The organism is Rhizobium sp. LARHSG275, assembly GCF_052871115.1.
The window spans coordinates 56131-282824 of record NZ_JBIXJN010000006.1; the positions used below are offsets into that span (position 1 = coordinate 56131).

At 61.3% G+C, this 226694-nt stretch carries 214 protein-coding genes, 7 pseudogenes and 1 riboswitch (2 of these 222 only partly in view); of the genes and pseudogenes, 131 read left to right on the plus strand and 90 right to left on the minus strand.

The features are described from left to right. From ACIPSK_RS09040 to ACIPSK_RS09055, 4 genes are all read right to left on the minus strand, one after another. Positions 1 to 394 carry the beginning of an alpha/beta hydrolase gene (locus ACIPSK_RS09040; RefSeq protein ID WP_162117531.1) on the minus strand. 836 nt of this gene lie to the left of the window's left edge, so the window shows 394 of its 1230 coding nt (coding positions 1-394); the start codon lies at positions 392 to 394; its stop codon lies beyond the left edge, outside the window. 130 nt (positions 395 to 524) lie between these two features. After that, positions 525 to 737, minus strand: coding sequence for a hypothetical protein (locus ACIPSK_RS09045; protein ID WP_017968845.1), 213 nt, complete (start codon positions 735 to 737; stop codon positions 525 to 527). After that, positions 734 to 1474 (minus strand): DUF2092 domain-containing protein, encoded by a 741-nt coding sequence (locus ACIPSK_RS09050; RefSeq protein WP_017968846.1) that lies wholly within the window; start codon positions 1472 to 1474, stop codon positions 734 to 736. Before ACIPSK_RS09050 ends, ACIPSK_RS09045 begins: the two co-directional genes overlap by 4 nt. A gap of 188 nt (positions 1475 to 1662) precedes the next feature. Then, positions 1663 to 3471: an adenylate cyclase gene (locus ACIPSK_RS09055; RefSeq protein ID WP_026154637.1), complete on the minus strand. Its 1809-nt coding sequence runs from the start codon at positions 3469 to 3471 to the stop codon at positions 1663 to 1665. 367 nt (positions 3472 to 3838) lie between these two features. On the opposite strand from ACIPSK_RS09055, the gene ACIPSK_RS09060 reads away from it, so the two are divergent. The 8 genes from ACIPSK_RS09060 to ACIPSK_RS09095 all read left to right on the plus strand — a co-directional run bounded on the left by ACIPSK_RS09060 (position 3839) and on the right by ACIPSK_RS09095 (position 11313). After that, positions 3839 to 5272 carry a DUF1254 domain-containing protein gene (locus ACIPSK_RS09060; RefSeq protein ID WP_017968848.1) on the plus strand — a complete coding sequence of 478 codons (1434 nt, stop codon included), beginning with the start codon at positions 3839 to 3841 and terminating at the stop codon, positions 5270 to 5272. Positions 5273 to 5455: 183 nt separating this feature from the next. Beyond that, on the plus strand, positions 5456 to 6892 hold the full coding sequence (locus tag ACIPSK_RS09065; protein WP_017968849.1) for a DUF1254 domain-containing protein: 1437 nt from the start codon (positions 5456 to 5458) through the stop codon (positions 6890 to 6892). Positions 6893 to 6918: 26 nt separating this feature from the next. After that, positions 6919 to 8427, plus strand: a complete 1509-nt coding sequence (locus ACIPSK_RS09070) for a DUF1254 domain-containing protein (RefSeq protein ID WP_017968850.1) — start codon at positions 6919 to 6921, stop codon at positions 8425 to 8427. Between the two features lie 115 nt (positions 8428 to 8542). Continuing rightward, a complete protein-coding gene (locus ACIPSK_RS09075) occupies positions 8543 to 8812 on the plus strand; it encodes a hypothetical protein (protein WP_017968851.1) in 270 nt (89 codons plus the stop codon). 121 nt (positions 8813 to 8933) lie between these two features. Then, positions 8934 to 9359, plus strand: a complete 426-nt coding sequence (locus ACIPSK_RS09080) for a cysteine rich repeat-containing protein (protein ID WP_017968852.1) — start codon at positions 8934 to 8936, stop codon at positions 9357 to 9359. A 3-nt stretch (positions 9360 to 9362) separates the two neighbouring features. Beyond that, the gene (locus ACIPSK_RS09085; protein ID WP_162117456.1) at positions 9363 to 9953 is read left to right on the plus strand and encodes an OmpA family protein; all 591 of its coding nucleotides are present in this window, start codon (positions 9363 to 9365) and stop codon (positions 9951 to 9953) included. 31 nt (positions 9954 to 9984) lie between these two features. After that, entirely contained in the window at positions 9985 to 10677 is a 693-nt protein-coding gene (locus tag ACIPSK_RS09090) for a hypothetical protein (protein WP_017968854.1), read from the plus strand. Between the two features lie 93 nt (positions 10678 to 10770). Beyond that, positions 10771 to 11313, plus strand: coding sequence for a hypothetical protein (locus tag ACIPSK_RS09095; protein ID WP_026154638.1), 543 nt, complete (start codon positions 10771 to 10773; stop codon positions 11311 to 11313). Positions 11314 to 11419: 106 nt separating this feature from the next. Here the strand turns inward: ACIPSK_RS09095 and ACIPSK_RS09100 are convergent, their stop codons facing one another. Next, positions 11420 to 11743 (minus strand): type II toxin-antitoxin system RelE/ParE family toxin, encoded by a 324-nt coding sequence (locus tag ACIPSK_RS09100; protein ID WP_017968856.1) that lies wholly within the window; start codon positions 11741 to 11743, stop codon positions 11420 to 11422. Next, positions 11743 to 12024, minus strand: a complete 282-nt coding sequence (locus ACIPSK_RS09105; RefSeq protein ID WP_017968857.1) for a type II toxin-antitoxin system Phd/YefM family antitoxin — start codon at positions 12022 to 12024, stop codon at positions 11743 to 11745. Before ACIPSK_RS09105 ends, ACIPSK_RS09100 begins: the two co-directional genes overlap by 1 nt. A 187-nt stretch (positions 12025 to 12211) precedes the next feature. Between ACIPSK_RS09105 and ACIPSK_RS09110 the strand changes: the two genes are divergently transcribed. The 16 genes from ACIPSK_RS09110 to ACIPSK_RS09185 all read left to right on the plus strand — a co-directional run bounded on the left by ACIPSK_RS09110 (position 12212) and on the right by ACIPSK_RS09185 (position 25102). Continuing rightward, positions 12212 to 13204, plus strand: coding sequence for an LLM class flavin-dependent oxidoreductase (locus tag ACIPSK_RS09110; protein WP_017968858.1), 993 nt, complete (start codon positions 12212 to 12214; stop codon positions 13202 to 13204). A 24-nt stretch (positions 13205 to 13228) separates the two neighbouring features. After that, positions 13229 to 14578 (plus strand): LLM class flavin-dependent oxidoreductase, encoded by a 1350-nt coding sequence (locus ACIPSK_RS09115; protein WP_162117457.1) that lies wholly within the window; start codon positions 13229 to 13231, stop codon positions 14576 to 14578. 17 nt (positions 14579 to 14595) lie between these two features. Further along, a complete protein-coding gene (locus ACIPSK_RS09120; RefSeq protein ID WP_162117458.1) occupies positions 14596 to 15792 on the plus strand; it encodes a M20 aminoacylase family protein in 1197 nt (398 codons plus the stop codon). Then, entirely contained in the window at positions 15789 to 16346 is a 558-nt protein-coding gene (locus ACIPSK_RS09125) for a GNAT family N-acetyltransferase (protein WP_162117459.1), read from the plus strand. Before ACIPSK_RS09120 ends, ACIPSK_RS09125 begins: the two co-directional genes overlap by 4 nt. A 37-nt stretch (positions 16347 to 16383) precedes the next feature. Continuing rightward, complete coding sequence (locus tag ACIPSK_RS09130; protein WP_162117460.1) at positions 16384 to 18159, plus strand: amino acid ABC transporter permease/ATP-binding protein; 1776 nt, start codon at positions 16384 to 16386, stop codon at positions 18157 to 18159. A 92-nt stretch (positions 18160 to 18251) separates the two neighbouring features. Then, the gene (locus ACIPSK_RS09135) at positions 18252 to 19196 is read left to right on the plus strand and encodes an ABC transporter substrate-binding protein (RefSeq protein ID WP_162117461.1); all 945 of its coding nucleotides are present in this window, start codon (positions 18252 to 18254) and stop codon (positions 19194 to 19196) included. A gap of 66 nt (positions 19197 to 19262) precedes the next feature. Then, complete coding sequence (locus ACIPSK_RS09140; RefSeq protein ID WP_162117462.1) at positions 19263 to 20198, plus strand: ABC transporter substrate-binding protein; 936 nt, start codon at positions 19263 to 19265, stop codon at positions 20196 to 20198. A 30-nt stretch (positions 20199 to 20228) separates the two neighbouring features. Continuing rightward, entirely contained in the window at positions 20229 to 21263 is a 1035-nt protein-coding gene (locus tag ACIPSK_RS09145) for an LLM class flavin-dependent oxidoreductase (RefSeq protein WP_162117463.1), read from the plus strand. 55 nt (positions 21264 to 21318) lie between these two features. Beyond that, positions 21319 to 21915: a 2-hydroxychromene-2-carboxylate isomerase gene (locus ACIPSK_RS09150; protein ID WP_017968864.1), complete on the plus strand. Its 597-nt coding sequence runs from the start codon at positions 21319 to 21321 to the stop codon at positions 21913 to 21915. Between the two features lie 199 nt (positions 21916 to 22114). Next, a complete protein-coding gene (msuE, locus tag ACIPSK_RS09155; RefSeq protein ID WP_446532914.1) occupies positions 22115 to 22675 on the plus strand; it encodes an FMN reductase in 561 nt (186 codons plus the stop codon). A gap of 11 nt (positions 22676 to 22686) precedes the next feature. Continuing rightward, positions 22687 to 22884: a hypothetical protein gene (locus tag ACIPSK_RS09160; RefSeq protein WP_162117464.1), complete on the plus strand. Its 198-nt coding sequence runs from the start codon at positions 22687 to 22689 to the stop codon at positions 22882 to 22884. A 135-nt stretch (positions 22885 to 23019) separates the two neighbouring features. Then, positions 23020 to 23196: a hypothetical protein gene (locus ACIPSK_RS09165; protein WP_017997704.1), complete on the plus strand. Its 177-nt coding sequence runs from the start codon at positions 23020 to 23022 to the stop codon at positions 23194 to 23196. A 10-nt stretch (positions 23197 to 23206) separates the two neighbouring features. After that, a complete protein-coding gene (locus tag ACIPSK_RS09170) occupies positions 23207 to 23359 on the plus strand; it encodes a hypothetical protein (protein ID WP_222294015.1) in 153 nt (50 codons plus the stop codon). A gap of 70 nt (positions 23360 to 23429) precedes the next feature. Then, a complete protein-coding gene (locus ACIPSK_RS09175; protein WP_020486293.1) occupies positions 23430 to 24011 on the plus strand; it encodes an RBBP9/YdeN family alpha/beta hydrolase in 582 nt (193 codons plus the stop codon). Positions 24012 to 24022: 11 nt separating this feature from the next. Beyond that, on the plus strand, positions 24023 to 24331 hold the full coding sequence (locus tag ACIPSK_RS09180) for a hypothetical protein (RefSeq protein WP_026154639.1): 309 nt from the start codon (positions 24023 to 24025) through the stop codon (positions 24329 to 24331). A gap of 3 nt (positions 24332 to 24334) precedes the next feature. Then, positions 24335 to 25102: a gamma-glutamylcyclotransferase gene (locus ACIPSK_RS09185; RefSeq protein WP_162117465.1), complete on the plus strand. Its 768-nt coding sequence runs from the start codon at positions 24335 to 24337 to the stop codon at positions 25100 to 25102. Between the two features lie 36 nt (positions 25103 to 25138). On the opposite strand, the gene ACIPSK_RS09190 is transcribed toward ACIPSK_RS09185, so the two are convergent. Genes ACIPSK_RS09190 through tauA form a run of 3 tightly spaced genes read right to left on the minus strand, consistent with a single transcriptional unit; the run spans position 25139 to position 27848 of the window. Continuing rightward, complete coding sequence (locus ACIPSK_RS09190) at positions 25139 to 25993, minus strand: ABC transporter permease subunit (RefSeq protein ID WP_162117466.1); 855 nt, start codon at positions 25991 to 25993, stop codon at positions 25139 to 25141. After that, a complete protein-coding gene (locus ACIPSK_RS09195) occupies positions 25990 to 26778 on the minus strand; it encodes a taurine ABC transporter ATP-binding protein (protein WP_162117467.1) in 789 nt (262 codons plus the stop codon). Before ACIPSK_RS09195 ends, ACIPSK_RS09190 begins: the two co-directional genes overlap by 4 nt. 56 nt (positions 26779 to 26834) lie before the next feature. Further along, complete coding sequence (tauA, locus tag ACIPSK_RS09200) at positions 26835 to 27848, minus strand: taurine ABC transporter substrate-binding protein (RefSeq protein WP_162117468.1); 1014 nt, start codon at positions 27846 to 27848, stop codon at positions 26835 to 26837. 217 nt (positions 27849 to 28065) lie between these two features. On the opposite strand from tauA, the gene ACIPSK_RS09205 reads away from it, so the two are divergent. From ACIPSK_RS09205 to ACIPSK_RS09265, 13 genes are all read left to right on the plus strand, one after another. After that, positions 28066 to 29427: an FAD/NAD(P)-binding protein gene (locus tag ACIPSK_RS09205; protein ID WP_446532915.1), complete on the plus strand. Its 1362-nt coding sequence runs from the start codon at positions 28066 to 28068 to the stop codon at positions 29425 to 29427. 174 nt (positions 29428 to 29601) lie between these two features. After that, complete coding sequence (locus tag ACIPSK_RS09210; RefSeq protein ID WP_162117470.1) at positions 29602 to 30294, plus strand: GntR family transcriptional regulator; 693 nt, start codon at positions 29602 to 29604, stop codon at positions 30292 to 30294. A gap of 396 nt (positions 30295 to 30690) precedes the next feature. Next, a complete protein-coding gene (locus tag ACIPSK_RS09215) occupies positions 30691 to 31293 on the plus strand; it encodes an amino acid synthesis family protein (protein WP_003538313.1) in 603 nt (200 codons plus the stop codon). A 15-nt stretch (positions 31294 to 31308) separates the two neighbouring features. Continuing rightward, complete coding sequence (locus tag ACIPSK_RS09220) at positions 31309 to 32154, plus strand: alpha/beta fold hydrolase (RefSeq protein WP_162117471.1); 846 nt, start codon at positions 31309 to 31311, stop codon at positions 32152 to 32154. Further along, entirely contained in the window at positions 32151 to 33086 is a 936-nt protein-coding gene (locus tag ACIPSK_RS09225; protein ID WP_162117472.1) for a flavin reductase family protein, read from the plus strand. The genes ACIPSK_RS09220 and ACIPSK_RS09225 overlap by 4 nt, the downstream gene beginning before the upstream one ends. Continuing rightward, positions 33083 to 34123, plus strand: coding sequence for an LLM class flavin-dependent oxidoreductase (locus ACIPSK_RS09230; protein ID WP_162117473.1), 1041 nt, complete (start codon positions 33083 to 33085; stop codon positions 34121 to 34123). Before ACIPSK_RS09225 ends, ACIPSK_RS09230 begins: the two co-directional genes overlap by 4 nt. 4 nt (positions 34124 to 34127) lie before the next feature. After that, positions 34128 to 35591 carry an aldehyde dehydrogenase gene (locus ACIPSK_RS09235; RefSeq protein WP_162117474.1) on the plus strand — a complete coding sequence of 488 codons (1464 nt, stop codon included), beginning with the start codon at positions 34128 to 34130 and terminating at the stop codon, positions 35589 to 35591. Between the two features lie 5 nt (positions 35592 to 35596). Further along, positions 35597 to 35920 (plus strand): NIPSNAP family protein, encoded by a 324-nt coding sequence (locus ACIPSK_RS09240; RefSeq protein ID WP_003538302.1) that lies wholly within the window; start codon positions 35597 to 35599, stop codon positions 35918 to 35920. A gap of 47 nt (positions 35921 to 35967) precedes the next feature. Next, positions 35968 to 36978, plus strand: coding sequence for an ABC transporter substrate-binding protein (locus ACIPSK_RS09245; RefSeq protein WP_162117475.1), 1011 nt, complete (start codon positions 35968 to 35970; stop codon positions 36976 to 36978). A 113-nt stretch (positions 36979 to 37091) separates the two neighbouring features. Further along, complete coding sequence (locus tag ACIPSK_RS09250) at positions 37092 to 37964, plus strand: ABC transporter permease (protein ID WP_162117476.1); 873 nt, start codon at positions 37092 to 37094, stop codon at positions 37962 to 37964. A gap of 1 nt (position 37965) precedes the next feature. After that, positions 37966 to 38766 (plus strand): ABC transporter permease, encoded by an 801-nt coding sequence (locus ACIPSK_RS09255; protein ID WP_162117477.1) that lies wholly within the window; start codon positions 37966 to 37968, stop codon positions 38764 to 38766. Continuing rightward, positions 38763 to 39842: an ABC transporter ATP-binding protein gene (locus tag ACIPSK_RS09260; protein WP_162117478.1), complete on the plus strand. Its 1080-nt coding sequence runs from the start codon at positions 38763 to 38765 to the stop codon at positions 39840 to 39842. The genes ACIPSK_RS09255 and ACIPSK_RS09260 overlap by 4 nt, the downstream gene beginning before the upstream one ends. A 10-nt stretch (positions 39843 to 39852) precedes the next feature. Next, a complete protein-coding gene (locus tag ACIPSK_RS09265; protein ID WP_162117479.1) occupies positions 39853 to 41307 on the plus strand; it encodes an NAD-dependent succinate-semialdehyde dehydrogenase in 1455 nt (484 codons plus the stop codon). A gap of 107 nt (positions 41308 to 41414) precedes the next feature. Here the strand turns inward: ACIPSK_RS09265 and ACIPSK_RS09270 are convergent, their stop codons facing one another. The 9 genes from ACIPSK_RS09270 to ACIPSK_RS09310 are packed head-to-tail and all read right to left on the minus strand — an operon-like array spanning position 41415 to position 52884. After that, a complete protein-coding gene (locus ACIPSK_RS09270; protein WP_162117480.1) occupies positions 41415 to 42944 on the minus strand; it encodes an FAD-dependent oxidoreductase in 1530 nt (509 codons plus the stop codon). Continuing rightward, positions 42941 to 44158 (minus strand): NAD-dependent epimerase/dehydratase family protein, encoded by a 1218-nt coding sequence (locus ACIPSK_RS09275; protein WP_162117481.1) that lies wholly within the window; start codon positions 44156 to 44158, stop codon positions 42941 to 42943. The genes ACIPSK_RS09270 and ACIPSK_RS09275 overlap by 4 nt, the downstream gene beginning before the upstream one ends. A 9-nt stretch (positions 44159 to 44167) precedes the next feature. Then, positions 44168 to 45148, minus strand: a complete 981-nt coding sequence (locus ACIPSK_RS09280; RefSeq protein WP_162117482.1) for a GHMP family kinase ATP-binding protein — start codon at positions 45146 to 45148, stop codon at positions 44168 to 44170. Beyond that, positions 45145 to 47094: an HAD-IIIA family hydrolase gene (locus ACIPSK_RS09285; RefSeq protein ID WP_162117483.1), complete on the minus strand. Its 1950-nt coding sequence runs from the start codon at positions 47092 to 47094 to the stop codon at positions 45145 to 45147. Before ACIPSK_RS09285 ends, ACIPSK_RS09280 begins: the two co-directional genes overlap by 4 nt. After that, a complete protein-coding gene (locus ACIPSK_RS09290) occupies positions 47084 to 48058 on the minus strand; it encodes an SDR family NAD(P)-dependent oxidoreductase (protein ID WP_446532916.1) in 975 nt (324 codons plus the stop codon). The genes ACIPSK_RS09285 and ACIPSK_RS09290 overlap by 11 nt, the downstream gene beginning before the upstream one ends. Continuing rightward, complete coding sequence (locus ACIPSK_RS09295; protein WP_162117484.1) at positions 48058 to 49017, minus strand: lysylphosphatidylglycerol synthase domain-containing protein; 960 nt, start codon at positions 49015 to 49017, stop codon at positions 48058 to 48060. Before ACIPSK_RS09295 ends, ACIPSK_RS09290 begins: the two co-directional genes overlap by 1 nt. Then, positions 49014 to 50984 (minus strand): ArnT family glycosyltransferase, encoded by a 1971-nt coding sequence (locus tag ACIPSK_RS09300; RefSeq protein WP_446532917.1) that lies wholly within the window; start codon positions 50982 to 50984, stop codon positions 49014 to 49016. The genes ACIPSK_RS09295 and ACIPSK_RS09300 overlap by 4 nt, the downstream gene beginning before the upstream one ends. A gap of 17 nt (positions 50985 to 51001) precedes the next feature. Next, positions 51002 to 52240, minus strand: a complete 1239-nt coding sequence (locus ACIPSK_RS09305) for a glycosyltransferase family 2 protein (RefSeq protein WP_162117486.1) — start codon at positions 52238 to 52240, stop codon at positions 51002 to 51004. A gap of 17 nt (positions 52241 to 52257) precedes the next feature. Beyond that, entirely contained in the window at positions 52258 to 52884 is a 627-nt protein-coding gene (locus tag ACIPSK_RS09310) for an SIS domain-containing protein (RefSeq protein WP_162117487.1), read from the minus strand. A 231-nt stretch (positions 52885 to 53115) separates the two neighbouring features. Here ACIPSK_RS09310 and ACIPSK_RS09315 point away from each other — a divergent pair. Continuing rightward, positions 53116 to 53244, plus strand: a pseudogene (locus ACIPSK_RS09315) (AbrB/MazE/SpoVT family DNA-binding domain-containing protein); the annotation flags it as partial. A gap of 78 nt (positions 53245 to 53322) precedes the next feature. On the opposite strand, the gene ACIPSK_RS09320 reads toward ACIPSK_RS09315, so the two are convergent. The 5 genes from ACIPSK_RS09320 to ACIPSK_RS09340 all read right to left on the minus strand — a co-directional run bounded on the left by ACIPSK_RS09320 (position 53323) and on the right by ACIPSK_RS09340 (position 59716). After that, the gene (locus ACIPSK_RS09320) at positions 53323 to 54300 is read right to left on the minus strand and encodes an ABC transporter ATP-binding protein (RefSeq protein WP_162117488.1); all 978 of its coding nucleotides are present in this window, start codon (positions 54298 to 54300) and stop codon (positions 53323 to 53325) included. Between the two features lie 4 nt (positions 54301 to 54304). Next, entirely contained in the window at positions 54305 to 55132 is an 828-nt protein-coding gene (locus ACIPSK_RS09325) for a carbohydrate ABC transporter permease (RefSeq protein ID WP_162117489.1), read from the minus strand. Further along, positions 55129 to 56007 carry a carbohydrate ABC transporter permease gene (locus tag ACIPSK_RS09330; RefSeq protein WP_162117490.1) on the minus strand — a complete coding sequence of 293 codons (879 nt, stop codon included), beginning with the start codon at positions 56005 to 56007 and terminating at the stop codon, positions 55129 to 55131. Before ACIPSK_RS09330 ends, ACIPSK_RS09325 begins: the two co-directional genes overlap by 4 nt. Before the next feature lie 66 nt (positions 56008 to 56073). Then, entirely contained in the window at positions 56074 to 57357 is a 1284-nt protein-coding gene (locus tag ACIPSK_RS09335; RefSeq protein WP_162117491.1) for an ABC transporter substrate-binding protein, read from the minus strand. A gap of 37 nt (positions 57358 to 57394) precedes the next feature. Beyond that, complete coding sequence (locus tag ACIPSK_RS09340; RefSeq protein ID WP_446532918.1) at positions 57395 to 59716, minus strand: family 78 glycoside hydrolase catalytic domain; 2322 nt, start codon at positions 59714 to 59716, stop codon at positions 57395 to 57397. Between the two features lie 136 nt (positions 59717 to 59852). On the opposite strand from ACIPSK_RS09340, the gene ACIPSK_RS09345 reads away from it, so the two are divergent. Then, positions 59853 to 60911, plus strand: a complete 1059-nt coding sequence (locus ACIPSK_RS09345; RefSeq protein ID WP_162117492.1) for a LacI family DNA-binding transcriptional regulator — start codon at positions 59853 to 59855, stop codon at positions 60909 to 60911. Between the two features lie 42 nt (positions 60912 to 60953). Here ACIPSK_RS09345 and ACIPSK_RS09350 read toward each other — a convergent pair whose 3' ends face one another. Continuing rightward, a complete protein-coding gene (locus tag ACIPSK_RS09350) occupies positions 60954 to 61970 on the minus strand; it encodes a LacI family DNA-binding transcriptional regulator (RefSeq protein ID WP_162117493.1) in 1017 nt (338 codons plus the stop codon). A gap of 179 nt (positions 61971 to 62149) precedes the next feature. Between ACIPSK_RS09350 and ACIPSK_RS09355 the strand changes: the two genes are divergently transcribed. The 5 genes from ACIPSK_RS09355 to ACIPSK_RS09375 all read left to right on the plus strand — a co-directional run bounded on the left by ACIPSK_RS09355 (position 62150) and on the right by ACIPSK_RS09375 (position 68355). After that, the gene (locus ACIPSK_RS09355) at positions 62150 to 63397 is read left to right on the plus strand and encodes an ABC transporter substrate-binding protein (RefSeq protein ID WP_162117494.1); all 1248 of its coding nucleotides are present in this window, start codon (positions 62150 to 62152) and stop codon (positions 63395 to 63397) included. A gap of 83 nt (positions 63398 to 63480) precedes the next feature. After that, complete coding sequence (locus ACIPSK_RS09360) at positions 63481 to 64404, plus strand: ABC transporter permease subunit (RefSeq protein ID WP_162117495.1); 924 nt, start codon at positions 63481 to 63483, stop codon at positions 64402 to 64404. Next, positions 64404 to 65273, plus strand: a complete 870-nt coding sequence (locus tag ACIPSK_RS09365; RefSeq protein ID WP_162117496.1) for a carbohydrate ABC transporter permease — start codon at positions 64404 to 64406, stop codon at positions 65271 to 65273. Before ACIPSK_RS09360 ends, ACIPSK_RS09365 begins: the two co-directional genes overlap by 1 nt. A 27-nt stretch (positions 65274 to 65300) precedes the next feature. Further along, positions 65301 to 67244 carry a glycoside hydrolase family 127 protein gene (locus ACIPSK_RS09370; RefSeq protein WP_162117497.1) on the plus strand — a complete coding sequence of 648 codons (1944 nt, stop codon included), beginning with the start codon at positions 65301 to 65303 and terminating at the stop codon, positions 67242 to 67244. Between the two features lie 10 nt (positions 67245 to 67254). Continuing rightward, the gene (locus ACIPSK_RS09375; protein ID WP_162117498.1) at positions 67255 to 68355 is read left to right on the plus strand and encodes an ABC transporter ATP-binding protein; all 1101 of its coding nucleotides are present in this window, start codon (positions 67255 to 67257) and stop codon (positions 68353 to 68355) included. Between the two features lie 50 nt (positions 68356 to 68405). Here ACIPSK_RS09375 and ACIPSK_RS09380 read toward each other — a convergent pair whose 3' ends face one another. Then, complete coding sequence (locus ACIPSK_RS09380) at positions 68406 to 69317, minus strand: dihydrodipicolinate synthase family protein (protein ID WP_162117499.1); 912 nt, start codon at positions 69315 to 69317, stop codon at positions 68406 to 68408. A 149-nt stretch (positions 69318 to 69466) separates the two neighbouring features. Here ACIPSK_RS09380 and ACIPSK_RS09385 point away from each other — a divergent pair, with 149 nt between their 5' ends. Beyond that, a complete protein-coding gene (locus tag ACIPSK_RS09385; protein ID WP_017968568.1) occupies positions 69467 to 70171 on the plus strand; it encodes a GntR family transcriptional regulator in 705 nt (234 codons plus the stop codon). Between the two features lie 29 nt (positions 70172 to 70200). On the opposite strand, the pseudogene ACIPSK_RS09390 reads toward ACIPSK_RS09385, so the two are convergent. Continuing rightward, positions 70201 to 70356: pseudogene (locus ACIPSK_RS09390) on the minus strand (alpha/beta fold hydrolase); the annotation flags it as partial. Between the two features lie 148 nt (positions 70357 to 70504). On the opposite strand from ACIPSK_RS09390, the gene ACIPSK_RS09395 reads away from it, so the two are divergent. Further along, a complete protein-coding gene (locus tag ACIPSK_RS09395) occupies positions 70505 to 71647 on the plus strand; it encodes a M24 family metallopeptidase (protein WP_162117500.1) in 1143 nt (380 codons plus the stop codon). Positions 71648 to 71906: 259 nt separating this feature from the next. Continuing rightward, entirely contained in the window at positions 71907 to 72647 is a 741-nt protein-coding gene (locus ACIPSK_RS09400) for a DUF4231 domain-containing protein (RefSeq protein WP_162117501.1), read from the plus strand. 90 nt (positions 72648 to 72737) lie between these two features. On the opposite strand, the pseudogene ACIPSK_RS09405 reads toward ACIPSK_RS09400, so the two are convergent. Continuing rightward, positions 72738 to 72890 (minus strand): annotated as a pseudogene (locus ACIPSK_RS09405) (alpha-L-fucosidase); the annotation flags it as partial. Here ACIPSK_RS09405 and ACIPSK_RS09410 point away from each other — a divergent pair. After that, positions 72878 to 73070 (plus strand): annotated as a pseudogene (locus tag ACIPSK_RS09410) (efflux transporter outer membrane subunit); the annotation flags it as partial. The pseudogenes ACIPSK_RS09405 and ACIPSK_RS09410 sit on opposite strands and share 13 nt — an antisense overlap. Before the next feature lie 60 nt (positions 73071 to 73130). Here ACIPSK_RS09410 and ACIPSK_RS09415 read toward each other — a convergent pair. The 6 genes from ACIPSK_RS09415 to ACIPSK_RS09440 are packed head-to-tail and all read right to left on the minus strand — an operon-like array spanning position 73131 to position 80170. Further along, on the minus strand, positions 73131 to 73967 hold the full coding sequence (locus ACIPSK_RS09415; RefSeq protein WP_162117502.1) for an HpcH/HpaI aldolase/citrate lyase family protein: 837 nt from the start codon (positions 73965 to 73967) through the stop codon (positions 73131 to 73133). Continuing rightward, entirely contained in the window at positions 73964 to 74416 is a 453-nt protein-coding gene (locus tag ACIPSK_RS09420) for a MaoC family dehydratase (protein ID WP_162117503.1), read from the minus strand. The genes ACIPSK_RS09415 and ACIPSK_RS09420 overlap by 4 nt, the downstream gene beginning before the upstream one ends. Then, positions 74416 to 76281 (minus strand): acetyl/propionyl/methylcrotonyl-CoA carboxylase subunit alpha, encoded by a 1866-nt coding sequence (locus ACIPSK_RS09425; protein ID WP_162117504.1) that lies wholly within the window; start codon positions 76279 to 76281, stop codon positions 74416 to 74418. The genes ACIPSK_RS09420 and ACIPSK_RS09425 overlap by 1 nt, the downstream gene beginning before the upstream one ends. 7 nt (positions 76282 to 76288) lie before the next feature. Further along, entirely contained in the window at positions 76289 to 77899 is a 1611-nt protein-coding gene (locus tag ACIPSK_RS09430) for a carboxyl transferase domain-containing protein (protein WP_446532919.1), read from the minus strand. Then, entirely contained in the window at positions 77896 to 79041 is a 1146-nt protein-coding gene (locus ACIPSK_RS09435; RefSeq protein ID WP_162117506.1) for an isovaleryl-CoA dehydrogenase, read from the minus strand. Before ACIPSK_RS09435 ends, ACIPSK_RS09430 begins: the two co-directional genes overlap by 4 nt. Before the next feature lie 43 nt (positions 79042 to 79084). Continuing rightward, complete coding sequence (locus ACIPSK_RS09440) at positions 79085 to 80170, minus strand: AraC family transcriptional regulator (RefSeq protein WP_162117507.1); 1086 nt, start codon at positions 80168 to 80170, stop codon at positions 79085 to 79087. Positions 80171 to 80252: 82 nt separating this feature from the next. Here ACIPSK_RS09440 and ACIPSK_RS09445 point away from each other — a divergent pair, with 82 nt between their 5' ends. From ACIPSK_RS09445 to lpdA, 7 genes are all read left to right on the plus strand, one after another. After that, positions 80253 to 81020 carry an SDR family NAD(P)-dependent oxidoreductase gene (locus tag ACIPSK_RS09445; protein ID WP_162117508.1) on the plus strand — a complete coding sequence of 256 codons (768 nt, stop codon included), beginning with the start codon at positions 80253 to 80255 and terminating at the stop codon, positions 81018 to 81020. Between the two features lie 23 nt (positions 81021 to 81043). Continuing rightward, entirely contained in the window at positions 81044 to 82252 is a 1209-nt protein-coding gene (locus ACIPSK_RS09450) for an acetyl-CoA C-acyltransferase (RefSeq protein WP_162117509.1), read from the plus strand. Further along, complete coding sequence (locus ACIPSK_RS09455) at positions 82249 to 83376, plus strand: acyl-CoA dehydrogenase family protein (protein ID WP_162117510.1); 1128 nt, start codon at positions 82249 to 82251, stop codon at positions 83374 to 83376. Before ACIPSK_RS09450 ends, ACIPSK_RS09455 begins: the two co-directional genes overlap by 4 nt. 65 nt (positions 83377 to 83441) lie before the next feature. Then, positions 83442 to 84674 (plus strand): 3-methyl-2-oxobutanoate dehydrogenase (2-methylpropanoyl-transferring) subunit alpha, encoded by a 1233-nt coding sequence (locus ACIPSK_RS09460; protein ID WP_162117511.1) that lies wholly within the window; start codon positions 83442 to 83444, stop codon positions 84672 to 84674. A gap of 1 nt (position 84675) precedes the next feature. Then, complete coding sequence (locus ACIPSK_RS09465) at positions 84676 to 85689, plus strand: alpha-ketoacid dehydrogenase subunit beta (protein WP_162117512.1); 1014 nt, start codon at positions 84676 to 84678, stop codon at positions 85687 to 85689. 3 nt (positions 85690 to 85692) lie between these two features. Next, positions 85693 to 86928: a dihydrolipoamide acetyltransferase family protein gene (locus tag ACIPSK_RS09470; RefSeq protein WP_162117513.1), complete on the plus strand. Its 1236-nt coding sequence runs from the start codon at positions 85693 to 85695 to the stop codon at positions 86926 to 86928. 5 nt (positions 86929 to 86933) lie between these two features. After that, on the plus strand, positions 86934 to 88331 hold the full coding sequence (gene lpdA, locus ACIPSK_RS09475) for a dihydrolipoyl dehydrogenase (RefSeq protein WP_162117514.1): 1398 nt from the start codon (positions 86934 to 86936) through the stop codon (positions 88329 to 88331). Positions 88332 to 88461: 130 nt separating this feature from the next. On the opposite strand, the pseudogene ACIPSK_RS09480 reads toward lpdA, so the two are convergent. Together ACIPSK_RS09480 and ACIPSK_RS09485 are read right to left on the minus strand one after the other, a co-directional pair. Next, positions 88462 to 88782 (minus strand): annotated as a pseudogene (locus ACIPSK_RS09480) (HEPN domain-containing protein); the annotation flags it as partial. Between the two features lie 45 nt (positions 88783 to 88827). Continuing rightward, positions 88828 to 89895: a cyclic nucleotide-binding domain-containing protein gene (locus ACIPSK_RS09485; RefSeq protein WP_162117515.1), complete on the minus strand. Its 1068-nt coding sequence runs from the start codon at positions 89893 to 89895 to the stop codon at positions 88828 to 88830. 160 nt (positions 89896 to 90055) lie between these two features. On the opposite strand from ACIPSK_RS09485, the gene ACIPSK_RS09490 reads away from it, so the two are divergent. Next, the gene (locus ACIPSK_RS09490) at positions 90056 to 92017 is read left to right on the plus strand and encodes an elongation factor G (protein WP_162117516.1); all 1962 of its coding nucleotides are present in this window, start codon (positions 90056 to 90058) and stop codon (positions 92015 to 92017) included. 81 nt (positions 92018 to 92098) lie between these two features. Here the strand turns inward: ACIPSK_RS09490 and ACIPSK_RS09495 are convergent, their stop codons facing one another. The 4 genes from ACIPSK_RS09495 to ACIPSK_RS09510 form a co-directional block, all read right to left on the minus strand. Then, positions 92099 to 93658, minus strand: a complete 1560-nt coding sequence (locus ACIPSK_RS09495) for a gamma-glutamyltransferase family protein (protein ID WP_162117532.1) — start codon at positions 93656 to 93658, stop codon at positions 92099 to 92101. Between the two features lie 72 nt (positions 93659 to 93730). Then, positions 93731 to 95212 (minus strand): FGGY-family carbohydrate kinase, encoded by a 1482-nt coding sequence (locus ACIPSK_RS09500; protein WP_162117517.1) that lies wholly within the window; start codon positions 95210 to 95212, stop codon positions 93731 to 93733. Between the two features lie 15 nt (positions 95213 to 95227). Continuing rightward, positions 95228 to 96028: a BtpA/SgcQ family protein gene (locus ACIPSK_RS09505; protein ID WP_162117518.1), complete on the minus strand. Its 801-nt coding sequence runs from the start codon at positions 96026 to 96028 to the stop codon at positions 95228 to 95230. A gap of 64 nt (positions 96029 to 96092) precedes the next feature. Continuing rightward, the gene (locus ACIPSK_RS09510) at positions 96093 to 96944 is read right to left on the minus strand and encodes a DeoR/GlpR family DNA-binding transcription regulator (RefSeq protein WP_162117519.1); all 852 of its coding nucleotides are present in this window, start codon (positions 96942 to 96944) and stop codon (positions 96093 to 96095) included. Between the two features lie 164 nt (positions 96945 to 97108). Here ACIPSK_RS09510 and ACIPSK_RS09515 point away from each other — a divergent pair, with 164 nt between their 5' ends. After that, on the plus strand, positions 97109 to 97894 hold the full coding sequence (locus ACIPSK_RS09515; protein WP_162117520.1) for an SDR family NAD(P)-dependent oxidoreductase: 786 nt from the start codon (positions 97109 to 97111) through the stop codon (positions 97892 to 97894). 46 nt (positions 97895 to 97940) lie between these two features. Beyond that, positions 97941 to 99089, plus strand: coding sequence for an ABC transporter ATP-binding protein (locus ACIPSK_RS09520; RefSeq protein WP_162117521.1), 1149 nt, complete (start codon positions 97941 to 97943; stop codon positions 99087 to 99089). A 13-nt stretch (positions 99090 to 99102) separates the two neighbouring features. Here ACIPSK_RS09520 and ACIPSK_RS09525 read toward each other — a convergent pair whose 3' ends face one another. From ACIPSK_RS09525 to ACIPSK_RS09535, 3 genes are all read right to left on the minus strand, one after another. Continuing rightward, a complete protein-coding gene (locus tag ACIPSK_RS09525; RefSeq protein WP_162117522.1) occupies positions 99103 to 99921 on the minus strand; it encodes a carbohydrate ABC transporter permease in 819 nt (272 codons plus the stop codon). Then, positions 99918 to 100859, minus strand: coding sequence for a carbohydrate ABC transporter permease (locus tag ACIPSK_RS09530; protein WP_162117523.1), 942 nt, complete (start codon positions 100857 to 100859; stop codon positions 99918 to 99920). Before ACIPSK_RS09530 ends, ACIPSK_RS09525 begins: the two co-directional genes overlap by 4 nt. Positions 100860 to 101011: 152 nt before the next feature. Beyond that, positions 101012 to 102298 (minus strand): ABC transporter substrate-binding protein, encoded by a 1287-nt coding sequence (locus ACIPSK_RS09535; RefSeq protein ID WP_018483864.1) that lies wholly within the window; start codon positions 102296 to 102298, stop codon positions 101012 to 101014. Between the two features lie 218 nt (positions 102299 to 102516). Here ACIPSK_RS09535 and ACIPSK_RS09540 point away from each other — a divergent pair, with 218 nt between their 5' ends. The 6 genes and pseudogenes from ACIPSK_RS09540 to ACIPSK_RS09565 all read left to right on the plus strand — a co-directional run. Further along, positions 102517 to 103968, plus strand: coding sequence for an FAD-dependent oxidoreductase (locus ACIPSK_RS09540; protein ID WP_162117524.1), 1452 nt, complete (start codon positions 102517 to 102519; stop codon positions 103966 to 103968). Beyond that, positions 103965 to 105002 carry a questin oxidase family protein gene (locus tag ACIPSK_RS09545; RefSeq protein WP_162117525.1) on the plus strand — a complete coding sequence of 346 codons (1038 nt, stop codon included), beginning with the start codon at positions 103965 to 103967 and terminating at the stop codon, positions 105000 to 105002. Before ACIPSK_RS09540 ends, ACIPSK_RS09545 begins: the two co-directional genes overlap by 4 nt. An 18-nt stretch (positions 105003 to 105020) precedes the next feature. Continuing rightward, positions 105021 to 106217, plus strand: a complete 1197-nt coding sequence (locus ACIPSK_RS09550; protein WP_162117526.1) for an amidohydrolase — start codon at positions 105021 to 105023, stop codon at positions 106215 to 106217. A 37-nt stretch (positions 106218 to 106254) separates the two neighbouring features. Continuing rightward, positions 106255 to 107604: an 8-oxoguanine deaminase gene (locus ACIPSK_RS09555; protein WP_162117527.1), complete on the plus strand. Its 1350-nt coding sequence runs from the start codon at positions 106255 to 106257 to the stop codon at positions 107602 to 107604. A 9-nt stretch (positions 107605 to 107613) separates the two neighbouring features. Further along, entirely contained in the window at positions 107614 to 108846 is a 1233-nt protein-coding gene (locus ACIPSK_RS09560) for an amidohydrolase family protein (RefSeq protein WP_162117528.1), read from the plus strand. Then, a pseudogene (locus ACIPSK_RS09565) lies at positions 108836 to 109000 on the plus strand (alpha/beta hydrolase); the annotation flags it as partial. The gene ACIPSK_RS09560 and the pseudogene ACIPSK_RS09565, both read left to right, overlap by 11 nt. A gap of 46 nt (positions 109001 to 109046) precedes the next feature. On the opposite strand, the gene fhuB reads toward ACIPSK_RS09565, so the two are convergent. The 13 genes and pseudogenes from fhuB to ACIPSK_RS09630 all read right to left on the minus strand — a co-directional run bounded on the left by fhuB (position 109047) and on the right by ACIPSK_RS09630 (position 121774). Beyond that, positions 109047 to 111017 (minus strand): Fe(3+)-hydroxamate ABC transporter permease FhuB, encoded by a 1971-nt coding sequence (fhuB, locus tag ACIPSK_RS09570; protein WP_162117529.1) that lies wholly within the window; start codon positions 111015 to 111017, stop codon positions 109047 to 109049. Next, positions 111017 to 111895, minus strand: coding sequence for an iron-siderophore ABC transporter substrate-binding protein (locus ACIPSK_RS09575; protein ID WP_162117530.1), 879 nt, complete (start codon positions 111893 to 111895; stop codon positions 111017 to 111019). The genes fhuB and ACIPSK_RS09575 overlap by 1 nt, the downstream gene beginning before the upstream one ends. 13 nt (positions 111896 to 111908) lie before the next feature. Next, positions 111909 to 112703 (minus strand): ABC transporter ATP-binding protein, encoded by a 795-nt coding sequence (locus tag ACIPSK_RS09580; RefSeq protein WP_222280619.1) that lies wholly within the window; start codon positions 112701 to 112703, stop codon positions 111909 to 111911. Between the two features lie 509 nt (positions 112704 to 113212). Continuing rightward, positions 113213 to 115534 carry a xanthine dehydrogenase family protein molybdopterin-binding subunit gene (locus tag ACIPSK_RS09585; RefSeq protein WP_162117535.1) on the minus strand — a complete coding sequence of 774 codons (2322 nt, stop codon included), beginning with the start codon at positions 115532 to 115534 and terminating at the stop codon, positions 113213 to 113215. Positions 115535 to 115627: 93 nt separating this feature from the next. Continuing rightward, complete coding sequence (locus ACIPSK_RS09590; RefSeq protein ID WP_162117536.1) at positions 115628 to 115999, minus strand: nuclear transport factor 2 family protein; 372 nt, start codon at positions 115997 to 115999, stop codon at positions 115628 to 115630. Positions 116000 to 116168: 169 nt separating this feature from the next. Then, the gene (locus ACIPSK_RS09595; RefSeq protein WP_446532920.1) at positions 116169 to 117155 is read right to left on the minus strand and encodes an FAD binding domain-containing protein; all 987 of its coding nucleotides are present in this window, start codon (positions 117153 to 117155) and stop codon (positions 116169 to 116171) included. 4 nt (positions 117156 to 117159) lie between these two features. After that, complete coding sequence (locus ACIPSK_RS09600; protein ID WP_026154611.1) at positions 117160 to 117819, minus strand: 2Fe-2S iron-sulfur cluster-binding protein; 660 nt, start codon at positions 117817 to 117819, stop codon at positions 117160 to 117162. Between the two features lie 134 nt (positions 117820 to 117953). Continuing rightward, positions 117954 to 118838 carry a helix-turn-helix domain-containing protein gene (locus ACIPSK_RS09605; RefSeq protein ID WP_446532921.1) on the minus strand — a complete coding sequence of 295 codons (885 nt, stop codon included), beginning with the start codon at positions 118836 to 118838 and terminating at the stop codon, positions 117954 to 117956. 231 nt (positions 118839 to 119069) lie between these two features. Next, positions 119070 to 119394, minus strand: a pseudogene (locus ACIPSK_RS09610) (IS5/IS1182 family transposase); the annotation flags it as partial. Between the two features lie 43 nt (positions 119395 to 119437). Next, positions 119438 to 119731 carry a type II toxin-antitoxin system RelE/ParE family toxin gene (locus tag ACIPSK_RS09615; RefSeq protein ID WP_017968612.1) on the minus strand — a complete coding sequence of 98 codons (294 nt, stop codon included), beginning with the start codon at positions 119729 to 119731 and terminating at the stop codon, positions 119438 to 119440. Beyond that, entirely contained in the window at positions 119728 to 119970 is a 243-nt protein-coding gene (locus ACIPSK_RS09620) for a type II toxin-antitoxin system ParD family antitoxin (RefSeq protein ID WP_017968613.1), read from the minus strand. The genes ACIPSK_RS09615 and ACIPSK_RS09620 overlap by 4 nt, the downstream gene beginning before the upstream one ends. A 165-nt stretch (positions 119971 to 120135) precedes the next feature. Beyond that, positions 120136 to 121038 carry an MBL fold metallo-hydrolase gene (locus ACIPSK_RS09625; protein ID WP_162117664.1) on the minus strand — a complete coding sequence of 301 codons (903 nt, stop codon included), beginning with the start codon at positions 121036 to 121038 and terminating at the stop codon, positions 120136 to 120138. Positions 121039 to 121141: 103 nt separating this feature from the next. After that, the gene (locus tag ACIPSK_RS09630) at positions 121142 to 121774 is read right to left on the minus strand and encodes a DsbA family protein (RefSeq protein ID WP_162117539.1); all 633 of its coding nucleotides are present in this window, start codon (positions 121772 to 121774) and stop codon (positions 121142 to 121144) included. A gap of 114 nt (positions 121775 to 121888) precedes the next feature. Here ACIPSK_RS09630 and ACIPSK_RS09635 point away from each other — a divergent pair, with 114 nt between their 5' ends. The 10 genes from ACIPSK_RS09635 to ACIPSK_RS09680 all read left to right on the plus strand — a co-directional run bounded on the left by ACIPSK_RS09635 (position 121889) and on the right by ACIPSK_RS09680 (position 131558). Then, positions 121889 to 122782: a LysR family transcriptional regulator gene (locus ACIPSK_RS09635; protein ID WP_162117540.1), complete on the plus strand. Its 894-nt coding sequence runs from the start codon at positions 121889 to 121891 to the stop codon at positions 122780 to 122782. Positions 122783 to 122948: 166 nt separating this feature from the next. After that, complete coding sequence (locus ACIPSK_RS09640) at positions 122949 to 123215, plus strand: acylphosphatase (RefSeq protein WP_162117541.1); 267 nt, start codon at positions 122949 to 122951, stop codon at positions 123213 to 123215. A 155-nt stretch (positions 123216 to 123370) separates the two neighbouring features. After that, positions 123371 to 124021, plus strand: coding sequence for a Rieske (2Fe-2S) protein (locus tag ACIPSK_RS09645; protein ID WP_162117542.1), 651 nt, complete (start codon positions 123371 to 123373; stop codon positions 124019 to 124021). Then, the gene (locus ACIPSK_RS09650; RefSeq protein ID WP_162117543.1) at positions 124021 to 124866 is read left to right on the plus strand and encodes an aromatic ring-hydroxylating oxygenase subunit alpha; all 846 of its coding nucleotides are present in this window, start codon (positions 124021 to 124023) and stop codon (positions 124864 to 124866) included. The genes ACIPSK_RS09645 and ACIPSK_RS09650 overlap by 1 nt, the downstream gene beginning before the upstream one ends. After that, entirely contained in the window at positions 124863 to 125522 is a 660-nt protein-coding gene (locus ACIPSK_RS09655) for a glutathione S-transferase family protein (RefSeq protein ID WP_162117544.1), read from the plus strand. The genes ACIPSK_RS09650 and ACIPSK_RS09655 overlap by 4 nt, the downstream gene beginning before the upstream one ends. A 1-nt stretch (position 125523) precedes the next feature. After that, a complete protein-coding gene (locus tag ACIPSK_RS09660) occupies positions 125524 to 126903 on the plus strand; it encodes an amidohydrolase (RefSeq protein WP_162117545.1) in 1380 nt (459 codons plus the stop codon). Positions 126904 to 126928: 25 nt separating this feature from the next. Next, positions 126929 to 128026 carry a BMP family ABC transporter substrate-binding protein gene (locus ACIPSK_RS09665; protein WP_162117546.1) on the plus strand — a complete coding sequence of 366 codons (1098 nt, stop codon included), beginning with the start codon at positions 126929 to 126931 and terminating at the stop codon, positions 128024 to 128026. Positions 128027 to 128029: 3 nt separating this feature from the next. Continuing rightward, positions 128030 to 129550 carry an ABC transporter ATP-binding protein gene (locus tag ACIPSK_RS09670; protein WP_162117547.1) on the plus strand — a complete coding sequence of 507 codons (1521 nt, stop codon included), beginning with the start codon at positions 128030 to 128032 and terminating at the stop codon, positions 129548 to 129550. Next, positions 129550 to 130650, plus strand: coding sequence for an ABC transporter permease (locus ACIPSK_RS09675; RefSeq protein WP_162117548.1), 1101 nt, complete (start codon positions 129550 to 129552; stop codon positions 130648 to 130650). The genes ACIPSK_RS09670 and ACIPSK_RS09675 overlap by 1 nt, the downstream gene beginning before the upstream one ends. After that, positions 130647 to 131558: an ABC transporter permease gene (locus tag ACIPSK_RS09680; RefSeq protein WP_162117549.1), complete on the plus strand. Its 912-nt coding sequence runs from the start codon at positions 130647 to 130649 to the stop codon at positions 131556 to 131558. The genes ACIPSK_RS09675 and ACIPSK_RS09680 overlap by 4 nt, the downstream gene beginning before the upstream one ends. Before the next feature lie 39 nt (positions 131559 to 131597). On the opposite strand, the gene ACIPSK_RS09685 is transcribed toward ACIPSK_RS09680, so the two are convergent. Continuing rightward, on the minus strand, positions 131598 to 132131 hold the full coding sequence (locus ACIPSK_RS09685) for an NUDIX hydrolase (protein WP_162117550.1): 534 nt from the start codon (positions 132129 to 132131) through the stop codon (positions 131598 to 131600). Positions 132132 to 132227: 96 nt separating this feature from the next. Here ACIPSK_RS09685 and ACIPSK_RS09690 point away from each other — a divergent pair, with 96 nt between their 5' ends. The 5 genes from ACIPSK_RS09690 (at position 132228) to ACIPSK_RS09710 (ending at position 137414) form a co-directional block, all read left to right on the plus strand. Then, complete coding sequence (locus ACIPSK_RS09690) at positions 132228 to 132872, plus strand: DUF47 domain-containing protein (protein WP_162117551.1); 645 nt, start codon at positions 132228 to 132230, stop codon at positions 132870 to 132872. Further along, positions 132872 to 133876 (plus strand): inorganic phosphate transporter, encoded by a 1005-nt coding sequence (locus tag ACIPSK_RS09695; RefSeq protein ID WP_162117552.1) that lies wholly within the window; start codon positions 132872 to 132874, stop codon positions 133874 to 133876. The genes ACIPSK_RS09690 and ACIPSK_RS09695 overlap by 1 nt, the downstream gene beginning before the upstream one ends. A 466-nt stretch (positions 133877 to 134342) precedes the next feature. Beyond that, positions 134343 to 135656 (plus strand): CmpA/NrtA family ABC transporter substrate-binding protein, encoded by a 1314-nt coding sequence (locus tag ACIPSK_RS09700; protein WP_162117553.1) that lies wholly within the window; start codon positions 134343 to 134345, stop codon positions 135654 to 135656. A 55-nt stretch (positions 135657 to 135711) separates the two neighbouring features. Continuing rightward, positions 135712 to 136605 carry a nitrate ABC transporter permease gene (ntrB, locus tag ACIPSK_RS09705; protein ID WP_162117554.1) on the plus strand — a complete coding sequence of 298 codons (894 nt, stop codon included), beginning with the start codon at positions 135712 to 135714 and terminating at the stop codon, positions 136603 to 136605. An 11-nt stretch (positions 136606 to 136616) separates the two neighbouring features. After that, positions 136617 to 137414 carry an ABC transporter ATP-binding protein gene (locus ACIPSK_RS09710; RefSeq protein ID WP_017968631.1) on the plus strand — a complete coding sequence of 266 codons (798 nt, stop codon included), beginning with the start codon at positions 136617 to 136619 and terminating at the stop codon, positions 137412 to 137414. A 50-nt stretch (positions 137415 to 137464) separates the two neighbouring features. Here the strand turns inward: ACIPSK_RS09710 and ACIPSK_RS09715 are convergent, their stop codons facing one another. Beyond that, positions 137465 to 138139 carry a GntR family transcriptional regulator gene (locus ACIPSK_RS09715; protein WP_017968632.1) on the minus strand — a complete coding sequence of 225 codons (675 nt, stop codon included), beginning with the start codon at positions 138137 to 138139 and terminating at the stop codon, positions 137465 to 137467. 340 nt (positions 138140 to 138479) lie between these two features. Here ACIPSK_RS09715 and ACIPSK_RS09720 point away from each other — a divergent pair, with 340 nt between their 5' ends. Genes ACIPSK_RS09720 through ACIPSK_RS09760 form a run of 9 tightly spaced genes read left to right on the plus strand, consistent with a single transcriptional unit; the run spans position 138480 to position 147044 of the window. After that, on the plus strand, positions 138480 to 139607 hold the full coding sequence (locus ACIPSK_RS09720; RefSeq protein WP_162117555.1) for a BMP family ABC transporter substrate-binding protein: 1128 nt from the start codon (positions 138480 to 138482) through the stop codon (positions 139605 to 139607). A 20-nt stretch (positions 139608 to 139627) separates the two neighbouring features. Beyond that, entirely contained in the window at positions 139628 to 140755 is a 1128-nt protein-coding gene (locus tag ACIPSK_RS09725; RefSeq protein WP_162117556.1) for an ABC transporter permease, read from the plus strand. Further along, complete coding sequence (locus ACIPSK_RS09730; RefSeq protein WP_162117557.1) at positions 140755 to 141681, plus strand: ABC transporter permease; 927 nt, start codon at positions 140755 to 140757, stop codon at positions 141679 to 141681. The genes ACIPSK_RS09725 and ACIPSK_RS09730 overlap by 1 nt, the downstream gene beginning before the upstream one ends. Before the next feature lie 12 nt (positions 141682 to 141693). Then, positions 141694 to 142710 (plus strand): formamidase, encoded by a 1017-nt coding sequence (locus ACIPSK_RS09735; RefSeq protein WP_162117558.1) that lies wholly within the window; start codon positions 141694 to 141696, stop codon positions 142708 to 142710. Between the two features lie 11 nt (positions 142711 to 142721). Beyond that, positions 142722 to 143423 (plus strand): biuret amidohydrolase, encoded by a 702-nt coding sequence (biuH, locus tag ACIPSK_RS09740; protein WP_047620486.1) that lies wholly within the window; start codon positions 142722 to 142724, stop codon positions 143421 to 143423. Next, complete coding sequence (gene atzD / locus ACIPSK_RS09745) at positions 143423 to 144478, plus strand: cyanuric acid amidohydrolase (protein WP_162117559.1); 1056 nt, start codon at positions 143423 to 143425, stop codon at positions 144476 to 144478. Before biuH ends, atzD begins: the two co-directional genes overlap by 1 nt. A gap of 1 nt (position 144479) precedes the next feature. Further along, positions 144480 to 146030 carry an ATP-binding cassette domain-containing protein gene (locus tag ACIPSK_RS09750; RefSeq protein WP_162117560.1) on the plus strand — a complete coding sequence of 517 codons (1551 nt, stop codon included), beginning with the start codon at positions 144480 to 144482 and terminating at the stop codon, positions 146028 to 146030. Further along, on the plus strand, positions 146030 to 146698 hold the full coding sequence (locus ACIPSK_RS09755) for a cysteine hydrolase family protein (protein WP_162117561.1): 669 nt from the start codon (positions 146030 to 146032) through the stop codon (positions 146696 to 146698). Before ACIPSK_RS09750 ends, ACIPSK_RS09755 begins: the two co-directional genes overlap by 1 nt. Continuing rightward, a complete protein-coding gene (locus tag ACIPSK_RS09760; protein ID WP_162117562.1) occupies positions 146691 to 147044 on the plus strand; it encodes a cupin domain-containing protein in 354 nt (117 codons plus the stop codon). Before ACIPSK_RS09755 ends, ACIPSK_RS09760 begins: the two co-directional genes overlap by 8 nt. A gap of 51 nt (positions 147045 to 147095) precedes the next feature. Here ACIPSK_RS09760 and ACIPSK_RS09765 read toward each other — a convergent pair whose 3' ends face one another. The 4 genes from ACIPSK_RS09765 to ACIPSK_RS09780 all read right to left on the minus strand — a co-directional run bounded on the left by ACIPSK_RS09765 (position 147096) and on the right by ACIPSK_RS09780 (position 150116). Continuing rightward, positions 147096 to 147887 carry an amino acid ABC transporter ATP-binding protein gene (locus tag ACIPSK_RS09765; protein ID WP_162117563.1) on the minus strand — a complete coding sequence of 264 codons (792 nt, stop codon included), beginning with the start codon at positions 147885 to 147887 and terminating at the stop codon, positions 147096 to 147098. Then, a complete protein-coding gene (locus tag ACIPSK_RS09770) occupies positions 147884 to 148552 on the minus strand; it encodes an amino acid ABC transporter permease (protein ID WP_162117564.1) in 669 nt (222 codons plus the stop codon). Before ACIPSK_RS09770 ends, ACIPSK_RS09765 begins: the two co-directional genes overlap by 4 nt. Further along, entirely contained in the window at positions 148549 to 149190 is a 642-nt protein-coding gene (locus ACIPSK_RS09775; protein ID WP_162117565.1) for an amino acid ABC transporter permease, read from the minus strand. Before ACIPSK_RS09775 ends, ACIPSK_RS09770 begins: the two co-directional genes overlap by 4 nt. A gap of 98 nt (positions 149191 to 149288) precedes the next feature. After that, positions 149289 to 150116 carry a transporter substrate-binding domain-containing protein gene (locus tag ACIPSK_RS09780; protein ID WP_162117566.1) on the minus strand — a complete coding sequence of 276 codons (828 nt, stop codon included), beginning with the start codon at positions 150114 to 150116 and terminating at the stop codon, positions 149289 to 149291. A 228-nt stretch (positions 150117 to 150344) separates the two neighbouring features. On the opposite strand from ACIPSK_RS09780, the gene ACIPSK_RS09785 reads away from it, so the two are divergent. The 4 genes from ACIPSK_RS09785 to ACIPSK_RS09800 all read left to right on the plus strand — a co-directional run bounded on the left by ACIPSK_RS09785 (position 150345) and on the right by ACIPSK_RS09800 (position 154005). Further along, the gene (locus ACIPSK_RS09785; RefSeq protein ID WP_162117567.1) at positions 150345 to 151052 is read left to right on the plus strand and encodes a UTRA domain-containing protein; all 708 of its coding nucleotides are present in this window, start codon (positions 150345 to 150347) and stop codon (positions 151050 to 151052) included. A gap of 30 nt (positions 151053 to 151082) precedes the next feature. Further along, on the plus strand, positions 151083 to 152021 hold the full coding sequence (locus ACIPSK_RS09790; RefSeq protein ID WP_162117568.1) for a LysR substrate-binding domain-containing protein: 939 nt from the start codon (positions 151083 to 151085) through the stop codon (positions 152019 to 152021). A gap of 113 nt (positions 152022 to 152134) precedes the next feature. Then, complete coding sequence (locus ACIPSK_RS09795) at positions 152135 to 153490, plus strand: LLM class flavin-dependent oxidoreductase (RefSeq protein WP_162117569.1); 1356 nt, start codon at positions 152135 to 152137, stop codon at positions 153488 to 153490. Then, positions 153487 to 154005 (plus strand): flavin reductase family protein, encoded by a 519-nt coding sequence (locus ACIPSK_RS09800; RefSeq protein ID WP_162117570.1) that lies wholly within the window; start codon positions 153487 to 153489, stop codon positions 154003 to 154005. The genes ACIPSK_RS09795 and ACIPSK_RS09800 overlap by 4 nt, the downstream gene beginning before the upstream one ends. Positions 154006 to 154272: 267 nt before the next feature. Here ACIPSK_RS09800 and ACIPSK_RS09805 read toward each other — a convergent pair whose 3' ends face one another. Together ACIPSK_RS09805 and ACIPSK_RS09810 are read right to left on the minus strand one after the other, a co-directional pair. Next, positions 154273 to 155619 carry a GAF domain-containing protein gene (locus ACIPSK_RS09805; protein WP_162117571.1) on the minus strand — a complete coding sequence of 449 codons (1347 nt, stop codon included), beginning with the start codon at positions 155617 to 155619 and terminating at the stop codon, positions 154273 to 154275. Then, on the minus strand, positions 155616 to 156050 hold the full coding sequence (locus tag ACIPSK_RS09810; protein ID WP_246709777.1) for a hypothetical protein: 435 nt from the start codon (positions 156048 to 156050) through the stop codon (positions 155616 to 155618). Before ACIPSK_RS09810 ends, ACIPSK_RS09805 begins: the two co-directional genes overlap by 4 nt. A gap of 208 nt (positions 156051 to 156258) precedes the next feature. Here ACIPSK_RS09810 and ACIPSK_RS09815 point away from each other — a divergent pair, with 208 nt between their 5' ends. After that, positions 156259 to 156966, plus strand: coding sequence for a hemerythrin domain-containing protein (locus ACIPSK_RS09815; protein ID WP_162117573.1), 708 nt, complete (start codon positions 156259 to 156261; stop codon positions 156964 to 156966). A gap of 67 nt (positions 156967 to 157033) precedes the next feature. Next, entirely contained in the window at positions 157034 to 157273 is a 240-nt protein-coding gene (locus ACIPSK_RS09820; protein WP_162117533.1) for a hypothetical protein, read from the plus strand. Here ACIPSK_RS09820 and ACIPSK_RS09825 read toward each other — a convergent pair. Continuing rightward, positions 157250 to 158413 carry an aminotransferase gene (locus tag ACIPSK_RS09825; protein ID WP_162117574.1) on the minus strand — a complete coding sequence of 388 codons (1164 nt, stop codon included), beginning with the start codon at positions 158411 to 158413 and terminating at the stop codon, positions 157250 to 157252. The genes ACIPSK_RS09820 and ACIPSK_RS09825 overlap by 24 nt on opposite strands. Positions 158414 to 158509: 96 nt before the next feature. Here ACIPSK_RS09825 and speB point away from each other — a divergent pair, with 96 nt between their 5' ends. Next, on the plus strand, positions 158510 to 159565 hold the full coding sequence (gene speB / locus ACIPSK_RS09830) for an agmatinase (protein WP_162117575.1): 1056 nt from the start codon (positions 158510 to 158512) through the stop codon (positions 159563 to 159565). 93 nt (positions 159566 to 159658) lie between these two features. Here speB and ACIPSK_RS09835 read toward each other — a convergent pair whose 3' ends face one another. Both ACIPSK_RS09835 and ACIPSK_RS09840 read right to left on the minus strand, forming a co-directional pair. Next, positions 159659 to 160243, minus strand: a complete 585-nt coding sequence (locus tag ACIPSK_RS09835) for a cysteine hydrolase family protein (RefSeq protein ID WP_162117576.1) — start codon at positions 160241 to 160243, stop codon at positions 159659 to 159661. Positions 160244 to 160324: 81 nt separating this feature from the next. After that, positions 160325 to 162718: an EAL domain-containing protein gene (locus ACIPSK_RS09840; protein WP_162117577.1), complete on the minus strand. Its 2394-nt coding sequence runs from the start codon at positions 162716 to 162718 to the stop codon at positions 160325 to 160327. 105 nt (positions 162719 to 162823) lie between these two features. Between ACIPSK_RS09840 and ACIPSK_RS09845 the strand changes: the two genes are divergently transcribed. Then, the gene (locus ACIPSK_RS09845) at positions 162824 to 163627 is read left to right on the plus strand and encodes a transporter substrate-binding domain-containing protein (protein WP_162117578.1); all 804 of its coding nucleotides are present in this window, start codon (positions 162824 to 162826) and stop codon (positions 163625 to 163627) included. 88 nt (positions 163628 to 163715) lie between these two features. On the opposite strand, the gene fdhA is transcribed toward ACIPSK_RS09845, so the two are convergent. Together fdhA and ACIPSK_RS09855 are read right to left on the minus strand one after the other, a co-directional pair. Next, positions 163716 to 164906: a formaldehyde dehydrogenase, glutathione-independent gene (gene fdhA / locus ACIPSK_RS09850; protein WP_011654396.1), complete on the minus strand. Its 1191-nt coding sequence runs from the start codon at positions 164904 to 164906 to the stop codon at positions 163716 to 163718. 219 nt (positions 164907 to 165125) lie between these two features. After that, a riboswitch (cobalamin riboswitch) is annotated at positions 165126 to 165326 on the minus strand. 154 nt (positions 165327 to 165480) lie between these two features. Further along, the gene (locus ACIPSK_RS09855) at positions 165481 to 166395 is read right to left on the minus strand and encodes an EamA family transporter (protein ID WP_162117579.1); all 915 of its coding nucleotides are present in this window, start codon (positions 166393 to 166395) and stop codon (positions 165481 to 165483) included. Positions 166396 to 166507: 112 nt separating this feature from the next. Here ACIPSK_RS09855 and ACIPSK_RS09860 point away from each other — a divergent pair, with 112 nt between their 5' ends. Further along, entirely contained in the window at positions 166508 to 167371 is an 864-nt protein-coding gene (locus tag ACIPSK_RS09860) for a LysR substrate-binding domain-containing protein (protein ID WP_162117666.1), read from the plus strand. Here the strand turns inward: ACIPSK_RS09860 and ACIPSK_RS09865 are convergent. Continuing rightward, positions 167358 to 168416, minus strand: coding sequence for a GlxA family transcriptional regulator (locus ACIPSK_RS09865; RefSeq protein WP_162117580.1), 1059 nt, complete (start codon positions 168414 to 168416; stop codon positions 167358 to 167360). The genes ACIPSK_RS09860 and ACIPSK_RS09865 overlap by 14 nt on opposite strands. Positions 168417 to 168456: 40 nt before the next feature. On the opposite strand from ACIPSK_RS09865, the gene ACIPSK_RS09870 reads away from it, so the two are divergent. The 10 genes from ACIPSK_RS09870 (at position 168457) to ACIPSK_RS09915 (ending at position 182189) form a co-directional block, all read left to right on the plus strand. Next, a complete protein-coding gene (locus ACIPSK_RS09870) occupies positions 168457 to 169359 on the plus strand; it encodes a 3-keto-5-aminohexanoate cleavage protein (RefSeq protein WP_017968657.1) in 903 nt (300 codons plus the stop codon). A 7-nt stretch (positions 169360 to 169366) separates the two neighbouring features. Next, positions 169367 to 170857: a carnitine 3-dehydrogenase gene (locus ACIPSK_RS09875; protein WP_162117581.1), complete on the plus strand. Its 1491-nt coding sequence runs from the start codon at positions 169367 to 169369 to the stop codon at positions 170855 to 170857. A 10-nt stretch (positions 170858 to 170867) separates the two neighbouring features. After that, the gene (locus ACIPSK_RS09880; protein ID WP_162117582.1) at positions 170868 to 172028 is read left to right on the plus strand and encodes an acyl-CoA dehydrogenase family protein; all 1161 of its coding nucleotides are present in this window, start codon (positions 170868 to 170870) and stop codon (positions 172026 to 172028) included. 4 nt (positions 172029 to 172032) lie between these two features. Then, the gene (locus ACIPSK_RS09885; RefSeq protein ID WP_162117583.1) at positions 172033 to 174087 is read left to right on the plus strand and encodes an acetate--CoA ligase family protein; all 2055 of its coding nucleotides are present in this window, start codon (positions 172033 to 172035) and stop codon (positions 174085 to 174087) included. 6 nt (positions 174088 to 174093) lie between these two features. After that, positions 174094 to 174876 carry a carnitinyl-CoA dehydratase gene (locus ACIPSK_RS09890; protein WP_162117584.1) on the plus strand — a complete coding sequence of 261 codons (783 nt, stop codon included), beginning with the start codon at positions 174094 to 174096 and terminating at the stop codon, positions 174874 to 174876. Between the two features lie 119 nt (positions 174877 to 174995). Beyond that, positions 174996 to 176585, plus strand: a complete 1590-nt coding sequence (locus ACIPSK_RS09895) for an ABC transporter substrate-binding protein (RefSeq protein ID WP_162117585.1) — start codon at positions 174996 to 174998, stop codon at positions 176583 to 176585. A 96-nt stretch (positions 176586 to 176681) separates the two neighbouring features. Beyond that, complete coding sequence (locus tag ACIPSK_RS09900; RefSeq protein WP_162117586.1) at positions 176682 to 177686, plus strand: ABC transporter permease; 1005 nt, start codon at positions 176682 to 176684, stop codon at positions 177684 to 177686. Next, positions 177683 to 178510, plus strand: a complete 828-nt coding sequence (locus ACIPSK_RS09905; RefSeq protein WP_162117587.1) for an ABC transporter permease — start codon at positions 177683 to 177685, stop codon at positions 178508 to 178510. The genes ACIPSK_RS09900 and ACIPSK_RS09905 overlap by 4 nt, the downstream gene beginning before the upstream one ends. Further along, entirely contained in the window at positions 178503 to 180134 is a 1632-nt protein-coding gene (locus ACIPSK_RS09910) for an ABC transporter ATP-binding protein (RefSeq protein ID WP_162117588.1), read from the plus strand. Before ACIPSK_RS09905 ends, ACIPSK_RS09910 begins: the two co-directional genes overlap by 8 nt. Positions 180135 to 180185: 51 nt before the next feature. Further along, positions 180186 to 182189, plus strand: a complete 2004-nt coding sequence (locus ACIPSK_RS09915) for a CocE/NonD family hydrolase (protein WP_162117667.1) — start codon at positions 180186 to 180188, stop codon at positions 182187 to 182189. 3 nt (positions 182190 to 182192) lie between these two features. On the opposite strand, the gene ACIPSK_RS09920 is transcribed toward ACIPSK_RS09915, so the two are convergent. Continuing rightward, entirely contained in the window at positions 182193 to 183104 is a 912-nt protein-coding gene (locus tag ACIPSK_RS09920; protein WP_162117589.1) for an alpha/beta hydrolase, read from the minus strand. 224 nt (positions 183105 to 183328) lie between these two features. Here ACIPSK_RS09920 and ACIPSK_RS09925 point away from each other — a divergent pair, with 224 nt between their 5' ends. Together ACIPSK_RS09925 and ACIPSK_RS09930 are read left to right on the plus strand one after the other, a co-directional pair. Next, entirely contained in the window at positions 183329 to 183853 is a 525-nt protein-coding gene (locus ACIPSK_RS09925) for an RNA polymerase sigma factor (protein WP_162117590.1), read from the plus strand. After that, positions 183850 to 185976, plus strand: coding sequence for a vWA domain-containing protein (locus tag ACIPSK_RS09930; protein ID WP_162117591.1), 2127 nt, complete (start codon positions 183850 to 183852; stop codon positions 185974 to 185976). Before ACIPSK_RS09925 ends, ACIPSK_RS09930 begins: the two co-directional genes overlap by 4 nt. Positions 185977 to 186039: 63 nt before the next feature. Here ACIPSK_RS09930 and ACIPSK_RS09935 read toward each other — a convergent pair whose 3' ends face one another. Continuing rightward, complete coding sequence (locus ACIPSK_RS09935) at positions 186040 to 186966, minus strand: SMP-30/gluconolactonase/LRE family protein (RefSeq protein ID WP_162117592.1); 927 nt, start codon at positions 186964 to 186966, stop codon at positions 186040 to 186042. A 223-nt stretch (positions 186967 to 187189) separates the two neighbouring features. Between ACIPSK_RS09935 and ACIPSK_RS09940 the strand changes: the two genes are divergently transcribed. Then, positions 187190 to 188266, plus strand: coding sequence for a LacI family DNA-binding transcriptional regulator (locus ACIPSK_RS09940; RefSeq protein ID WP_162117593.1), 1077 nt, complete (start codon positions 187190 to 187192; stop codon positions 188264 to 188266). An 80-nt stretch (positions 188267 to 188346) separates the two neighbouring features. Here ACIPSK_RS09940 and ACIPSK_RS09945 read toward each other — a convergent pair whose 3' ends face one another. Beyond that, the gene (locus ACIPSK_RS09945) at positions 188347 to 189378 is read right to left on the minus strand and encodes an L-idonate 5-dehydrogenase (RefSeq protein WP_162117594.1); all 1032 of its coding nucleotides are present in this window, start codon (positions 189376 to 189378) and stop codon (positions 188347 to 188349) included. 10 nt (positions 189379 to 189388) lie between these two features. Then, a complete protein-coding gene (locus ACIPSK_RS09950; protein WP_162117595.1) occupies positions 189389 to 190330 on the minus strand; it encodes a 2-hydroxyacid dehydrogenase in 942 nt (313 codons plus the stop codon). Positions 190331 to 190464: 134 nt separating this feature from the next. Here ACIPSK_RS09950 and ACIPSK_RS09955 point away from each other — a divergent pair, with 134 nt between their 5' ends. The 13 genes from ACIPSK_RS09955 to ACIPSK_RS10015 all read left to right on the plus strand — a co-directional run bounded on the left by ACIPSK_RS09955 (position 190465) and on the right by ACIPSK_RS10015 (position 204935). Beyond that, a complete protein-coding gene (locus ACIPSK_RS09955; RefSeq protein WP_162117596.1) occupies positions 190465 to 191229 on the plus strand; it encodes an SDR family oxidoreductase in 765 nt (254 codons plus the stop codon). Positions 191230 to 191242: 13 nt separating this feature from the next. After that, on the plus strand, positions 191243 to 191788 hold the full coding sequence (locus ACIPSK_RS09960) for a gluconokinase (protein WP_162117668.1): 546 nt from the start codon (positions 191243 to 191245) through the stop codon (positions 191786 to 191788). Position 191789: 1 nt separating this feature from the next. Then, positions 191790 to 192683, plus strand: coding sequence for an NAD(P)-dependent oxidoreductase (locus ACIPSK_RS09965; RefSeq protein WP_162117597.1), 894 nt, complete (start codon positions 191790 to 191792; stop codon positions 192681 to 192683). A 108-nt stretch (positions 192684 to 192791) separates the two neighbouring features. Continuing rightward, entirely contained in the window at positions 192792 to 194288 is a 1497-nt protein-coding gene (locus tag ACIPSK_RS09970) for an ATP-binding cassette domain-containing protein (protein WP_162117598.1), read from the plus strand. Between the two features lie 18 nt (positions 194289 to 194306). Further along, a complete protein-coding gene (locus tag ACIPSK_RS09975; RefSeq protein ID WP_162117599.1) occupies positions 194307 to 195347 on the plus strand; it encodes an ABC transporter permease in 1041 nt (346 codons plus the stop codon). 51 nt (positions 195348 to 195398) lie between these two features. Then, the gene (locus ACIPSK_RS09980; RefSeq protein ID WP_017968679.1) at positions 195399 to 196496 is read left to right on the plus strand and encodes an ABC transporter substrate-binding protein; all 1098 of its coding nucleotides are present in this window, start codon (positions 195399 to 195401) and stop codon (positions 196494 to 196496) included. Positions 196497 to 196592: 96 nt separating this feature from the next. Further along, complete coding sequence (locus tag ACIPSK_RS09985) at positions 196593 to 196931, plus strand: hypothetical protein (RefSeq protein WP_162117600.1); 339 nt, start codon at positions 196593 to 196595, stop codon at positions 196929 to 196931. 325 nt (positions 196932 to 197256) lie between these two features. Next, positions 197257 to 198282, plus strand: coding sequence for an ABC transporter substrate-binding protein (locus ACIPSK_RS09990; protein WP_162117601.1), 1026 nt, complete (start codon positions 197257 to 197259; stop codon positions 198280 to 198282). A gap of 34 nt (positions 198283 to 198316) precedes the next feature. Further along, a complete protein-coding gene (locus tag ACIPSK_RS09995; RefSeq protein ID WP_162117602.1) occupies positions 198317 to 199207 on the plus strand; it encodes an ABC transporter permease in 891 nt (296 codons plus the stop codon). After that, positions 199183 to 199932, plus strand: coding sequence for an ABC transporter ATP-binding protein (locus ACIPSK_RS10000; RefSeq protein ID WP_162117603.1), 750 nt, complete (start codon positions 199183 to 199185; stop codon positions 199930 to 199932). Before ACIPSK_RS09995 ends, ACIPSK_RS10000 begins: the two co-directional genes overlap by 25 nt. 38 nt (positions 199933 to 199970) lie before the next feature. Further along, entirely contained in the window at positions 199971 to 201341 is a 1371-nt protein-coding gene (locus tag ACIPSK_RS10005; RefSeq protein ID WP_162117604.1) for an LLM class flavin-dependent oxidoreductase, read from the plus strand. A 59-nt stretch (positions 201342 to 201400) separates the two neighbouring features. Next, a complete protein-coding gene (locus tag ACIPSK_RS10010; RefSeq protein WP_162117605.1) occupies positions 201401 to 202471 on the plus strand; it encodes an LLM class flavin-dependent oxidoreductase in 1071 nt (356 codons plus the stop codon). A 502-nt stretch (positions 202472 to 202973) separates the two neighbouring features. Further along, a complete protein-coding gene (locus ACIPSK_RS10015; protein ID WP_446532922.1) occupies positions 202974 to 204935 on the plus strand; it encodes a HAMP domain-containing methyl-accepting chemotaxis protein in 1962 nt (653 codons plus the stop codon). Positions 204936 to 205025: 90 nt separating this feature from the next. On the opposite strand, the gene mctP is transcribed toward ACIPSK_RS10015, so the two are convergent. The 5 genes from mctP to ACIPSK_RS10040 all read right to left on the minus strand — a co-directional run bounded on the left by mctP (position 205026) and on the right by ACIPSK_RS10040 (position 209572). Further along, positions 205026 to 206501: a sodium:solute symporter family monocarboxylate transporter gene (gene mctP, locus ACIPSK_RS10020; protein WP_162117607.1), complete on the minus strand. Its 1476-nt coding sequence runs from the start codon at positions 206499 to 206501 to the stop codon at positions 205026 to 205028. Then, positions 206491 to 206688 carry a DUF3311 domain-containing protein gene (locus ACIPSK_RS10025; RefSeq protein WP_130689074.1) on the minus strand — a complete coding sequence of 66 codons (198 nt, stop codon included), beginning with the start codon at positions 206686 to 206688 and terminating at the stop codon, positions 206491 to 206493. The genes mctP and ACIPSK_RS10025 overlap by 11 nt, the downstream gene beginning before the upstream one ends. A 272-nt stretch (positions 206689 to 206960) precedes the next feature. Further along, on the minus strand, positions 206961 to 207605 hold the full coding sequence (gene mctR / locus ACIPSK_RS10030; RefSeq protein WP_162117608.1) for a two-component system response regulator MctR: 645 nt from the start codon (positions 207603 to 207605) through the stop codon (positions 206961 to 206963). Next, on the minus strand, positions 207602 to 208987 hold the full coding sequence (mctS, locus tag ACIPSK_RS10035) for a sensor histidine kinase MctS (protein WP_162117609.1): 1386 nt from the start codon (positions 208985 to 208987) through the stop codon (positions 207602 to 207604). Before mctS ends, mctR begins: the two co-directional genes overlap by 4 nt. Positions 208988 to 209107: 120 nt before the next feature. After that, a complete protein-coding gene (locus ACIPSK_RS10040) occupies positions 209108 to 209572 on the minus strand; it encodes an Lrp/AsnC family transcriptional regulator (RefSeq protein WP_003555489.1) in 465 nt (154 codons plus the stop codon). A 163-nt stretch (positions 209573 to 209735) separates the two neighbouring features. Between ACIPSK_RS10040 and ACIPSK_RS10045 the strand changes: the two genes are divergently transcribed. The 5 genes from ACIPSK_RS10045 to ACIPSK_RS10065 all read left to right on the plus strand — a co-directional run bounded on the left by ACIPSK_RS10045 (position 209736) and on the right by ACIPSK_RS10065 (position 213805). After that, on the plus strand, positions 209736 to 210515 hold the full coding sequence (locus tag ACIPSK_RS10045) for an ABC transporter ATP-binding protein (protein WP_162117610.1): 780 nt from the start codon (positions 209736 to 209738) through the stop codon (positions 210513 to 210515). 47 nt (positions 210516 to 210562) lie between these two features. Beyond that, on the plus strand, positions 210563 to 211336 hold the full coding sequence (locus ACIPSK_RS10050) for a transporter substrate-binding domain-containing protein (RefSeq protein ID WP_018070682.1): 774 nt from the start codon (positions 210563 to 210565) through the stop codon (positions 211334 to 211336). Positions 211337 to 211348: 12 nt separating this feature from the next. Further along, positions 211349 to 212074: an ABC transporter permease gene (locus ACIPSK_RS10055; RefSeq protein WP_162117611.1), complete on the plus strand. Its 726-nt coding sequence runs from the start codon at positions 211349 to 211351 to the stop codon at positions 212072 to 212074. A gap of 12 nt (positions 212075 to 212086) precedes the next feature. Further along, the gene (locus ACIPSK_RS10060) at positions 212087 to 212776 is read left to right on the plus strand and encodes an ABC transporter permease (RefSeq protein ID WP_162117612.1); all 690 of its coding nucleotides are present in this window, start codon (positions 212087 to 212089) and stop codon (positions 212774 to 212776) included. Positions 212777 to 212896: 120 nt separating this feature from the next. Further along, entirely contained in the window at positions 212897 to 213805 is a 909-nt protein-coding gene (locus ACIPSK_RS10065) for a homocysteine S-methyltransferase family protein (protein WP_017968696.1), read from the plus strand. A gap of 36 nt (positions 213806 to 213841) precedes the next feature. Here ACIPSK_RS10065 and ACIPSK_RS10070 read toward each other — a convergent pair whose 3' ends face one another. Continuing rightward, positions 213842 to 214276, minus strand: a complete 435-nt coding sequence (locus tag ACIPSK_RS10070; RefSeq protein ID WP_026154621.1) for a MarR family winged helix-turn-helix transcriptional regulator — start codon at positions 214274 to 214276, stop codon at positions 213842 to 213844. A gap of 201 nt (positions 214277 to 214477) precedes the next feature. On the opposite strand from ACIPSK_RS10070, the gene ACIPSK_RS10075 reads away from it, so the two are divergent. Continuing rightward, positions 214478 to 216292, plus strand: a complete 1815-nt coding sequence (locus ACIPSK_RS10075; RefSeq protein ID WP_162117613.1) for a chloride channel protein — start codon at positions 214478 to 214480, stop codon at positions 216290 to 216292. 88 nt (positions 216293 to 216380) lie between these two features. Here the strand turns inward: ACIPSK_RS10075 and ACIPSK_RS10080 are convergent, their stop codons facing one another. From ACIPSK_RS10080 to ACIPSK_RS10095, 4 genes are read right to left on the minus strand one after another with little or no spacing between them, the layout of a single operon-like run. After that, a complete protein-coding gene (locus ACIPSK_RS10080; RefSeq protein WP_162117614.1) occupies positions 216381 to 217151 on the minus strand; it encodes an ABC transporter ATP-binding protein in 771 nt (256 codons plus the stop codon). A gap of 9 nt (positions 217152 to 217160) precedes the next feature. Next, complete coding sequence (locus ACIPSK_RS10085) at positions 217161 to 218144, minus strand: ABC transporter substrate-binding protein (protein WP_162117615.1); 984 nt, start codon at positions 218142 to 218144, stop codon at positions 217161 to 217163. A 40-nt stretch (positions 218145 to 218184) separates the two neighbouring features. Next, complete coding sequence (locus ACIPSK_RS10090; RefSeq protein ID WP_162117616.1) at positions 218185 to 219036, minus strand: ABC transporter permease; 852 nt, start codon at positions 219034 to 219036, stop codon at positions 218185 to 218187. Positions 219037 to 219046: 10 nt separating this feature from the next. Then, complete coding sequence (locus ACIPSK_RS10095; RefSeq protein ID WP_162117617.1) at positions 219047 to 220399, minus strand: LLM class flavin-dependent oxidoreductase; 1353 nt, start codon at positions 220397 to 220399, stop codon at positions 219047 to 219049. A 243-nt stretch (positions 220400 to 220642) separates the two neighbouring features. Between ACIPSK_RS10095 and ACIPSK_RS10100 the strand changes: the two genes are divergently transcribed. Continuing rightward, positions 220643 to 220837: a hypothetical protein gene (locus ACIPSK_RS10100; protein ID WP_246709779.1), complete on the plus strand. Its 195-nt coding sequence runs from the start codon at positions 220643 to 220645 to the stop codon at positions 220835 to 220837. A gap of 32 nt (positions 220838 to 220869) precedes the next feature. Here the strand turns inward: ACIPSK_RS10100 and ACIPSK_RS10105 are convergent, their stop codons facing one another. From ACIPSK_RS10105 to ACIPSK_RS10130, 6 genes are all read right to left on the minus strand, one after another. Next, positions 220870 to 221544, minus strand: coding sequence for a 4-carboxy-4-hydroxy-2-oxoadipate aldolase/oxaloacetate decarboxylase (locus ACIPSK_RS10105; protein ID WP_162117618.1), 675 nt, complete (start codon positions 221542 to 221544; stop codon positions 220870 to 220872). A gap of 91 nt (positions 221545 to 221635) precedes the next feature. Then, the gene (locus ACIPSK_RS10110) at positions 221636 to 222472 is read right to left on the minus strand and encodes an ABC transporter substrate-binding protein (RefSeq protein ID WP_162117619.1); all 837 of its coding nucleotides are present in this window, start codon (positions 222470 to 222472) and stop codon (positions 221636 to 221638) included. Positions 222473 to 222503: 31 nt separating this feature from the next. Then, positions 222504 to 223268, minus strand: a complete 765-nt coding sequence (locus tag ACIPSK_RS10115; protein WP_162117620.1) for an amino acid ABC transporter ATP-binding protein — start codon at positions 223266 to 223268, stop codon at positions 222504 to 222506. After that, positions 223265 to 224023 carry an amino acid ABC transporter permease gene (locus ACIPSK_RS10120; RefSeq protein WP_162117621.1) on the minus strand — a complete coding sequence of 253 codons (759 nt, stop codon included), beginning with the start codon at positions 224021 to 224023 and terminating at the stop codon, positions 223265 to 223267. The genes ACIPSK_RS10115 and ACIPSK_RS10120 overlap by 4 nt, the downstream gene beginning before the upstream one ends. Continuing rightward, on the minus strand, positions 224020 to 224727 hold the full coding sequence (locus tag ACIPSK_RS10125; RefSeq protein ID WP_017968717.1) for an amino acid ABC transporter permease: 708 nt from the start codon (positions 224725 to 224727) through the stop codon (positions 224020 to 224022). The genes ACIPSK_RS10120 and ACIPSK_RS10125 overlap by 4 nt, the downstream gene beginning before the upstream one ends. Further along, complete coding sequence (locus tag ACIPSK_RS10130; RefSeq protein ID WP_162117622.1) at positions 224724 to 225503, minus strand: SDR family oxidoreductase; 780 nt, start codon at positions 225501 to 225503, stop codon at positions 224724 to 224726. The genes ACIPSK_RS10125 and ACIPSK_RS10130 overlap by 4 nt, the downstream gene beginning before the upstream one ends. 203 nt (positions 225504 to 225706) lie before the next feature. Here ACIPSK_RS10130 and nac point away from each other — a divergent pair, with 203 nt between their 5' ends. Continuing rightward, on the plus strand, positions 225707 to 226666 hold the full coding sequence (nac, locus tag ACIPSK_RS10135) for a nitrogen assimilation transcriptional regulator NAC (RefSeq protein WP_162117623.1): 960 nt from the start codon (positions 225707 to 225709) through the stop codon (positions 226664 to 226666). A gap of 13 nt (positions 226667 to 226679) precedes the next feature. On the opposite strand, the gene ACIPSK_RS10140 is transcribed toward nac, so the two are convergent. Beyond that, on the minus strand, positions 226680 to 226694 hold the final stretch of the coding sequence (locus tag ACIPSK_RS10140) for a pyridoxal phosphate-dependent aminotransferase (protein WP_162117624.1). The gene runs 1188 nt beyond the window's last position; the window shows 15 of its 1203 coding nt (coding positions 1189-1203); its start codon lies beyond the right edge, outside the window; the stop codon is at positions 226680 to 226682.

Genomic DNA, 226694 nt, shown 5'->3' on the forward strand with positions numbered 1-226694 from the left:
AGACCGCATCCTCGAACCGATTGTTGAAACCGTGAATGAACACGAGAACGCTGCCGTCGGGAGTCTTCCTGACGGTCGCGCTCAGCCACTTCTTGGCTTCGTCGACGTTAAGATCGTCGGCTTTCACGGTGGCAAAGTCCGTCGCCGGATTGGACGGCAATCTCTTCGGCCAGGCGACCTGTCCTTCCTTGCGAACCTTGCTGGGCGGAATCGAGATCGTCATGTCGGCGAAGGCCGGGGCCAGCGCACGTTCTCCGTTGAACATCTCGCCCGGAACGGTCGACCGGGTGCGGGTCGTCGCGATCAGCATGTCGACCTTCGGCGACCGCGGTGACGTGTCGGCCACGGGTGTCAGCACGTCCTTTGGATGGCCGCCACATCCGGGTAGTGCCATGATCATTGAACATACAAGAAACCAACGAAGCCAGCTCGTTTGAGCCGATACCGGCGCTACGCCACTTTGACTGCCCACAGATCACCCTCATCAAAAAAATGTCTACAGACAGCCCCTCGATCGCCTCGTCCTAACAGTAGTAGACGCCGACCGCGCAGCGCCTGACGGTGCGCCGTGCCACTCCGGCGACGCTGACCGGCGTCAGCGGTCGGCCGATCCGGGCTTCGGCCGGGGTTACGATGCCGTCTGGCACAGGAATTGAAAAATTCTCGGCGACCTCAAGCCCGGCAATGCCAACGATCGCGGCGATCAGGAGCACTCTCACGCGTCTGAACAGGGTCATTGTTTCGCTCCTTTTGCGAGGTGATCGGGAAGCTCGTCGGTGTCCTCGAGCTTCGACAGATCGATCTTCTTGGCGTCCGTCGTATTTTTGAACGTGTAGTCCGCTGCCAGGACGTCGGTGCCCGTCTTCCAGTCGCTGATCTGGATGCTGTACTGCGGCCCCTGGTCGACCTGGTTCGCGGTGATCACGTAGCGGCAGGGGTAGGGATGGTCGCCCTGGGCGATCCAGATCTGCCAGTCCACCTCCTTGGTGCGAAAGGCCAGGTGATCGCATTCGACGCCGCCGATGACCCCGCTGCCGAGATCCTTCACGTCGGTCACGCCGTCCATCAACGTGCCGTAGACGTCGGGCATCAGGAGGTCTGCACCGGGAACGGGCCGATGCAGCTTGTCCCGCATTTCGTCCACGAGGTGATCGATCGTGCCGGGCACCTCGGCTTGCGCATAGAGATTGGCGTCCTTGCCGAACATGGTCGCCGTCTTGCCATCGAATGTCATCTCGACATTGGCAAACCCGCCATGCCGGGTGACGCGGAGCTTGTCGGGTCGGCCCATCTCCATCTTGCCGGAGCTTGCAAGCAGGATCTTCTGATGGTCGGCGGTTACCACCTCGAGATTGGTGTCGTAGTCGAATGAGATCGCCTTCTGAGAGGCGAGATAGTCCGACATCGCCTTCACCAGCTTCTTGGCATCGGTTTCGTCGGCACGGGTTGCCGACAAGGATCCGGACACAAACATGGCGAGCGCCCCGGCCGCGAGTGCGGTCGCGAACTGCTGAGATATTCCTGATGGTCTGGTCATCGATGCATGCCCTCCCGAGCGGATCGTTGCAATCCGGCGAACTCTACAGTCGGGCGACGGCAAACGCCCGTAACATCTGGTAGCATCTGTGCCGAAACGGCTCGGTGCGCTGCCCTCCCGCGGCGCTACCGTGGGACCAGCACAGCCGATCCTTGAGGCCGCCACAGCATCGACGCCTCCACCTCGTCGGACGCGGGAAGGCCAGCCTTTCTGATATCCGCGATCAGTCTTGCCCTGTCGGCGGGCCGGAAGTTTCTCGCCTTGAGTTCGGCCACCACGTTGGGAATGAAATCCGGCCGCATCGCGTCGAAACTGGAAGCCTCGCGGCGGGCGTCGTCCATCATCCCCGCATTCAGGTAAATGACCGCGGCGACGGCATGGAAGAGCGGAAACTTCTGCAGATTCGCCTGCTTGATCTCGATGACTGCAGTCTCGTCGTCATGCAGCATGTAGGCGGCGAGCGCGCGGGTGCCGTGGTAATAGCCGCCGCCGCCTGGGTTGAGGGCAAGAGCGCGGTCGAGCAGTTCGGCACCACGTTGCCATTCCCCACTCATCGCGACACGCGTACCAAACTCTCCGAGCAGTTCGGTATCGTTTGGATTGGTCGCCAATGCCTGTTCGCCGACGTGGAGGGCTTCGGAAACCTCCTGATGGAAGAACAACGCCGTCATCAGCGCCTGATGGGCGCGCGTGTTGTCCGGATCCAGTTGCACGGCGCGACGGGCCGCCTGCAGGCTGCGATCAATCGGAGCCGACCCGTTGGTGCTCGGATTGAACCGAAACCGATCCTCGTCGAGATAAATGATGGAAAGCATCGCCCATGCGGTGGCAAAGGATGGATAGCGGGCGACGGCTCGTTCGAGGCACTGCCGCACGTCCAAGTGCCGTGCGGCACTCAATTCCGCACGGTATCCATAGAAGCTCAGCGTGCAGGCGTAAGCGCCAAGATCGTCAGGGGGCGGATTGGAGACGTCAGCCTGAGCCATGATGCCGTAGGGCTGGGCCACTGCGCTCGCCACCTTGTTTGCGACATCAGACTGAATGCCGAACAGATCGCCACTCTTAATGTCGTCGTCGTAGGTCTGCGACCACAGGATTTCGTCATTCTCGGTACCAAGCAGGCGCGCCGTCACGCGAATGCGGTTACCCGAAACACGAACGCCGCCCGCAAGGAGGAAGCGAGCGCCCAGCTCGCCACGCACCTGAGACGCCTCGACGCCGGAGGGCAAGGACTTCGATGTCTCACGACCAAAAACCCTGATTTCCTTGAAGCGAGGAAGGGCGGTCAGAAGCTCCTCGGTCAGCCCCGCCGTATAAAGGGCAGCCTGCGGCCCGTCTCCGAGATTGGCGAATGGGGCGACGACGAGCGTCGGACCTTCCTCGATGGATCCCTGCGATGTCGAGCCCAACCTTATGGGTAGTAAGTAGGCAGAAACAGCCAGCGCCACTATGACCACACCGAGCATGATGCCAGCTCCAAGACCGAACGGCATCAGTTTCTGTAATCGTTGACGCACTGTTGTAAGCCGGTCGTCGGAAGACGCCGGAACCTCTTCATTCCAGACGAAAGATGGTGCGTAACCGCCTTTGGGGATGTCGATCCTGATCGGATCATTTTGTCCGGCGACCAAATAGTAGCGCTCCAGCGTGCGCCGCAGCCGACCAGCCTCGATACGGACTACGGGATCGTCCTGCTTGAACCCTTCGCGCCGCTTGAACACTTCGATGGCAATCGAGTAGCCCTTGATGCGCTCGGCGCGGCCCGCAAGCGCCTCCTCCGTGACATAGGTGAGGAAGGCGGCGCTTCGGCCCACCTTCGGAAATTCGCAACTGGAAAAGATGCGCTCGAGCTGAGCGCGAATATCGTCCTGGTTCGGTGGCGCGCGTGACAACCACGTCGCAACATCGTGCTCCGCTAGCAATTGGTTCTGCACGGCTTGCTCCTCACCCGCTCTTGAGGGACGCGTATGCAAGAAATGATTTTATTATCCCTATGGAATGTAACCTACCCTAGAAATTGGTTGCCGTCCATGACGATAAGATTGCCTCGGCGCAGTTCCCACGCGGCGAATTCAGGCCGGCGCCCTATCCAAATGTTGTGAAGTATCGCTCCGATTAGCGGCACTGGATGTCCGAAACGCGCGGCGCGATACTCGTATGTTACAGTTACATACTTGCGCTTTTACAGTGCCCGGCCACGATCGCGGTCGAAGGCAACCCCCGTGCCGCCTGGTTGGATGAGGCGGGAGGTGCTCCGAAGGGGATTTCGATAACTCATCGAATAAGACTGGAGTACGGCAAATGTTGACGAAGCGAGATCTACTTCGCTCCGCCGCGGCGATCGCCGCCGGCGCGGCGATTGCAAGGCCAAGCCCGCTGATGGCGCAGAGCTACCCCGACATCATCGAGGCCAAGAACATCGCCGAGGAAGGCTTCATCTACGGCCTGCCGCTCGTGATGAATTATGCGGTCATGCACGAGTTCGCCGTCGACCCGAAGTCCAGCCAGTTCAAGGCGCCGTTCAACAAGATCGACAACCTCAACCACGTGGCGACCTACGAAGACACAGCAGTCGTCACGCCGAACAGCGACACGCCATACTCCATACTGTGGCTGGATCTGCGTGCCGAGCCGATGGTGATCTCCGTGCCGGCGGTGGAGAAGGAGCGCTATTATTCGGTGCAATTGATTGACGGCAACACCTACAACTTTGGCTACATGGGTAGCCGCGCTACGGGCAACGATGCGGGCTCCTATCTCGTTGTCGGACCCGACTGGAAGGGCGAGAAGCCCACCGGCATCAAGCAGATCTTTTCCTCGACCACCCCGTTCGTGTTCGCCAACTTCCGGACCCAGCTTATCAACGTCGAAGACATGCCGAACGTGGACAAGGTGCAGGCCGGCTACGACGTGCGGCCGCTTTCCGCCTTCCTCAAGCAACCCGCACCCCCAGCCGCCCCGACGATCGATTTCCTGCCGGCCACGACGCAGGGCATCAAGGAAAACTTCTTCGATTATCTCGATGCCGCCCTCGAGTTCGTGCCGCCCACGGAAGAGGACAAGGCCATTCGTGCCAAGCTCGCACGTATCGGTGTGGGTCCGGGTAGATCGTTGGATTTCAAGGAGCTTCCGATCGCTCACAAGCTAGAAATCGGGCTTGGGATGAAGGATGGCGATGAAAAGGTCGCCAAGTTTGCGGCCAGCGGAAACAAAACGATCAACGGTTGGAGCGTCGGTTCGTTCTTTGGCGACCGCACGTTTTATAAGGCAGATTGGCTAAAACGTGCCGCCGCTGCCAAGGCGGGTCTCTACGGAAACGATGCTGTGGAAGCCATGTATCCCTTTACCCGTACGGATGCGGCAGGCGAAACACTCAACGCCAGCAAGCACAACTACACGATCACCTTTCCCGCCGGGCAACTCCCGCCGGTGAACTCCTTCTGGTCGGTGACAATGTACGACGGCAAGAGCCAGCTCCTGATCGAGAACCCGATCAACCGATATCTCATCAACTCGCCGATGCTGCCGGGGATGAAGAAGAACGAGGACGGTTCGCTCACGCTCTATATCCAGAAAGATAGCCCCGGCGCGGACAAGGAGGCAAACTGGCTGCCTGCGCCCAATGACACGATCTATCTCGTGATGCGGCTGTACTGGCCGAAGACCGAAGCGCCCTCGATATTGCCGGTCGGCGAAGGCACATGGCAGCCGCCGGGTATCGTTGCGGCGAACTAAGGCGCGCCGGCGGCCAGGCCGTCAGGGCTCGCCGCTTGCTGCTTACAACTGATCGGGGCTAACCGTCGACGAAAGTATCTGCTGCGCCCCGGAACAGACCGGCAGTTATTGCCGGTCTCAGCTTCGTGACCGTCAGTCGTTAGCCAGGTCATTGGGACCTGAGAAAATCTTGGAGAAAGTCCCATGAACGTTACACGCCGTACCGTATCGATCGCCGGCTTTCTTGCCGCAACGTCGATCGGCTCAACTGCAGGAAACGCCGAAGGCCTAATTTCCGACCTCATGGAAGGTTCGGATGAGTTCGGCCTCGCCGTCGAAGCCTATACGTTCGGCTATGCGCTGGTCACGATGGAAATGACCCGCCGCGTCATCACCAACGTCGCCGAGCCGATGGGAACCAAAGGTCCGATGGGCCACCTGATCAAGGTGCGCGAATATCCGAATGCGGCATTCCGCGACGTGACCGCGCCGAACGCGGACACGCTTTATACAACTGCCTTCCTGGATGTGGGCAAGGAGCCCTGGGTTGTCAGTCTCCCCGATCTGGCCGACCGCTACGGCCTTTTCCCGATGCTCGACGGCTGGACGACGGTTTTCGACGTTCCGGGGAAACGCACCACCGGAACCGGCGCTCAGACCTTTGCCGTGACCGGCCCCGGCTGGGAAGGTACGCTGCCGGAGGGCGTCAAGCAGTACAAGTCGCCAACCAGCATCGTCTGGCTGCTCGGCCGCATCTATTGCACCGGCACGCCGGAGGACTACGCAGCCGTTCACAAGATCCAGGATGAGGTAAAGCTTTATCCGCTGAGCGCCTACGGCAAGGATTGGACGCCGCCGGAAGGCGAGGTTGATCCGTCGATCGACATGAAGACGGCAGTGCGCGACCAGGTCAACAACATGGACGCAGTCGAGTATTTCACCCTGCTCGCCGAACTTTTGAAAACAAACCCGCCAACCGAAGCCGACGCACCTATGGTCGAGAAGCTTGCCCAGATCGGCATTGTGCCGGGGCAGGACTTCGACAAGACCAAGTTCGATCCGGCTTTCGCCAAGCGCGTCCCGCAGATCGCCTTCGCCCGCATCATGCTGCACTTCAAGTTCAGCGACGCCGACGTCAAGGACATCAATGGCTGGGGCTTCACGACCAAGACCGGAATCTATGGCGTCAACTATATCCAGCGGGCGCTGGTGACGGCGATCGGCCTCGGCGCCAACCGTCCGCAGGACGCGATCTATCCGACATCCATGAAGGCGGATGGCGGTCTGATCAAGAGAGCCTACAACGGTTCGGAAAAATACGTCCTGACCTTTAAGAAGGGCCTGACGCCGCCGGTTTCCGGCTTCTGGTCGCTGACCATGTACGACGCGGACTATTTCTTCGTCGACAATCCGCTCAACCGGTACTCCATCAGCGCCCGCCAGCCACTCAAGGCCAATGCCGATGGCTCGATCGACCTGTTGATCCAGAACGAATCGCCGGGACTCGACAAGGAATCGAACTGGCTTCCGGCGCCCAAGGGCAAATTTATCCTGATGATGCGGCTCTACTGGCCGAACGAGAGCAACCCTTCGATCATCGACGGCTCATGGGTCATACCGCCAGTCAAGAAGGTGAGCTGAGGTCGGATGTCGATGAGGAGAGAGCAATGATACGTACGACGAGACTGCTTTGTGCCACCGCCGCAGCGATGCTGATGGGCGTGGTCGCCGCTTCGGCCGACACGACCTACAAGATGGCGACGCCCTTCGCTCCGGGCGTCGCCGTGCCGGATGAGGTCGAGTCCTCCATCGGGGCTCTGAACCTCAACTACGGTTATCCCTCGGAGGATACCGTTGAAAAAATCTACGACAATCTGGACCGGTCGCGTGCGCTGCAGGCGTATCTTCTGGGCTTTCCGATCGTCAATCAGGCTGGAATGCGCCAATCGTTGCGCGAGTTCGGCCACGACAACCAGACCAACGTGATCTGGGAGAACCTTGTCGATTCAAAGACCGTGGAACTGACCGCCAACGACAACACCGTCTACAGCTTCATCTGGCTCGACACGAGCAAGGGACCGCTGGTGGTCGAGATTCCGCCCAAGGTGCTCGGGCTGATCGACGACTTCTGGTACAACTGGGTCGCCGATGTGGGCATCACCGGAGCCGACAAGGGCGAAGGCGGCAAGTACCTGATACTGCCGCCCGGCTACCAGGGCGACGTTCCGGAAGGCTATCACGTCGTACGTCCGAGCACCTTCGGTAACTGGATGCCGTTCCGCTCGTTCCTGGTCGACGGTTCGCCCAAGCCGGGCGTGGACTCGGTAAAGAAGACGCTGAAGATCTACAACCTCGCCGACGCGGCCAACCCGCCGCCGATGAATTTCGTCAACGCGTCGGGCAAACCAACGAATTTCGTACCGCCCGCCGACTATCAGTTCTGGTCCCTGTTGAACGAAGCCATCCAGGAAGAGCCGGCCGAAGGTTCCGATCCCACCACGCTTGGCCTGTTCGCTTCGATCGGCATCGTCAAGGGCAAGCCCTTCAATCCCGATGAACGGATGAAGAAAATCCTCACCGACGCCGCCAACATAGGTGCCGTCACCGCGCGCACGATCGCTTTCAAGATACGCGGTGAAGGCGCCTACTTCTATCCGAACAGCGCGTGGAGGCTGCCGTTCTTCGGCGGCTACAAGTTTGAAGTCTCGGCTGGCGTCAGCAATCTGGATGGCGCTGCGTTCTTCTACTTCCTGGCCACAGGCGTGACGCCGGCGATGGAAGAGAAGATGGTCGGCGTCGGCTCGCAATACCCATGGGCGGCCCAGGACTCCGAAGGCAATCCGTTGGACGGCGCAAAAACCTACAAGCTGCAACTGCCGCCAAACGTCCCGGTCAAGGATTTCTGGTCGGCCATCGTCTATGACAACCAGACCCGCTCGATGGTGCAGACCGACCAGCAATTCCCGAGCGTCAGCAGCCAGAACAAGGGCGTCAAGGTCAATGCGGATGGTTCGACGGACGTCTACTTCGGACCCAAGGCCCCGGCGGGAATGGAGAACAACTGGGTGCAGACGATTCCGGACAAGGGCTGGTTCATGATCCTTCGCCTCTACGGTCCGCTGGAACCGTGGTTCAACAAGACCTGGAAGCCGGGTGAGATCGAATTGGTGCGGTGACCAGAAAACGCCCGCTTGTGTAGTAGGAAGCTTGATTTCGTTCAGCATGCGATGACGATCACTATGTCCTGAGATCGCCTGCTGTCAGGCGACACATGCGAATGGATGAAACCGGATGGGAAACGGTGTTGGATTCGTAAAGAGCTGCTTCACGCGGCGCGCCAATGTGATCGAGGAACTCGCTCTGCGCAGCGAGGGGTTTCGCGACCTCTGTGACGACTTCGCCAGTGCAAATGATGAGAAACTGCAATGGGAGCGGTCATCCGCTCCAGAACATGACGAGCGCATTGCCGAGTATCAGGAACTCGTCGACAGCCTCCGGATTGAAATCGAGCAGGCCCTCGACAGAGCCGCGGTCGTCCCGTTCATACGGCCACGACGATGACGATACACCAGTGCTGCTGGTGTTTGTAACTGTAACTTACTTCCATCTCTGCTCGCTACACGCCACGCATATCAACGGGAAATGACCACTTCACATCAATCGCTCCAGGATAGGAACAGTAATGATAGAAAGAGTTGGCATCTTCGCAGGCGCGGCGCTCGCCGCCTTCCTCGCCCTAACCGCGGTCGGTCGGGCCGACACGATCAGCTACGCCGATGCGGTCACGACTCTTGCCAAGGAGTGTGGGCCGGACATCAAGAAGCTCTGCAACGGCGAGAACCTCGGGAACGGCCGGATACAGGCCTGCCTCGAGAAGAATGCGTCGAAGGTCTCCCCGACCTGCACGGCGACCCTTGGCAGCGTGATGTCATCGATCGCCCAGCGCCAGGAGGCGCAGGCATCGGCGTTCAAGGTCTGCCAGCATGACATCTCCCAATACTGCAACAGCGTGAAGGGCGACGGGAATATCCTCTCCTGCCTCGTCGAGACGAAGCGGGTGGACAACAAGGCTTGCAACCAGGCAATCACCGACGCTGGATGGCGGTAAACCATGACCGGAAAAAGGGAGAACAAGATCGTCCATGGCCTTCGCATTTCTCTGGCCCTCGCCCTGTTAATGGCTCCGCGCATCGCCTCGGCCCAGCAGCTCGACAACACGCAGATCATGACCACTCTCGGGCAGATCAAGGGGGCGGCGCCTGCAGTCGATGTCGCTCTGCTCGTGGAGGAAGCCAACTCCAATGTCGGGAAGGGCGTCGCAACACTGCCCAACTGGAGCAAGTTGTCACAGCTATCGCAGTTGATCGTCGAGATCGATTTCGAAAACAACTCCACTGCCATCGAGCCAAAGTCCTACCGCACCGTCGGACTCATCGCCGACGCCCTGCACCATCCGGACCTGTTCCGCTACAAGTTCCTGATCGTCGGGCACTCGAGCGCAACGGGAACCGCCAAGCACAATCTCGAACTCAGTCAGAAACGGGCCGACGCGATCAACGAAGCGCTGTCGACCACCTTCGCGGTTTCGCCCGATCGCCTTTTTTCAGTTGGAGCCGGCGAGGAATGGCCGATCGATCCGGGTCAGCCGGAGTCGGCAGACAACCGACGGGTTCAACTGATCAATCTGGGACTGTTGAAATAACGCCACTCAGTGGAAAAACGGGAGGAAGCAGATGCTTAGAATCTCCGATATGTGCTTGATCGCAATCGCAGCAGGTCTTCTATCGTCAACGCCGGTTCTCGCGCAGGACGCCATCTCGGCGCCCGCTCAGAAGACCATCGGCGCGCCTAAGTCAAAAATGGTGCCGTCGCTCGCCGTCCTCAATTCCGGAGGGGCGAGGCTTGAGAACGGCAAGCTGACGATGAGCGGCATCTCGGCCGTGTCTATCGTGTTTGCCGACCGCCCGGTGCGCTCTGCAGGTCATGTACTGACCTCCGAGTTCATCAAGCAGTGGGGCGAGGGGGCAGATAGCTTTGCCAAAGATCCTCCCAATGCGACGATATCGGTCTTGAGCGGAAAGGGAGATTCCGTCGCCGATGCGGTGGTCGTCCTGAAGACGCCAAAGCTCGAGGGAGCAAACCTCACCTTCGACGTGGCCGTACTCGAAGGTGATCTCGCCGGAGCCGACGGCCCCGCATCGCTGTTCATCGACTGGTTTGCGGCACGTGGTCCTTACGGAGGCGTCGCCGTCGGAGGCGCTGGTTTTCGCGCCCCCGTCTGGCGTGGCGGATGGTATGCCCATCCGGGCGCCTATTACGGAGCGGGCGTCGTTGCGGGGGCGGCAATCGGTGCCGCAGTCGCAGAGGATCGTCGCTATTATCCGCCTCCGGCTTGCGGATATTACCCGTATCCACCCTGCTACTAGCACCAGGGTATCGCAACATGCCAGTGCTGGTTTCGGCGTGTTCGAAGGCTGACCGCCTTTCCAGCGGGCGTTGCAAGACCGAGGACGTCGCAATTGGACCATCTATCCAATCCTGATCCAGTTCTGGAAATACTCGTCGGCACTGTGTTTCTCGTTGTTGTCATCTTCGTGCACGGCGCTGGTATCCGGAGCATCAGCCTTCAATTCAGCAAGTCATGGGCAGGCGTCACGAAGGCCACGCCGCACTGGCATCTGAACTTGATGCTGGCCGCGACGATCGCCGCGCTGGCGATTCTGCATTTCGCAGAAACGCTGATCTGGGCGATGCCTCTCTATGTCAGGGCCATTATCCCCTCGATGCGTGACAGCTACTACTACGTGCTTGAGAGCTATACGACGCTGGGCGAGGGAACCGTCACCCTCCCGGATCGCTGGCGTCTGCTCGGCCCGATCATTGGCATGTCGGGCCTCTTCACCTTCGGTTGGACGGGTAGCGTCCTGGTCAGCATCATGACCGACTTCGGCAAGTTCGACCGCCTGCGGGCGAGGCAGGAGCGTGTGATAGAGGCAAAAGCGGAGTATCAGAATGCTCGCTCTCTCGAGCACGACGTCGCCAGATTTCCAGAAGGCGGGTAAATCTGCCGGGCCGCGACTTCCCAGGCCTGTATCCGGGCAAGATCATGGCAGCGCTTGACCGGCACAAGCCGTAGATCCGAAGCGCTCAAGAACGATATGCCGGACGTCAGCGGATGAGCCTTCGCTCCAGAAAGCTCTGCATGTCGCGACGCCCGTCTACCACGCAGTAGACGACAACATCCGTGCCCAGGATGCGATAGATCATGCGCCATGGCTTATGGTGCAGTTCCCGATATTCGGAAATTCCGATCCCCGCCAGCTCCTTCGGAATATTTCCGCGGGCGGGGAATTCTTCAAGCTCGGCGCAGGCACTCTCGATGTCCATCAGGATGCGTTCTGCCATCTCAGCGCCGTCGCGGCGAGCGATGAAGCGATAGAGATCCTCGACGTCGCGTTCCGCGTCCTCAGCGAAAAGAACACGATATGGCATTAGGATTGGCTGTCCTCCAGACGTTTGCGGATGCGCGCGAAGGATTCTGCAGCGGGGCGCAGTTTGCCCTCCTCGACTTGCCGGTTGGTGAGCGCCAGCACCTTCAGGAGCGCCAGCGTCTCCTGTGTTTCTTCGTATTGGCCGACGTCCTGAAGGATGGCTTTCGCCTCGCCGTGAAGCGTAATGACGACCGGCTGCGGGTTATCCTTCAATGTCCGGATGATCTCCGGCGCGTGCGCCTTGAGATAGCTGATCGGCTTGACCTGTTCTGACAGCTTCATGCGGTTACTCCCTTTGGACCAGAATATAGACCATCAAGTGGTCGATTGAAAGGCATCGGATTTCCATTTTGGATGCGGCCGCTTTTTTCACTCAACGCGTTCGAAAGAGAATGTCATTTCTTATAATGAAGTTTGTCTACTGATTTTATGGACTAAGATTTGCAACCAAGGATCGGATCGTGGTGCCATGACCTACCTCCTCAGTCTTCTCGACAAAAGCCCGATCGAACAGGGTCTGACGGCCGCGGATGCACTGCGGGCGACGGTAAAGATTGCCGCCCGAGCCGAGGAACTCGGTTATCACCGTTTCTGGGTCGCCGAGCATCATAACATGTCAAATCTGGCGAGTTCGGCGCCGGAGGCGCTGATCGCCTATCTTCTCGCCAAGACATCGAGGATCCGCATCGGCTCCGGCGGCGTCATGCTGCAGCACTACAGTGCGTATAAGGTTGCCGAGACCTTCAATCTTCTAGCATCGCTTGCGCCCGGCCGTGTCGATCTCGGCGTCGGCAAGGCGCCGGGCGGCTTTCCGCTCTCGACGCGCGCCCTGCAGCTTGCCGTCGATCCGGCCAGGAAGCCGGATTTCGCGAGCCAGCTTTCCGATCTCAACATCTATCTCGCCGCCGACCCGAATTACGACGGCGCCCAGGCAACACCTTTCCCGCCGGCTGCGCCTGAACGTTTCCTGCTCGGCGCCAGCGTCGAAAGCGCCGAGCTCGCTGCCGAGAAGGGCTGGGAGCTTGTTTTCGCCGGACACCTGAACGGCGATCCCGACAATCTGCGCAGGACCTTCGATGCCTATGAGCGGGCATCCGGCGGCAAGTGCCCGATCTTGGCACTCGCCGCCTTCGCCGCCGAAAGCGAGGATTATGCCCGCGAGCGCGTCGGCAAGTTGCGCATCGTCAAGGTGTTCCTGCCGAACGGCCAGACCGTCAATGTCGGCAGCGAGGAGCAGGCGGCCGAGTTCGCCCGCCAGGCCGGCATCACCGATTACCGCACCGAGGAAAAGGTGCCGAGCGTGCTGCATGGCACGGCGGAGCAGATCCGCAAGGAACTGGACGAACTTCATCACCGCTACGGGGTCAAGGAGTTCGTGCTCGACACGCCGGCGCTTTCGGTCGCCGAGCGCCTGGCTTCCATCGAGCTGCTCGCCAAGGAGCGGCTTTCCCTCGTCGCCTGACCGTTTCCAAAAAGGATTGATCCCATGGCTCAGAAACACGTCACGTTCGGCATCATGCTGCAGGGTCCCGGCGGTCACATGAACGCCTGGAAGCATCCAAGCGGACCGGCGGATGCCAGCGTCAATTTCGAGTTCTTCGTCAAGACGGCGCGCCAGGCCGAGGCGGCGGGCATCGCTTTCGCCTTCGTTGCCGACGGGCTCTACATCAACGAGCAGTCGATCCCGCATTTCCTCAACCGCTTCGAGCCGATCGCCATTCTCTCTGCTCTGGCAGCTTCGACGTCGAAAATCGGCCTCGTCGGCACGGTCTCGACCTCCTACAGCGATCCCTTCACCATCGCCCGCCAGTTCGCCTCGATCGATCTCATCAGCGGCGGCCGGGCAGGGTGGAATGCGGTGACCTCGCCGCTCGAGGGTTCGGGGCGCAATTACAGCCGCGAACATCCCGAGCACGAACTGCGCTACGAGATCGCCGAGGATTATATCGATGCGATCAAGGGCCTGTGGGATTCCTGGGACGACGACGCCTTCGTCCGCAACCGTGAGACCGGCGTCTTTGTCGACAAGACGAAGATGCATCGCCTCAATCACAAGGGCCGCTTCTTCCGCGTCGAGGGGCCGCTCAACATCGGCCGTTCCAAGCAGGGCCAACCCGTCGTTTTCCAGGCAGGCGCCTCGGATTCCGGCATCAGGCTCGCCGGCAAACATGCCGACGCAGTCTTCACCAATGGCGGGCCGTTCGAGGAGGCGCAGGCCTTCTACCGCCAGCTCAAGGACAGCGTGATTGCCCATGGCCGCAGCGCCGCGGAAGTCGGCATCTATCCTGGTATCGGACCGATCGTCGGTGCGACGCAGGAGGAGGCGGACGCCAAGTATCAGGCGATCCGCAACCTCGTTACGACAGAGGAGGCGCTGCTCTATCTCGGCCGCTTCTTCGATCATCACGATTTCAGCGTCTATCCACTCGACGCGCCGTTCCCCGAGCTCGGCGATATCGGCAGGAACAATTTCCGCGCCACCACCGACCGCATCAAGAAGACGGCGCGGGAGAAAAGCCTGACGCTCCGGCAGGTCGCGCTTGATTCGGCAACGCCGCGCACGGCCTTCATCGGCACAGCCGATCATATTGCCGACGAAATCATCCGCTGGGTGGACCATGGCGCCGCCGATGGCTTCATCCTCGGTTTCCCTGTCATCGCCGAGGGCTTCGATGATTTCTCGAGATATGTTCTGCCGATCCTCATGGAGCGCGGCTATTTCGATCCGGTCCTGAAGGGCGAGACGCTGCGCGACCATCTGGGTCTGCCCTTCCGCGAAAGCCGCTACACGGCGGGCGCCGATCAGGTCGATCGCGGAAAGGCTGTCGGCGCCTGAGGCGCCGACGAACGGTCATGAACATCGCCCAGAACCCACGCAGCAACGATCCGGTCGACAAGGGCATCGCCGCCTATCTCGACGAGATCATCGCGCTTCGCCACGATCTGCATCAATATCCGGAGCTTGCGTTCCAGGAGCTCAGGACCAGCAAGCTCGTGGCATCCCGCCTTTCCTCCTGGGGCTATGAGGTGGCGACGGGCATTGCCGGAACCGGCATCGTCGCCACCCTCAGGCGCGGCGACGGCAAAAGGCGGATCGGCATCCGCGCCGACATGGATGCCCTGCCGATCGAGGAGGCGACCGGTCTTGCCTATGCCAGCAGCAATCCCGGCGTCATGCATGCCTGCGGCCATGACGGGCATACGTCGATCCTGCTCGCCGCCGCGCGTTATCTCGCCGAAAGCGGTAATTTCAGCGGCACGCTGCGGCTGATCTTCCAGCCCGCCGAGGAGATCGGCGCCGGCGCCCGCAAGATGATCTCGGAAGGCCTGTTCGAACGTTTTCCTGTCGACGCGGTCTTTGGGCTCCACAACTGGCCGGGTGTTCCCGCGGGTCAATTCGGCTTCGTCACCGGTCCTGCCATGGCCTCGGTCGATCAGGCAGTCATCAAGATCATCGGCAAAGGCGGCCATGGTGCCGAGCCGCACCGGGCCGTCGATCCGGTGCTTGCCTCGGCCTCCTTCATCACTGCCCTGCAGAGCGTCGTCTCCCGCAATGTCGACCCGCAGGACATGGCGGTCGCGACCGTCGGTTCGATCCATGCCGGCTCCGCCTCGAACGTCATCCCGGAAAGCGTCGAGATGAAGCTCACCATGCGGGCCTTCAGCGAGACCGTCCGCCAGCTGTTGCGAGAGCGCATTCCGGCCCTTGCTCGCGCCCAGGCGGAAAGCTTAGGCGCCGAGGCGGATGTGAACTACCGCCTCGGCTTTCCGGCGCTGATCAACCATGCGGCAGAGACGGCCTTTGCCCGCGACGTCGCCTATGACGCACTCGGCCCCGCGGCGATCGAGAAGGATTTCCGGCCGAGAACCGCGAGCGAGGATTTTGCCTTCATGCTGCAGGCAAACCCCGGCAGCTACCTCTTCGTCGGGAATGGCGACAGCGCTCCTCTCCACAGCGCCCACTACAATTTCAACGATTCGATCATTGCGCCGACCGCCCGCTACTGGGTGCGGCTCGCCGAAACCTTCCTCACTGATGACAACGGGTGATGAACGATATGAGCGATACGTTTCTCTATACCAGCCCTCTCGACCCGCGCGCCAAGCCGCTGATCGATGAATTGATCTACGAATACGACAGCCGCTACGGCAACTATTTCAATGCCGAAGGGGCTGCGGTCGAGCTGAACCGTTATCCTTCTGAAGCCTTTGCGCCGCCTGACGGCAATTTTCTCCTGTTGATCCGTGGTGGCGAGACCATCGGCGGCGGCGCCTTCAAGAATTATGACGAACGCACGGCCGAGTTCAAACGCATCTGGACGCGCTCCGATCTGCGCCGTCAGGGCCTTGCCCGCAAGGTGTTGGTGGAACTGGAGGCCCAGGCCGCCCGGCAAGGCTATTCCCGCATCTACCTGACGACCGGCTTTCGCCAGCCCGAAGCCGTCGGCCTCTATCTGAACTACGGCTACACCGCTCTCTTCGACACCTCCGCCGATCCCGAAATCTACAAGAGCCTGCCCTTCGAGAAGGACATCAGCCATCTCGCTCAGCCTGCTGACGAAGATGCCGAACCGCGCCCGCGGGTGGCCGGCGCAAATTTCTGAAAACGGCAAAGACCGACAATCATAAAAGGGAAGCACAATGGCACTGACAACGGATTTCGCCGGCATCGACCCCGGCAGCAGGACGGCAGGACCGAAGGATTATTCCCGTTACCGCATCGTGCCGGCGCGTCATCCGGGCCGGATGGCAGGCACGATCTTTGCCGCTGTCGTCATCATCGCCGTGCTCTATTCCATCTTCACCAATCCGCGCTGGGGTTGGGGCGTCTTTGCCGAGTGGTTCTTTGCCGAACCGGTGCTCGTCGGCCTCGGCCGGACGCTGCTTTTGACGGTGCTTGCCGCCATATCCGGCTCCATCCTTGGAACGGCTCTGGCGCTCGCCCGCGTTTCCAAGTCGCCGCTGCTCTCCGGTCTTTCCTGGGGCTATATCTGGCTGCTGCGCTCGATCCCGGTCATCGTGCTGCTGCTGATCCTGAACAATCTCGGCTACCTCTACGAGACGATCAAGATCGGCATTCCCTTCACCAACACCGTCTTCCTCGACTATCCCACAGTGCAGTTGCTGACGCCCTTTGCCGCCGCCTTCCTCGGCCTGACGCTCAACCAGTCGGCCTTCTTCGCCGAAATCGTGCGCGGCGGTATTCTCTCGGTGGATCACGGACAGTTGGAGGCGGCCGCAGCACTCGGTCTGCCGCGCCGCCGCCAGGCCTTCCGCATCGTGCTGCCGCAGGCCATGCGCTCGATCCTGCCGACCGGCTTCAACGAACTCATCGGACTGGCGAAGAGCACCTCCATGGTCTACGTGCTGGCGCTGCCGGAGCTCTTCTACACCGTTCAGGTGATCTACCGCCGCAATCTTGAAGTCATTCCGCTGCTGATGGTCGCGACCGTCTGGTACCTGATCATCATGACGGTGCTGTCGATCGCTCAGCGCTATATCGAGCGCTACTTTTCCAAAGGCGCCGTGCGCAACCCGACGCCGTTGCCCTTCCAGGCATTTTTTGAGCGTTTCCGCCGTCCGCTGCCTGTCCTCGAGACGGCGACCGACACCGTCCGCAAGATCGGCTTCCAGGATGCGGCGACGCTGCGGGCCGCAGGCGGCGCGGTGCGCATTCACGGTATTTCCAAAAGCTTCGGTTCGCTGAAGGTGCTCGATGATGTCGAACTCAACCTTCCCACCGGCAGCGTGACCGCCATCCTCGGTCCATCCGGCTCGGGCAAGTCGACGCTGTTGCGCGCCATCAACCATCTGGAGCGTGTCGATGAGGGTTTCATCTCGGTCGACGGCGATTTCGTCGGTTACAACAGGAAGGGCGACACGCTCTATGAGCTCAAGGAGAAGGATATCCTCAAACGCCGCGCCGATATCGGCATGGTCTTCCAGAGCTTCAATCTCTTCCCGCATCTGACAGTGCTCGAAAACCTCATCGAGGCACCGATCCAGGTTCGCGGCGTCGGCCGTGAGGACGCCGTGCAGCTGGCGCAGGAGCTGCTGGCACGCATCGGCCTCAGCGACAAGATCAACGCCTATCCGCGCCAGCTTTCCGGCGGCCAGCAGCAGCGTGTGGCGATCGCGCGCGCACTGGCGCTCCGCCCGAAGGTGCTGCTCTTCGACGAGCCGACCTCGGCGCTCGATCCGGAGCTCGTCGGCGAAGTGCTCGACGTCATCAAGGAACTTGCCCGCACCGGCACGACGCTCGTCATCGTCACCCATGAGGTCGGCTTTGCCCGCGAAGTCGCCGACGGCGTCGTCTTCATGGAAAGCGGACGCATTCTGGAGGCCGGCCCACCGGCCCGCATCTTCGCTCAAGCCGAACATCCCCGCACGCGAGAATTCCTCGCCAAGGTTCTCTAGCGCGATACAGCGCTGGTGAAATGCCGGGCCGCGACGGGCTGCTCCGGCCGAGTAACAACAACCACAACCTAAAGATGAAATGGAGAAGGGGCATGACATTTACAGATAGGGCAAGGCTTCTGATAGCGGGAGCCGTCACCATTGCCGCGATCGGGTTCGGTTCCGCTCAGGCGCAGCAGAAGTTCGATCTCAGCCCCGAGCAGCCGAACCGGCTGCGGGTGGAAAAGAACGAGAAGCGCATTGCCGAAGTCAAGGACTTCAAGTTTGTCGAAAACGGTGTCTTCACCGTCGGCATCAGCTCGAGCGGCAATCTTCCGCTGCATGACTATGCCTCCGATTCCAAGACCGTCATCGGCTATGACGTTGATCTGGCGCAGGCCATTGCCGACAGCCTGGGCCTGAAGCTCGAGTTGGTTTCCGTCGCCTGGGCCGATTGGCCGTTGGGGCTGACCTCCGGAAAGTTCGACGCGGTGATCTCCAACGTGACCGTCACGGAAGAGCGCAAGGAGAAGTTCGATTTCTCGACCTACCGCAAGGATGAGCTTGGCTTCTACGTCAAGGCTGACAGCTCGATCACCTCGATCAAGCAGCCGAAGGATATTGCCGGCCTGAAGGTGATCACCGATGCCGGCACCAACCAGGAAAAGATCCTGCTGGAGTGGGACCGCGAGAACGTCGCCGCCGGCCTGAAGCCGATCGAGGTGCAATATTATGACGATGACGCGGTCAAGGATCTTGCCGTTCAGTCGGGCAGAGCTGACACCGTTTTCAGCGTGAACGCGACGCAGGCCTATTCGGCCGGGATCAACGGTAAGATCAAGCTTGTCGGTACGGTCAGCGGCGGTTGGCCGATCACGGCCGAAATTGCCGTCACTACACGCAAGGGCAGCGGCCTGGCAGCGCCCTTGACCGATGTCGTCAATGACCTGATCGCCAGCGGCGCCTACCGAAAGATCCTCGATACCTGGAACCTCGGTCCCGAAGCGATCGACAAGGCCCAGACCAACCCGCCGGGACTGCCGAAGAGTGGCTCCTGATCGACCCCTATGGGCCGGCGGCAATGCTGCCGGCCACCGTGCCTGACAATTTGGAGATTGAAGACGATGATTGCCCTTCCGGCATCCCGGACCCTGCTGATCGCTGCCATGGCGTCGGCCCTTTCCTTTGGCGCAGCTCATGCAGCGGAGGATTTCGATCTTAGCCCGGAACAGCCGGGCCGGTTTCACGCGGCCAGGAACGATACGGCGATTGCCGCAATTCCTAGGGAATTCAAGTTCGTTACACCCGGCAAGTTCACCATCGCCGTCAGCCCGGGCGGCCCTCCGCTTGCCACCTATGCCACGGATGCCAAGACCGTGGTCGGGGCAGATCCTGATTATGCCTATGCCATCGCCGACAGCCTTGGCCTGACGCTGGAGATCGTGCCGGTCGCCTGGATCGACTGGCCGCTCGGCCTCGCCTCGGGCAAGTATGATGCCGTCATCTCCAATGTCGGGGTCACCGAGCAGCGCAAGGAAAAATTCGATTTCTCCACCTACCGCCAGGGCTTGCACGGTTTCTTCGTGAAATCCGACAGCCCTGTCACCTCGATCAAGGAGCCCAAAGATGCGGCAGGTCTCAGGATCATCGTGGGGGCCGGCACCAACCAGGAGCGCATCCTTGTGAAGTGGAGCGAGGAAGATGTTGCCGCGGGCCTGAAGCCGATCGAACTGCAATATTACGACGATGAGGCGGCAAGCCTTCTCGCGCTGCGGTCCGGCCGAGCGGATGTCATCGTCCAGCCGCATGCGCAGCTCGTCTTCATCGCCGCGCGCGACAAGAATATTAGGCGCGTCGGCACGCTGAGCGCCGGCTGGCCGGATCGCTCGGACGTCGCGATCACCACCCGCAAGGGAAGCGGGCTGGCCGATGCGCTGACTGTCGCCACCAACGGCCTGATCAAGGATGGCACCTACGCAAAAATCCTCGACCACTGGCACCTTTCCGAAGAAGCCTTGCCGGCATCCGAGACCAACCCGCCCGGCCTGCCGAAATACTGATCATCGGATGGCACGAGTGGAAGGGACGACATGAGCGGCCGCAACATATCCATCAGCCATATCGGCTTCCTCACTCCCGGCAATTATCCCGACGGCGATCCGTTGTCGGGATTGGAGCAGACGCTTGAGCAGCTGCAATATGGCGAAGATCTGGGCTTCGACAGCGCCTGGGTCCGCCAGCGGCACTTGGAGCCCGGAATCTCTTCCGCCAGCGCTTTCCTGGCGGCGGCGACGCAGCGAACCAGCCGGATCGAGCTTGGAACCGCGGTCATCCCGATTGGTTACGAGGGCCCTTACCGGCTGGCCGAAGATCTCGCCACCGTCGATGTTCTGTCGCGCGGCCGGCTGAACATCGGCGTCAGCGCCGGCCGGCCGCTGCACGCCGAGCTGATCGCCCCGCTCGTCTTCGACGGCGACTGGACGGGTTACGATTTCTCGCATGATCGCGTGCTACGCTTTGCCGACAATCTGCGCGGCACTTATCTCGGCGACGAGCAGACCTTGATCAAGACGCCCTTCGGCCCGCAGCGGCCGCGGCTGCAGCCTTATGCCAAGGGCCTGATCGACCGGATCTGGTATGGCGGCGGATCGCAGCGTTCGGCCGAATGGGCCGGCCGCAATGGCTTCAACCTGTTGACCGGCAATGTGATAACAGGGGAGGGGACGGACGATTTCTTGATCGCGCAATCGCGGCTGATCGAAACCTATCGCGCCGCCGGCATGCAGCGCCGCGTCGCGCTGGGTCGTGTCATCGTGCCTTTCGACAGCGCCGATGCGGCAACGCGCCGCCGGTATCGAGACTATGCCGCTGGCCGCCATCAGCGGACGCTTTCGCCGCAGGGCGAGCGGCGCACCTTATTCGCCCGGGATGTCGTCGGCACATCGGATGAAATATTGGCGCAGCTTTTTGCCGATCCGATCCTGCCCGAGATCAGCGAGTTGAGGCTGGAGCTCCCTTACGAGTTCGAGCACGAGCAATATCGACAGATTCTCCACGACTTCGTGACGCTGATCGCACCGGAGCTCGGATGGAAAGCGCAATCCGAAGTTAGATCCGCTTCCTGAAAATGCCGTCGACCATTCGACGCCAGAACAATCACCTCATGGGGAACATGCATCAGTGACCAAATCGGTAGAATATTTCTTTTCGATCGGCTCGCCCTGGTCGTATATCGGCTTTGACGCCTTCGCCGAACTCGCGGCGAAGAACGACGTCGTCATCACGCCCTATCTGACGACGGTAGTCGAGGAAAATGGCGGTATCTTTTCGCGCAACCGTCCGGAGATCCGGCGCGCCTACTGGACGCGGGACCTCAAGCGCTGGGCGCGCGTGCGCGGCAAGGAGCTGCGGCTCGAACATCGCCCGGATTTGAGCGATCCGACGCCTGCCTCCCTCTTCGTGATTGCCGCCTACCTCGACGGACAGGATTGGATCGGCATTGCCCGCGCCCTGCAACATGCGTTCTGGAGCGAGGCGAAGGATATCGGCAAGCCCGACGTGCGCGAGGCGATCGTGACGTCAGCAGGTTTCGATGGCGCAGCGCTCCTCAGGCGACAAGCCGATGACGATGTCCAGAACAAGTGGTCGGCGGACCGCGCGCATGCCCGCGACAGCGGCGTCTTCGGCTTTCCCACCTATGTCTTTGACGGCGAGATCTATTGGGGGCAGGACAATTTACCCTTCCTCGAACGTCACCTTCACGGCGACAAGCCTTAGGCTTGGATCAAGCAATGTGACCGCAATGAATTGCAGCGTCCCGAGGTCTGAGATGTCGATGGCGGTCAGCTTGCAGCTTATGCGTGCCGAAGCGGCGGCGAACATTTTTTTCAACCAGGCGAACAAGGAGAGATGCATGTTCCTTTAATCTATCAATTTTGTAGACAATAGTTGGGGCAACGCAAAGAGAGGAAAAACCATGTCAGGTTTCAAACTCGTCGGCATCGCTGGCAGCTTCAACCGTCCATCGAAGACATTGGCACTCGTGCGGCACGTCGCCGAACGTGCGAGCATTCGCTACGGATTTACCAGCAAGAGCTATGATCTCAATGATGTCGGTCCGTCGCTGGGCAGTGCCTTGTGGCGCAAGGATCTCGACAGGCAAGCCAGGCATGTCGTCGACGAGATCGTGCAGGCCGATGCCCTGATCATCGGCTCGCCAACCTACAAGGGCTCCTATCCCGGCCATTTCAAGCACCTCATCGACCTGATCGATCCCCACAAACTTCGGGGCAAGCCGATTATCATCACGGCGACCGGCGGCGGTGACCGGCATGCGTTGATGGTCGAGCATCAGCTTCGGCCGCTGTTCGGGTTTTTCATGGCCCATACTTTGCCGACTGCCGTTTATGCGTCCGACCGCGATTTCACAGACTATGCGGTTTCATCCGACGCGCTATTGGCCCGCATCAACGACGTGATCGGCGAATTGGCGGCCTTCTTTCCGGGCGCAAATCCGGCCCTGGCGGCGGCCGAGTAGGAGTCGCCGCCATGGTTCGATCTCAGGAAGCAACGATCACCGATGCGGATAGGCCGGGGCCAAGCGAGCAATTGTGGAGCGTCTTCGAATTCGCCCGACGATATCGACTCGCCAAACGCGAGGAGAACCGCCTGCTGATGCTCTACGGACCAACTGCATCGCTCCATGTTCTTCTCGCCAATGCACGACGTCATTCGCTGATTTCGTAGAGCAATTCCAGCAAAAGTGCACAGCGGTTTTGCGTCCGGAATTGCATGAAAACAAACAGATAGAGCACTGCCGTGATTCGAAGAAAAACGGAAATGCTCTAGCCGAAGAATAACGGTTCCTGACAGGAGGTTCGCATGAAGCTTGATTTTCAGTTCTGGCTGAAGCTTTCGATCGGCCGGTTCCTCGGCCTGAAACCGCCCGCTGCACGGGAGCCGGTAAACGGATTGTTCGCGCGGGATGACGAGCGTGACCGGTCCGCGCGCGAATACGAACTTCATTATTGGGGCACCATGCCCGGCCTTTGGTATTGAGGAGGACGGCGTGATGGCGATTATTGTTGAGACCGACCTGCGTCGGGGCGGTGTGAGAAGAGCGGAAGGCAGCGTCATGTCGCATTTCAGGCATGCGGCCGGAATCTGCACGATCGTCAGTTCCTTTACATTCCTGTTCGCCCTGGTGATCGGGTGGATCTGATGGGTGATGTCCGATGTTTGTCCCGATCGGGAAAAAGACCGACGCGCAGCTTCAGAGAGGATGCCGTCAGATGATCGACGTACTTATTCTTCCCGGGCTTTTCGGCTCGGGAGAAGGGCATTGGCAACAGCACTGGCTGCAGGATCAGCCGGGCAGTCGTTGCGTCGCTCAAGACGATTGGGATCATCCGAACCTTGGCAACTGGCTGCTGCGATTGGAAGGTGCGCTTGAAGAGGCCGGCGAGGCCTATCTGGTTGCCCATAGTCTCGGATGCCTGCTTGCCGCCCGCTTGGCCGGGCGAAGTGCAGCGCGGCGCGTCAAAGGAGCGTTGCTCGTTGCTCCATGCGATCTGCCAGCCACGGAAAACCTGCATCCCGGGCATATCTCGTTTGGCGCCATGCCGACGGCGCCTTTGCCTTTTCCAACCATCGTCGTCGGCAGCATGAACGATGCCTACATGACGGTCGATCGGCTGACCCTGTTCGGTCGCCTCTGGAACGCCGAGACCAGGAATATCGGCCTTGCCGGGCACATCAATGTCGCCAGCGGCTTTGGCCGCTGGCGCAACGGCTACCGGATGCTCGACGCCTTGAAGACGCAAACGCGCGGTCGAAGGCATGTCATTTCCATGCCGCCGGCTTTTGCTATGTGAGTGGGATCGCAATGTCCGACATTGTCGCCGACCTGCTGCGCTTTAGCGAGGATCCGAAAGCCGATCCGAGGACCAGGCGTCGCCAAACCATGGAGCGGCTGGTGCAGACGCTGCTTGCCATGGCCGATGCCGAAATGGGATCGGAAGATCCGCAGCATCGCCATTCCATCATTCATTTGACGACGATCATCCGCGAGATGACGGGAAGGATCGCAGACGCCGATGATGCCACGTTTTCGGCAATCGTCAGGGAGGCCGCGATGCTGATACGCAGCCTGCAGCGGCGCCAGGCCGATGCGGCCAGATTTACGGTGCACTGACGCATGACGGATATCCGGGAGCATAGGCGGGTGACGGTCCGGGGAAGCAAACTTTTGATGACCGGATCAACAATGGCTCTGACGGACGAGCTCGTATCGCTGAGCCTTCGCCCCGCAATCGATATCGGCCCCGAGCCACACCGAAAACCGCTGACCGAAGCGGAGGTGGAGATGCTCGCCAACCGGCTTTTCCACGAGTCTACCGGCGCACCGCTTTGGATCTTCGCCTATGGATCATTGATATGGAAGCCGGACTTCGATGCCGTCGAATCGCAGCGTGGCGCAACACGAGGGTGGCATCGCTCCTTCTGCCTGCAGATGACCCGCTGGCGAGGAACGCGGGCCCAGCCGGGTCTGATGATGGCACTTGACCGCGGTGGACGTTGCAACGGCATCGTCTTCAGGCTTGCCGATGATGATCGCCTTGGCCAGATACGCCGGTTGATCCGCCGTGAAGTCGGCACGATCGAAGACGCAGCGACGGTTCGCTGGATCCCGGTCGCGACGGCGCATGGCCTGGTGCGCGCGCTGGTCTTTTGGGCTGGTCCGAAAGGCGAGCGTGTTTCCCGCAAATTGCCGCTGGAGACGGTGGCGCAGGTGCTCGCAAGAGCCTGCGGACACATGGGCTCCTGCGCCGAATATCTGTATCTGACGGTGAAACATCTGGAAGAACGTGGCATCCGGGACCGCAATTTATGGCGGCTTCAGAAGCTGGTCGCAGCCGAGCTCGTCGCCATACACGGGCTGAACGCGGCGGCAGGAAGCCACTGAGTATGGCTCCACTTGTCGCCCACCTTACTCATGTGGTCAGAGCTTGCCCTTCCAGGGCACGAGGAACGCCTCCAGAAAACGAATGGCGACCGAGAAGGTGAACGCGCAGATCGCGATGATGCCGATGCCGACGAAGACGACGTCGGTCGCCAGGAACTGTGAAGCCGACATGATCATGAAACCGATCCCGCGCGTGGACGCGATCAATTCAGCCGCAACCAGCGTGCCCCAGCCGACACCGAGCGCAATTCGAATGCCGGTGAGGATCTCGGGCAGGGCGGACGGCAGGACGATATCCAGGAAGAGCTGCAGCCGGCTCGCGCCAAGCGAACGCGCGGCATTGACGCGCTCGATCGGCAGCGAACGAACGCCGGCCTGGGCCGAGAGGCAGATCGGTGCGAACATCGCAAGCACCAGCAGCGTGATCTTCGACGTCTCGCCAATGCCGAGCCAGATGATCATCAGCGGCAGGTAGGAGAGCGGCGGCAGCGGCCAGTAAAACTCGATCGGCGCGTCGAGCACCCCTTTTGCCCAGCGGTTCAGGCCCATGAGCAATCCGAGCGGAATGCCGGCGGAAACCGCGATAAGGGCGGCGACGACGATGCGAAACAGGCTGGCAAAAACATGCTCGGACAGTGACGCTCCGGCGTAACCGTCGCGATAGATAGCGCCGATCTGTGTCAGCACCTCGTCTGGACGCGGCAGGAACAAGTGTGGGACGACACCGAGCGCCGATACCAGCCACCACAGCAGCAATATGGCCAGCGCTGTGGCAACGCTGATGGCCACCGTCGATTTCTCGCCGGCGCCGAAGCCCGCCATTTTCACCAGCTTGACCTGATGGTCCTCTCCACCAACCGCAATCGGCGGTGCCTGCACTATATCGCTCATGCGGCGCTCCTGAGGTCTTCGGTGCTGTGGAGAATGGCGCGGATCTCCTCGCGCAGTTCGGCAAATTGCGGCGACGCCTTGATCGATCGGGCGTCGCCGGTTTCGGCGAAGCGGCGAACGAAATCGAGATCGAAGCGTGCCACGACGCGCCCCGGTCGAGGTGACATGACCAGGACCTGCGTGCCCAGGAACAAGGCCTCTTCGATCGAATGCGTGATGAAGAAGATCTTCTTTGCCGTTTTATCCCAGATGGAAACCAGCAGTTCCTGCATCTGCTCGCGGGTCAGGCTGTCGAGTGCGCCGAATGGCTCGTCCATCAGCAGGATGTCGGGATTTGTTGCCAGAGCCCGTGCGATGCCGACACGCTGCCGCATGCCGCCTGACAGCTCGTAGGGAAAAGCGCCGGCGAATTCGTCGAGGCCGACGAGACGGAGCAGCTCCTGCGCGCGCGCTTGGCGCTCCTTGCGCTTGACCCCAGCGAATTTCAAACCGAGCGCGACATTGTCGACAACAGATTTCCAGGGTAGCAGCGAGTCCTTCTGAAAAACGACGCCACGGTCCGCGCCGGGTTGTTCGACCGCGCGGCCATCGAGCGTGATCCGGCCATCCGAAAGCGGAAGGAAGCCGGCAATCGCGTTGAGAAGGGTTGATTTGCCGCATCCCGACGCCCCGAGTGCGACAACGAAGCCCCGCTCGGGAATATCGAAGGAAACGCGATCGAGCGCGTGAACGGTCCGCCCGTCGCGGGCTGCGAAGAAAACGCTGGCGTGATCGACTTTAAGCATGGTGCTGCCCGCAAGTTTGACACCGGCGCGGCAAGCCGCGCCGGTGTCGGGGAGGATCAGTTGCTGACGCCGGTGAGGGCATCTGCGGTGACGAAGGCGCCGTAATTCGCCAGCACGTCGGAAACCTTGCCCTGTTCCTTCAGGAACGATGCCGTGTCCTTGAGGATCTTGCCGGCGCCCGCCTTTTCGCCGCCGCCGAGCCAGGCATCCGATGCCTGAACTTCAGGTGTCAGCAGCGTCAGGTTCTTCAGGGCCGAGGCCTGCTGGTCAGGTGTTCCGCCGAGAAGCTTGGCAAGCGACTTGGCGTTGTCGCTGTCGGGACCCCAGGCGGGTTTGTCCGATTCGAAGGAGGCGTAGTATTTGTTGATGACCGAGGCGAAACCCTTCAGAAAGTCCGGGTTGTCGGCGGCAAATGTCGAGGTCGCGACCCAGGCCGAAAATGTTGGCGCACCCTTGTCAGCCACCTCCTTGGAGGTGACGAGAACCTTTCCGTTCTTCTTCAGTTCGGTCAGCGCCGGATCCCAGACGAAGCCGCCATCGATGTCGCCGCGATTATAGCTCGCAACGATCTCGGGCTGAGGGATTGCGAAGACCTGAACGTCCTTTTCGGTCAGGCCCAGCGATTTGATCAGCGCCAGCAGTTGATAGTGGTCCGTGGACACCGGCGCAGCAGCAAGCTTCTTGCCCTTCAGATCATTCAGGTTTTCGATACCGGAACCGTTGCGGACGACGAGAGCCTCGTCGATGCCTGAGATGGAGGCGAGGTAAAAGGCCTTGACCTCGAGCCCGCGTGACACAGCAGCCGCAAACGGGCTGGAGCCGACATAGCCGACCTGGACGTCGCCGGATGCAATGGCGGCAAAGATTTCGGCACCCGAATTGAACCTGCGGAAGTCGATCTCATATCCCGTCTCCTTGGCGAATTCGCCATTGGCGATCGCCACGGAAGAGGGCAAGGCGTCGGTTTGATAGGCGACGACGACCTTCTTGTCCGCCGCTTCGGCAGTGACCGCCGTTGCAACGGTGCCGACGCCGACGGCGATCGCGGCAACCAAATTCCTGAAATTCATCTTGAGCCCCTTTGTTCAGGGCCGCGTGGCCCTTGATCTCACCCTCAAAAGCCTAATGGTTGGGGAGGGGCTAGCGGGAGAAATAACAAACTATATTTATAGACTATAGAGATAATTGTTTTCGTGATTCTGCCGCTCGTGCGATCCGCAAGGACCGCGAGCGATACGGAGCTTGAATGACGGAAATGCCTCGATGGCGTTCTGAGCTTCAGGGAGAATGCATTTGACATATGATGTTATCGTGGTCGGATCCGGTTTTTCGGCGATAGCGGTTGCCTGCAATCTCATCGAGCAGCTTCCCGCCTCGGCGACGGTCGCCATCGTCGGCGACGATCCCGGCTTCGGCCGCGGGACGGCGTACCGGACGGAGCTCTATCTCCATCGCCTCAATGTTCCCGCCGGCCGCATGAGCCTCTTGCCGCATCAACCCGATGACTTTGTCGACTGGCTGAAAAGCCATGGACGCCGGCTGCAGGCCGGCGATTTCGCCTCGCGCAGCGATTACGGTCTTTATGTCCGCGATACGCTTGCGCGGCTGCTTCGAAAACGGGACGGCCGTTGCCGGGTCGATTTCATCAAGGCCAAGGCGGCGGGATGCGTGGAACGTTACAGCAGCACGCTGGCCTTCCACCTCGGCAACGGCGACGAGATTGCCGGCAAGAACGTGGTGCTCTGCCTCGGCGTCGGGAACGCGACTCTTCCAGTCGCTCCGGACGAGGTCCCTCCATTGCTGCGATCGCGGATCATCGAGAACCCGTGGCGGCTTTCGTGGCTGAGGCGTGTCGCGCCGTCCGATGCGGTGTGTATCCTCGGATCCGGCCTGACAATGATCGATCAGGTCCTCGCGCTTCGCGCCCATGGCCACAGCGGCAAGATCGACGTGCTTTCGAGGCGCGGGCTTGCACCGCTCGGACACGCGCGGAAGCCGCCGGCGCCTCTGCCGATCGACGTTCAGGCACTTCCGGAGACGATCAGCGGCATATTGAAGACCCTGCGGGGAAAGAGCAGGACGGTTGCCGACTGGCGAGCCGTGATGGACGGTCTGAGGCCTGCAACGCAGGCTCTCTGGCAACGGCTTTCGAGCAGGGAGCGGGCACGCTTCCTCAGGCATGCGCTTCCCTGGTGGAACATCCATCGTCACCGGGTCGCGCCGGACGTATACGACAGGTTTGAGAAGCTGGTCTTGGACGGAACCGTTCGTTTTCACGCGGGCTTCCTGAAATCGCTCGGGGCCGAGGAGGGCCGGCTCGTTGCCAGCTACAGGGTCAGATCAACGCGCGAGATCGCCGAGATCAGGGCGGACTGGCTCGTCAACTGCACGGGAATGGAGCGGGCCGGGATCAGTCATTCACCGCTTTTGAAGGAAATGAGCCGCTTCGAGTTGATCGTCCCCGATCCTCTTGGTCTTGGGATCCAGGTGGATGCCGCGTCCGAGGTGATAGCCCCGTCCCGGATCTCGCCGGCCCGACTGTTTGCGGTCGGCGCCCTGACGGCGGGGCAATTCTGGGAGATCACCGCCGTTCCGGATATCCGGGTGCAGGCCAAGGCCGTAGTCGATGAGATCGTTTCAAGAGGCTAGCTCCTGACGTGCATGCAGCAGAGCGTCCTTTGCGTGCCTGTACGGCAGGTGGCACGGCGCTTGTTGAATTGCCGGCCGCCGACAGCTACAGTATCTGGTACGCCATAATACGATTCTTGCATTCGGCCGCGGCGGCGGAAGTTGAGCGTGCAAAGTCCAACACTGAGGTAGACAATGAGCGGTGCTCTGAAGGACGCAATTCGAGTCGAGCGCCCTGCAAAGACCTTGCGGGAATTGGCACTCGACAAGGTGCGCGAAGCCATCGTCAACGGATATTTCCGTCCCGGAGATCGCCTTGTCGAGCGTGACCTCTGCGCCCAACTCGGCGTCAGCCGAACGGTCGTGCGCGAGGTTCTGAGGCATTTGGAATCGGAAGGGCTTGTCGCCAATCTGCCGAACAAGGGGCCGATCGTCGCGCAGCTCGATATCGACGAAGCCAAACAGATCTATGAGATCCGTGGCGCGCTGGAAGGCATGGCGGCGCGGCTGTGCGCGGAGCGCCGCAGCCCGGAGATCGTCGCCGCGCTGGAGGAATCGCTGGCCGGGATCCGCAAGAGTTATCGCGACAACGACATGGCGGCTGTGCTGACGAACACCTCTTCCTTCTATCAGACGCTGTTCACCATGGTTGACAGGAACGTTGCCTGGGGTGTCGTCAATCTCCTCACCGTGCGCATAAACCACCTGCGTTCGATGACGATCAAGACGGAGAGGCGCGGCATCGAAGGCCCGCTGCAGATGTCGAAGATCGTCGACGCCATCCGCCGCGGCGACGGCGAGGGCGCTTACCAGGCCGCGATGGATCACGTCGCCGCCGCAAGCGCGATCGCAGAAGCGGTGCTCTCCGCCAAGAAGCCTGCAGAATAAGCACGAGCGAGCCCTGCGGCTTCCCCGCAGGCCCCGGCAATGCACTCACCTCGGCTGTCGATATCACTCCATTCGCGATGATGTTCCGCGCTATTCAGATACTCCGCGCTTGACACCCCACTTTCTCCAATGTGATGGTATGCCATATTAAATAATATGTAAGGCGGCACCATGAACTGGGATGACCGTGACGTCTGGACTCGGCCTGCCTCCGCGGGGCGCCTCGTCGTTTGTCAGCTGACAACGCGTTGATAGGAAGAAAGCGTCGGCTGAGAGGCGAGAGCGCACAGCCAAACCAAATCTCCGCCTTGGCCTGAGCTGAGTTCTCGCAGCAACCAACTTGACACTCATATATTATGGTATACCATAATATGAGACTGAGAAATGAGGTGCTCGATGGCCATTCAAATTCGCAAGACGGGACTGCAGATCGAAACGACGCTGATCGAAGGCGGCAAGGCCGCGGCGGTGCCGCTGAAGCTGTTTACCGCCTTCGCGGTCGTGAAGAATCCCTGGGCCGGTCGCGGCTTCGTCGACGACCTCAAGCCCGAAATTCACGCAGGCGCTCCGGTGCTCGGCGAGTTGCTGACCAAGATGATCATCGATGCGGTCGGGTCCGGCGAGGCTGTCGAGGGCTATGGAAAGTCCGCAGTCGTCGGCCTGGACGGCGAGATCGAACACGGGTCCGCGCTTATCCACACGCTGCGCTTCGGCAATTTTTATCGCCAGGCCGTCGGCGCCAAATCCTATCTCGCCTTCTGCAACACACGCGGTCCGGCCAATGCGCCGATCATGATCCCGCTGATGGACAAGAACGATGAAGGCCGCCGTTCGCATTACCTGACCATCCAGACGTCGATCCCCGACGCGCCTGCTGCCGACGAGATCGTCGTGGCTCTCGGTGCTTCGATAGGCGGGCGCCCGCATCATCGCATCGGCGACCGCTACCAGGATCTGAAAGACCTGGGGCAGGACGTTGCCAATCCTGCGGGCGTTTAAGGGAGCGGCTCTGAGATGCTGACAGCCGGATCGACCACACGCACCGCTGCAGCAACAAATGCCGCCGGTGCCTTGCCCCGAAAGACGACGGCAAGCGGAACGGCCTATCACGAGGCCGGCAGCGGCGAGCCGCTGGTTCTCATTCATGGCGTCGGCATGCGGCTCGAGGCCTGGGCGCCGCAGATCGCATTCCTGTCTGCAGGCCATCGCGTCATCGCTGTCGATATGCCCGGACATGGGGAGAGTGCAAAGCTCCCAACGGGCAGTCGGCTCGAGGAGTTCGTTGCCTGGTTCGGACGCTTTCTCGACGAGATGGCAATCGACACGGCAAATCTTGCCGGGCACTCGATGGGCGCACTGGTTTCAGGAGGGGCAGCCGCGACCTTTGGCGACCGTATCGGCCGCGTCGCTTACCTCAACGGCGTCTACAGGCGTGACCCCGAAGCAAAGGCCGCCGTGCTTTCGCGCGCCGCGGCCATTCCGGTATCCGGCGTCGACAAGGAAGGCCCTCTGGCCCGCTGGTTCGGCGAAGATGCGGACAGCGTCACTGCGCGTGAATTGACGCGAGAATGGCTGAACCACGTTGATCCCCAGGGATATGCCGTCGCTTACGCCGCCTTTGCGGGAGGAGACGCGACCTATGCTGACGGCTGGAAAGACGTGGCTGGTCCGGCGCTGTTTCTGACGGGGTCCGATGATCCGAACTCGACGCCCTTGATGGCAACGCAAATGGCAGAGCTTGCGCCGCGGGGCTACGCTCGCATCGTCGAAGGCCATCGTCATATGGTAAACCTGACCGCGCCTGATATCGTCAATTCGCTGCTCGCTGAGTGGCTGTCGTTCGGGGAGGATGAACGATGACAATCCAGACCGTCGACCCAAGAGCACTGCGAGATGCATTCGGGGCCTTTCCGACCGGGGTGACTGTCGTCACCGCCTGCGACGGGGAGGGACATCCGATCGGCTTCACAGCGAACTCCTTCACCTCGGTCTCGCTCAATCCACCGCTTCTCCTCGTCTGTCTCGCCAAGACGTCGCGCAATTTCGCCACCATGACCGGCGCACAGCATTTTGCGATCAACGTGCTTTCGGAAACGCAGAAAGACGTGTCGAACACCTTTGCACGCCCGGTCGAGGACAGGTTTGCGGCGGTCGAATGGGCGAAGGGATCGGCAGGCTGCCCGATATTCTCGAACGTTGCGGCTTGGTTTGAATGCGCCATGGAAGAGGTTATCGAGGCTGGCGACCACGTCATCTTGATGGGCCGCATCGAAGCTTTCGACAATAGCGGCCGCAACGGTCTCGGCTATGCGCGTGGCGGTTATTTCACGCCGACGCTCGCAAGCAAGGCGGTGTCGGCGGCAAGCGAAGGCAATATGGAACTTGCAGCCGTTGTCGAACGCCGCGGGGAAGTTCTGCTGCTCGGCGAGGATGTGCTCTCCCTGCCGAGCGTCGACGCCCATGACGGCAGCCCGACCGAGGCACTGCAAAAATACCTGGAAACGCTCACCGGCTTGAAAGTCAGCATCGGTTTTCTCTATTCGGTTTATGAGGGCAAGAGCGACGGCAAGCAGCACATCGTCTATCACGCCGTTGCCGGAGAGGGCGAGCCTGCCGGCGGCAGGTTCCTGAAGCCTGACGCATTGGTTGCGGCAAAGTTCAAGACCAGCTCGACTGCCGATATCGTCAACCGTTTTGCGATGGAAAGCTCGATCGGCAATTTCGGCGTCTATTTCGGCGACGAGACCGGCGGCACCGTTCACCCAATTCCAGCCAAGGACGCAAAAGCATGAAGTTCTCCCTCTTCGTCCATATGGAACGGCTCGACGCCAGCCAAAGCCATAAGAGCCTCTACGAGGAATTCGTCGCGCTCTGCGAGATCGCCGACAAGGGCGGCATGCACGCGATCTGGACGGGCGAGCACCATGGCATGGATTTCACCATTGCGCCCAATCCGTTCGTGACCATTGCTGATCTCGCGCGCCGCACATCGCGGGTGCGGCTCGGAACGGGGACGGTGATTGCCCCCTTCTGGCATCCGATCAAGCTTGCCGGCGAGGCGGCCATGGCCGACATCATCTGCGATGGAAGGCTCGATATCGGTATCGCACGGGGGGCCTATTCCTTCGAATATGAGCGCCTGCTGCCCGGGCTCGATGCCTGGGGTGCCGGCCAGCGCATGCGCGAGCTCATCCCGGCCGTCAAGGGCGTATGGGCCGGCGACTACGCGCATGATGGGGAATTCTTCAAGTTTCCGTCGACCACCTCGGCGCCGAAGCCGCTGCAGCAGCCGAACCCGCCCATATGGGTGGCGGCGCGCGATCCGAACTCGCACGAATTTGCCGTCGCCAACGGCTGCAACGTTCAGGTCACGCCACTCTGGCAGGGCGACGACGAGGTTCGATCGTTGATGGAGCGCTTCAACGACGCCTGCGCGAAGAATTCCGAGATCGAGCGGCCCAAGATCATGTTGCTGCGCCATACCTATGTCGGCTCGTCAGAGGACGATGTCGCCCAGGCCGCCCATGAGCTCAGCGTCTACTACAATTACTTCTTCGCCTGGTTCAAGAATGAGAAGCCGATTGCCCAGGGTCTGATCGAGCGCATTCCGGACGAGCAGATCAGAGCAAACGCCATGCTGTCGGACCAGGTCATGCGCACCAACAATGTCGTTGGCGACGCTGAGACTGTCATCACCCGGCTCAAGGCGTATGAAGCACTCGGCTATGACGAATATTCCTTCTGGATCGACACCGGCATGAGCTTCGAGCGCAAGAAGGCGTCGCTCGAGCGCTTCATCACCGAGGTCATGCCGGCATTTCAGGAGTAAGACCATGCGGCGCTTCCAGCACTATATCGACGGCGAATTCTCAGATGGCGAGGCTAGCTATCCGAGCATCGATCCCGCCTCCGGCACGGCCTGGGCTGAGATGCCCGAAGCGCGCGAGGGGGATGTCGATCGGGCTGTCAACGCGGCCGACAAGGCACTTTACGACGGCGCCTGGCCGAAAATGACGGCCACCCAACGCGGCAAGCTGCTCTACAAGCTGGCCGACCTGGTTGCTGCCAACGCGCAGGTGCTGGCTGAACTGGAGACGCGCGACACCGGCAAGATCATCCGCGAGACATCTGCGCAGATCGCTTATGTCGCCGAATACTATCGCTACTATGCCGGCATATCAGACAAGATCGAAGGCGCCTACCTGCCGATCGACAAGCCTGACATGGATGTCTGGCTTCGCCGTGAGCCGATCGGCGTCGTAGCGATGGTCGTGCCGTGGAACAGCCAGCTCTTCCTGTCCGCGGTGAAGATCGGCCCGGCGCTGGTGGCCGGCTGCACGATGGTGGTCAAGGCTTCGGAAGACGGGCCGGCGCCGCTTCTCGAATTTGCACGGCTCGTGCACGAGGCAGGCTTTCCTGCCGGCGTCGTCAACATCATCACCGGTTTCGGCGCCTCCTGCGGCGCCGCCCTCGGCCGGCACCCGAAGGTCGCGCATGTGGCCTTCACCGGCGGCCCTGAAACCGCCCGGCACGTCGTTCGCAACTCGGCCGAAAACCTCGCCTCCACCTCGCTTGAACTTGGCGGCAAGTCGCCATTCATCGTCTTTGCCGATGCAGACCTCGAGAGCGCGGCTAACGCCCAGGTCGCGGGCATCTTCGCCGCGACAGGGCAGAGCTGCGTTGCCGGGTCACGGCTGATCGTCGAACGCAGCATCAAGGACAAATTCGTCGCCCTGCTGCGGGATAAGGCGGAAGCGATCCGGATCGGTGCTCCGCTCGATATGGCGACCGAAGTCGGCCCGCTTGCCACCAAGCGCCAGCAGGACAGTATCGGTGCCCTCGTCGCCAAGTCGATTGAAAGCGGCGCCCGCCTCGTCACGGGAGGACGCAAGATCGACGGCGAAGGCTATTATTTCCCGCCGACGATTCTCGACTGCGACGATGTCGCCTCGCCCTCGCTGATCGAGGAGTTCTTCGGGCCGGTCCTGTCCGTCGTGTCGTTCGAGACGGAGGCCGAGGCGCTGCGGCTTGCCAACGATACCCGTTATGGCCTGGCTTCCGGCGTCTTCACCCAGAACCTGACCCGGGCGCACCGGCTGATGAAGGGGCTCCGTGCCGGGATCGTCTGGGTCAACACCTACCGCGTGGTATCACCGATCGCGCCGTTCGGCGGTTTCGGCCTGTCGGGCCATGGCAGGGAAGGCGGCATGGCCGCGGCTCTCGACTATACCCGCACCAAGACGATCTGGCTCAGGACATCGGACGATCCGATCCCCGATCCCTTCGTAATGAGGTAGCGCCGATGTTTTACGAAATCCGCACCTATCGGCTGAAGAACGGCACCATCCCGCAATATCTCAAGGTCGTCGAGGAAGAGGGGATCGAGATCCAGAAGAGCCATCTCGGCACGCTCGTCGGGTACTTCTTTTCGGAGATCGGGACGATCAACGAGATCGTTCACATCTGGGCCTTTGCGAGCCTGGACGACCGGGAGGCGAGGCGCCAGAGGCTTCTGGCCGATCCCCGGTGGCAGGCCTTCCTGCCCAAGATCCGCGATCTGATCGAGGTGGCGGAAAACAAGATTATGAAGCCAGCCAACTTTTCTCCCAGGAGCGAGGCGCACTGACGGCATAAGGCATACCCGTAGGACAAACCAGAACAAGGATAGGGAACATGAAAACAACATTTGCTTTGGCGGCGGTTGCCGCATTCGTGGCTGTGTCCGCACCGGCGCACGCCGACAACATGGTCTTCTCGAGCTGGGGAGGAACGACCCAGGACGCGCAGAAGGCCGCATGGGCCAGCCCGTTCACGGAGAAGACCGGTATCACCGTCGTACAGGACGGGCCGACGGATTACGGCAAGCTCAAGGCGATGGTCGAGGCTGGCCAGGTTACCTGGGACGTTGTCGACGTCGAAGGCGACTATGCCGCTCAGGCCGGCAAGAATGGCCAGCTGGAAAAACTCGATTTCTCGGTCATCGACAAAACCAAGCTCGATCCGCGCTTCGTGACCGACTATTCGGTCGGCAGTTTCTATTATTCCTTCGTAATCGGCTGCAATGCCGATGCCGTCAGCGCTTGCCCGAAGACCTGGGCGGATCTGTTCGACACGGCGAAGTTTCCTGGAAAGCGCACATTCTACAAGTGGTCGGCTCCTGGCGTGATCGAAGCGGCGCTGCTTGCCGACGGCGTGGCTGCCGACAAGCTCTATCCGCTTGATCTCGACCGCGCCTTCAAGAAGCTCGATACGATCAAATCGGATATCGTCTGGTGGTCGGGCGGCGCACAGTCGCAGCAGCTTCTGGCCTCTGCCGAGGCTCCCTTCGGCAGTGTCTGGAATGGTCGCATGACCGCGCTTGCGGCGAGCGGTATCAAGACCGAGACCTCATGGGAACAGAACATCACCGCTGCGGATTCGCTCGTCGTGCCGAAGGGTTCGCCGAACGCGGAAGCGGCGATGAAGTTCATTGCAATGGCGACCGCGGCCGAACCGCAGGCCGCCCTTGCAAAAGCCACCGGATATGCACCAATCAATGTTGACTCGGCCAAGCTGATGGATCCGGAGACGGCTAAGACCCTGCCGGATCGGCAGACGGCCAGCCAGGTGAATGCCGACATGAACTACTGGGCTGATAATCGCGATGCCATCGGCGAGAAGTGGTACGCCTGGCAGGCGAAATAGCCTGAAACTTGAGACGGATGGGCACGGCGAATGTTCGCCGTGCCTCCCGCAGCGTAGGTGCCCATTTGTTGGACCTCGGCGCCTGCGGAAATTGACGGGTGGGAAGGACTGTCATGGCGACATATAGCGATGCCTCCGGCGCAATTGCGCCCCTGCCAAAGGTGCGCAGGGCAACAGGTTTTGGCGGGGTCCTTCCGGCTCTCGCCTTCGTGACGATCTTTTTCATCGCGCCGGTGGCGGTGCTCTTGTTGCGAAGCGTTCTGGAACCCGTGCCGGGCTTTGGAAATTATGCGCAGCTGATCGGGTCCGCGACCTATCTCAAGATCTTCGCCAATACCTTCATCGTCTCCGGTCTCGTCACGGTGATTTCGCTGCTGATCGGATTTCCCGTTGCCTGGGCGCTGGCAATCATGCCCGGGCGCCTGACCTCGGTGATCTTTGCCATCCTGCTCCTGTCGATGTGGACCAACCTGCTTGCCCGCACCTATGCCTGGATGGTGCTGCTGCAGCGGACGGGGCTGATCAACAAGATGCTGATCGGAATGGGGCTGATCGACAAGCCCTTAGCACTCGTCAACAATCTGACCGGGGTCACGATCGGCATGACCTATATCATGCTGCCCTTCATCATCCTGCCGCTCTACGGCGTGATCAGGAAGATCGACCCGTCGACCCTGCAGGCGGCAGCCCTTTGCGGTGCCAACCGGTGGCAGTGCCTGACCCGTGTCCTGCTGCCCTTGGCCATGCCGGGCATGGCGGCTGGTGCCCTCATGGTCTTCGTCATGTCCCTTGGTTATTTCGTCACGCCGTCGCTTCTCGGCGGCACTGCGAACATGATGCTCGCAGAGCTGATTGCGCAATTCGTGCAGTCGCTGGTCAACTGGGGCATGGGTGGTGCTGCGGCGCTGGTTCTCCTCGTGGTGACCCTGCTGCTTTATGCCGTGCAGCTGCGCTTCGTCGGCAACCAGAACCCGGGAGGGCGTTGATATGTTGCTCAATTTCGACCGCCTCGGCTGGTGGAAATATATCCTGCTGGCGATCACGCTTCTGACCGCCGCCTTTCTGCTGCTGCCGATCGTCTTTATCGCGGCGCTCTCCTTCGGCTCCTCGCAGTGGCTGATCTTTCCGCCGCCCGGCTGGACGCTTCAGTGGTACAGCGAGCTTTTTGCCGATCCGCGCTGGCTGGAATCGGCCTGGACGAGCTTCAAGATCGCGGTCATCGTGACTATCCTGTCGGTGCTGCTCGGGCTCGTGACCTCCTTCGGGCTGGTGCGCGGTTCGTTCCTGTTCCGCGATGCGCTGAAAGCGCTGTTCCTGACGCCGATGATCCTTCCCGTCGTGGTTCTTGCGGTCGCCCTTTATGCCTTTTTCCTAAGAATCGGTCTTGGCGGCACGCTGGCGGGCTTCGTCATTTCGCACCTCGTTCTGGCGCTGCCCTTCTCGATCCTCTCCATCTCAAGTGCGCTGGAGGGCTTCGACAAATCGATCGAGGACGCGGCGGTTTTGTGCGGGGCCTCGCCTCTCGAAGCAAAAATCAGGGTCACCCTGCCGGCGATCAGCCACGGGCTGTTTTCGGCGGCCGTCTTTTCGTTCCTGACATCCTGGGACGAGGTGGTGGTGGCGATCTTCATGTCCAGCCCGACCCTGCAGACGCTGCCCGTCAAGGTATGGGCAACGCTGCGGCAGGACCTGACGCCCGTTGTCGCTGCGGCATCGACCCTTCTCATCCTTTTGACGATCCTCTTGATGGCGCTTGTTGCCGTCGTGCGTAAGGTACTGAAACAATGAAAGAACCATTCCTTCAGATCCGCGGAATACGCAAGGAATACGGCCCTGTCGTCGCCGTCCACGACGTCAATCTCGACGTTCGGCGCGGCGAGTTCCTGACCTTTCTCGGACCGTCCGGATCCGGCAAGAGCACGACGCTCTACATCCTGGCCGGTTTTGAAACGCCAACGAAAGGCGACATCACGCTGGAGGGCAAGACCCTGCTCGCCACGCCGTCGCACAAGCGCAACATCGGCATGGTGTTCCAGCGCTACACCCTGTTTCCGCATTTGACGGTGGGTGAGAATATCGCATTTCCGCTGAAGGTCAGGCGCAAGTCCAAGGCCGAGGTCGACAGCAAGGTGAAGGAGATGCTGCGCCTCGTCAGGCTCGAAGGCTTCGAGGATCGCAAGCCCGCACAAATGTCCGGCGGCCAGCAGCAGCGCGTCGCCCTTGCCAGGGCTCTTGCCTATGATCCGCCGGTGCTTCTGATGGACGAGCCTCTGTCGGCGCTCGACAAGAAGCTGCGCGAGGAAATCCAGCATGAGATACGCCGGATCCATCAGCAGACCGAAGTGACGATCCTCTATGTCACGCATGACCAGGAGGAGGCGTTGCGGCTCTCCGACCGCATCGCCGTCTTTTCCAAGGGTGTCATCGACCAGATCGGCACGGGGCCGGAACTCTACGCCAATCCGCGGACCCGCTTCGTTGCCGAATTCATCGGCGACAGCGATTTCATTTCATGCGACCTGCTGTCATCCTCCGATGGGAAGGCCAGCATTTCGCTTGGCGGCGGCAGCGTCTTCAATCATATTCCGGTGCATGGAAAAGGAACCTCCGGGACGAGGGCAGCCCTGATGCTGAGGCCTGAGCGCATTCGATTGTCGCGCGCCCAGGCGGTGGGAGCCGGTCTTGCCGCAACGGTCAGCGACATTACCTTCCTCGGCAACAATATTCACGTCTCGACCGAGACGGCGACAGGCGAGGCACTGGCGGTTCGCCTGCCGTTCGGTCACGAGGCTATCTCGGGGCTCAGTCGTGGCGATATAGTCCATCTGAATTTCGATCCCGGTGCTGCTCACGTATTCTGTTGAAAGTTGTCATATGAAGCTCAATGATCCCTCGCTGTTCCGTCAGGCATGCCCCATCGCCGATCGCTGGATCGAAGCGGAAGGCCGCAAGGCGGCGACGGTCCGCAATCCGGCGACAGGCGAGCCGCTGGGGGTCGTCCCCGACCTCGGTGCGGCGGAAACGGAGGACGCCATCCGCGCCGCCGTGATTTCCCAGAAGCTTTGGGCGAAGAAGACCGCCGGCGAGCGCGCCGCCGTCCTCAAGACATGGCACCGCCTGATGATCGAAAACCGCGACGATCTGGCGATGATCCTGACGCTGGAGCAGGGAAAGCCGCTGGCCGAGGCCAAGGGGGAGATCACCTATGGGGCGAGCTTCATCGAATGGTTCGCCGAAGAGGCGAGACGCATCAACGGCGAGACCATCCCGGGGCATCAGGCCGACAAGCGGATCCTCGTCTTGCGCCAACCGGCAGGCGTGGTGGCGGCGATCACGCCCTGGAACTTTCCGAACGCGATGATCACCCGCAAGATTGGCCCTGCGCTGGCCGCCGGCTGTGCCGTCGTTCTCAAGCCGGCGCTGCAGACGCCATTCTCTGCCATCGCCATCGCCATTCTCGCTGAGCGCGCCGGCCTGCCGCCGGGGCTTCTCAACATCGTCACGGGCGATGCAGCGGCAATTGGCGGGGCGCTGACGGCAAGCCGTGACGTTCGGGTTCTGACATTCACGGGCTCCACCCGGACGGGCGAGCTGCTTTACCGGCAATGCGCGCCGACGATCAAAAAGCTCGGCCTTGAACTTGGCGGCAATGCACCCTTCATCGTGTTCGACGACGCCGACCTCGACGCTGCCGTCGAAGGCGCGCTCATCGCCAAGTTCCGCAACAACGGCCAGACCTGCGTCTGCGCCAATCGGCTTTATGTCCAGGACGGCGTCTATGAGGCATTTGCCGCCAAGCTCGCCGCGGCGGTTTCGGGCTTGAAGGTCGGCAACGGTCTCGACCGCGACGTCGTGCTTGGCCCGCTGATCGACGACAATGCCGTCGCCAAGGTCGAAAGCCATATCCGCGATGCCGTTTCAAAGGGCGCCGGGATCGTTTCAGGGGGCAAGCGCCACGCGCTCGGCGGTCATTTCTTCGAGCCGACGATCCTGCGGGATGTCGCTGCCGGCATGCAGGTCGCCCGCGAGGAAACCTTCGGGCCGCTTGCACCACTTTTTCGCTTCCGCGACGAAGAGGACGTCATCGAACAGGCAAACGACACCGAGTTCGGGCTTGCTTCTTATTTTTACGCTCGCGATCTGTCGCGGGTATTTCGCGTCGCCGAAGCGCTCGAATATGGGATGGTCGGCGTCAATACCGGTCTCGTCTCGACGGCTGAGGCTCCGTTCGGCGGCGTGAAGATGTCGGGTCTCGGCCGCGAAGGGTCAAGGCACGGATTGGATGAATACACCGAACTCAAATATGTATGCCTGGGCGGCATTGCCTGAACTGGTCGATGTTTGCAGTTTGCCGTAAAGAAAGACGAGAACGCATCGGCAAACGGTTTTCCGATGCGTTCCGTTAATCCTCAAAGCTCGGGGGTGAAATTCACACCCTAAAGTGCGGAATTTGCTTCCGTTTCGGCGAGGCGATGGGCGATGCGGTCGGCATTGGCCATGATCGTCATCGTGACGTATTTCGAAGACAAATCCGGAAGGATCGAACCGTCGACGATGTGGAGACCGGAATGGAGATTCAATTCGCCGTCCGAAGAGGTGCCGAACGGACCGGACGCGCCCATAGGCAAGGTGCCGGCGAAATGGGCGTCGATGCCGGGCTCCGCCAGCGACGCGCCTGGGAGCTGAATGAGACCCAGCCGTCTCCATTCCCGGCGGAGCACTTTTTTCAAAGTCTCGGCACGAAGGCCAAAACCGTCTGTAAAGCCGCCGCGGACGGTCAGACCCTTTCCTGCCGTTTCGTCCCGGCGGATGTAGCTGTGGCTTTGATCGCCGGGATAATAGATCGTCGCGACGAGGAGACTGCTCCCGATAAGCTCGAACGCCGCGCGCCCGGCTTTTCGACCGAGCGGCATCCTGTTGATGAAGCTCTGCGCCGGCAGAGTACCAACCTCATAGATCGCTCCCGTCACGTAATCGGATGCGCCGCTGCCATAGCGCAGAGATAATCCGAGCTGCGCAAGGCTGTGGGTCGCCGTCGGCGAACGCAACATTCTTGCGGGAGAGAGCAGGGGAATGGCCAGCGTGGGACTGTTCAGAAGACGCAGTCCCTGCTCGTCAATCGGCAGGAGGTCCGACAGCAGGGCGGCCGTTCCAAGGACTCCCGCGGCCAGAATTATCCTCGGTGCGGAAAATGACGATCCGTCTGCCGTTCTGACCGTCCAGCCCGAGCTGCGTGTCAACGAGACGGCCGGCATGTTGTCGAGCAAACGAAAATGTGGAGACTTTCGCAACAGAAGCAGATCCTGCCTGCTGTTATAGATCGCGCCAGTCGAGCAGCCATAGAGACAGTCGCCGCGCAGATCGCATGCTGCGCGCCCGGACCTCGCGTCCGAAAGTATGGCATTGACGGCGGGAAAAAGCCGGAACGATCCATCAGCCGGCTTTGCGGCCTGATGCCGATGGAGGACATGGGCCGCTGTCGCTCCAAGCGGCAGGACGGGCTCACTGTCAGCGTCTGTCGTAGAATCCGCATTCGTGCTGATGCCGATGCGCTTGGCTATATGCTCGTAGGATCTCTGCAAGGAGGCGATGTCTATCGGCCAAGCCGCGATGTCCTCGGCATCGAGATAGCTGATTTGCGCTCCCCAGATGTTGGAGAGACCGCCGCGGGCAAGGCTGCCGATTGGGATGAAACCGTTGCCGGTTATGCCGGATTGGTGTCGAAAAGGTTCGAGCATTCCTCGTGCAACAGGGGTCTGTAATTTCGGCGAACTTCCGTCGTCCGTTCGCAGCGATTCCAGATTGCTTCCGAGGACGCGGACGCTGCGGCTTTCTTCCTGCGATCCGGCATCATCCCCGCCATCCAGCATCAGAACGCGGCGTCCGGCCGCTATCAGGGGAAATGCCGCGGAGACGCCGGCAGGTCCACTTCCGATGATGATGAAGTCGGCGTCCGGCCCATTCATCGATATCTCCCCGCTAAAAGCGCGCGGAGCGGAAAGAGCAAGACATCGCTGGAAATCGCCAGTGTCGCGCTGAAAAATCCGGCCTTTTGGCCCGGGTGCCTTTCCGGTTCGCTCGCGAGGTCGGCCAAATAAAGGGCCTGCGCGAGGCGATGCCGTGTTCGATTGGCCGGCGGTTCAAAGAGGGCCAGCAAACCAGGATGCCTGATCATTGCCGGGGAGAGGCCGAGCGGCGACAATCCCTCACGCCGCAGCCCTTCGCAGAGTCGCTGCAGCTGTATTTCGGTGGGCACGATGCCCAGATATCGCAGCAGGGCCTCTGCCTCACGTCGCGATTGCTCCTCGCTTGACTGGTCGAATTCCCCGGCAAGCCTAGTCGCCGGGTCGGACAGGTCCAACTTCAGGAGCCTGAGGCTCTCGCTGCTCTCCATCGGTGCGGCGCCTGCAAGCCCGAGGACGCGTTCCGGATCGACCGTGGGAATCAAGGGGAGAATCTTCGTCATGCGGCAGGCGAGGAGTGCGGCGGTCAGGGGAACCGGTATGAAATGAAGCTTGCCCTTACCCTGGGTACGGCGGAGAATTCTGAGCCAGGCGGCAAAGCTTATTGGGTTTTCTTGCGCAAGTACAAATGTCTGCAGCGGCAGGTTCTCTCCGATCGCCAGCGCCAAAAGGCCTGCGGCGACTTCGTCGAGATGAATGGGCTGAACTTTTCGGCTGAGCCCTATCATCGGCAGGATTGGACTGAGCGCCGCCAATTTCGCCATCAGGCCGTACATCGCTGTGCGCGGGCCGCCATAAACGAGCCCTATTCGCGCAATTCTGACGATCGGCGCTGCCTTGCTGGCAGCCAAATGCTCTTCGATCCTGAACTTGGTCCGGCCGTAGACATTGAGCGCTTCTCTTCTGGACGAGGTGGACGAGGCAAAAATGAAGCGCGGCACTCCGGCTGCCTTTGCCGCTTCCACCAGCTTCAAGGTACCGGATATGTTGACGTTTTCTTCTTCGGCCGCCTCCGGCGAAGTAGCCCAGGAATGCGCGAGATGGACGAGCCCAACCGCTCCCTCCAGATCGGATGCTGCAGGTTCATCGCCAATGCGCCACGCCGCGCCGGGTGGTCGGCCCAGTTCAACCACGTCGAAGCCGCGCTCACGCGCCATCGCGACAAGTCTTGCACCGATATAGCCGGTCGATCCGGTGATGATGAGATGTGGTGCCATTCACACTCTCTACTGTGCAAAAGCGATGCGCGCGCCGCTCCAGTCAAAACGAAACTCGATTTCCTTGAGCTGCGACAGCGCTTGCCGCACCTTTTCCTGACGATCTTTATGGCAATAGAGAACGAGGAAGCCCCCTCCGCCTGCACCCGCAAGCTTGCCACCGATTGCGCCGGCAGCACGTGCTGCCTCGTAAAACTCGTCGATCGCGCTGTTGGTAATCTTCGATGTCAGCGATCTTTTCATCATCCATCCGCGATGCAGGGCTTCGCCGAACGCACCGAGATCTCCAGCCATCAGGATGTCACGCATTTCGTAACTCAACTGGACCATGCGCTCGACGGTCCGGAATTTTTCCTCGTCGGCCTCCATGGCTTGCACCTGCGTCGACAGCACCGAGCGCGTATCGCGCTGGCTTCCTGTGAAAAACAACAGGATGTTGCTCTCGAGTTCCGCCATCTTTTCGGAGCTGAGAACGACGGGCTGGACGTTCACGCTGCCGTTGGAATTGAATTCGATGAAGTTCAATCCGCCATGTGCGGCCGCATACTGGTCCTGTTTGCCTATCGGCTCCTTCAGGATGTCAATTTCGAGCTTGCAGGCTTCTTCCGCCAGCTGATCCTTGGAGACAAAGCGTGACCTGTGGGCGTGGAGCGCATTGATCAGCGCCACGGAAAAGGAACTGGATGATCCCAACCCGGTTCCCGAAGGAATGTCGGCGACCGAAGCAACTTCGATGCCAGGCTCGAGCTGATGCATCCGCAGGGCCTCGCGCAGCAGCGGATGCGCGATCTCCTCAAGCGTGTCGGCGAGCTCTGTGCGTGTATACTTGAGATGATACTTCTTTTCGTTGAAATAGCTATGCACGATAACGAAGCTGTACTTGGCGATCGCGCAGGACAATACCGCGCCCGCCTGACGGCGGTAGTAGGAGGCTATATCAGAGCCGCCTCCGGCGAAGCTGACCCGAAAAGGTGCGGATGAAACGATCAAAGGATTGCCTCCTCAAGATTGATGACGATATCGGCCGATGCCCGCTGCAGATCGATCCTCGGCCACTCCTCCTGTATCCGCGACGCCCAGAGCCCTTCGGCGTCAGCCGGCGTCAGGCCTTTCCAGGCGTAAAAATTGTGAAAGCGGCTGAGCAGTGCCTGTTGTGACGCCTCGACAAACACAGCCATATCGACATCTTCGCGGATCGACCTGTGTCCGGCAAAGATGCCGTCCAGCAGAATGACCTCGGCATCACGCGCATCATAGGTGGTCGTATCCTTGCGCTGACTACGGCTTGCCGCGTCATAGCCGGGCGCCTCGACCTGTCCGGATCGGCGCAGCATGCTGACGATCTCTGGATAGAGTTCGACCCTGTTGCGTTCTTCCGCAGTCATATCAGGACGGCGATATTCGAGCGGCAGTATCCAGCGATCGAGTTCCAGCCTCAGCACCCGGCGTCCTGATTCCGAGAGCATACGCTCGACCGCATGCGCAAACGTGCTTTTCCCGGAGCGGGAACGGCCGCAGATGCTGACGAGCACTGGACCTGCTTTACTTGCAAGACGTTGATGAATGGCTCCGGACAGCCCTTGCCCGATATCTTGATAACCGCATTGAAAGCGAACGGCGTCGTAGACCGTATCGAAGACAAGATCGGCACGCGGAATATCTGTTTCCGCAGCAGGATAGCTCTTTTCGTCCCGCAGGCCATAACCCGTTCGGACCCCATAGGCCCAGATGCCTGCCTTGCGGGCCGCACCTATGTCGCGCAGGCTGTCTCCGATGACGACGGATTTCGATTTTTCGACCGGCAATTCCGCCATTGCCTGGCGGATCATCAGATCGCCCGGTTTGCGGCATGCACAATTGATCTTGAGTTCCGGGAGCTCATCGGGAAATCCTTTGTCCGGATGGTGCGGACAAAAATAGATACGGTCCAGGACGCCGCCATCTTCGGCAAGCTCGGCCTCCAGGCGACCAAGAACATGATCCAGGCCGGATTCATCGAGCAGGCCTTTGGCGACCTGCGGCCTGTTGGTTATGGCCACTGTGAGGAAGCCGGCTTCGCGGGCGCGCCGCACCGCTTGGCCGGCTCGGCCGATCAGCTTCACCTGGTCGGGATGTATAACGCCATGGCCGCCGACATCTTCGTTGAGCACGCCATCGCAATCGAAGAATACCGCGGGTCTTGTCACTGACAGATGGACCGCATGAACCCGGTCCTGCCGGAGGTCCTCCTCCGCGGCAGCATGGCGGTTCGGCGAGCCGGTATCTTTGATGTATTCCGGCGTGTCGTAAATCGCGATCGGAATGGAACGCTCGAGGAGATCGGGAATAACGTCGTGAATCATGTCCGCCGTATGGCCCGGCACCAGCGCCTCAAAAAATTGGTCTGAGGCTACGTACAAACCGGCCGGCACCAGATTGCGCCAATCCGCATCCCGGGGCGTTTTGCGAGCCAACAGGCGCTGGAGATAACCGCTCTTCTGGACGACGAGATCGGATGTGCGGGGATGATCGTTGGGATGAGCGATGATGGTCAGAGCGGCTGGAAATTGATGACGGTGACGTGCCAGCGCCGCCAGGTCGATGTCAAAAAGCATGTCGCCGTAGACGATCAGTACGTCGCCGGCTGTCGTATCCAAAGTCGTCAAGCAGCCTGCCGTGCCGAGCGGAGACGTCTCGACCAAGACTTCGATCGTAATGCCGAGCCTTTCAGCTTCCGGACCAAGAGCAGGCTCCAGCTGGCTGCCAAGGTGACCACCAAGCACGCGCACGCGTTGAACACCTTCGCGGGCCAGCACACGAATCTGCCTGAGAATGATCGGGACACCGCCGAGCGGCAAAAGGGCCTTCGGAATGGCATCGCCCGTCATGCTGCGTGCGCGTGTTCCAAGGCCTCCGGCAATAATGACGGCCTGGCGAATAGCATCTTCAGAACCCATTCGCCAGGATCCGCTCGACGGCAAGTTCAACGGCCTCGGTTGATTTTCGGCGTGGGGACCAGCCCAGCGCGACGAGCCGGCTTATGTCGTAGCTGAAGCGCGGCACATCGCCTAGCCAGCCGCGATCCTCGCTGCCGTATTCGATGGCGGCTCCGGCTGCCACCTTCGAGACCACGATCTCGGCGATATCGCGGACGGACGTTTCGCCTATGCCGCTGGCATGAAATACTTCATAGGCGCCGGGTGCCTTGTCCCAGGCAAGGAGAATCGCATCCACCAGGTCGCCGACATAGAGATAAGGCTTCGTCTGCATCCCGTTGCCGAGCACCTGGAGTCTCGCCGGATCAGCCTTCAACCTGTTGATGAAATCGTAGATCGCTCCATGCGTAGAGCGCTCCCCAACGACATTCGGAAAACGCAGCACGAGTGTCTTGATGCCGAATGACAGCGCATAGACGGACAGATAGGCTTCGGCGGCAAGCTTGCTGGCGCCATAGAATGAAATCGGCCGCAAAGGGCCGTGATTTTCGCCGATGTTCCCTTCAGCTTCGCCGAATACGGCGGAAGTGCTGGCGAAGAAGAGCCTGTCGATCTTATGCTTGCGCATGATGGCAAGCAGCGTCGTCGTCGTCAGCTGATTCAGTTGCAGGTCCAGTTCCGCATTGGCATTGCCTGCGGCGATATCGGAATTGGCGGCAAGATGAAAAACAGCGTCGGGGCGGTCCGCCGCAATGAGCTGATCCATGCCTTCCCGATCGAGCATATCCAGCTCCTGAAAGCGAAAATCCGATCGATCCATCAGGTGATCTATGTTCCGCATACGGCCAAGATGAAGATTGTCAATCGCGGTGACCCGATAGCCCTTTTCCAAAAGGCGATCGCAGAGATGGCTGCCGATAAATCCGGCCCCTCCTGTTACCAAGGCATGCATGTCGGCGGCTCCATATGATCTGTTAAGGCTCATCAGAGCGCTTTGATCTTTCCCGAATGAGGACGCGAAAGGACGAATACACCACCGGCCAAGCCGACCACAAGCTGCAGCAGGCCGAAAACCACCGATAGTGTTGCCGCGTCCGTCGTGCCTATGCCGAATACGGCAAGCGAAATGATCATGCCGCCTTCCCGGAGGCCCCATCCTCCAACGGAAATGGGAACCATCGCGATCAAGAGCACCGGCGGGAAAGCGGCTGCAGCCTGACCCCAATCGAGCGGAAGACCAAGGCCGAGAACGAGGATCTCAAGCGAGACGACGCTCAACCCGTGAATGGCGAGGGTCAATAGAAAGACGCCGACCATTCTTTTGTGGGTGACCAAAACCCGCAACGCGTCGGTCAACGCGTGCAGCTTTGCCGGAAAGAAATGGACGAATAAGTGGCGGCGCCAGCTGAACACCAGGGCTGATGCGACAGTTCCCGCAACGCCAAGCGCGGTGAGCTCTGTCAGATAGGGGATGGGAAAGTCGTGCCCGTAAACAGCGCGCAGGATGATCAGTCCGATCAGCGCAACGACCGCCAGTCCGAAAAGAGTAAGGATGCGGTCCATCACGACGCCCAGCGTGGCTTCTCCGATCGTCAGGCCATATTTGACGGCGCCAAATATGCGAGCGGCATCGCCTGGAATGGGACTTGGAAGAGCTTGATTGTAAAACAGGCTTTGCATGAAGAGTTTCATGGCGCCTGACATCTTCAGCCTTTGCCCTATCATGTCCGATAGAAGGCACCATCGCCACGCCGAAAGCAGGGCCTGCAAAAGCAGAAGAAAGATGCTGAGCGAAATGGTCACCGCCGACAGAGTCCGGACCGCAGCCCACCCTTCCGAAAAATCTACCTTGCGCGCGATCCATATCACGAGGCCAAGCGCAACAGTCAGTTTCAGAACCGGTATGCCGATGCGAAGCAACGCTGGGGGGGACGCAGTGGTCACGGTGTCCGATCCGCCTCAAAACGGTAGAGCTTCCAGCCGAACCGATCTGTCAATATCAGCGAGGAATGGGGCATCATGTGCGCTACGACGCTGTTGGCCATCACCACTTTATCTTCTCCAAGGCGTTCGGCGAGGAACGCGCTACCAGCGTCAGGGGTGACGATGAAGTAGCCTATATGATTGTACTTTATGAAAGCGTCGATATCCGAACCCGGTGCAGGCAGCACGTGGCGCGGCAATTGCCAACCGCCATCGCGGCCATCGTTGTAAGCCGTGGACAATAATGTGTTGGAGTTATGGAAAGGTTGGAAAACGGTTCGCAGGTCGTGATCTGCGATATAGCGGTACATGAAATAAGCTTCGCGGTGGCTCTCCATATATTCGTCGACGCTTATCATTCCGAGCACGACGTCGAGTTCTTTCGCCTTGACGGGATCTATGTCGCCGCCGCCCACTCGATACCAGTGCGAAATCCAGAGGCCCCCGGCCAGCAAGCTGACGACAACCGGGCTGGCGACCATGCATGCTGGCGAAGAGACGATTTTCGCAAGTGGGGCTATCTGCGGCAGGACTCGCCGGTCGAGCCATTTATCCAGCCGTTCGCGAACCAGGGAGGCGCCGATAAACCCGGTCGAAAAGAAAAGCAGATAGGCTGGCGTCGCCCACCGTATGTGATTGAACATGACGGTGTACCAAATCACAAACATGGCAGCGACAATCGCGGCCAGAAATGCAATGCGCCGGAAAGCCACTGCCAGACCGGCGAGTATCAAGGCAAGAGCGACGAAAGTGTTCGGCTTGCGAGCGAGGAACCAGTCGTAAAAAACATAAAGGAAGTCGTGCCAACCCTGCAGAGTTGTGAGGTTCGTCACGAAATGTCGGTTGGCGGGATCGAAAGCCCGGCCCAATTCAAGCGTGTAATCCGCCATCCAAGCATCGGTGAGGCCCGGATGACCGAACAGGAAGGGATAGATCGGATTGCCGAGAACGATCAGGTTTTTCGCATACCAGTAGCCCGCGACAGCGAGAAATGCGCAGAGGCATGACAGAAAGAGCCGCAGTGATACCCTTCCCTTGAGTAGCGTCGGCATCAATGCCAGCCCTATAAGGCCAACCATTTGCAGTTCCGTATATTTTCCTCCGACCGCTCCCCCCAAGACGAGCGCACAATGAAAAAGCTCCGCCGGCCGCCGAGTTTCGAAATAGCGCCACAGAAAAAGCACGGCTGCGACTGAGAAACATGACCGGGCCAGATCGGTCATCGGTTCGCCGACACTCCCCCTGAAGAAGGGGATGCTGAGGATCAGAGCTGCCACCAGGAAAAATCCGCATGCCCGCCAACGACTGGCGCAGCTTGAAAGCAGGAACAGAAATCCGAAGAAAATTGCGATATTGATGGTCGCCGCGCCGGTCCAGTGACCGCTGACCATCATGACGAGCGCAAACAGCAGATTGAAGAAGAGCGGAATATTGCCGTAGAAGGGATGGTCGATCTGCGGAGACACAAAGCCGGCGTGCTCGATGATGCTGTTTGCGAGCGGGATGTGAAAAACCCACACATCGTCGACGCCTGATGGAAATAACGCTTGGACGCTCCACACATAGAAATAGGCAATGCATACGAGTGCAGCGAGGACCGGAAACGGATTGCCGATCCTGGTTTCGGCCGCGATTTTACGAAAAAACGAACGCAGGTCGTAAAGAACGGCGACAAGATCGCGCCGCCGCCAGATCATCGAGACAGCCACGATAGGAAGAACGATTTCCCATCGCAGCCCATGAAATGCGCCGAGGATGGTAGCCGCGCCGCCTGATATCGCCAAGGCCGGCAAAATGCCGCTGAGCAAAAAGTCGATGCCGTCTCGAAAGGGCCGATCGCAACCTCGATTGAGCCAAACGACGACCCCCCGATCGATCACCAGGCCCCATAAGATTATGCAAAAAACCGTGCACCAGCCTACGATCATCAGCGCTCCCGTGGCTCCTATTCCGCGAGAGGCGGCGCAGGCTTCTTGATTGGCAGCATGACCCCAAGCGCTCGGATCATGAGCCCTGAAATAAAGACCTGGAACGCTGTGGTGATAAGCCAGAGCCCGAAGACGGCCCAGTTCGTTTCGACGCCAATCTCAGGCAGCACGTATCCATTCCCGACATAGGAATCGAAGAGCGGAAACGCCAACAAAACGCCTGCAAGGACGGCCACGACCGTTCCCCAAATCGTTGCGTTATAAGGCAGGAGCCGCTCGAAACGAGGCTGCACGCGTCCCGAATAATCGAAGATAACCCGCCCGATCGCGGCCGAAACCAGCATTGATTGACCAAGGACGGCCAGGGCCATGGCAAACAGCATGGCATTGGACGAGAACCGCACACCGGCAATGGACATAGGTCCAGCGAGCAATGGCAGCATGATGATCAAGCCGAGGGCCAGAAGCAGGAAGCCCGGCCAGATGAGAAAGAAATCGAACCCGTAGACGAACATCGCCTGGAGATTACGCCAGCCTGCGCGCCACGGCTCCATCCAACCCCGCCGCTTCATGTGGCTGAGCCGCCCATCCGGATCTTTCCGGAAGTGGATCGGCACTTCGGTGGTCGGAAGCTCCATATGCACGGACTTCAGCACCATTTCCGACGCATATTCCCATCCTTGCGACCGAAGATCCATCCGCAGCAACGCATCGACACTGATGCCTCGCATGCCGCAATGGATGTCGGAAAAGCGGCTGGCGAACATCCGATTGAGAATCCAAGTCGTCAGTGGCGTTCCGAAATAGCGATGCAGGGGCGGCATCGCATTGTCTTCGATCGAGCCCTTGAACCGCGAGCCCATCACGAAGTCGGAGCCCTTCCGGAAGGCCTCGATAAACGGCGCAATCTGGCGAAAATCATAGGTGCAGTCCGCATCGCCCATGATGATGAACTTGCCACGGACGAATGGAATGGCATCGATGTAAGCCCTGCCCAAGCCGCGCTTCGGTGTCCGCAAAACGCGGGCGCCCCTGTCGCGCGCGATTTGGGGTGTGCGATCGGTCGAACTGTCGACGATGAGGATCTCCACCGCCGCACCGCTTGCCGCAATACCCTCGCGGCACCAGTCGACGAAGGTTCCGATCGTCAATTCCTCATTAAGAGACGGGACGAGGATGGTCACTTCAGGGTCGGTGACATCATCGTCGGGGGTAAGGAGCGTCAATTCCGGATCGTGAATGCTGGGAAAAGTCATGCGCGCAAAACGGCTCGTTAGGAAAGAGTAGGCGGGACAAGTCCGCAGGAAAAATCCAGTACGGCATGGCAAATCGCCAGATGTGCGATCTCCACATAGCCATATTGATCGGAAGCCACATAAAAGTTCAGGTCACCCAGATCACGCAGCGGATTGCCCGGCGCGAATCCGCTCAAAGTCACGACGGCGCAGCCTTTATCCCGGGCCGTATGGACGGCTCTGGTAATGCTTTCCGATCTCCCCGAACTGCTGATTGCCACCAGCAGATCACCTTCGTTCGCATGCATGCCGATCTGCGTCGAGAAGACATTCTCATATCCGAGATCGTTCGAGAGGCATGTCAGCGTCGCGCCGTCGTTCATCGCCATGGCGCGCAGCCCGCCGTTTTTGGAATAGTCCGTCGCCATGTGGCTGGCAATTGCCGCGCTGCCGCCGTTGCCAATAAACATGATCTTCCGTCCGGCATCGTGCGTGGCGCGAGCCAGTTGCATGGACTCCGTCACCGCTGCTGCATAATCTAGGCTCTCTCCCGCTGACCGCGTAGCGGTTGTATTCACAAGAACATGGCGGAGAAATGTGAAGTAGCGATCCAGGTCGCCGGCTGTTACGCCAAGCCCAGAAGATCTGTTCTCATTTTGTAACATGCTCGTTGCGTCCCTACGCCTTGGGAATTGGGGCGTCCTTAAAGACAAAATGAGACAAAGGCAAGTTGCCCGCCCCTCTTTCAGGGTTGTCGGCGGGTGTCGCGGCTTTGCAACTAGCGGTCTTCCGTGACGTGAGGCTCGGCGGGCACGCCGCTCGCTTGAGCATCGGCGCTCATTCTTCGGCTGAAGTGAGCCACGCGCGAGCAAGGCAGGTGTGAAGGCAAAGTCCGTATTACGACGCACCTTGGGGTCAAACCGGGGGAGCGGATCGAATTCGACAAGCTGCCTGGGGGCGAGCTGCGGGTAAAGGCTGCTCGTCCGACGGGGACAATCGACGACTTTATCGGTCGGCATGCTGGCAATTCCGCAGCCTCATGAGCGGGTCGATGCTGAGCGGCCGCAAGCTTTTCAACGCTGAGACGACGGGTGGCGTTCGCTTCAGAACCGATGTTCCGCTCCCTCGACCGGATTTGCCCAGACCGTCATGCCCGGTGCAAACGGCGTCTCGCCTTCGGCGCGCGCGACCATCTCGCCGAGCTCGGGAATGTCGAGGTAGAGGATCGCGTCGGCGCCAAGCCGCTCCACATGCCGGATCCTGCCCTGCCATTGCCCGGCACCTTCCGAAAGCCTGATATGTTCCGGGCGAATACCGTAGGTCGCGCAGTTCATTCGCCGCGCTATCTCGCCGCCATAGAGGTTCATCCTCGGGCTGCCGATGAAGCCGGCGACGAAGGGTGTCGCCGGATTGCGGTAGAGCTCCATCGGACTGCCGATCTGTTCGACCGCGCCGCCCTTCAGGACGACGATCTTGTCCGCCATCGTCATGGCTTCGACCTGGTCGTGGGTGACATAGATCATCGTCGATTTCAGGCGGGCGTGCAGATCTGATATCTCAAGGCGCATCTGGGCGCGAAGCGAAGCGTCGAGATTGGAGAGCGGCTCGTCGAACAGGAAGACCTTGGGATCGCGGATGATCGCGCGGCCGATGGCGACGCGCTGCCTCTGGCCGCCGGAGAGCGCTTTCGGCTTTCTCTCCAGCAACTGGGTGAGCTGCAGCGTTTCAGCCGTCGCCGCGACCTTGGCGGCGATTTCCGCCTTTGGGCGTTGGGCGAGCGAAAGGCCGAAGCCGATATTCTCGGCAACGGTCATATGCGGGTAGAGCGCGTAGCTCTGGAACACCATGGCAATGCCGCGCTCGGAGGGTTCGGCATAGGTCACGTCCTTGCCGCCGATGGTCAGCGCGCCTGACGTTGTTTCCTCCAGGCCGGCGATGATCCGCAGCAGCGTCGACTTTCCACAGCCAGACGGACCGACGAAAACGACGAACTCGCCGGAGGCAACCTCCAGATCGATCCCCTTGATGACCTCAAGTGCGCCAAAACTCTTGCGAACCTGTTTGAGAGTGAGCTCGGCCATTCGGTTACCCTTTTACTGCGCCTGATGTCATGCCGGCGACGATCTGCCGGTTGAAGAAGATGAAGACGACCAGCGGCGGGATCGTCACGAGGAGGATATTCATGAAGAGTAGATTGTACTGGCTCGTATACATGCTCTGGAAATTATAGAGCGTCAGCTGCACGGTCACGTTCTCCTTGCCGGGAAGGTAGTAGAGCGGGTTGGTAAAATCGTTGAAGATCGCGATCGACTGCACGACGATGTTGGTGACGGTCACCGGCTTCAGCAGCGGCAGGATCACTCTGAAGAAAATCTGGCGTGGCTTGGCGCCATCGATCAGCGCCGCCTCGTCGAGGTCGCGGGGTATGGTCGAAATGAACGACCGGTAGAGCAATGTCGAGAACGAAAGATTATAGGCGACCTGGATCAGGATCATGCCGGTCATGGTCTTGAAGAGGCCGATCTCCTGTAAGAGGCCGATGGTGGGCACGACGGCTGGGGGCATCATCAGACCCATGAACAGGGCAATGGAAGCCACCCTGTTCCAGACGGTCTTGCGGCGCTGCATCACATATCCGACCATTGCCGACAGCAGGATCAGGATCGTGACGGAGACGACGGTGATCAGCGTGGAGTTGAAATAGGCGAGCGCGAGTTGGTAGTCGCGCGCCTTGAAGACGGCGATCAGATTATCCCAGAACAGCCAATGCTCGGGCAGTTCGAAATCAAGGCGAGAGGCTTCGGATTTCGATTTGACCGCCTGGAGAGCGACGAAAACGAAGGGCATGACGAAGATGACGGCCGCCACCGCAAGGGCTATCGTGCCGGTCACGTAAGGGCGGACGCTTCTCATTCCTCGACCTCGCGCCGGTTGAACCACAGGGTGAATGGCAGGATGATTATGGCGATTAGCGCGAACAGGATGACGTTTCCGGCCGTCGACAGACCGTAGAAACCCGCCTGGTACTGCTTATAGATGACCGAGGCGATCACGTCGGAGGAGAAACCAGGCCCGCCGCGGGTCATGGCCCATATCAGGTCGAAGGATCGAAGCCCGCCGATCAGCGACAATGTCACCACGATGACGGTGGCGGGACGCACGAGCGGCAGGGTGATCCGGAAAAATTGCTGGAGACGCGTGGCCCCGTCAATCCTTGCGGCCTCATAATAATCGGGGCTGATCGCGGCAAGCCCGGCGATGAAGATCAAGGTGGCGAGGCCGACACCCTTCCAGACATCGACCAAAGCCACCGAAAAAAGCGCCAGCGCCGGATTGGTGAGCCACCCAGGTCCTGGAATGCCGAGCGTTTCCAACGTGACATTGATGATGCCCCTGGTCGGATGCATCATCACCGTGAAGGTGATGCCGATGCCGATCGTCGAGACCAGGACGGGAAAGAAGACCAGCGTGCGCAGGAAGCCGCGGGCGAAGATATTGCTGGTCAGCAGCACGGCAAGCAGCAGCCCGCAGACCGTCTTCAGGCCGGATGTCGTCACGGCATAGATCAGCGTGTTGAGCAGTCCCTTGACCAGAAACGGTTCGGAAAAGAACTGCTGAAAGTTTTCGAGCCCGATGAATTCGGCGGTCGAAAGATCCCAGCGCGTTAGGCTGAACCAGAGAGAGGATACGGTGGGAACGAGAAACAGCACGCCGTAGATGATGGCGGCGGGAATGAAAAACCACAGCGGGTAGGGCGATTTGCGCGAACGGCGGCGTGTCTCGGTCATATCAATCTCTTCGATCGGGTGGAACCTCGCTCCATCAGGAGCGAGGATAACTTGCCCGAAAGACCGCTACCAGTTGGGCAGGCCAAGCTGCTTGGCCTGCTTGCGCACGTCGTCGTCATAGAGCTTTGCCGCCTCGGCCGGCTGGCGAATACCGGAGCCGACTTCGACGGTGATCTGCTCGAGAGCCGGTCCCTTGATTGGCGAAACGAATTCCAGCGCCGGGGTCGTCTTGTCCTTGGCCTCGAAATAGGGGAGCATGTCCTTTATCGCAGGCGGCACGCTAGCTGGCAGGTCGCAGCCGTCGATCAGAGAAGGCCCCTGAACGGCATTGGTTTCCACCATGATCTTGCAGGCCTCGACGCTTCCGGCGAAATCGACGAATTTCCGCGCTTCCTCGGCGTGCTGGCTGGTCAAGGGAATGTAAAGGGCGGGCGGCATCCAGACCGTCAAACCGTTGGTTGCGGCGTCGTCGCTCGGCTGCGCGAAAAAGCCGACATCGTTGAGGTTTTCGGGATAATTCTGTTTGAGCGCGCCGACCGCGAAGCTCAGCATCGGATAATGCGCCGCCTCGCCGGTTGCCACCATTCTCAGGCCATCGTCATAGCTTGCCGCGCCGAAATCGTCGTTCATCAGACCGGCGTCGTGAACGTCCTTCAGCCGTTCGAAGCCCTTCAGGGCCGCAGGCGTCTCTGCGTATTTTGCCTTGTTGGCGGTATAGTCTGCGGCGAAGTTCGGCACGGCAGCGTGCAGGTTGTAATAGTCAGCCAGAACGAACAACTGCGAGGTCCAGGTATCGCGATAGGTCTGCGCCACGGCGACCTTTCCTGACGCTTTGACCTTCGCGTTGTTCGCCATGAAGTCCGCCCATGTCTTCGGGACGGAGAGGCCAAGCTCCTGGTAGATTTTCCTGTTATAGAGGATCCCGCCCGCCATCGCCGTGCCGAAGGGAACGCCATAGAGCTTGCCATCGGCGCGGACGACCGATTTGAAACCGTCGTCGACCTTCGCTTGCGACGAGAGATCGCTCAGATCGACAAGCGTCTGTGTCGGCTTCAGCGCCTGTAGCAGCGAGCCGGAATTGTAGAGGAACACATCTGACATCTCTCCCGTCGCCAGGCGCGTCTTGATGATGTTGTCGCCTTCGCCGCCACCGGCCCGCGGCTCGATTTCGATCGTCACGTCGGGTGCCTTTGCCTGATAGGCGGCAACCAGTGCCTCGGCCGCCGCGACGGTGTCCGGGTTGTTGTCGATCAGGAATGACAGCGTGGTTTCTGCATGCGACTGACCGGCCGCGACCAGTGCCAAAAGCGCGGACGCGCCCGCAAGAATGAGTTTTATCCGATGTGTCATGACGTTCCTCCTCTGAACGGTGTGACGTGTATGCTCCTCAAGAATTGGGTAGGGAAAAGACCAGCTGGTGCGTTCCCGGCGCAAGAACGGCTTCCTCGACGACAGGCTCTCCATTGAGCGACGGGTTTTGATGCCGTTTTCCAGGTCGGAACCGGCCGATGCAGCCTTCCGGAAGCGTCAGCACATAGGTGACCTTGTTGCCGTCGCATTGCCAGCCGGCCTCTATGCGCCCCTGGCTGCTATCATGATGGGCCGAAACCGGCGAAAGGGACGGAATCGGCGCCGGATCGACGATCACCTCGGTAAATCCGGGCGCGCTCGGGCTCGGCGAAATTCCGGCGACGCTTTCGAACAACCATTGGCAGACAGCGCCATAGGCATAGTGGTTGTAGCTGTTCATGTCGGGTTCGTAGATGGTGCCGTCAGGCGCCATGGAATCCCAGCGCTCCCAGATCGTCGTCGCTCCCTTCGAGACCTGGTAGAGCCAGCCCGGCACATCCTCCTGCAGGAAGACCTTTTCGGCCAAATCGTCCATGCCGAGCTTCGTCAGCGCCGGCAGCAGGGCGGGCGTGCCGATGAAGCCGGTGCCGATCTTGTAGTCGGCATCGATGATCACCTGCCGGAAATGCTGCTGTGCGGCCTGCGTGTGCTCCGCCGGTATCAGGTCGTGGAGGAAGGCAAGCGCATACGACGTCTGGTCATTATGCGCGAGCCGTCCCGCCGGCGTGATGAACTCGTTGGTGAATGCCCGCCGGATCTCGGTTGCGCGCTGTTTCATCTTCTCTTCAAGCGCATGCTCGCCGAGAGTGGCTGCGATCCTTGCCAGAAGGTCGGTCGAGATGAAGTGGTAGAGCGTGGCCGCGCAATCATCGGCGATCGTCGGACGAGGCTTTCGATTGTCGCCGACCGGCTGCAGCCAGTCGCCGAAAGTGAAACCTCGGGCCCCCCAATGCGAGGGCGGACGCACGAGCGGACCGTCCGAGATCGACCAGACGAAATCGACCCAGCGCACCATGGAATCCAGGCACTCCGACAGGACGGCCCGGTCGCCGTAATGCGTGTAGAGTACCCAGGGGATGACGACGATCGCGTCGCCCCAGCCGGTCGAGCCGGCATAGCCCGGGAAATTGGCCGGATGCAGACGCGTCGGATCCGGCGAGAAATGCGAGACGGCGCCGTCTTCGCGCTGATCGGCCATCACATCGCGCAGATATTTCCGAAGGAACGACTGGCTGTCGCTCAGCCAGCATGCGGTTGCGGCAAAGACCTGGGCGTCGCCCGTCCAGCCCAAGCGCTCGTCGCGTTGCGGGCAATCGGTCGGTACTTCGACGAAATTGGCGCGCTGCGACCAGATGGTATTCTCGACGAGGCGATTGACCAGTGCATTGCCCGAGGTGAAACCGCCGGCGGGCTCGGGCACCGACGAGATCGGGATGGACGCGATTGCAAGGATCTTCGCATCGCCCTTGATCGTTACCCGGGCATAACGGAAGCCGTGGAAGGTGAAATGCGGTGCGTAGGTTTCATCGCCGTCTCCCCGCAGCGTGTAGACGGTGTGCGCGGTGGCCGTGCGATAGTTGCGATTGTCGAAATGACGATCGGGGCCGAGTACCTCCGAATGCTCCACCCGAATTTCGGCGCCGGCGGTGCCGCGGACCGCATATCTGACATAGCCGCCGGAATTCTGGCCGAAATCGTAGACCGTCCTGCCCTCATCGTCGGTCCAGCTGTCGACCGGGGCGAGTGGCCGCAACTCGCGCACCGCAGCCGTTTCATGCGCGACGAGCAGTTCCCTGTCGAATGGCAATCTCTCGGTGCCGTGGGTCTCCAAGTAGTTTTCGTGGGTGGCATCGTAGATTTCGCCGAAGTAGATCCCCGACTTCAGGATCGGCAGAATACCGCTTCGCCATGTGGTGTCGGTGGAAAGAACGGTGCCATCCGATCCGATCAGATCGGCAATGGCGCCGATCCTGTCGCCCCAGCAATTTGGGATTGCCTGGGCGCCCCACATCAAAGGCGACCGGTACCATCCGTCGGCAAGCCAGATCTCGATCCGGTTGAGGCCCGGCTTGAGCAGGTTCGAGACGTCATATCGCTGATAGGCAAGGCGATCGTCGTAGTTCGTCCAGCCCGGGGTCAACAGGTCGTTGCCGACACGAACGCCGTTGATGAAGCAGCGGTAGAGGCCAAGTGCGGAGATAAAGAGCTCGACGGGAAGCTTGGCGCCGTCATGTTCGAAAGTCTTGGAGACGAAGCTTGCGGCCGTTCCCTGACCGCCATCCGATAGTGGCGCGATCATTTCCCCGGACCAGGCACGCGAAACGAGGTTGCCGCCGATGGCTGCCGGCTGAAAGTTCATCAAGTCCTCCCGAATGTAGAACGTTCTCCATATAACGTTCTACATTTTCTTCGGAAGCGCAATAGAATTTTCGTTGCCAGTCTGCCATGGTGGTTCTGCGGACCATGTTGACGACCCGCAGCAAGCCAGAGATTTCATGCCAATCGAAGACAAACAAAAGCCGCAACGAAACGATCGCGTGACGATCCGGACCGTGGCAACTCACGCAGGCGTATCGGTCGCAGCGGTTTCCAAGGTGATGCGAAATGCCTATGGTGTCAGCGATGCGCTGCGCGCAAGGGTGATTGATGCCATCGAGGCACTCGCCTATCGCCCCTCGCGGGCGGCACGCGGGCTGCGTGGCCGGAGTTTCACCATCGGCGTGCTCCTGATCGATATCCGCAATCCCTTCCTTCCGGAGGTGATTGCCGGCGTGAACGAGGTGCTTGGACCTTCGCATTACCAGGCGATGATCGGCGTCAGCGATGCGCGCGTGCAGTTGGAGACGTCGTTGATCGAGTCGATGATCGACTACAAGATGGACGGCCTTATCCTTGTTGCGCCGCGTTTGCCCTCGGAGATTCTGGCGAAGTTCGCAGTCCAGATACCGATCGTCGCGGTCGGCTACCACGATGCCAGCGCCACGGCCTTCGATACCGTCAATGCCGACGATCAGCGCGGTGCGGAGATCGCCGTGGAAGCGCTTTTAGCCTGCGGCTATCGCGACATCGAAATGCTCAGCCTTGGCGAGCGCCAGGGGCACGCGGTCTCTGTCGTCCGCCAGCGTGAGATCGGGTTCCGCCGTGCGATGCAGCGTGGCGGGCTCGGCTCCTCGCCAGCGATCGGCAAAATTCCGATTGCTTCGCCAAAACGGGAAGAGGCGATGCGAAGGTTCCTATCGAGGAAGGATAGACCGCGCGCCGTGTTCTGCTGGAGCGATCTCGACGCGATCACCCTTCTGAGCTTGGCTATGGAGATGGGGGTGCGCGTGCCCGAAGACCTCGCCGTCATCGGATACGACAATTCGTCGACCGCAGCACTTGGCCTCGTCAATCTCGCAAGCATCGACCAGTCGGGCAGGGAGCTCGGCCAGATCGCTACCCGGGCCCTCATTTCCAGAATAGAAGGCCGTACCGCTTCCGAGCATATTTTCCAGATACCGTCGCTGGTCAGCCGCAACAGCCTGACCCGTCCTGGCAATTCCACGGACAGATAATAGCGACGACGGCCGGCTTGCCTGTGTTGCTTGCCGTCGTTTTCAGTCGGATTGAAGGGGGCTGCCGCAAGACTGCCGCACGACCAGGCGACACGGCAATCTGGTGATGCCGGCAGGGACCGGTTCACCCTTGGAGAGGCTGAGAATTGCCAGGCCGGCGCGATGGCCCAGTTCCTTCAACTCCATGTCGATGGTGGTCAGCGGCGGGCGCGTTTGCCGTGCGACGACCTCCCAATTGTCGAACCCGACCACGGCGACATCCGTGGGAATCTCCACATTGAGGTCGCGCAGCGCGTCGATGACGCCGCGGGCGATCTCGTCACTGCCGCAGAAGATGGCGTCGGGCTTTGCGCCGGGCCGGGCAAACACCGTCTGGACGGCTTCGTGACCCCATTCCTCCGACCACTCGCCGAACATCGGTTCGGCACCGTCGCCACAGGCGTCGAGATAGGATTGGGCGCGGATGCGAGCGGCGAGGTAATCCCGCGGGCCGGTGATGTGCAGGATCCGCGACCGGCCCAGTTCCTTGAGATGGTCGACGGCGAGGCGCGCCCCCTGTTCGTCGTCCGGAAAGAAAGTGACGCTGTCGGCCGGTCCCTCGGCAAAGACATAGACGACGGGTATCGGCAAGCGGGACAGCTGGACCGGCGGCTCGAGGTCAAGGCGCGTCGCGGTGAATATGATGCCGTCGACCCGCCTGTCGAGAAGCGCCTCCAGGTGCAGCTGGGCGAGCCTTGGATCATTGTTCGTGGCGCAGAGGAAGACGGACACGCCGTGATCGACGAGCACTTCCGACACCCCGGCCGCCATCGGCAGCGTCAGTCTGCCATAGGTGTCGTTGGTCAGCATGCCGATCGCATGGCTTCGCTTGCTCAGCAACCCACGGGCGAGTGCATTGGGCCGAAACCCGATCTCCTCTGCCACGCGCCGGACCCGTTCGCGCGTCTCCGCATTCGTCCGGCCGGTGCCGTTCAGCGCGTTCGACGCCGTCGAAATGCTGACGCCCGCAGCCTGCGCCACGTCGTAGATCGTCCGTCTCCGATCACCGGTATTCTTCAAACCACGCCTCGTCTTCAATTGATGCTAAAAGCTTTTAGCAGAAAAAATCGTGCTGTTAAAAGGTTTTATCAGTCGCGCGCCAGATTTATGCACACAGACTGTCGACACCAAAAAAATTCTGATTTAACGTCCATTTCGTCCGAAGGCCTGGGGCCTGAACGAGAAAAAGGGGAACAAGCATGCTCCGACTGAAAACAACGATCACTGCTCTTGCGCTGCTGGCAAGCTCTTCTCTCGCCAGCGCCGAAGAAATCACCCTATGGGTGCGCACGTCCTCCGGCGCCGTCCTTCAGGGACTGGCCGACAAATATAACGCATCGCACTCCGACAAGGTCAACGTCACCCAGATCACGGCCGAGCAGATGGTGCCGAAGCTGGGTGCGGCAATTGCCGGCAGCGCGGCTCCTGACGGCGCCGTGCTCGACCTGATCTATCTACCGACCTTTGCCGCGGCGGATGGGCTTGAGGATATCTCCGACTTCGTGAAGGGCCTGCCCTATTCCTCGGCCATGAGCCCGTCCCACATCCGTCTTGCCACCTATGACGGCAAGATCTACGGCGTGCCGGCACTGCCGGATGCCTCGATCATCGCCTACAATACCGATCTCTTCACCAAGGCCGGCCTCGACCCCAACAAGGCGCCGGCATCGATGGAAGAGATTGCCACTGACGCCAAGAAGATCGCCGCGCTCGGCAACGAGACCTACGGCTTCTATTTCGTGGCGAATTCGGGAAGCTGGCTGATCTACGACTTCCTGCCGCATCTTTGGGCCGCCAATGCCGATGTGCTGAGCGATGATGGCCGTAGCGCCACCGTCGATACGCCGGCGCTGCGCGAGACCATCGCCGCCTATCGCGATATGTGGAAGGCTGGTGCGATCCATCCGACCTCGCGGTCGGGCAATGGCAACAATGCCGTCGAGGCCTTCGCCTCGGGCAAGGTCGGCATCCTGATGACCGGCTCCTACATCGTCAATCTGCTGACCAGCAAATATCCCGACGTGAAGTTCGCCGTTGCGCCGATCCCGGGGCCGAAGGGTGGTGCATCGAGCTTTGCCGGCGGCGACACGCTGTCCCTGATAAAGGGCATCAGCGACGAGAAGAAGAAGGTCGCGCTCGACTTCGTCAATTTCTACATGCAGCCCGAGCAGCAGGTCTATATCACCCAGGAATCGGGCATGCCGTCGCGCACCGACCTCGCCGCGGAAGCCTATGCGAAATTCGACCCGCGCAATCTCGTTGCCTATGATATCCTCGCCAAGGCGCGCACGCCCTACACTTTTTCGTCCGATGAACTCTTCGTCAGCCGCACCGGTCCCTTCCTCAATCTGATCCAGGGCACGATCTTCGGCGACGACGTCGACGGAACGATCGCTAAAACGCAGGCCGACTTCACCCGTATCCTCGAACGCACCAATCCGAACTGAGCCCGATGGGCTTCGGCAGGGTATCTGTGGATACCCTGCCGTTCCCTCCACGTCTCGACATTCAAACGGAAGGAGGAGTTGCGGTGATATCCTCGACACTTCGCAACCGGAGGCGCGCAGTCGCAACCGGAGAGCCCGAGCCGAAGGGTTGGCTTGGCCTTGCCTTCATCCTGCCGGGCTTGCTGTTCATCGTCGTGCTCTTCCTCGTGCCTCTTGTCATGACGATCTGGATGAGCTTCTACAACTGGCCGCTTCTCGGCCGGACGAAGTTCATCGGTTTGTCCAACTATGCCGAGCTGATCAGCGACACCCAGCTCTGGCATTCCCTGGCTTTCACGCTGCTCTACACGGTGCTCGTCACGGCTGCGATCTTCCTGGTGGCCTTTCCCCTGGCGCTGCTCGTCGACCGGCCGCTGCGGATCGCCGGCTTTTTCCGCACGATCTATTTCATGCCTGTTGTCATCGGCTTCGGGGCGGCCTCGACATTGTGGATGTGGCTGCTCAATCCCGATAGCGGCGTCTTTGCGCAGTTGTTGCGCAGCGCGGGCATCATCGACAGCGCGCCGAGGCCGCTCGAAAGTTTCTGGCCAGCACTCGGCGTCGTCATCCTGATGGTCGTCTGGAAAACAGCGGGCTTCACGATGATCATTCTCCTGACCGGCCTTCAGAGCATATCGAACGACGTTATCGAAGCCGCCAGGATCGACGGCGCCGGCGTCTGGGGCCGGTTTCGCCGGATCACGCTGCCTTTGATGAGGAACTCGGTGGTGCTGGCGCTCGTCCTCAACGTCACTTCATCGATGCTGGCCTTCGACCAGTTCTTCATCATCACTCAGGGCGGCCCTGAGAACAGCACGATCTCCGCGGTCTTCTCGATCTATCTCGCGTCGTTCTCATCCTACCGTCTCGGTTATGGCTCGGCGATCTCCTTTGCCCTGCTCGTCGTCCTGGTGGCGATCAGCGCAATCCAGTTCGTCCTGCTGCGCCAGCGGCCGGAGGAGGGTTGATGGAACGGCTCAACCACAATCTCGCAGCGAAGCCGGCGAGCGAGCGGCTCGGTTATCTCGCTTTCGTTCTGACGGCATGCGTCTTTGCCATCTTCTTCGTGATGCCGATCGTCTGGTCCTTTGCCAATTCCTTCAAGCCCGCGGCCGCAGCACTTGCCGATCCGGCAGCGCTTTTCTCGAAGGCATTCTCCCTCGAGAACTACCGCCGCCTCGAGCATGTCGGCGCCGGCTGGTACGTCTATGCCGGCAATTCGGTGCTGATCGCGGCCGGAACGGTGATCCTGACAGTGCTCGTCGCGGTGCCGGCGGGATACGGCTTTTCGAAATTCCGCTTTCCCGGCCAGTCGCTGCTCTTCGTGCTGATCATGGCAACGATGATGATCCCGTTCCAGTCGATCCTAACGCCGCTTTTCCTGATCCTGAAAGTCTTCCGGCTGCAGAACAGCCTTCTCGGGCTGGTGCTGATCTACGTGACCTTCCAGCTTCCTTTTTCCGTCTTCATGATGCGCAATGCCTTCGATGCGGTGCCGAAGGCGCTGATCGAGGCGGCGCGGATAGACGGCGCGTCGCAGGCGACGATCCTGCGCCGGATCATGCTGCCGATCGCGCTTCCCGGTGTCGCCACCGTTGCGATGTTCGCCTTCCTGAATTCCTGGAACGAATTCCTCGCTGCCCTCATCTTTCTGTCTGATCAGAACAAGTTCACGCTGCCGATCATGCTGGTGAATGTTTCGTCGGGCATCTATGGCATCATCGACTGGGGCGCGCTTCAGGCCGGCATAGCCGTGACCATGGTCCCCTGCATCCTGCTTTTCCTTCTCTTGCAACGATATTACGTGCGCGGCCTGACGGCCGGGGCCGTGAAGTAACAGCGCTCGTCCCGCTCAGGAGTCCTCATGACCAGTTCACCTCGCTTTCAACCGGCACGCGCTGCGGGACGGCAGCGATACAGGCCTGCCGACCATTCCGGTGTCGTATTTGATGGCGGTTTCTGGCAGAGCTGGACGGAGACGGTTCGCATCGTCACCATCCCGACACAGCACAAGCGGCTGGAAGAGGAGGGCTTCCTCGAGGTGCTCGATTTTGACAAGCCGGCCGGGCCGCTGGTGCGCCCGATCCAGCCGAGCGGACTGTCGATGCAGCATTTCTTCGATTCCGATTTCGGCAAATGGATCGAGGCCGCAAGTTACACGCTGAAGGCTCACCCGAATGCTGCGCTTGAGGCGAAGATCGATGCTATCGTCGAAAAGCTCGAAAAAGGGCAGATGGCCGATGGCTACGTCAACAGCTGGTTCATTCGCCGCGAGCCGGACAGGCGCTGGACCAATCTGCGCGACCTGCACGAGATGTATTCGATGGGCCACTTGCTGGAAGGGGCCGTCGCCTACTACGAGGCGACGGGAAAGCGCCGTTTCCTCGACGTGATGATCCGCGCAGTCGACCATATCATGGAAACCTTCGGTGCCGAGCCCGGAAAGCTCAGGGGTTACGATGCCCATGAGGAAATCGAGCTGGCGCTGGTCAAACTCTACCGTGTGACGCGCGATCCGCGGCATCTGAAGCTTGCGACCTATTTCGTCGACGAACGCGGCCGGATGCCCTCGTATTACGACGAGGAGGCTCGCAGGCGCGGCGAGAACCCGGACGATTACGTCTACAAGACATATGCCTACAGCCAGGCCCATATGCCGGTGCGCGACCAGCACCAGGTCGTCGGACACGCGGTTCGCGCCATGTACCTCTTTTCTGCGATGGCGGATCTCTCCCGTGAGAACGACGATCCGACATTGAAGGAGGCCTGCGACCGGCTCTTCGACAACCTGGTCGGCCGCCAGCTCTACGTGACCGGCGGCCTTGGCCCCTCGGCATCCAATGAAGGGTTCACCCGGGAATTCGACCTGCCGAACGAGACGGCCTATGCCGAGACATGCGCAGCCGTCGCGCTCGGCTTCTGGAGCCATCGCATGGCGCAGATCGATCTCGACGGCAAGTTCACGGACAGGCTGGAAACGGTGCTCTACAACGGCGCGCTTTCCGGCATCTCACGCGACGGTGAACATTATTTCTATGAGAACGTCCTTGAAAGCCACGGGCAGCACCGTCGGTGGAAATGGCATTACTGCCCCTGCTGCCCGACCAACATTGCCCGTTTCATCACGTCGCTCGGCCAATATTTCTATTCGACTGATGATCATGAGCTCGCCATCCATCTCTACGGCACCAATTCCGCCGAGCTGACAGTCGGCGACAGCTTCGTGCGCTTGATCCAGGAGACGCAATATCCCTGGGATGGCGACATCAGCCTGCGGTTCGCCGTCGAGAGGCCAAGCCGGTTTCAACTTCGTCTTCGCATCCCCGGATGGTGCAGGCAGGCGCAGATCTCGGTCAACGGCGTTGCCGTCGATCTCGATCAATGCGTGACGAAGGGTTATGCCGCAATATCAAGGGAATGGCGCAATGGTGACGAGGTCCGCATTGGCTTCTCGATGCCGGTCGAGCGTATCTACGCCCATCCTGCCGTCTCCGAAGACGGCGGACGCGTCGCGCTGCGGCGCGGGCCTGTCGTCTATTGCATCGAGGAGACGGACCTCGGCGGCGAGCCGCAGCGGCTCCGCTTGCCGGCATCTGAGGAAATTTCTGCCCGTTACGATGCCGCGCTTCTCGGCGGAGCGACCGTCCTCGAAGGCACCGCGCTCGAAGCCGATATCGCCGATTGGCAGAATGCGCTCTATCGCACCGCGCCTCCCTCGCTGAAGGAGCGGCCCTTCACGGCGATCCCCTATCACCTCTGGGCCAATCGCGAACCCGGAGCGATGGCGATCTGGTTGCAGGAGGTCTAGGAGAAAAACCATGGCACGGCTGTTACTCAAGAGCATCGTCAAATCCTATGGCATCTACGAGGCCGTGCGCGGCATCAGCCTTGACATCGAAGACAATGAATTCGTCGTTTTCGTGGGTCCGTCGGGATGCGGAAAATCGACGACATTGCGCATGATTGCGGGTCTCGAACACATCACCGGCGGTGAGATCGTCATCGGCGACCAGGTCGTCAACCGGCTCGGCCCGGGCAAACGCGATATCGCCATGGTCTTTCAGAACTACGCGCTCTATCCGCACATGACGGTACGGGAGAATATTTCGTTCTGCCTGGAGCAGCAGAAGCTCGCCAAGAGCGAGATCGATGCGCGTATCGTCAGGGCGGCGGAAACCCTGCATATCAGCGAGCTGCTCGGCCGGCGCCCGGGCCAGCTTTCGGGCGGCCAGCGTCAGCGCGTCGCGATGGGCCGCGCGATCGTGCGGAACCCGAAAGTCTTTCTCTTCGACGAGCCGTTGTCCAACCTCGATGCCAAGCTTCGCGTGCAGATGCGCACGGAGATCAAGCGGCTGCACCAGCTGTTGCCGACGACGACCGTCTACGTGACGCACGACCAGGTCGAGGCGATGACCATGGCGGATCGTGTCGTGGTGATGAATGGCGGCATCATCGAGCAGGCGGGGCCGCCGCAGGCGCTCTATCATCGTCCCGTCAGCCAGTTCGTCGCCGGCTTCATCGGCTCGCCGTCGATGAATTTCCTGTCCGCGACGCTGCTATCAGGAGAGAAGGGTCTCGTCGTCAAACTGACTGACGGCAGCGAGCTTGCCGTGCCGGGAGCGCGCGCCGGCGACTATGCCAGCCATGCCGGCAAACCAGTGGTGTTCGGGATCCGGCCGGAATCGATCACCGACCGCCAGGCCCGTCCTGGTTATGCCGACATCGAAGCCAAGATTGATCTTGTGGAGCCTCTCGGGCCGGAGACCATGGTCTATTTCGCGATCGGCGAGGCAAGTCTTTGCGCCTGCATCGATCCCGAGAGCGGGCCCAGGCCGATGTCAACGATGCCGCTCTCGTTCAACATGAACCAGATGCATCTGTTCGATCCGGCGACCGGCCGGTCGCTGGCGCTTGCCTGAACAGCAAACACGGAAAAGGCCGGCAACCGCGGGGTTGCCGGCCTCGTTGATCAGGCAGCCTGACGGATCTTCGAAGGACGAGTGGCAGCAGCCTTCTCGACCATGGCGGTGACTTCGGCGCGGCGGGCGCCCGAAAGCGGCAGGCGCGGCAGGCGGACGCGCTCGGAGCCGCGGCCCATGATCTGCTCGGCAAGCTTGATCGACTGCACGAGATCGTGTTCGGCATCGAGGTGCAGAAGCGGCATGAACCAGCGATAGATCTTGCGGGCCTCTTCCCAGTCGCCGCGTTCGGTGGCGGCAACGAGCTGCACGGATTCCTCCGGGAAGGCGCTGGTCAAGCCCGAGACCCACCCCTTGGCGCCGAGCATCAGGCCTTCAAGCGCGACGTCGTCGAGACCTGCGAAGATATCGAAACGATCGCCGAATTCATTGATGAGATCGGTGAAGCGGCGCGGATCCGGCGCACTTTCCTTGACCGCCTTGATGTTCGGCACGTCGGCAAGCACCTTCAGCACATCGGCGCCGATGTTGACGCGGTAGGCCGGCGGATTGTTGTACAGCATGATCGGCAGCGAGGTCGCTTCGGCGACGGTGCGGAAATGCGCGATCAGCTCTTCGGGCTTCGGCACATAAACCATGGCCGGCAGCAGCATCAGGCCGTCGGCGCCGAGCTTTTCGGCGTCGCGGGCGTAGGCGACGGCGCGGCGCGTGTCGAATTCGGACACGCCCGTCACCACGGGAACGCGGCCATTGACGACCTCGACTGCAGCTCTCAGGATCGTGCGCTTCTCCTCGGGGTCCAGCGAATTGTTCTCGCCACATGTGCCCATGACGATCAGCCCGTTGACGCCATCGTTTACAAGCGCGTCCTGGACGCGCTGGGTCGAGGGCAAATCAACGGAAAGATCATCGTTGAACTGTGTCGTTACGGCGGGAAATACGCCCTTCCATCCTGTGGTCATTGATCGAGCCTCGTTGAAACTAGTTGCCTTATATACAAACTGTCGACAAGATTCAATGATGTGAGCTTACAAATTTGAAGCCCCGAAGACCGACATTGCGAGAATCGGCCAAAACGAAATACAAGGCTCTAACGAAAGAGGGCGGACAAATGCGGAACGACGCGGAAAATGTGCGGGTGCGCGGCTCTGGCACGCAGAGCGTCTATGTGACGCTCAGGCAGGAAATCCTGTCGATGGCGCTGGAACCCGGCAGTCCGCTCGACGAGGTGCGGCTGTCGGAACGTTTCCGGATGTCGCGGACTCCCATTCGCGAGGCGCTGTTGCGGCTCGCTGCCGACGGGCTCGTCACGACGCTGCCGAACAGGAACACGATCGTTGCGACGATCGATTTCGCAAGCCTGCCCACCTATTTCGAAGCGCTGACGCTGATGTACCGGGTGACGACGCGCGGCGCGGCGCAACGGCGAAACGGCGAAATCATGAAGACCGTCCGCCGGCATCAGAAGGACTTCGCCGAAGCCGTTGCCGCGCGCGATGCCTATGCGATGATCGAGGCGAACCGCGAATTTCACGTCGCGATCGCCGAACTTGCCGGCAATTCCTATTACACGGCCTTCTTCGCCAGGCTGCTCGACGAGGGCCGCCGTATCCTGCGCCTTTACTACTCGACATTCGACGACCGTCTGCCGCGCCAGTATGTCGACGAACACGAGGAGATCATCGCCGCGATCGAGGCCGGTGACGTCGAGCGGGCCGACCGGCTGGCGATCGCCCACGCCGGGCAGATCGTCCGCCAGATCCAGGAATATATCGCCCGCGACCTCGACCGGCCGGTGGCGATCAGCATGTCCTGACGCGACGAGAGCAATGAACCGTTGGAGCCTCAGGAGGCGAGGGGGCCGCCTTGCTCCCTGACCAAGGTCATCATCCGGCGCAGGACAGCCGCCGACTGGCAAACACCGTCATGCTCGAATTCGTTGGTCACCACGTTGGCGACGTGGCGGGCTGTTTCGAGCGAAAGCCCGGCACGTATCAGCATGCCCGGTCAGGTGTATTCGGCCGCCATCGTCATCTCCTCATTTTTCATGTCGACATATTGCCTACAGCGGCATTAGTGTCGGTTCAAGATCCCGCTGCAAGGCGAGGGTTTCATCGATCTGGAAGCGCAGGAAAAGCAGGAAAACAACATGTCGTGGCAGCATACGGTACCCCGCATAACTGAGGACGAACGGCAGAACCGCCTCGCCAGGCTTCGCACAATGATCGAAGCCGAAGGATTGGCTGCGGTGCTTCTTGGGCCGACCGAAAGCCTGCATTACTTCACGGGGCTGGTCTGGCATCCGAGCGAGAGGTTCCTCGGCGCGCTCGTCACGCCCGCGACCATATCCTACATCGTTCCAGGGTTCGAGCGCAGCCGTGTCGAAACGCTGCCGCATCTGCCGGGGGAAATCCTGGTCTGGGAAGAGGAGGAGAGCAGCGCCGCTCTCATCGCCCGCCTTGTTGCCCAGGGCGGCAGACTTGCCCTCGACGATGGTTTGCCGCTTTTCTTCTATCATGCATTGGCAGCGGAGATGGGCGCGGCGAGGCTTGCCGATGGCGGGCGGCTGATCCGCGACCTGCGTTGCATCAAATCGGCCGCGGAGATTGCCCTCATTCAGTATGCGATGGACCTGACGCTTGACGTACACAGGCAAGCGCATGGCCTCTTGAAGCCGGGCATCAAATCATCCGAGGTGGTCGATTTCGTCGACCGGCAGCATCGCCAGGCCGGCGCCGATGCCGGCTCGACATTCTGCATCGTTTCCTTCGGCGCGGCGACCTCGCTTCCGCATGGCGCCGACGGCGATCAGGTCCTTGGTCGTGACGACGTCATTCTCATCGATACCGGCTGCCGGATCGACGGTTATCATTCCGATATCACCAGGACCTATATGCTGGAGGGCGGCGAAAGTGCGTTCGAACGGGCCTGGTGGATCGAGCGCGAGGCGCAACAGGCCGTCTTCGACGCAGCCCGGATCGGTGCCGCCTGCTCGAGCCTCGACGATGCGGCCCGCAAGGTGCTTGCCAAACACTCCCTTGGCCCCGACTATCGCCTGCCAGGTTTGCCGCATCGCGCCGGTCATGGCCTCGGGCTCGAGATCCATGAGGAACCCTATATCGTTCGAGGCAACGACGCGCCGCTTGCCGCCGGCATGTGTTTTTCCAACGAACCGATGATCGTCTTCCCCGGGAAATTCGGGATTCGGCTGGAAGACCATATGTACATGACCGCCGAGGGACCATGCTGGCTGACCAATCCGGCGGCGGGACCGACCGAGCCATTCTCCTGAGCGGGGCACCATCTCCTGCCCGCTCTCGTCCGGCAGATCCAGGAATATATTGCCCGCGATCTCGACCGACCGCTGGCGGAGGCTACCCGAGCCTGAACGTTGGCGATATGGCGGGGGCCGTTTCGCGGCATCGGACATATCGACCGGATCGCGGGTAGCCTGCAATTCGATCTATCAAGTAATTCGTCACAAACGTTACTTGCTTTCTGACGTGCTACAAGGTTGACTGTGGTTAATCTACAGTCTCGAGGATAGGACGATGGACCTGCTCAGAAAGGATGAGGATGACTCGGCCCAACTTCGGAAACTGACACTGAATGGCAGATATAGAAATATGGCGGCGATGCTTTCGATAGCAGTGGTTGTCTTTTCTGTATTCTTGGTATCGCTTGGCGCATTAATTGAATTTTTTCAACCTGAGTTTTTTCCAAACGTCATTCTCGATGACGTCCCTTTGCACTACATCGCCTGGTTCATGATTACCTTCGGGATAACTATCGCTATCATCAACGTAATTCTGGCGGCAAGACGAGAGATCGATCAAGCGAGAGCAGAAAAGATGCTCCCATCGGATATGGTCGAGATCAAAAGGCAGGCTTTGCGTGACCTGCGGACGCATCGAAACTGGTATGCGCGATCCTCCAGGGTGAATCAGTATCTCTGGAATTTTCTCACATTGGGGATCATCGTTTTGAGCGGCCTCTCTTCATTATTTTCGGCTTATGGCACGGTTATCCCCCAATGGCTCCCAATGGCGACCTCTGCGCTCGTGGCGCTTTTCGGCACGATAATCGTTCAATTCCGCATCCGGGACGTCTGGCAATTGAGAGAGCAGGGAAGGATCGAAGCGGAGATGCTCGTCGCCGAGGCTCATCTCATTGACATAACGGATGAGCTGGCGACGCTCAAACAGGCAGTCGCTCTTAGAAAGCGCGCTCATGCGCTGGAGATGAAGCAGCTCAACCAGTTCTTTGTAGGGACCACCGGAGCCAATCCCTGAGCCCTTTGTCGGCATCCAGTGGCGAGACCGACCGAGCCGTTCTCCTGAGCGGGCACTATCTTGCCCGCTCGGGTAGCCAGTTCACCCGCGCTATTCCTGAATGCCAGCCGCGCTCCCTAGCTTGAGCTTGAGCTCGATGACAGGGACCACGATCTGAGTTGGGCGCACCGGCAGGACGAATGTCAGTTGATCTTCGCCGACGGGGAACTGGGTGTTCGCCCACAAGGGTTTCGCAGCGTATGACCATCGGCACCACGAACACGATAGGCGGCGAGGCCAGCCTTTCCTGGCTGCTCGACTTCTTCGGCCAATATCGTCGCTCCAAGGAGAGTGCGATTGCCTCGCTGGGGCGCCGCCTATGCAACGGCCGACAATGCAAAGCTCGCCTTCCCGAAAGACCTGGTCGAAAGCTATATCGACGCCCCGAGCCAACGGCGAAGTCAGACTAATTGGCCGAAGACAGTCAAGCGAGCGGCTTGCTGGCTATCGGCCCGCTGTCCCGAGGATGCGGAGTGCAAGCTTGAGGTGCGGCAGGTCCAGCATGCGTCCGTCGAACTGGATGACGCCCGCGTCGGGCTTGGCGGCGAAGGCGGCAGCGACTTTTTCCGCCCAGGCGATCTCGGATGCATCCGGCGTGAAGGCGTGATTGATCGTTTCGATCTGGCTCGGATGGATGGCCATCATGCCGGAAAAGCCGTCGCGCCGGCCTCGGCCGACATAGGCCCTGAGACCGTTGAGATCATGGAAATCGGGATAGACGGTGTCGATTGCCGGAACGGCAGCGGCATGGGCTGCGAACAGCGTGAGCGAGCGGGCAAGCTCGTAAGGCGGCGTGTAGCGGCCATCCGTCCTGCGCGCGGTCGTAGCCCCCATCGCGGCAGACAGATCCTCAGCACCCCAGGTCAGGCCGCAGAGGCTGCTCGCGACATCCCGGTAGCTGCCGACCTCGAAGATCGCGGATGGCGTTTCGGTTGCGATCGGCAGGATGGGAACTGCAGATGCAAGAGAGCCTGCGAGTTTCAGCACCGAAGCGGCGCCCTCGGCCTTCGGCAGCACGATCGCGAAAGGATGAAGGCCGCTCAAAGCGGCAAGGTCGCCTTCGAATTCTGGCGAGGCGAGGGGATTGATGCGGATCAGGAGAGGGGTCTCGCCGGCATGATGCAAGACGAACTCGTGCACGCTCTCGCGCGCTTTCGCCTTGTTTGAGGGCGCAACCGAATCTTCCAGGTCGAGAATGACGGCATCGGCGCCTGAGGCGAGCGCCTTCTCGAAACGCTCCGGCCGGTCGCCGGGCGCAAAGAGCAGCGAGCGCAGCCTCATGACGGCTTCATCTTCAGCATTGCCGTGCGCAGGCATTGGCAGACGGTCTCGCCGCGCTGGTTCAGGGTGATATGCCGGAAGGTGACGATGCCGGCATCGGGGCGGGAGTTCGAGCGACGCAGCTCCATCACCTCAGTTTCCACCCGCAGCGTATCGCCGATGAAGACCGGTTTCGGCATCGTCACCTTGTCATAGCCGAGATTGGCGACGAGCGTATTGAGCGTGGTGTCGCCGACCGAAAGGCCAACAGTGAGGGCAAAGGTGAAGGTGCCGTTGACGACGATCCGGCCAAATTCGGTGCCTGTGGCATAATCGGCATCGAGATGCAGCGGCTGCGGATTGTGGGAAAGCGTCGTGAACAGCAGATTGTCGGTCTCGGTGACCGTGCGGCGGATGTCGTGGGCGATGCGGTCGCCGACCGTCCACTCGTCGAAATAACGGCCGGCCATCAATCCTGCTCCTTCACAATGCTGACGACCAGCTGGTTTTCCGAGACCCTGAACCCCGAGGAAACCTGCAGCTTTTCGACGATGCCGTCGAAGGGCGCACGTAGAGAATGTTCCATTTTCATCGCTTCGACCGTCAGCAGGCGGTCCCCCTTGGCGACACGATCGCCTTCGGTGACATCCACCGAAATAACGAGGCCGGGCATGGGCGAAAGGATCGCGCCATCGCCGGCACCCTGACTTGCCTCGACTTCGCTTGCGAGCGGCAGGCTGATCGGCCAGGCATTGCCGGCGTCGAAAAGCACCATGGTTTCACCGATCGTGACGGTATTTGCCTCAAGCTCCGGACGTGATTGCCCCCAATGGAGGTGATCGCCGATACGGATGCGCACCCGCTTGTCATCCGCACCGGCGATGCGGAACCCGGTGAGCGCGGACCAGGGATCACCATCGGTGTCCTTTAAAAGCGCCGTCGCCGCGCTATCGATTGCGGTTTGGTTCGGCTCCATCGCCACCAGGCTATCGCCATGGCGGTCGAGGAAGCCGGTATCGATCCGCGCGGCGCGAAAATCCGGGTCGACGGCGATGCAGGCAAGCAGGCCGGCATTGGATTTGACCGGCCAGACCTCGATGCCGGCGCAGGCGGCTGCGAGCTTCGAAAGTGCGGCCTCGCGGTTCGGCCCATGGGCAATGATCTTGGCAATCATCGGGTCATAGAAGGCGGTGATCTCGTCGCCTTGCTCGACGCCGCTATCGACGCGGATTGTTTCTGGTAGGCTGAGATGTTCGAGCCGGCCGGTCGAGGGCAGATAACCGGCGGCAGGATTCTCGGCATAGAGCCGGGCTTCGAAGGCCCAGCCGTTCATGGCGATCTCGTCCTGGCTTTTCGGCAGCGGCTCGCCGCTAGCGACCTTCAACTGCCAGAGCACCAGATCCTCGCCAGTAATTGCCTCGGTGACCGGGTGTTCCACCTGCAGGCGAGTGTTCATCTCCATGAACCAGATGCGATCTTCGCGAAGGCCTTCCGAGGCATCGGCGATGAATTCGATGGTGCCGGCGCCGACATAATTCACCGCTCTTGCGGCTTTCACCGCCGCATCGCAGATCACTGCCCGGGTGGCGGCATCGAGGCCGGGGGCAGGGGCCTCCTCGATGACCTTCTGGTGACGGCGCTGCAGCGAACAATCGCGTTCGAAAAGTTGAACGCAATTTCCGAGCTTGTCGGCGAAAACCTGCACCTCGATATGACGCGGATTGGCGATATAGCGTTCGATCAACACGCGGTCGTCGCCGAAGGCGGCGGCCGCCTCACGGCGACAGGAGGCGAGAAGTTCGGCGAAATCTTGCGGGCGTTCGACGCGGCGCATGCCCTTGCCGCCGCCGCCGGCGACCGCCTTGATGAGCACGGGGTAACCGATGGTATCCGCCTCGGCCGCCAGCCTCTCTTCGCTCTGGTCCGCGCCCATATAGCCCGGCGTCACGGGTACGCCGGCCGCCTGCATCAATTCCTTCGCCGCGTCCTTAAGCCCCATCGCCCGGATGGCAGCCGGCGGGGCCCCGACCCAGATGATGCCGGCCTTTTCTACCGCTTCGGCAAATCCGGCATTTTCCGAAAGGAAACCGTAGCCGGGATGGATCGCCGCAGCGCCGGTTTTCCGGGCGGCCTCGAGGATGCGGGTCTGCGAGAGATAGCTTTCGCGGGCCGGCGAGGGGCCGATGGCGATCGCCTCGTCCGCCTCCCTTACGAAGGGCAGGCCGGCATCGGCCTCGGAATAGACGGCGATCGTGCGGATGCCGAACATCTTGGCGGTGCGGATGATGCGGCGGGCGATTTCGCCCCTGTTGGCAATGAGAAGACTTTCCAACATTGGCGCCTCACATCCTGAACAGGCCGAAGCGCGGCCCTTTCGGGATCGGCGCGTTCAGGCAGGCGGAAAAGGCAAGGCCCAGCACATCGCGCGTCTGGCGCGGATCGATGATGCCGTCGTCCCAGAGGCGAGCCGTGGCATAATAGGGATTGCCCTCGGACTCGTAGCCGGCGCGGATCGGCGCCTTGAAGGCTTCCTCCTCTTCAATAGGCCAATTCTCACCGCGCGCCTCCATGGAGTCCCGGCGGATCGTGGCAAGCACCGAGGCCGCCTGTTCGCCGCCCATCACGCTGATGCGGCTGTTCGGCCAGGTGAAGAGGAAGCGCGGGCGATAGGCGCGGCCGCACATGCCGTAATTGCCGGCGCCGAAGCTGCCGCCGATGATGACCGTGACCTTCGGCACGCTCGCGGTCGCAACCGCCGTCACCAGCTTTGCCCCATCCTTGGCGATGCCGCCGGCCTCATAGCGGCCGCCGACCATGAAGCCGGAGATATTCTGCAGAAACAGCAAGGGTATGCGGCGCTGGCAGGCGAGCTCGATGAAATGCGCGCCCTTCAGTGCGCTTTCGGAAAACAGCACGCCGTTATTGGCGATGACGGCGACGGGCATGCCCCAGATGCGGGCGAAGCCGCAGACCAGCGTGGCGCCGTAGAGCGGCTTGAATTCATGCAGTTCCGAACCATCGACGATCCGGCCGATGACCTCGCGCACATCATAGGGCGAGCGAACATCCTCCGGGATGAGGCCGCAGAGATCCTCGGGATCGAGTTTCGGCGGTCGTGGCGGTTGGAGGTCGATATCGACTGATTTCACGCTGTTGAGGGTGGCTGCGATATCGCGAACGAGCAGCAGCGCATGTTCGTCGTTTTCGGCGACATGATCGACGACGCCGGAGCGGCGGCCATGGGTTTCGGCGCCGCCGAGCTCTTCGGCCGAAATGATCTCGCCGGTCGCGGCCTTCACCAAAGGCGGGCCGGCGAGGAAGATCGTGCCCTGATTGCGCACGATGACCGTTTCGTCGGACATGGCGGGCACGTAGGCACCGCCGGCGGTGCAGCTTCCCATCACGCAGGCGATCTGTGGGATTCCCTCGGCCGACATCTGCGCCTGGTTGTAGAAGATCGCGCCGAAATGATCGCGGTCGGGAAAGACCTCGGCCTGATGCGGAAGATTGGCGCCGCCGCTGTCGACGAGGTAGATGCAAGGCAGGCGGTTCTGCAGCGCGATCTCCTGCGCCCGCAGATGTTTCTTCACCGTCATTGGGAAATAGGCGCCGCCCTTCACCGTCGCGTCATTGGCGACGATCATCACCTCGCGGCCGGATACGCGGCCGATACCGGCGATGACGCCGGCGCCTGGCGCCTCGTCATCATACATGCCGTTGGCGGCCAGCGTGCCGATCTCCAGGAACGGGCTGCCGGCATCGATGAGCAGTTGGATGCGATCGCGCGGCAGCAGCTTGCCCTTGCCGGTATGGCGCTTGCGCGCCGTTTGTGATCCGCCCTCGCGCGCTTTCGCCGAACGATTGTGGAGTTCGTCGATCAGGGCTTTATTCTTGCTGGCATTGGCCTTGAAGCCGTCGCTGTCGCGATCGATCGCAGTCGAAATCACCGTCATGACGCAATGAGCTCCCGGCCGATCAGGTAGCGGCGGATCTCATTGGTGCCGGCGCCGATATCGTAAAGCTTGGCGTCGCGCAAAAAGCGTTCGACCGGCCATTCCTTGGTATAGCCGGCGCCGCCGAGCGCCTGGATCGCCTCCAGCGACACTTTCACGGCATTCTCGCTGGCAAAGAGGATCGCAGCAGCTGCATCGGTGCGCGTCGCGCGGCCGGCATCGCAGGCGCGAGCGACGGCATAGACATAGGCGCGCGCCGAATTCAGCGCGACATACATGTCGGCGATCTTGGCCTGCATCAGCTGGAAATCACCGATCGGCTTGCCGAACTGCTTGCGATCGCGCACATAGGGCAGCACGACATCAAGGCATGCCTGCATGATGCCGAGCGGCCCGCCGGCAAGCACGGCGCGCTCGTAGTCGAGGCCGGACATCAGGATCTTCACGCCTTCTCCCTCGCGGCCCATCAGCGCCTCGGCCGGCACCGCGCAATCCTCAAAGACCAGTTCGGCCGTATCGCTACCGCGCATGCCGAGCTTGGAGAGTTTTTTCGAGACGCTGAAACCAGGCAAGCCTTTTTCGATGATCAAGGCTGAAATGCCTTTCGGGCCGGCTGCGGGATCGGTCTTGGCATAGACAACAAGCACATCGGCATGCGGCGCATTGGTGATCCAGAACTTGGTGCCGTTCAGGATATAGCGGTCGCCCTTTTTCTCGGCACGCAACCGCATGGAGACGACATCGGAACCGGCGCCGGCTTCCGACATGGCGAGCGAACCGACATGTTCGCCGGAGATCAGCTTCGGCAGATAGCGGCGCTTCTGCTCCGGCGAGGCCCAACGGCGGATCTGGTTGACGCAGAGATTGGAATGGGCGCCGTAACTGAGCCCCACGGAGGCCGAGGCGCGCGAAACCTCTTCCATGGCGACGACGTGCTCGAGATAACCGAGACCGGCGCCGCCGAATTCTTCTTCGACGGTGATTCCATGCAAGCCGAGCGCGCCCATCTCAGGCCAGAGCTGGCGCGGAAACGTGTTGCTTTCGTCGATCTCCGCAGCCAGCGGAGCAATATGATCGGCGGCAAACCGCGCCGTCGTTTCACGGATCGCGTCCGCGGTTTCGCCGAGCGAAAAATCAAACATGGCATTCCTCCCGCTGAAATATGTAGCGCGGGTTGCGGCGGGTTCAAAGTGCCCTTGATTGCGATGGCTCATCCAATTGCGAGAGAGCTTCCTCCCGGCGAAAGGCTTCGGGGCTCTTGCCCATCCATTTGCGGAAGGCCCGGAAGAAGGCGCTCGGCTCGGAATAGCCGAGCTGCACGGCAATCTCACCGATGGTCATCGACGTGTTCAGCAGCAATTCGACGGCGAGATCGCGGCGGATGTCGTCCTTGATGGCGGCATAGCTTTGCCCCTCGTGATGCAGACGGTGGCGGAGCGTGGAGGAGGGCAGGCGCATATCGGCGGCAAGCTCCGCAAAACTCCGCCACATGGCAGGCGTTGCCTGGTTCAGGCGGCGGCGGACGGCGGCGGCAATGCCGGCATCATAGCGGTAGCGCACCAGAATATTGGCGGGTGCGCCGCGCAAGAATTGCTTCAAGGCCTGTTCACTGCGTGAGATCGGCAGATTCAGCAAGGCGCTGTCGAAGCCGAGCCGGCTGATGGCTTGCGAGAAACGCACCGGGGCGCCGAAGAAGAGCCGGTAGTCGGCCCCTTGTTTGGGTTCCGCGCAGCGGAAATCGACGAGCCGGATCGGAATGCGCCGGCCGACAAGCCAGCAGATGATGCCGTGCAGGATGATCCAATAGGTGCGGTAGGCGAAGGCCGAACGCGGGCCGCCGGCGTCGCTGAGTTCGACCTCGGCCAGGCCATCGCGGATGACGAGCCGTCCACGGGGATCGTCGAGCACAACGTCGAGGAAGCGCAGCGCCCGGCGGAGCGCGTGACCCAGCGTTGGCGCATGCAGGACAGAGTGGCAGAGCAGCGTGAAGCTGCCGCTGCGCATCGGCCGCGCGCCCATGCCGAAGAATTCATCGTCGAGTTCGGCAGCAATCGCCAGCCAGAGCGCGCCATAGGTCTCTGCCGAAACCGGCTGATCGACCGTGCACGCCAGGCCGACGCGGGCAAGGACCGGCGCCGTCGGCTTGCCGAGCCGCCGCAGGCTGTCGAGTGCCTCCTCTACGAAGCCCGGCGCGATCATCCGTCGCTCTATCTCGGCCATTCTATCCTCGCTGTGGCAAAACTGGCCGAAATTATGGAGCAGTTCTGTCATCGCTTGCAATAGGTGGAGCGAATAGAATCGTATCCGTCGGTTGCGCTTGGAGGGGGTGCGGTCGGCAGGGAGGAAGAGATTCATGCTGATCCGTGGAGCAAGTTTCATCGTGACCGGTGGCGGCTCCGGCTTGGGTGCGGCAACAGTGCGCGCGCTTGTGGAGGCCGGCGGGCGTGTGACGATTGCCGATCTCAATATGCAAGCGGGCGAAGAGATTGCACGGGAATTCGGAAGCGATGCCTGCTTCGTCAAGGCCGATGTGACCGATGGCGAGGAGGGAGCCGCGGTGGTTGCCGCTGCCGTCGAAGCCTTCGGCAGCCTGCGCGGATTGGTCAATTGCGCGGGCGTGGCGCCGGCCGAAAAGGTGATCGGCCGCGACGGGTCGCACCGTCTGGAGAGTTTTGCGCGCACGGTCGGCATCAATCTCATCGGCACGTTCAACATGATCCGGCTGGCCGCCGCAGCGATCCAGACGACCGAGCCGGATGCGGAAGGCGAACGCGGCGTTATCGTCAATACGGCCTCGGTTGCCGCCTTCGATGGCCAGATCGGCCAGGCAGCCTATGCCGCCTCCAAGGGTGGGGTGGCGGCGATGACCTTGCCGATCGCCCGCGAGCTTGCCCGTCACGGCATTCGCGTCGTCGCGATCGCGCCCGGCATTTTCGAGACGCCGATGATGGCTGATATGCCGGTCGAGGTTCAGGCGGCGCTCGGCAAGAGCGTGCCCTTTCCACCACGGCTCGGCCGGCCTGCGGAATTTGCCGGGCTGGTGCGCCATATCTTGGAAAACAACATGCTGAACGGCGAGGTCATCCGCCTCGACGGCGCATTGCGGATGGGCGCGCGCTGAGCGCGTTGCCCAGAGGAGGAAACATGACATTGCAGGATCCCATCGTCATCGTCGGTGCAGCGCGCACCCCGATCGGCAGCTTTCAGGGAGAGCTGAAGGAGGCGACAGCGCCGGAACTCGGAGCAACCGCGATCCGCGCGGCGCTTGAGCGGAGCCGCGTCGAGGCCGCGGCGATCGAGGAGGTCGTCTTCGGCTGCGTGCTGCCGGCGGGGCAGGGACAGGCGCCGGCGCGTCAGGCGGCGATCCATGCCGGCCTGCCTTTCGCCACCGCGGCCAGCACCGTCAACAAGATGTGCGGCTCGGGCATGAAGGCGGTGATGATGGCGCATGACCTGATCGCCGCCGGCAGCGCCTCCGTGGCGGTCGCGGGCGGCATGGAAAGCATGACGAATGCGCCCTATCTCCTTGACAAGGCCCGTGGCGGCTACAGGCTTGGTCATGGGCATGTCGTGGATCACATGTTCCTCGACGGGCTGGAGGATGCTTATGACAAGGGGCGCTTGATGGGCAGCTTCGCGGAGGATTGCGCCGAGGCCTATCAGTTCACGCGCGAGGCGCAGGATAATTACGCCATCGCCTCGCTGACGCGGGCGCAGAAGGCGATTGCCGAAGGCTGTTTCGACAGCGAAATCGCGCCGGTCACGATAAAATCCGGTAAAGCCGAGCAGGTGGCGAGCCGCGACGAACAGCCCGGAAAGGCGAAGCTCGATAAGATCCCGACGCTGAAACCCGCCTTCCGCGAGGGCGGCACGGTGACCGCCGCCAATTCCAGCTCGATTTCCGATGGCGCGGCAGCCCTGGTGCTGATGCGCCGCTCCGAGGCGGAGCATCGCGGCCTGAAGCCGCTTGCCACTATCCTCGGCCATGCCACGCATTCACAGGCACCCAATCTTTTCGCCACGGCGCCGATCGGCGCGCTGCAGAAGCTGTCCGATCGCACCGGCCTGCCGCTCTCTGATGTCGATCTGTTCGAAATCAACGAGGCTTTCGCCGTCGTCGCCATGGCGGCGATGCGCGATCTCCACCTGCCGCATGAAAAAGTGAACGTGCATGGCGGCGCCTGCGCACTCGGCCATCCGATCGGCGCCTCGGGGGCTCGCATCCTGGTGACACTGCTTGCAGCACTGGAGCGATACGACCTGAAGCGCGGTATGGCCGCGCTCTGCATCGGCGGCGGCGAGGCGACGGCTGTCGCCATCGAGCGGCACGAGCGGGGAGGGCGGAACAGATGATCCTTTCCGACCTTCAGCAGCAGATCTCAGATCTCGCCCGCGACTTTGCCCGCGACCGGCTGGCGCCGGGGGCCGCCAAACGCGACCGGGAGCATCTCTTCCCACGCGAGGAATTGAAGGAAATGGGCGAACTCGGGCTGCTCGGCATGCTGGTGCCGGAGGCCTATGGCGGGTCGGATACCGGTGTGGTCGCCTATGCCGCTGCACTCGAGGAGATTGCCGCCGGCGACGGGCCGTGTTCGACGATCATGAGCGTGCATAGTTCGGTCGGCTGCGTGCCGATCCTGAAATTCGGGACCGAGGAGCAGCGGCAGCGCTTCCTGCCGAAACTGGCCAGTGGCGAATGGATTGGCGGCTTTGCGCTGACCGAGCCGCAGGCCGGTTCCGATGCCTCCAACCTGAAGACCCGGGCGCGGCGTAACAGTGATCACTACGTGCTCGACGGCTCCAAGCAATTCATCACCTCGGGAAAGAACGGTAATATCATCATCGTCTTTGCCGTCACCGATCCCGATGTCGGCAAGAAGGGCATCACCGCCTTTATCGTGCCGACGGATACGCCGGGCTACGAGGTGATCCGGGTCGAGGAAAAGCTCGGGTTGCATTCCACCGACACCTGCCAGATCGCCTTCAACAGCATGCGCATCCCGGCCGAGCTGAGGCTCGGTGCGGAAGGCGAGGGCTATCGCATCGCGCTCGCCAATCTCGAGGGCGGGCGGATCGGCATTGCGGCGCAGGCCGTCGGCATGGCGCGGGCGGCCTTCGAAGCGGCGCGCGACTACGCCAAGGAGCGAACGGCCTTCGGCAAGCCGATCTTTGAGCATCAGGCCGTTGCTTTCCGCCTTGCCGATATGGCGGTGCGGATCGAGGCGGCGCGGCAGCTTGTTTTTCATGCCGCCTCGCTCAGAGAGGCTGGGCTGCCCTGCCTGTCGGAAGCCTCGATGGCGAAGCTCTTTGCCTCCGAAATGGCCGAGCGCGTCTGTTCCGACGCGATCCAGATCCATGGCGGCTATGGCTACATGGCCGATTATCCGGTCGAGCGCATCTACCGCGATGTGCGCATCTGCCAGATCTATGAAGGAACGAGCGACGTGCAACGCATGGTGATCGCCCGCAATCTCTAAGCACCACATCCGGCCCTGCTTCCGGAGGAGGGGAGTAAGGCCGGCAAAGGGAGGAAAGAAAAAACATGGTGGATTCCGCTCGTTTGAGCCTGCATGTCCCCGAACCCGCCGTTCGCCCGGGCGGTCAGCCCGATTTTTCCAACGTCAAGATTGCCAAGGCCGGATCGGTGCCGCGGCCGGAGGTCGATGTCGCATCCGAAGATATTCGTGACCTCGCCTATTCCATCATCCGCGTTTTGAACCGCGAGGGCGAGGCGGTCGGCCCCTGGGCCGGGTCGCTCTCCGATCAGGCGTTGCTGACCGGACTTCGCAACATGATGAAGCTGCGTGCCTTCGACGCCCGCATGCTGATGGCGCAGCGGCAGGGCAAGACCTCCTTCTATATGCAGCATCTCGGCGAAGAGGCCGTCAGCTGCGCCTTTCGCAAGGCGCTTGGCAAGGGTGACATGAATTTCCCGACCTATCGTCAGGCGGGCCTGCTGATTGCCGACGACTACCCGATGGTCGAGATGATGAACCAGATCTATTCGAACGAGAGCGATCCGCTGCACGGCCGGCAGCTGCCGATCATGTATTCCTCCAAGGAACACGGCTTCTTCACCATCTCGGGCAATCTCGCCACCCAATATGTGCAGGCCGTCGGCTGGGCGATGGCCTCGGCGATCAAGAACGACAGCCGCATCGCCGCTGCCTGGATCGGCGATGGGTCGACGGCGGAGTCGGACTTCCATTCGGCGCTTGTCTTCGCCTCGACCTACAAGGCGCCCGTGATCCTCAACATCGTCAACAATCAGTGGGCGATCTCCACCTTTCAGGGAATTGCCCGCGGCGGCTCCGGCACCTTTGCCGCCCGCGGCCTCGGCTTCGGCATTCCGGCGCTGCGGGTCGACGGGAACGATTATCTCGCCGTCCATGCCGTCGCCCGCTGGGCGGCCGAACGCGCCCGGCGCAATCTCGGGCCGACGCTGATCGAACATGTCACCTACCGCGTTGGTGCGCATTCGACCTCCGATGATCCGAGCGCCTATCGGCCGAAGACGGAATCGGAGGCCTGGCCGCTCGGCGATCCCGTGCTGCGGCTGAAGAAACATCTGATCATCAAGGGCGCATGGTCGGAGGAGCGGCATGTGCAGGCTGAAGCCGAAATCATGGACGAGGTGATCGAGGCGCAGCGCCAGGCAGAGGCGCATGGCACGCTGCATGCCGGCGGCAGGCCTTCGGTGCGCGACATTTTCGAGGGCGTCTATGCCGAAATGCCGGCGCATATTCGTCGCCAGCGGCAGAAGGCAGGGTACTGACATGGCCAGGATGACGATGATCGAGGCCGTGCGCAGCGCCATGGACGTCTCGATGGCGAAGGACGACAATGTCGTTGTCTTCGGCGAGGATGTCGGCTATTTCGGTGGCGTTTTCCGCTGCACCCAGGGCCTGCAGGCAAAATATGGCAGGACGCGTTGCTTCGATACGCCAATTAGCGAATCCGGCATCGTCGGCACGGCAATCGGCATGGCGGCTTACGGGCTGAAGCCCTGTGTCGAGATCCAGTTTGCCGATTACATGTATCCCGCCTATGACCAGCTGACGCAGGAGGCGGCGCGCATCCGCTACCGTTCCAACGGCGATTTCACCTGCCCGATCGTCGTGCGTATGCCGACCGGCGGCGGCATTTTCGGCGGCCAGACGCACAGCCAGAGCCCGGAGGCGCTTTTCACCCATGTCTGCGGGCTGAAAGTGATTGTGCCGTCCAATCCCTATGACGCCAAAGGCTTGCTGATCGCGGCGATCGAGGATCCTGATCCGGTCATGTTCCTGGAGCCGAAGCGCCTCTATAACGGCCCCTTCGACGGCCATCACGAGCGGCCGGTGACGCCCTGGTCTAAACACGACCTCGGAGAGGTGCCCGATGGCCATTACACCATCCCGATCGGCAAGGCCGAAGTGCGGCGCGCGGGATCGGCGGTGACGGTCGTTGCCTATGGCACGATGGTGCATGTGGCGCTTGCTGCGGCCGAAGATGCCGGCATCGATGCCGAGGTGATCGATTTGAGAAGCCTGCTGCCGCTCGATCTCGATACGATCGTCAAATCGGTCTCGAAGACGGGACGCTGTGTCGTCGTGCATGAGGCAACCCTGACATCCGGCTTCGGCGCCGAAGTGGTGGCGCTGGTGCAGGAACATTGCTTCTATTATCTCGAAGCGCCGGTGGTGCGCGTTGCCGGCTGGGACACGCCCTATCCGCATGCGCAGGAGTGGGACTATTTCCCGGGTCCCGGCCGTGTCGGGCAGGCGCTTGCCGAAGTCATGGAGGCCTGAGCCATGGGCGAATTCATCATCAAGATGCCCGATGTCGGGGAAGGGGTCGCCGAGGCCGAGATCGTAGAATGGCATGTGAAGACGGGAGATCCCGTCCGCGAGGACATGGTGATCGCCGCCGTCATGACCGACAAGGCCACCGTGGAAATTCCGTCTCCCGTCAATGGCACCGTCATCTGGCTTGCCGGCGAGGTCGGAGACCGTATCGCGGTCAAGGCTCCGCTGGTGCGGATTGAGACGGCGGGAGATGTCGGCGAGGTGCAGCCCGTAGGGATTTCGCAGACGCCGATTGCCGAAACGCCCAAGGCCGAGATTGCAAAACCTGCGCCGGCAGCGCCAACTCCTGCGCCGGCGCCGGCGCCGGCGGAAAAGCCGCTTGCCGCTCCCTCGGTGCGGCTCTTCGCCAGGGAAAGCGGTGTCGATCTGAGACAAGTGCAGGCGACAGGACCGGCCGGGCGCATCCTGCGCGAGGATATCGAGCAATTCCTAAGCCATGGGACCGCGCCTGCAACGGCAAAGAACGGCTTTGCCAGGAAGACGGCGACCGAGGAGATCAAGCTAACCGGCCTGCGCCGCCGCATCGCCGAGAAGATGGTGCTCTCCACTTCGCGTATTCCCCACATCACCTATGTGGAGGAAGTCGATATGTCCGCGCTCGAAGAGTTGCGCGCCACCATGAACGGCGATCGCAGGCCTGACCACCCGAAGCTGACGGTTCTGCCCTTCCTGATGCGGGCGCTGGTAAAGGCCATTTCCGAGCAGCCTGACGTCAATGCCACTTTCGACGACGATGCCGGCATCATAACGCGCTATAGTGCCGTGCATATCGGCATCGCCACGCAGACGCCGGCCGGTCTGACCGTGCCGGTGGCGCGGCATGCCGAAGCCCGTGGCATCTGGGATTGCGCCGCCGAAATGAACCGGCTGGCGGAAGCGGCGCGCTCGGGTACTGCAACACGCGACGAGCTTTCCGGCTCCACCATCACCATCAGTTCGCTGGGCGCGCTTGGCGGCATCGTCTCGACACCCATCATCAATCATCCTGAGGTGGCGATCATCGGCGTCAACAAGATCGCCACACGACCGGTCTGGGACGGCACGCAGTTCGTGCCGCGCAAGATGATGAACCTCTCCTCCAGCTTCGATCATCGCATCATCGACGGCTGGGATGCCGCAAACTTCGTGCAGCGCATCCGCACGCTCCTCGAAACGCCGGCGCTCATTTTTATCGAAGGCTGAGGTCCATGAAAGAGATCGTCTGCAAGCTCCTCGTCATCGGCGCCGGTCCGGGCGGTTATGTCTGCGCCATCCGCGCCGGACAGCTCGGCATCGATACTGTCATCGTCGAGGCTGGCAAGCCGGGTGGCACCTGCCTGACGGTCGGCTGCATTCCCTCCAAGGCGCTGATCCATGCGGCCGAGGAATTCGAAGCGACGCAAAAGATGCTTGCCGGCAAGAACCCGATGGGCATCCGCGTCGAAGGCGCCTCGATCGATCTCGGCAGGACGATTGCCTGGAAGGACGGGATCGTCGGCCGGTTGACGAGCGGTGTTTCCGGGCTGCTGCAGAAGGCGCGGGTCAAGATCGTCCACGGCCGAGCCCATTTCCGCGACGGCAAGACGGTGGAGGTGGAGACGGAAACCGGCCAGCAGATCATCCGCGCCGAGACGGTGGTGATCGCCACCGGTTCGGATCCGGTGGAGCTTGCAAACTTGCCTTTCGGCGGCCGTGTCATTTCCTCGACAGAGGCGCTGTCGCTGACGGAGCTGCCGAAAAAACTCATCGTGGTCGGCGGCGGTTATATCGGGCTGGAGCTCGGGACCGCCTTTTCCAAAATGGGGTCTGATGTGACGGTCGTCGAGGCGACGCCACAGGTGCTGCCGCAATATGATGCCGAGCTGGTGCGGCCCGTCATGCGCAAGCTGACCGAAGCCGGTATCGGGGTATTGACGGGTGCCAAGGCGATCGGCCTTGCCGACAATGGCCAGGCCCTGATCGTCGAAACGGCTGATGGCCGGCAGCAGACCTTGCCGGCCGACCGCATCCTCGTCACTGTCGGCCGTCGTCCAAGAACCGCAGGATCCGGCCTCGAAGAACTCGATCTCGACCGTGCCGGTCCTTATCTGAGGATTGATGACCGTTGCCGCACCTCGATGCGCGGCATCTATGCGATCGGCGACGTGACCGGCGAGCCGATGCTTGCCCATCGGGCCATGGCCCAAGGGGAGATGGTGGCGGAAATCATCGCGGGCAAGAAGCGGGCCTGGGACAAGCGCTGCATTCCCGCCATCTGCTTCACCGACCCGGAGATCGTCAGCGCCGGCCTGTCGCCGGCGGAAGCGCGGGCGCAAGGCTATGAAATCCGCACCGGTCAATTTCCGTTCAGCGCCAACGGAAGGGCGATGACGATGCTGTCCGAAGAAGGCTTCGTGCGTGTCGCGGCGCGCGCCGACACCAACCTCGTGCTCGGCCTGCAGGCTGTGGGAGCCGGGGTCTCAGAGCTTTCGGCGGCTTTTGCGCTGGCGATCGAAATGGGGGCACGTCTGGAAGATATCGCAGCCACCATCCATGCGCATCCGACCCGCAGCGAAGCGGTCATGGAGGCGGCGCTGAAAGCTTTGGGAAGCGCTTTGCATATCTGAGTTGGGCCCGACCGGATATCGCTGTTCCGATCCGCCTGATCACTTACATATCGGCTTGTGCGCCGGGCATGTTGCCGATGAATTATTTTCGTCCGACTCTTGTTCGGTCGAACTCTCAAGTATTTCGCTATCAAGCGTTCCGCTTCAGCATTTCTAAATATTCGCAGCAAACCGTTTCGACCAACTCGAGCAGCAGAGCAGTCCGGTCTCCCAGCCAAGTGAGCGCTTCAACACTGATCTCGAAATGCTTCGGGTAACGCGCCTTCACATAGGCTTCGTTCAGCGTATTAAACCAGGCTCGTTCCTTGTGCTGATCGCGCAGGAAGGCTTCGGCCAGGCGACGCTCCTGCTCCTCGGCCAAAGAACGGAGGCACTTGATATTGTGCGATGGCGGGCCGTAACTGGTGAGGGTGAGCAGAACGCAAGAGAAGGCTTGTTCAAGCGACTGGTGCTGACCCCTACCGGCTGCGGCGATGCCGCAGCCATCAGGCTTGGATTATTCCTTCGGCGGCCCGCCCCGCCGCTCCAGCGCCGTCTTGCGGATGGTCTCCGCGATCTCCGGACTACTGCTCGACAACATCTGGAAATCCACGACGTAGAGCGACAGCAGCGATACCTCGGTTGCTGCGCTGACCGTCGCTGAGCGCGGTTCGCCGCTGATCAGCGCCATCTCGCCAAAGAAGTTTCCGGCACCGAGTTCCACTGGATGGTCGGGTGTCGCCACGGTGACCTGCCCTTCGACAATGAAGAACATCTGATCGCCAAAATCGCCCTTGCGGCAGATCACGGCACCTGCGGGGACAATGCGCGGTCGCAACGCCCGAACGATCTCGATCAGTGCAGCGGAACCAAGCTTCTGGAACAGGGGTACCGCAGCGACCAATTGCCAGTTGCGAACGAAGTCCTGGCGGCGAACCTCTTCGTAAAAGCCTGTGGCGAGGATGCCGGCCCAAAGTGCAAAAATACCGATCCCGCTCATCATCACCAATCCGGCCAGAACTCGACCTGCAAAGCTCTGGGGGATCTCGTCACCGTAGCCGGTCGTCGACAGCGTTACGACCGCCCACCACATCGCCTGCGGAATGCTGCCGAACCTATCGGGCTGGACGTCTCGCTCAATGATATAACCGGCCAACGCAGCGCCAAAAAGAACGATGCCGAACACCGATGTCACGCCAAGCAGATTGCGCGATTCATTCGCGACCACCTTTGCCAGCAGCCTGAAGAAGGTCGAGTCGCGTAGCGGCTTGAGAAGCCAAATGGCGCAATAAAGGTTTCGGTCGCGGGACCCGACGAACAAGAATGCAGCAGCCGGAACCAGAACCGCGAGCAAATCGATCAAGAGGGCCGGCATCCCGCCGGACAAGCGGTGTCGCCGTGAAAGCAATGTGCCGCTCAATTGGAGCACATAGGCCAGCCAAATTGCCGCAAGTAGCAGCTCAAAGACAAGCCTTTCCTGTCCAGTAAGGCCCTGCGTCGTCAGTGCGGCGACGACCAAGAGACCGATTGTAGCGAACAGCGCGTTGAGCGGCGTCGAAATCTTTGAGAACGGCACTGCCGACATTACATACTCCCAACTGCCCGGCATTCGTCGACAATAGATACCTTCGGGCGGCCATACGCAACGGAACGGGGGACTGATGCAATGTGTCTGGCGCCTTGCAGCGGTTCAGGGCATCCTATGATGGTTGAATATCGTGTTTATGGCAGTAGGAGGAATGCCGATGCGCTGCTTTACCGTGCTTGGACCTTCGCAGACCGGAAAATCAACAGTGGTGGAAAAGCTCGGCTCCCTGGAGGGAGCGCCGAGAAAATCCAGGTCCCCTTATGGATTGAATCTCACAGAATTCACCTTTGGAAACGAGGCGTGGTGTGCGCTGGATGCGCCAGGACCCAACGAAGCGTTGGTGCATGCACAGCACGCGCTTCTTGCCAGCGACGCCTGCATACTGTGCGTTTCATCGGCACCCGAGGAGGCTGTGCTCGCCGCGCCCTATCTGCGGATAGTCGAAGCCTCGGGGACGCCGTGCATCCTGTTCGTCAACCGGATGGACGAACCGAGAGGGCGGCTGAGGGATGTGATCGCCGCGCTTCAAGACTACACCAACCAGACCCTTCTGCTTCGCCAGATTCCGATCCGCGAGGGGGATAGGATCATTGGCAGTTGCGATCTGATTTCGGAACGGGCGTGGCGCTACCGGGAAGGCCAGACTTCGGCGCTGATCGCAATCCCCGAAAGCACCGCCGAGCGCGAGCACGAAGCGCGCAGCGAGCTCCTGGAACACTTGTCCGAATTCGATGACTGGCTTCTCGAGGAACTGATCGAGGACCGCGAGCCGCCCAGCGACGCGCTCTATGCCATTTCATCGCGGGTTCTCAGGGAAAACAAGATTATCCCGGTCCTGATCGGTGCCGCAAGTCACGGCAACGGCATGATGAGGCTGATGAAGGCGCTGCGCCACGAGGCGCCGCCGGTAGGGGTTCTTCGACAGCGCATGGCTCGTGCGGGCAATGTCGATGAAAACAAGCTGACCGCCGTGAGCTTCCATGCCTATCATCGTCAGAATATCGGCAAGACGGTGCTGGTGCGCGCACTTGGCGAGGGACTGCGGCAAGGCGCATTACTGGGCGGCTCCAGCCTCGGCGCCGTGCAGGATCCCGCAAACGGACGGTCCAGCTCGGCGATCGCGCCTGCACCGGGGGATGTCTTCGCAACAGTCAAGTCCGACCACTTGCCCGTCCCGTCGCTGTTGACATCACACGCGCCGGTCGCCTCGCCCGAATGGACCGAGCCACCTACGCCGATGCTTGAAAGGATCCTGGTCCCAGGCAGCGAACGCGATGAAAACAAGCTCTCCGAAACGCTGGCGAAACTTTCCGAGACGGATCGCGGTCTTGTCGTTTTGCAGGAGGAAGGCACGGGCGCCCAGCTCATCCGCGCCCAGGGCCCGGTGCATCTGCGCGATCTCTGCCGAACCCTGTCCGACGTCTTCCACATCGACGTAACCGATCGAATGCCCAGCCCGATCTACCGCGAGACAATCGCGAAGCCGTCCGAGGTTCACTACCGGCATCGCAAACAGACCGGCGGTGCCGGGCAATTCGCGGATGTGAAGCTGAGCATTCGCCCCAACGAGCGCGGCCGGGGCTTCACCTTCAGCGAAACCGTCAAGGGTGGCGTCGTTCCGCGCAACTACATCCCTGCCGTCGAAGCAGGCGCGCGCGATGCGATGGAGAAAGGGCCGCTCGGCTTCGAGGTCATCGATGTCGGCGTAACGCTGTTCGATGGTCAGTACCATGCCGTCGACAGTTCGGAACACGCCTTCAGGACTGCGTCGAAAATGGGAGTGCGACAGGCGCTTTCCGAAGGGTCGGCCGTTTTAATGCAACCGGTCTTCCGCAGCGAAATTCACATTCCGTCGATCTATTCCGGCAGCCTCGTCCAGATCGTCTCCGCTCTCAAGGGTCAGGTTCTCGGCTTCGACCGGGATGAAACCGCTAAGGGATGGGACATCTTCCGCGCACTTATTCCGGGCGGCGCACTTGACGATCTGGCGCGGGCGCTGCGCTCGGCGACGCAGGGCATTGGTTACTTTTCCAAGACCTTCGATCACTTCGAGGAGCTATACGGCAAGGAAGCGGACGCCATCGTGAGGGCACACGAGGAACCAGGCGTCGCACACTGAAACGTTCTCGCCACTTCATGCTCGTTCGCAGAGCCGGGCTCACGCCCGCCCTTACGTTTGAACGCGTCTCGCCGACGCAACTCATGCTCGGGAAGAGATCCCGATCGCCAATCCGTCGCCACGTGGATCATGCGCGCCGGTCGCCATGCCGTCCTCGTCGATAGCGATCACACCTGCCTGACCTGCAAGCGGGCTCTGCGCCTCGATCGGTGACAGCACGTGGCCTCGTGCGGCCAGTTCGGCAAGGACAGCTTCGCCGGCGTCGCTTTCCAGCTTCAGGCTGTCACGGCTGTCGGAAAAGGTCTTGCCGAGAAGAAAGCGCGGACCGGCCAGCGCGGCTGCCGGTTCCTCGTCGAAGTCGATCAGCCGGGTCAGCAGCATTGCCAGCGTCTGTGGCTGGCCGTCGGCGCCCTGTGTGCCGTAGAGCAGGGCGGGCTTGCCGTTGCGCAGGCCGAGGCCGGGATTCAGAGTATAGAAAGGCCGTTTGCCGGGTGCGATGGCGTTGACATGTTTGGGATCGGACGAAAAGGCGGCCCCGCGGTTCTGCCAGAGAATACCCGTATCGCCGACCACTACGCCGCTGCCCCAGTCGAAATACGTGCTCTGCAAGACGCTGACGCTGCCGCCCTCTGCGTCGGTTGCGGCAAAGAACACGGTGTCGCCGCTGTGAAAGGGCGCCGGCCATTCGAGCGCTCGTGCTGGATCAATGGAGGCTGCCGCCTGCGCAAGATGCTGCGCGCTCAGCCATTCCTCCACCGGCTGCGGCACGACATCGGGATCGGCAATGCCGCCGCGGTCGAGGAAGGCGCGTTTGACGGCTTCGACGCAGAGATGGAGATGATCGGCGCTGCCGGCCGTTTGGCTGGCAAGATCGAAATGGGCGAGAACGCCCATGATCGCCAGCGTCGACAGGCCCTGTGTCGGCGGCGGCGGCGCAAGCAGCTCGAAGCCGCGATACGAGAGACTGACGGGTACCACTTCGCGCGTTCGGGTTGCCTTAAGATCGTCGCTGGTCAGCGGAGAGCCCGCGGCCTGCAGGCCCGCAGCAATCCTCGTGGCGAGTTCGCCCTCGTAGAATGACCGCGGCCCGTCACGGGCAATCAGCGAAAGCGACAGTGCCAAATTCTCCTGCCGGAACAGGCTGCCCGTTTCCGGCGCCGCGCCATCCGGCATGAAAAGCGCGGCAAAACCCGGCCAGCCGGCTGCCTCCTCCTGTCGGAAGCCAAGCCAGAAACTCTGCGAGCGCGTAACAGGAAAGCCCGCTTTGGCATGACGGATCGCATTGGCAAGCAAGACTGGGAAATCGATCTTGCCGCCCCAGTGCCGCGCGGAATAGTCATGCGCGTGCCGCCAGGCATCGACAGCGCAGGCCGAGGTCAGCGCCGAAAGCGGTCCGCGCAGCGGAATGCTGCCGTCGAAATCAGGCAGTTCCCGCGCCGCTTGCCCGATGCCGAGAAAACATGTTTTCCGCCCGCTGCGATCGGCAACGATCCAGACGGAATCGCCGCCAAGCCCGCAGAAATGCGGGTAGACGACGGCAATGGTGCTGCCGATGGCGATCGCAGCTTCCAGCGCATTGCCGCCGGCTCGCAGGATCGCGGCACCCGCCTCGCTCGCCAGCGCATGCGGGCTTGTTATCATGCCGCCACGCCCGACTGCCTGTCTGGTGGAATCCCGTTCTGCCGGTGTCGTCACGCTCAAATCTCGCTGGGTCTATGGCCTGTAAAGCGCACGATAGGTCCGATAACCCCGATCATAAACCGCTGCATTGTCGGGATTGGGGAGGATCCTTTCACCCTGGCCGACAAAGGCGGTCACACCGGACCAATCCTCGGTCAGCCCCGCACCGATCGCCGCGGCCCAGGCGACACCGAGGCAGGAGCCGGGATGGCCGGTGAGACCCTGCAGTGGCTGCTGCAGCACGTCGGAAACGATCTGCATCCAGATCCGGCTCTGCGACCCCCCGTCGGAAACGATGAAACGCGTCGTCGGATGGCCGATGTCGTTCAGCACGTCGATATGATGGCGCAGCGCATAGGCGTAGGCTTCCAGCATCGCCCGCCAGAGATGGCCGATATGATGCGACAGCGTCAACCCGTCGATCAGGCCGCGCGCACCGGCATCATGGATCGGCGTCTTCTCGCCGAGGAAGTAAGGCAGGATCGTCAGCCCGTCCGCGCCGGGCGCGCATGCCGCCGCCAGCCGATCGAGATAGCGGTGCACGGATATTCCCTCCGCCTTTGCCGCGATCTGCTCGCGTCCGGCGAAGGTGCTGATGAACCAGTTGAGCCCCGAGCCGCCGGTCGACATGCAGCCGTTCGGCATGTAAAGCCCCGGCACCAGATGATAGTCGAGAAACATGCGAGGATCGGGCCGCACGACATCTGTTGCCGTCAGGATATCGACCGCGCCCCCGAATTTCAGCAGCACGTCGCCCGCCTTGTTGATCCCCGCGCCGAAGGCCGAGGCGATCATGTCGGCTGCTCCGCCGATGACAGGCGTTCCGGGTGCGAGCCCCGTCGCCTTGGCGGCGTCGTCGGTCACATGGCCAAGCACCTCATGCGACACTGCTTTCCCAGGAATGGCGTCCCGGCGAACTCTGGCAAGCCCGATCAGTTCGTCGTCGAGCTTGCCGGTGTTGATATCGACGAAGCCCGCTTCCAGCGCCCAGTTCTGCTCGATTGCCTTTTCGCCGGTCAGTTTCCAGTTGATGAAATCATAGGACCCCATGACTGTGGCAATGCGCTCGAAAACAGCGGGCTCATGCCGGGCGATCCAGCGCAGCTTCGCCGTCACCAGCTGCTGGTTGATGCCGTTTCCCGCCTTGGCAAGAAAATCCGCTTCATTCCATTCGGCCCTAAGCTCCTCGACCTCCTTGCCACAGCGCCCGTCGCTCTGCTGGAGGCTCGGCCTCAGCACGTAGCCGGCGTCATCAAGCAGCACGACCGCCGGCAGCATGCCGGTCACGCCGACGGCCGAGATTCCTCCCGCCTCGATCCCGGTCGTTGCAATCAGTTCCCTGGTGATCTCGCAGACATTCAACCACCATTCCGCCGGGTCTTCCTCGGCCCAGCCATGCTGCGGCGAACGAAGCGTCGATGGTCGTGAGGTGAGGCCGAGCACGCGGTTCGGCAGTTCGATCAAGATGCCGATGGTGGAGGTGGTGCCGATATCGAGGCCGAGCGTGATGGACATGGCAGTTCCTCTCGTTCAGCGCAACGCCTCGACGATCTCCATGAAGCGCTTGACCCGGTCGCCGTCGACCGGGTTCCAGGTATTGCCGTCCACCTTGAAATGCGTGCCGATGATGACGCCGCTGGCAACGCTCAATATGTCGCGCACATTGTCCTTGTTGACGCCGGTATTGGCAAAGACAGGGACATCCTTGACCGTCTCGCAAACGCGCCTGAGGTCCGATTGATCGACGGCCTGTCCGGTCAGTGGTCCCGACACCAGGATGGCATCGGCAAGCGATGAGAACACGGCACTCTTCGCCCTAAGTTCAATCGGTCGCTGGTCCAGCGAATGGGCAAATTCCGCGTTGATGTTGAAGAGCATCTTCATGTCGCCGCGGCCGAGGCTGTGTCGCAGCCGTGCCGCCTTGGCGCAATCCGGCTGCCAGATGCCCATGTCTGATGCAAAGACGCCGGTGAAGATCTCGCGAACGAAGCTCGCGCCCGTCACCGCACCGATCGCAACGCTTGCCGAGGGATCCCAGAGATAGTTGACGCCGAACGGCACGGTCAGTTGCGGTTTCACCCGCTCGACGATCGCGGTCATCGCCGCCAGCCCTTCCGGCGGCGCCTGGAAGACGTAAGGCCGGTCATTCTCGTTGCCGAACATGATGGCGTCGACACCGCCCGCCTGCAGCTTGTCGATGTCGGAAAGCACGTCGTCGACAAGCTTGTTCACACCGCCGGCGGCGTCATAGGCGGGCGAGCCGGGCAGGGCTCCGATATGCGCCATGGCGATGACCGCCTTCTTCTTGACGCCGAAAAAATCGAAGACCATGAGAGAACTCCTGATGCGGAATCGAGTGGACGGGCATCCGCTGGGGCGGATGCGGGAAGTCAAATCAAAGCAGCGGCTGCTCCTCGGGCGCAATGCGCACATCGACCCCAGCGGCGGCGAGCGCATCGGCAAGATCGGCCGGCGGCATGGCATTGGTGATCAGCATGTCGAATTGCTGCAGCGGCGCGATGTGCACCAGCGACATACGCTTGAACTTGGTGGAATCGCAAAGCACCACCTTCTGCGTGGCGCGGCGCAGATAGACCCGCTTCATGTCGGTGTCTTCGAAGGAATAGTCGTAAATTCCCTGGGCCGTGATCCCGGACACGCCGACGAAGGCGATGTCGAACCAGAGTTCCTCGAATTGCGAAACGGCGGACTGGCTGCTGATCGCCATTTCCTCGCCGCGCATGCGCCCGCCGGGCAGATAGACTTCGCCGAAGCCAGTGCCGAGCTGCATGGCATTGCGTACGCTGTTGGTGAAGATCTTCGTATGCGGCTGGTTGAGCAGCAGGCCGGACAGCAGATAGGTGGTGGTACCAACGTCGAGCGCCAGGGTTCGCGCGCCGGCAGCAACGCCTGCCGCCGCCATCGCGATCGTCCGCTTCGCGGCGGCGTTGCGCGTCAGCCGGGATTCGAAGGTTGGCTCCTCGCGGTCGACCGTTTCGCTGGCGATTGGCTCGAAGGCCTTGCCGCTGCGCACCGCGCCGCCATGGGTGCGCACCAGCCTGCCATCCCTTTCGAGTTCGATCAGGTCGCGGCGGACGGTCATTTCGGAAACGGCAAGCTGGGAGGCGACATCGCTGACGGAAACCGCGCCTTTGCGGGCCAGTGTCTCCAGGATGCGCGCATGCCGCACCTGGGCCAGAACCTTCGGTTTTTCCGCTGCGGCGACCATCTGCTGTTCCGCGTCCATGATACCGTTCTCATCCTCCCGCCGTCGCAACTCGTGGCTACGATTGTCTGATTGTTGCTCCCTATGTATCGAATGACTCGAACAAATTCAAACATAAATTTTTCTTGTTGTGTATGATTTTGTTGTTATATGATCGGAGATGTTTCCAGTCGATGAGGGCGAGCATGCAGTCTCCGAGCTTTCCAGAACTATCCGGCAAGCGTGCGATCGTCACCGGCGGGGCGACGGGGATAGGGCGTGCGATCGCGACCGCGCTCTCCCGCCAGTCGATCCAGGTGGCGATCTGCGACATCAACCTGGCGGCCGCCGAACAGACGGCGGCCGAGATTGGCAACGGCGCCACTGCCTATGCGATCGACGTTCGCAAGCGCGCCTCCGTCGAGGCGACCTTTTCCGAGGTGATCGAGAGGACAGGCGGTTACGAGATTCTCTGCGCCAATGCCGGTGTCTCCACGATGCAGCATGCGCTGGAACTGACCGACGAGGAGTGGGACTATAATTTCGACGTCAACATTCGCGGCATCTTCCTGACCAACCAGATTGCTGCTCGCCGTTTCACGAGCACCGGGACCGGCGTCATCGTCAACACCGCCTCGCTGGCCGCAAAGATCGGCGCCCCGTTGCTGGCTCATTATTCCGCCAGCAAGTTTGCCGTGCTCGGCTGGACGCAGGCGCTCGCCCGCGAGCTCGCGGCTTCAGGCATTCGCGTCAACGCCGTCTGCCCCGGTTTCGTCAAGACCGGCATGCAGGAACGCGAGATCGCCTGGGAAGCGAGCCTGCGCGGCGTCACGCCCGAACGCGTCATTGCGGATTATATCGCCCAGACGCCGCTCGGCCGGCTGGAAACGCCTGAAGATGTGGCCGATGTCGTCGTTTTCCTCTGCTCGAATTCGGCCCGCTTCATGACCGGGCAGGGCGTCAACGTCACCGGCGGCGTCTACACGACCTGACCCTTCCAGGTTCCACGGCAGGTCCCCCGTTCTGCAAGGAAAGAGCATGGCTGAAATCGTCTTCGACCAGATCAGCAAGAGCTACGGCGATGGCTATGCGGCGATCCGCAACCTGAACATGACAATCCGCGACGGCGAATTCCTGGTCCTCGTCGGTCCCTCCGGCTGCGGCAAATCGACGGCGCTGCGTATGATCGCCGGCCTCGAGGAGATCACCGACGGCCGCCTGACGATCAACGGCGCCGTCGTCAACGACCTTGCCCCGCGCGATCGTGATGTCGCCATGGTCTTCCAGTCCTACGCGCTCTATCCGCATCTGACCGTGGCCGAGAATATCGGCTTCGGCCTTCGCGTCCGCGGCCTCGACAAGGCCGACATCGCCCGCAAGGTGCAGGAGACGGCAAAGCTCCTGGAGCTCGAGGACTATCTCGCCCGCAAGCCCGCCCAACTCTCCGGCGGCCAGCGCCAGCGCGTCGCCATGGGCCGGGCGCTCGCCCGCAGCCCTCAGGCCTTCCTGATGGACGAGCCGCTTTCCAACCTCGATGCTCGCCTGCGCGGCCAGATGCGCGCCGAAATCGCCCGCATGCAGAAGATGTCGGGCATCACCACGGTCTATGTCACCCACGACCAGGTCGAAGCCATGACCATGGGCGATCGCGTCGCGGTTATGAAAAGCGGCGTCCTGCAGCAGCTCGGCACGCCGCGCAGCCTCTATGATCAGCCGGCCAATCTGTTCGTCGCGACCTTCATGGGCTCGCCGGCGATGAACCTGCTGGCGACCGATCTCTTCGCTACGGAGAACGGCCCCGAGGCCCGTTTCGGCCAGGCCTCCATCGTTTTTTCGGGCGAGGTGCTCGCCGAGCGGCCGCGCATCGCCTCCGCCGCCGGGCGTGCCGTTGTGCTCGGCATCCGACCGGAAGCATTCCAGCCGGTCGACGCAGGCGGTCTCACTGGAACCGTTGCCTTCGTCGAGGATCTCGGCGCCAACCTGCTCGTTCATGTCGATGTCGAGGCCGCCGACCGGCTGAAATCGCTTTCGGCCGAAGAGGACGACGTGGCGCTATCTGCCCCGCGCCTTCGTTTCATCATTGACGGCACCAACCGAGTGAAGATCGGCGAGCGCCTGTCGCTTGCCGCCGATCCCGCCCGGATCCACGTCTTCGATGCCGCCACCGAAGCAGCGATCCGCGCTTGAGCGTATCGTCTGTTTAGTGAATGCCTTTTGTCAAGCCCTGCACGAAATAACGATTGAGGAAGAGCACGATCAAGACGATCGGGATCGTCGAAAAATGCGCCAGCGCGCCGAGCGTGCCCCAGGTGATGTCCTTCGTGCCATAGGCCGAAAGCAGCGCCACCGAGATCGGCTTGGAATCGAGCCGGGTGAGAAACATCGGATAGAGGAAGTCGTTCCAGGAAAACATCAGGCAGAACAGCGTGGAGGCGACGACGCCTGAGCGCACCGCCGGCAGCGCCACGCGCCAGAAGGAGCCGAACAGCGTGCAGCCATCTGTCAGCGCCGCCTCCTCCAGTTCCTTCGGCAGGCTGCGGAAATAGGAAAACATCATCCACGTGACGAAGGCCGAGTTCAGCATCGCGTTGATGAGCACGACGGCGACCCAGCTGCCGAGCAGCCCGATATCGCGCATCATCAGATAGAAGGGGATCAGCGCCGCCACCGCCGGTACCATGCGGATTGCCATGAAGAAATAGGCAACCGCAATGGCATAGCGGCTGGTCGAGCGCGCTAGCGCATAGCCTGCCGGCACGCCGAGAAGCAGCGACAGGATCACCGAACCGCCGGCGATCAGCAGGCTTGACGATACGAGGCTCCAGACGTCGAACAGGCGGAAGACCGTCGCGAACTGCTCGAGGGTCGGTGTAAAAGTCAGTTTTGGCGGGATCGAGAAGATGTCGCGCGACGGCTTGTAGGCGGTCGATGCCAGCCACAGGAAGGGCAGCAGGAAAAAGGTGAGCATGACAAGGATGAAGGCGCGCTCGCCAATGCGGCTGAGGGTGCGTGTGCTCATCGCCCGTTCGCCTTTCTGTCCGCCTTGCGGATCAACAGGATGAAGCCTGCCGCGATTACGGCGATGCAAATCAGTGTCAGGTTGGAGATCGCCGAGGCGCGGCCGATGTTGAAGAATTCCAGCCCCTGCTTCACCGCATGCAGCATCAGCGTGTTGGTCGCGTTGCCCGGCCCGCCGCCCGTCGTCACATAAACGCTGTCGAAGATGCGGAAGGCATCGATGGTGCGCAGCGTCAGCGCCAGCAGGATCGAAGGCAGCATCAGCGGAATGACGATGATTCTCAGTCGCTGCAGCGCCGTTGCCCCATCCACTTCCGATGCCTCGAGAATATCGCCCGGCAGCGCTTTCAGGCCAGCAAGCAGGATCAGCGCCACCAACGGCGTCCATTCCCATATGTCGACGAAGATAAGGGTCGCCAGCGCCGAACTCGGATTGGCAAAAAGCCCACGCGGATCGGAAAGCCCGAACTCGGCGAGATAATAGCCGACAAGCCCGTAATCGGAGAGCAGCAGCGCCCGGAAGATCAGTCCGACCACCAGCGGCGTGATCGTCACCGGTATCAGGATCAGCGCCAGGCAGATCCGATTGAAGCGGTCATCGCGCCAGAGCGCCAGCGCAATGGCAAAGCCGAGCAGCAGTTCGACAGTCACGGCACCGACCGTGAAGATGACGGTATTGACGAAGGCCCCGCGTGTCACCGGGTCGGAGAGGAGGTCGATATAGTTGCCGAGGCCGACGAAATGCGTCCGCGCCGGCTTGAGCAGATTATATTCGTAGAGGCTGAACCAGATGCCCTGCGCCAGCGGCCAGACGCCGATGACGAGCACGTAGATGAAGGCCGGCAGCGTCATCAGGATGAAGAACAGCCGCCTGCGCTCCAGATAGGAAACGCTCAAGGCCGGGGAGGGCTTCAGCGCGGAAGTGAGGGATAGGGTCACGTCATGTCCATCAGGTTCCTGGTTCAATGCGCGCTACCGGGATCGAGCCCGGGCTCACCCGATCATGAAGCCTGAGGCGCATCGGATCAATGGTCTCGAAACGGCAGGGCCGCGACATAGGCCGCGGCCCCGGGGAGGAAACCGTTTTGTTCTCAGAAGAGCTTTGCAGCGGCTTCCTGAGCGGCGTCGAGCGCCTTCTTGGGATCGGCATTGCCGACGAGCACGTCGTTGACGGCGGTGCCGAGCAGGTCCTGAATCTCTGGATATTGCGGGATGCGCGGACGATATTCGCCGTCACCATGCTCGAAGGTTTCGGCGATGACAGGCAGGAAGGGGAACTTCTTCAGCAGATCGGGATCGGTCATCTCGCTCTTGCGCAGGAAGCTGCCGGCGCCCATCATGTTGAATTCCTTGTGCACCGGCGGACTGACCAGCCACTTGATGAAGGCCCAGGCGGCTTCCTTCTGCGTGTCCTTGATGCCGGCGTTGATCGCCATGCCCCAGCCGCCGATCCCATAGACCTTCGGCAGACCGGCGCCGCGGGGCGCCGTCGTGATCGCCACCTTGTCGACGATCTTGGAAATCGACGGATCATAATAGCCGGGCGCGCCGACCGACCATGTCTGCATGGTCGCGGCAATGCCCTGGCGGAAGCTTTCCTCGCGTCCGCCCCAGTCATAATTAACGGCGCCGGGAGGTGCCGCTTTCATGAAGAGGTCCTTATAGACGATCAGGCTCTTGATATTGGCTTCGGAATTCAGCGCCGGCTTGCCGTCGGAGCCGAGGATCGAACCGCCCATCTCGGTATTGTACTGCATCCAATCCTGTGCGACCGCTGGGCCCTTCTGGCCGTTGGCGACGAAGCCGTAGATCTTCTTGCTGGGGTCGGTCAGCTTGTAGGCGGCCTCGACCATTTCCTCCATCGTCGTCGGCGCCTTCAGGCCGGCGGCATCGAAGAGATCCTTGCGATAGGCAAGCACGTTGGCATAACCGGCAAAGGGAAAGGCGACCTGCTTGTCTCCCCAGTGGCCAAGCGCGTTGAGAAGCGTCGGATAGATGTCGTCGAGCTTCAGTTCGGCGGCGTCGCGCTTCATCCACTCGGTGAGATCGACGGTGTATTTGTTTTCTGCATATTGGCCCGCCCAGACGATATCCATCGTCACCAGGTCGTAGCCGCCGGTGCCGCCGACGAAATCGGTCGTGGTCTTGGTCAACAGCGAGCCGTAGTCGAGAATGTCGACCTTGACGTTGGCCCCCGTCTCCTCGGTGAATTTGGGGGCGATGGCAGCCAGAACGGCGGCGAACTGGTCGTTCTGCGAGGCAAGCGTGAGCGTGATGCCTTCATATTTCTTGTCGGCGCCGATGGCGGAGCCCACAAATGCGACCGAGACGAGGCCCGCGATCGCCAATTTCCGTGTGAGACTGTTGAGCGATTTCATTTTTGCTCCCCTTTTTTGATTGGCTTGAGGCACTATACATCAAACAAAATCGCACTCAAGCGCACTTGACAAAAAAGCACAAACATTAAAAATCACAAATTAGAACATATTCGCGCATAAATGTCCATATTTTGTGCGCGTTGCATAAAAAATAGCAGGGAGTTGATCATTACCTGCGCGTCTATACTGTCCTGTCCAACGCGGCGAGCTGCACCTTCATGAAGACCACGCCCGATGAGCGCCTGAGAGAGCTGGAATGCCGCGCCCATGATGAAATGGCGCGCATTGAGGCGCTCTGTGCCGGCTGGCCGACGCTGGGCGATGAAGACTGCGACGAGCTGCATTCCGTTGTGATCTGCGGCGCTGGCCTCTCCGGCCTGTCGATCGCCTTCGCCCTGAAGCGGCGCGGTATCAGGTCAGTTCACGTAATCGATCAGAGCGAGGAGGGCCGCGAAGGCCCCTGGATTACCTGCGCCCGCATGCAGACCCTGCGTTCGCCGAAATATCTCTCTGGCCCGGATCTCGGCATCCCGAGCCTGACGCTGCGTTCCTGGTACGAGGCGCTGAATGGCGCCGACGCCTGGGAAGCGCTCGACAAGATCGGCCGCCAGGACTGGATGGCCTATCTCATCTGGTTTCGAAGAACCGTCGGCATCGACGTCGAAAACGACACGACGCTTTCCTCGATCAATCAGGGGGAGGGCGGACTCGCTCTCACGTTGTCAAAGGGTGACGGCACCAGCCGCACGGTCACCTGCCGCCGGCTGGTGATGGCGACCGGCATCGACGGCTGCGGCGGCCCGCGCATACCCGCAATGGTCAAGGCGCTGCCGAAATCCGCCTGGACGCATAGCAATGAGCCGATACCGATCGATTTCCTCAAGGGCAGGGATGTCGCCATTCTTGGCGGCGGCACGTCGAGCTTCGACTGGGCGGTGGCGGCGCTGGAAACCGGCGCCCGAGAGGTGACGATGTTTGCGCGGAGCACCGATCTGCCGCGCACCGAGGTTCTTGCCTGGACAAATTTCCCCGGCTTTCTCGGCCATTTCGCCGACCTGCCGGATCTGGAGCGCTGGCGGTTCGCCCACCTCTACTTCAATTTCAAGGTGCCACCGACCCAGGAACAATATGACCGGGCCCGTAGCGACCCTGGTTTCACCATGCAACTCGGTTGTGGTGTCCGTGAACTCTCGATGGACGGCGGCAAGGTCAAGCTGACGACCGCAAACGGTATTTATCATGCCGATCATCTCCTGCTCGGCACCGGTTACGAGATTAATTTTGCGCTCAGGCCCGAGCTTGCCGGCCTCGCCGACACCGCAGCGTTTTGGAAGGATTGTTTCCAACCGCCGCACGGGGAGGAGAACGCCCTGCTTGGCGGCCATCCCTATCTCGGTCCTGGTTTCGAACTCACGCCCAGGCATGCCGAAGCCGGCTGGGTCTCGCGCATCCATATGTTCAATACCGGCGCGCTGGCGAGCCTCGGCCCGATCAGCAACGGCGTCACCGGTCTCAAATACGGTGTGCCGCGCCTCGTCAGCGCCTTGGTGAAAGCGCTGTTCATCGAGGACTCCAACCGGTATCTTGAAGCGTTGGCCGCCTATGACGAACCGCATTTCGATCCCGGCATAGACGAGGACGTCACGACATCAAGGGAGGTTCTGGCATGAGACAGGCTGCTGCCGTTCAATTTTCGGGATTGGAGACCATCCTTTTGCGGGCCCGCAAGGATAGCGTCGAATTTCCCTATCTGCTGGCCAACCACGTTCCGATGGTGCTGATCGCGCTCGATCGCCTCGGCGCCTCGCCCGAACGGCTGGAACAATGGTACGAACAATATCGCGAGAGCCATGCACTCCCGCCCGTGCCGCCGCCGATTGCCCCGATTATCAGGGCGCGATGGGCCGAGGCGCTTGGCGATCGTACGCGCGAGGCGGATTATCGCGCCTTCTTCATCGCCGAAACCCGCCGGCTCGGCATCGATGCCGTCATCCGCACCTATTTGCCCGCCATGGTGAACGGCCTTGCCGGCAGCGCCACGCATCCGCTGATGCGCCTTGCCTATGGTGTGCTCAAGAAAGACGACCAAGAGGTTGGCACTGCGCTCGGCTATTGGGCGGCCTGCTATCTGCCGCTGCCGCCAGCCACCGGTGCCGCGCCCGATACGGATGATCCGGGGAGCGTGCTTGCCGATGTCGGCACTATCGAAGGCATCCGCGATTATGAGCCGGAAACCGATCTGCTCTGGCATAATATCCGCGCCGTCGCCGCCCTTCCGGGCTTCCGCCCCGTTATCGACCGCCTTGCCTTCAATGCCGATACGCCGCGCCGTATGGCCGCGACCTCGCTTGCCCTCTTTGCCGGAACCATGGATTTCACCGCACTCCATTCCGTCACCGGCATGCACTGGCTGCGCCTCGTCTCTCCGCACCTCGAAAATCCCGAGCCTTTCTACCGCGCCTTCTGGCAGGTGATCGCCTCGCTGGTGCCGAAGATCGGTTTTCCAGCGCTCCCCACCGCCGAGGCGCTGGAAGAAATGCGCAGACGACGGGCGCCCGCCTGGGCGGAGATCAAACGCGCCGCGGTATCCTCGGACGACGAACACGATGTCAGCCTGGTCTTTTCTGCCCTGCAAGAGGAAGAGGTGTGGAAGGATCCGCTCTATCGCGTCGTTGCGGCGCGCCGGGTCGGGCTGATTGCATAACGGATGATGGAAGAATTAATGACGCCGAGCCTCGTAGTCGAAAACGCCAGGACAGAAGCCGGCGAGATCGTCTCGCTTATTCTGAACAATGACCGGATCGCCGCGATCGGCCCGAACGCGGCCGCCGGCATCGACCCCGCAGTGCCGCGTTTCGATGCTGCCGGCGGCCTGCTCTGCCTTCCCTTCGTCGACGGCCATATTCATCTCGACAAGACGCTGATTGGCTTGCCATTCATCTCGCATATTCCGGGCGATACGGTCGCCAAGCGCATCGAGGCGGAGAAAACCCTGCGGCGCACGCTGGCGCTGCCGGTCGAAGCCCGCGGTGGTGCTCTGCTGGATAGGCTCGCTGCCTATGGCACGCTCTCCGTTCGCAGTCACGTCGACATCGATACCGAAATTGGCCTGAAAGGCCTCGAGGCCGTCCTCTCGCTGAAGCAGAGCCATGGTCATCTCGTCGATATCCAGACGGTTGCCTTCCCGCAATCCGGGGTGCTGCGCGATCCTGGCACGGCCGGGCTGCTCGATGCGGCGATCGCCGCCGGCGCCGATCTCGTCGGTGGCCTCGATCCCGCCGGGATCGACAACGATGTGACCGGCCATCTCGATGCGATCTTTTACGTCGCCGGCAAATACGGTGTCGGGCTCGATATCCATCTGCATGACGGCGGTGCACTCGGCGCCTTCGAACTTCGCCAGATCGCCGATCGCACGGCAGCACTCGGCCTTAGAGGCAAGGTGGTCGTCAGCCACGCTTTCTGCCTCGGCGAGTTGGACGATGCCGAATTCGGCCGCACTGCCGCCGCACTCGCCAGATCGGGCGTGGCGATCATGACCAGCGCGCCAGGAGCCGTGCCGATGCCACCAGTCAAGCGGCTTGCCGCCGCCGGTGTCCGGATCTTCTGCGCCAATGACAATATCCGCGACGCCTGGTCGCCGTTCGGCAATGGCGACATGCTGGAGCGTGTCGGCATCCTCTGCGATCGCCAGGATTTCCGTTCGGATGAGGATCTGGCGGCGGCCTTCCGCCTGGCGACGCAGGCGCCGGCCGAAATCCTCGGCCGTCCCGTCGGCCCGCTCCAGGCCGGCTCACCTGCTGATTTTGTTATTTTGCCCGCAGCGTCGCTGGCAGAAGCCGTCGCTGCCCGTCCCCTCGATCGCACTGTCTTTCGCGGCGGCACTATTATCGCCCGCGGGGGCCGGCTCGTCGTCTGATTTTTCTATCAATGTATGGCGCATGGGAGCACCGCAGATGAAGAGCCGACTTTGGATCCAATCGCCGCTCGCCATCATGGCAGAAGGCGCCGAAGGAGGTATCGTCATCGAGAATGGCCGCATCGTCGAGCTGGTCGCAGCTGGACGGCAGCCTTCGACCCCCGTCGATGCACACTTTGACGCCGGCCGCCATGTCGTCATCCCCGGTCTCATCAACACCCATCACCATATGTTCCAGACGCTGACGCGCGCCCATCCAGCCGCGATCAACAAGTCGCTCTGGCCGTGGATCCGCGCGCTCTATCCGATCTGGGCACGACACATGACGCCCGAAGCCTTCCGTCTTGCCGTCCGTCTTGCGCTGACCGAGCTCCTCCTCTCCGGCTGCACCACCACCTCCGACCACCACTATCTCTATGCCGCCGGCCTCGAAGACGCGATGGATGTCGAAGCCGAGGAGGCGGCTCGCCTTGGCATGCGCATCACGCTGACGCGGGGCAGTCTCAATATCAAGGACCAGCAAGGCGTGATTTCGCCGGCCAATGTCGTGCAGGACGACGATGTGATCCTCGCCGACAGCGAGCGTGTACTCAGGCGTTATCACGACCGCTCCGAAGGGGCAATGACGCAGGTGGCGCTTGCGCCCTGCGCGCCCTTCGACGTCACGCTGGAGCTGATGCGCGAAACAGCGGCACTGGCGGAACGCTACGATTGCCGTCTTCACACCCATCTGGTCGAGACCAGGGCGGAAGCAGAATTCTGCCGCAGGAAATTCGCCTGCACGCCGGTAGAATATCTCGACCGCTGCAACTGGCTGAGTGCCCGCACTTGGCTCGCCCACGGCATTCATTTCGACGATGCCGAGATCGTCGAACTCGGCCGGCACGGCGTCGGCATCTGCCATTGCCCGACCTCCAACATGGTGCTTGCATCAGGCATGTGCCGCACCTGCGAGCTGGAAGCCGCGGGAGTGCCAGTCGGCCTTGGCGTCGACGGCTCGGCTTCCAACGACAATTCCAACCTGATGGAAAGCGTGCGTCATGCCCTGATGCTGAACCGCCTGACCTATGGCGCCGAAGCCGTTACCCATCTCGACGCGCTGCGTTGGGGAACCGCTGGCTCGGCAAGGCTGCTCGGTCGCGACGACATCGGGATCATCGCGCCGGGCCGCCAGGCGGACCTGGCCTTCTATAAGCTCGACGAATTGCGTTTCTCCGGTGCCGGTGATCCGCTGGCAGCCCTGGTGCTCTGCGGCGCCACCACGGCTGATCGCGTCATGATCGCAGGCGAATGGCGCGTCACCGACGGCATGCCGGAGGGTGTCGATATCGAGGCGCTGATTGCCGATCACAACCGCGTCGCCCGCAATTTTCTTCTGTCGGTCTGAGGAGGCCACATGGCGATCGATTTCGTCGTCCGCAATGTCCGTATGGCGGGCTTGACCGAACCGACCGACATCGCCTTCGACGCAGGCCGCGTCGCGGCAATCGCACCTGGTTTCGTCTGCGACGCGCCGCACCATGATGCCGGAGGGAAATTCGCCTGCGCCGGCCTGATCGAGACCCACATTCACCTCGACAAGGCCGGCATTATCAGCCGCTGCAATCTCTGCACCGGGACACTCGCGGAGGCCGTCAGCGAGACCTCGAGGGCCAAGACGGCCTTCACCGAGGAAGATGTCTATGCCCGCGCTGCCGCGGTCATCGAAAAGGCGGTCGTCCACGGCACCACTCAGCTGCGCACCTTCGTTGAGATCGACCCGCGCGCCGGCTTCCGCTCCTTTGAGGCGATCAGAAAATTGAAGGCCGACTATACCAGCCTCATCGACATCGAAATCTGCGCATTCGCGCAGGAAGGTCTGACGAACGATCCCGGCACGGAGGAGATGCTCGAACAGGCGATGAAAATGGGTGCCGATCTGGTGGGGGGCTGCCCCTACACCGATCCGGAGCCGGCCGAACACATCCGCCGCATCTTCGCACTTGCCATGCGCCACGACGTCGCCGTCGATTTCCACCTCGATTTCGACCTCGACCCCGCAGGCTCGAATCTCCCTGTCGTCATCGCCGAGACCGTCGCGCGCCGGTACCAAGGGCGCGTCTCGGTCGGCCATGTCACCAAGCTCTCTGCTTTGCCGCCGGAAGAACTGGAGCCGATCGGCCGCCGTCTCGCCGAGGCCGGCATCGCATTGACCGTCCTGCCGGCCACCGATCTCTTCCTGACCGGCCGTGATTCGACCCATCTCGTGCCGCGCGGCGTGACACCCGCTCACCGGTTGGCAGGGCTCGGCGTCGTCGCGACCATCTCCACCAACAATGTCCTGAATCCGTTCACGCCCTTCGGCGACGTCAACCTGATGCGCATGGCCAATCTCTACGCCAACATCGCCCAGATCGGCACTCCCGATGGCCTCGACGGCGTCTTCGCCATGATCACGACACAAGCTGCCACCCTCCTGGGAAGAAAGGCTTACGGCATTGCGATCGGCGGCGCGGCAGATATCGTCCTCTTCGACGCTCCTTCGGCTGCCGATGCCGTCGCGACAATCGCGCCGGCGAGCGCCGGGTGGAAAAATGGTCGCCGGAGCTTCCTTCGCCCGCGGCCGCAGCTTTTCCTGGACCCAGGCTAGGCACCGCATACGCTTCGCGCTAGGCGGACCGGTCTCCGCCAGCATTTTCGGGCCGCACGCCGTCATGTCCGACGAGCCCTATGATCCGCTCCGTCGGTCTTGGGACCTGGGACCTCCGCCGGTCAAATCCTATCCGCCGTTCGAACCTGCCGGCATAACGCCAAGATGAGATCGTTGATGGTGTTGCGCGGGCAACTCCCTTAGCTGACGCCGCGCTTCCGCATCATCAACATCAAGAACGGCGCTCCGATGAGTGCGGAAACAAGACCGGCCGGGATCTGGTAGGGTGATACGATCGTGCGGCCGACGAAGTCAGCCGCGACCATAAGTCCCCCTCCGATCAGAGCGGCGCCAACCATTTGCGGCAGCGCGCGCGCCAATCCCGCCTCCCGCGCAAGGTGAGGTCCCATGAGGCCGATGAATGACAGTGGGCCAACCGTGAGCGTCGCGGCGGCCGTCAACAATCCTGCGAGGCCAAAAAGCGCAAATCGCGATTTCGCCAAGGGTATGCCGACCGCCGCCGAAGGCGACGGCCCAAGCGGAAGTATGTCAAGCCAGCGGCGAACGGCGAGCGAGACGGCAACCAGCACGGCGCCGAGCGCCACCTCCATTGCGGCAGTCGGCCCCTCGATCAGATAGGTGGACCCGCTCATCCACCGCATCAGCAGAGCTGCTCTCGGATCTCCCGTCGAACTCAACACGCCGACGACGGCATCGACCATCGCGCTTAAGGCAATGCCCGCCAGCAAGACACGTTCAGGCGCGAAGGCGGATCGCCGGGAGCTGACGAAGATGACAAAAAGAACGCTGATCGCACCGGCCACTGCAAATGCAAATTGTCCCGAAAACCCTGGAGCGACGGCAAAGAGGGCAATTGCAACACCGAAGGTGGCGCCGGCACTGATTCCCAGAACTTCGGGACTTGCCATTTCGTTTCCGGTCAGCCGCTGAAGGATCGAGCCCGCAACCGCAAGCATCGCGCCCGATGCCAGGGCGGCGAGGATTTTAGGTATCCTGATCGCAAGAACATCGACCGAAAATTCGCCTGATGTAAAAGCCCAGCCGCCATTGACGTCGCGTCCGAGGAAAGCGCTGACCATCAACAGGACGAGCAGGCCGGCGGCCGCGACGATGACGGGTGCGCTTCCATCCCATCGACGTGGCCGTCTGAACGCCGGCGATTGCTGTAGCCTATGACGGATTTTGAGCCGCGGCAGGAGCGCGAGAAGCAGCGGCGACCCGAAGATGGCTGTTACTGCCCCCGTCGGCAAGAAATCACCAAGTCCGCCGGCGACGAGTTGCAGGATAGAGTCGGCGAAGAGCAGCAGTCCGGCGCCAATCAGTGGAGACCAGAGGATGAGCTGCGCGGGGCGCCGTCCTCCGGACAATCGTGCAATCGTCGGCGCGACCAGCCCAATGAAACCAATCACCCCAACGGCGCTCGTGACAAATGCAGCAAGCGCGACGGCAAGGGCAACGACAACGAAACGCAGCCGGACCAATCGGACGCCGAGTGCCGTGGAACTGCTCTCGCCGAGATCGAGCAGCGAAAGCGGCCTCATCACGAAAGCGCAGCCGATGGCGATGACAGCCAACTTCCAAAGAAGCGACAGGGGAATGACCCAGCTTTGCTGTGCCAGCGAGCCGGCGCCCCAGATGAACAGGCTCGAGAGGTAGCGTTGGTTCAAATAGGTCAGGATGGCAGCGAGGCCGCCGCACCAAAGACTGAGAACCAGCCCCGACAGAACAAGCGAATAAGGCGAAAAACCGCGGCGCGCGCCCAGGCTGACGACAATCACAGCAGCGGTCGCACTGCCGATCAGAGCGACAAGATCACGGCCCGCGCCAAGCAAGTCGGGGAGAAACAGCGATGTTACCACCAGCGCCAGGTTTGCTCCGGCCGACACGCCGAGGGTGGTAGGATCGGCGAGCGGGTTTCGCAAAACTTGCTGAAACAGCGCCCCGGACAAGGCAAGCGCGGCTCCGGCAATCAGCGCCGTCGCAAGGCGGGGAAGCGTCGAATAGGTGAACACCATTCGCGTGACATCGTAATCCGGTCGAGCCATTTCCGACAGCGCAGGAGCGGCAAGAAACCACGACGCCACGCCTCCACCGCACATCAGGAGAAGGAAGACAATTGCTGGCCCGATATTGTCGCGGCGGGAAACCATCAAGCTTCCTTTTCCAGAAGATCTGTCAAAAGGCCTGCGAAACGCATGGCCTCGTTCACCATCCCAAACATCAGGGCTGGCGGCAGAATCGACAGATGGCCTGGACGCGCAAATGCAAGCCTGTTCCACAGCGGGCTCTGAGCGAGTTTCGGAAGAACGTCCGGAGGAACGGGGTCAAAGGCGATCAGACGTGCGTCCGGATCGGTGATCTTGGAGAGATCTTCAATCCCGATCGTTTCAAAGCCCCAGTAATTCGACTCTCTGGTCCAGGCGTTCCGGACGCCGATGCGCTCGAGCACGTTGTGGAACAGTCCGGGAGTCGAGTAGATGCGGGCATGGCGGGCATCCATGAAATTCACCAGCGCAACCGGCGGCAGGTTCTTGCCCACCAGGCGACTGCGGCATTGCTCGAAGAAGATGTCGGCTCGCGCGAGGAACTGCTCTGCTTCATTCTCACGGCCAAGCTCAACGGCCAATTTGCGCGTCGCCGCGATGGCAGCGGTAAGAATAGGTCCGATGCCCGGCGTAAAGATTTCCAGCCGAACGACTTTCGCCACCGACTGAAGCTTGGGCAACAGCTCATCCAGGTAAGGTGTGGTCAAGATAATGTCGGGCTTGAGCGTGACGAGAATTTCAAAATTGACCTCGAACGAACTGCCGATATCGACGACGGATTTTGGCATCGGCGGCTCGACAACCCATTTGTCCCAATCGGCGAGGTCCGAAATCCCGACTGGCGGCAATCCGAGCGATAAAAGAGTCGACGCAAGGCCGTAGTCGAGGCTGACGATCCTTGGGCCCATCGACTGTGCAAACAGCGGAGCTGGAATGAGCGAGGCCGCCGCGAACTGCAAAAAGGAGCGCCGCGAAACCCCCATTGATCGGCCGGCCTCAGCAAACATAGGCGAGCGGATAGGGCAGGTTGGGCGCGGAGATCACATTCATGTCGATCCCATAGATCTCTTGCAAGGTGTTCGGCGCAAGGATCGCGCTCGGCGTTCCGCTGGCAACCACGCGACCGCGTTTCAATGCATGGATCCGATCGCAGAAGCGAGCGGCCATGTTGATGTCGTGGAGAACGATGACGACACTCCTTCCACCCTCATGCGCCAAGCGTCGGACAAGTGAGAGCACCTCGACCTGATGAGCAACGTCGAGTGCCGCAGTCGGTTCGTCGAGCAACAGGCAGCGAGCATCCTGGGCGATCAGCATCGCAATCCAGGCACGTTGCCGCTCGCCGCCCGATAGTGTTCCCATGATACGGTCGGCGAACGTCTCTATATGCGTGGCTCGAAGGGCTTCTTCGACTTTCGCTTCATCGTTCTTGGTGAAGCGGCCGAGTGCTCCGTGCCACGGATAACGACCGCATCCCACAAGCTCGCGGACCGTCATTTCCGATCCAGTCGTGACATCCTGGGGCAGATATGCGACCGAACGCGCAAAGGCGCGTTCGCTATACATCCTCAGATCCTGGTTCCCGTAAGAGATCGACCCAGTGCTCGGGGCAAGCTGGCGCGCCAGCATTTTGAGAAGACTGGATTTGCCGGAGCCGTTGTGGCCGACCAGTGCGACAACTTCTCCTGCCGGAAATTTAAGACTGACGTCGCAGAGAATTTCGTTCCGCTCTATCAAAAGGCCTATGTTTTCGGCGACAAAAGTTTCAGCCGTTCGAGGCAGATCTTGCATCGGGAGTATGGCCACGTGACATCCTTTAACCGGGTGATAGCTCGGTACTAAAGATGAGAGCAGCGATCAACTATTTTCGTTAGCCCTCCACTTAGGTCATCGTCATCTCGGCGGCCCCGGCTTTCAGCCAGCAGCGGGCTTCTGTGCCTCCTGCGTTATAGCGGCTGAGGAAACGAAGAAAGTTTTGAATCCTCTCACGCGTGTATCTGCACGAAAATTTTTTTGATATTATCGTTATTTATCAGTCGTTTTGCTGGATTTCGCACGACGAGCCAGTCGAAGATTAAGCAATCATAGATTGCGTAAAATGGCATAAGCTGAATTATGGAACTGTTGGAGCGAAATGAGCCCTGACCCTGGTTTTGTACCGTGCCGGCCGCGCCTTGATCTGGACAAAGCGCTGGCTGGCTGCGCCGCCAACGCGGCGATCACTTCGACGATTGGCACAACCACATGAGGTCACGGCAATTCGCGACCAGCACGGTGATGGCGAGATCGATTTTCCGGCATCAAATGGAAGTCAACGGCAAGGCAGGCAGCACTTTGTCCAAGGTGATGGGAAATTCGCGTACCCGAACCCCGGTCGCATTGTAGACGGCGTTGGCTACGGCAGCGCCCGCACCGCAGACGCCGAGCTCGCCGAGGCCCTTTGCGCCGAGCGGGTTGGCCTTGTCGTCATGTTCTTTGAGGAACACGACCTCCATCGCTGTAACGTCGCCATTGACCGGGACGTGATACTCGGCAAGGTCGTGATTGACGAAGAGGCCGAAGCGCGGATCGAGCACGGTCTCTTCCATAAGCGCCGCGCCGATGCCCCAGGTCATGCCGCCGAGGATTTGCGAGCGCGCGGTCTTGGCGTTGAGGATGCGGCCTGCGGCCATTACAGCCAGCATGCGGCGCATACGGATCTCGCCGGTATCGCAATCGACTTCAACCTCGGCGAAATGGGCTCCATAGGAATGCTGGGAGTAGGCCTTGTATGACTCGGTGGTAGCGCCCCCGGCCACGGAGCCTTCGGCCTCGAACCCGTCGGGAGCGATCTTGCGGATGAGATCGACCAGGCTTGCCGACCTTTGGCCGACCGTGACCTCGCCGTCGGCAAATCTCGTCTCGGTGGCATTCTCACTGTGTAAGGGCGAAGCTTCGCTCGTCCGCGCCTCCTCCAGGATCCGCTGCTTGAGGGCGTCGCACGCGTTGTGCAGCGCTGACCCCGCGCTTGCCGCACCCCAGGAGCCGCCGGAGCCGGCGGTGCGCGGGAAGCGGCTGTCGCCGAGTTTCACCTTGACCGACGCGATCGGCAGGCCGAGGTTCTCCGCGGCAATCTGGGTCAGGATCGTATAGGTGCCTGTGCCGATGTCGGTCATGTCGAGGCGAGCCGTCACCTGGCTGTCGCGGTCGATTGCGACCCGCGCCGTCGCCGCGCCGATGTAGTTCGGACGGATCGCAGCCGCCATGCCGTAGCCAATGAGCTTGCGGTCCTCCAGAACACGGCCCGGTGTCGGGTTTCTGCGCTGCCAGCCGAAGCGACGCGCGCCTTCCTCCATGCAGGCGACGAGGTTGCGGGTGGAGAAGGGTACGCCGCGTTCGGGATCCTGCGCCGGTTCATTGCGGATCCTGAGTTCAATCGGATCGAGGCCGAGCCGCTCGGCGAGCTCATCCATGGCGCATTCGAAAGCCAGCATGCCGGGTGCTTCACCGGGCGAGCGCATCCACTCACCACGGTTGATATCCAGCGGAACCAGCCGGTGGCGAGTGATACGGTTCGGCGCCGCATAGAGCGAGCGGGTAAAGGCTGCCGTTTGCTCGCAGTACTCCTCGAAGCTGGATGTCGCGGACCATACGTCGTGTGCGATCCCGGCGAGACGGCCATCATTGTCCGCGCCAAGACGCACCTGCTGGATCATCTCCGCGCGGTGCCCGGCATTGGCGAACATCTGTTGTCGTGTAAGCGCGATCTTCACCGGGCGCTGCAGGGCCAGCGCCGCGAGCGCGGCCAGTATCGTGTCAGAATGGGCGATCAACTTACTGCCGAAGCCGCCGCCGATGAAGGGGCTGACGATGCGCACGCGCTCCGGCGCGATGCCGAGCGTGCTGGCGACGCCCGACCGGAAGTTCGCCAGGGTCTGCGCCGACGTGTAGATCGTCAACTCGTTGCCCGACCATGCGGCGAGCGTCGCATGAGGCTCCATTGGATTGTGATGTTCGAACGGCGTTCGGTAGGTTGCGTCGATCTTGACCGGAGCCGCCGCAAAAGCGCTATCAAAGTCGCCTATCACGCTGTCGGTCTGCAGGCCGGCATTGGTCCGTTTTGGTCTATAGGCGTCGGCGATGCGTGTCCGGAAATCGTATCGACCCAGAGCCCCGTCATAGCGCACTTCGATGAGGCCCGCCGCGGCACGTGCCGCCTCGAACGTCTCTGCTACGACCAGCGCGATTGGCTCGTCATAGTACCGCACCCGGTCGCTGTTGAGGGCTGGCCGGGCGCGAGTGAAGACTTCCGGCACGGTCGGCGTGACGGCCGCGCCGAAATCCGGCTGGGCCGGCGCGTTGCGGTGCGTCATGACGTGGAGCACGCCCGGCGCCCGCTCGGCTTCGGCCGTGTCGATCTCGGCGATGCGGCCATTGGCAATGGCGGCGCCGAGAATATAGCCATAGGCCAGGCCGTCCAACCTATGCTCATAGGCGTAGGTGGCCCGCCCCGTCACCTTGAGCGGGCCGTAGACACGGTCGATTGGCCGGCCGATGAAGCCGGCATCGGGGCGAGGCATCACCCTCGAATGGGTGGCGGAGCCGGTCGAATCGGCGGGCAGTCCGGGTTTGGTCTCGTTCATAACTGACCTCGAGGTTTTCATATTGGCGTTCGGAGACATGGAGGCCGCGACGACGCCTCTTCCTCGCACTTTCATGTTCATCGCCGCCGGAACTCACGCGGCGATTTCGCCGAAATACTCGCGAAACTCGACCAGCCTCCCTGTCGAGCCGGCTTGCATGAAGATCGCATGCAGGCCAGTGTACTGCGCGCCACCGATTGTCCCGCTGCCGCGATCGCAGACGATGACCCAGTCGGCGGCGAAGAGCTTGAGATCGACTGTCGATTCCGTGATCCTGTTTCCCTGCGCTTGATGCGCGGCGGTCCAGGCTGTCAGTGCCTGCTTGCCCTCGGGCGGTCCGTGCCGACCTCGTTGTTCGCCGACGGGGAATTGGAAGGTCATCGTCTCATCGCAACAATCGAGGAATGCCGTCCAATCGCCGGAAGCCCAGCCGGCAAAGAAGGCGTCGACGGCGGCCTCAAGCACGCGACGAGCTCCCGGATCGGATGTGGCGCCCCAAGCTGCGGCAGCAGAGACGAAAGGGCGCCACCCGAGGCGGCAAAGGCGCGTCGCGTAAGTTTCATGTCGATCTCCTGTTAGTGGCCTTCATCTGAGAACAGCCGTGCGGGGTCATCGTCTCTGTCATCGCATCACCTCATGCACCTTCGACGGCGGCGGCGAGCGTGTACCGTACTGTCCGTTTGGCCAGCGGGATCTTGAAATCATTGCCGCCATGACCGACAGCTCCGGCGAGTGCTGCCTCAGCCGCGTCGGTAATGGCGGCATCGGACGTCGCCGCTCCCGCGAGCCTTTGCTCGGCTGCCGTTGCGCGCCAAGGCTTGGCTGCCACGCCGCCCATGGTGATCCGGGCGCTTCGGATGCGGTCGCCGCTTTTCTCGACGATCACGGCCACCGAGACCAGCGCGAAGGCGAAGGACGCTCGGTCGCGCACCTTGCGGTAGACCTGACGGCCAGGTGGTATTGGCGGCAGGGTAACAGCGGCGATCATCTCGCCATGGTCGAGCACGGTCTCCACGTCAGGCGTCGTACCGGGCAATCGATGGAGATCGCCGATCGGGATCGTGCGAGTCTCGCTGCCGGACGATATAGTTTCGATCCTGGCATCCAGCCCGGACATGGCGACCGCCATGTCCGGGGGATGGACCGCGATGCAGGCTTGGCTCGCGCCGAGTACCGCGTGCGTGCGATTGAAGCCCTGAAGCGCCGCACAGCCCGAACCCTGCTCGCGCTTGTTGCAAGGCATGTTGCGGTCGTAGAAGTAGGGGCAGCGCGTGCGCTGCAGGAGATTGCCGGCGGTCGAGGCCTTGTTGCGGATTTGGCCGGAAGCTCCCGCCAGCAGTGCTTGCGCGAGCATTGGATAGCGTGACCTTACCTTTGGATCGGCGGCGAGATCGCTGTTGCGGACTTGAGCACCAATCCGAAGCCCGCCCTCATCCGTTTCCTCGATCCGATCGAGCGGCAAGCGGCTGATATCGACGAGATGTGCCGGCCGCTCGATCTCGAGCTTCATCAGGTCGAGAAGGTTGGTGCCGCCGCTGATGAACCTGGCGTCCGGCCGGGTCGCAACCGCAGTGGCCGCCTCCTCGACGCTTTCCGCGCGTTGATAAGTGAAAGATTGCATTTGCTCACGCCTCCCCTGCCGCGTCGCGGATCGCGGCGACGATGTTCGGATAAGCAGCGCAACGGCAGATATTGCCGCTCATCCGCTCACGGATCTCGGCATCGGTGAGAGCGATGGAAGCCGCTGCCACGTCGGCGCTCGCATGGCTAGGCCAGCCTTCCTTGGCTTCACTCAGCATGCCGACCGCGGAACAGATCTGGCCTGGCGTGCAGTAGCCGCACTGGAAACCATCGCGGGCGATGAAGGCGACCTGGACCGGGTTCAGCTGATCGCCCTCGGCAAGGCCCTCGATGGTGGTTATCTCGTCGCCCTGGTGCATTGCGGCAAGCGTCAGGCAGGAATTGATCCGGCGCCCATCAACAAGCACCGTGCATGCACCGCACTGGCCATGGTCGCAGCCTTTCTTCGAGCCGGTGAGGCCGAGATGGTTGCGCAAGGCGTCGAGCAGCGTCGTGCGCGGGTCGAGCTCAACCGCAAAGTCCTTCGCGTTGATTCGCAAGGACATCGGCATGGTCGGTGTTGGCGTGGGCGATGCGGCGGCCGTGGCGGTGTCCGCCTGCTCGGCGCCAACCGGCATCCCGGTTGCCAGGAGCAAGCTGGTCGCGACTCCGCCTTGCAATACTGTTCGACGCGTCGGCCCCTTCCTGTGGTCTGTTTCAGCCATGCATGATCTCCCAATCGCAATGAAGAACGTTGACAGCAACCGACCCGATAGCGAGCGTCTCGGATGCTGCTACTCATCGATACTGGATGTGGAGAGGCGTGCTGCGGCTTTCTTTCAGGAAATCGGCAGCAATGTCAGGATCCCGGAGGAAAATGCATCCGATAGACCCGAGGGGTCATGCCCCTGAGGCGCCGAAATGTCGTTGTGAAGTGACTCTGACTTGAAAAGCCGAGCCGAAAGGCAATGGTGCCGATCGACAAACCTGTTTCGCGTAGCAGCGTCTCTGCTCGCCACACACGTTCCTCGATCACATATGCATAGGGCGCAAGGCCGGTCGTCGCTTTGAAGCGGCGTGCGAAACTGTCGACGGCCATATCTGCGACGGCTGCCAGTGCGCTCAGCGAAATGTCGGAATTCATGTGTGCATCAATATAGTCCCGAACGCGACCAAGCGCCCGACGGCTGAGGCAGCCGTGGCCCTGAACCGGGTTGTGCTCCCTGTTCAGGATTGCCACGCGGTGGCCAACAAGGGCGACCAGATGCTCGACATAGGCGGTGTCCGGCTTATGGCCGAGCGCCATCTCGTCTCGAAGCGAGCCCACGAGAGTGGCAATGACCGAGTCTTTCTTGTTCACCAGGATCCGCAAATCCCCCAAGTTTTCACATCCTGAAATCCTGGCGTCGGGATCGATCCATAAGGCCGAGTACGTCAGGTCCACGTTCCGGTAGAAGCCGAATCGCTCGGCACCCGCGGGCACGAAGGTGAGCGCCCCGGGGCGATCCTTTCCGTTGTACACGGATTTTGCCTCATGCCGGATACACGTTTGAGACGTTCCGCCTTCCTCGGTCAGGACGACCAAATGATGAGGAGCTGTCCAGCAAAGTTCCGCCTCCCGGCACGCCCACCGCCGATTGTCGAAAACGATCGACGATCCGGCCCATGACGCCGTTTGCAGCGGCTCAGACCTCTCCTCCTGGCTCCGAATCCGTCCGTCACCAAGTAGCGGTTTGAATGACATTGCTGCATCTCGCTGGTTCATTAACGGAGCCGCACCGGCTTCGTCTTGAGCATCGTGTGCTGTCCGCCTCCGTGGCTGCGCATATGGGGCAAGCATCGGGCCTTGATAACCGCGCCGCGTTCAAGAATTTGTGAGACCGGCCAAAATCTGCCGGAGGCATAGGTTTTACTGCGACTAGGCGTTGGTGCGGGGATCAGCAAATGTGCGGAATTTGGTCTTTGATCGACCCGCTTATTTGGTTGCTGCCGTCGAGGCTTGGCAACGAACGGATTTTGGGCGTCCGCAAGCGAGCATTCGGTTCAGGATGGCCACGCCGATTGCAGCCTCTGTCTGTTGAGCAAGGAATGATCGAGTACGCAAACGCGGTCCAATGATGCCTTTGTATCGACTCATCGCGGTTTCAGCCAAAGCTCGTTTGCCATAGCCGGTAGATGCCTGCCATTTCAGCCGGCCATCTATCTGCATGGATGCGATGTGATCGTCTCTCTGGCAGGACGCCTGGGCGTTCAACCGCATTCGAGCGCGGTGGAATGACAACCCTTGCGCCTGCGCTGTGAAACCTGAGACACACCAAATCCCACAGCTCCATCCGAGGTGCGCTAAATTGAATCAGTTGCCCAGTCTTCATGCGCGTGGCGAATTCGTATTACAAAAATTGTTTCATCATTTTCGATCCGATAAACGATTAGATGCGCTTTGAAGGGATGAATTCTAACGGGCGGATCGATCTCATCCCGTTCGCGCGCGATGCGTGGATTGGCAGCTATCAGATCAAATAATGCGAAAAGTTCATCGTGGTATCGCTTTGCTTGGCCTGCCCCGAACAGACGCACACCTTGCTCGGCGATCGCAATGATGTCCTCTTCCGCTTCGGCAGAAAGCCTAAAACTCATGACTTGCTGGTACGAGCCATCGCCTCAGCAAAGAGTTCATCCTTTGATCGAACGCCGACACCGCTTTGGAGCCCGGCCTCGACGAAGCTTTGCATGGCGGCGATCTTGTCGTTTCGCGTCTGGTCGCGTCGGATCAGGTCGCGCACGTAGTCGCTAGCATTCGAATATCGCCCGGTCCTGGCCTGGGCCTCCACCCAATCCTTCATCGGGCCTGGAAGAGATACGTTCATCGTGGCCATTGATAACCTCCATTTGAAGGCAATATAACCGATTTTGGCAAAGTTTGTCAAAGGATCGAACGCCTTGATGAGATGCGGACCTGACGACTGCATCACCACTTTTGCGGCCTTCCCGGAGGTGAAGGGCCCTCCCAGGCCCTTCGGATCAGTTTGAAGATCGGCTGTTCAGCCCCACTTCATTTCTCCCTTGGCGACTTTGGCGCCTATGTCGAGCGCAACGCCCATACCAAGACCCGGGAAGCGGGCTTCCATGGCGGCCTTCAGCGCGGCGGAATCGGCGGCCTTGGCGCGCTCTTCCTCGAAAGCGAGCAGATAGCTCTTCGTGTGTTCGACGGCGGACAGATCGGTTGCCGCTTCCGGCATCATGTGACCGGGAACGACAATCGTCGGTTTGCGGGCGCTGATTTTGTCGAGGGTGGCCACCCAAGCGGCACGCTGCTCCGGTGCCTGGGTGTCGGCCGTCCACACATGAACGCCCGAGAAGATCATGACGCCCCCGAAAACAGCATTCAGCGACGGCACGAACAGGTACCGGCGATTGCCTAACCCCGCCTCGGCCGCGACAATCTCGACGGTCTCACCATCGACTGTGAGGCTTGGAGCGTCGAAGGCTTCGGGCATGACGATGTCTGCAAGGGTCTGCGGGCCGTTCTCCTTGAGCTGCGGTCCCCAAACGGCAAGCTTTTTCTCGACGTTGCCCTTGATCGCTGCAATCGTATCGGAGGCGGCCAGCACTTTTGTGCCGGGAAAGGCTTCGAGGACCGGCTTGAGGCTGAAGTAATAGTCGGGATCGGACTGGCTGACATAAATCGCGGTCAGTGTCTTGCCCGTGGCCTTGATGGCTTCCGCCAGCGCATGGCCGTCGGGATAGCTGAAGCCGCCGTCGATCAGCAACGCTTCGCTGGGGCCGGTCAGCAGCACCGGAGCGCGAAAGAAGCCATTCTGGCCGGCGGGGAAGTGCTTCCAGGCCAGCTTTGATCCGGCTGCGTTGCCGAGACCGGCAGGTGCGAAAACGGCCACCGCGCCGGCTGCGAGGGTGGTTTTCATGATTTCTCTCCTTGAATACATGGTTGTCTCCGATGATCGCCAGTTTCGATTTTCTGCTGCCGTGAGTGTTCCCCCCGGCAGGCTTTGTCGGTAGTTCATGGAACGGTCTGCTGACAATGAACGATCACGCCGCCTGAAGCTCGGCAGCAAGTTGGTCAAAGCCGCCGAACAAGGCATCGCTGCGCAGCACGCGGCGCTTGTCGCCGTCGCTGACTAATAGCGCCGGGACACCATCCATGCGGAATGCATCCATCAGTTGGCGGGACTTCCCGATCCTGTTGCGGTAGGCGTCGAGCAGAACCTCGTCCGGAGCCCGGACACGAGCGGCCGCATCGGAAAACCCAGCCTGATCGAGAACGTCGGCCACGACTGCGATCTCCGAGGTGTTGCGGCCGTCAACATAACGGGCGATTTGAAGTGCCGTCAGAGCTTCGCGCTCTCTGTCGAGTTGCGTAAGCCCGACCGCAATGAGCCCGAGCGTCGCAGGGGCGGAGTCGAACATAGTGTCCGCGCCCCCGAGAACCTGATCGCGATAGAGCTGGCTGAAGACCTGTCCCGTGAGCCGGTTGATCCGCTGGTCATTATGCCAGGCATAGGCTGCGAAACGTTCATCCAGCGGCCGCGCGCCTTCGCCCGCGAAGAGTCCGCTCGGCGCAAGCTCGACGGTGAGATTGTCGAGCCTGGCCATTTTGTCGAGCGCCGGTGCCGCACCATAACACCAGCCACAAAGCGGATCGTAGAGATAGGTAAGATGCATTTCGGACCATCCTTGAAGCGATGGGCAACAGATAGCGCACTTCTATTGAGTGATAAATATTGTTAAATGTGGCAGAATGTATGTCAAAAACTTACAATCAAGGGGAAGAAGGTCATGGAGGCTGTCAACCTCAATCGGCTTGCCTATTTCGCAGCCGTCGTCGATACCGGCTCGTTCACGAAAGCTGCCGAGCGCCTCGCGATCACAAAGACGGTCGTCAGCCAGCAGGTTGCCCGGCTGGAAGCTGAGTTGAAAACCAGCTTGCTCCTCAGAACAACGCGACGCGTCGAGCCGACTGAGGCCGGCAAGCTTCTCTACGCGCGCTGCGTCATGATCTTCCGCGAAGCCGAGGACGCGGTCGGTGAAATCACCCGCGCAAATGCCGAGCCGACCGGCATGCTACGCATTGCTGCGCCCAACGATTATGGTGCGAGCGCGATCGCTCCGATTGCTGGGGCGTTTATCCAGAAGTACCCCGCTTGCAGGGTGGAGCTTCTGCTCGCCGATACGAAGATGGATTTGCTCGCCAATCAGATCGATCTGTCGATCCGCGTTGGTTGGCTCGATGACTCCAGTCATCAAGCGAGACGGATCGGTTCGTTCCGGCAGTTTCTTGTTGCGTCCCCCAGCTTCTCCTCCACGCTCAATTTGAATAGCCCAGAGGATGCGGCGGGCCAGCCGTTTATCGCCAACCTGGCCCTCAAGGAGCCGGTGGTCTGGAGGTTTATCCAGGGCGATTTCGATCGGCGGACTGTGCGGATGCAGCAGAGCCTCATGAGCAATTCGACGCCTGCGGTTCTCGCGGCCACGCTTGCTGGAGCAGGCATGTCCGTGCTTCCGGATTTTCTGGCTGGAGAGCATATAGACGCCGGCCGATTGACAAGATTGTTGCCGGACTGGAGCCTGCCGGCCGGAGGAATCTATGTCGTCTATCCGGCAGCTCGGTTCCGCACTCCCAAAGTCACGGCCTTTGTCGCAATGCTTACGGACGGTCGCTCGCCCGATTAGGCTGCGCCATCACGGAGCCTGAGTTGCTCCGAAGCAGCCTTACGGTGCCGGGGAATTGGTACCGCAGGGCTTTGCAAAGGAAACTCCGACGCCATATTCTCGCCTTGACGGCGACCGCTTCCCGAAGTTCATTCAAGCGCTATGGTGTAGGAAAACAAGGGCGAGCATGGGACAAGATACAAGCTACCTCCTAGAACGGATGACGATTGTCGGTGATCTGGAGGTTGCCTCCTTCGTTCCCTGGATCAGGCGTCATGCCGCCAAGCTTGGCCTCTCGCACACCGTATCTCATACGAGTTCCATGCGGATCGAACTTGAGGTTGCTGGGCCGGAGGAGTTGATCGACATGCTGGAGATGGGATGCTCTCTCGGGCCTATCGACGTGTGGGTCGAGAGGATAGATCGAACGGCGATCAGCGGCGAAAGGACCTAGTCCGGGCTCTCGCGCATTTCATCGGTGCATATTATTTACTCAATATTGCCAATGCGAAATAATTATGCAAACCTGATAAGGTTGCGGCGGAATAGCCTCGGCGCCGATGCTGGACTTGATCGGCAAGCATTTGGTTTTGTTTGGGAATTCTAGTCATGCCTTCCGATACGACGGGCTTTTGGACGCCAGTCGCCCTTTCCCGGGATTTGCCGGCCGGAACCGTGATGCCGGCTTGGACGGCCGCCGGATCGATTGCCCTGTGGCGCAGCGCTTCGGGGCGCATATCGGCATCGGCAGATCGCTGTCCGCACCGCGGCATGCGCTTGTCTCACGGCTTCGTGCGCGGCGAGGCGCTTTCCTGCATCTATCACGGCTGGAGCTATGGCCAGGCCGGAAACTGTCTCCGCATCCCGGCCCATCCGGGGCTGATGCCGCCGGAAACCATCCGCGTCGCCACCCATGATGTCGAGGAAGCGGGCAGCGTGATCTGGGTGGCCGTGGGTACGCCCACATCGAAGCCGCCGAGGCTCGAGGGCCTCATTCCCCTGCGCTCCCTGACAGCGTTCGCCGGCATCGCCGCGATCGAGGCGGCGGCCGGCAGCAGGGCGAGCCCTGATGGTCTTGTCGAGATCGACGCAGCCACCGGAGCCGTCTGTCTGCTATTATCCGCCCAAGAAGACGGACAGACGCTGATCCATGTGCTGCTGAAGGGTGAAGCCGGCCCTGCCGCGGGTATCGGCGCTTCACGGGCCGCCGAAAGCCTGCGGCGCCGGGCTGAGGATCTTCAAAAAAAGGAGATCGCGTAATGACCATGCAGGCGATGATCGACGAATGGTATCCGGTCGGGCTTTTCAGCCAGCTCGACAGTGCCGGCCGCAAGACGGCGTTGATGGGCGAGCCGATCGAAGTGGCGCGCGATTCCGACGGCAGTGCGAAGGTGACGGGCGTAGATGGCCGTGTTCTGCCGGTGCGCGTGCGTTACGGCCATGTCTGGTCCTCCCTCGGCGAGCCGAAGAAGGAACTTTTTCCCATTCCCGAGGCCGACCAGCCCGGTCGCCGCTTCGTCGATGTCGGCGTGGTGCGGGTGCGCTGCTCGCCGCTGCGTGCCGTCGAGAACTTCCTCGACATCGCCCATTTCCCCTTCGTCCACACCGATATTCTCGGCGCAGAGCCGCATACGGAGGTCCAGAACTACAAGGTCGCGATCCGCGAGGAAGAAGACGAGGTCTGGGCGACGCAGGTGAAGTTCTACCAGCCGCAGGCCTCGAAGTCGGCAAGCGGCGGGATCACGACGGAATATATGTACCGCGTGCCGGCGCCGACCTGCTCCGTGCTTTACAAGACCTGCCCGCCTCGCCCGAGCGAATGGGATGTCATCACGCTCTTCGTGCAGCCGCTGGCCGAGGACCTCTGCGACGTCTGGCCGTGGATGGCGCTCTTCGACGACGAGACCGCGATGACCGACCTCATTCATTTCCAGCAGACGATCTTTCTGCAGGATCGTTCGATCCTCGAAAACCAGATTCCGCGGCTGCTGCCGCTCGACCCCGGCATGGAAATCCCGACGCGGGCCGATCTGACATCGATCGCCTACCGGCGCTGGCTGAAGCGTCACAACTATACCTACGGCGCACAGCTGGTGGCGCTATGAAGCTCTACGACTACATTCTCTCGCCCAGTTGCTACAAGGTGCGCCTGATGGCGGCGCTGACCGGCGTGAAGCTTGACCTGCGGCCGGTGGATTTCCATCCCGGCGCCGAGCATCGCGGGCCAGAACTGCTTGCGCTCAATCCGGCAGGCTCCATTCCGATCCTGGAGGATGGCGACCTGATCCTGACGGAATCGTCGGCGATCCTTGTCTATTTCGCCGCCAAGGCAGCACCCGAATGGCTCGGCAGCGGCAAGGCCGAGGAAGCGGCGCGGATGCAGCAATGGCTGTCGTTCTCCGGCCGGCTGACGGCAAGCCTCGGGGCAGCGCGGCTCCATGAAATGCTGCTGCGTCCCGGCGATATCGGCGCGCTGCAGGCTCTGGGCATCGCCGCCCTTCGCGAGCTTGAAGCCGGGCTTGTCGAGCAGGGTCTTCGCGGCATGCGCTTCCTCGCCGCCGACCGGCCGACAATTGCCGACATCGCCTGCTTTCCCTACGTGGCGCTGGCGCCCGATGGGGGCGTCACGCTGGATGCTTATCCTGTGGTTCGGCTCTGGTCCCGGGCGCTGCGCGCCCTCGACAAATTTATCGAGATGCCAGGTATTCACCGGCTGCACGAGTTGAAGCCCGAACCTCATATCGAACCGGGCGAGGCGTGAGATGGCTGGATATCTCCTGAAGAACTGCGCGGCCGTGATTGTCGACGAGGGCAAGGGACCGGTCGTCCATCGCAACGTCGATCTCCTGACCAGCGGTCCGGCGATCGTGGCGATCGGCGAAAATCTGGGGGCGGACGCACTGCCTGCCGGCACGACCGTGCAGGATGCTGGCGGCTGGTTTGTCTATCCGGGCCTCGTCAACACCCATCATCACTTCTTTCAGTGCTTCGTGCGCAACCGCGCCGATCTCGACTGGACGAAGCTCTCGGTGATCGAGTGGCTGGACCGCATCTACCCGATCTTTTCGCAGCTCAACGAGGCGTGCTTTTATCACTCCTCCGTCACGGCGATGGCCGAGATGATCAAGCATGGCTGCACCACGGCCTTCGACCACCAGTACAATTTCCCCCGGCACGCCGGGAAGCGGCTGATCGACCGTCAGTTCGAAGCAGCCGAGCTGCTCGGGATGCGTTTCCATGCCGGCCGCGGCGGCAACACCCTGCCGAAATCGGAAGGTTCGACCATCCCGGACGAGATGCTGGAAACGACCGACGAGTTCATCGCCGACTGCGCCCGGCTGATCGACACCTATCATGATGCGAGCCCCTTCAGCATGCGCCAGGTCGTGGTCGCGCCCTGCCAGCCGGTGAACTGCTACCGCGAGACCTTCGTGGAATCGGTGGCGCTGGCGCGTGATCGCGGCGTCATGATGCATACCCATGTCGGCGAAGGCGAAAGCCCGGTCATCCAGGCTCGCCACGGCATGCGCACGGTCGACTATCTGCAAGAACTTGGCTTTGCCGGGGCCGATGCCTTCTATGCCCATTGCTGGGAGCTCACCCACGACGAACTCAGGACAATGGCCGCCAGCGACACCGGTGTCGCGCATTGCCCGGAACCGGTCTATCTCGTCGGCGCTGAGGTCACCGACATTCCCGCCATGGCCGCCTTCGGCCTGCGCATCGGCCTCGGCTGCGACGGCGCCGCCTCCAACGACAATTCCAACCTGATGCACTGCCTGCATTCCGCCTACATGCTGCAGTGCCTCGTCGCCTCCGGCCGCGCCCATCCCGTGCCGCCGCCGGTCGATTTCCTCGGCTACGGTACGTCAGGGGGTGCCAGCCTGCTCGGCCGGCGCGATATCGGCCGGCTGGCGCCCGGCATGGCCGCCGACCTGTTTGCGATCGACACCCGGCGCATGGACTACGTCGGCACGCGGCACGATCCGCTGAGCCTGATTGCCCGCGTCGGCATCGGTATGGCGACGGACATGACCATGATCAATGGCCGCATCGTCTGGCAGAAGGGCGAATTTCCCGGTCTCGACGAGGCCAAGCTGGCTGCCGATGCCGAGGCCGCACTATCCACCGTGGAATTCTAAAAAACCAAAAGAGGGAACTGAGAACATGACCAAATTGACCCGCAGAAACCTGATGACGGCCGCTGCCGCCACCGGCCTTGCCGGCGTGCTCGGCAGCCGCCTTGCTTTGGCCGCCGACGAGCCGCTCGGCATCACGCTCGTCGTCCCGTCGCCGATCGGCGACGTCGGCTGGGGACATGCACTTGCCGCCGGTCTCGAGCCGATCAAGGCTGCTTACGGCGACAAGGTCAAGATCACCGTGCTTGAGAATATCGCGGAAGGCCCGGATGCCGACCGCATCATGAACAAGACCGTCGCCGACGGAAACAAGTTCCTGGTCGCCGGCTCTTTCGGTTATCAGAACGGCGCCTTGCAGATCGCCCGCCGCGATCCGAGCGTCACGGTCCTGCACGCCTCCGGCTTCCAGGTTGCTCCGAACTTCTCGCCTTTCGCCGCCAAATATTTCCAGGGCACCTATCTGCTCGGCATGGCTGCCGCGGCACTTTCCAAGACCGGCAAGCTGGGTTCCGTCTCCGCCTTCGCCATTCCCGAACTGATCACATCCATCAACGCCTTCACCCTCGGCGCCCGGGCCGTCAAGCCCGATATCGAAGTCTCGGTCGTCTGGGTGAACTCCTGGTTCGACCCGGCCAAGGAGCAGGAGGCCGCCAAGGCGCTGATCGCGCAAAAATGCGACGTGATCTTCTCCAACGCCCAGGACACGCCGTCTGTCATCTCGGCCTGCGAAGAAGCCGGCGTCTACGCCTTCAACCTCAACTCTTCGATGAAGAAATATGCGCCGAAAACCTATCTTGGATGCATCTCGACGGACTGGTCGCCGTTCTTCAAGGCATCGGTCGACGCCCATCTCGCCGGCACGTTCAAGGGCGCCAATGCGTTCCTCGGCGTCGCCGACAAGGTCGTCGAAGTGGTCGACTGGAGCCCGGATGTTCCGGCTGACGTGATGGCCAAGATCAAGGAGATCGAGGCAAAGATCGCCGACGGTAGCTTCTCGCCTTTCACGGGGCCGATCATCAAGGCAGACGGCAGCGAAGGTGTCGCATCCGGTGCAACCATGGCCGACGCCGAAATCATTGCCATGAATTGGCACGTCAAGGGCGTGTCCACGCCGCTGCCGAAATAAGTGATGACGACCCCGCTTCTGTCGCTGCGCGGCATTTCGAAGAGCTACGGCCAGATCCATGCCAATCAGGCAATCGATCTGGACGTGGCGCCGCAATCGATCCATGCGATCCTCGGCGAAAACGGGGCGGGAAAATCGACGCTGATGAAGCTGATCTACGGCGTCGAGCAACCGGACGACGGAGACGTCGTCTGGGAAGGAGAACCCTTGCACCTCGCCTCCCCTGCCGAGGCGAGGCGCCAAGGCATCGGCATGGTCTTCCAGCATTTCTCTCTGTTCGAGACCCTGACCGTCCTGGAGAATATTCGGCTGGTCGTGCCGGGTCGCAAGGCTGAGCTCAAGGACCGCATTCGCACGCTTGGACGGGAGTTCGGCCTTGATGTCGACCCGCTCGCCCATGTGCACGCGCTGTCCGTCGGCGAGCGGCAACGGGTGGAGATCGTCCGAAGCCTGATGACCAATCCGAAGCTTTTGATCCTCGACGAGCCGACCTCCGTCCTGCCGCCGCAACTGGTGGAGAAGCTCTTCGACACGCTGCGTCGGCTGCGCGACGGCGGCGTTTCCATCCTGTTGATCTCCCACAAGCTCGAGGAAATCCGGGCGATCTGCGATCGGGCGACGATCCTGCGCGGCGGACGGGTGACCGGGGATGTCGACCCGCGTGACCATGATGCCCATGACCTTGCCCGCATGATGATCGGCCGCGATATGCCCGCTCCCATCTCGGCGCTGCCGCTATCCGGCGGTGAAAAGCGGCTGGAGATCATCGGTTTGGACTATCAGCCAGACGATCCCTTTGCCGTGCCGCTCTCCGGCATCAGCCTTGAAGTGCGTGCCGGCGAAATCCTCGGGATCGCCGGTATTTCGGGCAACGGCCAAAGCGAACTTGCCGCGTTGATTTCAGGCGAAACGGTGCTGGGACGCGACCAACGCGACCGGATCTACATGATGGGGATGGATGTCGGCAGGCTCGATGCCGCCGCGCGGCGGACGCTCGGATTTGCCTTCGTTCCGGAAGACCGGCTCGGACGCGGCGCCGTCCCCGAAATGTCACTCGCCCTCAACAGCCTGCTGACGGCCCATCCGCTCAAGCTTTTGCGGCACGGTCTCGTCGACAGAGCGCGGGCGTTGGCGTTCACCAAGGATTGCATCCGTCAGTACGATGTCCGCACTTCAGGCTCGGATGCGGAAGCCGGCACTCTATCGGGCGGCAATCTGCAGAAGTTCATCGTTGGCCGCGAAATCATGCTGTCTCCGAAATTGCTTTTCGTGGCGCAGCCGACCTGGGGCGTCGATATCGGCGCCGCATCCGCCATCCGCAGCCGTCTGGTCGCATTGCGCAATCAGGGCATGGCGATCCTCGTCATTTCCGAGGAACTGGAAGAACTGTTCGAGCTCTGCGATTCCATCCAGGTGCTGCATCACGGCCGGCTCAGCCCGCCGCTCGCGACACGGGACACGAAGCCCGAGGAGATCGGCCGATACATGATCGGGGCACAAGCCTCGCCTGAGAAAGTCCAGTGATGAGTCCTTGGTCCCTTGCTTTCGTTCCCACCCTGGTCCGCCGGGAGCGCGCTTCGCTTGCCGCGACCTTGCTCGCGCCCGCCATGGCACTTGTCATAGCGATCGCGCTCAACCTCGGCCTATACATCTTGATGGGTCGCGACCCTGTCGCGGTCGTTTATGCGATGCTTTTCGAGCCCTTCCTTTCCTGGGCCTCGTTTTCGGAGGTGCTTTTAAAGGCCGGACCGCTCCTTCTGATTGCACAGGGGCTGGCGATCGGCTTTCGCGCCAAGGTCTTCAACATCGGCGCCGAGGGCCAGTTCATACTCGGCGCGATCTTCGCCTCTGCCATTCCGGTCTGGTTTCCTCAGGCGACGGGCCAGTGGATCTGGCCGGCGATGCTGCTGCTCGGCGCCATCGGCGGCGCACTTTGGGCTTCTCTCACCGCCTTCTGGCGCGTGCGCCTTAACGCCAACGAGATCCTCGTTTCGTTGATGCTGAGCCTCGTTGCGGCGCAGCTGCTGAACTATCTGTTGCTCGGCCCCTGGAAGGATCCGAACGGCTTCAATTTCCCCCAGTCGGTGATGTTTCAGTACGATGCGATGGTGCCGACCCTGATTGCCGGTACCCGCGTCAATGTCTCGTTCCTCATCACGCTGGCTTTGTCGGTTGCGGCCTGGGTCTTCATGCAGAGGAGCTTCATCGGTTACAAGCTGCAGGTCGGCGGTCTGGCGCCGCGGGCTGCCGGCTATGCCGGCTTCAGGGAAGGTTGGGCGATCTGGCTTTCGCTGCTGATCGGCGGCTTTGCAGCCGGCCTTGCAGGGGCTGCCGAAGTCGCCGGTCCGCTCGGCCAGCTGCAGCGTTCGGTCGCGAGCGGCTATGGCTACGCGGCCATCATCGTCGCCTATCTCGGCGGCCTGCATCCGATCGGCATCGTGATCTCGGGGCTGGTCATGGCGGTCATCTATATCGGCGGCGACAATGCCATGGTCTCGGCCAACTTGCCGATCGCCGCCGTCCGTGTTTTCCAGGGCAGCCTGCTGCTCGCCTATCTGATCGCCGTCGCCTTCGTGCGCTATCGCCTTGAATGGCGCCGCGCCGCCCACCGGAGCCCGTCATGAACGCCATCGAGTTCATTCTTGCCGGCATGCTTGCGGCTGCGACACCGTTTCTTCTCGCAGCCCTCGGCGAGCTGGTGGCCGAGCGCGCCGGCGTCCTCAACCTCGGGGTCGAGGGATTGATGGCCTTCGGTGCCGTGCTCGCCTTCATCATCGTCTACCAGGGTGGCGGACATCTCCTGGGTTTCGTCGCAGCCGGGCTCGGCAGCGCTGTCCTTTCTCTGCTCTTTGCCTTCGTCACGCTCGGATTTCGGGCAAACCAGGTGGCGGCGGGCCTTGCCATCGGCATTCTCGGCCAAGGCCTTTCCGCCCTTTTCGGCAAGACCTATGAGAGCCTCACGGTCAGGGGACTTCCGAAGCTCGCCCTTCCCGGGCTTTCGGAATTGCCGGTTATCGGCGGCCTTTTCGTCCAGGATATCGTCGTCTGGATTTCACTCGCCGCGACCCTCGCTCTGTGGGCGATATTTGCCTACACCAAGCTTGGCCTCATCGTCCGCGCCGTCGGCGAGAACCCGAAGGCCGCACACGCCATCGGCTATTCGGTAATTTCAGTCCGCGTCCTTGCCATCGCCTTCGGCGGTGCGATGGCCGGCTTCGCCGGCGCCTACGCGTCGGTGGTCTACACCCCGCTCTGGGCCGACGGGATGATCGCCGGGCGCGGCTGGATCGCCATCGCCCTCGTCGTCTTCGGGACGTGGCTCACCGGCCGTATCTTCCTCGGCGCTTGCCTCTTCGGCGCGGTCTCGCTGATGGGGCTTGCAGCCCAGGCAACCGGACTGGACGTTCCCTCACAATTGCTCTCGAGCCTGCCATATCTCGTCACGATCATCGTGCTCGGCATCATCTCCGCCGACCGTCGTCTGCTGAAACTGAACGGCGTGGCATCGCTTGGCGAACCGTTCGAGCGATAAAGACACGCGGCGCTGCAACGTCGGCGAAAAAGCCCGTGGTCAGCCGTGATCGCGTTTCTTGCGGTCGCGCGCCTCAAATTGGACGAGCAGCGACTTGAGTTCGATCTCGCGAACGCGTCTTGCTGCTTCATCCGGGCTCACCCATTCGAGAATACGCAGACCCCGCTCCTTGAAATCGCCGCTGATGTCCGTGACTTCCATCTGAAACATGTCGACGATACAGGGCACCACATCGCCATTGTCGAGTTCTTTGAGATAGGTATAGCGGCCGACCGGCTTCTTCTTCACCACTCCGCGCACGCCTGCCTCCTCCCAGGCCTCGATTGCTGCTGCTTCGAAAGGCTTTTTCCCTTTCATCGGCCAACCTTTCGGGATGACCCAGCGTGCGCTCTCGCGAGACGTGATCACCAGGATTTCGATGTCGGATCCGGCACCGCCGTGGCGGAAGCAAAGTGCGCCATATTGTTGGCGGAATGCACCGGCGAACAGCATTTCAGGAACAGCAGCGAGCTGCCGCAGCAGTGGCTGGGACTTGTCCAGTCGAGGCTTCCTGCCCTTTTTGCTAGGCGTCATATTGATTGAGCTACCGAATTTGATTGTTGCTTCAATTGCCTGAGCGTGTTTATGACAGTTTTATGACAATCGGCCGCACGAGGAAGGTTCGCAGGCATGATGAGCATTTTTCGCAAGCTGATGCCACGGGAAGACAGATTCTTTGAAATGTTTTCCAAACACTCGAAGACTGTCGTTGCCGCGGCGCACGCCCTCGATCAACTCCTGAAGGGCAATGACGTTCAGAAAAACTGCGAACGTATCGTCGCATTGGAAAACGAGGCGGACGACGTCACGCGCGATGTTCTTCTTGCCGTTCGACGAAGCTTCATCACGCCCTTCGACCGCGGTGACATCAAGGACCTCATTCAGTCGATGGATGATGCGATCGACATGATGCACAAGACAGTCAAGACGATCCGCTTGTTCGAGCAAACGAGCTTCGATCCGCTGATACAGGAGATGGGCGGTGAAATCGTCAAGGCGGCAAACCTTGTTGCGGAAGCGATACCCCTCCTCGACAGATTGGGAGCCAATGCGCAGCGTCTGGCGGCCATCGCGGAGGAGGTCACCCGAGTGGAGGGACGTTCCGATGAACTCCACGACCAGGGTTTGAAGGATCTGTTTATGCGCCATGGCGCCGGCGGCAATGCGATGGCCTACTTGATCGGAAGCGAAATCTACGGAGAGCTGGAGAAAGTCGTCGACCGCTTCGAGGATGTCGCCAACGAAATCAGCGGCATTCTCATCGAGAACGTCTAATGGATGCCTCGCTCGCTCTGCCGCTGCTGGTCGGCCTGGTCGTCGTCGCCCTGTTCTTCGATTTTCTCAATGGTCTGCATGACGCGGCCAATTCGATCGCCACGATCGTCTCGACCCGCGTCCTGCGGCCACAATATGCGGTCGTCTGGGCGGCGTTCTTCAATTTCATCGCATTCCTGTTCTTCGGCCTGCATGTGGCCGAAACACTAGGGACCGGCATCATCGATCCGGCGATCGTTTCGCCCCAAGTGATCTTCGCCGCACTGATGGGCGCGATCATCTGGAATATTCTGACCTGGATCTTCGGAATTCCATCGAGCTCGTCGCATGCGCTTGTCGGTGGGCTGGTGGGGGCCGGTCTGGCAAAGGTCGGCTTCAGCTCGATCGTCTGGAACGGACTTCTAAAGACCGTCGGTGCTATTTTCCTGTCGCCAGCCATCGGCTTTCTGCTTGCCCTGGTGCTGGTGCTCGCCGTCTCCTGGCTATTCGTCCGGCAAACGCCGTTTGCCGTGGATCGCACATTTCGCACCATGCAGTTCGTATCCGCTTCGCTTTATTCGCTTGGCCACGGCGGCAACGATGCGCAGAAGACGATGGGCATCATCGCGGTGCTCTTGTTCAGCCAAGGATATCTCGGCCCGACATTCTACGTGCCGTTCTGGGTGGTCATTTCCTGCCAATCGGCAATGGCTCTCGGTACGCTCTTCGGCGGATGGCGGATCGTTCATACCATGGGGTCGAAGATCACCCGGCTCAATCCCATGCAAGGTTTCTGCGCAGAGACCGGCGGAGCGTTGACGCTCTTCGGAGCGACCTGGCTCGGTATTCCGGTTTCGACAACGCATACCATCACCGGAGCAATCGTTGGAGTGGGCGCGGCTCGTCGTGTCTCAGCCGTGCGCTGGGGATTGGCCGGCAACATCGTGATAGCCTGGATCGTCACGATGCCGGCGGCTGCAGCAATATCTGCAGCGTTCTACGGCCTCGTCTCTTTGCTGCAATGAATGAGATGACGGCGAGGCAATCGCCACGCATTGACCTTCCCCTCTTGAGCTTTCCGGCTGGCATTCCCGACAGAATAAGGCGCGTAGAATCCACTCTGCGGTCTGCGTGGTCGCTACTGCCATATTGCGTGCACTGCACAAATAGAACGCTCTCATGGCCGCGATTACTTAGCAGTCGCACAAAACAGAAGCAGAAAATAACAAAGCCTAAGAAATAGGCATTCGTCAATTCTTCGTATTTCTCCTTTTGCTTCATGCCGTTACCATTTCCTCTGGAATTGGCACGCTGTTTGCAGGTCCTAAGACGCATCGGTCAATGGCGACCGGCGCGGATAGGCGCGGCATAAGCGCCTACAATAGACACCGACGTCGCAAGGTTTTTGCTCCGGGATTCTCCCATCCCCTGGACGCAATTTCCGGCGGCGTTTTTTTGTGTCCAAATTCAGCCAGCAGAGGGAACCTGCGCATGACAAAGAATTTGCAGACTGGGATTTTTACAACCGGCATGACCCGCCGCAGCATGCTCAAGACGACCGCAGCGGCCGCCCTCATCGGCGCTGTCAAGACGGCCTTTCCGTCCGGCGCCTTCGCAGCCGGAGCAGGCCCTGAAGTGACAGGCGTCAAGCTCGGCTTTATCGCGCTCACGGATTCCGCGCCGCTGATCATCGCCAAGGAAAAGGGCTTTTTCGACAAGCATGGCCTTCCGGAAACGGATGTGGCCAAACAGGCCTCCTGGGGTGCGACCCGCGACAATCTCGTGCTGGGCGGCGCGGCAAACGGCATCGACGGTGCGCATATCCTGTCGCCGCTCCCCTATCTCATGCATACCGGCAAGGTGACGCAGAACAATAAACCGGTGCCGATGGCAATCCTCGCCCGGCTCAACCTCGACAGCCAGGGTATTTCCGTCGCCAAGGAATATGCCGACACCGGCGTGCAGCTCGATTCCTCCAAGCTGAAGGCCGCATTCGAGAAAAAGAAGGCGGAGGGGAAGGAGATCAAGGCCGCCATGACCTTCCCGGGCGGCACCCATGACCTCTGGATCCGTTACTGGCTCGCCGCCGGCGGTATCGATCCGAACAAGGACGTTTCGACCATCGTCGTGCCGCCGCCGCAGATGGTTGCCAACATGAAGGTCGGCAACATGGACGTCTTCTGTGTGGGCGAACCGTGGAACGAGCAGCTCGTCAACCAGGGCATCGGCTTTACCGCAGCCACCACCGGCGAGCTCTGGAAGGGTCATCCTGAAAAGGCGCTCGGACTGCGCGCCGACTGGATCGAAAAGAATCCCAATGCTGCCAGGGCCCTGCTGATGGCCGTCATGGAGGCTCAGCAGTGGTGCGAAAGCATGGATAACAAGGCGGAGATGGCTGACATTCTCGGCAAGCGCCAATGGTTCAACGTTCCGACGAAGGACGTACTCGGCCGCCTCAAGGGCGACATCAATTATGGCGATGGCCGCGATGTCAAAGCCACCGACCTCTATATGAAATTCTGGAAGGACGGCGCCTCCTACCCGTTCAAGAGCCACGATACCTGGTTCATGACGGAAAACATCCGCTGGGGAAATCTGCCGGCGAGCACCGACATCAAGGCGCTGGTCAACCAGGTGAACCGCGAAGATATCTGGCGTGAGGCCGCCAAGGATCTCGGCGTCGCGGCGGCCGATATCCCCGCATCGTCTTCTCGCGGCAAGGAGACTTTCTTCGACGGCAAAGTCTTCGATCCGGAAAATCCCTCGGCCTATCTCGACAGCCTTTCGATCAAGGCTGTCTCGTGATCCGCTCCGGCGCGCTCCGGCGCGCCGGCCTTTCATGCACGTGAGGAGCACGTTGATGTCCGCCCTGGCCAATAAAGAAAACCCCTCCACGGCCGCCTCTGCCAAGCTGGCGGCAAAGGTTCTGCCGTTTTCCGGCAAGCATGGATCGCGGATCGATTTTCGTCGAGCGGCACTGACCGCCCTTCGCAATGTCGTTCCGCCAATCGTCGTGCTGGCACTCATCCTGCTCGTCTGGCAGGTGCTCTGTTCATCGGCGGACGCGTCTTTGCCCTCGCCGCATCGGGTCTGGCAGGATAGCTATGACCTGATCGCCTATCCGTTTTTCAACTACGGCTCCCAGGATATCGGGCTCGGCTGGCGCGTGCTCATTTCGCTGCAGCGCGTTCTCTATGGCTTTGGGCTTGCAGCAGTCACTGGTGTCATCATCGGTGCGATCATCGGCCAGTCGGTCTGGGCGATGCGTGGCCTCGATCCGATCTTCCAGGTGCTGCGTACGGTTCCGCCGCTCGCCTGGCTGCCGCTGTCGCTCGCAGCCTTCCAGGATTCCAACCCCTCGGCGATCTTCGTGATCTTCATCACGTCGATCTGGCCGGTGATCATCAACACCGCCGTCGGCGTCCGCAATATCCCGCAGGATTACCGCAATGTCGCCGAGGTGCTGCGCCTCAACCAGTTCGAGTTTTTCTGGAAGATCATGCTGCCTTCGGCAGCGCCTTACATCTTCACCGGCCTCAGGATCGGCGTCGGCCTCTCCTGGCTCGCCATCGTCGCGGCCGAAATGCTGACCGGTGGCGTCGGCATCGGCTTTTTCATCTGGGACGCATGGAACTCGTCACGCCTTCCGGACATCATCGTCGCGCTCGCCTACATCGGCATCGTCGGCTTCGCCCTGGACAAGCTGGTGGCAGCACTCGGCAAACTGATCACCCGCGGCGCCATGGCCAACTGAGGAACGCACCTATGAACGCCTATCTGAAGCTTGATCATATCGACAAACATTTCGATCGGGGCGGCGTGCGCGCCGAGGTCCTGAAGGACATCAACCTGACGATTTCCGCGGGCGAATTCGTCTCGATCATCGGCCATTCGGGCTGCGGCAAGTCCACCCTGCTCAACCTCATCGCCGGCCTGACCCCGGTTTCGGCGGGCGCCGTGCTGCTTGAAAACCGTGAGGTCAACGGACCCGGTCCGGAGCGTGCCGTCGTCTTCCAGAACCACTCGCTGCTGCCCTGGCTGACCGTCTACGAAAACGTCAATCTCGCCGTCTCCAAACTCTTCAGCCGAACGAAGACCAAGGCCGAGCGGCATGCGTGGGTCATGGCCAACCTCGACCTCGTGCAGATGGCGCATGCGAGGGATAAGCGGCCTTCGGAAATTTCAGGCGGCATGAAACAGCGCGTCGGCATCGCGCGCGCGCTTGCAATGGAGCCGAAGATCCTGCTGCTCGACGAACCCTTCGGCGCGCTCGATGCACTGACCCGCGCCCATCTGCAGGACGCGGTGATGGAAATCCACGCCCGGCTTGGCAACACGATGGTGATGATCACCCATGATGTCGATGAGGCGGTGCTGCTGTCCGATCGCATCGTGATGATGACCAACGGCCCGGCAGCCCGCATCGGCGAAGTGCTCGACGTAACTATGCCCCGTCCCCGCCATCGCATCGAACTCGCATCCGACCGGACATATCTCAAATGCCGTGAAGCTGTGCTGAAGTTCCTCTACGAACGCCACCGTTTCATCGAAGCGGCGGAGTAGAGACCGGGACATTACTTCGGCGTTTGCCGGCTGTGGTTTTCGCGCCCTCTTTACTCCCCAGGCGTTGCAAATACCGCGCTGGCATCGCTGACAATTTCCACATGGGAATATGCCGCCTGCCCCGCGGCGGCGGCGTCCGCGCGCATGATCGCGGTGACGATCCGGCCGTGCTCCTCATAGGATTTTGCCAGACGCCCGGGCAGGCGGAACTGCGCCCGCCGAAAGGGCGCGAGCCGCGCCCGTGTCTGAGTGACCATCTCGAAGACATGATCATTATGCGCGCCACGATAAAGCCGGGTGTGGAATTCGGTGTTGTGAGCCGAATATTCTTCTTCGGCGCCGGCATGCACGAGTCTCATCGATCCGCGATGCTCCAGCTCCAGCGCACGCCGCTCGTCGACCGTCATACGCTCGGCCGAGAGCCTGGCACAGATTGCTTCGAGTTCCGCCATCGCTTCGAACATCGAATGCAGATAGGCTTCGGTGACATTGGTCACGACGGCACTGCGGTTTGGCTCGCGCGCGACCAATCCCATGGCGCCCAACTCACGCAGAGCCTCGCGCACCGGGGTGCGCGAAACGTCGAAACGAACCGCGAGCGATACCTCGTCCAACTTCGCGCCTGGCAGCATTTCACCTGTGACGATCATGTCGGCAATCGCCCGCACCATCTGTTCGACGGTGGTTCCGGTGCGGATCACTTCTCTGCGCCTGGGCTGCTTCACGATACGAATCTGCTCACATCAACACTCTGCATACAGATGACGTTCGAGACTGGATAAGTCAAATCGGGCGGCGAAGATATTGTTAAATGTTCACTTTCTGATGCAGGAGATACCTCGGGTAACTCGACGTTGTGCCAACTACGCAGTCACAATGAACAAGAAATATCTATTGATTACTTTTTACGCAAGAATTCGATCAATCTGTATGCACTTTGCAACATGCAAATCTTGCGGTAACGGATAAACTATAAAAAACAACAGATTAATTTCTGGCACATGCATTGCATGCACTTTTCCGTACCCGTTCACAACCGGCCCAGCGCCGCAAGGAGCATTTCCGATGACCAAACTCCTTTCCATGAACCGCCGCAATTTTCTCCAGGCTTCTGCTGCCGGTGCGCTTGCCGGCGCCATGCCGGGCCTGATCGCCTCCTCCGCCGCTGCCCAAACCGCGCTGACCGTCGGCTTCATCTATGTCGGCCCGAAGGACGACTATGGCTACAACCAGGCGCATGCCGAAGGTGCGGCCGTCATCAAGGCGATGCCTGGTGTAACGCTGGTCGAAGAAGAGAACGTGCCGGAGACCGTCGACGTCCAGAAGACGATGGAATCCATGATCAACCTGGATGGCGCGACCCTGCTCTTTCCGACCTCCTTCGGCTACTTCGACCCGCACATGCTGGCCGTGGCCGGCAAACATCCCGACATCCAGTTCCGCCACTGCGGCGGCCTCTGGCAGGAAGGCAAGAACCCGGCCAACACGGGCTCCTATTTCGGCTATATCTTCCAGGGCCAGTATCTGAACGGCGTTGCCGCCGGCCATGCGACGAAGAGCAAGAAGATCGGCTTCGTCGCCGCCAAGCCGATCCCGCAGGTTCTGCAGAATATCAACGCCTTCCTGCTTGGCGCGCGCACAGTCGATCCTGGCATCACCTGCCAGGTGATCTTCACCGGCGAATGGTCGCTCGCCGTCAAGGAGGCCGAAGCCACCAATGCGCTGGTCGACCAAGGCGCCGACGTCATCACCTGCCACGTCGACAGCCCCAAAGTGGTCGTCGAGACGGCTGCCGGCCGCGGCGCCTTCGTCTGCGGCTATCACGCCAACCAGAGCCCGCTTGCGCCCGAAAAATACCTCACCGGCGCCGAATGGGCCTGGGGCAACGTCTACGGCGACTTCGTCAAGAAGGCGCAGGCCGGCGAAAAGCTCGGCAACTTCGTGCGTGGCGGCCTGAAGGACGGCTTCGTGAAGATGAGCGCGCTCGGTCCCGGTGTGTCCGCGGAGGGCCGCAAGGCCTTCGAAGCCACGCAGGCCGAGATGATGAAGGGCGGCTTTTCGGTCTTCAAGGGACCGTTGAAGGACAACAAGGGCGACACCGTCGTGGCTGCCGGCAAGAGCTACGCCGAAGACGCGATCGAGCTCGAAAGCATGAATTATCTGGTCGAGGGCGTTGTCGGGTCCACGGCGTAAACCGCGAAGGGAGAAGCGCCATGACCATCGAGGCCAATGATCCCGCAATAGTCATCGCGGAAAAACCGGCTTCCTTGCGCCCCGTCCTCGAATGGATCGCGCGGCGGGCCGAGCCTGTTGTCATCGGCCTCACGGCCATTCTGATCGGTCTTGCGCTCTTCTCCCTCTTCATCCTGGCGGTCGGCAAGTCGCCGGCCACTCTCTTCCAACTGATGTACACCGGCGGCTTTGGCAGCTGGTTTTCGGTGCAGAACAGCTTAAGTCGTGCCGCACCCCTTCTCCTGACGGCACTCTGCGTCGCCCTGCCCGCCCGTCTCGGCCTCGTCATCATCGGCGGGGAAGGAGCGGTCGTGCTGGGCGGCGTTGCTGCCGCGGCCATGGCTCTGCCGCTCGCCGGCACTGCGCCTGTCTTCCTCACCCTCATTCTGATGGCGATCGCCGCCATGGTGGTCGGCGGCATCTGGATTGGCCTTGCCGGTTTTCTGCGCCACTATCGCGGCGTCAACGAAACCATCTCGTCGCTGCTGCTCTCCTATATAGCCATTGCCCTGATGAACCAGTTCGTCGAAGGGCTGCTGCGCGATCCGGCAAGTCTCAACAAGCCGTCGACCAGGCCACTGCCGGCGGAATACATGCTCGGCAATATTCCCGGCATGGACGTACATTGGGGCCTCGTCATCGGCATCCTCGCCTGTGTGGTCTCCTGGATTGTGATCGAGGCCACGAGCTACGGTTTTGCCGCCCGCATCGCTGGCGGCAACGTGCGCGCCGCCCAGATCCAGGGACTGCCGGTCGGCAAGCTGATCGCCGGATTTACCGCGCTTGCCGGCAGTTTTGCCGGTCTGGCGGGCATGATCGAAGTGGCGGCGGTGCAGGGAAGTGCCAATGCCTCGCTTGCAGCCGGCTACGGTTATACCGGCATCCTCGTCGCCTTCCTCGCCAGGCACAATCCGCTGGCGATCATTCCGGTGGCGATCCTGCTCGGCGGCATCGACGCCTCGGGCGGCCTCATCCAGCGGCGCATGGGCCTGCCGGATGCGACGGTTCTGGTGCTGCAGGGCACGCTCTTCATCGTCATTCTGTTCTGCGAGACCTTCTACGGCCGCTTCAAGATCTTCAATCCCGACCTCTGGAAAAGGAGCCTCTGATGGAAGAGACAGGCATCGGCATCTGGGGCGTGCCGCTGGCAATCTTCGCGGGCGCCATCCGCGTTTCCACCCCCTTCATCTTCGTCAGCCTCGGCGAGACCATCACCGAACGTTCCGGTCGCATCAATCTCGGCCTGGAAGGCACGCTCGTCTTCGGCGCCATGACGGCCTATGCGGTGGCTGTCATGACCGGCTCGCCGACCCTCGGCGTGCTCGCCGCAATGGTGGCAGGCTCGATCTTCGGGCTGATCCATGGCTGGATCTGCAAGTTCCCGAAGGTCAACGACATCGCCATCGGCATCGCTATGATGCAGTTCGGTCTCGGTATGGCGTTTTTCCTCGGCAAATCCTTCATCCAACCGGTGGCCCCGAAACTGCCCTCGATCGCGCTCGGCGGCTGGTCGAGCAGTCCGCAGATTCAGGCGGCGCTCAATATCAACGTGCTGTTCTTCATCGGCGCGGCCCTTGCGCTCTTTCTGTTCTGGGCCTTCAAGAATACAAGGATCGGCCTGATTCTGCGCGTCGTCGGCGACAGCACCGACGCGGCCCGGGCGATGGGCATCCATCCGGACCGGGTTCGCCTGCTGGCGACGGCCGCCGGCGGCTCGCTGGCGGCAATCGGCGGCGCCTATCTCTCGCTCTACTATCCGGGCTCCTGGAACGAAGGCATTTCGTCGGGCCAGGGCCTGATGGCCGTGGCCCTCGTCATCTTCGCCCGCTGGAACCCGATCGGCTGCTTCCTCGCTGCCCTGCTTTTCGGCGGTGCCGGCGCGCTCGGCCCCGCGCTGCAATCGGTCGGCGTCACACAAGGCTACTACCTTTTTTATGCAGCGCCTTACGTGCTCACCCTCGTCATCCTGATCGCCACCTCCTCGCCCACCCGCTCGCTCGCCGGTGCGCCGGGCGCGCTGTCGCTGACGAAATAACGGAGCTTGCCGATGAACGGACTTGGTGGTCTCAACAAATCCGAACACGGCGTCGGCATCGGCCTCGTTCAGCTCCAGCTGCCGGTGACCATCACCAAAGCGGATTTGGCAAAACAGACGCAGGTGATCGTCGATCTGGTGGCCAAGGCGCGGCGCAACCAGCCGGGCATGGACCTTGTCGTTTTTCCCGAATACGCGCTGCACGGCCTTTCCATGGACATCAATCCGCAGATCATGTGCACGCTCGACGGGCCGGAGGTCGCGGCGTTCAAGCAGGCCTGCAGCGACAACCGAATCTGGGGCTGCTTCTCGATCATGGAGCTCAACCCCGGCGGCATGCCCTACAATTCCGGCATCGTCATCGACGATCAGGGCGAGGTGAAGCTCTATTACCGCAAGATGCATCCCTGGATCCCCGTCGAGCCGTGGGAGCCCGGCGACTTTGGCATCCCTGTCATCGATGGCCCCAGGGGCGCCAAGCTCGCACTGATCATCTGCCATGACGGCATGTTTCCGGAGATGGCGCGCGAATGCGCCTATAAGGGCGCGGAGATCATGATCCGCACCGCCGGCTACACCGCGCCGATCCGCGACGCCTGGCGCTTCACCAACCAGGCCAACGCCTTCTGCAACCTGATGGTTACCGCCAATGTCTGCATGTGCGGCTCGGACGGCACGTTCGATTCGATGGGCGAAGGCATGATCTGCAATTTCGACGGCACGATCATCGCTCACGGCACCTCCGGCCGCGTCAACGAGATCATCACCGCCGAGGTGCGTCCTGACCTGGTGCGCGAGGCCAGACTCGGCTGGGGCGTGGAGAACAATATCTACCAGTTCGGCCATCGCGGCTATGTCGCCGTTGCCGGCGGCGCAAAGGATGCGCCCTACACCTACATGCACGGCCTTGTCGCCGGCAAATACCGCCTGCCATGGGAAGACGAGGTAAAGGTCAAGGACGGCACGTCCTGCGGATTTGACAAGCCGATGCGTCGCTACGGCGAACACCTCAAACCTGCCGCGGAATAGGAGAGAGAATGATGGACGCGATGGTCGAAACCAAAGGGCATTTTATCGACGCCGATCCGTATCCGTGGCCCTATAACGGCGCTCTGAGGCCTGATAACACCGCCCTCATCATCATCGACATGCAGACCGATTTCTGCGGCAAGGGCGGCTATGTCGACCATATGGGCTACGACCTGTCACTGGTGCAGGCGCCGATCGAACCGATCAAGCGCGTGCTGGCCGCCATGCGGGCCAAGGGTTACCACATTATCCACACCCGCGAGGGCCACCGCCCCGATCTCGCCGATCTGCCGGCCAACAAACGCTGGCGCTCGCAGCGGATCGGTGCCGGCATCGGCGATCCCGGCCCCTGCGGCCGCATCCTGACGCGCGGCGAACCCGGCTGGGACATCATCCCCGAGCTCTATCCGATCGAAGGCGAGACGATCATCGACAAGCCCGGCAAGGGTTCGTTCTGCGCTACCGACCTCGAACTCATCCTCAACCAGAAGCGCATCGAAAACATTATCCTCACAGGCATCACCACCGATGTCTGCGTCTCGACGACGATGCGCGAGGCGAACGACCGCGGCTACGAATGCCTGCTGCTGGAAGACTGCTGTGGTGCAACCGACTACGGAAACCACCTCGCCGCCATCAAGATGGTGAAGATGCAGGGCGGCGTCTTCGGCTCGGTCTCCAATTCCGCGGCTCTAGTCGAGGCGCTACCCTGATGCCGTCATTGCGTGCCCATGTCTTTCGCGTGCCAGCCGACGGCCCCGATGACGTTGCCGGCGTCGAGGCGCTCTTTGCCAGCGGCGTTCAGGCGAACAACATCGTCGCCGTTCTCGGCAAGACGGAAGGCAACGGCTGCGTCAATGATTTTACCCGCGGCTATGCCACCCGCAGCTTCGAGGCATTGTTCAGTAGATATGGCGTCGACGGCGTCTCGATCATCATGTCCGGCGGCACCGAGGGTGCGCTCTCGCCGCATTGGACGGTTTTTGCGCGTGAAACCGTAGAAACCCCGGGCGAACGGGCGCTGGCCATTGGTGTGTCGCGTACCCCCGCGCTGCCCCCCGAACATCTCGGGCGCCGGGAACAGATCCTGCTCGTTGCCGAAGGCGTGAAGTCCGCGATGAGGGATGCCGGCATCGATGATCCCGCCGATGCCCATTTCGTGCAGATTAAGTGTCCGCTGCTCACCTCGCGCCGGATTGCCGAGGCCGAGGCAGCAGGCAGGACGGTCGCAACCCACGACACGCTGAAATCCATGGGCCTCTCGCGCGGCGCTTCGGCTCTCGGCGTCGCCGTGGCACTCGGCGAGATAGATGCGACATCGATCAACGATGCCGACATCTGCACACGTTTCGATCTCTTTTCCCGCTGCGCCTCAACCTCGTCCGGGGTCGAACTCACCGATCACGAAGTCATCGTCCTCGGCATGAGCGCAAAATGGTCCGGTCCGCTGTCGATCGACCACGCGGTCATGCGGGATGCGATCGACGCGCATTCCGTCAGGCAAGCCCGCGAACGCCTGCCGGAAAACAGCCGGCTGGCAGCGGTTCTCGCCAAGGCCGAGCCGGACCCTTCCGGCAGGATCGGCGGCAGGCGCCACACGATGCTCGATGACTCGGATATTGCAGGCACCCGCCATGCCCGTGCCTTCGTCGGCGGCGTTCTCGCCGGCATCTTCGGCATTACCGATCTCTATGTGTCCGGCGGCGCCGAACACCAGGGTCCGTCCGGCGGCGGTCCCGTCGCCATCATCGTCGAAAAGGAGCAATGAAGTGAGCACAGTCCGCGACACGCCCCTTCCGCAAGCCGGCAAGGCCGTCGGCATCGAGACGCTCGATATGACCATGCGTTTCGGCAGCTTCACCGCGCTCGACAACGTCTCGATCGCCGTTCCGGCCGGGTCTTTTCACGCGCTTCTCGGCGAAAACGGCGCCGGCAAGTCGACACTCGTCAAATGCATCATGGGCTTCTATCACGCAACGTCAGGCTCGTTGTCGGTCGACGGCCGCGAGGTGGCGGTCGCCTCACCAAAGGATGCCGCGGCGTATGGGCTCGGCATGGTCTACCAGCATTTCACTTTGGTTCCCTCTCTGACCGGTGCGGAAAACCTGGTCATCAGCCGTACCGAAGTACCCGCGGTGATCAACTGGGCCAGGGAACGCAAGGATCTGGCGGGGTTCATGGAACGCATGCCATTCAAGATCCCGCTCGACAGGCCGGTGAGCGAGCTTGCCGCCGGCGAAAAACAGAAGCTCGAAATCGTCAAGCAGCTCTATCTCGGTCGTTCCTTCCTCGTGCTCGACGAGCCGACCTCGGTGCTGACGCCGGCCGAAGCCGATGAGATGCTCGGCATTGTCCGCGGGATGACCGAGCGCGGCGAACTCACCGTGCTGATGATCTCCCACAAGTTCCACGAGGTGACGAAGTTCGCTGATGCCTGCTCGATCCTGCGGCGCGGCAAGCTGGTCGGCACCGGCAAGGTCGGCGAGCTCTCCACCGCCGAGATGGCGGCGATGATGATCGGCGACGTCAAGCTCGCCGAGCTCGACAGCCGTCTGCCGGTGGCGGAAGCGGCCAAATCCGTGCTCACTGTAAGCCAGGTGAAAGCTCCGGATCGCTCCGGCCTGAAGACGATCGAGATCGACGCGCTTACGGTCCGCTCCGGCGAGATCGTCGGCGTCGCCGGCATATCGGGTAACGGCCAGAAGGAACTGGCGGAAATTCTGGCCGGCCAGCGCCCGACCGATAGCGGCCAGGTCATGGTCAATGGGGAGACTTACGGCGCCACCCGTGACGAGACCCGCAAGAACAGGGTGCGTTTCATTCCCGAAGAGCCGTTGCAGAATGCGTGCGCGCCGAAGATGACCGTGAGCGAGAACCTTGCGTTCCGCACCTTCGACTTGAAGCCGGACGGCACGGACGCGGTCTGGCTGAACAAGGGCAGCATGAAGAAGCGCGCGTCGGCGCTGATCTCCGACTTCAAGGTCAAGACGGCCTCTTCCTCCTCGCCGATCGCAGCGCTTTCGGGCGGCAATGTGCAGCGGGCCGTGCTCGCCCGCGAACTGACCGGCGATGTCGATTTGCTGATCGTCTCGAACCCCTGTTTCGGCCTCGATTTCTCCGCCGTTGCGGAAATCCGCGCCCGCATCATGAAGGCCCGCAATTTGGGTGCCGCCGTGCTGCTGCTCTCGGAAGACCTCGACGAACTGCTCGAGATGTCCGACCGCATCATGGTCATTTCGGAAGGCAAGCTGGTTTACGAGACACCGGCGCTCTCGGCCGATATCGGCGTGATCGGCGCCCACATGGCGGGGCATCACTGATGGCTGAGATCAAAGCCGAACCTTTCGCCTTTCCGGTGAAGCACGCCGAGCTCGCCCTCATCGTCATCGACATGCAGCGCGATTTCGCCGAGCCGGGCGGCTTCGGCGCCAGCCTCGGCAATGATGTCAGCCGCATCACCAGGATCGTGCCCGATGTCAAACGCCTCATCCAAGGCTTCCGCAATGCCGGCCTGCCTGTGATCCATACGATGGAGTGCCACCGGCCTGATCTCTCCGACCTGCCGCCGGCCAAACGCGACCGCGGCAATCCTGCGCTCAGGATCGGCGACGAAGGCCCGATGGGCCGTATCCTGATCTCGGGCGAACCCGGCACAGCAATTCTTCCCGAACTCGCTCCTGTGAGGGGCGAAACCGTCATCGAAAAACCCGGCAAGGGCGCCTTCTACGCGACCGACCTCGGCACCGTGTTGCAGCGGAAGGGTATCAAACAGCTCGTCTTTGCCGGTGTCACTACCGAAGTCTGCGTGCAGACGACGATGCGCGAAGCAAACGACCGCGGCTATGAATGCCTGCTCGCCGAGGAGGCGACGGAAAGTTATTTCCCCGAATTCAAAGCCGCCGCCATCGCCATGATCCGCGCCCAGGGCGCGATCGTCGGGTGGACCGCCCATGTCGACGACATTCTGGAAAGCATCGCCCATGCCTGAAACGACCCGCGAACGCCTGACGTCAGGCGGCTGGAAGGCGTTGGAATTCGGCCCTTTCCGCGATGCCGTCACCATTCACTGGATCCGCCCTTTCGAGGGCGATCAGCCGGGCGTGGCGCTGTTGAAATATGAGCCCGGCGCCTCCGTTCCCCGCCATCGCCACGAGGGGCTCGAGACCATCCTGGTGCTCGATGGCGTTCAATCCGACGAGACCGGCGATTACATCAGCGGCAGTTATATCGTCAATGCGCCGGGCAGCGAACATTCGGTCTGGAGCGAGACCGGCTGTGTCGTGCTCATCCAGTGGGACCGGCCAGTGAAAATATTCGAAGACGAAATTTCCTGAACCCGACGCTGGCCTTGAAGGTCTGCCCGACGATCCGAAAGGACATGAACTTCACAGCAGCATCGAGGCGCCGCGATCGATATAGGTATCCAGAAATTGCTCGAGCCGGGGATTTCTCGGCCGCTTGAAGACGTCCTGCGGGGGGCCGGTAAACAGCACCTTGCCGTGATCGAGAAAGACGATCTGCTGGCCGACCGTTGCGGCAAATCCGATCTCGTGGGAGACGACGACCATCGTCATGCCCTCGGCGGCGAGATCGCGCATGACGTTCAGCACTTCGCCGGTCAGCTCGGGATCGAGTGACGACGTCGGCTCGTCGAACAGCATGATCTTCGGGTTGAGGGCAAGCGCCCGGGCGATGGCAACGCGCTGCTGCTGCCCTCCCGAGAGCTGCGACGGATAGTGCCCTGCCCTGGCCTCGAGGCCGACCTTGACGAGCTGGGCCATGGCCCGCTCCTCTGCATCCCTGCGGCTCATCCTGTGAACCGTCTTCAGCGCTTCGCTGACATTGCCGAGCGCCGTCATATGCGGCCAGAGATTGAACTGCTGAAAAACCATGCCGATCTGCGATCGAATTTGCCTGTTCGCCGCCGCTGGTATCCGCTCACGGATGCCCTTGGCGTTTTCCGCAAAGCCAAGCACCTCGCCGTTGACTGTGATCGTTCCCTTCGTCGATTCCTCGAGAAAGGCCATGCAGCGTAGCAGCGTACTCTTGCCGGAACCCGACGGGCCGATGACGCAGGAAACCTGTCCCTGCACGATATCGAGGTCGATGCCGTGCAGCACGGTGGAGCCGCCGAAGGTCTTGACGAGATTTTTGACTGCGATCGCAGGAATGCTCATATGTTGAAAAACCTGAATCTGGTGAGTTTCGCTTCGACGAGATGACCGAGCCAGCCGGTGATTTCGACCAGTACCCAATAAAACAGCGCAAGCATGAACAGCGCCTCGACGAAAGCATATTGTTGCGAACCGATCGCACTCAGCGTCGCCGTCAACTCCGGCACGGTGATAATCGACAGCACGGCCGTCTCCTTCATCAGGATGATCGTCATATTGACCGAAGGCGGCAGCACCAGCATGGTCATCTCCGGCAGCAATATGCGCCGGACGATCTGCCCTTGTGTCAGGCCAACGCATATCCCGGCCTCGATATGTCCCTTCGGGACGGCGGCAAAGCCCGAACGGAAGATCTCGCTGAAATAAGCCGCCCCGTAGATGGAAAGGCCGATGACGCCGGCCGGGATCGGATCGAGCGACAATCCGACGAAGGGGCCGCCGTAGTAGGCGAGGAATACCTGAATCAGGAACGGCGTGCCGCGCAGCACCGCGATGACCATGCCGAACGCCTTGTCGAGGATGACGCCGCCAAAACGTCTGGCGACGGCGACAAGGAATCCGAGCGCGGCAGCGGCCGGCGTGGTGACGATCCAGATGATGATGGTGAGCCATGCGCCGCTGAGGATGTCGGGCAAGTTGCTGACAATCACATTGATGTCGAAGATCATCGCGGCACCCCCGGCAGGGAGCGTTCGATCAGACCGCCCGCAAGGGCAACGATCCAATTGATGACGAAATAGATCAGACCGGCGGAAGCGAAAATCTCAAGCGGCAGGAAGGTACTGCCGGCAAGGTCCTGGGCCATGCGCGTCAGCTCGATGACACCGACGACCGAGACCAGCGAAGACGCTTTCAGGATAAGGATCGCTTCGTTCACGAGTGCTGGAAAGGTCAGGCGCAGGGCGATCGGCGCCTTGATGCGGCGGAAGATCTGGACGGGTGTCATGCCGACCATTTCGCCAGACTCGACAAGGCCCGTGGGAACGCTGGAAAAACCGCCGCGCAGATTTTCAGCCTGGTAGGCTGCAGTACACAGCGACAGACCAACGATCGCCGCAACGATGCTCGGCACGTTGATGTCGATCGCCGGCAGCAGGTTATAGATCAGCAGCAGTTGCACCAGCAGCGGTACGCCACGAAAGAAACTGATGAAAATCTTCGCCGGCAGCACCAAAAGCCATTGCTGCGACAGCAGCATGGCGGAAATAACGATGGCGATCGCAAAGCCGATCAGGATAGAAACCACGCTGATCGTCACCGTGTAGATCGAGGCTTGCAGAAGCAGTTCGAAAAGCTTGATGGACATGGGCGATGTTTGCCTGGGCGCTGCGGCCGTGAACTCTGATGCCACGGCAGATTGCGCCCCGACCGCTGGCGGGGCGCGTTCGTTTCACCGGCGGCTAATCAGAATGCCGGGTCCTTGACGGCGTCCGGCGTATCGAAAGATGCACCGAACCACTTCTTCTGCAGCTCTGCCATACGCCCGTCTGCCTTGATCTTGAGCATCGCCGCATCGATCGCATCCATCAGGGGAGCATGGTCGGCATCCTTGAGACCGATGAAGCCGAAATAGGACTTCTTGCCGAATGGCGGCAGAACAACTTCGAACGTGCCTTTTCGCTGGCTGGCGACGAAGGCGATATTCGGCAGCGAGTTGGCGACGCCGGCAATGCGGCCGGCGGCGAGATCAGCGTAAGACTCGGTAAAGGCCGGATATTCGCGCACGTCGACCTTGGTCGGCAGCGTGCCGGAGAATTCCTTCAGCTGGTCGAGCTGGGCGGTTGCCTTGCCGACACCGATCGTCTTGCCGGCAATATCTTCCGGCTTGCTGATCGTCGTGTCACCGGCCTTCTTCAGGATGGCAATCGTCGCTTCGGCGATCGGCGGCGTGAAACGATAGCGCTCCATGCGCTTCTTGGTGATCGTTGCAGGACCTGCCACGACATCGAACTTGCCGGCCTCAAGCGCCGGGAAAACACCGTCCCAGGGAAGCGCCACCCACTCGATCTTGACGCCAAGTTCCTTGCCGATCTCGGCAAAGAGGTCGACGTTCAAACCGGTGTGTTCACCGGCGTCGATATAGTCGAACGGTGCGAAAGCCGTTTCGGTGCCAACCTTGAGGGTGCCGGCTGCCTTGACGGCTGCCAGCGTGTCGGCTGCATGGGCGGAAACGGCTGCTCCGAACAGGAACGCAGCGCCGACCAGACCCTTCAGCAGTGAATGTGCCTTCATCATCATCTCTCCAGTTTTTATTCCCCCGGCGGAGGAGTTTTGGTTCCCGACTTCGATTTCCTCTGCGCGGATTTCTATGCTCCGCTTTTGACTATACAAATAGATATAGGCTGGCCTAGAGTGTCAAATGTAAAAGACGAGGAACGCAAAATTTGTGCCGGATGGCGTCGATCTCGCTGGCATGGCCGTTCCGTATTCATGGTCGCTGACGCCGGATGAGGTGCGGGCTTGGTGTCGATTTATCAGCGTATTTTCACCGATGTCGAGACGAAGATCATCAGCGGTGATTGGCGGCCCGGCGACCGCATTCCCGTCGAGCACGAACTCGCGGCGAAATATCGGTGCTCGCGGATGACCGTCAGCAAGGCGCTGTCGGCGCTCGCGGAGCGCGGCATGATCATCAGACGGCGCAAGACAGGTTCGTTTGTCGCCTCGCCTCAGATCGACCGCACGGTAATGGATATCCAGGATATCAGCACCGAAGCGGAACTGGCCGGGCACGAACACCGCTTCGAAATCCTCGCCCGCAAGATCGAGCGCCTTGGAGAGGCGGAGGCGCAGCAGCTGTCAGAGCCTGCCGATGCGGAAGTTCTCAGGCTTCAATGCCTGCATATTGTCGACGGCAGACCAAATGCCATCGAGCGGCGGATCATCATGCTCGATGCCGTTCCACGGGCGAGAGAGGAGAGTTTTGCTTCAATTCCGCCCGGCAAATGGCTGCTTGACGAGGTTCCGTGGTCCAAGGCCAAACATGTCATTCGCGCCGTTTCGGCCGACACCGCGACGGCGCGGATCCTGCAGACGGAACGCGGCGAGGCCTGCCTCAGCCTCATTCGCCAGACCTGGCAGAACGGACGTACGGTGACCTATGTCGAGTTTACCCATCCCGGCGACCGGTTCCAGTTTGCGGGCACGTTTCATCCGGCAACAAATTGAGTTCGACGCCAATCACGGGAGGTTCTGCAAGTGTCCGATGAGCGCCTTAAGGCGATCCCGCTGAAAAGTTTGCAGGCGTTCGAGGCGGTGGGGCGCTGCGGCGGCGTGATGGCCGCAGCCCTGGAGCTCAAGGTGTCGCCCGGCGCCATCAGCCAGCAAGTTCGCAAAATCGAGAGCTTTCTTGGAATTTCGCTTATGGAGCGCAGCGGGCGAACCGTCGAGCTGACCGCCTGGGGCCGGCTCTACCATCAGGAGATATCGAAGGGGTTCGAGCAATTTGCGCTCGCCGGACAACTGTTGGAAAAGGCGCGCAACGAGACGACGCTGGTGCTCAGTGCGCTTTCCTCCGTCGTCAACAAATGGATCGGCAGGCGGATCTTCGACTGGCAGGCGCTTCATCCCGAAGTTCCAGTGAGGATTATCGGACGCGACAAGGAGCCTCGGATCGGCTTCGATGATGTCGATTTCCGCGTGAGCTACGGGTCTGACGTGCTGCAGCACGAACATTATACCGAACTGTTCCGCGATTGGGTGGTACCCGCCTGTTCGCCGGCACTGATGCAGGATCGTGCGCATGCGGCCCGCGATCTTTTCGAACAGCCCCTCCTTCATGTCGAGTGGGAACGGCACTTCACCCCCTACCCCAGCTGGGCAGAGTTTGCCGCCAAGGCCGGCGTCTCCCTCAATGCGTCGACGCCCGGTCTCTCCTTCACCCTGTCGAGCAGTGCAATTGACGCCGCCGTCAACAAGCGCGGCATCGTTCTGGCGCAGATGTCGATGATATCAGATGAGCTTGCGGCACAAACGCTGGTCATTCCCGTCGATATGCGCATTGCGCTGCGTGAAAGCTATTTTCTCGCTTGGGACCGTGCGGCCTTGCAGAAGCCCCACGGACACGAATTTCGCGATTGGCTCATTGCTATTTCCCGCCAGCAGGCCGTTGCGTCGGCGCCCAGGCCAATCGTTTAGAAAAACTAAAACGGAACTCAGCTGCGCGATATTGATGAAAATTTGCGCCTGGCGATAATTTGCGCAGTCGCCCTCCACCGTTGGCGGCCTGGCCGACATAGCAGGAGAGCTCGATGGCGCGAACCGACAAGATGAAACTCGGGACTTTCGTCTATACTTTCGGATTTCACCCTGCCTCCTGGCTGCATCCGGCAAGCGATGTCAATGGCGCCAACGACTTCGCTCATCTGCTCGATGTCGCCAAACGATCCGAGGCGGCCAAATTCGATTTCATGTTCATGGCGGATTCTCCTGCCGCTGCCGTCGGCGATCCGAAAGCGCTTGCCCGCATTCCGACCAAGATGAACCGTTTCGAACCCCTCTCGCTGCTTTCGGCTCTGGCGGTCACCACCAATGATCTCGGTCTGGTGGCGACGGTGTCGACAAGTTATTACGAGCCATACAATGTGGCGCGTCTGTTCGCCTCGATCGACCATCTGAGCAAGGGCCGCGTCTGCTGGAATGTCGTCACGTCCGACCACGACGAAACCGGCTACAATTTCAATCGCGAAGGGCTCGACCCGCATGCGCTGCGTTACGAGCGCGGCAACGAGTTCGTCGACGTCGTATTCGGTCTGTGGGACAGCTTCGAGGAAGGCGCACTGCTGCTCGACCGTGAAAGCGGTGTCTACTACGACAAGGACAAGCACCACACGCTCAATCACAAAGGTAAACACTTCCAGGTTCGCGGGCCGCTCAACATCGCGCGGACGCCGCAGGGCCGCCCGGTCATTGCCCAGGCGGGCGGTTCGGAACCCGGAATGGAGATGGCGGCGCGCACGGCCGAGATCGTCTTCAGCCTCGCATCGAATATCGACCGGAACCGGGCCTTTTACGAAAACGTCAAGCGCCGGATGCCGGCCCATGGGCGCGATCCGGACGACCTGAAAATCATGCCGGGTATCGTGATCAACGTCGGTGAAACCGAAGCCGAGGCAAAGGCGAAGGTGGATTACCTGATCGACAAGATGCATCCGGATGTCGGCCGGCTGATGCTCTCCGAATTCCTCGAGGCGGACCTGCGCGATGTCGCTCTCGACAAGCCTTTCCCCATGGATCGGCTGCCGGCGGCGCCCAAGGGATCACGCGCCCTGTTCGACGAGCTGGTCGATTTCGTCAAAAGCGGTCACACCGTCGGCGAACTCATCCGGCACTATGCCGAGAAGCATACCGGAAACGGCATGACAGGCACGCCGGCCCAGATCGCCGACTTCATGGAGGAATGGTTCGAGACGCGTGCGGCCGACGGCTTCATCCTGATGTTCCCCACCTTGCCGTCCAGCCTCGACGACTTCGTGCGACTTGTCCTGCCGGAGCTTCGACGCCGCGGGCTGTTCCGCGAGGAATACGAGGGCAAGACCTTGCGCGAAAACCTGGGTCTTTCAATGCCTGTAAACCGCTTTGCCAAAACGAAGGAGCCAGCCCGATGAGTGCCGAGGCTTTGATCAGCGAAGCGGACTTCAAGCTTTCGATGCGTCATCTGGCGGGTGCCGTCAGCGTGATTACGGTCGGCGACGGGCAACACCGCACCGGCTTCACGGCAACGTCGGTCTCCTCGCTTTCGGCGGAGTTGCCGTCCGTCATCGTCAGCGTCAATCGAGCGTCTTCCTCATGGCCGGCGCTGCAGCGGTACGGCTGCTTCTGTGTCAACGTGCTCGCCGCCGACCAGCAGCAGGTGGCGCAATCCTTTGCCGGTCTTGACGGACGAAAGGGCGCCGAACGTTACGGCGATGCGGGATGGTATCACCTCAAGACCGGCGCGGCGGCCCTTGAAAATGCCCTGACGGTTCTGGACTGCAAGCTCGAAACCGCATTCCACTACAATTCCCATGCCGTTTTGGTTGGACACGTCTGCGCGATGGAAATCCGGCAGGGCATAGGGCCGCTGCTATATTGGCGCGGCGGCTATCATGAACTTCCGGCGGAGGTTGATCGCCGCAGCTAGAGTATGATGCCGAAAAGTATAATCGGTTTTCGGACTGCATCATGCTCTGACTGTTTAATTTAGAACAGGATGATTTTAGGCCGGCCTAAAATCATCCTGTTCTGGAGCCTTTCACGTCTGACCGAAACGCAGCCTGCATTGGTAAAGTAGTTTGCGCATTCATTAGCTTGATGGTGTCGGCGGTGAGGCCGAGATGACCAAGGTTCACAATCAGCAATTATGTGGTTCTCCGTTGGCCTTGTAGCCAGGAGGGGAAACCCGCCACGATCAGTCTTCCACCAACTCAATCTCGGGACGGCCGGCAAGGGTGAGCCGCAGGCGGCCGCGGTCGGCGTGCTCGAGCATGATCGGGCCCGCCTTTTCCTCCAGCCGCCGGCGCAGCAAGATCAGCCGGGTCTCCAGATTGTCCTTGAAATCCGGCAGTTGCAGGCGCCGGTCGCGGCGTATCTCACGGTTCAGAAAGTCCCGCTTGCCTGTACGCGCATAGTCTTCGAGGAAGTGCAGGAGCAGCCGCCCCGGCACGCCGCGGATCAGATAATCGTCGTCGACGAAAAGTGAGCCGTCGCGCGGATAGAAGCGCACGGCGATGCGCCGACCGGTGGGCAGCTCCACGGCCATGTCGGCCGATGCCTCCGCCTTTTCGCGCCAGCCCGTCTCCGCCCGCTCGCGTTCCTCGGAAAGAAAGGAGAGCGCGGTGGCCAGATGCGCGGCGACGACGGTCAGCGCCTCCTCGTCGCGATGGCGGAAGGTGAACCGCTCCGCCGATTCCGAGAACAGCACACCGACGAGCCTTCCCCGCGCGACAAGCGGCAGCGCGATCTGGCTGAGTGGCTTGTCGAGCGCCGGAAGTGGGATCGGAATCGCATCCTCGATGCCCGCCATGGTCCGCACAGCCTGGATGTAGCGCTGACCGCGACTCAGGTCGGTGATCCGCACATTACGCCGCCGCTCGGCCGCGGCTCCGATAATGCCGCGCCCGAGCGGAACCTCGGCGCCAAAGCCGAACTGGTCGTAGCCGCAGCTGGCGATCGTCGTCAGGCCGTCACGTTCGCCGTCCGGCACCAGCACCATGGAATGGCGGTAGCCGAAGAGCACGCCCAGGCCCTCAAGCGTCACGTCGAGCAGCGTTTCCGGATCGCTGCAATTCGACATCCGTGCCGTCAGCCGCGCCACCTTGCCCATCAGATCGGGCAGAAAGAGCGGCTCTGGCTCAACCAGCGGATTGGCGGCCGGAACGGCCTGGCAGTCCTCCACCCGGTAGATGTCGACGGCGCGCAGCTTCATGATCCCGCTCATCCGACTTTCCAAGATCGCCAGATATATCGCCACCCGCTCGAATGTCTCACCCTCCGTCTCTGAGCGCTCGAACACCAGGTCGAGCACGTGCTGCTGGCCGCTATAGCCGTCGACCACCATCACGGTCGCGAGCCCGTTGCGCGCCACATTGGTAGCGGTCTTGGAGAAGAACTGGTTGGAGAGGGCGACATGCGTCTCGTCTACGAAATGCACGTGCGACAGATAGGAAATATTGGGCATTCCGTCCGCATCGGTGGTGGCGATGACGGAGGGAATGACGCCCTCGAAACTGTCCCGCAGCCTATCGAGCGGGATCATGCAGCGGCTTCCGGCGTCAATCTGCGTCCGGCGCCCGGGCCCGGCGTCTGCTCGAAGATCGCCTGTGGTTCGATGGTCAGGCAGACGAGTTCCCGGTCCGACAGCGTGCTGGAGAGCTGCATCCGGGTTACCCCGAGCGCCAGCATCTGCGCGAGCTGCTCTGCGACGTAAGCCTGCCCGAGTGCCAGGCCGGCGGCGTCCGCCGGCTCTGCCTCCAGGACCCGGCCCTTGATCTGGAAGGCCTTGTAGTCGGCGGCTCGCACAAAGGTCGTGGCAATCGGTCGGCCGGCGAGGGCCTCGCCTACGGCCTTCGGCCATTGGCAGTGGGAGGCAAGAAAGTGCAGATACCCGCTCTGTCGATCGAAGCGCACGCCGGAACCGCGGCCAATCATCGGCCGGCCGGCCTCGTCGCGCGTCGCGAACAGGATCATGACGGGACTTTCTATGAATTCCGCGAGCTGCGGCCCTAGCAATGCTTTTCCCCCGATTTTCGCCGATGATAATTAGTTAGGATATTCTTAGCAACCATCGCAATTGCTTAGGATGATTTTAGGAAGCACCTCGGAAAGACCTCGGTTATCTCTCTGCCATCAGCCCGGCGCACAGGAAGAGCCACCGGCCAACGAGAGGAAAACCATTATGAGCCACGAATTCTCGCTTACCAGCATTCCCGATCTCAACGGCCGTTACGACATTTACGGCGCGATACACAAGGGCCTGCGCAAGGCCGGCTGTGACCTGCTCGGACGCCTCGGCACGACCGATTTCCAGAACGTCGAGGAGACGGTCTTCGTGATCGGCGACCTGCGCCATTACCTGATGCTTTCCGCCTCCCACGTCAGTCACGAGGACGACAACATCCACGTGGCGCTCGCCGCTAAAGGCGTCTCGACCGTCACGCTGGACGAGCAGCACGACGACCACCGCATCGCCTTTCGCGAGTTGGAAGAACTGATCGTCGCCTGGGAAAACGCCTGGCCGCTGCACAAGTCCGCCTGCGGCCGCAAGCTCTATCTCGCCTTTGCCGCCCATATCGCCGACGATCTCGCGCATATGCATGAGGAGGAGGCGGTGACTGGTCCTCTCCTGTGGCGCAACTTCACCGACCAGGAAATATTCGGCATCGAAATGCGCATCATCGGCTCCCTGCCGCCGGAGAAGAGCATGGCCTTCATGCGTATCATGATTCCGGCGATCAATCCGGCGGAGCGTGCGGCACTCCTGGGCGCCATGAAGAAGGATGCGCCGCCGGAAATCTTCCAGGCGGTCATCGACTTCGCCGTCCGTCCGGGACTTTCGGCCAGCGACTTCGCCCAGCTTGCCGATGCGCTGAAGCTGGCGGCCTGAGAAATTGCTGCGAGCGGAGGATTGAGGCTCCGCCCGTGACATCACCAAGAATTTCCGGAGAAGAACCATGTGCAAGCCGAACGGCGAGGCCGGCATCCCGGCCGAGTGTCCGCGCCGCGGCGATTGTCGCGGCTGCCCCATGCTACCTTCCGCCACGGCGGGTGGGGGGATCGACGCGCGTCTCGATGCGCTCGTCAAGGAAGAGCGCCCGCGGCCTGCGTCGGTCTTCCAAGAGACGCGGCTCGGATTTTCCTATGCCGATCCCGAGAAAACAAGAACCGCTCTAGCGAAGGCGCTCAAACAATAGCCCAATCGAGGCGACATCCGCATTGGCAAAGGCAAGTCTGAGGTATCGCTCCTGGCTCTCGCCGAAATAGGCGCCGGGTAGGCAAACGATGCCGGATTCCCTAGCGAGTTTTTCGGCAACTTCGGAAGACGACTTATCGGCGTGAGGATGGCGGACAAAAGCGAAATAGGCGCCGATCGCTCCGATCTCCCAATTCGCCAGCCCGGAGAAGACCTGCCTCAAAGCGTCCGCCCGGCGAGCAATCTCCAGCCGGTTGCCGGCTCGCCAACCGGCGAGCGCCGGGATCGCCGATGCAACGGCGATCTGAGCCGACCGCGGCGCGCAGATCTGCATGTTGTCCATCACCTTGGCGATCTCGGCGATGAGTTTGGGCCCCGCCGTGATTGCACCCAGTCGATGTCCGGGAATGCAGAAGGATTTCGAGAAGCTGTAGAGAAGAACGAGCGTGTCCTCCCAACCCGGCTCGGAGAGGAGTGAGTGCGGCCGCCCGTCATCCTCGCCAAGGAAATCGCGATAGGTTTCGTCGAGGATCAGCCAGGCGCCGTATTTCCGGCAGAGCACACAAAGCTCGTGAAGCAGGCTTGGTGGATACACGGCCCCGGTTGGATTATTGGGGGTGACGACGGCAAGCATCTTTGCGCCTGCCGCAAGGGCAGCCTCGGCCGAACGCGGATCGGGAAGAAAGCCGCCAGCGGGGTCGCAATCGACCAACCGGCGCCCGATTCCCAGCATCGATAGCGTCGTGTCGTGATTGAAATAGAAGGGGTTGGTGAGCGCGACCGTATCGCCGGCTCTCGCCAGCGCAATCGCCGTGCACATGAACGCCTGATTGCAGCCGGCGGTAATATGAATATTGTCGGCGGAAAGGGCGGCACCGTAAAGTTCGGCAATGTAAGCCGCGTAGGTCTTGCGCAACAGAGGTTCGCCCTCGATCGGCCCGTATCCCGTCATCGCCTGTTGCCCGGCCGCCTCGGCAAGAAGCCGAAGCATTTCCGGATGCGCGGGATAGCCGGGCACGGCTTGCGACAGATCGATGAGCGGCCCTTTTTCCCCTTTGTATTCGCGGCTCCAGGCGACGACGGAAGGAATGGGTGGGGCTGACAGGCGGGCAACGAGCGAATTGGGTTTTGCAGCGATCATATCGATTTCTCTTTGATCCCGCTTGCTACAACGATACCAATTGCTTTCTCAACCCCTTTGTCGGGTGAGATGGAGCTGAAGCGGAGACGCATGCGCATGGTGTGGGATAAAACGCGGCTCGAACAGCTGCGCGCAGAATTTGCGGATGCCAATGGGGGCGAGATATTCGACGAGAAGTTTCGGAAAGTGGCGGAGAAGATCATCTCCAAGAAAGGTACGAGACTGGCACCCTACGCCGGAATACCGACCTTCCTCAGCGCCCCTTACATGCAGGTTGCTGCCGATGATCCTGACTTCGGCAATCTCCAGGTTGCAATCACCGGCATCCCCATGGATCTCGGCGTCACCAATCGTCCAGGTTCGCGCTTCGGACCGAGAGCACTTCGCGCCATCGAAAGGATCGGCCCGTACAATCACGTGCTCGGCACGGCGCCGGTCTTCGATCTTCGGGTCGCCGACATCGGCGACGTATCGTTCCAAAGCCGCTACCGGTTGGAGCTCAGCCACGACGACATCGAAAAGCGCATCGCCCAGATCGTCGATGCCGGCGTTGCCCCGCTTTCCGTCGGCGGCGATCATTCCATCAGCCACCCGATTTTGAAGGCCGTCGGTCGGCAGCAGCCGGTCGGCCTCATTCATATTGATGCTCATTGCGATACAAGCGGGGCCTTCGATCAGACGAAGTTTCATCACGGCGGGCCATTCCGCAATGCGGTGCTGGACGGCGTGCTCGATCCGACGAGGACAATCCAGATCGGCATCCGTGGTTCGGCGGAATATTTGTGGGAGTTCTCCTATGCGTCGGGAATGACCGTGATCCATGCAGAGGATATCAGCGGGATGGGGATTGCTGCCGTCATTGCCAAGGCAAAATCCATCGTCGGCGACGGCCCGACCTATCTTTCCTTCGACGTCGACAGCCTCGATCCGAGCTTTGCGCCCGGCACGGGCACGCCCGAGGTCGGTGGATTGACCACGCGTGAAGTCATCGAATTGATACGCGGGCTGAAAGGGATGAACCTCGTGGGCGGTGACGTCGTCGAAGTTGCCCCGCAATATGACGCAACGACCAATACGGCGCACGCCGCAGCACAGGTGCTCTTTGAGATTCTAAGCCTCATGGTGTTTAGTCCCTCGATCGGCAAACGCTGAGGCCGAACGCGCAGTCATCTGCGGCAATTGGCCGGATGGGACGAGACAATGTCGTGCGCGCAAAACCGCCGCACAGTTTTGCGCGACATGCGTTTAGCCAACGCCCCTCAAAAATTCCTCGGCCTCGATGAGTTCGAGCTGCACGGAAAACCGATCGTGCAGAAGTTCCAGCGACGCATCATAGGTGTCGTCGGCGCTACTGCAGACAGCGTCCTTCAGCACGATGACACGATAGGCGAGATCGATCGCGCCGAGCGTCGTGGCAAGCACGCAGACATCCGTTTCACCGCCGGTGATCACCAGGGTATCGACCCGCTCCGACTGAAGGGCCGTATGAAGGCGCCCGTCGATCCAAGGGGAATATGTGCGTTTGTCGAAATGCCTTGCCGGCGGAACCAGCGACGCCAGCGATGAAACGAGATCGATCAAGTCGTGGGGAAGATGTTCGCCCGTCATCATCCACCATTTCCGGTAATAATCCCGCCATTTCCCCGGCATGTCATCCGCACGCTCGGGTGGCAGGAAGCGGGTAAAGATCGTTCGTGACGGGTGCCGGCCGGCTAGCTCTTCGATCTGGGGAGAGACCCGCGCCATCCAGGGAACGTGCCATGGCGTGTCTTCGGCAAACATCCGCTGCATGTCGACGCAAAGGTGCCGCCACTCGCCGACCTCGCCCATCAAATCCTCCTTCCGGTCTTCGGGGCGTCAACTGTCGCACGCGGCGAAAGTTCCCCTGACCAGCGGAAGATCAGAAGCCTCTTACGCGACGGCGCCTGGAGCAATGGTCAGCAATCCGGCGGTGCTCTCAGCGTTCCGGAAACTATCAAGCTCGTGCAGAGGAGCCGGTTTGGAGAAGAAGTAGCCTTGGAGGTCGGTGCAACCGAGGGCGGCCAGAAAGTCGCGTTGATATTCGGTTTCGACCCCTTCGGCCGTCGTCGAGATACCGAGGTTGCGGCTGAGCGCGACGATGGCGCCGATGATTGCCGCCCCGTTGGCTTTCGTGCCGAGCTGTGAGACGAACGATCGATCGATCTTGATGCGGTCTATATCGAAGCGCAGGAGATGGCTGAGGCATGAAAAGCCGGTTCCGAAATCATCGAGCGAAACCTGAACACCCCGGCTGCGCAGCGACTTCAGCACGGTATAAACGTCCGAATTATCTTCGATGAGCGAGGACTCGGTGAGCTCCAGCTCGAGCCGGGACGGCGGCAGACCAGTCTCCTGCAGCACGGTGAAGACTTCCTCGGCGAAATTTGGTCTTCTCAACTGGGCGGGAGATACGTTGACCGCAACAAACGTGTCTTCAGGCCATTTGCAGGCGGCTCTGCAGGCTTCGCGCAAGACCCAGAAACCGAGAGCGTCGATGAGGCCGCCCTCCTCGGCGACAGGGATGAAGCTGGCAGGCGTCAATAGTCCGCGCTGACTGTGACGCCAACGCACCAAAGCCTCGGCGCCCGATGCCGCGTATCCTGCCTCAGCGCGATGGACCGTTTGGTAATAGACCTCGAGCGATCCGAAGTCGGGCCGGTTCGCACTCGGATCGGCGTGTGGACCATCAGCGGACGAGGCCATACTTTTGGCCAGAACGTCCCGCAATTCGTTCTTGAGAATGTCGCGCGCATTCCGGCCGCCGTCCATGGACGGTGAATAGAGACGCCACTGGCCTCTCCCGCCCATCTTTGCCTCGTACAGCGCAACGTCGGCGTAGCGCATGATGTCATCGGCATTCCGTCCGGCGTCCGGCACGACGGTCACGCCGATCGAGCCGCCGACGCGCGCGACGGCCTCGCCCCTCAAAAGCGGGAAGGGCTTGCCAAGTTCGGCAACGATCGCTTCGCAGATTGCCGGTAAAACGTGGTCATGATCTTTGATGTCCCGGAGAAGCAGAGCGAACTCATCGCCTCCGAGCCGGGCTAGCGTGTCCCCCGGACGAAGCACGGAGCGGATCCGCTCCGCAGCCATCCTGATGAGCTCATCGCCGGCGGCATGGCCGAACGTGTCGTTTACGGCTTTGAAGCGGTCGAGGTCGAGAAGTGCGACTGCCGAGCGCTCGGCCGAGTTCCGCGTCTCGGCCAGGCACTCGTCAAACCTGATCGCGAACAAAGCGCGGTTGGGAAGATTGGTGAGCACATCATGCAAGGCAAGCTGCCTTGCATGCAGTTCGCTTTTCTTCAACTCGCCGAGACTGCTTCGCAGGCGCACCAGCAAGACCGAGAACAGGATCGCGATCACCAAGGCGGCAATCGAAAGCGCCGGCATCAACCGGCCGATCACCCTCGAACCCGGAAGATCGGGCCGCCAGACGATGAAGCCGATCGGTTCGCCGTTTGCCGTGGCGTCGATTTGGAACGCAACCTCGTTTTCGTCTGCATCGGCTGTGCGCGCGAAGCGGGCGCCGTTAAGGCCTTGTTGCCGGCTCAGTTCGTCCAGCGCCGCACCATCGATAAAGCGCACGACAATCAGGAATTGCCGCGTCGGCTGGCTCTGCCTCTCATTGGTCTCGTTGATGGCGACGATGCCGACGATCGTCGGCCGACCTTCCAGCCGCATCAGATTGGCGAGCGCACGGTTGGAGCGGGCGGCACTCGCAAGGCGGCTTTCCATTGAAGACGGCGTTCGTTCGTTGGAAACCGTGCCTTGTCTTACCCCAAGCCGGGCATCCCGAAGGAGGGGCAAGAAGAGAGGCTTCATCCAGCGATAACGCTTTTCCGTTTGGGCGTCCGCCAGCATGAGCAGTTGCGCCTTCTCGTCGACGACGAAGGCCTGATCGTAGCCGAAGGCGGACATCGCGGTTTGGCTGATCGCACTTCCGGCCGCCGCCGTCAGAACCGCATCGAGGCTGGAGGAGCCTCCGGTCGACCGGGCGGCCGGATAAACGCGTGTGAGATAGCCGTTGCCGAACTGGCCGATAACATGCGCGACTTGATCGACCTGCTCCAGCAGGCGGGCATTTACAAGCTGGCGCTGTCGATCAAGAGCGGCAGCGTCGCTCTCGGTTCCCGCCCACAGTGCCGAAAGCACGACAAGACCGATAGCGCCAAGTCCGCTGACGGCAATCAGAAACAGAATTCTTCCCGAAGCGATCCAGGATTTCTGAAACGTGTTGGAGCTGGAAGGAAGAACGATGTGCAAGCCTGGACCCCTGTACACCACGACGCGGGCGTATTCGTCGACGCTAACAAAGAAGCGTTCACGTAGAATTAAAGGCTACGGCGCACTATAGGGCGAGATCGACTACGCCCCAAGGAGCTCCTGACGATGTTGCGCATATCCATACGGACTATATTGCGCGGAGCGCTGATGGCAGGCGGGATAGGTATCTTTTTGGCCGCCTCGCCGTTCGAGGTGGCTGCGCAAGATCGCATGCCGATGAGAATTGCCGTCGAAGGTGCGTTTCCGCCCTTCAACTATCTCGATGCAAATAACGAGCTTCAGGGCTTCGACATCGATATTGCCAATGCCCTGTGCGAGGTTGGCAAGTTCGAATGCCAATTCATCATCGAGAAGTGGGACGACATCATCCCCGATCTCGTTGCCGACAAATACGACGCGATCATCTCATCCATGTCGATGAGCCTTGAGCGGCGTCAAAAGGTTGCCTTCACTGAAAAATACTACAACAGCCCGTCGGTGTTCATCGCTCGGAAGGATTCGTCGATCAATGATGTCAGCCCCGCTGGCCTCAGCGGCAAGATCCTCGGGGTGACGTCGTCGACGGCGCAGGAATCCTACGCCAACCATCTCTATCCGGAGATGAAAAAGAAGGTCTTCCGGTCTTCGCCTGAATTGTACAAGGGGTTGTCGGACGGCAGCGTCGATATCATCCTGGAGGACAAACTCGCCATCTACGACTGGATCGCCAACACCAAGGCGGGAACCTGCTGCGAGTTCAAAGGACCGGATCTGGTCGACGTCACATACTTCGGCGAAGGTGCCGGCATCGCGCTGCGCCTGGACGACAAGGAGCGTCTGACGCGCCTGAACGAAGCCCTGAAGAGTATCAAGGCGGACGGGACATACGATATGATCAACGCAAAATATTTCCCGTTCAGCATCCAGTAATTCGTCAATCAAATTGTCATGTGGAAAATGCGGAATGGCCGGTTTACCGCCGACCATTCCTATTATGTAAAGCCCTCAGTCGTAACCGCTACGCGGCTTTCGCGACCTCACCGTGCGGATCGAGGACATATTTTGTCGCCGCTCCATGATCGAAGCTCTCATATCCGGCGGCGGCATCGTCGAGCGGGATGACCTTGGCGTTGACGATATCGGCAATGGGCAGTCGGTCGTGGAGGATCGCCTGCATGAGCTGACGATTGTATTTGATCACCGGTGTCTGGCCGGTGTGGAAGGACTGCGCCTTGGCCCATCCGAGGCCGAAGCGGAGCGAAAGATTGCCGTGTTTGGCGGCATTGTCGACGGCGCCCGGATCCTCGGTGACGTAGAGGCCGGGAATACCGATCGAACCCGCGGCGCGGGTAATCTCCATCATCTGATTGAGGACGATCGCAGGCTGTTCCCCGCCCGAGTGGCCGCGTGCCTCGAAGCCGACCGCATCGATGGCGCTGTCCACTTCGTTGGTGCCGACGACCTGTGCGATCATGTCGCCGAGACGGTCGCTCTTGGACAGGTCGATCGGTTCGAAGCCGACCTTCGCCGCATGCGCCAGACGATCTTTGTTGAAATCACCGATCATCACGACAGCCGCGCCGAGAATGCGAGCCGAGGCGGCAGCCGCAAGGCCGACCGGGCCGGCACCGGCGACGTAGACGGTCGAGCCGACTCCAACGCCTGCACGCACCGCGCCATGGAAGCCGGTGGGCAGAATGTCGGAGAGCATGGTGAGATCCCGGATCTTCGCCATTGCCTTGTCCCGATCGGGGATTTTCAGCAGGTTGAAATCTGCGTAGGGAATGGTGACGTAGCGCGCCTGTCCGCCGATCCAGCCGCCCATGTCGACATAACCGTAAGCACCCCCGGCGCGGGCGGGGTTTACCGTCAAGCAGACGCCGGTATCCTGGGACTTGCAGCAGCGGCAGCGGCCGCAGGCGACATTGAACGGCACCGAGACGATATCGCCGATGTCGAGCATCTCGACGTCGATGCCTTTCTCGATGATCTCGCCGGTGATTTCATGACCGAGGACCAGGCCCGGCATCGCCGTCGTGCGGCCGCGAACCATGTGCTGATCGGAGCCGCAGATATTGGTCGAGATCACCTTCAGGATGACGCCGTGTTCGATGCGGCGGCCGTCGGGCGCTTCCAGCTTCGGGTCGTCGATGTCGCGAACTTCCACCTTGCCTGGCCGGAGATAGACGACGCCTCTATTTTTGCTCATGGATTCCTCCCACTTGTTTGAATGCCTCGATCTGCAACCGATGCAGTCGATGGCAACTTCCCTCCGGCCTGCCTCCTCTGCAGCCCGGTGTCCAAAACACGCGGATACCGCCGCACCGGGCGATATTCGAATTTTCAAAACGGACAGATTGGATGCAGTAGAGGAGTGAACGCAACGGTTTTCGCCTGTCGTTCCGCTCGTGACCGTCTGCCGCAATCCGTCGATTTGCTGCGCAAGAGCTGGTTTCCGGCTCCAGAATCTCCTTCCGATCCATCTCGATATCTTTCCGGATGTCGATCCGGCGATTTCCTTGAGGATTTCAGTTCTTCTACCGCTGCGGGGCAGCGCCGGCATCGGGCCGGCTTGCCAATGGTCCATTTCGCCAGTTTGCGAGATAGCGCCTTGGACACCACAAACAAACCACGCCTGACGGAAAACAGCGATCAAGAAAACGACATGGGCGCAACTCAAAGACGACAGTCGGTAAAGTCGCAAAAGATCGCTGCGCAGGAGAAATAGTTGATCCCGCGAATACGGCGGTTTTCCGGTTCGTCCCGAAAGATTTAATCGTCTCCTAAAGACTTGAGGCGCGACGCGGTCGCCGGCTGCGGCTGACGTCGAGTGCCGTGTGCCAGAACACTGCGGCGAGGATGATCGCGCCGCCGAAAAAGGTGGCGACGGGCGGCTCTTCGGAAAATAGCAGCCAAACCCAGAAGGGCGTGAGCACGATTTCCATCGTGCCGATCAGCGCCGCCTCCGCCGGCGGCATCCGCTTCGCCCCGGCAAGGAAGAGCACCAGCGCGAGAGAGAAATTGGTCGCGCCGAAGGCGGCAAGAACGATCCAGTTGTGCAGGTCGAGCGAGCCGACCGAACCGAACGGAGCGAAGATGACGAGCGTCAAGAAGGCGCTGATCACGGTCGGCGGCAGGCTCGGCACGTCGGGACTGATGCGCGGGATGATGATGACCAGAGCGAAGGAAACGGTCATGCCGAGCGCCAGCAGGTCGCCGAGACCAGTCCCGCCGCCGATCGACGAGGCGACGATGACGGCGACGCCGAGGAAAGAGATGCCGCCAGCAATCAATGTCCGCCGGGCAACCCTCTCCTTGAGGATGACCCAGCCGAGCATGGCTGCGATAAACGGCGCGGTCGCATAGATCATCGTCACATTGGCGACGGTGGTCATGTAAAGCGCGCCGATGAAGCATCCCTGACTGAAGGTCTGGCATGCGATCATCGCAAGACTGGACGGATGGAAGACGGAACGCCATTGCTGCCGTGAAATACCCCCCTCGAGGAAAAGGCAGGGGATCAGCAGGAACAGGCCACCGAACAACGACCGCCAGGCGATCGCCGTCCATACGTCAGTGGTCAGGAGTCGCGAATAGACGCCGCTCGCGCTCCACGCAAATGTCGCGGCAATGATGAGAAGCACACCCTTCTCATGCTCGCTGCCTGCGAGGCGTCTGGCCGGATTTTCAATGGTCACGCAGATGTTCTCAAAGAAGGAAGTCGAACGCGGCTCTTTTGTGCGCTGAGAATTGACATCAGACAAACGAATAGTAGTGATAACTATCATCGATTTTTTCTATGGCTATTCCATGCATGAGCCGATTGAGAGCGACCTGCTGAGAACCTTCCTGGTCGTTGCTGAAACCTCCAATTTCTCCGCCGCTGCCCAGCGCATCGGGCGGACGCAGTCGGCCGTCAGCACCCAGATCAAGAGGCTTGAGCGGACGATCGGCGAAACGCTGTTCGAGCGTGGCGCCCGCGGTGTGCTGCTCACACGCCAGGGCATACAACTGGTGCCCTATGCCCGCAGGATCATCGATCTCCTGAACGAGGCCGCCGCGACGATCCGCAGCAAACCGCTGGACGGGCCGGTACGCATCGGAATTCCGGAGGAATACAGCCAGACGGTGCTGCCGGCGGCGCTCGCGGCTTTCGCCGTGCGTCACCCGGCCGTCGAGGTCACCGTGTCCTGCGACTACACCGTCCGCAACCTCGCCGCCCTCGAGCGCGATGAGCTCGATCTGGCCGTCGTTTTCGACTGGAGCGATGAGACCAAAGGCGAGGTCATCTGCATCGATCCCACGGTCTGGGTCACATCGATGGTGCACCGGCTGCACGACATCGATCCCCTGCCGATAGCGACCTATCGCAACTCCAGCTGGTCACGCGATTTTGCGCTCCGGTCGCTGGAGCAGATCGGCCGCAACTATCGGATCGCTTTCATCGCCGATACCGGTTCGGGGCTGAAGAATGCCGTGACCGCAGGCCTTGCCGTCACCACGCTTTCCCGCAGCAGCATTCCGCCCGGCTGCCGGGAACTCACCGCTGAAGACGGTTTCCCGCCGGTCGATTCTTCCAAGGTCGTGCTCCGCCGGAGCACCTACCGTTCCAGCGAGGCCGTCCGGGAACTTGCCGAAATGATACGGGACGCGTTCCAGCCTATGCCTGTATAGCCGATGACGTGACGCGGCGGCGCAAGCGGCGTCGGGTCTCGGACGGGCTCTCGGAAAAACTCGCCCTGTAGCTTCTCGCAAAGGCTGAGGCTGAGTTGAAGCCGGTCGCCGCCGCGATGTCGGCAAACGAGGCTGCCGTCTCGATCACCTTGCGGCGCGCCGCATTCAAGCGCAGCGCGAGATAATGCACATGCGGCGGCGCGCCGATGCTTTGCTGGAAGAGATCCTGCAGATGCCGAGCGCTGATGCCCACCCGGCGGGCGAGCCGCGTGAGGATCAGAGGCTGCTCGATATGCTCCTCCATCAGCCGTACTGCCTGCGTCACGCGGGGATCGTGCATGCGCAGTCCGGCCGAGGCTGCGGAAAGTGATTCATCGGCATGGAAGGACGGCTGCTCGTAACGGAACAGCCGGCTGACCTCGAGCGCCAGCGAATAGCCCTGCCGTTGCCGGATCACCTCCAGCATCAGGTCGACGGTCGGAAGCGAACCCGAGGTTGTCAGCCGCTTGCCGTCGATGACGAAACGATCCTTGACGGCCCGCACCTCGGGATAGGCGAGCGCAAAATCCTCGTAATCCTCCCAGTGAACGGTCGCCGGTAACCCGTCGAGCAGGCTGGCTTCAGCCAGCAGCCATGTGCCGGACTCGATGCCGGCAATCACCGTGCGATAGCGGGCGGCCTGGGAGAGCTGCATCTTGAGTGCCGGCGTAGCACTTCGGCGCCAGTTGTAACTGGCCAGCACGAACAGCGGCGTTTTCTCGGTGGTCGCTTTGAAAGCGCCTTGCGCGGGCACGGCGATATCGCTGGTGGTCAGCACCGGTGCTCCGTCCGGGGTCAGCAGCCGCCAGCGATAGAGCTCGCTGCCGGAAATGCGGTTGGCGCCGCGCAAAGGCTCGATGACCGAGGCGATCAGGATCAGGTTCGCGTCCGGCAGGACGAGAAGGTCGATATCGAGCCGTTCGGTCGATCGCTGTAGCAAGGCCACCTCCCTCGAGTTCCGATAGTGTATCGGTTGCTTCCGAAATTGCAACGCATTGCTATCCATCCTGTCGCGTAATGGGCACAAGACGAGGGAGAACAAAAACATGCCTCTTGCGATGAACCGCGATGTCTTCATAACCTGCGCCGTCACCGGCGCCGGCGATACGGTTTCCAGATCCAGCCATGTGCCGATCACTCCCAAGCAGATCGCCGATTCCGCCATCGACGCGGCAAAGGCTGGTGCTGCGGTCGTTCACTGCCATGTGCGCGACCCGGAAACAGGAGCTGCTAGCCGCCGCAACGACCTCTACAGGGAAGTTACCGACCGCATCCGCTCGGCCGATGTCGACGTCGTCCTCAATCTCACCGCCGGCATGGGCGGGGACCTGATCTTCGGAGATGTCGAAAGCCCCCTTCCCCTCAACCCGAAGGGCACGGATATGGCGGGCGCTACCGAGCGCGTCAGCCATGTGGCCGAATGCCTGCCTGAGATCTGCACGCTCGACTGCGGCACGATGAACTTCAACCTCGGCGACTATGTCATGACCAACACGCCGGCCATGCTGCGGGCGATGGCGAAGAAGATGACGGATCTCGGCGTGCGCCCCGAGATCGAGGCCTTCGACACCGGCCATCTCTGGTTTGCCAAGCAGCTTGCCGAGGAAGGCCTGATCGAAGACCCGGTGCTGATCCAGCTCTGCATGGGCATTCCATGGGGCGCGCCCGACGATCTCAACACGTTTATGGCGATGGTCAACAACGTGCCCGCGAGCTGGACCTTCTCGGCCTTTTCGATCGGCCGCAATGCCATGGCCTATCCGGCGGCGGCAGTTCTCGCCGGCGGCAACGTGCGCGTCGGCCTGGAGGACAACCTCTTTGTTGGCAAAGGCCAGCTCGCCACCAATGCTGAGCTCGTCGAAAAGGCCGTGCAGGTGGTCGAGGGCATGGGTGCGCGGATCATCGGTCCGGAAGACGTTCGCAAGAAACTCAAACTGACGAAGCGCTGAGGGCTGCATGACAGGGATCAACAAGGCGGCATGTATCGGCGGCGGCGTCATCGGCGGCGGATGGATCGCGCGTTTTCTGCTTGCCGGCATCGACGTCGATGTGTTCGACCCGCATCCGGAGGCGACCCGCATTGTCGGCGAAGTCATTGCCAATGCCGAAAAAGCCTATGCCATGCTGACCGGCGCACCCCTGCCGCCGCGCGGCAGGCTGACCTTCTGCACGACATTGGAGGAAGCCGTTGCCGACGCCGACTGGATTCAGGAAAGCGTGCCGGAAAGGCTCGATCTCAAACGCGGTGTCTTGACTGCGATCGATGCCGTGGCGCGGCCGGACGCCCTGATCGGCTCTTCCACCTCAGGCCTGTTGCCGACCGATCTGCAGCGCGACATGAAGCATCCCGAACGCCTCTTCGTCGCCCACCCCTATAATCCCGTCTATCTGCTGCCGCTCGTCGAAATCGTCGGCGGCGAAAAGACTTCGGCGGCGACCATCCAGGCGGCGATCGAAAGACTGCCGCCGCTCGGTATGAAGGGCGTCCACATCGCCAAGGAGATCGAGGCCTTCGTCGGCGACCGGCTGCTCGAAGCGCTCTGGCGCGAGGCCTTGTGGCTGATTCACGACGATATCTGCACCGTCGAGACGCTTGATGACGTCATCCGCTACTCCTTCGGCCTGCGCTGGGCACAGATGGGCCTGTTCCAGACCTATCGCATCGCCGGCGGCGAGGCCGGCATGCGCCACTTCCTCGCCCAGTTCGGCCCCTGCCTCGCCTGGCCCTGGACCAAGCTCACCGATGTCGTCGATCTCGACGATGCGCTGATCGAAAAGATCGGCCGGCAATCCGATGAACAGGCGGCTGGCCTATCGATCCGCGAGCTCGAACGCATCCGCGACGAAAATCTGGTCGGCATCCTGCAGGCACTCAAGGGCGGCGATGACGGCAAGGGCTGGGGCGCCGGCAAGCTGCTGAAGGACTTCGAGCAATCGCTGTGGGCACAAGGCGGCGGGACGACGACGTCTTTCGATCCGTCGAAGCCGCTGAGGCTCGTCGAGACGAAAGTCAGCCCTGCCTGGGTCGACTATAACGGCCATATGACCGAACACCGCTACCTGCAGGTTTTCGGTGATACATCGGACGCGCTGCTGCGCCTCGTCGGCGTTGACGTCGCCTATGTCGAGGCGGGACACAGCTACTACACGGTGGAAACCCACATCCGCCATCTCGGCGAGGCGAAGCTCGGGCAGGCGATTCATTCGACCTGCCGGATCCTTGATGTCGACGACAAGCGGCTGCACGTCTTCCACACGCTTCACGATACGGCGACGGGCGAGGCCATTGCCACCGCCGAGCACATGTTGCTGCATGTCGACAGCAAGGCTGGCAAGGCCACGCCCGCGCCGGCCGGCATCATCGACAAGGTCAGGGCGATCGCTGAAGCCCATGCGAATTTGATCACGCCTGAAGGCGTCGGCCGTCACGTCGGCCAGAAACGGTAGGAGGATCGGCATGAATTTCGGACTGAGCGAAGAACAGGAAATGATCGTCGAGACGGTCCGCGCCTTCGTCGAATCCGAAATCTATCCGCACGAAAACGAGGTCGAGCGCAGCGGCATCGTCCCGCCGGAGCTCGGAGACGAGATCCGTCGCAAATGCATCGATCTTGGCTTTTACGCTTGTAATTTCCCGGAAGAGGTTGGCGGCGCCGGCCTCGACCATGTCACCTACACCTTGGTCGAGCGAGAGCTCGGGCGCGGCTCCCTGGGGCTGACGGTTTTCTTCGGCCGACCCTCCGGCATCCTGATGGCCTGCGAGGGCGAGCAGCGCGAGCGCTACCTTCTGCCTGCCGTGCGCGGCGAGAAGATCGACGCGCTTGCAATCACCGAGCCGGACGCCGGATCTGATATGCGCGGCATGAAATGCGCCGCCCGCCGCGACGGTGGCGATTTCGTCCTCAACGGCACGAAACATTTCATCTCCCATGCCGATGTCGCCGATTTCGTCATCGTCTTTGCAGCAACGGGTGAGGAGGAAACGCCGAAAGGTATCAAGAAGAAGATCACCGCCTTCCTGGTGGATCGCGGCACGCCGGGCTTCGAGATCCTCAAGGGCTATGATTCCGTTTCGCATCGCGGCTATCACAACAGCACCCTCAGCTTCGCCGATTGCCGCATTCCCGAAGCCCAAGTGCTGGGCGAGGTGCATCGCGGCTTCGATATCGCCAATCAATGGCTCTACGGCACGCGGTTGACGGTGGCCGCTACCTGCGTCGGCCGGGCGCGGCGCGTCTTCGATCTGGCTTTGCCCTACGCCGCCGAGCGCAAACAGTTCGGCAGGCCGATCGGCGCCAATCAGGGCGTGTCGTTCAAGCTCGCCGATATGATTACCGAGATCGACGCGGCCGACTGGCTGACCCTTGCCGCCGCCTGGCAGGTCGATGCCGGCCGCCCCGCAGACCGGCAGATCGCCTCGGCCAAACTCTACTCCTCCGAAATGCTGGCTCGCGTCACCGATGAGGCGATCCAGATCTTCGGCGGCATGGGATTGATGGACGACCTGCCGCTCGCCCGCTTCTGGCGTGATGCGCGCGTCGAACGCATCTGGGACGGCACTTCCGAAATCCAGCGGCATATCATCAGCCGCGACCTGCTTCGACCTTTGGGAGCGTGAGCCGATGATGCCCCGCCCGCTCGACCGCCTGCTCAGACCGCAAACGATCGCCGTCTTCGGTGGCCGTGAGGCGCGCAGGGTAATCGAGCAGTGCGACCGCATGGGCTTTGCCGGCGAGATCTGGCCCGTCCATCCCAAGCTCGACGAGGTGCTCGGGCGGTCCTGCTATCGCTCCGTATCCGACCTGCCTTCGGCGCCGGATGCCGCCTTCGTCGGCGTCAACAGGACGCTGACCGTCGAGATCGTCCGCAGCCTTTCTGAGGCCGGTGCCGGCGGGGCGGTCTGTTATGCGTCGGGTTTCAGCGAGGCGACGGCGGAACTCAGCGACGGCGCCGAACTGCAGCAGGCCTTGCTAGACGCAGCCGGCGACATGCCGATCCTCGGGCCGAACTGCTACGGGCTGATCAACGGTCTCGATGGCGCGCTGCTCTGGCCCGATCAGCATGGCATGCAGCGTATCGAACGCGGCGTTGCGATCCTTACGCAGTCCTCCAATATCGCCATCAACCTGACCATGCAGACTCGCGGCGTGCCGATCGCCTATGTCGTCACCGCCGGCAACCAGGCGCAGACATCGCTTGCCGATGTCGCCTGCGCACTGATCGACGACCCGCGCGTCACGGCGGTCGGCCTTCATGTCGAAGGTTTCGGCGATCTCTCTGCACTCGAACGCCTGGCCACCATTGCCCGGCGGTCGAGGAAGCCCATCGTCGTGCTGAAGGTCGGCAGGTCCGAGCAGGCAAAACGCGCGGCGGTTTCGCATACCGCCTCGCTCGCCGGCAGCGATGCCGTCGCAGACGCCGTGCTCGCCCGCCTCGGCCTTGGCCGTGTCCAGACCTTGCCGGCGCTGCTCGAAACCCTGAAACTGCTGCATGTCGCCGGACCGCTCGCAAGTCATTCGATCTCGTCGATGAGTTGTTCCGGTGGCGAAGCCTCGCTGATGGCGGATGCCGCCGTCGGTCGCAACGTGGAATTCCCGGCGCTGCAGCCGCAACAATTGCCCCGTCTGCGCCGGGTCCTCGGCGAGATGGTGACGCTTTCCAATCCGCTCGATTACCACACCTTCGTCTGGGGTGATCTTGCACGCCAGACCGAAGCCTTCAGCGCCATGTTCGAGGGCGGCTATGCCCTCAATCTCGTCGTCCTCGACTTTCCGCGCGGCGACCGCTGCGATGCGTCCGAATGGGCGATGACGGCAGACGCGGTGATTGCGGCTGCCGCCGCAACCGGTGCGCTGGCCGGCCTTCTGGCGACACTTCCGGAAAACATGCCGGAGCCCATCGCCGATCGGCTGATGGCAAATGGCATCATCGCCTTCTGCGGTATCGACGAAACCATCACGGCAGCGGAAGTTGCCGCCGGCATCGGCCAGGCGTGGGATCGCCCGCCTCCCCTGCCGCTGCTCAATGTGTCCTCTATCGACGGCGAGATCGAGACGCTGACGGAGGCCGATGCGAAGGCTGAGCTTGCTGCCTTCGGCCTTCCGATTCCAAAGGGGCTGTTGGCGTCCTCTCCCGGTCAGGCGGCCGAGCAGGCTGAGCGGCTCGGCTTTCCAGTCGTGCTGAAAGCGCTCGGCATTGCGCACAAAACCGAGGCTGGGGCCGTCATACTCAACCTGGAGGATATTGAAGCCGTGTCGAATGCGGCGGCGGCCATGCCGCCGAATGCCGGCTATCTCGTCGAGAAAATGATCGATCCGCCGGTCGCCGAGCTCATTGTCGGCGCCGTCCGCGACCCTGTCTTCGGATTGTCGCTTACGCTTGGAGCGGGCGGAATCTTCGTTGAATTGCTTGACGATTCCGTCATCCTGCCCCTTCCGGCGACGAAAACCGACATTCACGCGGCAATTTCGCGCCTCAAACTTACAAAATTGATCTATGGCTATCGAGGGCGGCCAAAAGGCGATCTCGAGGCCGCTGTCGGCGCTGTCTCAGCAACGGCAGATTATGTCGTAAAGAACGCGGCACGGCTGGAGGAACTGGACATTAATCCATTGATGGTCCTTCCCGAAGGGCGTGGCGTGGCGGTGGTCGATGCTCTGATACGGCGGAGGAGGTAGCATAGGTTGAGCGATCCCATTCGCACACGACAGGACGACGGAGTGCTCGAAGTCGTCATCGACCGGCCGAAGGCGAATGCCATCGACCTTGCGACCAGCCGTGCCCTGGGGTTGATCTTCCGCGATTTCCGCGACGACCCGGCGCTGCGGGTCGCCATCGTGTCGGGCGCCGGCGAGAAGTTTTTCTGTGCCGGCTGGGACCTCAAGGCGGCGGCATCAGGCGATGCGGTCGACGGAGATTACGGCGTCGGCGGCTTCGGCGGACTGCAGGAACTGCGCGACCTCAACAAGCCCGTCATTTGTGCGGTCAACGGCATCTGTTGCGGCGGCGGTCTGGAGATCGCGCTGTCGACCGACCTGATCCTCGCCTCCGAGCATGCGACCTTCGCCCTGCCGGAAATCCGTTCCGGCACGGTTGCCGATGCGGCTTCCATCAAGCTGCCGAAACGCATTCCCTACCACATCGCCATGGACATGCTTTTCACCGGGCGCTGGCTCGATGTTCACGAGGCGCATCGCTGGGGCTTCGTCAACGAGGTTCTGCCGGCCGAGCGGCTGATGGACAGGGCCCGGGAGCTTGCCCGCCTGGTCGCAAGCGGGCCGCCGCTCGTCTATGCGGCCATCAAGGAAATCGTGCGCGAAGCGGAGGGTTCGACCTTCCAGACTGCCATGAACAAGATCACCAAGCGGCAGTTTGCGACGGTCGACAGGCTCTATTCGAGCGAGGATCAATTGGAAGGCGCGCGGGCCTTCGCCGAGAAGCGAAGCCCCATTTGGAAAGGAAAATAACCAGGCGGCAGCAACCGCACTGTTTTCCCGCATGATGCGGGCACCGGAGGGGGAGAGGAAACCGCCTGCGGACCATGCCCGGAAGTTCTGTCAACGCACCACAAAGAAGGAACAGGGGAATGACCGACTACACGAAATATCTCACAAGCCGCGTCACCGCCGGCGGGCTCAGCCGCCGCGAATTCATGGGACGCGCCATGGCGGCAGGCATCACACTTGCCGCTGCCGACAAGCTCTTCACCGAAAGTGCGCAAGCTGCCGAACCGAAGCGCGGCGGCCATCTGAAGCTCGGCCTCGAAGGTGGTGCCGCCACCGATTCCAACGATCCGGCAAAATTCCTGTCGCAGGTGATGTTCTGCATCGGCCGCTGCTGGGGGGACATGCTGGTCGAATCCGATCCGCTGACGGGTGCTGCCGTGCCGGCGCTCGCCGAATCCTGGGAGCCGTCAAAGGACGCGGCGACATGGACCTTCAAGATCCGCAAGGGCGTCAAGTTCCACAATGGCAAGGAACTGACGATCGACGACGTTGTTGCGACGCTGAAGCGCCACACCGATGCGAAGTCGGAATCCGGAGCGCTCGGTGTTCTCGGCTCGATCAAGGAGATCAAGGCCGACGGCGGCAATCTCGTCTTGACGCTCAGCGAAGGCAATGCCGACATGCCGTTGCTGCTGTCGGACTACCATCTGGTCATCCAGCCGAACGGCGGCGTCGATGATCCGTTGGCGTCGATCGGCACCGGCCCCTACAAGATGACGAGCTTCGAGCCCGGCGTCCGCGCCACCTTTGAAAGGAACAAGGACGACTGGCGCACCGACCGAGGTTATGTCGATTCGATCGAAATCATCGGCATGAATGATGCGACGGCCCGTATCGCCGCACTTTCGTCGGGCCAGGTGCACTACATCAACCGCGTCGATCCGAAGACCGTCAATCTGCTGAAACGCGCCCCGAACGTCGAGATCCTCTCGACCGCCGGCCGCGGCCACTACGTCTTCATCATGCATTGCGACAAGGCGCCGTTCGACAACAACGACCTGCGCTTGGCCCTCAAATACGCCATGGACCGCGAGACCATGGTGCAGAAGATCCTCGGTGGTTACGGCAAGGTCGGCAACGACTTCCCGATCAACAGCACCTATGCGCTGTTCCCCGAAGGCATCGAGCAGCGCGCCTACGATCCTGACAAGGCGGCGTTTCACTACAAGAAGTCGGGCCATAGTGGCTCGGTCCTTCTGCGCACCTCCGAAGTCGCCTTCCCCGGCGCGGTCGACGCGGCCGTCCTCTATCAGGAAAGCTGCAAGAAGGCCGGCATCGAGATCGAGGTCAAACGCGAACCGGGCGACGGCTACTGGACCAACGTCTGGAATGTCCAGCCCTTCTCGACCTCCTACTGGGGTGGCCGCCCGACGCAGGACCAGATGTATTCCACCGCTTATCTCTCGACGGCGGACTGGAACGACACCCGTTTCAAGCGTCCTGACTTCGACAAGCTGCTGCTGCAGGCCCGCTCCGAACTTGATGAAGCCAAGCGCAAGGACATGTATCGCACTATGGCGATGACGGTGCGCGACGAGGGCGGCGTGATCCTGCCGATGTTCAACGACTTCGTGAACGCCTCCACCAAGCAGGTGAAGGGTTATGTCCATGACATCGGCAACGACATGTCGAACGGCTACGTCGCGACCCGCGTCTGGCTGGACGCCTGATGGCAAGGGGCGCATGCCCCTCCGATCTCTAACGAAGCCGGGACCGTGGGATGAAAACCCGCGGTCCTCCCGACGTTTTAGCGCGAGGTCCTCGCCATGACCAATCCTGCCCCAAGCATCTTGCCCGGCCTCCGGTTCCGGCAGCGTTTTCCGCTGCTTGCCCTGATCCTCGAGCGCTTCGTGCTCAGCCTCGTCCTGCTCTTTGCCGTCTCCATCCTGATCTTCGGCGGCCTGGAAGCCCTGCCCGGCGATTTTGCCACCACCTATCTCGGCCAGTCGGCGACCCCGCAGGCCGTCGCCAATATTCGTCAGGATCTCGGGCTGAACCGCCCGATAACCACGCGCTACGTCGAGTGGCTCGGCAACGCCGTCCAGGGTGACTTCGGCACTTCCTGGGCCAGCAAGAATTCGGTGAGCGAACAGATCGGCAAGCGCCTCGGCAACTCGCTGTTCCTGGCGGGTTTCGCAGCGGTGATATCCGTGCCGCTCGCGGTCGGCCTCGGCATGCTGTCGGTGCATTTCCGCAACCGCCTGCCGGATAAGATCATCAACGTGATCTCGCTTGCGGCGATCTCACTGCCGGAATTCTTTATCGGCTACCTGCTGATCCTGTTCTTCGCGGTGAAGCTCGGCATGGCGACCTTTCCAGCGACCGTCTATGACAGCATGAGTTTCGTCGAGCGGTTGAAGGCGATCGCGCTGCCGACGGCGACCCTCGTGCTCGTCGTGCTCGCGCACATGATGCGCATGACACGGGCGGCGATCCTCTCCGTCATGTCGTCGGCCTATATGGAAACCGCCGAGCTGAAAGGCCTCAGCGCCTTCCGCTCGATCGTCAAGCATGCTGCCCCCAATGCGCTTGCGCCGATTATCAACGTCATCGCGCTGAACCTTGCCTATCTCGTCGTCGGCGTCGTCGTTGTCGAAGTGGTCTTCGTCTATCCCGGCATGGGACAATACATGGTCGATGCGGTCACCGTACGCGACATGCCCGTCGTGCAGGCTTGCGGCCTGATCTTCGCGGCCGTCTATATCTTCCTCAACATGACGGCCGATATCCTCGCCATTATCGCCAATCCCCGGCTGAGGCATCCGCGATGAGATTGAGAGACATCCCCATCACCGCCTGGATCGGCATGGCCGGTATCGCCATCGCCTTCATCTTCGCAATCTTCGCACCCTGGCTCGCCCCCTACGGCGAGACGCAGGTCGTCGGCGACGTCTGGCAGCTGCCTGATAACCAGTATATTTTCGGTCTCGATAATCTCGGCCGCGACATCTTCTCGCGGCTGATCTACGGTGCGCGCACGACGCTGACGGTCGCATCCGCCGCCACCGTCATCTCCTTCTCGCTCGGCATTATCCTGAGCTTCACCGCTGCCGTCTCGCGCGGCATCATCGACACCGTCTTTTCGCGCTTCAACGATCTGATGATGTCGATCCCGACGCTGATCTTCGCGCTCGTCGTTCTTGCGGTGCTCCCGCAAAACATCGTCGTGCTGATCCTTGTCATGGCAATCCTCGATTCCACCCGCGTCTATCGTCTCGGCCGGGCCGTGGCGCTTGATGTCGCCGTGATGGAATTCGTCGAGGCGGCGACGCTGCGCGGCGAAGGCAAGCTCTGGATCATCTTCCGCGAGATCCTGCCGAACACGCTGTCGCCGCTGCTGGCCGAATTCGGGCTGCGCTTCGCCTTCTCGATCCTGTTCCTCTCGACCCTTTCCTTCCTCGGCCTCGGCATTCAGCCGCCCGCGGCCGATTGGGGTGGCATGGTCAAGGACAACAAGGACGGCATCATCTTCGGCATTTCGGCAGCGCTGGTGCCGGGCACGGCGATTGCCGTGCTAGCTGTCTGCGTCAACCTCGTGGTCGACTGGCTCCTGAAACGCACATCCAGCCTCAAGGGAGGGCGCGGCGATGCCTGAGCTTCTTTCCGTTCGCAATCTGAAGATCGAAGCAACGAGCTATCCACCGGGCGAACCGCCCAAGCGGGTCACGATCGTCGACGGCGTTTCCTTCGACCTCAAGAAGGGCAAGGTCCTCGGCCTCATCGGCGAATCGGGCGCCGGCAAGTCGACGATCGGCCTCTCCGCACTTGCCTATGGCCGAGGCGGCGCCGAAATCACCGGCGGTGAGGTGCGGCTCGACGGCGCCGATATCCTGGCGCTCGGCAAGAATGGTATCCGGAAGATTCGCGGCGCGCGGGTCTGCTATGTCGCGCAATCGGCCGCCGCCGCCTTCAATCCGGCCCACAGGCTCGGCGATCAGGTGATTGAAGCGTCTGTCAAACATGGTTTGATGAGTAAGGAAGAGGCGCGCAAGCGTGCACTTTATCTGTTCGGGGTTCTTGGCCTGCCCAGTCCCGAAACCTTCGGCGAGCGCTTTCCTCACCAGGTCTCCGGCGGCCAGCTGCAGCGGGCGATGACGGCGATGGCGCTCTGCTCCAATCCCGAACTCATCGTTTTCGACGAGCCGACGACAGCGCTTGACGTCACCACGCAGATCGACGTGCTGGCGGCGATCAAGCATGCTATCGAGGAAACGCACACGGCCGCCCTCTACATCACCCATGACCTTGCCGTCGTCGCCCAGATCTCGGACGACATCATGGTGCTGCGCTATGGCAAACAGGTCGAATATGGCAGTGTCCAGCAGATCATCGAGGCACCGCGGGAGGATTATACCCGCGCCCTCGTCAATGTCAGGCAGGCCTACCGCGAGGAAGCTGCCGACCAGTCTGCAGCACTTCTCAAGGTCGACAATGTCAGTGCCGAATATTCCAACGGCTTCAAAGTGCTGCACGATGTCACGCTGCACGTGCCGAAGGGGCAGACGCTCGCGGTCGTCGGCGAATCCGGTTCCGGCAAATCGACCCTGGCGCGCGTCATTACCGGCCTGCTGCCGCCGAGCAGCGGCCGCATCGTCTTTGACGGCAAGCCGCTGATGCCGGGCCTGAAGAGCCGGCCGAACGACGATCTGAGGCGAATCCAGTTGATTTACCAGATGGCCGACACGGCGATGAACCCACGTCAGACGGTTCGCGACATCATCGGCCGCCCGCTGACCTTCTATTATGGCCTCAGAGGTGCCGAGAAGACCGCCCGGGTGAAGGAACTGCTCGACCAGATAGAGATGGGCAAGGGCTTCGTCGATCGCTACCCGGCCGAACTTTCCGGCGGCCAGAAGCAGCGGGTGGCGATCGCAAGAGCGCTTGCCGCCAAGCCCGAACTCATCCTCTGCGACGAGCCGACCTCGGCGCTCGACCCGCTGGTGGCGGAGGGTATCCTCAAGCTGCTTCTCCGCCTGCAGGAGGAAGAACAGCTGTCCTATGTCTTCATCACGCACGACATCGCCATCGTCCGGGCGATTGCCGACAGCGTGGCGGTGATGCATCGCGGCAAGCTGGTGCGGTTCGGTCCGAAATCGACGGCGCTATCGCCGCCCTTTGACGACTACACCGATCTGCTGTTGAAATCCGTGCCGGAAATGGAAATCGGCTGGCTGGAACGGGTGCTTGCCACGCGGCGCATGGAGAGCGCCGGTAACTGACTTGACGAGAGCCGAACCCTCGTCTCAAGGAGTATGCATCAAGGAATGAGCATGACCTCGCGCGGCTTCACCACCATCGAGAATGAATGGATTACGCTGAAGGATGGGACGCGGCTTGCCGCGCGCATCTGGATGCCGGATGGCGCGGAAAAAGATCCCGTTCCCGCCGTCTTCGAATTCCTGCCCTATCGCAAGCGGGATGGAACCAGCCTCAGGGATGAGTCGACCTACCCGGTATTCGCGGCCGCAGGCATTGCCGGCGTGCGCGTCGATATCCGCGGATCCGGAGAATCCGACGGCGTCATCGACGGCGAATATACCGAATGCGAGCTTGCCAATGCCTGCGAGCTGATCGCCTGGATTGCCGCGCAGCCATGGTCGAACGGCGCAGTCGGCATGATGGGCATCTCCTGGGGCGGCTTCAACAGCCTGCAGGTCGCAGCATTGCGCCCGCCGGCGCTGAGGGCTGTCATCTCGATCGCCTCGACCGTCGACCGATATAACGACGACATCCACTACAAGAACGGCTGCCATCTCTCCGCTCAGCTCTCATGGGCGGCGACGATGCTCGGCTACCAGTCGCGGCCGCCCGATCCCGCGCTTGTCGGCGAGCGCTGGAAGGAAATATGGCTGGAACGCTTGGCAGGCGAACCCTTCTTCATGGAGGAATGGTTGAGCCATCAGCGGCGCGACGAATTCTGGCGGCATGGCTCGATCTCCGAGGATTTTTCGAGCGTCGAGATCCCGACGCTGGTGATCGCCGGCTGGGCGGACGGCTACCGCAATACGCCGCTAATGGCGGTCGAAGGCCTGGGCAAAAAAGCCAAGGCGCTGATCGGCCCCTGGGTTCACAAATATCCGCACTTTGCCTGGCCGAAGCCGCGCACCGATTTCCATGGCGAAGCGATTGCCTGGTGGAACAGATGGCTGCGTGGCGAGGACAACGGCATCGACGGGTTGCCGCAGGCCCGCGCCTATATCCTCGACGCCGTCCGCCCTGCCCCGCGACGCGACAGCGATCCGGGCTTCTGGGTCGCCAAGGACGTCTGGTCGACGCCGCAGATGCAGTGCTTCTATGTCGAGCAATTCGGCAAGCTGACGGAAGGCATGCCGATCCCGCACGCGCCCGAACATCCCGTCTATGTGAGATCTCCGCTCGATACCGGGACGGCATCGGGCGAGTATTTCACGCTGAAACCCGACGCGGAAATGGCGGCCGATCAGCGCTTGGACGATGCCGGTTCGCTGGTCTTCGATACGATGCCGCTTGCGAGGGATTACGACTATCTCGGCCGGCCCGTGCTGACGCTTGCGCTGCGCTCTCGGGCGGTAGGCGGAAATCTCTGCGCCCGGCTCGTCGATATCCATCCGGATGGCACGGCAACGCGTGTCGCTTTCGGTGTCGTCAATCTTACCCACCGCGACGGCAATGCAGATCCCAAGCCGTTGATACCAGGCGAGAGGGTGTCGATCCGGCTCGTGCTCGACGCCTGCGGTTATCGCTTCCGCAAGGGCCATCGCATCCGCCTTTCGCTTTCCACCGCCTATTGGCCGATGATCCTGCCGCCGCCTGATGACGAGGGCATCGAGGTCGATATCGCGGCCCTCGGCCTGGGGCTGCCGATGCTCGGTAAGCACCAGCGGATCGACATCAAGGAACCGGCCAATCCCGATCCGCTGCCGAAATACATCGAGCACGCGGCCGCCGTAACGAAGCGGCAGGTCGTCCGCGACCTCTCGGCCAACCGGACGGACTATCACATCCGCGAGGATACCGGGCTCACCGAACACCCTGAGACAGGTCTCTCGACCCGGCAATTGCGGGAGGAAGTCTGGTCGATTTCACCGGATGATCCGCTGTCGATGACCGGGACGTCGACCTGGACCTGCGACATGCGCCGCCCCGGCTGGTTCGCCCGCACGGTGGCGACCGCGCGGATTGCCTGCACCCGGACCGACTGGGTTATCAGCGCTGTCGTCACCGCCTTCGAGGACGATGTTCAGGTCTTCGAAAAGGTCTTTGCGGAAAAGCGGATCGCGCGCGACCTGATGTGATCGTCAGGCCGCCGCAAAGCGCCTTGTGGCCTCGCAGACGGCGCGGAAGCCGTCGCGTGCGCCATCGCTCATGTGGCGGGCGCGGAGCCACGCATGCACCATCTGCGGCTCCTCCCGGAACCAGACCTCGACGCCCTCCGCGGTGAGCCGGGCAGCATAGTGCCGGCCGTCGTCTCGGAGCGGATCGAAATGCGCAACTGTGATGAAGGTCGGCGGCAGCCCGGCAAGCGAAGCTGGCTGCAGCGGTTCGGCGATCTTATTGCCTGCCGGTGCTTGCAGGATCTCGCGGTAATAAGCGACATCCGCCGTTGTCAGACCCGGCGCCGCGGCCATTTCGACATAGGAGCCGGCAGTAAGATCCCCGCCGAGCGCCGGGTAGATCAGGACTTGTCCGACGACGCCGGACAGGTCCTCGTCGCGCGCGCGCAACGCAAGGCCCGCCGCCAGATTGCCGCCAGCACTGTCGCCGATCAGCACGACCTTGCTATTGGCGGAAAGCAGATGCTTCAACACGGCAAAGCCGTCATCCGTCTGCGCCGGCCAGCGATATTCAGGGGCCAGCCGGTAATCGACCGAAACGAGTTCCGCACCGGCAAAATCGGCAATCTCGGCGCAGATGGCGTGATGGCTCTCGAGCGAACCGACAACGAAGCCGCCGCCATGAAGATAGAGTAGAACGGACCGCGTGCTGATTTTCCGCGGACGGTAGCGCCGGATCGGTATGCGCTGGAGCATGCCGTCCGCAAAGATCATCTCCGGGGGCAGCGGGCGGTCAAAGCGCGCGCAAAGAGCGTCGTACCAATGTCGCTGCTGTTCGATCGATGCTTGAACGGCGTCTGGCGGATAGAAGGCATCGCAAATCGCCAGAAACTGCAGGATGCCCTTCTCAGTGGGGGCAGGCGGTTGACCGGACATGGAGGTCCTTTCGCGATTTGGGACAAAATAAAATTATGTCCTTGGCCGACTTTGTCCCCATCATGCGCCTTCGTTAGGCGGACGACCTGTCTGGCCGCGACCCATAAATGTCGTGACACTCAAAATTTCCGATAATTTTTCGCCATCGACCCAAGGAAAGCCATCCGAGAAACGTCTCAATCTCGAAATAGCGTCTTGCTTGGTAGCATGGGGTAGGTGCGGAATTGGACGCGGAGCTCATAGAACGAGCGCACGGCGGTGACCGGGAGGCCTTTGGGCAACTGGTCTCGCGCCATTATGAATTCGTCCATGCGACGGCATGGCGTTGGTCGGGCAGTTCCACTGATGCCGACGACATCGCCCAGGAGGTCTGCGTCAAGCTCGGTGCGGCGATCCGCAGCTTTCGCGGCGCCAGCCGCTTCAGGACGTGGCTCTATACTCTGACGCTCAACGCCGCCCGCGACCATAGACGCAAACTTGCACGAGAGGAGCAGACATTCCGCGCCTACGCCGCCGAACCACAGCCCGATGCGCCTGATGGAAATGACGACGAGCTATCGAGCGAATTGTGGGCCGCCGTGCGCGCCTTGCCGGAAAGGCAATGCGATGCCGTGCTGCTCGTTTACGGCGAAGGTCTCAGCCATTCGGCTGCCGCCGATGTCATGGGCTGCTCGGAGGCGACGGTGTCCTGGCAGGTTCATGAAGCGCGCAAGAGGCTGAAGGCCGTGCTCGGCAAGGAAGAGGTATGACCGTGGACAAGGAACTCGAAAAGCTCTCTCACTCCACACCGCCGGCAGCGACTCCGGAGGCGCGTGCGCGTGCACTTGCTGCGGCGATGCAGGCCTTCGACACCGCGGAAAATAATGCGCCGGCCGCCCAAGGAAATGCGAAAGGCTGGCGTCAAAGCTCCATCATCAACTGGATATGGAGCCCTGCCATGAACAAGAAATTCCTCGCCGGTTCAGCCCTTGCGACACTGCTCGTCATTCCGGCCGCCGGTTACCTTACGATCGAGCTCACCCGCAACGGATCGCCGATCGTCGACCAGACCGAGATTGCCGGCAATCTTTCGAAAAGTGAGGCGTCGAAACAACCGGCTGCAACCGCCGGTCAGCCGGTCACGGTCGCGCCGCAAGCACCGGCCGGGAACAACAGCCTGGCTGAGCAATCTGTCGCTGTCGCGCCAGCCCCGCGGGACAAGGAGGCACCGGCACTCGCGAAACCCGATTCGTCGCAGACATCCGAATTCGCTGCCAACGACGTCGCCGCCCTCACGAACAAGCCGGAGGGTTCTGCGGCGGCACTCGGGGCGGCCAAGCGCTCGGCGCCGGCCGCTCCCGGCATCGTCCCCCAGCAGCAGTTGGCCGAACCGATGGCCGCCATTGTCCCCTCGCCTGCGCCACCTGCGGAGGGGCGTATGCAGATTCAGGTCGATCCGAATCGTGAGCGATTTGCTAATGCCGCGGCAAATCCGATCAAGAGCGTCGCGACGGATCCGGTCTCGACTTTCTCCGCCGATGTCGACAGCGCGTCCTATTCCTTCGTCCGCCGGTCGTTGACCGGCGGGGCGATGCCCGATCCACTATCGGTCCGCGTCGAGGAGATGATCAATTATTTCCCCTATGACTGGCCGGGTCCCGATAATGCCGATCAACCTTTCAAGGCGACGGTGACTGTCATGCCGACCCCGTGGAACCACGACACGGAATTGATGCATGTGGCGATCAAGGGCTATGACATTGCGCCGGCGACCACGCCACCTGCCAATCTGGTCTTCCTGATCGACGTGTCGGGCTCGATGGACGAGCCGGATAAACTGCCGCTGCTGAAGAGCGCCTTCCGGCTTCTGGTCAACAGGCTGAAACCCGACGATACCGTCTCGATCGTCACCTATGCTGGTAACGCCGGGACGGTGCTCCAGCCGACAGGTGTGGCGGAGAAATCGAAGATCCTGTCGGCAATCGACGGACTGGAGCCCGGAGGCTCGACCGGCGGCGCCGAAGGCATCGAGGCGGCCTACGACCTTGCTAAGCAGGGCTTCGTCAAGGACGGCGTCAACCGGGTGATGCTGGCGACCGATGGCGACTTCAATGTCGGTCCGTCGAGCGACGAGGATTTGAAGCGCATCATCGAAGAGAAGCGCAAGGACGGCATCTTCCTCACCGTTCTCGGCTTCGGACGGGGCAATCTCAACGATTCGCTGATGCAGACGCTGGCGCAGAACGGCAATGGCAGTGCTGCCTATATCGATACCTTGGCGGAAGCGCAAAAGACGCTGGTCGAAGAGGCCGGATCGACGCTGTTTCCGATCGCGAGCGACGTCAAGTTCCACGTCGAGTTCAACCCGGAACGGATCGCCGAATACCGGCTGATCGGTTACGAGACGCGGTCGCTGAACCGTGAGGATTTCAACAATGACCGTGTCGACGCCGGCGATATCGGCTCCGGCCACAGCGTCACGGCGATTTACGAGATTACGCCCAAGGGAAGCCCGGCAGTGATGAATGACGACTTGCGCTATGGGGCTGCCGATAAGGCACCGGCCGCGGCCGCTGACAGCGCCCATCACGGTGAGCTTGCCTTCGTCAAGATGCGCTACAAAAAGCCGGGAGAGGACAAGAGCGCGCTGATCACCACGCCTGTCGACGACAACAACGCGGTCACCACCCTCGATGCCGCGCCGCAGGATGTCCGTTTTTCGGTGGCCGTCGCAGCCTTCGGCCAGAAACTGAGCCACGTCGCCGCTCTCGACTCCTATTCCTACCAGGCGATTGCCAATCTCGCGGCGGCATCGCGGGGGACTGACACCTTCGGCTACAGGTCGGATTTCCTCGGTCTCATCAGGCTGGCGGACGGCCTCAGTCAACAATGAGGCAAGAGGCACAAAACCGCACTCAGCAGAGGCCGTCCCAAAAGGGCGGCCTCTGCTGAGTGATCATCCCAGTCTCGACCCGTTGGCGGTGAGATAAACAGCGTAGAGAGACGTGCTCGCGGTGATGAAGAGGCGATTCAATTTCTCGCCGCCGAAAGCGACGTTGGAGACGCCCTCAGGAATATGGATCTTGCCGATCAAAGTGCCATCCGGATCATAGGCGTGCACACCGTCGCCGGCGCTCGTCCATATCCGGCCTTTCCGGTCGACGCGAAAACCATCGAACAGGCCTGAGGTACATTCTGCGAAAACGCCGAGATCGCTCAACCTCCCCTCATTCGAGACCGCGAGCTTTCTGATATGACGCGGACCGCCGGGCAGATGCGTTGCCCCGGTGTCGGCAACATAGAGCAGCGTTTCATCCGGGGAGAAAGCCAGTCCATTCGGTTTGACGAAATCGGAGGTAACCTGATCGGTCGTACCTGTTGCGGGATCATGCCGGTAGACGTGGCATCCGCCGATTTCCGCCTCGCCGTAGTCGCCCTCGTAGTCGTGGAGGATGCCGTAGCTCGGGTCGGTGAACCAGATGGTCCCATCGGACTTGACGGTGACGTCGTTTGGAGAATTGAGCCGTTTGCCTGCAATTCGATCGGCCAGAACGGTGACCCTGCCGTCGAAATCCGTCCGTGTGACACGGCGCGTCAGATGCTCGCAGGTGATCAACCGGCCCTGATTGTCGACAGTATTGCCATTCGAATTGTTGCTGGGCGAGCGGAAGACCGATGTATGCCCGCTGGTATCGTCGTAGCGCATCATGCGGTTGTTAGGGATATCCGAAAAAACCAGATAGCGCCCGGCGGCAAACCAGGCCGGTCCCTCCAGCCAGCGGCCCCTCGTCCAAAGCCGCTCGACGCGGGCGTGACCGACGAAGCAGCTTTCAAAACGCGGGTCGAGAACCTCAAACCCCGTACCGTCAATTTGCCCGAACATGATGCTCCTCCGTCTCCTTAATTGTTATCGATATCATCTTGCCGTATTCTGACGGCTTCGTACAGGTACCGATCTGCCGGCCTTTGCGAAAATGCCCCAGGAATCCTGGTTCTTGAACTTTGGAATGGTGCATTCCTGCAATAATATCGATTGTACGATGATAGCGATAACTTTATCGTGTCTTGAATTGCCCAACTCGGAAGCTTTGTGAAAGCGGAGACCAGTGAAAAACGAGGATGAGCCGAAAGACAAGCGTCTCAAGCCGGGAGACGCTCAAAAGCTGACGATGGCGGAGGTCGCCAAATATGTTGGCGTCTCTGCCATGACCGTTTCGCGTGCCTTTCGCCAGGATGCGAGCGTTTCCGAGGAGACCCGGAAGCGCATCATGGAAGCCGTCGACGCCCTCGGTTATGTGCTAGATCTGTCGGCCGGCAGTCTTTCGTCAAGGCGGAGCGGCTTCATCGCCGCCCTGGTGCCCTCGATCAACAATTCGAATTTTTCCGACACCGCGCGCGGCATGACCGACGCACTGCAGAATACCGGCCTTCAACTCCTTCTCGGCTATACCGACTATTCGGCGGAGAAAGAGGAAGAGCTGATCGAGGCGATGCTGCGCCGCCGCCCCGAAGGCATCATCCTGACCGGTGGTTCGCACACGGCGCGCGCGCGGCGGATGCTTTCAAAAGCCGGCATTCCCGTTGTCGAGACCTGGGAACTTCCGGAAGATCCGATCAATCAGGTCGTCGGCTTTTCCAACAGTGAGGCGATGTCCCTGCTGGTGCGGACACTTGCCGGTCAAGGGTATCGGAAGTTCGGTTATATCGGTGGAACGACGGCGCGCGATACGCGCGGCAGCCAGCGACGAAGCGGTTTCCAGAAGACTGTCGAAGAATTGGGCCTCGGACCGGGACGGATGATTTCCTTCGGCGTGCCGCCCATCACCATGGAACAGGGCGGCCAGGCAATCGTCAGCCTGCTGGAGCGCTGGCCGGACACGGAAGTGGTTCTCTGCGTCTCCGACCTTTCCGCCTTCGGCGCCATCATGGAATGCACGCGCAGGGGAATGAAGGTTCCGCGGGACATCGCCGTTGCCGGTTTCGGCGATTACGAGATCTCGTCCATCTGTCATCCGCGCATCACCACCATCAATGTGGATTGTTATGGCATCGGTCGCCAGGCCGCCGCCCGCCTGCTGGATACCCTCCATACCGGCGAAGCGACCGGCGATGAGATCACATTGACGGGCTACAAGGTCGTCTTGCGCGAAAGCACGGACCGCAACGGCGCGCCGACCGCTTGAGACCAAAGCGCCGCGCGTCTTTTCAGATGCGCGGCGCTGTAACGCTTTGAATGGCTGCAGGGATCAGATCATACAGTCGGTCAGAAGGCGATCTGCACTTTCATGGATTTGCTGCGGTCGCCTGCCAATTCGAAGGCGGCAACGGCTTCTTCGATCCCGAAAACACCTGTCAGCAGCGGCTTCAGATCGACGCGACGCGCGTTGATCAGTTCGACGGCGAGCGCAAATTCTTCGTGAAAACGGAATGTCCCGCGCATCTCGATTTCCTTCGCCACGATCATGTTCTGCGGAATGGAAACATCGCCGCCAAGGCCGAGCTGCACGAGAATGGCGCGGGGTTTAAGCGTCTCCAGGCCGGCGCGCACCGCCCGCTCATTGCCTGACGCCTCGAACATGACATCGAAGTATCCCTTGTCAGCGCTGTAAGCCGCAAGGTCGGCAGCATGGGTGGCAACGTTTATCGTTCGATCGGCGCCGCTGGTGCGGGCAATGGCCAGGACGCTGTCGGTCACGTCGGTCGCGACGATTTCGCGGGCGCCGAGAACGCGCGCCGCGACGATCGCCAACATCCCAATGGGGCCGCAACCGGTGACCAGCACCCGTTTGCCGAGCAGCGAGCCGGCGCGGTTTGCGGCATGCAGCGTCACCGCAAAGGGTTCGGCAAAGGCGGCCTCGTGAATGGAAATGCCGTCTGCGACCTTATGGCATTGCCAACGCTCCGCCACCAGCCGCTGGCGAAAGCCACCCTGAATATGCGGCATCGGCATGGCGCTGCCGTAAAACCGCATGTTGAGGCAGTGGTTTTGCTGTCCTTTAAGGCAATATTGGCAATGGTTGCACGGCCGGCTCGGGGAAACCGCAACACGGTTTCCGACGGCAATATCGGCGACGCCGGAACCCAGCGCCTTGACCGTGCCGGCGATCTCATGGCCGAGGATCATCGGTTCGCGCAGGCGAACGGTGCCGAAACCGCCGTGATTGTAATAATGCAGGTCCGAACCGCAGATGCCGCCGGCTTCGATGGCAATCTCCACCTGCCCGGCGCCCGCAACCTCCGGCTCGCGATCTTCGATCCTCAGATCCTTGGCGGCATGGATGACGATGGCTTTCATATCGGGACCCTCACACGACGGGAGTTGGAAGCGGGCGACCTGCAAAATGCGCAGCGAGATTGTCTCTGACCAATTGGCCCATGGCCTTTCGGGTCTCGACAGTGCCAGAGCCGTGATGGGGCTGCAACACGACGTTTTGCAACGTCAGGAAACGGGCATCGATCTTGGGTTCGTTCAGGAAGACATCAAGGCCGGCCGCCTGGATGGTGCGGTCTCGAAGGGCTGCGATCAGCGCCTCTTCGTCTACGGTGGTCCCGCGCGAAACATTGATCAAGATGCCATTCGGGCCGAGCGCTTTAAGCACTTCAGTATTGATGATCTTCATGGTCGCCTCCCCGCCGGGGAGGATGACGATCAGAAAGTCGGCCCAATCCGCAAGCGCGATCAGGTCGGGCTCGTAGGTGTAGGCAACATCCGTGTGGTCATGGCGGGCGAAATAGGAGATGTCGCAGCCGAACGCAGCAGCCCTTCTGGCGATCGCCTTGCCGATCCGCCCCATGCCGGCGATCCCTACCTTCTTGCCCGAGACGCGCGTCACCAGCGGCATGGCGACACTGCCCCACTGGCCGGAGCGAACGAGGACATCGGCCTGAGGGACCTGCCTTGCTGTGGCAAGCAGCAGTCCGATGGCAATATCGGCGACATCTTCCGTCAGCACATCGGGGGTATTCGTGACGCGAATGCCGTTGGCGCGGGCATAGGACAGGTCGATTGCGTCGGTGCCGACGCCGTAACAGGAGACGATTTCCAGTTTCGGCAATTGCGCCATCAGCTCAGCGGACGCCCCGAGTTCGCCGCGGGTCGCTATGGCACGGATATCCTTGCCGACCCTGGAGATCAGCTCCTGCCGGTCTGCTGCTTCCCAGAGGCGATGGACGCGGTAGGTCGCCTCCAGATCCACCATGTCCCATTCCGGATAAGCTCCGGCCATCAAGATTTCTACCTCAGGCATTCCGTTTCCATCCCGCATTTTGACAGTTGATTATGTTATCGATAACATATAATTCGGAAAAGGGATGTCAAGTGAGTTTCACCGTCAGCGGCAGTTGAAGCCGTCACCTGCGGCGAAACCGGAGGAGTGATTGCATGAAGAACTTGTTCGATCTTACCGGACGGCGCGCCCTGATCACCGGCTCGAGCCAGGGGATCGGCTATGCCCTGGCCGAAGGCCTGGCGCAGCATGGCGCCGAGGTCATCATCAATGGCCGCACGCCCGAAAGCGTCAAACGTGCGGTCGAGAGCCTCAAGGATCAAGGCCTGTCTGCCCATGCGGCGATCTTCGACGTGACCAGCAAGGACGCTGCCAAAGCGGGTATCGACGCAATCGAAGCCGATATCGGGCCGCTCGACATCCTGATCAACAATGCCGGCATGCAGTTTCGCACGCCGCTGGAAGATTTTCCGGCGGACAAATGGGAGCTGCTGCTGACCACCAATATCTCGAGCGTGTTCTACGTCGGCCAGGCAGCGGCCAAACCGATGATCGCCCGCGGACAGGGCAAGATCATCAACATCGCCTCCGTGCAAAGCGAGCTCGCCCGTCCCGGCATTGCTCCCTACACGGCGACCAAGGGCGCGGTGCGCAATCTGACCCGCGGCATGTGCGCCGACTGGGCCAAGTACGGTCTGCAGATCAACGCGATTGCGCCGGGCTATTTCAAGACGCCGCTCAACCAGGCGCTTGTCGACAATCCCGAGTTCTCGTCCTGGCTCGAGAAGCGGACGCCGGCCGGACGCTGGGGCAATGTCGAGGAATTGGTGGGCGCCGCCGTTTTCCTGTCGGGCCGCGGCTCGTCGTTTATCAACGGGCACACGCTTTATGTCGATGGCGGCATCACGACCAGCCTCTGATAGAGACGAGACCATGGGCTTCGAGCAAAAGGCATCGCCTCTGGCCATTGTCGTCATGGGCGTCAGCGGCTGCGGCAAATCCTCGGTTGGAGAGCATATCGCCGCTCGAAACGGCATGCTGTTTCTGGAGGGCGACCAACTCCACCCCGCAGGAAATGTCGAGAAGATGGCGCAGGGCATACCGCTTACTGACGACGACCGCCTGCCCTGGCTCGACCGGATCGGCGAGGAAATAAGGACCGCGCAAGAAACGTCGCAAGGATTGGTGATTTCCTGTTCGGCGCTGAAGAGAAGCTATCGCGACAGGCTAAGACAGGCAGCGGGCGGGCGCCTGGCCTTTGTTTTCCTCAAAGGATCCCGCGACCTGTTGCTGTCGCGGATGCAGGCTCGCCAGGGCCATTTCATGCCGGCGTCGCTGCTCGACAGCCAGCTGCAAACACTGGAGCCGCCGACCGGTGAAGCTGGTGTGGTGACGGTGGCGATCGATAATGCGTTGGATGATATTGTGGCGATGGCTTGCCAGGAACTGAGCGGCATGGCCGTCAAGGGAGGAGATTAACATGCAGGATGACTACAGAGCAGATGTCGCCGTCATCGGTGCCGGCATCATGGGAACGGCGATCGTCACCCGATTGATCGAAACCGGGCATAAGGTCTCGGTCTTCGACCTGGATACCGAAAAAGTCGCGGCTTTGCAGGCCAAGGGCGCACGCGCGGCCGGCTCCGTGGAGGAAGCGGTCTCGCGGTCGGCGTTTTGTGTGCTGAGCCTCAATCACGCCAATATTGTCCGCGCTGTCGTCTTCGGCGAAAAGGGTGTTGCGGCGGCTGCCAATGCCGACAAGGTGCTGATCGATATGTCGTCGATCGACCCGGCCGACACGGCCGACATGGCGATGCGGCTGAGTCGGGAAACCGGCATGGCATGGGTGGATTGCCCGCTCTCCGGTGGCGTGCCGGGTGCGCTGAGTGGATGCCTGACGATCATGGCTGGCGGCAGCGCTGAGGATTTCGAACGGGCGCGCGTGGTGATGCGGCATCTTGCCGCCAATTACACATTGATGGGTGCATCCGGCGCCGGGCAGACGACGAAGCTGATCAATCAGCTGTTTTGCGCCGTGCTGTTTCAGGCCGTGGCCGAAGCGGTCAAGCTCGCTGAAGCCGGCGGCGTCGATCCGGCCGCCATTCCGGCAGCCCTTGCCGGCGGCAGGGCTGATAACCGGATAATGCAGGAATTCATGGCAAAATTCGCTACCCGGGATTTCTCGCCGACAGGCAGAATCGACAACATGTTGAAGGACCTGGATTCGCTTCAGGCCTTCGCGCTGAAGACCAAGACGCCATTGCCGATGACCGGCTCGGTGGTCGAAATTCACCGCCTGCTCTGCGCTGCCGGGCTCGGGCCGAAGGACTCGGCCGAGATGATGCGTCTTCTCGACGGATTTCAGGCCGGCTGACATCAATCTCGTCGAGAAATTCGAGATCGTCATCTTTCCACTTGACCACCCACAAATGTTATCGATAACATACGATCAATGACAACCGCAGCTTTGGGAGGAGCCACAGTGGAAGCCAAGAGACTGCTGGAGTTCCAGTCGATCACCAAGAGCTTCGGCGGCACGCAAGCGCTGCGGGACGTCTCGATCGACCTGCGCGAGGGGGAAATCCTCGCGCTGCTGGGGGAAAACGGCGCCGGCAAATCGACGCTGATCAAGACGCTCGCGGGTATCTACAAGCCCGATAGCGGCGACATCCTTTTTCGCGGCCAGAGCTACCATCATCGTCCCCCGAAGCCGAACGAACGGCAGCCGGTTGCCTTCATCCACCAGGATCTCGGTTTGATCGAGTGGATGACGGTCGGCGAGAACATGGGCCTGTCGCAGGGTTTCTCGATGCGTCGCGGCCTGATCGATTGGAACAGGACGCAGGCGCGCGCCAAGGAAGCCTTGAAACTGGTCGGTTGCGACTTTGACCCCACCACGCGGGTCTCGGCATTGTCGCGCACCGAAAAATCGCTTGTCGCCATTGCTCGTGCGCTTGCCGTCGAAGCCGACGTGCTGGTGCTCGACGAGCCGACGGCGAGCCTTCCCGCCGATGAAGTCGATCGGTTGTTCAATGCGATCCGTCCGTTGAAGGATCGCGGAGTCGGCATGATCTACGTCTCCCACAGGCTGGACGAAATCTTCCGGATTGCCGATCGGGTCGCCGTTCTGCGCGACGGTTGCATGGTGGGACAGAAACCCGTCAGCGAGACCACCCCCGACGAGCTGGTGACGATGATCATCGGCCGCAGCGGCGACAGCCTCTTTTCCAAGACGGCGATCACGCCCGGCAAGGCGATCGTCGAGGTCCGCGATCTCGTCTGCGCCGGCACAGGCCCGATATCCTTCGAGATCCGCGAGGGCGAGCTTCTGGGACTGGCTGGATTGCGCGGCGCCGGTCAGGAACGGATCGGCCGCGCCCTGTTCGGTTGCGAGCCCTTCAACGGCTCGGTTCTGCTGCATGACGAGGCCCCCGACCTTTCCAGCCCGCGGCGGGCCATGGCATCGGGCATCGGCTTGATCGCCCGTGACCGGACGGAGGAATCCGTGGCGCTCTCACTTTCCATTCGGGAAAATACCTACCTTAATCCGGGAGCCGTCGGGCGTGGGCTCTTGTCCTTCCTGTCGCCGCGCGGCGAAGCCGATCTTGCCCATAAGATCGGTCATTCCGTCGGCCTGCGGCCGAATGACCCGGATCTGCCGGTAGAGGCACTGTCGGGCGGCAATCAGCAGAAGGTGGTCGTCGGCCGCTGGCTGGCGACCGGCCGCAAGCTGCTGGTCGCCGAAGATCCGACCGCCGGCGTCGATATCGGAGCGCGTGCGGAGATCTACCGTCTGATCACCCAGGCGCTCGAGGCCGGCCTCGCGGTTGTCGTGGTGTCGACCGACTTCGAGGAAATCGCCCATACCTGCCACCGCGCGCTGGTTTTCTCGCGCGGCAAAATCGTCAGCGAACTGACTGGAAGCGCTCTGACGACGGAGGCGGTCATCACGGCCGCATCCGCATCGGAAGCCGCTTGAGCCATCGGGAGAACAGCCATGCAATCCATTGAATCCACGGCGCTGGAGCCGACCAAGAGCGAAATGGCGGGCCTGTCCACGGGACAGAAGATCGGACGCCTGATCCCGGTCTACGGGCTGGTGATCCTGACCGTCGGCCTGATCGTGATCTTCTCGATCCTTCTGCCCGATACGTTCCCGACCCTGTTGAACGTCCGCTCGATCGTGTCCGACAAGGCCATCATCGCGCTTCTATCGCTGGCTGCGATGATCCCGATGGCATCGGGTCGGATCGATCTGACCGTCGGCTATGGCATCGTGCTCTGGCACATTCTCGCCATCAGCCTGCAGACGGCCTACGGCCTGCCCTGGCCGGTTGCTGTCGTCATCGTGCTCGCGCTCGGTATTCTTACCGGCTTTATCAACGGCCTGCTGGTCGAGGTCGCGAAAATCGACAGTTTCATTGCGACGCTCGGCACCGGAACGGTCCTCTATGCGCTTGCGCTCTGGCACACCGGCGGGCGACAGGTGGTCGGCGTCCTGCCGGAGGGATTCTATGCGCTGAACGGCACCATGCTGTTCGGCCTGCCGATCACAGGCTTCTACGTGCTGCTGATCGCGGTCTGCATGTGGATCGTGCTCGAATACCTGCCGATCGGCCGTTACCTCTACGCCATTGGCGCCAATCCGAAGGCGGCGGCCCTCAATGGCATTCCGGTCCGCAAATTCGTGATCGGCGCCTTCGTCACCTCGGGGCTGCTTGCGGCTCTGACCGGGGTCCTGCTCGCCTCGAAGCTGCGCATCGGCCAGGCGAGCGTCGGCCTCGAATATCTCCTGCCGGCGCTTGTCGGCGCGTTCCTCGGATCGACGACGATCAAGCCGGGACGGGTGAACGTCTGGGGTACGTTGATCGGCGTCATCATCCTGGCGGTCGGAATTTCCGGAATTCAGCAATTCGGCGGGTCGTTCTTCGTCGAACCGCTGTTCAACGGCGTGACCCTGCTGATTGCCATCGGCATAGCAGGTTACGCCCAGCGCAAGCGCGGAGCTGTGAGGAGGATCACACCCGCATCCAAATGAGGATGCCGGCCCATCCCGGCATTTCATAACAAACAAAATGGAGGAGTGAACATGAAGCGCAGAACATTATTGCAGGCAACGGTCGCAACCGTCGCCGTTATGCTGAGCATGCCGGCATTGGCCGATTCAATGGCTGACGCCAAGGCCGTGGTCGAAAAATATGCTTCGAAGGTGAGCGCCTGGGATGGCCCGACGAGCGGCCCCAAGGGCGCTGCCGGAAAGAACATCGTCATTCTGGCCGCCGATATGAAGAACGGCGGCATCCTCGGCGTGGTCAACGGCGTTCAGGAGGCTGCAGGCGCGCTCGGCTGGACGGTGAAGGCGCTTGACGGCGCCGGTTCGATCGGCGGGCGGACCGCGGCTTTCGGCCAGGCCATGGCGCTGAAGCCGGATGGCATCATCATCAACGGCTTTGACGCGGTCGAGCAGAAGCCCGCGATGGAAGCAGCCAAGGCTGCCGGCATTCCGATGGTTTCCTGGCACGCTGCCTCGGCGGTCGGTCCGGTTCCCGACGTCGGTGTCTTCGCAAACGTGACCACCGATGCGATGGAAGTGTCGAAGTCGGCGGCGGACTGGGCCTTTGCCGATGCCGGCGGCAAGCCGGGTGTCATCATCTTTACCGACTCCACCTATGCGATCGCGATTGCCAAGGCCGATCGCATGAAGAAGGAGATCGAGGACCTCGGCGGCACGGTGCTCGAATATGTCGACACGCCGATCGCCGAAACCTCTCAGCGCATGCCGCAGCTGACCACATCGCTTCTGCAGAAGTATGGCGCGAAGTGGACGCATTCGCTGGCGATCAACGACCTCTATTACGACTTCATGGGACCTTCGCTCGCCTCGGCGGGTATTGCAGGCGACGGAAAACCGGTGAACGTCGCAGCCGGCGACGGTTCGGAGAGCGCTTATCAGCGTATCCGCGCCAAGCAGTTCCAGGCCGTCACGGTCGCCGAGCCGCTCAACCTTCAGGGCTGGCAGCTCGTCGACGAATTGAACCGCGCCTTTGCGAAAGCGCCTTGGTCCGGCTATGTGTCGCCGCTCCACGTGGTGACCAGCCAAAATGTCGAGTTTGACGGTGGACCGAAGAACAGCTTCGATCCCGACAACGGCTATCGCGATCAATACAAGAAAATCTGGGGCAAATAACCCTTTCCGATCGGGGCGTATCGATCGATACGCCCCGATATCACGACAACACTCCAACATCGATCCAGCTCCGGCGAGTTTTGGAAAAGAGAACCTATGATCATTCGTTATGCTTTGTTTGAAGGCGAAATCCATCCCGGTAAAGAAGGGGAATTCCGCGAATTCGTACGGCAGCGGCTCGTGCCTCTCTGGACGAAATTTCCAGGCGCCGAGGAAATCCGGGTGCTGGACGGGATGGAGCGAGACGCAGGCGCTCCGATCTATGCCATGGCGCTCGCCATTCGTTATCCCGATATGGACGCGGTAAATGCAGCACTTCTCTCCGACGTGCGGTCGCAGAGCCGCGAAGTCACCGGCGAACTCCTGCAGCTCTTTACCGGCAAAGTGCATCATCACGTCTTCTCGGCCAACGAATACGCGCCGCATAGCGCCTGACACAAGGCGATCCCGACGTCCGCGACGGCTTGGCGTCTGAAGGGCGGTCACTGCGGTTTGCTGCCAAGCCTTTATCAAGAGCAGGGTTAAACAAGGCCCCGTAAAGCGCCGTGGACGAACGTCCCAGGCGCTTTTTTCACGCCTGGATACATCGACCCTCGTGCCGACGCGCCGGATGCGATCGTTCCGGTTGCCCGACTTTTGAGGACATTTTTCCCTCAGCGCCACTTTCATTAAACTAAATAGTCTATCGATTTGGTAGATTATATTCCATCTTACCGTGCATCGCTCCTGCAATCAGCAATCCGAAACGGGAAGATCGACGATGACATTGGCAAAGACATTCAAAATTGCGTTGTTCAGTCTGCTTGGTCTCAGTGCCATTCATGGTCCGGCCGGAGCCCAGGCAGACGCTCCCCTCCTTCCCAAGGTGCCGCCGGGCACGGTGCTGACAATTGGCGATCCGGTCACGCAGAAAGCGCTCGAAGTGTCCGGCCTCGGCAAGGAGCTCAGTTTCGAGGTCAAATGGGCCAATATCAGCGGCGGCCCGCAGACGTCGGAAGCTTTCCGCGCCCATGCGCTCGATGTCGGGTCCGTGGCCGAGATCCCTTCGATCTTCGCCAACTGGAACAATCTGCCCGTCCGCAACATCGCCTATCGCGAACGCCGTGACCCGATCGCCAATCCCATCTACCGCTTCGGCATCGCGCCAGGCGCGGCCGTCAAGACGCTCGCGGATTTCCGCGGCAAGCGCATCGCCTTCAGCCCGGGTCAGGCCCAGGGCACGCTCGTTCTACGCGCGCTGCACGCGGCAGGCCTGAAGAGCGGTGACGTCACCCTGGTGGAACTGCCGAGCACCAGCGACGTCTACCCGAAGGCATTGGCGAGCAAGCAGGTCGATATCGCGCCGCTCGGCGGCGTCTACATCAGGCGCTACATCACCCAATACGGACCTGATGGCGCCACCCTCGTGGAGCATGGCCTGCGCGACGATCCGAGCCATCTCTATGCGCCGCAATGGGTTCTGGACGATCCCGCCAAGGCGGCAGCTCTCGCCGAATATGTCGGTCTGTGGGCACGCGCCACCGAATGGGTGAACCGCAACCCGGACCTCTGGATCAAGGAATATTACGTTGGCCAGCAGGGCCTCAGCCAGGAGGACGGGGAATATCTCGTCAAGCTGACCGGCGAACAGATCGTTCCCGCCGATTGGAGCGAAGTGAAGAAGCGTCACCAGGAAACCATCGACCTGCTGGCAGACGAGCTCGGCTACAAGCCCCTCAATGTGGAGCAGATTTTCGACAATCGCTTCGAGAAGCTCGGCGCTGCGGCTTTGGCCAAGAGCCAGTAACGCTCGACACCCCTTCGGAGAGGAGATTTGAAGCATGGCAACCACTTGGGATGCAGATGAGGCGAAACTGTCGCGGTCGTCGGGCGGTCGAATTGTGAGGGCAGGTTCTCGCCTCGTGAAACCGGCTGGCTCCACTGGTCCCCGAGCCCGGCGCAGGTTAGGCCCCGGACCGGCGATCCCTTTCGGATTGCAGATCGGGCCGGCATTGCTCGTCTTGACCTGGGTCGTTGGCTCGGCGCTCGGATGGATCGACCCGCGGATCCTGTCGGCGCCGTGGACGGTGGTCGAGGCTTTCGTAAGGCTCATCGAGCAGGGTCGCCTGCAGGACAATTTCGTGACGTCGGCGACACGCGCCCTGCTCGGCCTTAGCATCGGTTTGCTGATCGGTACGGTCCTAGCGGTGATCGCTGGCCTTTCCCGGATCGGCGAAGCCCTGATCGACGGGCCGGTACAGATCAAGCGCGCGATACCGACGCTGGCCCTGATCCCCTTGCTGATCCTGTGGTTCGGCATCGGCGAGAGCATGAAGGTTACGACCATCGCGCTGGCCGTGATCGTGCCGATTTACATCCACACCCACAACGCGCTCCGCAGCATCGACAGCCGTTATGTCGAACTGGCCGAAACCCTGCGGATGAGCCAGAAGGATTTCATCCTTCAGGTCGTGCTGCCTGGTGCCTTGCCGGGTTTTCTTCTGGGTCTGCGGTTTGCCGTCACTCTCTGCTGGGTTTCTCTCGTCGTGGTCGAGCAGATCAACGCCACCAGCGGGCTCGGTTACATGATCGATCTTGCCCGCAATTACGGGCAGACCGACGTCATTCTCGTCGGCCTGGTGGTCTATGTGCTGCTCAGTCTCATCTCGGACGGTCTCGTCCGCCTCATCGAACGGAGGGCCCTCTCATGGCGCCGCACCCTGGCAAACTGAAGCCCGCAACCAAGGCCGTCCATGTGCGAAACCTCGCACGGCGGTTTGCGATGAAGACGATCCTCGACGGCATCGATCTCGATATCGATGAAGGCGAATTCGTTGCCCTGCTTGGCCGCAGCGGCTCCGGCAAAAGCACGTTCCTCAGGGCTCTTGCCGGTCTGGATCACGGTGTCGAGGGAACCGGCACCCTCGAGACGCCGGAGAGCCTTTCGGTGGTTTTCCAGGACGCCCGCCTGCTGCCCTGGCGCACCGTCATCCAGAACGTCACGCTCGGCTTGACCGGCGTCTCCGGCCAGGAAGCCGGACGGAAGGCTTTGGCGGAGGTAGGACTTGCAGGCCGGGAAACGGCGTGGCCGAACCAGCTTTCGGGTGGCGAGCAGCAGAGGGTCGCTCTTGCCCGTTCGCTAGTGCGCGAACCGGCCCTGCTTCTCGCCGATGAGCCGTTCGGCGCGCTCGACGCGCTGACCCGGCTGAAAATGCACGATCTGCTGCGGGAGTTGTGCGCCAGACACCGTCCTGCCGTGCTGCTCGTCACCCACGACGTCGATGAGGCGATTTCGCTGGCCGACCGGATACTGGCTCTCGATGAAGGCCGCCTCATCGAGGATCTCAGGATCGATCTGCCGACGCCGCGCGATCACGGCGATCCGCGCTTTGCGCAATTCCGAATCCATCTCCTCAGCCGGCTCGGGGTCGAGCTTCCGGGCCGCAAGGCCGCCTGACATCAGCAACAGTTCAATTTGATCTTAGGGATAAGCCAATGAGCACATCGAAAAGGCAAATGCGGCTTGGCGCATTCATCATGGCGACCGGCCATCATATCGCCGCCTGGCGCCATCCCGAGGCGCAGGCTGATGCCGGTCTCAATATCGATCACTACCGCGAGCTCGCCCAGACCGCCGAACGCGGCAAATTCGATCTCGTCTTCGTCGCCGACAGTCCGGCGGGATGGGACCGCGCCAAAGACCCGGAAGCGCTTCGCCGCACCGCCCAGGGTGCGCATTTCGAGCCGCTGACCCTTTGGGCGGCCCTCTCGCAGGTGACCAAACATATCGGCTTCGTCGCCACGGCATCGACGACCTACGAGGACCCTTACCTTCTCGCCCGCAGATTTGCGTCGCTGGACTATATCTCCAAGGGTCGTGCGGCATGGAACGTCGTCACGACAGGTGCGGATGTTTCGAAGAATTTTTCAATCGCAGGCCATCCCGCCCATGCCGATCGTTATGAGCGGGCCGAGGAATTCGTCGACCTGGTGAAGGGTTTGTGGGACTCCTACGAGGACGACGCCTTTATCCGCGACAAGGAAAGCGGGGTCTATCTCGATCCCGATAAGGTGCATCTCGTCGATCACAAGGGCAAATTCTTCTCGGTGGCCGGTCCGCTCAACGTCGGCCGTCCGCTGCAGGGCTATCCTGTCATCGTGCAGGCCGGCGCATCGGAACCGGGTCGCGAACTTGCCGCCCGCACGGCCGAAATGATCTTTACCGCCAACCAGACCTTCGAGGATGCGCAGGAATTCTATTCCGACCTCAAAGGGCGGCTCGCCCGCTACGGACGCCGGCCGGACGAACTGCTGATCAGTCCCGGCATATTCCCGGTTCTCGGCGGGACGGAAGCGGAAGCCCAGGCGAATTACGACCATATCCAATCGCTGGTTCATCCCTCCATCGCCTGGAATATCCTTGCCCGCCACTACAAGGGCATCGACCTTTCCGGCTACTCGCTGGATGATCCCGCCCCTCCCCTGCCTGAAAATACCGAACTTAACAAAAGCCGCCTCAAGCTGGTTTCCGACCTGGTATCGCGCAACAATTTGACGCTGCGCCAGTTCTATCTGGCGGTCGCCACCGCTCGCGGCCATCGGACGGTTGTGGGAACGCCCGAGCAGATCGCCGATGCGATGCAGAGCTGGTTCGAGAACGGTGCTGCCGACGCCTTCAACATCATGCCGCCGATCCTGCCCACCGCCTTGACCGATTTCGTCGATCAGGTCGTCCCGATCCTGCGCAAGCGCGGCCTGTTCCGGCACGAATACGAAGGCACGACGCTGCGGGAGAATCTTGGCCTTCAGCGCCCGCCGAATGGCTTTGTGGTTCGGGCAGGGCAGCAGGTGCAGGCGGCAGTATAATTTCCCGGGGGGATTTCCCCCGGTTTCCTTGTTCCAATCACACAGAACTGCAGCATCGCATGAGCAATGATTCCGAATTTCTCTGGTATATTCCGAACGACATCAAAGCCGGTCATCGCGGCGATTCCGCCGTCGAGAACCACAACAGCCTGGATACGCTGACCAGCCATGCAAGGACGCTGGAGGAACATGGCTGGAAGGGGGCGCTCATCGGCACCGGTTGGGGCCGCCCCGACACGTTTACCGTCGCGGCCTCGCTCGCCGCCCGGACGACCACCTTCGAACCGCTCATTGCGATCCGTCCAGGCTATTGGCGACCGGCGAACTTCGCTTCTGCGGCTGCGACGCTGGACCACCTGACGGGCGGCCGCGTGCGGATCAATATCGTGTCGGGCAAGGATAACCTGGCTGCCTACGGCGACAGCGAGGGTGATCAGGCACACCGCTATGCCAGGACCAAGGAGTTCATGCGGCTGGTTCGCAGATTATGGACCGAAGACAACGTCACATTCGGGGGCGAGCACTTCCGGGTTGCCGACTCCACCGTGGTGCCGCGCATCCAGGTCCGCGGCGACCGCCGGCACCCCAAATTCTATTTTGGCGGCGCTTCGGAGGCGGCAGAGCGGGTGGCCGCCACGGAGGCCGATGTCCAGCTTTTCTGGGGTGAACCGATCGACGGTGTCCGCGAACGGATCGCGCGGCTCAAGGCGTTGAGCCGGGAACTGGACCGCGACCTCCCGCCGCTGGAATTCGGCCTGCGGATAACGACGCTGGTCCGCGACACCACCGAACAGGCCTGGACTGACGCCGAGGCGAAGGTCGCCGAGATGGCCAGAAGCAAGGGTGCGGGCTGGCATGATCACCAACGCGCGCAGGCCGTCGGCCAGCAGCGGCTGCTCGATCTGCATGAGCGCGGCGACGTCCTCGACGACAACCTCTATACCGCGCCGGGCAAGTTCGGCGGCGGCGGCGCCGGCACCACCTGGCTGGTCGGGTCGGCGGAAGACGTCGCCCGCTCGCTGCGCAAATACCAGGATCTCGGCATCACCCATTTCGTGCTGTCCGACACGCCCTATCTCTCCGAGATCAAGCGGCAGGGCGATCAGCTTCTTCCGCTGCTGCGTGGCTGAAGCCAGAGCAGCCGCGCTCCGGCACTGCAGCTGCAATTCATGCCGATTGCCAAGACCGTTCAGAGCGTCGCGCAGTTCGCGGGCAAGCCGCAGAACCTTGCTGTGCGGGGGGAGGTTGGAGATTTCACAACTAGCGGGAGAGCGCTCGTCAAATTGTCCATCCGAAAAGCGCAAATGCTATCCAATAGAGCACTATAGCCATGCTCCGCAGGCTCCGTTTACACTCTCTAAAATATATTGCTCTAATTTTTTAGATATCGGGGCGACGTTCTTTAAGACCGTCACCTCCGCCATGAGGGCGGGTCAGGCACCCGAATTTCGCATGAAATCGGCTTTTATTGCTTTGACGGGTGTCCCGTATCTCAAGCGCGATTCCGGGCACCGAGGTGCCTGTCGGATGCACTCGGTGACACCGAGGCTCTGCATTCGAACGAGATATGACAAGCAATCCTGGCTGCCGAGACATCCTTCCAACAAACCTCACAGCGAGGGGAGAGTGCATATGAAGAACATCATGAGTTTCGGAGTTGTGGCGCGCTTGGCGCTTGGCTTCAGCGTTCTCCTTTTGCTGATGGTCGGCTTGACCATCTATTCGACGGAAAAAGTTGCGCAGATCAACGATAAGCTTGGCACCATCAACGACGTCAACAGCGTGAAGCAGCGGTTTGCCATCAACTATCGCGGCAGCGTGCACGATCGGGCGATCGCCATCCGCGACGTCACTCTGGTGACGTCTGCCGATGAGCGGAAGACCGCCGAGGCATTGATCGAAAAGCTGGCCGCCTCCTACGCCGAGAATGAAAAGCGCATGGCGGATATGGTTGCATCTCCGGCCGGTGCGACGGAACAGGAAAAAACCATTCTCGGTGAGATTGCAGACATCCAGGCGAAGACCAATCCTCTGGTCGCCCAGATCATTGCGCTGCAGGAGAAGGGCGACGGCGAGGCCGCTCGCAAGATCCTGCTCGAACAGGCTCGGCCGGCCTTCGTTGCCTGGCTTGGCGCCATCAACAAATTCATCGACTATCAGGAAGCGCTGAACAAATCGATTGGTGGCGAGGTTCGCAGCACGGCAAGCGGCTTCAAGCCATTGGCGCTGACCGCGCTTGGCATTGCGGCTGTTCTTTCACTGGTTGCCGCCGCCGTGACCGCACGCACGATCGTCGGCCCGCTGGCAAAACTTCAGCTTTCGCTGAAAGCGATGGCGGACGGCAATCTTAACGGTGATCGCCGCCTCGAAGCGCGGGGCGACGAGATCGGCAAGCTTGCACGGGCGGTGGCAGGGCTGCGCGACGCAATTTCGGCAAAGGCCGAACGGGAAGCTGACGCCGAGGCGAAGAGAGCTGTGTCGGAGCGGCATCGGCTCGAGCAGGATGCAGATGAACGCCGCACCCTCGCCGAGCAGACGGACAAGGCTGTCGGCCAGCTTGGCGATGCGCTGCAGGCGCTGGCTGACGGCGACCTCACACAGCAGATCGGCACTCCGTTCATTCCGTCTCTGGAAAAACTGAGAGCCGACTTCAATTCTGCGGTCGAAAAGCTTCGTGCCGCCATGCAGAAGGTTGCCCAGAACGCCAGCGCCATCGCTGCCGGTGCACAGGAGATCCGCTCCTCCTCGGACGATCTCGCCAAGCGGACCGAACAGCAGGCAGCCTCGGTCGAGGAAACCGCCGCTGCCTTGGAAGAGATTACGACCACCGTTGCCGACTCGAGCAACAAGGCTCAGGAAGCCGGCCAGCTCGTCCGCAAGACGAAGGATAGTGCCGAGCGGTCGGACAGTGTCGTTCGGGATGCGGTCGATGCCATGGGCAAGATCGAATCCTCCGCCACCGAAATCGGCAGCATCATCGGCGTCATCGATGAAATCGCGTTCCAGACCAACCTGCTGGCGCTCAATGCCGGCGTCGAAGCCGCCCGTGCCGGCGAGGCCGGTAAGGGCTTTGCCGTCGTCGCTCAGGAAGTCCGCGAGCTGGCGCAACGCTCCGCCAAGGCGGCAAAAGAAATCAAGGAACTTATCAACGCTTCGAACGGCCACGTCAAAAGCGGCGTGGCCCTGGTTGGCGAGACCGGAAGGGCGCTGAAAGAGATTGCCGAGCAGGTACAGCAGGTCGACGGCAATGTGGTGGCCATCGTCGGCGCTTCGCAAGAGCAGGCGACGGGGCTGAAAGAGATCAATACCGCTGTCAACAAGATGGATCAGGGGACGCAGCAGAACGCCGCCATGGTGGAAGAAGCCACAGCGGCGGCCCACAAGCTCGCCAAGGAAGCCGATGCGCTGTTTCAGCTGCTGGGCCAGTTCAACATTGGTGGAGTGGTGGCACCGAAGCGCGCCTCGCAGCCCGTTGCCGCGGCGCCCCGTTCTCAATCGGCGCCCTCGCCTGCCCGCCAGATGATTGCCAAAGTAGGTAAGTCGTTCCAGACGAACGGGAATGCAGCATTGGCCGGCGATTGGGAAGAATTTTAAGTCGCCCTGATTTCCCTCCAGCCTATGCTGGAACGCCAAAGCGGCATAATTTTGCGAAGGGCAGCGTTTGCTGCCCTTCGCATTTGAATCTTATGCCCGAGCTGGAGTCTTGACTGGAAGCAGGGCATTGACAACAACCGCAACGGCAATGTTGGCCGCAAGCGCCAGCAGTCCGGTATAGACGGTGAAGGGTTCGCCGCCGAGGCTAATCAGATGCAGAGGCTTCCAGCCGGCATCCCAGACGAGGAAAGTACCGCCGCAGAAGCCGACGAACCAGCCGGCAAGCAGGCCGGGTGCACGGAACCAGTTGGTATAGAGGCCGAAGACCAGGGCCGGAAGCGTCTGCAGGATCCAGATGCCGCCGAGCAGCTGCAGGTCGAGTGCGAATTGCGTCGGCAGGAAGATGATGACGAGAAGCGCACCGATCTTCACGACAAGCGAGGTGATCTTTGCGACCTTCGCCTCGCCCGCATCGCTGACGTCAGGATCGACATAGGCTTTCCAGAAATTGCGGGTGAAGAGATTGGCGGCGCCGATGCTCATTACCGCTGCCGGCACCAGTGCGCCGATGGCGATCGCCGCAAAGGCGAAGCCGGAGAACCAGCCCGAAAACAGCGTCTTGAACAGCGTCGGAACGACGTCATTGGCGCTGTCGAGCTTCAGGTTGGCGGCATGCCCCATATAGCCGAGCAGCGCCAGAAGGCCGAGCAGCAGCGTATAGGCGGGCAGCATGATCGCATTCTTGCGGACCGTTTTGCCGCTGTTGGAGGCAAAGATGCCCGTCAGCGTATGCGGATACATGAAGGCCGCGAGTGCCGAACCCAAGGCGAGCGTGGCATAGGCGACATATTGGTTGCCGCCGAGCAGCAGGTTGCCGGATCCCTTGGCCTGGAAGGCCGCATCGGCCGAGGCGAAGACATTGGCGTAACCTCCGAGCTTCGACGGGATCAGTGCGACGGCCGCGATCACGACGATATAGATCATAATATCCTTGACGAAGGCGATCAGAGCCGGGGCGCGCAGGCCCGCGGAATAGGTATAGAGCGCCAGCACGATGAAGGCGATCGCCAGCGGCAACTCGCCATGCAGCCCGAGCGCCTTCAGCACCGCCGTCATGCCGACGAGCTGGAGGGCGATATAGGGCATGGTGGCGATGACGCCTGTTGCCGCGACGGCGAGTTCGAGACCGCGCGATCCGTATTGACCGTGGACGACGTCGCCAGCCGTCACATAGCCGAAATCCTTGGCGCGTTTCCACAGCACAGGCATGACCATGAAGACGAAGGGATAAACGACGATGGTGTAGGGCAGCGCAAAGAAGCCGTAGGCTCCCACGGTATAGACCAGCGCCGGAACGGCGATCACGGTGTAAGCGGTATAGAAATCGCCGCCGACGAGGAACCAGGTGATCCAGGTGCCGAAGTTGCGTCCGCCGAGACCCCATTCATCGATATGGGCCAGTGTCTCGGGCTTACGCCAACGGCTGGCGACGAAGCCCATGACCGTGACCAAAACGAAAAAGAAGATGAAGACGGCAAGCGCCGTGCCGTTGATGTCAGTCGTCATGGCGGGTGCTCCGATAGGCGATCCAGGTCAACGTCGCGGTGATCGGCACCCAGAGAAGCTGATACCAATAGAAGAAGGGAAAGCCGAAAAGAGACGGCTCGCGGACATTGTAAAATGGCGGCCAGAGCAGACCTATGTAGGGAATGACAAGCAGCCAGAGCGCTGCCTTGCTACGTGGTTTTTCCATGTCGGAATACCTTTCAGGCGCCGCGGGCGGCGGTCGCCATGTTCCAGTTGTCGGCGTGGAAGGCAGGTCTGTCAGCCGGCGGCCGCAGCAGGCCCGGCTTGGGTCGCTCGAGGTTTTCCGACCGATCGGAAGCTGATGTAACGCATGTGAATTCCTCCCAACGGCCCGCACTTGGCCAGCCGTGGATGGAGTCCTATGGCGCCGGTTTTAAGCCCGCAAGATCGAGGCGGCGCTGAAATGCCGGGGCCTACCCAGAAGTGGGTAGACGCGATTTATCCGACTTTCGAGACGATGCCGTGATCGAGCGCATAGCGGATGAGGCCCGCTGTGGTGGCAATGCCGAGCTTCTTCTTGAGGTTCTTGCGATGGGTTTCCGCCGTGGCGGAGGTGATCCCGAGCGTTTCGGCGATCTCCTTGTTGCTCCTGCCGGCAACGATCAGCCCGAGAATGTCGCGTTCGCGCAGCGTCAGGGGATCGGTTCCCTCCTCCGCGCGTTCGCCCATCAGCGCGTCGAAGACGCCGGACGAGAAATATGTCCCCCCGCCCGCCACGGTCTCGATGGCCGAGACGATCTCGTCCGTCGAAACATCTTTCAAGATGTAACCGGCAGCGCCATGCATGACCGAGGAGGAAATATACTCGCGGCTGTCATGCATGGAGAGCATCACGACCCGCGCCTGGGGAAGTTCGTTCCTGAACAATTCGATCGCATCGATGCCGCTCAGCTTCGGCATGTTGATGTCCATCAGCACGACCTGCGGCAGGACTTGCCGGCCGATCTCCAGCCCTGTTTGGGCGAGCCCGGCCGTGCCGGCAACTTCGATATGGTCGAATGTTTCGAGCACGGCCTTCAACCCGTCCAGCACCAGCGGATGGTTGTCGATCAAGAGCACCCTGATTTTCGGGCGTTCCGTCATGCAGCTTCTGCCTGCCGATCGGTGGGACGATTGGCCGATTTCGGCAGCATCGCCGTCAGCGTCGTGCCGGTCTCGCTGCTATTGATCAGCAGCAGGCCGCGGAAGTGGGCCATTCGCTCCTGCATGTTGCGCAGGCCGAGACCTGATCTGCCGGAGACGCCATCCTTGATGCCGTCGAAGCCGGCGCCGTTGTCGGTGACGGTCATGCGGGCGCGGCCGTTATCGCTCCAGAGCTTGACCGCAAGCCGGGAGGCGCCCGAGTGCCGCTCGACATTGTTGAACGCCTCCTGGGCGACGCGATAAAGCGCGGTATTGGCTTCGGCCTTCAGCGTGTCGGTGAAGCCTGAGGCGTCGATCTTCGTCTCGATCCCCGTCCGCTCGGCAAAATGATAACAGAGTGCCTCTAGAGCAGCCGTCAGGCCGAGGTCGTCGAGCACACGCGGGCGGAGATCATGCGACAGCCGCCTGATTTCCTTGATGGCGCCGTTCAGCGCCTCGACACCGCGGTCGATGGTGACAGCCGCATCGTCGACATTGGTCCTGACCTTGCGGCCGGCAAGGTCCATCGCATAGCGCACGCCGACGAGATTTTGGGAAATGCCGTCGTGCAACTCGCGTGCAAGCCGCGCGCGCTCTTCTTCCTGCGTATCGATGACCCGCTGTGTCAGCTGCTTGAGCCGGCCGTCGGCCATGCGGCGCTCGTGGAACGTCAGCAGCATGCAGGTCGTGAAAACGACAAGCACCGAAGGCACGGCGATCAGTGCGACGATGACGAAGGTCCGTTTTATGTTGGCGCGCATCCCGGCGTTGGCGGCAGCACTTTGGGCAAAGACGTCATCCAGGTAAACGCCGGTGCCGACGACCCAGTGCCATTTGTCGAGACTGACGACGAAGGAGAGCTTGTCGGCGATCTGTCCGGTCGATGGTTTCTGCCATTTGTACTGATGCAGGCCCCCGCCCGCTCTTGCCGTGGCGATCAGCTCGGCAATGACCTTGTCGCCATCCGGATCGGTGAGGTCGAGCCAATTGTGCCCATGGCGGAAACTCTGGCGCGGATGGACGATGTTGTTGCCGTCATAGTCATAAACGAAGAAATATCCGTCCTTGCCGTAGTCGAGCGAAGTCAGGATCGCCGCCACCTTCTGCTTGGCCGCCTCGTCGTCGGTACCGGCTTTGTCGTAAATCGTCTGGATGGCGGACAGAGCAAGGTTGGTCAGGTTGAGGATTTCGGCTTCCTTGGTCTTCAGCATGTTCTGCTCGAACGTATCGATGCTGTTCTTGGCGAGGTTTGCCGATTGCCAGGTGATGAAGGTGGTGATCGCAAGGATCGAAATGACGAGCGGAATGATCGCCAATGCGATGATCTGGTGTCGTAACGTCAACGATCATTCCTCCCGAGAATTTGCGCCCGGAATTATGCCCTTTGTCAAATGCGAGTCCAGCGGCTTGTCGGTGCCCGATATCTGGCGGCCGGAACCACTGCCGCCGGGGCATCGCGTGCGCTAATCCAGGGGCACGAACAGGCCGAGCTTGACGTCCCGCAGCACGACATTCGTGTGCATGCGGCGGATCTGCGGATTGTCGGCCATGATCAGGGCAGCGATATCGTCATAATGCTCGACGTCGCGGGCGGTGACGATCGCGATCAGATCGACCGCGCCTGTGACGTAATAGACCTGCTGGATGTGATCCTGCTTCTCCGCCCAGAGGCGAAACTTCGCCAGCGCGTCGTAATTGTCCCGCTCGATCTCCATCCCGACGATGAACACCATTGCTGTGCCCGTCGCCTTGCGGTCGACGACGGCCACCTCCGCCTTGATAATCCCTTCCTCGCGCAGCCGCTTCAACCGCCTCTGCACGGCCGAGACCGACAGTCCGATCCGCTCGGCGATCGTTTCGGCTTTCAGCTGGCAGTCGCGCTGAACGATATCGAGAATGTCACGGTCAAAACGATCGAGTTGTTCCATTGTCCAATCCTGGTTCTCGCCGCAGCAACTCGCGAATTCTGCCGTACTTGCCGCACGAGGAAGATTATTTTGCATAAAATATGCAGAATAGATGAAAACTGCGCGAAAAAACCGCGTTATTTTATCATTATCCTTCGCAAGCTCAATTCACCCGGAACCATGCATGCCAGATCAACCCTTTCCTGCTCTTTGCGTCGAAGATCTTCATAAAAGCTTCGGCTCGCAAGAGGTTCTCAAGGGTATTTCGGCGCAGGCCGAAAAGTCTGACGTGATTTCGATCATCGGCTCGTCAGGCTCCGGCAAGAGCACCTTTCTCAGATGCATCAATTTCCTGGAAACGCCGGATCGCGGCCGCATTGCCGTGAACGGCGAGGAGATCGCGCTGAAGATGGGGCGGGGCGGCCGGCTGCAGCCGCGCAGCTGGCGGCAGATCGAACGGATACGGACCGGACTGGGGATGGTCTTCCAGAGTTTCAATCTCTGGGCTCATCGGACGGTGCTGGAAAACGTCATCGAGGCGCCGGTGCACGTCATGGGCATTTCACGGCGCGAGGCCATCGAAAAGGCGGAGGCCCTGCTCCACAAGGTCGGGCTCTTCGATAAACGCGACGCCTACCCCGCTTTCCTCTCCGGCGGCCAGCAGCAACGCGCGGCGATTGCGAGAGCCCTCTGCGTCGACCCTGCTGTCATGCTGTTCGACGAACCGACATCGGCGCTCGATCCGGAGCTGGTCGGCGAGGTCCTGAAGGTCATCCGCGATCTCGCGGAAGAAGGCCGGACCATGCTGATCGTCACGCATGAAATGCGCTTCGCCCGCGATGTATCCAGCCGTGTTCTGTTCCTCCATCAGGGACGGATCGAGGAAGAAGGCCCGCCGGAGCAGATATTCGGGGCGCCGGTCAGCGCCCGCTGCCGGGAGTTCACCGGCCTCAGCGCCCACTGATGCGCATCGATCTATCATCGACAACACAAACCAGGAGAATCCTGCGAATGAAACTGCTCCCCACGCTTTTTGCCGGCGCGGCACTCGTGCTTTCCGCCGTCACCGCACAGGCCGAAGTCCGCTTCGGTGTCATGAACGAATCCTATCCGCCCTTCTTCGCCAAGGACGCCTCCGGCCAATGGCAGGGATGGGAGATCGACCTGATGAACGCTGTGTGCGAGGAGATGAAGGAGAAATGCTCGATCGTCGAAATTTCCTGGGATGGTCTCATTCCGGCTCTTCAGAGCAAGAAGTTCGACGTGATCTGGTCGTCGATGTCGAACACCGCGGAACGCTCGAAGGTGATCGACTTCACCGACAAATATTATAACACGCCGAGCACCTTGATCGGCCCCAAGGACCAGAAGCCGGGCGCCACTGCCGAGGACGTGAAAGGCAAGACCATCGGTATCCAGGTGTCGACGATCCAGTCGGAATATTACAAGAAGTATTTCGCCGCCGCTGCCGAGGAAAAGACCTACCAGACGCTCGATGAGGCGTTTCAGGACCTCGCCTCCGGCCGTATCGACTATGTCTTCGGCGATTCACTGGCGCTTGATGCTTTCCTCAAAAGCGATGGCGGCAAGGATTGCTGCGCCAAGATGGGCGACGTTGCCGACGACAAGGAGATTCTCGGCGCTGGCGTTTCGGGCGGCCTGCGCAAGGAAGACACTGAGCTGAAGGCCAAGCTGAACACGGCGATCGCTGCCGTCCGTGCCAGTGGCCAGTATGATACTATCAACAAGAAATACTTCGATTTCGACATCTACGGCGCAAAGTAAGCAGCCGGAACGATGGCGACTGCGCAACAAGGTATTCTGGACCTGCTGTCTCCCTATCCTCCGGGATGGGGCGGCGTCCTTTTGGCAGGTGCGGTCTCCACGGTCGCCATCTCGGCTTGCGCTTTTGCGATCGGCTTGCTGCTTGGCACCGGCGGCGCGCTGGGAAAGCTCTCTGGTAACCGCATGCTGCGCCTGCTGCTCGATCTCTATACCACGCTGATCCGCGCCGTTCCCGAGTTGATCCTGATCGTCGGGCTCTATTATGCCGGCACCGATGGCCTCAACCGGCTGCTCGCCGCGTTGGAACTGCCGCCGGTCAATGTGAACGGCTTTGTCGCAGCCGTCGCCGTGCTGGGCTTCGTCCAGGGTGCCTACATGACGGAGGTGCTGCGCGGCGCGATCCTCGCCATTCCCGTCGGCCAGATCGAGGCCGCCAAAGCCTTCGGCATGGGGCCGGTGCGGAGGTTCCGCCGTGTCCTGCTGCCGGCGCTTCTGCCGAACGCGCTGCCGGGCCTTGCCAATCTGTGGATGTCGGTCACCAAGGACAGCGCGCTGGTCGCCGTCGTCGGCTACCAGGAACTGGCGCTCGCCACCCGTCTTGCCGGGGCAAGCACCAAGCATTACTTCGTCTTTTTCCTTGCTTCGGCCCTTCTCTATCTCGCCATCACGCTTGTTTCCAACGTCGTCTTCAAACTGATCGAGGGACGGGTACGGCGGGGACAGCCGCGCCTTGCCTGAAGAAAGCGCCCCATGAGTTTCACCTGGATCTCTTCCTATTGGCCGCTGCTTCTGACAGGCGCCTGGCAGACTGTTTGCCTGCTGGTGATCTCCGTGGTGTTCGGCTTCGTCATCGCCATAGGCCTGGCGTTTGCGCAGGTCAGCGGCGGCAGGCTGACGCGGCTCCTGGCGCGCAGTTACTGTAGCTTCTTTCGCGGCACGCCGTTGCTGATACAGCTATGGCTTCTCTACTACGGGGTGGGCTCGCTGCTGCCCATGGTCCCCGGCATCCGCCAGAGCCTGTTCTGGCCGATCCTGCGCGAAGGCTTCTTCTTCGCCGCCGTCAGTTTTACCCTGAACTATGCAGCCTATGAGGCAGAGGTGTTGCGCGGCGCGCTGCTTGCCGTTCCCAAGGGCGAGCTCGAAGCGGGCCGGGCCTTCGGCCTGTCGCCCTGGATGCTGACCCGCCGCATCTGGCTGCCGCGCGCCGTTCGCATCGCCCTGCCGACGATTGCAGGAGAAATCGTCATGCAGCTCAAGGCGACGCCGCTCGCCTTTACGGTGACGGTGATGGATCTTTACGCCGTGGCAAACAAGGTTCGCCAGGACACGCTGCTCGTCTATGAACCGCTGCTGGTCGTCACCCTCTTCTATCTCGCCTTGACCGCAGTGATCGCCCGCGTCTTTCGAGGTCTCGAAGCGCAGGTGCCGGTTCGCCGCTAGGCCGACGGAAAAGGACTGGTCCATGAATTCCCTGGCGTACGAACCACGTGCACCCCGCCCACCTTGTTATGAAAAGCCCGGCGCCGCTGACGGCGCGACAGGTTGAATGGAGACCTCTTGATGAGCACGACGCGAATTCTCGATGGCGGCATGAGCCGCGAACTGCTGCGGCTGGGTGCCGAGCTGAAACAACCGGAATGGTCGGCATTGGCGCTGATCAACGCGCCGGATATCGTCCGTAGGGTACATCAGGAATTCATCGCCGCCGGCTCTGAGGTCATTACGACAAACAGCTACGCGCTCGTGCCCTTTCACATCGGCGAGGACCGGTTCTGGAAGGAGGGGGCGGCGCTGATCCGTCTCGCCGGTCGCCTGGCGCGCGAGGCGGCCGATGCCGCCACGGATCGCAAGGTGCTGGTCGCCGGCTCGCTGCCGCCGATCTTCGGCTCATATGAGCCTGAGAATTTTCAGCCTTCGAGGGTGCAGGATTATCTCAAGGTGCTTGTCGAAAACCTATCTCCCTTCGTCGATATATGGCTCGGCGAGACGTTGAGCCTGATTGCCGAGGCAGAGGCTGTTCGCAAGGCGGTGGCGACGTCGGACAAGCCGTTTTGGATTTCGTTCACATTGGCGGACGACGAGGCAGCCATAAGGGGCGGCGAACCGAAGCTTCGCTCCGAGGAAAGGGTCGAGGAGGCGGCATCCTGGACGGTTTCATCGGGCGCCGAAGCCCTCCTCTTCAATTGCAGCAAGCCCGAGGTCATGCAGGCGGCGGTGGAGACGGCGGCGGGCGTGTTCAGGACAATGGACGCTTCCATCGAAATCGGCGTCTATGCCAATGCCTTCGAAGGGGAAACAGGCGAGGCAGCCGCCAATGAAGGCTTGCATGAGACCCGAAACGATCTGAATGACGATGCCTATTCGCGCTATGCCTGCTCCTGGGCCGAGGCCGGCGCGACGATCATCGGCGGCTGCTGCGGCATCGGCGCTGCCCATATCCATCGCCTGAAGAAGACGCTTTTGGATTAAAGCGGCACGATCAGGAGATCGGCTATGTCGCAATTGTCATTTGGTGTTTGACGCCGTCTTCTGGAGTTCGAGCAGAAGCTCGATCAGCTTCGGGGCCATCTCCCTGATTTCCGAAAGGTGGACGGCGCTCAGTCTCGTCAGAAGCGCATCCGCCTTGTCCGTCAGGAGAACCGTCTGGCGGCGCCTGTCGGCCGGATCGGCATGGCGTTCGACCAATCCGGCATCCGACAGCCGCCCGACAAGCTCGGTCGCCGTATGCGGCGCGATGATCAGCCGCTCGGCCAGCATGCCGATGGTCATGGCGTCGCCGCGTTGTCCTTTGATCGCCAAAAGGGCCTGATGCTGCTGTACGGGCAATCCTTCCGACTGGGCGGCCGAGGCGCTGAAGTCCATGAACTGGCGAAGCGCAAATCGGAGGTCGGCGAGAGCTTCGTAATCCTCCTGTCTCAGCGGCGGCGCGGTCTTCTTCAAAGCACTTCTCCTCTTCCGCAACGGCTGCCGGGGTCGGCAGCCCATGCCGCCATCATCGAATAGATGGGCAGTCGCCAGCCGGTCAAGTGAGGCATCTTCATGGGACATTTTCGCCTTCATGCTTTCACCCGTTGATTTATATCGCATCACGATATATTGACGCGCCTCAGGCGTATCCATTCCGGCGTAGCAGAGGCTTCCATGGCGCAGCATCCACCCAGCAACCGGCCGCACGATTTCACCGGCGGTCTTTCCCGGCGCGAGGCCGGCGATTTCACCACCGACCGGCGGGTCCTCCTCCTGGTCGGCATGTCCATCATTGTCGGCACATCAGGCGCGTTTGCCGCCTGGTGTCTCGTCAGCCTGATCGCGCTGGTGACGAATGTCATCTGGTTCGGGGAGATCGGCATCCAGCCTGCCTCTCTCGCTGCCGTGCCGCGCTCGCTGTGGGTGGTGCTGGTTCCGCCGCTGGGTGGACTTGCCATCGGGCTGATGGCCCGTTTCGGGTCGGAGAAGATCCGCGGCCACGGCATTCCTGAGGCGATCGAGGCCATTCTGATCGGCGGTAGCCGGATGTCGCCGAAGGTCGCGGTGCTGAAGCCGCTGTCATCGGCAATCTCCATCGGAACCGGCGGCCCGTTCGGCGCCGAGGGGCCGATCATCATGACCGGCGGTGCGATCGGATCGCTTTTTGCGCAATTCTTTCACATGAGTGCCGCCGAGCGGAAGACGCTGCTCGTCGCCGGCGCCGCCGCAGGCATGACGGCCATCTTCGGTTCGCCGATCGCCGCGGTCATGCTGGCGGTCGAACTGCTGCTGTTCGAATGGAAGCCGCGCAGCTTCATTCCCGTTGCCGTTGCCGCCTGCGTGTCGATCTGCTGGCGCCCGCTGCTGTTCGGCGTAGGCCCGCTGTTCCCGACCCACTTCCAGGTGGCCTTGCCTTGGTGGGGTATTTTCGCCTGCGCGGCGATGGGCATCATCTCCGGCCTGCAATCGGGATTGCTGACGACGCTGCTCTACCGGATCGAGGACCTTTTCGAAGCCTTGCCGATCCACTGGATGTGGTGGCCGGCACTCGGCGGTCTCGTCATCGGTCTCGGCGGCCTGATCGAACCGCGGGCAATGGGCGTCGGCTACGACATCATCGATGGCTTGCTCAACAATCGGCTGCTCGCCCCGGCTGTCATGTCGATCCTGCTGGTGAAGACCATCATCTGGCTCTTTGCCCTGTCGTCGGGCACCTCCGGTGGCGTGCTCGCGCCGCTTCTGATTTTCGGCGGGGCTCTCGGATGGCTGGTCGGCTTGGTCATGCCGGGCAATGATCCCGGCTTCTGGGCGCTGCTCGGAATGGCGGCGATGATGGGTGGAACCATGCGTGCGCCGCTGACGGGCACCTTCTTTGCGATGGAAATCACCGGCGACGTCAGCACCCTCGTTCCGCTGCTCGCCGCAACCGTGGTGGCCTATGCCGTCACCGTCCTGCTATTGCGCCGCTCGATCCTCACCGAGAAGATCGCCCGCCGCGGGCAGCATATCACCCGCGAATATGGCGTCGATCCGTTCGAACTGTCGCGCGCAAGGGAGATCATGATCAGCGATGTCGACACGCTTCCCGGTACCATGACGGTGGGAGAGGCGTGCGACTTCTTTGCCTCGCAGCAGAAAACGCACCGGATCTATCCGGTGGTCGATGCAGCAGGCAGGCTGTCCGGCGTCGTATCCAGAGCCGACGCTCTTCTCTGGCAGGGGAATCCGGATCTCGCCAGTCAGACGCTTGCGGAAAACGTGACGGACGGTTCCGTTCCGGTGGGCCATCCTGACGATACGGTCGCATTCATCGCCGACCTGATGCTGTCGACGGGCGACGGACGCATTCCGATCGTCGATCCGACCTCCGGGAAATTGTGCGGCCTGATCGCCCGCAAGGATTTGCTGCGGCTACGCAGTTCCTACAGATCGGCCGAACTGGATCGGCGGCCCTATCTCACCGCCGGCTCGAAGAGCAAGTCGCGGTAGCGGCCCGCGGGCGTCCTCCGCATCGCTACTGCTACTGCCGCGCGGCGCATGGATCAGGTCCCATGCGCCGCGCTGACGCTTGAAGACGTCAATGCAGTCCGAACAGGTTCAGCAACTCTTCGCGGTGTCGAACGAATTGCGGTGCGCTGCGGTCGCGAGGCCGGGGCAGATCGATTTCGATCAGACGCGGCTCGCCGCCCTTCTCCCGTGGCAGGATGAGGATCCGGTCGGCCAGGTAGATCGCCTCCTCAAGATCATGGGTGACGAGGATGGTCGTCACATCCTCATCGCGCCAGATCCGTGCGAGTTCCTGCTGCATGCCGATCTTGGTCATCGCGTCGAGCGCGCCGAGCGGTTCGTCGAGCAGCAGGATCTCGGGCTGGACGGCCAGAGCCCGGGCGATGCCGACGCGCTGGGCCATGCCGCCGGAGAGCTGCCGGGGATAGGCAGCCTCGAACTGCTGCAGGCCGACGAGCTTGACATAATGGCGCGCCCGCCCCCTCGCCTGCTCACGCGACAGGCCGCTAGTTTCCAGCCCGAAGGAGACATTGTCGAGCACATCAAGCCAGGGCAGAAGGCGCGGTTCCTGGAAGATGACGGCGCGCTCTGTGCCGACGCCTCGCACGGCCTTGCCATCGACGAGGACCTCTCCCGTGTCTGAGTCCTCAAGACCCGCCAGAACTCTGAGCAGGGTCGTCTTGCCCGAGCCGCTGGCGCCGACGATGGCGAGGCTTTCGCCGGAGCGGACGTGGAGGTTGATATCCCTGAGAACCTGCAGCGGTGTCCCGTTCAATCTGTAGGATTTGGAGAGGTGACGGATCGTCACCTCCCCGCGGCGCGTGTCCTCAGCAATGCTCATCACCATTCCTCAGTTGCTTGCCGGCTTGGCGTCGACGGTCAAGAGGATGTCCTTGGCGGCCAGTTGGCCTTGCTTCAGCTTGCCTTCGCGAACCAGGACGTCGATCCAGAACTGGATGTCGCGCTCGACCGGCAGGCCGCCGGCACGCACCCCATAGCCTCGGAAGTACTGTGCGATATCAGCGTTCTCGCCACGCTCGCTGAGCGCCTTGGCGAGGATCTTCTTGGTTTCCTCCGGATGCTCGCGGGCGTAATCGAGAGCGCGAGCCGACTGCTCGACGAAAATCTTTGCAGCTTCAGGATGCTCGCGAGCGAAATCAAGGCGCAGGACCACGAAGCCCCCGGCGATGTCGCCAAGCACGTCGGTATCGTCGAAAATCGGACGCAGGCCGCCATTCTTCAGCGCAGCCCCCTCGAAGGTCGTCTGCCAATAGCCGAAGGCGGCAATATCGACCTGCTTGGAGCGCAGCACCTGCTCGAGCTGCGGCCCGGGAACGACAAGCTGATTGGCTGCGTCTGCCGGCAGGCCGACGGAATGTAAGGCTTCGCGGATGGTGTAGTCGAGATGCGCGCCGAGCGTATTGACGGCGATGCTCTTGCCGGCAATGTCCTTGATACTTTTGATCGGGCTGTCTTCCAGCACGTAGAAGGTCGACTGGACCTCGTCATTGATGCCGTTCGAGGGATAGGCGGCGACGAAATCATTGCCGCCGATGATCGAATTCAAAACGGCTGAGGTTGCGGCGCTGCCGATCTCGACATCACCCGATGCCAGGGCGATCAGGGAGGCCGGGCCGCCCTGGGCGTAGCCGACATTTTCCAGCGTGATGCCTGTTCCGTCGAAATAGCCGAGTTCGGCAGCGAGTTCATGGGCGGCAAGACCACCCTGGCTGGCGAGATAGCGCAGCTTCACCGTGTCGGTGGCCGCGGCCGGCGTCGCAAGACCGAGAGCAATCACTGCCGGCAGGAGGAGGTTGCGAGGATGGAATGTCATGTGGCGGTGCCTTTCGGAAGAGGAAAATCGGGAAAGCAGTTCAGCGGCTCGGCTGAGACCAGCGGCAGAGACGGCGCTGCAGGAGAACGAGCAAGGCATTGGCGGCAAGCCCGAGGAAGGCGAGCAGAAGGATCGCCGCAAACATCAGCGGGATCTGAAAATTGTATTGCGCGTTCATCACCTGGAAGCCGATGCCCTTGTTGGCGCCGATCATCTCGGCGGCAATCAGCAGGAGAAGTGCCGTCGTCGCCGAAAGACGCAGGCCGACGAAGATCGCCGGCACCGACGCCGGCAGGATGACGCGGCGGAAGATGGTCAGCGGTCCGGCGCCATAGGTCCGCGCCATCTCGATGAGCTTCTTGTCCACCTCCTTGACGCCGCCGATCGTGGCGAGCAGCACCGGAAACAGTGTGGCCCAGAAGATCACGAAGATCTTCGATGTTTCGCCGAGGCCAAGGAGCAGGATGAAGACCGGGTAGAGCGCCAGCGCCGAGGTCTGGCGGAAGAGCTGCAGGATCGGATCGAGCGCCTGTTCGACCGCACGAACCTGGCCCATGAACAGGCCGAGCGGAATGCCGATCACCACGGCAAAAGCGAAAGCAGTTCCGGATCGCTGCAGACTGATGGCGATGTCATCGAGCAGCGCGCCGTTGGCAAGATTGGTCCAAAGAGCGGACAGGATCACGTTCAAGGGCGGGAAGATAGCGGGATTGACCCAGCCCCTGGTGCTCGAAATCTGCCAGAACACGAGGAAGCCGATGAGAAGGCCGTAGCGCGGCAAAAGCGATGCGAGCACCCCGCGCAGATGCGAGGTGAGAATGGAAATATGGCTTTCGCTGCTTTTCAGGCGGCCGAAACTTCTCGGAAGAACCTGGTTGATTTCGTAGGACATCGACCGCTCCTCACTCTGCTGCCTGGAGAGCTGCTTGTTCTGCAGCCCACCGATTGGTCGGGAAAGGCAGGCCGAGGTTTTCGCGAAGCGTCTTGCCCTCGTAGGCCGTCCGGAACAGGCCGCGGCGCTGCAGTTCCGGTATGACCAGATCGACGAAGTCGTCGAGCGCCGTCGGCAGCCAGGGCGGCAGAATGTTGAAGCCGTCTGCGGCTTCGTTCTCGAACCATTTCTGCAGCATATCGGCGATCTGTTCGGGTGTTCCGACGATGGTGTAGTGACCGCGGGCGGATGCGATCCACTGATAGAGCTGGCGGATGGTGAAGTTGTTTTCGTCGGCGATCTGACGGATGAGGGCCTGGCGGCTCTTCATGCCTTCCGTCGGCGGTGCGGGCGGAAGAGGCCCGTCGAGGTCATAGCCGTGCAGGTCGAGCGTGCCGCCGGTCAGGCCATTAAGGAGGCCGATCCCGTCCTCTTCGACGATGAGCGAGGTCAGACGGTCGTATTTCTCCCGCGCCTCCGCCTCGGTCCTGCCGACGAAAGCGGATACGCCGGGCATGACGAGGATATGATCGGGGTTTCGGCCGAGAGCGCGGGCGCGGGCCTTGATGTCCCGATAGAACTCCTGGGCGGTTTCGATATGCTGATGGGCGGTGAAGATGACTTCGGCCGTTGCTGCGGCCAGCCCGCGGCCGTCTTCGGATTGCCCGGCCTGGACGATGACGGGATGCCCCTGCGGTGATCGCGAGATGTTGAGCGGACCGCGCACGCTGAAATGTTCGCCGCGGTGGTCGGTCTCATGCAGCTTCGCCGGGTCGAAGAACACGCCGGATTGCTTGTCCCGGATGAAGGCGTCGTCGTCGAAGCTTTCCCAGAGTTTGCGGACGACGTCGACGTGCTCGGCGGCGCGCCGATATCGGTCGGCATGCGGAAGCTGCGTATCGCGGTTGAAGTTCTGCGCCGTCAGGTCGCCCGTCGTGGTGACGACATTCCAGCCGGCACGGCCCTCGGAGATCAGATCCAGCGAGGCGAATTTGCGGGCGGTCGTGTAAGGCTCTTCGTAGGTGGTCGAGGACGTGGCGATAAAGCCGAGATGCGTGGTGAAAGGCGCAAGGGCCGAGAACAACGTCACGGGTTCGAAGCCGGCCACGCGGGCGTTGCCGCCTTCACGCGCACCGCCAAAACCGACAGCCAGCCCGTCGGCGAGGAAATAAGCATCGAAGAGCCCGCGCTCGGCCGTCAAGGCAAGACGTTTGTGAAACTCGAAACTGGTCGCGCCGTCGGCCGGCTGGTCGGGATGCCGCCATGACGCAACATGCTGTCCGCCACCGGGAAGAAATGCCCCAAGCCTGATTTTCCGTGTCATTTCTTGTCCTCTCCGTTTGCCGTCGACAGCCTGGTCGTCCCCAGGGCCAAGAATTCAATTGGCTGTTGACTGCTAAAATACGTTCTCCATAGAATTTATAGAGAAACTGAATTTCATAGTTTTGGAAGAAGAGTGAATAGATTTCCCGGATTGGCTTGAAATCAGAAATCAACGATCGGGTGTTGTCCCCTGGGGTGTGCGAGAGGCCGCGCGCTGCCGCATCGGCCCCGGAAACGCAAAGACTTGACGGAAGACCCGATTACGGCGGCACTGTGCCATCCCTTGGATCAGATATCGGATGAGTTGATCGCGACGATGATCGCAGCGCTGGCACACCGCGACAGCTCAACCATCCTTTCGAAACGATTACGCCCGAAAGCGTTTGAACTGCCTGGTTTTGGAAACGGCGGCTGGCCGGAAAGGCCAGCCGCCGTGTAGAGTGACAGGCTGATAGCTATTGCGCTGTCGCGTCAGATGTCGACGACAAGGCCCTTGGATTTCAACACCGGTTCGAGATTGCTGACCTCGATGACCGATTTGCCCTGCTTATAGGCCGCGATATAGCCGGCCTCGGCATCTTCGCGGGCCTGCGACAGCCGGGCGACTTCCTGCGCTTCCTGGCGGCGCACGACCACCAGGCCGTCGGCATCGCCGGCGATGATGTCGCCGGGATGGATGATTTCGCCGCCGACGATGATCGTGTCGTTCACCGCGGCAATGGTTTCCTTCACCGTCCCCTTGATGCAGACGCTGAGCGAGAAGACCGGGAAACCGAGTTCCCTCAGCTGCAGCGTGTCGCGCACGCCGGTATCGGTCACCAGGCCGCCGATACCCTTTGCCAGGCAGGCATTGGCAAGCACATCGCCGAAGGAACCGGCCTCTTGGTATTCGCCCGCCGATACGACGATGATATCGCCGGGTTTTGCGTAGTTGATGGCAAGCTGCAGCATGATGTTGTCACGCGGCGCGCATTTTACCGTAAAGGCCGGACCGCACAGTTTCATGCGGTAGTCGACGGGCTTGAGGCGGGAGGAAAGGGCTCCGCGGCGTCCTTGGGCTTCGTGGATCGTCGCGGGTGAAAATTTGGAAACGGCGTCGATATCGGCTTTATCAGGCCGTTCGGCGATATCTTTAATATGGATCATGGATGCCTCCCATTTTTGGCCGACGGCGGGCGTGTCCCGCCGTCTCAATTTGTTTGGACATTGTCAGTGAATGACGCCGAAGCCGGTCGGCTTATGGGATCGGGTCGAACTTCAGCTCGGAGAGCGATACGACCTTGTCGGTACGGGTCATTTTATATTCGGTATCCGGGCCGAGCCACTTGTCCCAGATCTTGTTGATCTCGCCCGATGTGTCGAGCTTGCGAAGGATCTCGTTGATCTTGGCGGTCAGCGCTGGCTGATCCTTGGCCATGCCGATGCCGATCGGCTGGTACAGCATCGGCTCCTCGATCATCCGCATTTCCTTGCCCTTGCTCTTCGATTCATTGACGAACTTGGTCGTCGTCATGGTGTTGGCCACCATGCCGCGCGCCTTGCCCTGCTGGACGGCGAGATAGGCCGAGGCGGTATCCTGGAAGGTCAGCGGGTCGGATTTGTTGAGCTTGATCGACATCTCGGAGGTCGAACCCTTGGTCGAAGCGATGCGCTGGCCCGCATAGTCGGCCTTCTTCTTGCCGGCATCGTCGGCCGGCACGATCAGCATTTCCTTGGCGAGATAATAGGGATCGCTGAACTGGATCTGCTCGGCGCGGCTTAGAGTATAGGCAAGGTTGGCAACGGTGATGTCGACCCGGCCGAGCTTGACCTCGGGCACGCGCGCCTCGACCGAAACCGGCTTGATTTCAGCCTTGACGCCCAATTCCTTGGCGATGGCGCCGCAGAGATCGACGTCGAAACCGGCCATTTCGCGGGTCTTTGGATCGGGTGACGCGAAGGGAGGAACGTCGGCGAAAGTTGCGCAGCGCAAGGTTTTCGCCGAGATGATGTTGTCGAGCTGATCGGCTTTTGCGGGCATGGCTGCCGCCATGCCGGCAAATGCGACGGTGAGGGTTAGACACTTCCAGTTCATTGCTGTTCTCCTTTGTTTTTGGTGGTTGCTATCAATGCCTAAGATCAGCGAGGAAACGCTGCGCCCGGGGATGACTCGGATTGTTGAAGAATTGTTCGGGGGTCGTCATTTCGAGGATCTGGCCGGCATCGATGAACCAGACCCGATCGGCGACGTCGCGCGCGAAACCCATTTCGTGGGTGACGCAGAGCATGGTCATGCCTTCGGACGCCAGGCTCTTCATGACGGCCAGCACTTCGCCGACCATTTCAGGATCGAGCGCGCTGGTCGGCTCGTCGAACAGCATCACCGGCGGTTCCATGGCAAGGGCGCGGGCGATTGCCACGCGCTGCTGCTGGCCGCCCGACAACTGACCGGGATAGGCCCGCGCCTTGTCGGCAAGGCCGACCCGATCGAGAAGCTTGAGGGCCTTGTCCTCTGCAACGTCGGGCGCCACGCCTTTCACCCGGATCGGCGACATCGAGACGTTTTCGATCACTGAAAGGTGCGGAAACAGGTTGAAGTTCTGAAATACGAAGCCGATCCGGCTGCGCAGTGCATTGAGTTCCTTTGCCCGCATGGCGGCATGAATGTTTTGCCCGTCGAGCGTGATCGATCCGCTGTTGATCTCCTCTAGGCGATTGATCGTGCGGATCAGCGTCGATTTTCCCGAACCGGACGGCCCGCAGATGACCACGACTTCGCCGCGCGAGACCTGCGCATCGATGTCCTTCAGGACCGGATAGTCGCCGTAGCTCTTGCAGACCTGCGAAAGCCGGATCGTCTGCAATTCCTGTGCTGAAACTGACATGGTCATAGCTGCTCCGATATGATTTTCGATGGCGCGACCAAGGCAGCAGAGGGAAGGTTGGAAAGTCCCGCACGCCGCCGCGTGATGCTCCGCTCGAGGCGATTTGCGAAGTAGGTGAGTGTCCAGCAGATGGCGAAGTAGACGATCGCCAGGATCAGGAAGACCTGGAAAGGCTGCGTCAGGAGCTGGTTGTTGACCTGACTTGCGGCAAAGGTCAGGTCCGGCACGTTGATCACGTAGCCGAGCGTCGTGTCCTTGATCGTCGAGACGAAGGTGGAGATGATGCTCGGGATCATGTTGTAGAGTGCCTGCGGCAGGATGATGAAGCGCATCGCACCTATATAACCGTGGCCAAGCGCACGCCCCGCATCCATCTGGCCCGGTCCGAGCGCAACGATGCCGGCACGCACGACTTCGCTCAGGAACGCGCTCTGATAGACCACGAGCGTCGTCAGCATCGTCACGAAGCTCGGCACATCGGCGCCGGTCAGCAGCGGAACGAGGAAATAGCTCCACAGGATGAGCATCAAGAGCGGCACGCCCCTGGTGAAATAGACGAGTGCCGTGACCGGCCAGCGCAGCAGCGGCGACCCGGAGAGCCGCGCCAGTGCGAAGAGGATGCTGACCGGAAAGGCGAGAGCGATGCTGAGTGCAGAAAGGATCAGCGTGTTGGCGAGCCCGCCAAGCGGCCCATTCGGATATTGGCCGATCAGCAGCAGCAGCCAGTAGTCTCGGACGATGGCGATCATGTCGTGGATCATGCCCGCGCACTCCTGGCAGGATCCGTGCGCATCGAGAGATAGGCGCCGATGCTCATGATCACGAGCGAGAAGAAAAGGTAGAGAACCGTGCCGATCAGGTAGATCTCGAAGGTCCGGAAGCTGAGGTTCTCGATTTCCTTGACGGCATGCGTCAGTTCCGAGGCTCCGATGACGACGGCGAGACTGCTGTTCTTGAACAGGGAAACGCTGTGATTGATGAGCGGCGGCAGCGCGTTGCGCACGCCTTGCGGCATGATGACGAATCGCATCGCCGAGACATAACCGTGGCCGAGCGCACGGGCTGCCTGCATTTGGCCGGGGCTGACCGAGCGCACGCCCGAGCGAAGATCTTCGCTGAAATAGGCCGCCTGGCAGAGACCGAGCCCGATCACCGCGAAGATGGCCTCCGCATTATGGACGGCCAGCCATGTCGCTACTCCGCTTGGCATCAGGGTGAAAATCCCGAAGTACCACAGCATCAGCTGAACCAGGGTGGGGACGTTGCGGTGGTAGGATACGTAAGCAGCGACTAACGGATCACCGAAGCGAAAGGGCGACAAGCGCAAAGCCAGCAGCAGAAGTGCCAGCGCCATCGCCATCGACCAGGAGCCGGCATAGATGATGAAGGTCATCTCGATGCCATGCAGCAGCATGGCGGTATATTCCGGATTTCCGAGGATTGCCGAAAGGTCGAATCCGCTCACGGGTTTGGCTCCCCGGATAGATCCGGCTTCGCCGGAGGCTGGGGCTTTGCTGTCTGCAGCCCGCCCATGACCTGCAGCGTCGGCGTGATCTCCATGTGCCCAACGTTGACGGCGACGGGGGCTGCTATGGCGAAGGCAATCGCGTCGGCGATATCGGTCGCCTGCGGCAGTTCGAAGCCGTCGATGAACCGTTCCCTAATGCTGGGGTCATCGCCATGGACGTGATTGAAAATGTCAGTGGCGACCCGGCCGGGGCAGATTTCCGTGACCCTTACCCGCTTGCCGAAAGCGTCGATGCGCAACTGGTTGGACAGCATGCTCACCCCGGCCTTGGTGGCGTGATAGGATGAGTTGCCGCCGAAATTATAGGCGCCGGCGATCGACGAGATGTTGATGACATGCCCGCGGTCGCGGGCCACCATGCCGGGCACGACCATGCGGCAGAGGTGCAGGACCGCCCGGAGATTGACATCGACGAGGAGATCGATATCGCCTTCGTCGGCTTCCAGGAATTTCTTCGGCCGGTCGACGCCGGCATTGTTGACGAGAATATCGAACTCCACTCGACCCGTGAGCTCGGCCATGGCCTGACGGTCGGTCACATCGATGACGTGGGCGACGCAGCCCGTTCGCGTGGCCAGCTGCTGCAGCGCTTCGGCGCTACGGGCAACCGCATGAACCTCGATGTTCTCCCGGCGGAACCGCTCCACCACGGCTGCGCCGATACCGGAGGATGCGCCGGTCACCAGTGCGGTCTTGTAGTCGGAGAATGGCATTGTCGTTCCCTTGTTGTTGATCGAGACAGTAGCGAAGCTTAAACCCCTTGCCTAAGACCGATTATCTCTGGAGCAATAAGCAACGGTTATGGAGCCGACGCAGGTTGCTGAAGAAAAGAAAGAGCTGATGCCGGGCATCACCTCGTGGCGTCCGTGCCTCTGGCAGTCCCCGGTCCTGGCGACGACGTCGCGTTGCTAAAGCAATGCGCGTCTGCAAACATGTAAGCCGCGCAGATCAGAACGGTACCCCGATCCTCATGGACATCAGACGCCTTAAATCTTTCATCGTGATCGTCGACAGCGGCAGCATCACGCGAGCGGCGGACCTTCTGCACATCGCCCAGCCGGCCCTCAGCCAGCAGCTTGCGGCACTGGAGGAACATTTCGGCCAGAAGCTGCTGATCCGCAGCCAGCAGGGCGTCAGCATGACCGATGCGGGACATGCGGTGTATCGCCATGCGCAGATTATCCTTCGGCAGATGGAGCAGGCGCAAGCGGATGCATCGGCAGCCGGCAATTCGCTTGCCGGGCGTGTGTCCGTCGGTCTCGTGCCCTTCAGCAGTGCGGCCACGCTGTCGGTCGACCTCCTGGCGGAGACCCGCAAACGGCATCCCGGTATTCTGCTGCACCTGACCGAAAGCGTCGGCCAGACCTATAGCCAGATGATCATGAATGGCCGGCTGGAGATGGCGCTTCTCCACGGAACCGGACCGATCAAAGGTGTCCGGTTCGAACCGATCCTCAGCGAAGAGTTTTTCCTTGTCGCGCATCGGGACTTTGCGATCGAAGCGGATGCGAAACCCGTTCCGGTGAATACTCTCGACGGGATACCGCTGCTGTTGCCGCCGGCCTATAATTTCGTCCGCCGCGCGGTCGATACAGCCTTCACCCGCACCCGCACCAATTTGAAAGTCGTGGCGGAAGTCGAGATCGTCCGTACCCTGGCCCGCGCGGTGGGCAGCGGTCTCGGCGCGACGATCATGCCGAAAGCCATCGCCGACCGCATCGTATCGGAATCGAGCGAACCGCTGATCTGCCGGATCGTCTCGCCGCGGATCGAAGAAACCCTGTCGCTGTGTGTGTCCGACCAGAATCCCCTATCGGAACCGGCCCTTGCTGTCCGGGACATCCTTCTTGAGTTGACCGCACGCTTGAAAAACTGAAACGCGTTGCCAATCAGCGCATATCCCT

Coding starts and splice junctions, on each gene's coding strand:
- ACIPSK_RS09430 (WP_446532919.1), bottom strand. CDS start 77,899: ATGACGGTGATTTCGACTGCGATCGATCGCGACAGCGACGGCTTCAAG.
- ACIPSK_RS09860 (WP_162117666.1), top strand. CDS start 166,508: ATGCATGAGCCGATTGAGAGCGACCTGCTGAGAACCTTCCTGGTCGTT.
- ACIPSK_RS09130 (WP_162117460.1), top strand. CDS start 16,384: ATGGCACTGACAACGGATTTCGCCGGCATCGACCCCGGCAGCAGGACG.
- ACIPSK_RS09665 (WP_162117546.1), top strand. CDS start 126,929: ATGACCAAATTGACCCGCAGAAACCTGATGACGGCCGCTGCCGCCACC.
- ACIPSK_RS09900 (WP_162117586.1), top strand. CDS start 176,682: ATGACCAATCCTGCCCCAAGCATCTTGCCCGGCCTCCGGTTCCGGCAG.
- ACIPSK_RS09500 (WP_162117517.1), bottom strand. CDS start 95,212: ATGTCCATCACGCTCGGCCTCGATATCGGCACCACCTCCACCATCGGC.
- ACIPSK_RS09325 (WP_162117489.1), bottom strand. CDS start 55,132: ATGAGAAGCGTCCGCCCTTACGTGACCGGCACGATAGCCCTTGCGGTG.
- ACIPSK_RS09345 (WP_162117492.1), top strand. CDS start 59,853: ATGCCAATCGAAGACAAACAAAAGCCGCAACGAAACGATCGCGTGACG.
- ACIPSK_RS09795 (WP_162117569.1), top strand. CDS start 152,135: ATGGCGCGAACCGACAAGATGAAACTCGGGACTTTCGTCTATACTTTC.
- ACIPSK_RS09225 (WP_162117472.1), top strand. CDS start 32,151: ATGACAATCCAGACCGTCGACCCAAGAGCACTGCGAGATGCATTCGGG.
- ACIPSK_RS10115 (WP_162117620.1), bottom strand. CDS start 223,268: ATGACCATGTCAGTTTCAGCACAGGAATTGCAGACGATCCGGCTTTCG.
- ACIPSK_RS09265 (WP_162117479.1), top strand. CDS start 39,853: ATGAAGCTCAATGATCCCTCGCTGTTCCGTCAGGCATGCCCCATCGCC.
- ACIPSK_RS09160 (WP_162117464.1), top strand. CDS start 22,687: ATGGTTCGATCTCAGGAAGCAACGATCACCGATGCGGATAGGCCGGGG.
- fdhA (WP_011654396.1), bottom strand. CDS start 164,906: ATGAGCAAAAATAGAGGCGTCGTCTATCTCCGGCCAGGCAAGGTGGAA.
- ACIPSK_RS09945 (WP_162117594.1), bottom strand. CDS start 189,378: ATGAAAGCCATCGTCATCCATGCCGCCAAGGATCTGAGGATCGAAGAT.
- ACIPSK_RS10080 (WP_162117614.1), bottom strand. CDS start 217,151: ATGAGCATTGCTGAGGACACGCGCCGCGGGGAGGTGACGATCCGTCAC.
- ACIPSK_RS09470 (WP_162117513.1), top strand. CDS start 85,693: ATGGGCGAATTCATCATCAAGATGCCCGATGTCGGGGAAGGGGTCGCC.
- ACIPSK_RS09875 (WP_162117581.1), top strand. CDS start 169,367: ATGACAGGGATCAACAAGGCGGCATGTATCGGCGGCGGCGTCATCGGC.
- ACIPSK_RS10010 (WP_162117605.1), top strand. CDS start 201,401: ATGAGCAATGATTCCGAATTTCTCTGGTATATTCCGAACGACATCAAA.
- ACIPSK_RS09660 (WP_162117545.1), top strand. CDS start 125,524: ATGGCTGGATATCTCCTGAAGAACTGCGCGGCCGTGATTGTCGACGAG.
- ACIPSK_RS09045 (WP_017968845.1), bottom strand. CDS start 737: ATGACCCTGTTCAGACGCGTGAGAGTGCTCCTGATCGCCGCGATCGTT.
- ACIPSK_RS09540 (WP_162117524.1), top strand. CDS start 102,517: ATGAAGACCACGCCCGATGAGCGCCTGAGAGAGCTGGAATGCCGCGCC.
- ACIPSK_RS09105 (WP_017968857.1), bottom strand. CDS start 12,024: ATGAAGCTGTCAGAACAGGTCAAGCCGATCAGCTATCTCAAGGCGCAC.
- ACIPSK_RS09075 (WP_017968851.1), top strand. CDS start 8,543: ATGGGAAACGGTGTTGGATTCGTAAAGAGCTGCTTCACGCGGCGCGCC.
- ACIPSK_RS09425 (WP_162117504.1), bottom strand. CDS start 76,281: ATGTTGGAAAGTCTTCTCATTGCCAACAGGGGCGAAATCGCCCGCCGC.
- ACIPSK_RS09780 (WP_162117566.1), bottom strand. CDS start 150,116: ATGAAGGCACATTCACTGCTGAAGGGTCTGGTCGGCGCTGCGTTCCTG.
- ACIPSK_RS09060 (WP_017968848.1), top strand. CDS start 3,839: ATGTTGACGAAGCGAGATCTACTTCGCTCCGCCGCGGCGATCGCCGCC.
- ACIPSK_RS09375 (WP_162117498.1), top strand. CDS start 67,255: ATGGCACGGCTGTTACTCAAGAGCATCGTCAAATCCTATGGCATCTAC.
- ACIPSK_RS09555 (WP_162117527.1), top strand. CDS start 106,255: ATGAAGAGCCGACTTTGGATCCAATCGCCGCTCGCCATCATGGCAGAA.
- ACIPSK_RS10045 (WP_162117610.1), top strand. CDS start 209,736: ATGCCAGATCAACCCTTTCCTGCTCTTTGCGTCGAAGATCTTCATAAA.
- ACIPSK_RS09560 (WP_162117528.1), top strand. CDS start 107,614: ATGGCGATCGATTTCGTCGTCCGCAATGTCCGTATGGCGGGCTTGACC.
- ACIPSK_RS09320 (WP_162117488.1), bottom strand. CDS start 54,300: ATGGCCGAGCTCACTCTCAAACAGGTTCGCAAGAGTTTTGGCGCACTT.
- ACIPSK_RS09695 (WP_162117552.1), top strand. CDS start 132,872: ATGGATGCCTCGCTCGCTCTGCCGCTGCTGGTCGGCCTGGTCGTCGTC.
- ACIPSK_RS09690 (WP_162117551.1), top strand. CDS start 132,228: ATGATGAGCATTTTTCGCAAGCTGATGCCACGGGAAGACAGATTCTTT.
- lpdA (WP_162117514.1), top strand. CDS start 86,934: ATGAAAGAGATCGTCTGCAAGCTCCTCGTCATCGGCGCCGGTCCGGGC.
- ACIPSK_RS10095 (WP_162117617.1), bottom strand. CDS start 220,399: ATGACACGGAAAATCAGGCTTGGGGCATTTCTTCCCGGTGGCGGACAG.
- ACIPSK_RS09215 (WP_003538313.1), top strand. CDS start 30,691: ATGGCCATTCAAATTCGCAAGACGGGACTGCAGATCGAAACGACGCTG.
- ACIPSK_RS10120 (WP_162117621.1), bottom strand. CDS start 224,023: ATGATCCACGACATGATCGCCATCGTCCGAGACTACTGGCTGCTGCTG.
- ACIPSK_RS10105 (WP_162117618.1), bottom strand. CDS start 221,544: ATGATCCATATTAAAGATATCGCCGAACGGCCTGATAAAGCCGATATC.
- ACIPSK_RS09810 (WP_246709777.1), bottom strand. CDS start 156,050: ATGATCCTGTTCGCGACGCGCGACGAGGCCGGCCGGCCGATGATTGGC.
- ACIPSK_RS10060 (WP_162117612.1), top strand. CDS start 212,087: ATGAGTTTCACCTGGATCTCTTCCTATTGGCCGCTGCTTCTGACAGGC.
- ACIPSK_RS10085 (WP_162117615.1), bottom strand. CDS start 218,144: ATGACATTCCATCCTCGCAACCTCCTCCTGCCGGCAGTGATTGCTCTC.
- ACIPSK_RS09210 (WP_162117470.1), top strand. CDS start 29,602: ATGAGCGGTGCTCTGAAGGACGCAATTCGAGTCGAGCGCCCTGCAAAG.
- ACIPSK_RS09310 (WP_162117487.1), bottom strand. CDS start 52,884: ATGTTACAAAATGAGAACAGATCTTCTGGGCTTGGCGTAACAGCCGGC.
- ACIPSK_RS09145 (WP_162117463.1), top strand. CDS start 20,229: ATGAGCGGCCGCAACATATCCATCAGCCATATCGGCTTCCTCACTCCC.
- ACIPSK_RS09050 (WP_017968846.1), bottom strand. CDS start 1,474: ATGTTTGTGTCCGGATCCTTGTCGGCAACCCGTGCCGACGAAACCGAT.
- ACIPSK_RS09435 (WP_162117506.1), bottom strand. CDS start 79,041: ATGTTTGATTTTTCGCTCGGCGAAACCGCGGACGCGATCCGTGAAACG.
- ACIPSK_RS09070 (WP_017968850.1), top strand. CDS start 6,919: ATGATACGTACGACGAGACTGCTTTGTGCCACCGCCGCAGCGATGCTG.
- ACIPSK_RS09525 (WP_162117522.1), bottom strand. CDS start 99,921: ATGAGCACACGCACCCTCAGCCGCATTGGCGAGCGCGCCTTCATCCTT.
- ACIPSK_RS09190 (WP_162117466.1), bottom strand. CDS start 25,993: ATGAGCGATATAGTGCAGGCACCGCCGATTGCGGTTGGTGGAGAGGAC.
- ACIPSK_RS09820 (WP_162117533.1), top strand. CDS start 157,034: ATGTGCAAGCCGAACGGCGAGGCCGGCATCCCGGCCGAGTGTCCGCGC.
- ACIPSK_RS09415 (WP_162117502.1), bottom strand. CDS start 73,967: ATGAGGCTGCGCTCGCTGCTCTTTGCGCCCGGCGACCGGCCGGAGCGT.
- ACIPSK_RS09285 (WP_162117483.1), bottom strand. CDS start 47,094: ATGGGTTCTGAAGATGCTATTCGCCAGGCCGTCATTATTGCCGGAGGC.
- fhuB (WP_162117529.1), bottom strand. CDS start 111,017: ATGGTTTCCCGCCGCGACAATATCGGGCCAGCAATTGTCTTCCTTCTC.
- ACIPSK_RS09910 (WP_162117588.1), top strand. CDS start 178,503: ATGCCTGAGCTTCTTTCCGTTCGCAATCTGAAGATCGAAGCAACGAGC.
- ACIPSK_RS09550 (WP_162117526.1), top strand. CDS start 105,021: ATGACGCCGAGCCTCGTAGTCGAAAACGCCAGGACAGAAGCCGGCGAG.
- ACIPSK_RS09370 (WP_162117497.1), top strand. CDS start 65,301: ATGACCAGTTCACCTCGCTTTCAACCGGCACGCGCTGCGGGACGGCAG.
- ACIPSK_RS09355 (WP_162117494.1), top strand. CDS start 62,150: ATGCTCCGACTGAAAACAACGATCACTGCTCTTGCGCTGCTGGCAAGC.
- ACIPSK_RS09140 (WP_162117462.1), top strand. CDS start 19,263: ATGATTGCCCTTCCGGCATCCCGGACCCTGCTGATCGCTGCCATGGCG.
- ACIPSK_RS09290 (WP_446532916.1), bottom strand. CDS start 48,058: ATGAGCCTTAACAGATCATATGGAGCCGCCGACATGCATGCCTTGGTA.
- ACIPSK_RS10065 (WP_017968696.1), top strand. CDS start 212,897: ATGAGCACGACGCGAATTCTCGATGGCGGCATGAGCCGCGAACTGCTG.
- ACIPSK_RS09865 (WP_162117580.1), bottom strand. CDS start 168,416: ATGGATAGCAATGCGTTGCAATTTCGGAAGCAACCGATACACTATCGG.
- ACIPSK_RS09980 (WP_017968679.1), top strand. CDS start 195,399: ATGAAGCGCAGAACATTATTGCAGGCAACGGTCGCAACCGTCGCCGTT.
- ACIPSK_RS09905 (WP_162117587.1), top strand. CDS start 177,683: ATGAGATTGAGAGACATCCCCATCACCGCCTGGATCGGCATGGCCGGT.
- ACIPSK_RS09505 (WP_162117518.1), bottom strand. CDS start 96,028: ATGGTCTTCGATTTTTTCGGCGTCAAGAAGAAGGCGGTCATCGCCATG.
- ACIPSK_RS09640 (WP_162117541.1), top strand. CDS start 122,949: ATGGGACAAGATACAAGCTACCTCCTAGAACGGATGACGATTGTCGGT.
- ACIPSK_RS09400 (WP_162117501.1), top strand. CDS start 71,907: ATGGACCTGCTCAGAAAGGATGAGGATGACTCGGCCCAACTTCGGAAA.
- ACIPSK_RS09085 (WP_162117456.1), top strand. CDS start 9,363: ATGACCGGAAAAAGGGAGAACAAGATCGTCCATGGCCTTCGCATTTCT.
- ACIPSK_RS10025 (WP_130689074.1), bottom strand. CDS start 206,688: ATGGAAAAACCACGTAGCAAGGCAGCGCTCTGGCTGCTTGTCATTCCC.
- ACIPSK_RS09445 (WP_162117508.1), top strand. CDS start 80,253: ATGCTGATCCGTGGAGCAAGTTTCATCGTGACCGGTGGCGGCTCCGGC.
- ACIPSK_RS09725 (WP_162117556.1), top strand. CDS start 139,628: ATGACCATCGAGGCCAATGATCCCGCAATAGTCATCGCGGAAAAACCG.
- ACIPSK_RS09920 (WP_162117589.1), bottom strand. CDS start 183,104: ATGTCCGGTCAACCGCCTGCCCCCACTGAGAAGGGCATCCTGCAGTTT.
- ACIPSK_RS09895 (WP_162117585.1), top strand. CDS start 174,996: ATGACCGACTACACGAAATATCTCACAAGCCGCGTCACCGCCGGCGGG.
- ACIPSK_RS09575 (WP_162117530.1), bottom strand. CDS start 111,895: ATGGGGGTTTCGCGGCGCTCCTTTTTGCAGTTCGCGGCGGCCTCGCTC.
- ACIPSK_RS09975 (WP_162117599.1), top strand. CDS start 194,307: ATGCAATCCATTGAATCCACGGCGCTGGAGCCGACCAAGAGCGAAATG.
- ACIPSK_RS09090 (WP_017968854.1), top strand. CDS start 9,985: ATGCTTAGAATCTCCGATATGTGCTTGATCGCAATCGCAGCAGGTCTT.
- ACIPSK_RS09965 (WP_162117597.1), top strand. CDS start 191,790: ATGCAGGATGACTACAGAGCAGATGTCGCCGTCATCGGTGCCGGCATC.
- ACIPSK_RS09395 (WP_162117500.1), top strand. CDS start 70,505: ATGTCGTGGCAGCATACGGTACCCCGCATAACTGAGGACGAACGGCAG.
- ACIPSK_RS09175 (WP_020486293.1), top strand. CDS start 23,430: ATGATCGACGTACTTATTCTTCCCGGGCTTTTCGGCTCGGGAGAAGGG.
- tauA (WP_162117468.1), bottom strand. CDS start 27,848: ATGAATTTCAGGAATTTGGTTGCCGCGATCGCCGTCGGCGTCGGCACC.
- ACIPSK_RS09825 (WP_162117574.1), bottom strand. CDS start 158,413: ATGATCGCTGCAAAACCCAATTCGCTCGTTGCCCGCCTGTCAGCCCCA.
- ACIPSK_RS09250 (WP_162117476.1), top strand. CDS start 37,092: ATGGCGACATATAGCGATGCCTCCGGCGCAATTGCGCCCCTGCCAAAG.
- mctP (WP_162117607.1), bottom strand. CDS start 206,501: ATGACGACTGACATCAACGGCACGGCGCTTGCCGTCTTCATCTTCTTT.
- ACIPSK_RS09535 (WP_018483864.1), bottom strand. CDS start 102,298: ATGAAATCGCTCAACAGTCTCACACGGAAATTGGCGATCGCGGGCCTC.
- atzD (WP_162117559.1), top strand. CDS start 143,423: ATGCCGTCATTGCGTGCCCATGTCTTTCGCGTGCCAGCCGACGGCCCC.
- ACIPSK_RS09275 (WP_162117481.1), bottom strand. CDS start 44,158: ATGGCACCACATCTCATCATCACCGGATCGACCGGCTATATCGGTGCA.
- ACIPSK_RS09365 (WP_162117496.1), top strand. CDS start 64,404: ATGGAACGGCTCAACCACAATCTCGCAGCGAAGCCGGCGAGCGAGCGG.
- ACIPSK_RS09680 (WP_162117549.1), top strand. CDS start 130,647: ATGAACGCCATCGAGTTCATTCTTGCCGGCATGCTTGCGGCTGCGACA.
- ACIPSK_RS09600 (WP_026154611.1), bottom strand. CDS start 117,819: ATGGCTGAAACAGACCACAGGAAGGGGCCGACGCGTCGAACAGTATTG.
- ACIPSK_RS09585 (WP_162117535.1), bottom strand. CDS start 115,534: ATGAACGAGACCAAACCCGGACTGCCCGCCGATTCGACCGGCTCCGCC.
- ACIPSK_RS09735 (WP_162117558.1), top strand. CDS start 141,694: ATGAACGGACTTGGTGGTCTCAACAAATCCGAACACGGCGTCGGCATC.
- ACIPSK_RS09870 (WP_017968657.1), top strand. CDS start 168,457: ATGCCTCTTGCGATGAACCGCGATGTCTTCATAACCTGCGCCGTCACC.
- ACIPSK_RS09255 (WP_162117477.1), top strand. CDS start 37,966: ATGTTGCTCAATTTCGACCGCCTCGGCTGGTGGAAATATATCCTGCTG.
- ACIPSK_RS09700 (WP_162117553.1), top strand. CDS start 134,343: ATGACAAAGAATTTGCAGACTGGGATTTTTACAACCGGCATGACCCGC.
- ACIPSK_RS10055 (WP_162117611.1), top strand. CDS start 211,349: ATGGCGACTGCGCAACAAGGTATTCTGGACCTGCTGTCTCCCTATCCT.
- ACIPSK_RS09245 (WP_162117475.1), top strand. CDS start 35,968: ATGAAAACAACATTTGCTTTGGCGGCGGTTGCCGCATTCGTGGCTGTG.
- ACIPSK_RS09580 (WP_222280619.1), bottom strand. CDS start 112,703: ATGCAAGATCTGCCTCGAACGGCTGAAACTTTTGTCGCCGAAAACATA.
- ACIPSK_RS09490 (WP_162117516.1), top strand. CDS start 90,056: ATGCGCTGCTTTACCGTGCTTGGACCTTCGCAGACCGGAAAATCAACA.
- ACIPSK_RS09230 (WP_162117473.1), top strand. CDS start 33,083: ATGAAGTTCTCCCTCTTCGTCCATATGGAACGGCTCGACGCCAGCCAA.
- ACIPSK_RS09770 (WP_162117564.1), bottom strand. CDS start 148,552: ATGATCTTCGACATCAATGTGATTGTCAGCAACTTGCCCGACATCCTC.
- ACIPSK_RS09720 (WP_162117555.1), top strand. CDS start 138,480: ATGACCAAACTCCTTTCCATGAACCGCCGCAATTTTCTCCAGGCTTCT.
- ACIPSK_RS09385 (WP_017968568.1), top strand. CDS start 69,467: ATGCGGAACGACGCGGAAAATGTGCGGGTGCGCGGCTCTGGCACGCAG.
- ACIPSK_RS09645 (WP_162117542.1), top strand. CDS start 123,371: ATGCCTTCCGATACGACGGGCTTTTGGACGCCAGTCGCCCTTTCCCGG.
- ACIPSK_RS09935 (WP_162117592.1), bottom strand. CDS start 186,966: ATGTTCGGGCAAATTGACGGTACGGGGTTTGAGGTTCTCGACCCGCGT.
- ACIPSK_RS10075 (WP_162117613.1), top strand. CDS start 214,478: ATGGCGCAGCATCCACCCAGCAACCGGCCGCACGATTTCACCGGCGGT.
- ACIPSK_RS09675 (WP_162117548.1), top strand. CDS start 129,550: ATGAGTCCTTGGTCCCTTGCTTTCGTTCCCACCCTGGTCCGCCGGGAG.
- ACIPSK_RS09805 (WP_162117571.1), bottom strand. CDS start 155,619: ATGATCCCGCTCGATAGGCTGCGGGACAGTTTCGAGGGCGTCATTCCC.
- ACIPSK_RS09460 (WP_162117511.1), top strand. CDS start 83,442: ATGGTGGATTCCGCTCGTTTGAGCCTGCATGTCCCCGAACCCGCCGTT.
- ACIPSK_RS09195 (WP_162117467.1), bottom strand. CDS start 26,778: ATGCTTAAAGTCGATCACGCCAGCGTTTTCTTCGCAGCCCGCGACGGG.
- ACIPSK_RS09065 (WP_017968849.1), top strand. CDS start 5,456: ATGAACGTTACACGCCGTACCGTATCGATCGCCGGCTTTCTTGCCGCA.
- ACIPSK_RS09465 (WP_162117512.1), top strand. CDS start 84,676: ATGGCCAGGATGACGATGATCGAGGCCGTGCGCAGCGCCATGGACGTC.
- ACIPSK_RS09440 (WP_162117507.1), bottom strand. CDS start 80,170: ATGACAGAACTGCTCCATAATTTCGGCCAGTTTTGCCACAGCGAGGAT.
- ACIPSK_RS09670 (WP_162117547.1), top strand. CDS start 128,030: ATGACGACCCCGCTTCTGTCGCTGCGCGGCATTTCGAAGAGCTACGGC.
- ACIPSK_RS09995 (WP_162117602.1), top strand. CDS start 198,317: ATGGCAACCACTTGGGATGCAGATGAGGCGAAACTGTCGCGGTCGTCG.
- ntrB (WP_162117554.1), top strand. CDS start 135,712: ATGTCCGCCCTGGCCAATAAAGAAAACCCCTCCACGGCCGCCTCTGCC.
- ACIPSK_RS09620 (WP_017968613.1), bottom strand. CDS start 119,970: ATGGCCACGATGAACGTATCTCTTCCAGGCCCGATGAAGGATTGGGTG.
- speB (WP_162117575.1), top strand. CDS start 158,510: ATGGTGTGGGATAAAACGCGGCTCGAACAGCTGCGCGCAGAATTTGCG.
- ACIPSK_RS09915 (WP_162117667.1), top strand. CDS start 180,186: ATGACCTCGCGCGGCTTCACCACCATCGAGAATGAATGGATTACGCTG.
- ACIPSK_RS09185 (WP_162117465.1), top strand. CDS start 24,335: ATGACGGATATCCGGGAGCATAGGCGGGTGACGGTCCGGGGAAGCAAA.
- ACIPSK_RS09835 (WP_162117576.1), bottom strand. CDS start 160,243: ATGGGCGAGGTCGGCGAGTGGCGGCACCTTTGCGTCGACATGCAGCGG.
- ACIPSK_RS09330 (WP_162117490.1), bottom strand. CDS start 56,007: ATGACCGAGACACGCCGCCGTTCGCGCAAATCGCCCTACCCGCTGTGG.
- ACIPSK_RS09885 (WP_162117583.1), top strand. CDS start 172,033: ATGATGCCCCGCCCGCTCGACCGCCTGCTCAGACCGCAAACGATCGCC.
- ACIPSK_RS09950 (WP_162117595.1), bottom strand. CDS start 190,330: ATGCCTGAGGTAGAAATCTTGATGGCCGGAGCTTATCCGGAATGGGAC.
- ACIPSK_RS09520 (WP_162117521.1), top strand. CDS start 97,941: ATGGCTGAAATCGTCTTCGACCAGATCAGCAAGAGCTACGGCGATGGC.
- ACIPSK_RS10015 (WP_446532922.1), top strand. CDS start 202,974: ATGAAGAACATCATGAGTTTCGGAGTTGTGGCGCGCTTGGCGCTTGGC.
- ACIPSK_RS09270 (WP_162117480.1), bottom strand. CDS start 42,944: ATGAATGGGCCGGACGCCGACTTCATCATCATCGGAAGTGGACCTGCC.
- ACIPSK_RS10130 (WP_162117622.1), bottom strand. CDS start 225,503: ATGCCATTCTCCGACTACAAGACCGCACTGGTGACCGGCGCATCCTCC.
- ACIPSK_RS09305 (WP_162117486.1), bottom strand. CDS start 52,240: ATGACTTTTCCCAGCATTCACGATCCGGAATTGACGCTCCTTACCCCC.
- ACIPSK_RS09605 (WP_446532921.1), bottom strand. CDS start 118,838: ATGTCATTCAAACCGCTACTTGGTGACGGACGGATTCGGAGCCAGGAG.
- ACIPSK_RS09955 (WP_162117596.1), top strand. CDS start 190,465: ATGAAGAACTTGTTCGATCTTACCGGACGGCGCGCCCTGATCACCGGC.
- ACIPSK_RS09615 (WP_017968612.1), bottom strand. CDS start 119,731: ATGAGTTTTAGGCTTTCTGCCGAAGCGGAAGAGGACATCATTGCGATC.
- ACIPSK_RS09985 (WP_162117600.1), top strand. CDS start 196,593: ATGATCATTCGTTATGCTTTGTTTGAAGGCGAAATCCATCCCGGTAAA.
- ACIPSK_RS09510 (WP_162117519.1), bottom strand. CDS start 96,944: ATGGACGCGGAACAGCAGATGGTCGCCGCAGCGGAAAAACCGAAGGTT.
- ACIPSK_RS09335 (WP_162117491.1), bottom strand. CDS start 57,357: ATGACACATCGGATAAAACTCATTCTTGCGGGCGCGTCCGCGCTTTTG.
- ACIPSK_RS09485 (WP_162117515.1), bottom strand. CDS start 89,895: ATGTCGGCAGTGCCGTTCTCAAAGATTTCGACGCCGCTCAACGCGCTG.
- biuH (WP_047620486.1), top strand. CDS start 142,722: ATGGACGCGATGGTCGAAACCAAAGGGCATTTTATCGACGCCGATCCG.
- ACIPSK_RS09710 (WP_017968631.1), top strand. CDS start 136,617: ATGAACGCCTATCTGAAGCTTGATCATATCGACAAACATTTCGATCGG.
- ACIPSK_RS09755 (WP_162117561.1), top strand. CDS start 146,030: ATGGCTGAGATCAAAGCCGAACCTTTCGCCTTTCCGGTGAAGCACGCC.
- ACIPSK_RS09260 (WP_162117478.1), top strand. CDS start 38,763: ATGAAAGAACCATTCCTTCAGATCCGCGGAATACGCAAGGAATACGGC.
- nac (WP_162117623.1), top strand. CDS start 225,707: ATGCGCGTCTGCAAACATGTAAGCCGCGCAGATCAGAACGGTACCCCG.
- msuE (WP_446532914.1), top strand. CDS start 22,115: ATGTCAGGTTTCAAACTCGTCGGCATCGCTGGCAGCTTCAACCGTCCA.
- ACIPSK_RS09800 (WP_162117570.1), top strand. CDS start 153,487: ATGAGTGCCGAGGCTTTGATCAGCGAAGCGGACTTCAAGCTTTCGATG.
- ACIPSK_RS10040 (WP_003555489.1), bottom strand. CDS start 209,572: ATGGAACAACTCGATCGTTTTGACCGTGACATTCTCGATATCGTTCAG.
- ACIPSK_RS09080 (WP_017968852.1), top strand. CDS start 8,934: ATGATAGAAAGAGTTGGCATCTTCGCAGGCGCGGCGCTCGCCGCCTTC.
- ACIPSK_RS09625 (WP_162117664.1), bottom strand. CDS start 121,038: ATGTATTCAAGGAGAGAAATCATGAAAACCACCCTCGCAGCCGGCGCG.
- ACIPSK_RS09765 (WP_162117563.1), bottom strand. CDS start 147,887: ATGAGCATTCCTGCGATCGCAGTCAAAAATCTCGTCAAGACCTTCGGC.
- ACIPSK_RS09110 (WP_017968858.1), top strand. CDS start 12,212: ATGACCTACCTCCTCAGTCTTCTCGACAAAAGCCCGATCGAACAGGGT.
- ACIPSK_RS09815 (WP_162117573.1), top strand. CDS start 156,259: ATGAGCCACGAATTCTCGCTTACCAGCATTCCCGATCTCAACGGCCGT.
- ACIPSK_RS09180 (WP_026154639.1), top strand. CDS start 24,023: ATGTCCGACATTGTCGCCGACCTGCTGCGCTTTAGCGAGGATCCGAAA.
- ACIPSK_RS09960 (WP_162117668.1), top strand. CDS start 191,243: ATGGGCTTCGAGCAAAAGGCATCGCCTCTGGCCATTGTCGTCATGGGC.
- ACIPSK_RS09515 (WP_162117520.1), top strand. CDS start 97,109: ATGCAGTCTCCGAGCTTTCCAGAACTATCCGGCAAGCGTGCGATCGTC.
- ACIPSK_RS09630 (WP_162117539.1), bottom strand. CDS start 121,774: ATGCATCTTACCTATCTCTACGATCCGCTTTGTGGCTGGTGTTATGGT.
- ACIPSK_RS09420 (WP_162117503.1), bottom strand. CDS start 74,416: ATGGCCGGCCGTTATTTCGACGAGTGGACGGTCGGCGACCGCATCGCC.
- ACIPSK_RS09595 (WP_446532920.1), bottom strand. CDS start 117,155: ATGCAATCTTTCACTTATCAACGCGCGGAAAGCGTCGAGGAGGCGGCC.
- ACIPSK_RS10000 (WP_162117603.1), top strand. CDS start 199,183: ATGGCGCCGCACCCTGGCAAACTGAAGCCCGCAACCAAGGCCGTCCAT.
- ACIPSK_RS09115 (WP_162117457.1), top strand. CDS start 13,229: ATGGCTCAGAAACACGTCACGTTCGGCATCATGCTGCAGGGTCCCGGC.
- ACIPSK_RS09775 (WP_162117565.1), bottom strand. CDS start 149,190: ATGTCCATCAAGCTTTTCGAACTGCTTCTGCAAGCCTCGATCTACACG.
- ACIPSK_RS09655 (WP_162117544.1), top strand. CDS start 124,863: ATGAAGCTCTACGACTACATTCTCTCGCCCAGTTGCTACAAGGTGCGC.
- ACIPSK_RS09930 (WP_162117591.1), top strand. CDS start 183,850: ATGACCGTGGACAAGGAACTCGAAAAGCTCTCTCACTCCACACCGCCG.
- ACIPSK_RS09845 (WP_162117578.1), top strand. CDS start 162,824: ATGTTGCGCATATCCATACGGACTATATTGCGCGGAGCGCTGATGGCA.
- ACIPSK_RS10005 (WP_162117604.1), top strand. CDS start 199,971: ATGAGCACATCGAAAAGGCAAATGCGGCTTGGCGCATTCATCATGGCG.
- ACIPSK_RS09135 (WP_162117461.1), top strand. CDS start 18,252: ATGACATTTACAGATAGGGCAAGGCTTCTGATAGCGGGAGCCGTCACC.
- ACIPSK_RS09340 (WP_446532918.1), bottom strand. CDS start 59,716: ATGAACTTTCAGCCGGCAGCCATCGGCGGCAACCTCGTTTCGCGTGCC.
- ACIPSK_RS09220 (WP_162117471.1), top strand. CDS start 31,309: ATGCTGACAGCCGGATCGACCACACGCACCGCTGCAGCAACAAATGCC.
- ACIPSK_RS10110 (WP_162117619.1), bottom strand. CDS start 222,472: ATGAACTGGAAGTGTCTAACCCTCACCGTCGCATTTGCCGGCATGGCG.
- ACIPSK_RS09205 (WP_446532915.1), top strand. CDS start 28,066: ATGCATTTGACATATGATGTTATCGTGGTCGGATCCGGTTTTTCGGCG.
- ACIPSK_RS09730 (WP_162117557.1), top strand. CDS start 140,755: ATGGAAGAGACAGGCATCGGCATCTGGGGCGTGCCGCTGGCAATCTTC.
- ACIPSK_RS10050 (WP_018070682.1), top strand. CDS start 210,563: ATGAAACTGCTCCCCACGCTTTTTGCCGGCGCGGCACTCGTGCTTTCC.
- ACIPSK_RS10090 (WP_162117616.1), bottom strand. CDS start 219,036: ATGTCCTACGAAATCAACCAGGTTCTTCCGAGAAGTTTCGGCCGCCTG.
- ACIPSK_RS09880 (WP_162117582.1), top strand. CDS start 170,868: ATGAATTTCGGACTGAGCGAAGAACAGGAAATGATCGTCGAGACGGTC.
- ACIPSK_RS09165 (WP_017997704.1), top strand. CDS start 23,020: ATGAAGCTTGATTTTCAGTTCTGGCTGAAGCTTTCGATCGGCCGGTTC.
- ACIPSK_RS09990 (WP_162117601.1), top strand. CDS start 197,257: ATGACATTGGCAAAGACATTCAAAATTGCGTTGTTCAGTCTGCTTGGT.
- ACIPSK_RS09685 (WP_162117550.1), bottom strand. CDS start 132,131: ATGACGCCTAGCAAAAAGGGCAGGAAGCCTCGACTGGACAAGTCCCAG.
- ACIPSK_RS09760 (WP_162117562.1), top strand. CDS start 146,691: ATGCCTGAAACGACCCGCGAACGCCTGACGTCAGGCGGCTGGAAGGCG.
- ACIPSK_RS09635 (WP_162117540.1), top strand. CDS start 121,889: ATGGAGGCTGTCAACCTCAATCGGCTTGCCTATTTCGCAGCCGTCGTC.
- ACIPSK_RS09450 (WP_162117509.1), top strand. CDS start 81,044: ATGACATTGCAGGATCCCATCGTCATCGTCGGTGCAGCGCGCACCCCG.
- ACIPSK_RS09650 (WP_162117543.1), top strand. CDS start 124,021: ATGACCATGCAGGCGATGATCGACGAATGGTATCCGGTCGGGCTTTTC.
- ACIPSK_RS09100 (WP_017968856.1), bottom strand. CDS start 11,743: ATGCCATATCGTGTTCTTTTCGCTGAGGACGCGGAACGCGACGTCGAG.
- ACIPSK_RS09380 (WP_162117499.1), bottom strand. CDS start 69,317: ATGACCACAGGATGGAAGGGCGTATTTCCCGCCGTAACGACACAGTTC.
- mctR (WP_162117608.1), bottom strand. CDS start 207,605: ATGACGGAACGCCCGAAAATCAGGGTGCTCTTGATCGACAACCATCCG.
- ACIPSK_RS09455 (WP_162117510.1), top strand. CDS start 82,249: ATGATCCTTTCCGACCTTCAGCAGCAGATCTCAGATCTCGCCCGCGAC.
- ACIPSK_RS09240 (WP_003538302.1), top strand. CDS start 35,597: ATGTTTTACGAAATCCGCACCTATCGGCTGAAGAACGGCACCATCCCG.
- ACIPSK_RS09235 (WP_162117474.1), top strand. CDS start 34,128: ATGCGGCGCTTCCAGCACTATATCGACGGCGAATTCTCAGATGGCGAG.
- ACIPSK_RS09300 (WP_446532917.1), bottom strand. CDS start 50,984: ATGATCGTAGGCTGGTGCACGGTTTTTTGCATAATCTTATGGGGCCTG.
- ACIPSK_RS09545 (WP_162117525.1), top strand. CDS start 103,965: ATGAGACAGGCTGCTGCCGTTCAATTTTCGGGATTGGAGACCATCCTT.
- ACIPSK_RS09495 (WP_162117532.1), bottom strand. CDS start 93,658: ATGATAACAAGCCCGCATGCGCTGGCGAGCGAGGCGGGTGCCGCGATC.
- ACIPSK_RS09120 (WP_162117458.1), top strand. CDS start 14,596: ATGAACATCGCCCAGAACCCACGCAGCAACGATCCGGTCGACAAGGGC.